At 67.9% G+C, this 230,059-nt stretch carries 221 protein-coding genes, 1 tRNA gene and 1 pseudogene (2 of these 223 running past the window's edge); 93 read left to right on the forward strand and 130 right to left on the reverse strand.

The window, feature by feature from the left end:
* Positions 1-1,144, forward strand: the 3' portion of a protein-coding gene (locus tag EXE63_RS07105) for a site-specific integrase (RefSeq protein WP_234904406.1). The gene continues 191 nt to the left of window position 1, outside the view; the window shows 1,144 of its 1,335 coding nt (coding positions 192-1,335); its start codon lies beyond the left edge, outside the window; it ends in the stop codon at positions 1,142-1,144.
* A gap of 68 nt (positions 1,145-1,212) precedes the next feature.
* On the opposite strand, the gene EXE63_RS07110 is transcribed toward EXE63_RS07105, so the two are convergent.
* From EXE63_RS07110 to EXE63_RS07125, 4 genes are all read right to left on the reverse strand, one after another.
* Positions 1,213-1,289, reverse strand: a tRNA-Met gene (locus EXE63_RS07110).
* Between the two features lie 50 nt (positions 1,290-1,339).
* Positions 1,340-2,737 carry an FAD-binding oxidoreductase gene (locus EXE63_RS07115; protein WP_168141348.1) on the reverse strand — a complete coding sequence of 466 codons (1,398 nt, stop codon included), beginning with the start codon at positions 2,735-2,737 and terminating at the stop codon, positions 1,340-1,342.
* 175 nt (positions 2,738-2,912) lie between these two features.
* Positions 2,913-5,921: a UPF0182 family protein gene (locus tag EXE63_RS07120; protein ID WP_168141349.1), complete on the reverse strand. Its 3,009-nt coding sequence runs from the start codon at positions 5,919-5,921 to the stop codon at positions 2,913-2,915.
* A gap of 90 nt (positions 5,922-6,011) precedes the next feature.
* The gene (locus tag EXE63_RS07125) at positions 6,012-7,052 is read right to left on the reverse strand and encodes a YlbL family protein (RefSeq protein WP_168141350.1); all 1,041 of its coding nucleotides are present in this window, start codon (positions 7,050-7,052) and stop codon (positions 6,012-6,014) included.
* An 81-nt stretch (positions 7,053-7,133) separates the two neighbouring features.
* Here EXE63_RS07125 and EXE63_RS07130 point away from each other — a divergent pair, with 81 nt between their 5' ends.
* Genes EXE63_RS07130 through EXE63_RS07140 form a run of 3 tightly spaced genes read left to right on the forward strand, consistent with a single transcriptional unit; the run spans position 7,134 to position 10,720 of the window.
* A complete protein-coding gene (locus EXE63_RS07130; protein WP_168141351.1) occupies positions 7,134-8,471 on the forward strand; it encodes a zinc-dependent metalloprotease in 1,338 nt (445 codons plus the stop codon).
* Positions 8,472-8,506: 35 nt separating this feature from the next.
* Positions 8,507-9,346 carry a bacteriocin biosynthesis cyclodehydratase domain-containing protein gene (locus EXE63_RS07135; RefSeq protein WP_168141352.1) on the forward strand — a complete coding sequence of 280 codons (840 nt, stop codon included), beginning with the start codon at positions 8,507-8,509 and terminating at the stop codon, positions 9,344-9,346.
* 57 nt (positions 9,347-9,403) lie between these two features.
* Positions 9,404-10,720 carry a macrolide-binding ATPase MABP-1 gene (locus tag EXE63_RS07140; protein ID WP_168141353.1) on the forward strand — a complete coding sequence of 439 codons (1,317 nt, stop codon included), beginning with the start codon at positions 9,404-9,406 and terminating at the stop codon, positions 10,718-10,720.
* 33 nt (positions 10,721-10,753) lie between these two features.
* On the opposite strand, the gene EXE63_RS07145 is transcribed toward EXE63_RS07140, so the two are convergent.
* The 3 genes from EXE63_RS07145 to EXE63_RS07155 all read right to left on the reverse strand — a co-directional run bounded on the left by EXE63_RS07145 (position 10,754) and on the right by EXE63_RS07155 (position 13,631).
* Positions 10,754-11,032, reverse strand: a complete 279-nt coding sequence (locus tag EXE63_RS07145) for a WhiB family transcriptional regulator (RefSeq protein ID WP_168141354.1) — start codon at positions 11,030-11,032, stop codon at positions 10,754-10,756.
* Positions 11,033-11,176: 144 nt separating this feature from the next.
* Positions 11,177-11,356 (reverse strand): hypothetical protein, encoded by a 180-nt coding sequence (locus tag EXE63_RS07150; RefSeq protein ID WP_105365755.1) that lies wholly within the window; start codon positions 11,354-11,356, stop codon positions 11,177-11,179.
* 151 nt (positions 11,357-11,507) lie between these two features.
* Positions 11,508-13,631, reverse strand: coding sequence for an ATP-dependent DNA helicase UvrD2 (locus EXE63_RS07155; protein ID WP_301335173.1), 2,124 nt, complete (start codon positions 13,629-13,631; stop codon positions 11,508-11,510).
* Between the two features lie 69 nt (positions 13,632-13,700).
* Here EXE63_RS07155 and mrx1 point away from each other — a divergent pair, with 69 nt between their 5' ends.
* Positions 13,701-13,952 (forward strand): mycoredoxin Mrx1, encoded by a 252-nt coding sequence (mrx1, locus tag EXE63_RS07160; RefSeq protein WP_210000355.1) that lies wholly within the window; start codon positions 13,701-13,703, stop codon positions 13,950-13,952.
* 36 nt (positions 13,953-13,988) lie between these two features.
* Complete coding sequence (locus EXE63_RS07165; protein WP_168141356.1) at positions 13,989-14,294, forward strand: hypothetical protein; 306 nt, start codon at positions 13,989-13,991, stop codon at positions 14,292-14,294.
* A 3-nt stretch (positions 14,295-14,297) separates the two neighbouring features.
* Here EXE63_RS07165 and nudC read toward each other — a convergent pair whose 3' ends face one another.
* Both nudC and EXE63_RS07175 read right to left on the reverse strand, forming a co-directional pair.
* Positions 14,298-15,221 carry an NAD(+) diphosphatase gene (gene nudC, locus EXE63_RS07170; RefSeq protein ID WP_168141357.1) on the reverse strand — a complete coding sequence of 308 codons (924 nt, stop codon included), beginning with the start codon at positions 15,219-15,221 and terminating at the stop codon, positions 14,298-14,300.
* Between the two features lie 6 nt (positions 15,222-15,227).
* Positions 15,228-16,319 carry a potassium channel family protein gene (locus EXE63_RS07175; protein WP_168141358.1) on the reverse strand — a complete coding sequence of 364 codons (1,092 nt, stop codon included), beginning with the start codon at positions 16,317-16,319 and terminating at the stop codon, positions 15,228-15,230.
* A gap of 42 nt (positions 16,320-16,361) precedes the next feature.
* Between EXE63_RS07175 and EXE63_RS07180 the strand changes: the two genes are divergently transcribed.
* Positions 16,362-16,757 (forward strand): DoxX family protein, encoded by a 396-nt coding sequence (locus tag EXE63_RS07180; protein WP_168141359.1) that lies wholly within the window; start codon positions 16,362-16,364, stop codon positions 16,755-16,757.
* Here the strand turns inward: EXE63_RS07180 and EXE63_RS07185 are convergent.
* Positions 16,742-20,074, reverse strand: coding sequence for an ATP-dependent helicase (locus EXE63_RS07185; protein WP_372513178.1), 3,333 nt, complete (start codon positions 20,072-20,074; stop codon positions 16,742-16,744). The genes EXE63_RS07180 and EXE63_RS07185 overlap by 16 nt on opposite strands.
* Positions 20,014-23,121: an ATP-dependent helicase gene (locus tag EXE63_RS07190; RefSeq protein ID WP_168141361.1), complete on the reverse strand. Its 3,108-nt coding sequence runs from the start codon at positions 23,119-23,121 to the stop codon at positions 20,014-20,016. The genes EXE63_RS07185 and EXE63_RS07190 overlap by 61 nt, the downstream gene beginning before the upstream one ends.
* A 95-nt stretch (positions 23,122-23,216) precedes the next feature.
* On the opposite strand from EXE63_RS07190, the gene EXE63_RS07195 reads away from it, so the two are divergent.
* Together EXE63_RS07195 and EXE63_RS07200 are read left to right on the forward strand one after the other, a co-directional pair.
* Positions 23,217-24,008 (forward strand): alpha/beta hydrolase, encoded by a 792-nt coding sequence (locus tag EXE63_RS07195; protein WP_168141362.1) that lies wholly within the window; start codon positions 23,217-23,219, stop codon positions 24,006-24,008.
* A gap of 2 nt (positions 24,009-24,010) precedes the next feature.
* Positions 24,011-24,307, forward strand: coding sequence for an MGMT family protein (locus tag EXE63_RS07200; protein ID WP_168141363.1), 297 nt, complete (start codon positions 24,011-24,013; stop codon positions 24,305-24,307).
* A gap of 106 nt (positions 24,308-24,413) precedes the next feature.
* On the opposite strand, the gene EXE63_RS07205 is transcribed toward EXE63_RS07200, so the two are convergent.
* From EXE63_RS07205 to EXE63_RS07215, 3 genes are all read right to left on the reverse strand, one after another.
* Positions 24,414-25,268 (reverse strand): TIGR02569 family protein, encoded by an 855-nt coding sequence (locus EXE63_RS07205; RefSeq protein ID WP_105365739.1) that lies wholly within the window; start codon positions 25,266-25,268, stop codon positions 24,414-24,416.
* Between the two features lie 37 nt (positions 25,269-25,305).
* Positions 25,306-26,472, reverse strand: coding sequence for an adenylyltransferase/sulfurtransferase MoeZ (gene moeZ / locus EXE63_RS07210; protein ID WP_210000600.1), 1,167 nt, complete (start codon positions 26,470-26,472; stop codon positions 25,306-25,308).
* Positions 26,473-26,605: 133 nt separating this feature from the next.
* Positions 26,606-27,607 (reverse strand): DUF3152 domain-containing protein, encoded by a 1,002-nt coding sequence (locus EXE63_RS07215; protein WP_168145446.1) that lies wholly within the window; start codon positions 27,605-27,607, stop codon positions 26,606-26,608.
* A 323-nt stretch (positions 27,608-27,930) separates the two neighbouring features.
* Between EXE63_RS07215 and fasR the strand changes: the two genes are divergently transcribed.
* Positions 27,931-28,590: an HTH-type transcriptional activator FasR gene (fasR, locus tag EXE63_RS07220; RefSeq protein WP_057166733.1), complete on the forward strand. Its 660-nt coding sequence runs from the start codon at positions 27,931-27,933 to the stop codon at positions 28,588-28,590.
* 19 nt (positions 28,591-28,609) lie between these two features.
* Here fasR and EXE63_RS07225 read toward each other — a convergent pair whose 3' ends face one another.
* Positions 28,610-28,858 carry a DUF3107 domain-containing protein gene (locus tag EXE63_RS07225; protein WP_168141365.1) on the reverse strand — a complete coding sequence of 83 codons (249 nt, stop codon included), beginning with the start codon at positions 28,856-28,858 and terminating at the stop codon, positions 28,610-28,612.
* Between the two features lie 212 nt (positions 28,859-29,070).
* On the opposite strand from EXE63_RS07225, the gene EXE63_RS07230 reads away from it, so the two are divergent.
* Positions 29,071-29,955: a hypothetical protein gene (locus EXE63_RS07230; protein ID WP_168141366.1), complete on the forward strand. Its 885-nt coding sequence runs from the start codon at positions 29,071-29,073 to the stop codon at positions 29,953-29,955.
* Positions 29,956-29,959: 4 nt separating this feature from the next.
* Here the strand turns inward: EXE63_RS07230 and EXE63_RS07235 are convergent, their stop codons facing one another.
* Positions 29,960-30,676 (reverse strand): ferritin-like fold-containing protein, encoded by a 717-nt coding sequence (locus EXE63_RS07235; protein WP_168141367.1) that lies wholly within the window; start codon positions 30,674-30,676, stop codon positions 29,960-29,962.
* A 295-nt stretch (positions 30,677-30,971) separates the two neighbouring features.
* On the opposite strand from EXE63_RS07235, the gene EXE63_RS07240 reads away from it, so the two are divergent.
* Entirely contained in the window at positions 30,972-32,531 is a 1,560-nt protein-coding gene (locus EXE63_RS07240) for a DEAD/DEAH box helicase (protein ID WP_168141368.1), read from the forward strand.
* Positions 32,532-33,785 (forward strand): Rv3212 family protein, encoded by a 1,254-nt coding sequence (locus tag EXE63_RS07245; protein WP_168141369.1) that lies wholly within the window; start codon positions 32,532-32,534, stop codon positions 33,783-33,785.
* A gap of 4 nt (positions 33,786-33,789) precedes the next feature.
* Here the strand turns inward: EXE63_RS07245 and EXE63_RS07250 are convergent, their stop codons facing one another.
* On the reverse strand, positions 33,790-34,584 hold the full coding sequence (locus EXE63_RS07250; protein WP_168141370.1) for a ParA family protein: 795 nt from the start codon (positions 34,582-34,584) through the stop codon (positions 33,790-33,792).
* A 57-nt stretch (positions 34,585-34,641) separates the two neighbouring features.
* Between EXE63_RS07250 and EXE63_RS07255 the strand changes: the two genes are divergently transcribed.
* The 3 genes from EXE63_RS07255 to EXE63_RS07265 are packed head-to-tail and all read left to right on the forward strand — an operon-like array spanning position 34,642 to position 36,852.
* Positions 34,642-35,256: an acid phosphatase gene (locus EXE63_RS07255; protein WP_168141371.1), complete on the forward strand. Its 615-nt coding sequence runs from the start codon at positions 34,642-34,644 to the stop codon at positions 35,254-35,256.
* The gene (locus tag EXE63_RS07260; RefSeq protein ID WP_234904408.1) at positions 35,253-36,344 is read left to right on the forward strand and encodes an isochorismate synthase; all 1,092 of its coding nucleotides are present in this window, start codon (positions 35,253-35,255) and stop codon (positions 36,342-36,344) included. The genes EXE63_RS07255 and EXE63_RS07260 overlap by 4 nt, the downstream gene beginning before the upstream one ends.
* Before the next feature lie 28 nt (positions 36,345-36,372).
* Positions 36,373-36,852: a GNAT family N-acetyltransferase gene (locus tag EXE63_RS07265; protein ID WP_168141372.1), complete on the forward strand. Its 480-nt coding sequence runs from the start codon at positions 36,373-36,375 to the stop codon at positions 36,850-36,852.
* Between the two features lie 37 nt (positions 36,853-36,889).
* Here EXE63_RS07265 and EXE63_RS07270 read toward each other — a convergent pair whose 3' ends face one another.
* Positions 36,890-37,270, reverse strand: a complete 381-nt coding sequence (locus EXE63_RS07270) for a hypothetical protein (RefSeq protein WP_168141373.1) — start codon at positions 37,268-37,270, stop codon at positions 36,890-36,892.
* On the reverse strand, positions 37,267-37,707 hold the full coding sequence (gene aroQ / locus EXE63_RS07275) for a type II 3-dehydroquinate dehydratase (protein WP_168141374.1): 441 nt from the start codon (positions 37,705-37,707) through the stop codon (positions 37,267-37,269). The genes EXE63_RS07270 and aroQ overlap by 4 nt, the downstream gene beginning before the upstream one ends.
* A gap of 129 nt (positions 37,708-37,836) precedes the next feature.
* Between aroQ and EXE63_RS07280 the strand changes: the two genes are divergently transcribed.
* The 8 genes from EXE63_RS07280 (at position 37,837) to whiB1 (ending at position 45,915) form a co-directional block, all read left to right on the forward strand.
* Entirely contained in the window at positions 37,837-38,928 is a 1,092-nt protein-coding gene (locus tag EXE63_RS07280; RefSeq protein ID WP_168141375.1) for an acyl-CoA dehydrogenase family protein, read from the forward strand.
* Position 38,929: 1 nt separating this feature from the next.
* Positions 38,930-40,126, forward strand: coding sequence for an acyl-CoA dehydrogenase family protein (locus tag EXE63_RS07285; RefSeq protein WP_168141376.1), 1,197 nt, complete (start codon positions 38,930-38,932; stop codon positions 40,124-40,126).
* Between the two features lie 5 nt (positions 40,127-40,131).
* Positions 40,132-42,396 carry a CaiB/BaiF CoA-transferase family protein gene (locus EXE63_RS07290; RefSeq protein ID WP_168141377.1) on the forward strand — a complete coding sequence of 755 codons (2,265 nt, stop codon included), beginning with the start codon at positions 40,132-40,134 and terminating at the stop codon, positions 42,394-42,396.
* 73 nt (positions 42,397-42,469) lie between these two features.
* Positions 42,470-43,399, forward strand: coding sequence for a LysR family transcriptional regulator (locus EXE63_RS07295; protein WP_168141378.1), 930 nt, complete (start codon positions 42,470-42,472; stop codon positions 43,397-43,399).
* Positions 43,386-43,790: a YchJ family protein gene (locus tag EXE63_RS07300; protein ID WP_168141379.1), complete on the forward strand. Its 405-nt coding sequence runs from the start codon at positions 43,386-43,388 to the stop codon at positions 43,788-43,790. Before EXE63_RS07295 ends, EXE63_RS07300 begins: the two co-directional genes overlap by 14 nt.
* A gap of 9 nt (positions 43,791-43,799) precedes the next feature.
* Positions 43,800-44,312, forward strand: coding sequence for a M15 family metallopeptidase (locus tag EXE63_RS07305; protein ID WP_168141380.1), 513 nt, complete (start codon positions 43,800-43,802; stop codon positions 44,310-44,312).
* Between the two features lie 145 nt (positions 44,313-44,457).
* Positions 44,458-45,405, forward strand: a complete 948-nt coding sequence (locus EXE63_RS07310) for a diacylglycerol/lipid kinase family protein (RefSeq protein ID WP_168141381.1) — start codon at positions 44,458-44,460, stop codon at positions 45,403-45,405.
* Positions 45,406-45,660: 255 nt separating this feature from the next.
* Positions 45,661-45,915 carry a transcriptional regulator WhiB1 gene (gene whiB1 / locus EXE63_RS07315; RefSeq protein WP_029373613.1) on the forward strand — a complete coding sequence of 85 codons (255 nt, stop codon included), beginning with the start codon at positions 45,661-45,663 and terminating at the stop codon, positions 45,913-45,915.
* Positions 45,916-46,039: 124 nt separating this feature from the next.
* Here whiB1 and EXE63_RS07320 read toward each other — a convergent pair whose 3' ends face one another.
* The gene (locus EXE63_RS07320) at positions 46,040-47,536 is read right to left on the reverse strand and encodes a two-component system sensor histidine kinase PdtaS (protein WP_168141382.1); all 1,497 of its coding nucleotides are present in this window, start codon (positions 47,534-47,536) and stop codon (positions 46,040-46,042) included.
* A 20-nt stretch (positions 47,537-47,556) separates the two neighbouring features.
* Positions 47,557-47,772 carry a biotin/lipoyl-binding carrier protein gene (locus EXE63_RS07325; RefSeq protein ID WP_057166796.1) on the reverse strand — a complete coding sequence of 72 codons (216 nt, stop codon included), beginning with the start codon at positions 47,770-47,772 and terminating at the stop codon, positions 47,557-47,559.
* A 159-nt stretch (positions 47,773-47,931) separates the two neighbouring features.
* Here EXE63_RS07325 and EXE63_RS33595 point away from each other — a divergent pair, with 159 nt between their 5' ends.
* Positions 47,932-48,006 carry a 50S ribosomal protein bL37 gene (locus EXE63_RS33595; protein WP_085976028.1) on the forward strand — a complete coding sequence of 25 codons (75 nt, stop codon included), beginning with the start codon at positions 47,932-47,934 and terminating at the stop codon, positions 48,004-48,006.
* Positions 48,007-48,102: 96 nt separating this feature from the next.
* Here the strand turns inward: EXE63_RS33595 and rsrA are convergent, their stop codons facing one another.
* Both rsrA and EXE63_RS07335 read right to left on the reverse strand, forming a co-directional pair.
* A complete protein-coding gene (rsrA, locus tag EXE63_RS07330; protein ID WP_168141383.1) occupies positions 48,103-48,405 on the reverse strand; it encodes a mycothiol system anti-sigma-R factor in 303 nt (100 codons plus the stop codon).
* Positions 48,402-49,034, reverse strand: coding sequence for a sigma-70 family RNA polymerase sigma factor (locus tag EXE63_RS07335; protein ID WP_168145448.1), 633 nt, complete (start codon positions 49,032-49,034; stop codon positions 48,402-48,404). Before EXE63_RS07335 ends, rsrA begins: the two co-directional genes overlap by 4 nt.
* A 211-nt stretch (positions 49,035-49,245) precedes the next feature.
* Here EXE63_RS07335 and EXE63_RS07340 point away from each other — a divergent pair, with 211 nt between their 5' ends.
* From EXE63_RS07340 to EXE63_RS07350, 3 genes are read left to right on the forward strand one after another with little or no spacing between them, the layout of a single operon-like run.
* Positions 49,246-49,737: a YbaK/EbsC family protein gene (locus EXE63_RS07340; RefSeq protein ID WP_234904409.1), complete on the forward strand. Its 492-nt coding sequence runs from the start codon at positions 49,246-49,248 to the stop codon at positions 49,735-49,737.
* A gap of 10 nt (positions 49,738-49,747) precedes the next feature.
* Positions 49,748-50,599 carry an SDR family oxidoreductase gene (locus tag EXE63_RS07345; RefSeq protein ID WP_168141385.1) on the forward strand — a complete coding sequence of 284 codons (852 nt, stop codon included), beginning with the start codon at positions 49,748-49,750 and terminating at the stop codon, positions 50,597-50,599.
* Positions 50,600-50,606: 7 nt separating this feature from the next.
* Positions 50,607-50,924, forward strand: coding sequence for a GNAT family N-acetyltransferase (locus EXE63_RS07350; protein ID WP_168141386.1), 318 nt, complete (start codon positions 50,607-50,609; stop codon positions 50,922-50,924).
* On the opposite strand, the gene EXE63_RS07355 is transcribed toward EXE63_RS07350, so the two are convergent.
* Positions 50,921-51,643 (reverse strand): YqjF family protein, encoded by a 723-nt coding sequence (locus EXE63_RS07355; protein ID WP_168141387.1) that lies wholly within the window; start codon positions 51,641-51,643, stop codon positions 50,921-50,923. The genes EXE63_RS07350 and EXE63_RS07355 overlap by 4 nt on opposite strands.
* Before the next feature lie 27 nt (positions 51,644-51,670).
* Between EXE63_RS07355 and EXE63_RS07360 the strand changes: the two genes are divergently transcribed.
* Positions 51,671-52,435: a class I SAM-dependent methyltransferase gene (locus tag EXE63_RS07360; RefSeq protein WP_168141388.1), complete on the forward strand. Its 765-nt coding sequence runs from the start codon at positions 51,671-51,673 to the stop codon at positions 52,433-52,435.
* On the opposite strand, the gene EXE63_RS07365 is transcribed toward EXE63_RS07360, so the two are convergent.
* Entirely contained in the window at positions 52,436-53,893 is a 1,458-nt protein-coding gene (locus EXE63_RS07365) for a DUF7782 domain-containing protein (protein ID WP_234904410.1), read from the reverse strand.
* A gap of 11 nt (positions 53,894-53,904) precedes the next feature.
* Positions 53,905-54,696, reverse strand: a complete 792-nt coding sequence (locus tag EXE63_RS07370; RefSeq protein ID WP_168141390.1) for an SOS response-associated peptidase — start codon at positions 54,694-54,696, stop codon at positions 53,905-53,907.
* Positions 54,697-54,706: 10 nt separating this feature from the next.
* On the opposite strand from EXE63_RS07370, the gene aroA reads away from it, so the two are divergent.
* Both aroA and rsgA read left to right on the forward strand, forming a co-directional pair.
* Positions 54,707-55,990 (forward strand): 3-phosphoshikimate 1-carboxyvinyltransferase, encoded by a 1,284-nt coding sequence (aroA, locus tag EXE63_RS07375; protein WP_168145449.1) that lies wholly within the window; start codon positions 54,707-54,709, stop codon positions 55,988-55,990.
* On the forward strand, positions 55,987-56,973 hold the full coding sequence (gene rsgA, locus EXE63_RS07380; protein WP_168141391.1) for a ribosome small subunit-dependent GTPase A: 987 nt from the start codon (positions 55,987-55,989) through the stop codon (positions 56,971-56,973). Before aroA ends, rsgA begins: the two co-directional genes overlap by 4 nt.
* Positions 56,974-57,053: 80 nt before the next feature.
* On the opposite strand, the gene EXE63_RS07385 is transcribed toward rsgA, so the two are convergent.
* The 5 genes from EXE63_RS07385 to EXE63_RS07405 all read right to left on the reverse strand — a co-directional run bounded on the left by EXE63_RS07385 (position 57,054) and on the right by EXE63_RS07405 (position 63,315).
* The gene (locus EXE63_RS07385; protein WP_168141392.1) at positions 57,054-58,301 is read right to left on the reverse strand and encodes a fatty acid desaturase family protein; all 1,248 of its coding nucleotides are present in this window, start codon (positions 58,299-58,301) and stop codon (positions 57,054-57,056) included.
* Positions 58,302-58,369: 68 nt separating this feature from the next.
* Positions 58,370-59,524: a ferredoxin reductase gene (locus EXE63_RS07390; RefSeq protein WP_168141393.1), complete on the reverse strand. Its 1,155-nt coding sequence runs from the start codon at positions 59,522-59,524 to the stop codon at positions 58,370-58,372.
* Positions 59,525-59,590: 66 nt separating this feature from the next.
* Positions 59,591-60,091, reverse strand: a complete 501-nt coding sequence (locus EXE63_RS07395; protein ID WP_168145450.1) for a DUF6912 family protein — start codon at positions 60,089-60,091, stop codon at positions 59,591-59,593.
* Positions 60,092-60,097: 6 nt separating this feature from the next.
* Entirely contained in the window at positions 60,098-61,852 is a 1,755-nt protein-coding gene (locus tag EXE63_RS07400; protein ID WP_168141394.1) for a BCCT family transporter, read from the reverse strand.
* A 53-nt stretch (positions 61,853-61,905) separates the two neighbouring features.
* Positions 61,906-63,315, reverse strand: coding sequence for a WS/DGAT/MGAT family O-acyltransferase (locus tag EXE63_RS07405; RefSeq protein ID WP_168141395.1), 1,410 nt, complete (start codon positions 63,313-63,315; stop codon positions 61,906-61,908).
* A 169-nt stretch (positions 63,316-63,484) separates the two neighbouring features.
* Between EXE63_RS07405 and EXE63_RS07410 the strand changes: the two genes are divergently transcribed.
* A complete protein-coding gene (locus EXE63_RS07410; RefSeq protein ID WP_168141396.1) occupies positions 63,485-64,000 on the forward strand; it encodes an Rv3235 family protein in 516 nt (171 codons plus the stop codon).
* Between the two features lie 5 nt (positions 64,001-64,005).
* On the opposite strand, the gene secA is transcribed toward EXE63_RS07410, so the two are convergent.
* From secA to EXE63_RS07425, 3 genes are all read right to left on the reverse strand, one after another.
* Complete coding sequence (gene secA, locus EXE63_RS07415) at positions 64,006-66,813, reverse strand: preprotein translocase subunit SecA (RefSeq protein ID WP_168141397.1); 2,808 nt, start codon at positions 66,811-66,813, stop codon at positions 64,006-64,008.
* A gap of 198 nt (positions 66,814-67,011) precedes the next feature.
* Entirely contained in the window at positions 67,012-67,683 is a 672-nt protein-coding gene (gene hpf / locus EXE63_RS07420) for a ribosome hibernation-promoting factor, HPF/YfiA family (protein ID WP_168141398.1), read from the reverse strand.
* A 300-nt stretch (positions 67,684-67,983) separates the two neighbouring features.
* A complete protein-coding gene (locus EXE63_RS07425; RefSeq protein ID WP_168145451.1) occupies positions 67,984-68,613 on the reverse strand; it encodes a ComF family protein in 630 nt (209 codons plus the stop codon).
* 163 nt (positions 68,614-68,776) lie between these two features.
* On the opposite strand from EXE63_RS07425, the gene EXE63_RS07430 reads away from it, so the two are divergent.
* Positions 68,777-69,577 (forward strand): SDR family NAD(P)-dependent oxidoreductase, encoded by an 801-nt coding sequence (locus EXE63_RS07430; protein ID WP_168141399.1) that lies wholly within the window; start codon positions 68,777-68,779, stop codon positions 69,575-69,577.
* A gap of 28 nt (positions 69,578-69,605) precedes the next feature.
* On the opposite strand, the gene lpqB is transcribed toward EXE63_RS07430, so the two are convergent.
* The 12 genes from lpqB to EXE63_RS07490 form a co-directional block, all read right to left on the reverse strand.
* On the reverse strand, positions 69,606-71,378 hold the full coding sequence (lpqB, locus tag EXE63_RS07435) for an MtrAB system accessory lipoprotein LpqB (RefSeq protein ID WP_168141400.1): 1,773 nt from the start codon (positions 71,376-71,378) through the stop codon (positions 69,606-69,608).
* Positions 71,375-73,000 (reverse strand): MtrAB system histidine kinase MtrB, encoded by a 1,626-nt coding sequence (gene mtrB, locus EXE63_RS07440; RefSeq protein WP_436277743.1) that lies wholly within the window; start codon positions 72,998-73,000, stop codon positions 71,375-71,377. The genes lpqB and mtrB overlap by 4 nt, the downstream gene beginning before the upstream one ends.
* Positions 73,001-73,082: 82 nt before the next feature.
* A complete protein-coding gene (gene mtrA, locus EXE63_RS07445; protein WP_149443495.1) occupies positions 73,083-73,769 on the reverse strand; it encodes a two-component system response regulator MtrA in 687 nt (228 codons plus the stop codon).
* A gap of 73 nt (positions 73,770-73,842) precedes the next feature.
* Positions 73,843-74,466, reverse strand: a complete 624-nt coding sequence (locus EXE63_RS07450; RefSeq protein WP_168141402.1) for a dTMP kinase — start codon at positions 74,464-74,466, stop codon at positions 73,843-73,845.
* A 9-nt stretch (positions 74,467-74,475) separates the two neighbouring features.
* Positions 74,476-75,291: a tetratricopeptide repeat protein gene (locus EXE63_RS07455; RefSeq protein WP_168141403.1), complete on the reverse strand. Its 816-nt coding sequence runs from the start codon at positions 75,289-75,291 to the stop codon at positions 74,476-74,478.
* A gap of 72 nt (positions 75,292-75,363) precedes the next feature.
* On the reverse strand, positions 75,364-76,671 hold the full coding sequence (locus tag EXE63_RS07460; RefSeq protein WP_210000368.1) for a lipase family protein: 1,308 nt from the start codon (positions 76,669-76,671) through the stop codon (positions 75,364-75,366).
* Positions 76,672-76,827: 156 nt separating this feature from the next.
* Positions 76,828-77,295, reverse strand: coding sequence for a hypothetical protein (locus EXE63_RS07465; protein WP_168141404.1), 468 nt, complete (start codon positions 77,293-77,295; stop codon positions 76,828-76,830).
* Positions 77,296-77,300: 5 nt separating this feature from the next.
* The gene (ahcY, locus tag EXE63_RS07470; protein ID WP_168141405.1) at positions 77,301-78,761 is read right to left on the reverse strand and encodes an adenosylhomocysteinase; all 1,461 of its coding nucleotides are present in this window, start codon (positions 78,759-78,761) and stop codon (positions 77,301-77,303) included.
* A 123-nt stretch (positions 78,762-78,884) separates the two neighbouring features.
* Positions 78,885-79,517 carry a TetR family transcriptional regulator AlkX gene (gene alkX, locus EXE63_RS07475; protein ID WP_168141406.1) on the reverse strand — a complete coding sequence of 211 codons (633 nt, stop codon included), beginning with the start codon at positions 79,515-79,517 and terminating at the stop codon, positions 78,885-78,887.
* A 41-nt stretch (positions 79,518-79,558) separates the two neighbouring features.
* Positions 79,559-79,738: a rubredoxin gene (locus EXE63_RS07480; RefSeq protein ID WP_057167187.1), complete on the reverse strand. Its 180-nt coding sequence runs from the start codon at positions 79,736-79,738 to the stop codon at positions 79,559-79,561.
* 30 nt (positions 79,739-79,768) lie between these two features.
* Positions 79,769-79,951 (reverse strand): rubredoxin, encoded by a 183-nt coding sequence (locus EXE63_RS07485; protein ID WP_168141407.1) that lies wholly within the window; start codon positions 79,949-79,951, stop codon positions 79,769-79,771.
* Entirely contained in the window at positions 79,948-81,174 is a 1,227-nt protein-coding gene (locus EXE63_RS07490) for an alkane 1-monooxygenase (RefSeq protein ID WP_168141408.1), read from the reverse strand. The genes EXE63_RS07485 and EXE63_RS07490 overlap by 4 nt, the downstream gene beginning before the upstream one ends.
* 142 nt (positions 81,175-81,316) lie before the next feature.
* On the opposite strand from EXE63_RS07490, the gene EXE63_RS07495 reads away from it, so the two are divergent.
* Positions 81,317-82,699: an FAD-dependent oxidoreductase gene (locus EXE63_RS07495; protein WP_168141409.1), complete on the forward strand. Its 1,383-nt coding sequence runs from the start codon at positions 81,317-81,319 to the stop codon at positions 82,697-82,699.
* Here the strand turns inward: EXE63_RS07495 and manA are convergent.
* The 4 genes from manA to EXE63_RS07515 form a co-directional block, all read right to left on the reverse strand.
* Positions 82,696-83,922 (reverse strand): mannose-6-phosphate isomerase, class I, encoded by a 1,227-nt coding sequence (gene manA / locus EXE63_RS07500; protein WP_168141410.1) that lies wholly within the window; start codon positions 83,920-83,922, stop codon positions 82,696-82,698. The two genes, EXE63_RS07495 and manA, sit on opposite strands and share 4 nt — an antisense overlap.
* Positions 83,923-83,926: 4 nt before the next feature.
* On the reverse strand, positions 83,927-84,997 hold the full coding sequence (locus EXE63_RS07505; protein WP_168141411.1) for an SIS domain-containing protein: 1,071 nt from the start codon (positions 84,995-84,997) through the stop codon (positions 83,927-83,929).
* On the reverse strand, positions 84,994-86,430 hold the full coding sequence (locus EXE63_RS07510; protein ID WP_168141412.1) for a phosphomannomutase/phosphoglucomutase: 1,437 nt from the start codon (positions 86,428-86,430) through the stop codon (positions 84,994-84,996). The genes EXE63_RS07505 and EXE63_RS07510 overlap by 4 nt, the downstream gene beginning before the upstream one ends.
* 144 nt (positions 86,431-86,574) lie before the next feature.
* Positions 86,575-87,006, reverse strand: a complete 432-nt coding sequence (locus tag EXE63_RS07515; RefSeq protein WP_168141413.1) for a DUF3499 domain-containing protein — start codon at positions 87,004-87,006, stop codon at positions 86,575-86,577.
* 130 nt (positions 87,007-87,136) lie between these two features.
* Between EXE63_RS07515 and EXE63_RS07520 the strand changes: the two genes are divergently transcribed.
* A complete protein-coding gene (locus EXE63_RS07520; protein WP_168145453.1) occupies positions 87,137-87,559 on the forward strand; it encodes a metallopeptidase family protein in 423 nt (140 codons plus the stop codon).
* A 35-nt stretch (positions 87,560-87,594) separates the two neighbouring features.
* Here EXE63_RS07520 and EXE63_RS07525 read toward each other — a convergent pair whose 3' ends face one another.
* Positions 87,595-87,864: a WhiB family transcriptional regulator gene (locus EXE63_RS07525; protein WP_199196430.1), complete on the reverse strand. Its 270-nt coding sequence runs from the start codon at positions 87,862-87,864 to the stop codon at positions 87,595-87,597.
* 471 nt (positions 87,865-88,335) lie between these two features.
* Here EXE63_RS07525 and cofD point away from each other — a divergent pair, with 471 nt between their 5' ends.
* Genes cofD through EXE63_RS07540 form a run of 3 tightly spaced genes read left to right on the forward strand, consistent with a single transcriptional unit; the run spans position 88,336 to position 91,204 of the window.
* Positions 88,336-89,334 carry a 2-phospho-L-lactate transferase gene (cofD, locus tag EXE63_RS07530; protein WP_168141415.1) on the forward strand — a complete coding sequence of 333 codons (999 nt, stop codon included), beginning with the start codon at positions 88,336-88,338 and terminating at the stop codon, positions 89,332-89,334.
* Entirely contained in the window at positions 89,331-90,674 is a 1,344-nt protein-coding gene (locus tag EXE63_RS07535) for a coenzyme F420-0:L-glutamate ligase (protein WP_168141416.1), read from the forward strand. The genes cofD and EXE63_RS07535 overlap by 4 nt, the downstream gene beginning before the upstream one ends.
* A complete protein-coding gene (locus tag EXE63_RS07540) occupies positions 90,671-91,204 on the forward strand; it encodes an NUDIX hydrolase (protein ID WP_168141417.1) in 534 nt (177 codons plus the stop codon). Before EXE63_RS07535 ends, EXE63_RS07540 begins: the two co-directional genes overlap by 4 nt.
* On the opposite strand, the gene EXE63_RS07545 is transcribed toward EXE63_RS07540, so the two are convergent.
* From EXE63_RS07545 to EXE63_RS07555, 3 genes are all read right to left on the reverse strand, one after another.
* Positions 91,201-92,301: an IS630 family transposase gene (locus EXE63_RS07545; protein ID WP_168140352.1), complete on the reverse strand. Its 1,101-nt coding sequence runs from the start codon at positions 92,299-92,301 to the stop codon at positions 91,201-91,203. The two genes, EXE63_RS07540 and EXE63_RS07545, sit on opposite strands and share 4 nt — an antisense overlap.
* Positions 92,302-92,357: 56 nt before the next feature.
* The gene (locus EXE63_RS07550) at positions 92,358-93,722 is read right to left on the reverse strand and encodes an L-serine ammonia-lyase (protein ID WP_168141418.1); all 1,365 of its coding nucleotides are present in this window, start codon (positions 93,720-93,722) and stop codon (positions 92,358-92,360) included.
* Positions 93,723-93,854: 132 nt separating this feature from the next.
* Positions 93,855-94,241, reverse strand: a complete 387-nt coding sequence (locus tag EXE63_RS07555) for a MerR family transcriptional regulator (protein WP_168141419.1) — start codon at positions 94,239-94,241, stop codon at positions 93,855-93,857.
* Positions 94,242-94,313: 72 nt separating this feature from the next.
* Between EXE63_RS07555 and EXE63_RS07560 the strand changes: the two genes are divergently transcribed.
* Entirely contained in the window at positions 94,314-95,105 is a 792-nt protein-coding gene (locus EXE63_RS07560; RefSeq protein ID WP_168141420.1) for an alpha/beta fold hydrolase, read from the forward strand.
* A gap of 28 nt (positions 95,106-95,133) precedes the next feature.
* Here the strand turns inward: EXE63_RS07560 and manB are convergent, their stop codons facing one another.
* From manB to EXE63_RS07580, 4 genes are read right to left on the reverse strand one after another with little or no spacing between them, the layout of a single operon-like run.
* Positions 95,134-96,222: a mannose-1-phosphate guanylyltransferase ManB gene (gene manB, locus EXE63_RS07565; protein ID WP_105366134.1), complete on the reverse strand. Its 1,089-nt coding sequence runs from the start codon at positions 96,220-96,222 to the stop codon at positions 95,134-95,136.
* 1 nt (position 96,223) lies between these two features.
* The gene (locus EXE63_RS07570) at positions 96,224-97,099 is read right to left on the reverse strand and encodes a glycosyltransferase family 2 protein (protein WP_168141421.1); all 876 of its coding nucleotides are present in this window, start codon (positions 97,097-97,099) and stop codon (positions 96,224-96,226) included.
* 54 nt (positions 97,100-97,153) lie between these two features.
* Positions 97,154-98,008, reverse strand: a complete 855-nt coding sequence (gene rfbD / locus EXE63_RS07575; protein WP_168141422.1) for a dTDP-4-dehydrorhamnose reductase — start codon at positions 98,006-98,008, stop codon at positions 97,154-97,156.
* 5 nt (positions 98,009-98,013) lie between these two features.
* Positions 98,014-99,066: a cellulase family glycosylhydrolase gene (locus tag EXE63_RS07580; RefSeq protein WP_234904412.1), complete on the reverse strand. Its 1,053-nt coding sequence runs from the start codon at positions 99,064-99,066 to the stop codon at positions 98,014-98,016.
* A gap of 203 nt (positions 99,067-99,269) precedes the next feature.
* On the opposite strand from EXE63_RS07580, the gene EXE63_RS07585 reads away from it, so the two are divergent.
* The 3 genes from EXE63_RS07585 to EXE63_RS07595 all read left to right on the forward strand — a co-directional run bounded on the left by EXE63_RS07585 (position 99,270) and on the right by EXE63_RS07595 (position 102,375).
* Complete coding sequence (locus EXE63_RS07585) at positions 99,270-100,772, forward strand: LCP family protein (RefSeq protein WP_168141423.1); 1,503 nt, start codon at positions 99,270-99,272, stop codon at positions 100,770-100,772.
* Between the two features lie 4 nt (positions 100,773-100,776).
* The gene (locus EXE63_RS07590; protein ID WP_168141424.1) at positions 100,777-101,484 is read left to right on the forward strand and encodes a TIGR03089 family protein; all 708 of its coding nucleotides are present in this window, start codon (positions 100,777-100,779) and stop codon (positions 101,482-101,484) included.
* A 144-nt stretch (positions 101,485-101,628) separates the two neighbouring features.
* Positions 101,629-102,375, forward strand: coding sequence for a class I SAM-dependent methyltransferase (locus tag EXE63_RS07595; protein WP_234904413.1), 747 nt, complete (start codon positions 101,629-101,631; stop codon positions 102,373-102,375).
* Between the two features lie 94 nt (positions 102,376-102,469).
* Here EXE63_RS07595 and EXE63_RS07600 read toward each other — a convergent pair whose 3' ends face one another.
* The 3 genes from EXE63_RS07600 to EXE63_RS07610 are packed head-to-tail and all read right to left on the reverse strand — an operon-like array spanning position 102,470 to position 105,378.
* Positions 102,470-103,630: an acyl-CoA dehydrogenase gene (locus tag EXE63_RS07600; protein ID WP_168141426.1), complete on the reverse strand. Its 1,161-nt coding sequence runs from the start codon at positions 103,628-103,630 to the stop codon at positions 102,470-102,472.
* Positions 103,631-103,667: 37 nt separating this feature from the next.
* Positions 103,668-104,195: a 5-(carboxyamino)imidazole ribonucleotide mutase gene (purE, locus tag EXE63_RS07605; protein WP_168141427.1), complete on the reverse strand. Its 528-nt coding sequence runs from the start codon at positions 104,193-104,195 to the stop codon at positions 103,668-103,670.
* A gap of 1 nt (position 104,196) precedes the next feature.
* On the reverse strand, positions 104,197-105,378 hold the full coding sequence (locus EXE63_RS07610) for a 5-(carboxyamino)imidazole ribonucleotide synthase (protein WP_234904551.1): 1,182 nt from the start codon (positions 105,376-105,378) through the stop codon (positions 104,197-104,199).
* A gap of 150 nt (positions 105,379-105,528) precedes the next feature.
* Here EXE63_RS07610 and EXE63_RS07615 point away from each other — a divergent pair, with 150 nt between their 5' ends.
* The gene (locus tag EXE63_RS07615) at positions 105,529-106,239 is read left to right on the forward strand and encodes a GtrA family protein (protein WP_168141428.1); all 711 of its coding nucleotides are present in this window, start codon (positions 105,529-105,531) and stop codon (positions 106,237-106,239) included.
* Here the strand turns inward: EXE63_RS07615 and EXE63_RS07620 are convergent.
* From EXE63_RS07620 to EXE63_RS07665, 10 genes are all read right to left on the reverse strand, one after another.
* Positions 106,194-106,712, reverse strand: coding sequence for a PH domain-containing protein (locus EXE63_RS07620; protein WP_168141429.1), 519 nt, complete (start codon positions 106,710-106,712; stop codon positions 106,194-106,196). The two genes, EXE63_RS07615 and EXE63_RS07620, sit on opposite strands and share 46 nt — an antisense overlap.
* A 10-nt stretch (positions 106,713-106,722) precedes the next feature.
* The gene (locus EXE63_RS07625; protein WP_168141430.1) at positions 106,723-107,532 is read right to left on the reverse strand and encodes a biotin--[acetyl-CoA-carboxylase] ligase; all 810 of its coding nucleotides are present in this window, start codon (positions 107,530-107,532) and stop codon (positions 106,723-106,725) included.
* A complete protein-coding gene (locus EXE63_RS07630) occupies positions 107,522-108,787 on the reverse strand; it encodes a lipase family protein (RefSeq protein WP_234904414.1) in 1,266 nt (421 codons plus the stop codon). The genes EXE63_RS07625 and EXE63_RS07630 overlap by 11 nt, the downstream gene beginning before the upstream one ends.
* A 41-nt stretch (positions 108,788-108,828) precedes the next feature.
* Positions 108,829-110,349, reverse strand: a complete 1,521-nt coding sequence (locus tag EXE63_RS07635; protein WP_234904415.1) for a sugar transferase — start codon at positions 110,347-110,349, stop codon at positions 108,829-108,831.
* A gap of 822 nt (positions 110,350-111,171) precedes the next feature.
* Positions 111,172-112,425, reverse strand: a complete 1,254-nt coding sequence (locus EXE63_RS07640) for a lipase family protein (protein WP_168141431.1) — start codon at positions 112,423-112,425, stop codon at positions 111,172-111,174.
* Entirely contained in the window at positions 112,425-113,711 is a 1,287-nt protein-coding gene (locus EXE63_RS07645; RefSeq protein ID WP_168141432.1) for an acyltransferase family protein, read from the reverse strand. Before EXE63_RS07645 ends, EXE63_RS07640 begins: the two co-directional genes overlap by 1 nt.
* Before the next feature lie 53 nt (positions 113,712-113,764).
* Positions 113,765-115,024: a lipase family protein gene (locus EXE63_RS07650; RefSeq protein WP_234904416.1), complete on the reverse strand. Its 1,260-nt coding sequence runs from the start codon at positions 115,022-115,024 to the stop codon at positions 113,765-113,767.
* Positions 115,025-115,031: 7 nt separating this feature from the next.
* The gene (locus tag EXE63_RS07655) at positions 115,032-115,760 is read right to left on the reverse strand and encodes a YveK family protein (RefSeq protein ID WP_168141433.1); all 729 of its coding nucleotides are present in this window, start codon (positions 115,758-115,760) and stop codon (positions 115,032-115,034) included.
* Between the two features lie 14 nt (positions 115,761-115,774).
* Entirely contained in the window at positions 115,775-117,025 is a 1,251-nt protein-coding gene (locus EXE63_RS07660) for a lipase family protein (RefSeq protein ID WP_210000371.1), read from the reverse strand.
* Positions 117,026-117,029: 4 nt separating this feature from the next.
* Positions 117,030-118,490 carry a tyrosine-protein kinase domain-containing protein gene (locus tag EXE63_RS07665; RefSeq protein WP_168141435.1) on the reverse strand — a complete coding sequence of 487 codons (1,461 nt, stop codon included), beginning with the start codon at positions 118,488-118,490 and terminating at the stop codon, positions 117,030-117,032.
* Between the two features lie 181 nt (positions 118,491-118,671).
* Between EXE63_RS07665 and EXE63_RS07670 the strand changes: the two genes are divergently transcribed.
* Positions 118,672-120,168 carry an O-antigen ligase family protein gene (locus EXE63_RS07670; protein ID WP_168141436.1) on the forward strand — a complete coding sequence of 499 codons (1,497 nt, stop codon included), beginning with the start codon at positions 118,672-118,674 and terminating at the stop codon, positions 120,166-120,168.
* On the opposite strand, the gene EXE63_RS07675 is transcribed toward EXE63_RS07670, so the two are convergent.
* From EXE63_RS07675 to EXE63_RS07705, 7 genes are all read right to left on the reverse strand, one after another.
* Positions 120,165-121,292 carry a glycosyltransferase gene (locus EXE63_RS07675; RefSeq protein ID WP_168141437.1) on the reverse strand — a complete coding sequence of 376 codons (1,128 nt, stop codon included), beginning with the start codon at positions 121,290-121,292 and terminating at the stop codon, positions 120,165-120,167. The genes EXE63_RS07670 and EXE63_RS07675 overlap by 4 nt on opposite strands.
* Positions 121,289-122,470, reverse strand: a complete 1,182-nt coding sequence (locus EXE63_RS07680) for a lipopolysaccharide biosynthesis protein (protein ID WP_210000373.1) — start codon at positions 122,468-122,470, stop codon at positions 121,289-121,291. The genes EXE63_RS07675 and EXE63_RS07680 overlap by 4 nt, the downstream gene beginning before the upstream one ends.
* Entirely contained in the window at positions 122,467-123,609 is a 1,143-nt protein-coding gene (locus EXE63_RS07685) for a glycosyltransferase family 4 protein (RefSeq protein WP_168141438.1), read from the reverse strand. The genes EXE63_RS07680 and EXE63_RS07685 overlap by 4 nt, the downstream gene beginning before the upstream one ends.
* Positions 123,609-124,286 carry an acyltransferase gene (locus EXE63_RS07690; RefSeq protein ID WP_168141439.1) on the reverse strand — a complete coding sequence of 226 codons (678 nt, stop codon included), beginning with the start codon at positions 124,284-124,286 and terminating at the stop codon, positions 123,609-123,611. Before EXE63_RS07690 ends, EXE63_RS07685 begins: the two co-directional genes overlap by 1 nt.
* 86 nt (positions 124,287-124,372) lie before the next feature.
* Positions 124,373-125,566, reverse strand: coding sequence for a glycosyltransferase (locus EXE63_RS07695; protein WP_168141440.1), 1,194 nt, complete (start codon positions 125,564-125,566; stop codon positions 124,373-124,375).
* 136 nt (positions 125,567-125,702) lie between these two features.
* Positions 125,703-126,827 carry a 3-ketosteroid-9-alpha-monooxygenase, oxygenase component gene (locus EXE63_RS07700; protein ID WP_168141441.1) on the reverse strand — a complete coding sequence of 375 codons (1,125 nt, stop codon included), beginning with the start codon at positions 126,825-126,827 and terminating at the stop codon, positions 125,703-125,705.
* Entirely contained in the window at positions 126,824-128,407 is a 1,584-nt protein-coding gene (locus EXE63_RS07705; RefSeq protein WP_168141442.1) for an FAD-binding protein, read from the reverse strand. Before EXE63_RS07705 ends, EXE63_RS07700 begins: the two co-directional genes overlap by 4 nt.
* Before the next feature lie 274 nt (positions 128,408-128,681).
* On the opposite strand from EXE63_RS07705, the gene EXE63_RS07710 reads away from it, so the two are divergent.
* Positions 128,682-129,428, forward strand: coding sequence for a class I SAM-dependent methyltransferase (locus tag EXE63_RS07710; protein ID WP_168141443.1), 747 nt, complete (start codon positions 128,682-128,684; stop codon positions 129,426-129,428).
* Between the two features lie 2 nt (positions 129,429-129,430).
* Here the strand turns inward: EXE63_RS07710 and casI are convergent, their stop codons facing one another.
* Positions 129,431-131,053, reverse strand: a complete 1,623-nt coding sequence (gene casI, locus EXE63_RS07715) for a steroid-22-oyl-CoA synthetase (protein WP_210000624.1) — start codon at positions 131,051-131,053, stop codon at positions 129,431-129,433.
* A gap of 128 nt (positions 131,054-131,181) precedes the next feature.
* Here casI and EXE63_RS07720 point away from each other — a divergent pair, with 128 nt between their 5' ends.
* The 3 genes from EXE63_RS07720 to EXE63_RS07730 are packed head-to-tail and all read left to right on the forward strand — an operon-like array spanning position 131,182 to position 133,737.
* A complete protein-coding gene (locus EXE63_RS07720; RefSeq protein ID WP_168141444.1) occupies positions 131,182-132,810 on the forward strand; it encodes an acyl-CoA carboxylase subunit beta in 1,629 nt (542 codons plus the stop codon).
* On the forward strand, positions 132,807-133,067 hold the full coding sequence (locus tag EXE63_RS07725; RefSeq protein ID WP_168141445.1) for an acyl-CoA carboxylase subunit epsilon: 261 nt from the start codon (positions 132,807-132,809) through the stop codon (positions 133,065-133,067). Before EXE63_RS07720 ends, EXE63_RS07725 begins: the two co-directional genes overlap by 4 nt.
* 25 nt (positions 133,068-133,092) lie before the next feature.
* Positions 133,093-133,737: a Maf family protein gene (locus EXE63_RS07730; RefSeq protein ID WP_168141446.1), complete on the forward strand. Its 645-nt coding sequence runs from the start codon at positions 133,093-133,095 to the stop codon at positions 133,735-133,737.
* Between the two features lie 2 nt (positions 133,738-133,739).
* Here EXE63_RS07730 and EXE63_RS07735 read toward each other — a convergent pair whose 3' ends face one another.
* Positions 133,740-134,981 (reverse strand): FAD-dependent oxidoreductase, encoded by a 1,242-nt coding sequence (locus tag EXE63_RS07735; RefSeq protein WP_168141447.1) that lies wholly within the window; start codon positions 134,979-134,981, stop codon positions 133,740-133,742.
* Between the two features lie 62 nt (positions 134,982-135,043).
* Between EXE63_RS07735 and EXE63_RS07740 the strand changes: the two genes are divergently transcribed.
* The gene (locus EXE63_RS07740; protein WP_168141448.1) at positions 135,044-136,039 is read left to right on the forward strand and encodes a helix-turn-helix transcriptional regulator; all 996 of its coding nucleotides are present in this window, start codon (positions 135,044-135,046) and stop codon (positions 136,037-136,039) included.
* A 13-nt stretch (positions 136,040-136,052) separates the two neighbouring features.
* On the opposite strand, the gene EXE63_RS07745 is transcribed toward EXE63_RS07740, so the two are convergent.
* The 3 genes from EXE63_RS07745 to EXE63_RS07755 are packed head-to-tail and all read right to left on the reverse strand — an operon-like array spanning position 136,053 to position 138,945.
* On the reverse strand, positions 136,053-136,559 hold the full coding sequence (locus tag EXE63_RS07745) for a DUF3830 family protein (RefSeq protein ID WP_168141449.1): 507 nt from the start codon (positions 136,557-136,559) through the stop codon (positions 136,053-136,055).
* The gene (locus EXE63_RS07750; protein ID WP_168141450.1) at positions 136,556-137,968 is read right to left on the reverse strand and encodes an amidase; all 1,413 of its coding nucleotides are present in this window, start codon (positions 137,966-137,968) and stop codon (positions 136,556-136,558) included. The genes EXE63_RS07745 and EXE63_RS07750 overlap by 4 nt, the downstream gene beginning before the upstream one ends.
* Positions 137,968-138,945 (reverse strand): D-2-hydroxyacid dehydrogenase, encoded by a 978-nt coding sequence (locus EXE63_RS07755; protein WP_234904417.1) that lies wholly within the window; start codon positions 138,943-138,945, stop codon positions 137,968-137,970. The genes EXE63_RS07750 and EXE63_RS07755 overlap by 1 nt, the downstream gene beginning before the upstream one ends.
* Before the next feature lie 80 nt (positions 138,946-139,025).
* Here EXE63_RS07755 and EXE63_RS07760 point away from each other — a divergent pair, with 80 nt between their 5' ends.
* Positions 139,026-139,748 carry a maleate cis-trans isomerase family protein gene (locus EXE63_RS07760; RefSeq protein WP_234904418.1) on the forward strand — a complete coding sequence of 241 codons (723 nt, stop codon included), beginning with the start codon at positions 139,026-139,028 and terminating at the stop codon, positions 139,746-139,748.
* Here EXE63_RS07760 and EXE63_RS07765 read toward each other — a convergent pair.
* A complete protein-coding gene (locus EXE63_RS07765; protein WP_168141451.1) occupies positions 139,727-142,603 on the reverse strand; it encodes an FAD-binding and (Fe-S)-binding domain-containing protein in 2,877 nt (958 codons plus the stop codon). The two genes, EXE63_RS07760 and EXE63_RS07765, sit on opposite strands and share 22 nt — an antisense overlap.
* A gap of 34 nt (positions 142,604-142,637) precedes the next feature.
* Between EXE63_RS07765 and EXE63_RS07770 the strand changes: the two genes are divergently transcribed.
* Positions 142,638-143,369, forward strand: a complete 732-nt coding sequence (locus EXE63_RS07770; protein WP_372513183.1) for a maleate cis-trans isomerase family protein — start codon at positions 142,638-142,640, stop codon at positions 143,367-143,369.
* The gene (locus EXE63_RS07775) at positions 143,366-144,046 is read left to right on the forward strand and encodes a GntR family transcriptional regulator (RefSeq protein ID WP_168141453.1); all 681 of its coding nucleotides are present in this window, start codon (positions 143,366-143,368) and stop codon (positions 144,044-144,046) included. The genes EXE63_RS07770 and EXE63_RS07775 overlap by 4 nt, the downstream gene beginning before the upstream one ends.
* A 6-nt stretch (positions 144,047-144,052) precedes the next feature.
* Here the strand turns inward: EXE63_RS07775 and EXE63_RS07780 are convergent, their stop codons facing one another.
* The gene (locus tag EXE63_RS07780) at positions 144,053-145,510 is read right to left on the reverse strand and encodes an NAD-dependent succinate-semialdehyde dehydrogenase (protein ID WP_168141454.1); all 1,458 of its coding nucleotides are present in this window, start codon (positions 145,508-145,510) and stop codon (positions 144,053-144,055) included.
* A 77-nt stretch (positions 145,511-145,587) separates the two neighbouring features.
* Here EXE63_RS07780 and EXE63_RS07785 point away from each other — a divergent pair, with 77 nt between their 5' ends.
* Complete coding sequence (locus EXE63_RS07785; protein ID WP_168141455.1) at positions 145,588-146,838, forward strand: aspartate aminotransferase family protein; 1,251 nt, start codon at positions 145,588-145,590, stop codon at positions 146,836-146,838.
* Here EXE63_RS07785 and EXE63_RS07790 read toward each other — a convergent pair.
* Positions 146,835-148,220, reverse strand: a complete 1,386-nt coding sequence (locus tag EXE63_RS07790; RefSeq protein ID WP_168141456.1) for an MFS transporter — start codon at positions 148,218-148,220, stop codon at positions 146,835-146,837. The two genes, EXE63_RS07785 and EXE63_RS07790, sit on opposite strands and share 4 nt — an antisense overlap.
* A 305-nt stretch (positions 148,221-148,525) precedes the next feature.
* On the opposite strand from EXE63_RS07790, the gene EXE63_RS07795 reads away from it, so the two are divergent.
* The 6 genes from EXE63_RS07795 (at position 148,526) to EXE63_RS07820 (ending at position 154,540) form a co-directional block, all read left to right on the forward strand.
* Positions 148,526-149,068, forward strand: coding sequence for a cysteine hydrolase family protein (locus EXE63_RS07795; RefSeq protein WP_168141457.1), 543 nt, complete (start codon positions 148,526-148,528; stop codon positions 149,066-149,068).
* 34 nt (positions 149,069-149,102) lie between these two features.
* Positions 149,103-149,999 carry a sulfurtransferase gene (locus EXE63_RS07800; RefSeq protein WP_168141458.1) on the forward strand — a complete coding sequence of 299 codons (897 nt, stop codon included), beginning with the start codon at positions 149,103-149,105 and terminating at the stop codon, positions 149,997-149,999.
* Entirely contained in the window at positions 149,996-150,412 is a 417-nt protein-coding gene (locus EXE63_RS07805) for a SufE family protein (protein WP_168141459.1), read from the forward strand. Before EXE63_RS07800 ends, EXE63_RS07805 begins: the two co-directional genes overlap by 4 nt.
* A gap of 214 nt (positions 150,413-150,626) precedes the next feature.
* Complete coding sequence (locus EXE63_RS07810) at positions 150,627-152,060, forward strand: hypothetical protein (RefSeq protein ID WP_168141460.1); 1,434 nt, start codon at positions 150,627-150,629, stop codon at positions 152,058-152,060.
* A gap of 270 nt (positions 152,061-152,330) precedes the next feature.
* Positions 152,331-154,127 carry an acetyl/propionyl/methylcrotonyl-CoA carboxylase subunit alpha gene (locus EXE63_RS07815; RefSeq protein ID WP_168141461.1) on the forward strand — a complete coding sequence of 599 codons (1,797 nt, stop codon included), beginning with the start codon at positions 152,331-152,333 and terminating at the stop codon, positions 154,125-154,127.
* A gap of 80 nt (positions 154,128-154,207) precedes the next feature.
* Positions 154,208-154,540, forward strand: a complete 333-nt coding sequence (locus EXE63_RS07820; RefSeq protein WP_057167231.1) for a hypothetical protein — start codon at positions 154,208-154,210, stop codon at positions 154,538-154,540.
* Position 154,541: 1 nt separating this feature from the next.
* On the opposite strand, the gene EXE63_RS07825 is transcribed toward EXE63_RS07820, so the two are convergent.
* Positions 154,542-155,105, reverse strand: coding sequence for a nucleotidyltransferase family protein (locus EXE63_RS07825; RefSeq protein WP_168141462.1), 564 nt, complete (start codon positions 155,103-155,105; stop codon positions 154,542-154,544).
* 413 nt (positions 155,106-155,518) lie between these two features.
* On the opposite strand from EXE63_RS07825, the gene EXE63_RS07830 reads away from it, so the two are divergent.
* Entirely contained in the window at positions 155,519-155,791 is a 273-nt protein-coding gene (locus tag EXE63_RS07830; RefSeq protein ID WP_168141463.1) for an STAS domain-containing protein, read from the forward strand.
* 1 nt (position 155,792) lies between these two features.
* Here EXE63_RS07830 and EXE63_RS07835 read toward each other — a convergent pair whose 3' ends face one another.
* The gene (locus EXE63_RS07835) at positions 155,793-156,545 is read right to left on the reverse strand and encodes an RNA polymerase sigma factor SigF (protein ID WP_168141464.1); all 753 of its coding nucleotides are present in this window, start codon (positions 156,543-156,545) and stop codon (positions 155,793-155,795) included.
* Positions 156,542-156,967: an ATP-binding protein gene (locus EXE63_RS07840; protein WP_168141465.1), complete on the reverse strand. Its 426-nt coding sequence runs from the start codon at positions 156,965-156,967 to the stop codon at positions 156,542-156,544. The genes EXE63_RS07835 and EXE63_RS07840 overlap by 4 nt, the downstream gene beginning before the upstream one ends.
* Before the next feature lie 433 nt (positions 156,968-157,400).
* Between EXE63_RS07840 and EXE63_RS07845 the strand changes: the two genes are divergently transcribed.
* Positions 157,401-158,258 (forward strand): DoxX family protein, encoded by an 858-nt coding sequence (locus tag EXE63_RS07845; RefSeq protein ID WP_168141466.1) that lies wholly within the window; start codon positions 157,401-157,403, stop codon positions 158,256-158,258.
* 125 nt (positions 158,259-158,383) lie between these two features.
* Here EXE63_RS07845 and EXE63_RS07850 read toward each other — a convergent pair whose 3' ends face one another.
* From EXE63_RS07850 to EXE63_RS07870, 5 genes are read right to left on the reverse strand one after another with little or no spacing between them, the layout of a single operon-like run.
* Positions 158,384-159,073: a methyltransferase gene (locus tag EXE63_RS07850; protein WP_210000376.1), complete on the reverse strand. Its 690-nt coding sequence runs from the start codon at positions 159,071-159,073 to the stop codon at positions 158,384-158,386.
* Positions 159,070-160,053 (reverse strand): LLM class F420-dependent oxidoreductase, encoded by a 984-nt coding sequence (locus tag EXE63_RS07855; RefSeq protein ID WP_168141467.1) that lies wholly within the window; start codon positions 160,051-160,053, stop codon positions 159,070-159,072. The genes EXE63_RS07850 and EXE63_RS07855 overlap by 4 nt, the downstream gene beginning before the upstream one ends.
* A 17-nt stretch (positions 160,054-160,070) precedes the next feature.
* Positions 160,071-160,616 carry a DUF6328 family protein gene (locus EXE63_RS07860; RefSeq protein WP_168141468.1) on the reverse strand — a complete coding sequence of 182 codons (546 nt, stop codon included), beginning with the start codon at positions 160,614-160,616 and terminating at the stop codon, positions 160,071-160,073.
* 34 nt (positions 160,617-160,650) lie between these two features.
* Positions 160,651-160,806 (reverse strand): DUF6131 family protein, encoded by a 156-nt coding sequence (locus EXE63_RS07865; RefSeq protein WP_168141469.1) that lies wholly within the window; start codon positions 160,804-160,806, stop codon positions 160,651-160,653.
* Positions 160,803-161,048, reverse strand: a complete 246-nt coding sequence (locus tag EXE63_RS07870) for a hypothetical protein (RefSeq protein WP_210000627.1) — start codon at positions 161,046-161,048, stop codon at positions 160,803-160,805. Before EXE63_RS07870 ends, EXE63_RS07865 begins: the two co-directional genes overlap by 4 nt.
* A gap of 164 nt (positions 161,049-161,212) precedes the next feature.
* On the opposite strand from EXE63_RS07870, the gene mbp1 reads away from it, so the two are divergent.
* The gene (mbp1, locus tag EXE63_RS07875; RefSeq protein ID WP_168141471.1) at positions 161,213-161,449 is read left to right on the forward strand and encodes a microaggregate-binding protein 1; all 237 of its coding nucleotides are present in this window, start codon (positions 161,213-161,215) and stop codon (positions 161,447-161,449) included.
* A 69-nt stretch (positions 161,450-161,518) separates the two neighbouring features.
* Here mbp1 and usfY read toward each other — a convergent pair whose 3' ends face one another.
* The 5 genes from usfY to EXE63_RS07900 form a co-directional block, all read right to left on the reverse strand.
* Positions 161,519-161,827, reverse strand: a complete 309-nt coding sequence (gene usfY, locus EXE63_RS07880; RefSeq protein WP_168141472.1) for a protein UsfY — start codon at positions 161,825-161,827, stop codon at positions 161,519-161,521.
* A 99-nt stretch (positions 161,828-161,926) separates the two neighbouring features.
* Positions 161,927-162,286, reverse strand: a complete 360-nt coding sequence (locus EXE63_RS07885; protein ID WP_372513102.1) for a hypothetical protein — start codon at positions 162,284-162,286, stop codon at positions 161,927-161,929.
* Positions 162,287-162,375: 89 nt separating this feature from the next.
* A complete protein-coding gene (locus EXE63_RS07890) occupies positions 162,376-163,065 on the reverse strand; it encodes a PAS and ANTAR domain-containing protein (protein WP_168141474.1) in 690 nt (229 codons plus the stop codon).
* A gap of 11 nt (positions 163,066-163,076) precedes the next feature.
* Positions 163,077-163,418, reverse strand: a complete 342-nt coding sequence (locus tag EXE63_RS07895; protein WP_234904419.1) for an ArsR/SmtB family transcription factor — start codon at positions 163,416-163,418, stop codon at positions 163,077-163,079.
* Positions 163,415-163,843: an SRPBCC domain-containing protein gene (locus EXE63_RS07900; protein ID WP_168141475.1), complete on the reverse strand. Its 429-nt coding sequence runs from the start codon at positions 163,841-163,843 to the stop codon at positions 163,415-163,417. Before EXE63_RS07900 ends, EXE63_RS07895 begins: the two co-directional genes overlap by 4 nt.
* 120 nt (positions 163,844-163,963) lie before the next feature.
* Here EXE63_RS07900 and EXE63_RS07905 point away from each other — a divergent pair, with 120 nt between their 5' ends.
* The gene (locus EXE63_RS07905) at positions 163,964-164,497 is read left to right on the forward strand and encodes a restriction endonuclease (protein ID WP_234904420.1); all 534 of its coding nucleotides are present in this window, start codon (positions 163,964-163,966) and stop codon (positions 164,495-164,497) included.
* Here EXE63_RS07905 and lat read toward each other — a convergent pair.
* Together lat and EXE63_RS07915 are read right to left on the reverse strand one after the other, a co-directional pair.
* Positions 164,484-165,824 (reverse strand): L-lysine 6-transaminase, encoded by a 1,341-nt coding sequence (gene lat / locus EXE63_RS07910; RefSeq protein WP_168141477.1) that lies wholly within the window; start codon positions 165,822-165,824, stop codon positions 164,484-164,486. The two genes, EXE63_RS07905 and lat, sit on opposite strands and share 14 nt — an antisense overlap.
* A gap of 49 nt (positions 165,825-165,873) precedes the next feature.
* Positions 165,874-166,335: an Lrp/AsnC family transcriptional regulator gene (locus EXE63_RS07915; protein WP_105364441.1), complete on the reverse strand. Its 462-nt coding sequence runs from the start codon at positions 166,333-166,335 to the stop codon at positions 165,874-165,876.
* An 18-nt stretch (positions 166,336-166,353) separates the two neighbouring features.
* On the opposite strand from EXE63_RS07915, the gene hglS reads away from it, so the two are divergent.
* The 3 genes from hglS (at position 166,354) to htpG (ending at position 171,064) form a co-directional block, all read left to right on the forward strand.
* On the forward strand, positions 166,354-167,553 hold the full coding sequence (gene hglS / locus EXE63_RS07920; protein WP_168141478.1) for a 2-oxoadipate dioxygenase/decarboxylase: 1,200 nt from the start codon (positions 166,354-166,356) through the stop codon (positions 167,551-167,553).
* On the forward strand, positions 167,550-169,094 hold the full coding sequence (gene amaB / locus EXE63_RS07925; RefSeq protein ID WP_168141479.1) for an L-piperidine-6-carboxylate dehydrogenase: 1,545 nt from the start codon (positions 167,550-167,552) through the stop codon (positions 169,092-169,094). The genes hglS and amaB overlap by 4 nt, the downstream gene beginning before the upstream one ends.
* A gap of 62 nt (positions 169,095-169,156) precedes the next feature.
* The gene (htpG, locus tag EXE63_RS07930) at positions 169,157-171,064 is read left to right on the forward strand and encodes a molecular chaperone HtpG (protein WP_168141480.1); all 1,908 of its coding nucleotides are present in this window, start codon (positions 169,157-169,159) and stop codon (positions 171,062-171,064) included.
* A gap of 144 nt (positions 171,065-171,208) precedes the next feature.
* On the opposite strand, the gene EXE63_RS07935 is transcribed toward htpG, so the two are convergent.
* The 8 genes from EXE63_RS07935 to EXE63_RS07970 all read right to left on the reverse strand — a co-directional run bounded on the left by EXE63_RS07935 (position 171,209) and on the right by EXE63_RS07970 (position 181,070).
* Positions 171,209-172,513: an HNH endonuclease signature motif containing protein gene (locus tag EXE63_RS07935; RefSeq protein ID WP_168141481.1), complete on the reverse strand. Its 1,305-nt coding sequence runs from the start codon at positions 172,511-172,513 to the stop codon at positions 171,209-171,211.
* A 303-nt stretch (positions 172,514-172,816) separates the two neighbouring features.
* Positions 172,817-173,971 (reverse strand): CaiB/BaiF CoA transferase family protein, encoded by a 1,155-nt coding sequence (locus EXE63_RS07940; RefSeq protein ID WP_168141482.1) that lies wholly within the window; start codon positions 173,969-173,971, stop codon positions 172,817-172,819.
* Complete coding sequence (locus EXE63_RS07945) at positions 173,968-174,879, reverse strand: SDR family NAD(P)-dependent oxidoreductase (protein ID WP_168141483.1); 912 nt, start codon at positions 174,877-174,879, stop codon at positions 173,968-173,970. The genes EXE63_RS07940 and EXE63_RS07945 overlap by 4 nt, the downstream gene beginning before the upstream one ends.
* The gene (locus EXE63_RS07950; RefSeq protein WP_168141484.1) at positions 174,876-175,709 is read right to left on the reverse strand and encodes a TauD/TfdA dioxygenase family protein; all 834 of its coding nucleotides are present in this window, start codon (positions 175,707-175,709) and stop codon (positions 174,876-174,878) included. The genes EXE63_RS07945 and EXE63_RS07950 overlap by 4 nt, the downstream gene beginning before the upstream one ends.
* Positions 175,706-177,553 carry a flavin-containing monooxygenase gene (locus EXE63_RS07955; RefSeq protein WP_168141485.1) on the reverse strand — a complete coding sequence of 616 codons (1,848 nt, stop codon included), beginning with the start codon at positions 177,551-177,553 and terminating at the stop codon, positions 175,706-175,708. Before EXE63_RS07955 ends, EXE63_RS07950 begins: the two co-directional genes overlap by 4 nt.
* Positions 177,550-178,731, reverse strand: a complete 1,182-nt coding sequence (locus tag EXE63_RS07960; RefSeq protein WP_168141486.1) for an LLM class flavin-dependent oxidoreductase — start codon at positions 178,729-178,731, stop codon at positions 177,550-177,552. The genes EXE63_RS07955 and EXE63_RS07960 overlap by 4 nt, the downstream gene beginning before the upstream one ends.
* Positions 178,732-178,799: 68 nt before the next feature.
* On the reverse strand, positions 178,800-180,212 hold the full coding sequence (locus EXE63_RS07965) for an aromatic ring-hydroxylating oxygenase subunit alpha (RefSeq protein WP_168141487.1): 1,413 nt from the start codon (positions 180,210-180,212) through the stop codon (positions 178,800-178,802).
* Positions 180,213-180,224: 12 nt separating this feature from the next.
* Positions 180,225-181,070, reverse strand: coding sequence for an SDR family NAD(P)-dependent oxidoreductase (locus EXE63_RS07970; protein ID WP_168141488.1), 846 nt, complete (start codon positions 181,068-181,070; stop codon positions 180,225-180,227).
* Between the two features lie 158 nt (positions 181,071-181,228).
* Here EXE63_RS07970 and EXE63_RS07975 point away from each other — a divergent pair, with 158 nt between their 5' ends.
* From EXE63_RS07975 to EXE63_RS08005, 7 genes are all read left to right on the forward strand, one after another.
* The gene (locus tag EXE63_RS07975; protein ID WP_168141489.1) at positions 181,229-182,821 is read left to right on the forward strand and encodes an SMP-30/gluconolactonase/LRE family protein; all 1,593 of its coding nucleotides are present in this window, start codon (positions 181,229-181,231) and stop codon (positions 182,819-182,821) included.
* Between the two features lie 80 nt (positions 182,822-182,901).
* The gene (locus EXE63_RS07980; protein ID WP_168141490.1) at positions 182,902-183,645 is read left to right on the forward strand and encodes a GntR family transcriptional regulator; all 744 of its coding nucleotides are present in this window, start codon (positions 182,902-182,904) and stop codon (positions 183,643-183,645) included.
* Positions 183,642-185,141: an AMP-binding protein gene (locus tag EXE63_RS07985; RefSeq protein ID WP_168141491.1), complete on the forward strand. Its 1,500-nt coding sequence runs from the start codon at positions 183,642-183,644 to the stop codon at positions 185,139-185,141. Before EXE63_RS07980 ends, EXE63_RS07985 begins: the two co-directional genes overlap by 4 nt.
* Before the next feature lies 1 nt (position 185,142).
* A complete protein-coding gene (locus EXE63_RS07990; protein ID WP_168141492.1) occupies positions 185,143-185,916 on the forward strand; it encodes an SDR family NAD(P)-dependent oxidoreductase in 774 nt (257 codons plus the stop codon).
* The gene (locus EXE63_RS07995; RefSeq protein ID WP_168141493.1) at positions 185,913-187,382 is read left to right on the forward strand and encodes an AMP-binding protein; all 1,470 of its coding nucleotides are present in this window, start codon (positions 185,913-185,915) and stop codon (positions 187,380-187,382) included. The genes EXE63_RS07990 and EXE63_RS07995 overlap by 4 nt, the downstream gene beginning before the upstream one ends.
* Positions 187,383-187,401: 19 nt before the next feature.
* Entirely contained in the window at positions 187,402-188,199 is a 798-nt protein-coding gene (locus EXE63_RS08000) for an SDR family oxidoreductase (RefSeq protein ID WP_168141494.1), read from the forward strand.
* A 114-nt stretch (positions 188,200-188,313) separates the two neighbouring features.
* Positions 188,314-188,709 carry a hypothetical protein gene (locus EXE63_RS08005; protein WP_168141495.1) on the forward strand — a complete coding sequence of 132 codons (396 nt, stop codon included), beginning with the start codon at positions 188,314-188,316 and terminating at the stop codon, positions 188,707-188,709.
* 28 nt (positions 188,710-188,737) lie between these two features.
* Here EXE63_RS08005 and EXE63_RS08010 read toward each other — a convergent pair whose 3' ends face one another.
* The gene (locus EXE63_RS08010) at positions 188,738-189,010 is read right to left on the reverse strand and encodes a hypothetical protein (RefSeq protein WP_168141496.1); all 273 of its coding nucleotides are present in this window, start codon (positions 189,008-189,010) and stop codon (positions 188,738-188,740) included.
* 621 nt (positions 189,011-189,631) lie between these two features.
* On the opposite strand from EXE63_RS08010, the pseudogene EXE63_RS08015 reads away from it, so the two are divergent.
* Positions 189,632-190,545 (forward strand): annotated as a pseudogene (locus tag EXE63_RS08015) (serine hydrolase).
* Here the strand turns inward: EXE63_RS08015 and EXE63_RS08020 are convergent.
* Positions 190,542-191,036, reverse strand: a complete 495-nt coding sequence (locus EXE63_RS08020) for a VOC family protein (RefSeq protein ID WP_168141497.1) — start codon at positions 191,034-191,036, stop codon at positions 190,542-190,544. The pseudogene EXE63_RS08015 and the gene EXE63_RS08020 overlap by 4 nt on opposite strands.
* 74 nt (positions 191,037-191,110) lie before the next feature.
* Here EXE63_RS08020 and EXE63_RS08025 point away from each other — a divergent pair, with 74 nt between their 5' ends.
* Positions 191,111-191,770: a TetR/AcrR family transcriptional regulator gene (locus tag EXE63_RS08025; RefSeq protein WP_168141498.1), complete on the forward strand. Its 660-nt coding sequence runs from the start codon at positions 191,111-191,113 to the stop codon at positions 191,768-191,770.
* Here the strand turns inward: EXE63_RS08025 and EXE63_RS08030 are convergent.
* Both EXE63_RS08030 and EXE63_RS08035 read right to left on the reverse strand, forming a co-directional pair.
* Entirely contained in the window at positions 191,767-192,153 is a 387-nt protein-coding gene (locus EXE63_RS08030) for a heme-binding protein (RefSeq protein ID WP_168141499.1), read from the reverse strand. The genes EXE63_RS08025 and EXE63_RS08030 overlap by 4 nt on opposite strands.
* On the reverse strand, positions 192,150-192,506 hold the full coding sequence (locus EXE63_RS08035) for a hypothetical protein (protein WP_168141500.1): 357 nt from the start codon (positions 192,504-192,506) through the stop codon (positions 192,150-192,152). The genes EXE63_RS08030 and EXE63_RS08035 overlap by 4 nt, the downstream gene beginning before the upstream one ends.
* A 121-nt stretch (positions 192,507-192,627) precedes the next feature.
* Between EXE63_RS08035 and EXE63_RS08040 the strand changes: the two genes are divergently transcribed.
* Together EXE63_RS08040 and nei2 are read left to right on the forward strand one after the other, a co-directional pair.
* On the forward strand, positions 192,628-197,145 hold the full coding sequence (locus EXE63_RS08040) for an ATP-dependent helicase (RefSeq protein WP_168141501.1): 4,518 nt from the start codon (positions 192,628-192,630) through the stop codon (positions 197,143-197,145).
* Between the two features lie 89 nt (positions 197,146-197,234).
* Complete coding sequence (nei2, locus tag EXE63_RS08045) at positions 197,235-197,990, forward strand: endonuclease VIII Nei2 (RefSeq protein WP_168141502.1); 756 nt, start codon at positions 197,235-197,237, stop codon at positions 197,988-197,990.
* Here nei2 and EXE63_RS08050 read toward each other — a convergent pair.
* Positions 197,978-199,171 carry a fatty acid desaturase family protein gene (locus EXE63_RS08050; RefSeq protein ID WP_276006500.1) on the reverse strand — a complete coding sequence of 398 codons (1,194 nt, stop codon included), beginning with the start codon at positions 199,169-199,171 and terminating at the stop codon, positions 197,978-197,980. The genes nei2 and EXE63_RS08050 overlap by 13 nt on opposite strands.
* Positions 199,172-199,188: 17 nt before the next feature.
* Positions 199,189-200,244 carry a ferredoxin reductase gene (locus EXE63_RS08055; RefSeq protein ID WP_168141503.1) on the reverse strand — a complete coding sequence of 352 codons (1,056 nt, stop codon included), beginning with the start codon at positions 200,242-200,244 and terminating at the stop codon, positions 199,189-199,191.
* 156 nt (positions 200,245-200,400) lie between these two features.
* Between EXE63_RS08055 and EXE63_RS08060 the strand changes: the two genes are divergently transcribed.
* Together EXE63_RS08060 and EXE63_RS08065 are read left to right on the forward strand one after the other, a co-directional pair.
* On the forward strand, positions 200,401-201,087 hold the full coding sequence (locus tag EXE63_RS08060; RefSeq protein ID WP_168141504.1) for a TetR family transcriptional regulator: 687 nt from the start codon (positions 200,401-200,403) through the stop codon (positions 201,085-201,087).
* A 10-nt stretch (positions 201,088-201,097) separates the two neighbouring features.
* Positions 201,098-201,886: an enoyl-CoA hydratase/isomerase family protein gene (locus tag EXE63_RS08065; protein ID WP_168141505.1), complete on the forward strand. Its 789-nt coding sequence runs from the start codon at positions 201,098-201,100 to the stop codon at positions 201,884-201,886.
* On the opposite strand, the gene EXE63_RS08070 is transcribed toward EXE63_RS08065, so the two are convergent.
* The gene (locus EXE63_RS08070; RefSeq protein WP_168141506.1) at positions 201,883-202,653 is read right to left on the reverse strand and encodes an SDR family NAD(P)-dependent oxidoreductase; all 771 of its coding nucleotides are present in this window, start codon (positions 202,651-202,653) and stop codon (positions 201,883-201,885) included. The two genes, EXE63_RS08065 and EXE63_RS08070, sit on opposite strands and share 4 nt — an antisense overlap.
* 205 nt (positions 202,654-202,858) lie before the next feature.
* Between EXE63_RS08070 and EXE63_RS08075 the strand changes: the two genes are divergently transcribed.
* Entirely contained in the window at positions 202,859-203,626 is a 768-nt protein-coding gene (locus EXE63_RS08075; RefSeq protein ID WP_168141507.1) for an FkbM family methyltransferase, read from the forward strand.
* 5 nt (positions 203,627-203,631) lie between these two features.
* Here EXE63_RS08075 and EXE63_RS08080 read toward each other — a convergent pair whose 3' ends face one another.
* The 4 genes from EXE63_RS08080 to EXE63_RS08095 all read right to left on the reverse strand — a co-directional run bounded on the left by EXE63_RS08080 (position 203,632) and on the right by EXE63_RS08095 (position 208,203).
* Positions 203,632-204,057: an MTB12 C-terminal domain-containing protein gene (locus tag EXE63_RS08080; protein WP_168141508.1), complete on the reverse strand. Its 426-nt coding sequence runs from the start codon at positions 204,055-204,057 to the stop codon at positions 203,632-203,634.
* Positions 204,058-204,130: 73 nt separating this feature from the next.
* Entirely contained in the window at positions 204,131-204,994 is an 864-nt protein-coding gene (locus tag EXE63_RS08085) for a pseudouridine synthase (protein WP_168141509.1), read from the reverse strand.
* Positions 204,991-206,730, reverse strand: coding sequence for a glycerol-3-phosphate dehydrogenase/oxidase (locus EXE63_RS08090; protein ID WP_168141510.1), 1,740 nt, complete (start codon positions 206,728-206,730; stop codon positions 204,991-204,993). The genes EXE63_RS08085 and EXE63_RS08090 overlap by 4 nt, the downstream gene beginning before the upstream one ends.
* Positions 206,731-206,790: 60 nt before the next feature.
* A complete protein-coding gene (locus EXE63_RS08095) occupies positions 206,791-208,203 on the reverse strand; it encodes an NAD(P)H-quinone dehydrogenase (RefSeq protein WP_168141511.1) in 1,413 nt (470 codons plus the stop codon).
* A 191-nt stretch (positions 208,204-208,394) separates the two neighbouring features.
* On the opposite strand from EXE63_RS08095, the gene EXE63_RS08100 reads away from it, so the two are divergent.
* Positions 208,395-208,868 (forward strand): gamma-glutamylcyclotransferase family protein, encoded by a 474-nt coding sequence (locus EXE63_RS08100; protein WP_168141512.1) that lies wholly within the window; start codon positions 208,395-208,397, stop codon positions 208,866-208,868.
* Between the two features lie 79 nt (positions 208,869-208,947).
* Here EXE63_RS08100 and EXE63_RS08105 read toward each other — a convergent pair whose 3' ends face one another.
* Together EXE63_RS08105 and EXE63_RS08110 are read right to left on the reverse strand one after the other, a co-directional pair.
* Positions 208,948-210,126: an amidohydrolase gene (locus tag EXE63_RS08105; protein WP_168141513.1), complete on the reverse strand. Its 1,179-nt coding sequence runs from the start codon at positions 210,124-210,126 to the stop codon at positions 208,948-208,950.
* On the reverse strand, positions 210,123-211,307 hold the full coding sequence (locus tag EXE63_RS08110; protein ID WP_168141514.1) for a M20 family metallopeptidase: 1,185 nt from the start codon (positions 211,305-211,307) through the stop codon (positions 210,123-210,125). Before EXE63_RS08110 ends, EXE63_RS08105 begins: the two co-directional genes overlap by 4 nt.
* An 18-nt stretch (positions 211,308-211,325) precedes the next feature.
* Here EXE63_RS08110 and EXE63_RS08115 point away from each other — a divergent pair, with 18 nt between their 5' ends.
* Positions 211,326-212,120 (forward strand): purine-nucleoside phosphorylase, encoded by a 795-nt coding sequence (locus tag EXE63_RS08115; RefSeq protein WP_168141515.1) that lies wholly within the window; start codon positions 211,326-211,328, stop codon positions 212,118-212,120.
* 1 nt (position 212,121) lies between these two features.
* Here EXE63_RS08115 and EXE63_RS08120 read toward each other — a convergent pair whose 3' ends face one another.
* Positions 212,122-212,667 (reverse strand): TetR/AcrR family transcriptional regulator, encoded by a 546-nt coding sequence (locus tag EXE63_RS08120; RefSeq protein ID WP_168141516.1) that lies wholly within the window; start codon positions 212,665-212,667, stop codon positions 212,122-212,124.
* Between the two features lie 98 nt (positions 212,668-212,765).
* Here EXE63_RS08120 and EXE63_RS08125 point away from each other — a divergent pair, with 98 nt between their 5' ends.
* Positions 212,766-213,911, forward strand: a complete 1,146-nt coding sequence (locus EXE63_RS08125) for an FAD-dependent oxidoreductase (RefSeq protein WP_168141517.1) — start codon at positions 212,766-212,768, stop codon at positions 213,909-213,911.
* 14 nt (positions 213,912-213,925) lie between these two features.
* Positions 213,926-214,687 (forward strand): hypothetical protein, encoded by a 762-nt coding sequence (locus tag EXE63_RS08130; protein ID WP_168141518.1) that lies wholly within the window; start codon positions 213,926-213,928, stop codon positions 214,685-214,687.
* Here the strand turns inward: EXE63_RS08130 and EXE63_RS08135 are convergent.
* On the reverse strand, positions 214,644-215,735 hold the full coding sequence (locus EXE63_RS08135) for an AbrB family protein (protein ID WP_234904553.1): 1,092 nt from the start codon (positions 215,733-215,735) through the stop codon (positions 214,644-214,646). The two genes, EXE63_RS08130 and EXE63_RS08135, sit on opposite strands and share 44 nt — an antisense overlap.
* Positions 215,736-215,830: 95 nt before the next feature.
* Between EXE63_RS08135 and EXE63_RS08140 the strand changes: the two genes are divergently transcribed.
* Both EXE63_RS08140 and EXE63_RS08145 read left to right on the forward strand, forming a co-directional pair.
* Positions 215,831-216,280 (forward strand): MarR family winged helix-turn-helix transcriptional regulator, encoded by a 450-nt coding sequence (locus EXE63_RS08140; protein WP_168141520.1) that lies wholly within the window; start codon positions 215,831-215,833, stop codon positions 216,278-216,280.
* Positions 216,277-217,866 carry a phospho-sugar mutase gene (locus EXE63_RS08145; protein ID WP_168141521.1) on the forward strand — a complete coding sequence of 530 codons (1,590 nt, stop codon included), beginning with the start codon at positions 216,277-216,279 and terminating at the stop codon, positions 217,864-217,866. Before EXE63_RS08140 ends, EXE63_RS08145 begins: the two co-directional genes overlap by 4 nt.
* Positions 217,867-217,869: 3 nt before the next feature.
* Here EXE63_RS08145 and upp read toward each other — a convergent pair whose 3' ends face one another.
* A complete protein-coding gene (gene upp / locus EXE63_RS08150) occupies positions 217,870-218,493 on the reverse strand; it encodes a uracil phosphoribosyltransferase (protein ID WP_168141522.1) in 624 nt (207 codons plus the stop codon).
* Between the two features lie 110 nt (positions 218,494-218,603).
* Here upp and EXE63_RS08155 point away from each other — a divergent pair, with 110 nt between their 5' ends.
* From EXE63_RS08155 to satS, 3 genes are all read left to right on the forward strand, one after another.
* Positions 218,604-218,894: a type VII secretion target gene (locus EXE63_RS08155; protein ID WP_168141523.1), complete on the forward strand. Its 291-nt coding sequence runs from the start codon at positions 218,604-218,606 to the stop codon at positions 218,892-218,894.
* Positions 218,895-218,896: 2 nt separating this feature from the next.
* A complete protein-coding gene (locus EXE63_RS08160; RefSeq protein WP_168145466.1) occupies positions 218,897-219,976 on the forward strand; it encodes a C40 family peptidase in 1,080 nt (359 codons plus the stop codon).
* A gap of 109 nt (positions 219,977-220,085) precedes the next feature.
* Positions 220,086-221,351, forward strand: a complete 1,266-nt coding sequence (satS, locus tag EXE63_RS08165; RefSeq protein ID WP_168141524.1) for a protein export chaperone SatS — start codon at positions 220,086-220,088, stop codon at positions 221,349-221,351.
* Positions 221,352-221,354: 3 nt separating this feature from the next.
* Here the strand turns inward: satS and EXE63_RS08170 are convergent, their stop codons facing one another.
* The 3 genes from EXE63_RS08170 to EXE63_RS08180 form a co-directional block, all read right to left on the reverse strand.
* Positions 221,355-222,443 (reverse strand): adenosine deaminase, encoded by a 1,089-nt coding sequence (locus EXE63_RS08170; RefSeq protein WP_168141525.1) that lies wholly within the window; start codon positions 222,441-222,443, stop codon positions 221,355-221,357.
* Positions 222,444-222,510: 67 nt separating this feature from the next.
* Positions 222,511-223,785: a thymidine phosphorylase gene (locus EXE63_RS08175; protein ID WP_168141526.1), complete on the reverse strand. Its 1,275-nt coding sequence runs from the start codon at positions 223,783-223,785 to the stop codon at positions 222,511-222,513.
* A gap of 71 nt (positions 223,786-223,856) precedes the next feature.
* Positions 223,857-224,255 carry a cytidine deaminase gene (locus EXE63_RS08180; RefSeq protein ID WP_168141527.1) on the reverse strand — a complete coding sequence of 133 codons (399 nt, stop codon included), beginning with the start codon at positions 224,253-224,255 and terminating at the stop codon, positions 223,857-223,859.
* Positions 224,256-224,466: 211 nt separating this feature from the next.
* Between EXE63_RS08180 and sdhC the strand changes: the two genes are divergently transcribed.
* From sdhC to EXE63_RS08200, 4 genes are read left to right on the forward strand one after another with little or no spacing between them, the layout of a single operon-like run.
* Positions 224,467-224,895: a succinate dehydrogenase, cytochrome b556 subunit gene (sdhC, locus tag EXE63_RS08185; protein WP_168141528.1), complete on the forward strand. Its 429-nt coding sequence runs from the start codon at positions 224,467-224,469 to the stop codon at positions 224,893-224,895.
* The gene (locus EXE63_RS08190; protein ID WP_168141529.1) at positions 224,892-225,359 is read left to right on the forward strand and encodes a succinate dehydrogenase hydrophobic membrane anchor subunit; all 468 of its coding nucleotides are present in this window, start codon (positions 224,892-224,894) and stop codon (positions 225,357-225,359) included. Before sdhC ends, EXE63_RS08190 begins: the two co-directional genes overlap by 4 nt.
* A gap of 40 nt (positions 225,360-225,399) precedes the next feature.
* On the forward strand, positions 225,400-227,154 hold the full coding sequence (gene sdhA / locus EXE63_RS08195; protein WP_168141530.1) for a succinate dehydrogenase flavoprotein subunit: 1,755 nt from the start codon (positions 225,400-225,402) through the stop codon (positions 227,152-227,154).
* A gap of 1 nt (position 227,155) precedes the next feature.
* Positions 227,156-227,941, forward strand: coding sequence for a succinate dehydrogenase iron-sulfur subunit (locus EXE63_RS08200; protein ID WP_168141531.1), 786 nt, complete (start codon positions 227,156-227,158; stop codon positions 227,939-227,941).
* Positions 227,942-227,964: 23 nt separating this feature from the next.
* Here the strand turns inward: EXE63_RS08200 and EXE63_RS08205 are convergent, their stop codons facing one another.
* Entirely contained in the window at positions 227,965-228,864 is a 900-nt protein-coding gene (locus EXE63_RS08205) for a type IV toxin-antitoxin system AbiEi family antitoxin (protein WP_168141532.1), read from the reverse strand.
* A gap of 86 nt (positions 228,865-228,950) precedes the next feature.
* On the reverse strand, positions 228,951-230,059 hold the 3' portion of the coding sequence (locus EXE63_RS08210; RefSeq protein ID WP_168141533.1) for an AI-2E family transporter. It continues 49 nt past the right edge of the window; only the last 1,109 of its 1,158 coding nucleotides appear in the window; its start codon lies beyond the right edge, outside the window; its stop codon occupies positions 228,951-228,953.

Below are 230,059 nucleotides of genomic sequence, written 5' to 3' on the forward strand. Positions count from 1 at the left end.
CACAATCGCCCAATTCCTCGCCGAGTGGTTCACAGCCATCGAACCGTCGATCGATGCCACTACATGGCAGAACTGGAAGGACTACGCCCAGGCATACGTCATTCCCCGGATCGGCGGCCAACGCCTCCAGAGCCTCGATGAACCCCAACTGTTGCGGCTTTACGGGAAACTGCTCGCGGAAGGACGCGTCAAGCGCGATCGCAACAGCGAGATGTACGCCTACTGGTCGGATCGGGTCATCAAGGGCGAAACCCCCACGGCTCGTGAGGTTTCCGACGCATGTGAGACGACGATCCACGCGGCACGAGCAGCGGTTCGGCGGTACAGATCCGGCATCATCCCCAAGCAGATGACCAGTGGCCTGGCACCAAAAACGGTACGCAACATCCATGCGATGATCCACCGGGCGCTCGTTGACGCAGTCGCCTGGAAGTACATCGCCTACAACCCGGCAAGCAACATCAAACCACCCAAACGGTCTCGAAAGCGGCGCATGGTGTGGACGCCCGACCAGATCCAAGCCTTCCTCCTGTCGGTGCAGCGCGACCGGTTCGCACCCCTCTTTCTTCTCGAACTGACAACCGGGATCCGACGGGGCCAGATTTGTGGTCTCAAGTGGTCAGCAGTCGACCTCGACGCCGGTGAGATCACCGTGCATGACAACCGCGTCGTCGTCGGTGGCCACGCGCGGGACAAGGCCGGCGGCAAGACCCATAACGCCGACCAGACGATATCGATCGATCGGGCCACTGTCGCGGCACTGCGCAGATGGCGCGAGTATCAAGACGGCGAGCGCGAGTTCTTCGGTGCCGACTATCACCCCGGCGACTACGTGTTCACCTTCGAAGACGGCCGCCCACCACATCCGGACACGATCAGACAGCGTTTCGATCGTCTCGTCGCCGCCGCAGGGCTCTCGCGGATCACCTTCCACGATCTGCGCCACTCGTATGCCACCGGCGCGCTGAAAGCCGGTGTCAGCCCCAAGATTCTCAGCGAGCGAATCGGCCACGCAGATGTTGGGTTCTTCCTGCAGACCTACGCCCACGTGATCACGAACGACGACCGTGAGGCGGCCCAGCAGGCCGCGTCGTTCCTCATCGGGGACGGCTGGGACCCCGAACCAGATGATGAGCAAGGCTAATGTTCACAAATCCGTTCACAAGCGGCATGAAAACGGCCCCCGGAGAGATCTCCGGGGGCCGTTTTACCTGGTAGCGGGGACAGGATTCGAACCTGCGACCTCTGGGTTATGAGCCCAGCGAGCTACCGAGCTGCTCCACCCCGCGTCGGTAAACACAAGATTACCCATGGGGATGCAGACCACCAAATCGGGTGGTCAGCGGCTTTTTTCGACCGAGAAGCGCACCACTTGACCGGTGTTGAGCACCCCCGCGGGGTCATATCGATCCGCCAGCGCGGCCAGCCGGTGCCGGGTGTCCTCGTCGTAGGCCCGTGCGATCCGTGCCGGGTCCGCCGACGGCGCGAAGTTGGGCAGCAGACCGCCCGTCGACCACGGCGCCAGGGCGTGCGTCAGGGCGCGCGCCTGTGCCGGCACCAGCTCGGCGGCCGGGCCCATCGGCACCCCGATGACGGTCACCGCGTAGGCCGCCTGACGGTGGCAGAACGCGCTGCGGTGCGGCGCCTGTCGTGCCATCGCCCCGCCGAGCAGCCGTACCTCCACGATGGTCTGCACCGACGCCGAACCGGGGCCCGCGGCGGCCAGCAGGATATCGACTGCGTCCGCTCCGAATTCGCCCAGCAGTACCTGCTCCTCGAACACGGGCATGGGATCGATCGGGTCGGCGTGCACCGCCCCGATCGCCGCGTACGGCAGCACACCGACGGTGTCCAGCACCGTCGTCGCGGTTTCCCTCATCGGCGCCAGAAGCGCTGCGGCCTCGGCGAAATCATCGAGTGCGGTGTAGCGCACCGCGATGGTCGGCCGGCCCGCCAGTGGTTCGGGAACACCCGGCATCGGCGGCAGCTGCTGAAAGGCGATGGAGGTGTTGATGTTCTCCGGCAGCCCGGCGCTCCACTGCTGCCAGCCACGCAGCACCGCCGCGGCGTCGGCACCGTCGAAATACAATGCTCCACCGTAGAACTCGGAGATGGGTAGCAGGTCGATCTCCATACCGGTGACGATGCCCAGGCTGGCCTTGCCGCCGCGCAGTCCCCAGTACAACTCGGCGTGCTCCTCGGGTGTCACGTGCAGCAACTCCCCCGCGCCGGTCACCAGGTCGAAGGAACGCACGTAGTCCGAGGACACCCCGACGCTGCGCATCAGCGGGCCCACGCCGGCACCGGTGAGAAACCCGACCACGCCCACCGTGGGTGACGACCCGCACAGCGGCGCCAGCCCGTGCGGTGCGGCGGCGTCCAGCACGTGCTGCCATCGTGCGCCCGCGCCGACCCGGGCGGTCCGGGTGGGCAGGTCCACGACACAGTCGGTCATCGCGCCGGTCTGCACCAGGATGGTGTCAGCGCCCACCGGGGTGGCGCCGTGGCCGGTCGCCTGCACGGTGACCCGCAGACCGTGGCCGGCGGCGAACCGGACGGCCTCGGCGACGTGATGCGGGGAGGTGGCGAGCACCACGGCGGCGGGCCGGACGGGCACGGCCACGTTCCACGGTGAGCAGCGTTCGTAGCCGGGCTCGCCGGGCAGCGCGACCAGGGCGCTGACATGGTCGGGCAGTGTCGACACCGCGCTGGTGGCGACCGATTCGGCCAGGGTCATTCGAGGGTCCTTTCGGGCAGGGCTGTTCATCGGGCCCCACCATGCCCCGGCCCACTTGGCATCTTCTTGGAGCCGTCCGCAAGTCAGCCCGGGCGGCCCTCCCCGCGCGAAAGTGCGGCCCCATCCGCGTGCGCTCGGCGCGTTGCGTATGGGGCCGCACTGTCGGCAGGACTGGCTACCTGGCCTCGCGGTACTTGTTCATCGCATCGTCCAGCCGCTGCAGCGCCTCGCCGAACTCGGCGAAGTCACCGCTGGTCTGGGCCTGCTGCATGTTGTCGAGCGCGGCGTTGACGTCCTGCAACGCAGCGGCTTTCGCCCCCGACAACTGCACCGGACCACCCGGTACCGCCGCCGCCGGCGGAGGCGTCGCTGCGGGCGCACTCCCCTGCTGCGGCGGAGTGGCCTGCGGGTTGGCCGCGGGCTGTGCGGGAGGCTGCTGTGCGGCCGGCTGACCATCGGCGGGCGCCGGGCCCGTCGCGGTGGCGCCTGCGCCGGCACCGAAGATCTCATCCAGGGCGTCGCGGACCGTCGGGCCGTAGCCGACCTTGTCGTTGTACATCATCGCCACCCGGATCAGGCGTGGGTAGGTCGAGGCCGCGTCGCCGGCACCCGGTGAGGCGTAGATCGGCGCGACATAGAGCAGGCCTCCGTTGCCGATCGGCAAGGTCAACAGGTTGCCCCAGCGAATCCGGTTCTGGCCGTCGCGACCGATCTGCCCCAGTTCGGTGGAGACCGCGGTATCCGTACTGATCGCGTTGAAGGCCAGCTTGGGACCGTTGACCTGGCCCGGAATGGTGAGCACGGTCAGCTTGCCGTAAGAATCCGGATCCGAGCTCGCGCTGATATATGCGGCCAGGAAGTCACGCCTGATCCAGTTCATCGCACTGGTCAGCTGGAACGACGGCTGGTTGTTCTGCAGCGCCTGATCCTTGGCCACGATGTAGTACGGCGGCTGGAAGCTGCTGGCCGTCGGGTTGGGATCCAGTGGCACGTCCCAGAAGTCGGCGTTGGTGAAGAACTTCACCGGATCGTCGACGTGGTACTTGGCCAACAGTGCGCGTTGCACCTTGAACAGGTCCTCCGGGTAACGCAGGTGGGCCTGCAGATCCTCGGAGATCTCCGACTTGGGCTTCACCGTGCCCGGGAAGACCGACATCCATGCCTTGAGCACCGGGTCGGCTTCGTCCTGGGCGTACAGGGTCACCGTGCCGTCATAGGCGTCGACGGTGGCCTTCACCGAGTTGCGGATATAGGAGACCTGCTTGTCCGGCAACAGCCGGTTCACCGCCACCTCGTTGGAGTCGATGGTGGCGTTCGACAGCGTGGTCAACTCCGAGTATGGGTAGTTGTCCAGCGTGGTGTAACCGTCGACGATCCACACCATCCGCTTGTTGACGATCGCCGGGTAGACCCCGTTGTCGGTGTCCAGCCACGGCGCGACCGCTTCCACCCGCTGGGCCGGGTCACGGTTGAACAGGATCTTGCTGTTCTCACCGATCACGTTGGACAGCAGGAAGTTGCGCTCGGCGAACTTCGCGGCGAACACGCTGCGGTTGAAGAAGTTGCCGATGGGCACACCGCCGGTGCCCTGATAGGTGTAGTTCTTGGTCTCGGTGTTGGTCTCGTAGTCGTATTCGCGGTCGACATCGCCGTTCTTGCCGACGATTGCGTAGTCGTCCGGCGCCGCGGCAATCACCGGGCCGAAGTACACCCGCGGCTGGTCCAGCGGTGCCGGTCCCGGGGACACCACGCTGCCGTTGGCACCGACCACAGTGGCCAGGAACTCCGGGTAACCGCCGTTCTGGTTGGGATCGTTGGCCACACCACGCACGGTGTTGGCGGGCGAGGCGACGAAGCCGTTGCCGTGGGTGTAGACGGTGTGCCGGTTGATCCAGTCGCGCTGGTTGTCGATCAACCGGTCCGGGTTCAGTTCGCGCGCGGCCACCACATAGTCACGGAGTTGGCCGTCCGGGCCGATATAGCGGTCCATCGACAGCTGATCGGGGAAGTTGTAGAAGTTCTTGCCCTGCTGGAACTGGGTGAACGCCGGGCTGACGATCGCAGGATCCAGCAACCTGATGTTCGACGTCGTGGCTCGGTCCGCCGAGACCTGTTGAGCCGTCGTGTTGGCATCGCCGCTGTAATCGCGGTAGGTCACCACCTCGTCGGTCAGCCCGTAGGCGTCTCGCGTCGCGGTGATACTTCGGCTGATGTATTCGCTTTCCTTCTGTGCCGCGTTGGGCTTGACGCTGAACTGCTCGACCACCAGCGGCCAACCCGCGCCCACCACCAGCGAGGACAGCAGCAACAGCACCAGACCGATGGCCGGGATACGCAGATCGCGAAGGACCAGCGCGGAGAAAACCGCGACCGCGCAGATGACGGCGATCGCCAGCAGGATCAGCTTGGCGGGCAGCACCGCGTTGATATCGGTGTAGCCGGCACCGGTGAACGGCTTACCGGCGCGGGTGTTGCTCAGCAGCTCGTAGCGGTCCAGCCAGTAGGCGACGGCCTTGAGCAGCACCAGGGTGCCGGCCAGTGCGATCAACTGGATGCGGGCCGCGCGGCTGAGCGCCCCGGAGCCCCCGGCCAGCCGGATACCGCCGAACAGGTAGTGGCCCAACAGGTTCGCCACGAACGCCAGGAACACCGCGACGAAGAGGTACGTCAGCACCAGCCGGTAGAAGGGCAGATCGAAGGCGTAGAAACCGAGGTCGATGCCGAACTGCGGGTCGGTGATCCCGAACTCGCCGCCGTGCAAGAACAGCTGGACCTGAGGCCAGTAACTCTGCGCGACGATGCCGGCCAGCAGACCGATGAACACCGGGATACCGATGCCGAACAGCCGCAGCCGGCTCATCACGGTGGTGCGGTAGCGGGCCACCGGATCGTTGGGTCCCACGGTCGGCACGAACACCGGGCGGGTGCGATAGGCCAGCGTCATGGCGGCAAAGACCACCGCGCCGATCAACACCGACACCACCAGGAACAGCACGATGCGGGTGAACAGCACCGTGGTGAACACCGAGCGGTAACCGAGCTCGCCGAAGAACAGCCAGTCGACATACCCGTCGATGAACCGGGGGCCCACCAACAACAACAGGACTACAGCTACCGCGACGCCGATGAGAACCCGGCTCCGTCGTGTCAGCTGCGGCATTCGTGCCGCGGGCCGCATACCCAACTCTTCAACTCCAGTCCATGGTCGGTGGCCTCAGCAAGTAGAGGGCCACGTCTTGCCCCCAACTCTACGCAGTGCCCGCCAAGGAACCTCTCAGCATGTGGGGGGTTCGCCACCGGCAGAAATCGTGTTCAGCGCGTCGACGGCTGTGGTCAGCGTGTCCACCTTCACCAGCTGCAGGCCATCCTGGTGCGCGCTGGCGGCCTCGGCGCAGTTGTCGGCCGGGACCAGAAACACCGTGGCCCCGGCTTCCCGGGCCGCCAGCATCTTGTGGGTGATGCCGCCGATGGAACCCACCTTGCCCTCAGCGTCGATGGTGCCGGTGCCCGCGACGAACTTGCCGTCGTTGAGCTCGCCGGTGGTCAGCTTGTCGACGACCGCCAGGCTGAACATCAGCCCCGCCGACGGGCCGCCGATGTTGGCCAGATTGAACTCGATGTCGAACATCGCCCACGGCGCATCGAGCACCCCGACGCCCAGATACCCCTGTTTGCCTTCGGGGTGCTCGCCCAGCGTGATGGTGGCGGTACCGGCCGGGGCGTTCTTGCGGCGGTAGTCGATGACGATCTGCTCGCCGGTTTTGGTGTTCTTCACGACGTCCTGAAACGCCTTGAGGTCGGCGACCTCGACGTTGTTGACCATGTCGATGGCATCCCCGGGCTGCAGCTTGCCCGCCGAGGGGCCCTTGTCCTCCACGGTCTCGACGGTGACGGCCTTGGGGTACTTCAGGTAGGACAGGGCCGCGTATTCGGCGTCGTCCTCGGACCGTTTGAAGTCCGCGGTGTTGCCCTTGTCGATATCGTCCTTCGACTTGTCCGGCGGATAGACCAGCTCCCGCGGGATCAGCTGATCGCGGCCCGACATCCACAACACCAGGGCCTGGCCGAGGGTGAGTCCGTCGCGCTGGGACACCGTCGTCATGTTCAGGTGACCGGAGGTGGGATGGGTGATCTTGCCGGCCACCCCGTCGGTGCTCTTGATGTCCACGACCTGCTTGCCGTCGATCTCGCCAAGGGTGTTGAACGTCGGACCCGGCCCCAACGCGACGAAGGGCACCGTCACCACCGACAGCAGCAACCCGAACGCCACGATGGGCACGAGCGCGACCACCAGCGTCAAAATCCGCCTGTTCACGCCGCCCACAGTAGAGCGCGTTCACCCACAGCGTGACCCGCGGCCCCACCCGCACCGCCGTCGGTGGGTACCGTTGACGCTATGTCTGACCTGCCCTTCGGCTTCTCTCACGGAGACGACCCGGATCCTGACAAGCGCAAGAAAGATCCCTCCGGGGATCCGTTCGGGATGGGCGGTGAAGGTTTCGACATGTCCGACCTCGGCCAGATCTTCACCCGGCTCGGCGAGATGTTCAGCGGTACAGGCACTATGGCCGCCGGCGGCCAGCAGGCCGGACCGGTCAACTACGACCTGGCCCGTCAGCTGGCAACCAGTTCGATCGGTTTCGTGGCGCCGATATCCGAATCCACCACGTCCGCGATCACCGACGCGGTGCGGCTGGCCGAGACCTGGCTCGACGGAGCCACCGCGCTGCCGGCCGGCACCACCCGCACCGTGGCCTGGACACCGACGGAGTGGCTGGACAACACCCTGGACACCTGGAAGCGGTTGTGCGACCCGGTGGCCGAGCAGATCTCCACGGTGTGGGCCTCGGCCCTGCCCCAGGAGGCACAGGCGATGGCCGGACCGCTGCTGGCGATGATGTCCCAGATGGGCGGGATGGCCTTCGGCAGCCAGCTGGGCCAGGCGCTGGGCAAGTTGTCCAAGGAGGTACTGACCTCCACCGACATCGGATTGCCGCTGGGCCCCAAGGGCGTTGCCGCGCTGATGCCCGAGGCCGTGGACGCCCTGACCGAGGGTCTGGAGCAGCCGCGCAGCGAGGTGCTGACCTTCCTGGCCGCCCGCGAGGCGGCCCACCACCGGCTGTTCAGCCACGTGCCGTGGTTGTCCAGCCAGCTGCTCAGCGCGGTCGAGGCATTCGCCAAGGGCATGAAGATCGACATGAGCGGTATCGAGGACATGGCCCAGGGCTTCAACCCGGCGTCACTGGCCGACCCGGCCGCCATGGAACAGTTGCTCAGTCAGGGCATGTTCGAACCCAAGGCGACACCGGAGCAGACCGCCGCGCTGGAGCGGCTGGAGACCCTGCTGGCGCTCATCGAGGGCTGGGTGCAGACCGTCGTCATCGCCGCGCTCGGGGACCGCTTGCCCGGCACCGAGGCGCTCAGCGAGACGCTGCGCCGCCGCCGCGGCACCGGCGGGCCCGCCGAGCAGACGTTCGCCACCCTGGTAGGGCTGGAACTGCGCCCCCGCAAGATGCGCGAGGCCGCCGCGCTGTGGGAGAAACTGACCGAGGCCGTCGGCTCCGATGCCCGCGACGCGGTCTGGCAACACCCCGACCTGCTGCCCGGCGCCGCCGATCTCGACGAGCCTGCCGCCTTCATCGACCGGGCCATCGGCGGCGACACCAGCGGCATCGATCAGCTGCTCGAAGACCTGGAGCGCAACGAGCGCCCCGACGGCCCTGTGGATAACTGACGCGGCGATCGGGCCCGTCGTGACACAGTCGGGTGATGCGGCGCTACGCACTCAACCCGGCGATGCCGGTCTTGTTGCGGCCCGATGGAACCGTGCAGGTCGGCTGGGATCCGCGGCGCGCCGTGCTGGTGCACCCGCCCGCCGGATCCACCGGTCCGGCGCTGGCCGCCTTGCTGCGTTCCATGCAGGACCCCGCCACCGTCGATGAATTGACCACGCGCGCTGCGGACTTCGGGCTGCCGCCGACCACCGTGCCGGACCTGTTGGAGGCGCTGGTCGCCGACGGTGTGGTGACCCGGACCCGTGCGTCGCTGCGTTCGGTGTCGGTGCGGGTGCACGGCCGGGGCCCGCTGTCGGACCTGCTGGCCGGGGCGCTGAGCTGCTCGGGCACCCGGGTGACGCGCAGCAGCCGCCGGCACGCGGTGGTGACCACCGACCGCGCCGATCTCGTGGTGCTGGCCGATGCGCTGGTCACCGATCCGCGGGTGCTGCGCGATCTGCACACCTCCGCGGTGCCGCATCTGCCGGTCCGGGTGCGTGACGGCACCGGCCTGGTCGGGCCGCTGGTGATACCCGGCCGGACCTCGTGTCTGGCCTGCGCCGATCTGCACCGCAGCGACCGGGACGCGGCCTGGCCGGCGCTGGCCGCGCAGCTGCGCCACGCCGTCACCACCGCCGACCGGGCCACCGTGCTGGGCACCGCTGCGCTGGCGCTGACCCAGGTCGATCTGGTGATAAGGGCCATTCGTGATGATCTCGACGCGCGGGCCGCTTCGCGCACGCCGATCACACTGGACGCCACCGTCGAATTCGACGTCGGCACCGGTTCGGTGGTGACACGACGCTGGTCGCGCCACCCCGCCTGCGGGTGCTGACATCGCTTGTTGCCAGTTCGTTGCGGCATATTCAGGCCGGTCGTGGATGATGGTTAGGTGTCCGAAATCAAACGAGGCAGCGTCGCGCGAAACGCGAAGCTCGCCAGCCTTCCCGTCGGCTTCGCCGGACGGGCCGCACTCGGGTTCGGCAAGCGGCTGGCCGGCAAATCCAAGGACGAAGTCACCGCTGAGCTGATGGACAAGGCTGCCCAGCAGCTGTTCACGGTGCTCGGTGAACTCAAGGGCGGCGCGATGAAGGTCGGGCAGGCCCTGTCGGTGATGGAAGCCGCGATCCCCGAGCAGTACGGCAAGCCCTACCGCGAGGCGCTGACCAAGCTGCAGCGCGAAGCCCCGCCGCTGCCCGCGGCCAAGGTGCACCGCGTGCTCGACGGGCAGCTCGGCACCAAATGGCGCGACCGGTTCCAGTCCTTCGACGACAAGCCGATCGCCTCGGCCAGCATCGGTCAGGTGCACAAGGCGATCTGGTCGGACGGTCGCGAGGTCGCGGTCAAGATCCAGTACCCGGGCGCCGATGAGGCGCTGCGCGCCGACCTGAAGTCCATCCAGCGGCTGACCAGTGTTTTCAAGCAGCTCGCCCCGGGCGCCGATATCGAAAGCGTCGTCGCCGAACTCATCGAGCGCACCGAGATGGAACTGGACTACCGGCTCGAAGCCGACAACCAGCGGGCATTCGCCAAGGCCTACACCGACGACCCGCATTTCGTGGTGCCCGCGGTGATCGCGAGCGCCCCCAAGGTCGTCATCTCCGAATGGATCGAAGGCGTGCCGATGTCGGTCATCATCCGGGAGGGCACCCCCGAACAGCGCGATGTGATGGGCACCCGGCTCACCGAGCTGACCTTCGGCGCCCCCAAGCGCCTGGAGATGATGCACGGCGACGCGCATCCCGGAAACTTCATGCTGATGCCCGACGGGCGGATGGGTGTCATCGACTTCGGTGCTGTCGCACCGCTTCCCGGCGGGTTCCCGGCATCGTTGGGTAACTGCATCCGGCTGGCCCGGGCCAAGAACTACGTCGAGCTGTTGCCCGCGATGGAGGCGGCCGGGTTCATCCAGAAGGGCGAGCAGGTGTCGGCTCAGGAGATCGACGACATGCTGCGCCAATACGTCGAACCCGTGGAGACCGAGGTCTTCCACTACACGCGGCGCTGGATTCAGCGGATGGCCGCCGGCCAGATGGACAACTCGGTGGCGCACATCAAGATGGCGCGTCAACTCGATCTGCCGGCCAACCTGGCCATCCCGCTGCGCGTCATCGCGTCGACCATCGCGATCTGCTGCCAGCTGGATGCCCATGTCCCGGTGAGAGCCATTGCCACCGAACTGGTTCCGGGTTTCACCGAAGCCGCCTGACGTTCGGGGCCGACCGGGCGGCCCAGCACAAAGCTAGGCCGCCCGGCCCTCCCGAGCATCCTTACGCGGGCGTCCACGCGGCCGCTTGCGCGCCACGATGGTTCCGCGTTCGATGATCTCGCCACCCCAGACTCCCCACGGCTCCTGACGTTCCAGCGCCTCGTTGAGGCACAGACTCCGGATCGGGCAGTCAGCGCACAGGGCCTTGGCCCGTTCCAGCTCGGTCGGGCTCTCGGCGAACCACAGGTCGGGATCGGCCTCGTGGCACGGCACCGCGGGCAGTATTCGCTCAGGGCATGCCTGGACGGACATGTCTTTCCCTACTTCCTGGTCGTTTCTTCGGTGTCGGTGTACTTGACCGGACCGGTCGACCAGGGCGTTCGGGTGTTCCGAAAACAATGGCCACGGATCCGGTTGCGCGGGTCCGTGGCCTTTTCGGCGGTTCTGGGGGCTTACCTAGGTGGTGCCCCACTTCACGGACTCGGCGGTCGTTTCGGCGGTGCGGCGCTTGTGCTGCGGCGCGGCGGCAGCGGGCGCCCATCCGGCTCGATGCACGGCGGGAATGCCGACGACGGCGCGGGCGGACAGCGGCATACCGCTGACGTTTACGCGCTGCTGCATGGTGAAAATCGTCATGATGCCGAATCCTCCTCTCGCCAGACAAAAAAGTAGTCCCACAGAACGTGTGATCTTGAGGCTAGAGCCTAACAGCCCGAACGCACAAGCGATTTTCTGACCAGCGAGTTTGGCAGGATATAGCGGAAACTTGGCCGAGGCGGCGCGCCCCTCAGGACCGGGCTTTCACCAGCGACAGCACATCGGGGCCGTACTGCTCCAGCTTGCGGGCGCCGATACCGGGAATCGCCACCAGTGCGGCGGCATCGGCGGGCAGCGTCTCGGCGATGGCGATCAGCGTGTTGTCGGTGAACACCACGAACGCCGGCACCTTCATCTCCTGGGAGACGCGCAGCCGCCAGTCCTTGAGCTCGGCCAACAGTTCGACGTCGATATCGGACGGGCAGCTCTCGCAGCGGCGCAGCATGATGGCGGTCGGGCTGTTCAGCGCCCCGTTGCAGACCCGGCAGCGCGGCGTGGCGCCCTTGGCGCGCTTCGGGCGGGCGGGCGCCGCGTCAGCCGGGGACTGTGGGGCGACCCCGTTGAGAAACCGGGATGGGCGCCGGCCCTGCCGTCCGCCGGGGGTGCGGGCCAACGCCCAACTGAGCGCCAGATGCACCCGCGCCCGGGTGACGCCGACATAGAGCAGCCGGCGTTCCTCCTCGACCGCCTCGCTGTCGGGTCCATGGGACAGCGCATGCGAGATCGGCAGGGTGCCGTCGGCCAGCCCCACCAGGAACACCGCGTCCCATTCCAGACCCTTCGCCGCGTGCAGCGAGGCCAGCGTGACGCCCTGCACGACCGGTGGGTGCCGAGAGTCGGCCCGCTGACGCAGTTCGGTGAGCAGCGTCGGCAGATCCAGCGAAGGCCGTTGCGCCACTTCGTCATCCACCAGTTCGGCGAGCGCGGTCAGCGCTTCCCAGCGTTCCCGGGCCTGGGTGCCCGCGGGTGGTTCGGCCGTCAGGCCCAGCGGCTCCAGCAGCGACCGGACCAGGCCGGGCAGATCGTCGCCGTACTCGCTGTTGACGTTGCGCTGCAACGCGATCAGCGCCTGCCGGATCTCCTGCCTGCTGAAGAACCCTTCACCCCCGCGCACCTGGAAGGCGATACCGGCCTCGGTGAGCGCCTCCTCGTACACCTCGGACTGGGCATTGATGCGGTACAGCACCGCGATTTCGGCTGCGGGAGTACCGGACTCGATGAGCTTCTTGATCTTCTTCGCGACACCGGCCGCCTCGGCCACCTCGTCGGGATGCTCGGCGAAGGACGGCTTGGGGCCCGGGTCACGCTGGCCGATCAGGTGCAGCTTGCTGCCGGCCATCCGGCCGCGCGCGGCGGCGATGACCCGGTTGGCCAGCGACACCACCTCCGGGGTGGACCGGTAGTCGCGCTCCAGGCGCACCACGGTGGCCTCGGGGAAGCGCCGGGAGAAGTCCAGCAGGAACTTCGGGGTGGCCCCGGTGAACGAGTAGATGGTCTGGTTGGCGTCCCCGACCACCGTCAGGTCGTCACGCTCACCGAGCCAGGCATCGAGCACCCGCTGCTGCAGCGGGGTGACGTCCTGGTATTCGTCGACGACGAAGCAGCGGTAGCGGTCCCGGAACTCACTCGCGACCGCCGCGTCGTTCTCGATCGCGGCCGCGGTGTGCAGCAGCAGGTCGTCGAAGTCCAGCAGGGCGGTGCCGTCGCGGTGCGTTTTGAGTCGCTCGTAGTTGTTGTAGACCTTGGCCACGGTGCCCGCGTCCATCGGGACGTCGCGGCGGGTCTTGGCGACCGCGGCGGTGTACTGCTCGGGCGTGATCAGCGAGGCCTTGGCCCATTCGATCTCGCCGGCGAGGTCGCGTACGTCATCGGTACTGGCCTTCACTGCCGCCTTGTTCGCGGCCTGCGCCACCACCGAGAACTTGCTGTCGAGCAGTTGCCAGCCGGTGTCGCCGACCACCCGCGGCCAGAAATACTGCAGCTGACGCCGGGCCGCGGCGTGGAAGGTGACGGCCTGGACGGCTGCCGTCGGCACCCCGGACTGCTCACCGAGGGCCCGCAGCCGACTGCGCATCTCGCCGGCCGCGCGGGCGGTGAACGTCACCGCCAGCACCTGGCCGGGCGCGACGTGCCCGCCCACCACCAGGTGGGCGATGCGGCGGGTGATGGTGCGGGTCTTGCCGGTGCCGGCGCCGGCCAGCACACAGACCGGACCCCGCGGCGCGAGCACGGCCTCGCGCTGTTCGTCGTCGAGGTCGCCGAGGAGACTGTCGACGGACGGCATGCCGTCCATCATGGCAGGAGGCTCCGACATCAGCAGCGCCCGTGTCGCCGCATAGGCTGGCGGGGAAATACGCACCGACGTCGATAGGTTAGTTCTGACATGGCCCCCACCTCTGAAGCCCAGCTGACCATGTACACCACGTCGTGGTGCGGCTTCTGCAACCGGCTCAAGACGGCGCTGAAGGCCGAGGGCATCGCCTGGGACGAAATCGACATCGAGGCCGATCCGTCCGCCGCCGAATTCGTCGGGTCGGTGAACAACGGCAACCATGTGGTGCCGACGGTGAAGTTCGCGGACGGATCCACGCTGACCAACCCGAACGTCAAGCAGGTCAAGGCCAAGCTGAACTGACCCGGCCTGTCGGTGCATCGAACTAGTGTTCGATGCATGACTCAGAGCCTTCCGGGTATCGATACCCTCCGCACCGAACGCTCAGCGCTCGTCGCCGAAGCCGAAGCACTGCTGGCGAGGTCACGTTCACGGCCGGCGATGGAACACGCCATCGCGCTCTACGGTCGAGCCGAACACCTCGCCCGCGAGGAACAGCTGCTGCTGCTGGCCACCCTGAAATCGAAGACCAGCCCGGGTGCTCTCGGCGCACGGTCCTGGGTGGAGTTCGTGTCGACCCAGCTGAAACTCACCCACGACGACGCCCGCCTCGTGTTACGGGACATCGACGCGCTGGGGGCGTAGCGATCAGTCCAGGGCAGCCCAGGACTCGATGATCTCCCGGGCAATGGAGATGGACCCCGGCAGCAACAGCCGCGAGGACGAATCGCTGCTCCAGTCCCCGCTTTCGAGCGCGTCACGGATCTCGGTGCGGGTGAACCAGTGCGCCTCGACAATCTCGCCGTCGTTGAACGCGAACGGCTGCTCGGGATCGCCGAGCGCGTGGAAACCCACCATCAGCGAGCGCGGGAACGGCCACGGCTGACTGCCCAGGTACTGCACGTCGGTGACGTCGAGGCCGACCTCCTCGGCGATCTCGCGGACCACACAGGCTTCGAAGGACTCCCCCGCCTCCACGAACCCGGCCAGGATCGAGAACAGCCGCTCCGGCCAGACGGCCTGGCGGGCCAGCACCGCACGGTCGTGGCCGTCGTGCACCAGACAGATCACCGCGGGGTCGATGCGCGGGAACTCCTCGTGGCCGTTGTCGGGGTTGAGCCGCGACCAGCCCGCCTTGACCGACTTGGTCGGCGACCCGTCGACCGGGCTGTAGCGGGCGTTGTCATGCCAGTTGAGCAGCGCGGTCGCGGTGGATACCAGCTGCGCACTGGCGTCGTCGAAGATCGCCCCGGCCCGGCGAAGGTCGAGCACCTCGGATTCGACGGTCGGATCCTCGGGCGCCTCCAGCGCGCCGCGGATCGCCCAGACGTGTCTGCCGTCGTCGAGGCGGCCCAGGAACACCGCCTGCTCGGGCGGCGCGTCGCCCAGACCGGCGGCCTTGCCGAGCACGACACTGCCGCCGGCGATCAGCACCTGGTTGCGCCGGTCCACCCGCAGTACCAGGGCGTCGGCCCAGCCGGCGATCGCGGCGTCGATATCGGTGCGCAGCGTGTCGGCGCGGTCGGCCCCGACCCGGGACAACAGAGGAATGTTCCGGAGTGTGAAACTCAAGGTGGGTTACCGGTCTTCCTTGGAGCGGATGTAGAGCAGCCGGTCGGTCAGCTCCAGAGCATCTACCCGTTCGTCGTCCACCCGAAGCAGGTCGCCGTTGCGGACGACGCCGAGCACGATGTCGGTGAGATGGCGCGGTGAGCCGCCGACTTCCTTGGGCTCGACCTGGCGCTCGGCGATGGCGAAACCCTCGTCGGGCGTCAGCAGGTCTTCCATCATCTCGACCACACTCGGGGTCTGGGTGGCGATGCCCAGCAGCCGGCCCGCGGTCTCGGAGGTGACGACGGTGGTGTTCGCGCCGGACTGCTTGAGCAGATGCTGGTTCTCGGCCTCCCGCACGGCGGCAATGATGTTGGCCCGCGGGTTGAGTTCGCGGGCGGTCAGGGTCACCAGCACGGCGGTGTCATCACTGTTGCAGGCGACGATGATCGACTTGGCGTGCTGGGCCGAGGCCAGCCGCAGGATCTCCGAATCGGTGGCACTGCCCCGCACGGTGACCAGGCCGGCATTCTTGGCGCGCTCGAGTGCGGTCGGGTTGTTCTCGACCACGACGATGTCGGCGAGCGCGACATCGTCACCGATCATCGCCGCAACGGCGGTGCGGCCCTTGGTTCCGTATCCGACGACGACGGTGTGGTTACGCACGCTTCTCCTCCATCGCTGGATCTTCAATGCCTGACGTGACTGGTTGGTGAGGGTCTCGACCGTGGTTCCGATCAGGACGATCAGGAATGCCACCCGCAGCGGCGTGATGACCAGAACGTTGACCAGCCGGGCCGATGGCGTCACCGGGGTGATGTCACCGTAGCCAGTGGTCGACAGCGACACCGTGGCGTAGTACAGGCAGTCCAAGAATGACAGCGGATCGTCCGGGTTCGGCGCGGAGTCGATATCGCGGTAGCCGTGCCGGTCGAGATAGACGATGAGCACGGTCGCGAACAGCGCACCCAGCGCCAACAGCACCCGGGTGAAAATGCGCCGCCACGGGCTGACGAACTTCTCCGGGATGGTGAGAACGTCCACGAGGTCGGCGTCATGGCGCGAGGACAGGTTCTCGTTCACCGCCGCCAGCCGCCGGCGCAATCTACCTTTGGCCACGTTTCACCGATCGCGACGGGGTGGGCACGTCACAATGTAACCATGACACGCCCCGCATCCGGAGATCAGAAGCAAGCAACCGCCACCCGTGCCGTCCGGATGGGCGGGTGGCTCGTCGGCATGGGCGTCCTGCATTTCGTGGCCCCCAAGCCGTTCGACACCATCGTGCCCACCGAGCTGCCCGGCAGCGCCCGCTTCTACACCCACGCCTCCGGCGTGGCCGAGGTCGCCGCCGGCGCATTGCTGATCGCACCGAAAACCCGCAAGGTCGGCGCGCTGGCGTCGATCGCGCTGTTTCTCGGGGTGTTCCCCGCCAACGTCAACATGGTGCGCCTCTGGAAAGACAAGCCACTGCCGATGCGCATCGGCGCGGTCGCCCGACTGCCGCTGCAGATTCCGATGATCACCCAGGCGTACAAGATCTATCGCAACGCCTGACCGTCCTCCAGCAACCCGGCCAGATCCTCGGCGCCGGGCAGCGTGTCCGGCATGACGGTCACCCCACTGCGCACGTAGTGAAACGCCGCCCGCACTGATTCCACCGGGCACCCCTGCAGACCCGCCCACGCCAGCCGGTACACCGCGAGCTGTATCGCGGCGTGGCTCTGGGTCTCCGGAGTGCTCGGCGGCTCACCGGTTTTCCAGTCGACCACCACCGCGCCGCCGTCGGCTTCGGCGAAGACGGCGTCGATGCGCCCGCGCACCACGGTGGCGCGCGGGCCCTCGAGGATCATGTCGAAGGGCACCTCGACGTCGATCGGGGTGCGTGACGCCCAGGGCGAGGACGCGAACGCGGCCTGCAGGTCCGCCAGTTCCTCGGCGTGCGCCCGCCCGGCCTCCCCGTCCACCGCTCCGGGCAGATCATCGAGGTCGAACAACCGCTCCGCATGAAAGTAACGCTGCACCCACTCGTGGAATGCGGTGCCCAGCAAGGCATGTGGGTCCGGCCGGGCCGGCAGCCGGCGGCGTAGCCGCTGTCGGGCGGCCGCGGGATCCTTACCCAGGTCGACCAGGGTGCTCACCGACAGTTGTCCGGGCAACTCGACCGGGGCCTGCTCGGCGGCCCGCTCCCGCTCGGCGAGCAGCGCGTCGACGTCGGCGGCCCAATCCTCGGGGTCGAGCGCTGCCCCGACGGTTCCCTCGGCGGCGTGGGTAACCAGTGCGGCCCCGCGCGCAATATCGGCGTGGCGGCCGGCGGCCGGCGGCACCGGCCACACCGCTTCGACGATGCTGCCGCGCAACGGGTTCGGTTCGCCGTCGGGCGGCTCGGGCGCCCATTCCTCGATGAGCCCGCAGGGCTGCCCGGCCGCCGCCGAGGCATCGATGATGGCCTTGAGTTCCAACAGGAACTCCGAGGGTCCGCGGGGTTTGGCCTCGGTGGGCCCCCAGTGGTGCCCCGAGAGCAGCAGGGTGCCCTCCGAGCGGGTCAGCGCCACGTACAGCAACCGCCGTTCCTCGTCGCCGCGACGCTGGGCCAGCATGTCCTTGTGATCGGCGATCTTGTCGGACAACGTCTTCCGGTCGTTGATATCCGAGGTGTCCAGGACCGGGACACCGTGTTCGTTCACCGGGGCATCCGGGCGAGCGGAGCGACGGGATATGGCGCGGTCCCCACGCAGCAGCGGCGGTAGGTCACCGGCATCGCTGAGCCAGGTGCGGGCCATCGCGGTGGACGGGAACACCCGCGCGCTCAGGTGCGGAACCGCCACCACCTGCCATTCCAGGCCCTTGGCGGCGTGCACGGTGAGGATCTGCACCCGGTCGGCCGAGACCGTCACCTCCGCCGGCGCCAGACCGTTCTCGACGTCCGCGGCGACATCCAGGTAGGCCAGCAACCCAGCCGGCGCGCCGTCGGAGCGGGCGGCGAAGTCGGCCACCACGTCACCGAAGGCGTCCAGGTGCTCGGTGCCGCCCCAGCCCGCGGGCACCGGGCGGGCCGCCCGGACTTCCACGTCGACGCCGAGCACCCGGCGTATCTCGGCGACCAGATCGGGCAGCGGATGCGTGAGATGGGCACGCAGACCGGTGAGTTCGCGGCCGAGTGCGACGATGCGCGCATGACCGGCGACCGAGTACAGCTCGCTCGGGCCAGGGTCACAGATGGCATCGGCCAGGCACGCGGTGTCCGCATCGGGCGCGGCCGCGGCCACGATGCGCTCCATGGGGCCCAGCTGAGCGGCGGGCACATCCAGGTCGACGGCGCGCTGCCACAGCGCCGCGATATCACGGGCCCCCAACCGCCAGCGCGGCCCGGTCAGCACCCGCATCGCGGCCGCACCGCCGGTCGGGTCGACCACCAGGCGCAGCATGGCCACCACATCGGCGACCTCGGGGATCGCCAGCAACCCGGCCAGGCCGACCACCTCGACCGGAATGCCGCGTGCGGTCAGCGCCTCGGCCATCGGCGCCGCATCGGCGTTGCGCCGGACCAGAACCGCCGCGGTCGGCGGCGTCGGGGTAGCCCGGTAGCGGCCCGCCACCTGATCGGCCACCCAGTTGCGTTCGGCGACAACGTCGGACAGCAGCGCCGCGCGGATGGTGCCCGGCTCGGCATCCGGGCGGGGCAGCAGTTCCCGCACGCTCACCGACCGCCGGCGGGCCTGCTCGGACACCGCATTCGCCAGGTGCAGCGCCTCCGGCGGGTTGCGCCAACTGGTGCGCAGCTCCAGGGTGGGCGCAGGGCTGCCGTCGGCGTGCGGGAAGTCGGTCGCGAACCGCGGCAGGTTGGTCGCCGACGCGCCGCGCCAGCCGTAGATGGACTGGACGGGGTCACCGACCGCCGTCAGCGCCAAGCCGTCGTCGACGCCGCCACCGAACAGCGAGGACAGGGCGATTCGCTGGGCGTGCCCGGTGTCCTGATATTCGTCGAGCAGGACCACCCGGTAGCGCTGCCGGAGCTCGGCACCGACCTGCGGTGCGGCCACCGCCAGCCGGGCGGCCGCCGACATCTGAGCGCCGAAGTCCATCACCTTCTCCGCCCGCATGCGGCGGTGCAGCTCGTCGATCAGCGGCACCAGTTCGGTGCGTTCGTTCTGGGTGGCCAGCAACTTGAGCAGCCACTGCGCCGGCCCACGGTCGGTCCGGTTGCCGCCGGCGGGCAGGTGGTGGATGAGACGTTCCAGCTCGGTGTGGGTGTCCAGCAGCGCAGCGGTGTCCACGAGGTGTTCGGACAGCGCACCGGCCAACCGCAGCACCAGGGCGGTCACCGCGGCCGGTGACTTCTCGGTGTCCAGGACACGCGGATGGTCACAGACCACCCGGAAGGCCAACTGCCACAACTCCGTTGCGCCGATCAGCCGGGTGTCCGGCTCGACCGGCAGCAGCAGTCCGTGATCGCGCAGCAGCGTCCCGGCGAAGGCGTGGTAGGTGCTGATGGTGGGCGGGTCATCGGCCCGGATGTCGCGGCCGATACCGGTCCCGGCCAGTCGCGCCAGCCGGGTGCGGACCCGGCGCAGCAGCTGGCCGGCGGCCTTACGGGTGAACGTGAGGCCGAGAACCTCACTGGGCCGGGCATATCCGTTGGCCACCAGCCAGACCACCCGGGCGGCCATCGTCTCGGTCTTACCGGCACCGGCGCCGGCGATGACGACCAGCGGGCCCGGCGGGGCGGCGATCACCGCGGCCTGTTCGGCCGTCGGGGCGAACAGGCCCAGCGCGTCGGACAGCTCGGCGGGGCTGTACTGCTGCGCTGCGTTCACGACCGGCCTTCCGGGTTCTGGGCGGGGCAGATGGCACGCACCGGGCAGTGCCCGCACCCGTCGTTGGCGCGCGCGACGAACTGCGGGCCCTGGGTCGCCGCGGCCGCCGCGGTAACGGTATCGCGCCACTGCTGGGCCGTATCGGCGGTGAGCGCGTCCTGGGCGCGTTCGGTCACCCCGCTCGCGGTGGTCTTGGCCGGGTAGACCAGCAGGCCGCCGCCGGGCTCATCTCCTTCGGGCAGAACACCCTCGGCGACGGCAAGCTGGTACATCGCCAACTGAGCGTGGCGCTGGGCATCATCCTTGGTGGCCGGGCTCTTGCCGGTCTTGACGTCGACGATCACCAGGCGGTCGGCGTTGTCCCGCTCGAGGCGGTCGATGCGCCCGCGCACCCGCACGCCGGGGGCCACCATGCCGTCGACGGCGACCTCGGTGCCGACCTCGCTGAACTGGTCGCGGGTGGACTGGCGCCACTGCGCGAACGCCGACAGCATCGCGCCGTGTCGGGCCAGTTCGTTGTCGGCGTACCACTGGGATTCATACGGCATTGCCGACCAGACACTCTCCAACTCGGCGAGCAGCCGGCTCTCGGTCTTGGTGGAGTCCGCCACCAGCGCGTGCACCAGAGTTCCGACCGCGGAACGGACATCGCGGCCGTCGGAGCCACCGTGGCGTTCCAGCAGCCAGCGCAGCGGGCAGTCCGCGAGCGTCTGCAGCGTGGACGGTGACAACGTGCTCACGTGATCATCGCCCGACCATAGCGGCTCGGCCGTGGACGGTTCGGTGCGCACATGCCACAGCGAGGGGTCCGCGCCGGGCACGCCGGCCTCCGCGAGACGCGCCAATTGCGTTGCCGCGCAGGCTCTGGCATCAGATTCGACGTCGCCTTCGGGGGCGCACGCCACGGCCCGCAACCGGCCGACCAGCGCCGCGGGCGTCAGTACCCGGGGCGCCGGGATGATCTCACGTTCGCCGCCGGTGTCGGTGTCCTCGGTGGCCAGGGCGGCGAGCTCGGCGCAGAACGGCGACGGCAGCAGCGCGGCATCGCCGGTATCGCTGTCGACGGCGGTCACCAGCAGACGATCACGGGCGCGCCCCATCGCCGCGATCAGCAGCCGGCGTTCCTCGGCCAGCAGCGGGGCCCGGGTCGACACCCTGGCCGTCGGGCCATCGTCGGAACCCGTCACACCGTCAAGCACGTCGACCAGGTGCTGGGTGCCGAGCACCCCACCGCGGGGAACGGTGTTGGGCCACAACCCTTCCTGCAGTCCGGCCAGGACCACGAAGTCCCAGTCCCGTTCCAGCGCCGCGTGCGGGCTGCAGATCGCCACCGTATCGGCCCGCTCGGGGCGGGTGCCGGTGGTCGGCAACTCCAGCGCATCGACGTGGGCGACCAGACCGCCCAGCGTCGCCCCGGTGGTGTTGGTGACGTACTGATCGGCGATGTCGAACAGTGCAGTGACCGACGCGAGATCGCGTTCGGCGGCCGTGCTCCCGGCACCGCCACGGTCGGCCTGGGTGACCAGGCGTTTCTGCAGGCCGCTGCGATTCCAGGCTTGCCACAACGTGTTCCGGGGATCCTCGCCGCCGCGATGGCTCTGCTTGGCTGCGCGCAGCACTGCCTGCACCCGCTGCAGGCAGCGCGCCAGGTCGGCGGGCAGGCCATCGGGGACGCGCTGCACCGATTTCGCCAGCAGTTCGGAGAATTCCTGCTGATGGCCGAACGTGCGCCGCAACGCGCGACGCAGCTGCCGCAGCGACACCGGGTCCACCCGCCCGATGGGTCCGGTCACCAGATCCATCGCGGCCGCACCGGTGAGCCCGTTCGCTGTCGCGTCGGCCACGATCAACAGCGCGCGCACCGCGGGTTGCTGGGCCAGGCAGGCGTCCGGGCCGGGCAGATCGACGGGTACACCGGAGGCGGTCAGGGTGCGGCCCAGCGCGGCGCCGACCCGCGGTACCGAACGGACGATCACAGCCATCCGTGACCACGGCACACCGTCGATCAGATGGGCGCGGCGCAGGGCGTCGGCGATGAGCGTGGACTCGGCGTGCACGGAGCCCGCGATCTTCACCGTCACCGAACCCGGCCGGCCGGGCGCCCCGGTGAACTCACGCATGCCGTCGGCTCCGGGCAGCCGACGCGCGATCCCGGTGACCGCGGCGGCCACCGCCGTCGAGCACCGGTGCGACCCGGTGAGCACCACGGCCGGGGTATCGGCGCGCAACAGTGCCGGATCACCACCGCGGTAACCGAAGACGGCCTGATCGGGGTCACCGGCGAGCACCGTGAGATCGGATCCGGCGGCCAGCACCCGCACCAGCAGCGCCGCCTGCGGGTCGAGCTGCTGCGCATCGTCGACCAGCAGCACACGTACCCGGGCCCGTTCGGCGCCCAGCAGTGCGTGATCCAAGGCCAGTGCGTCCAGGGCGGCCCCGACCAGTTCGGCCGCACCCAGCGCCGGCACGGTGGCCTGCGGTGCGGCCATGCCGACCGACGAGCGCAGCAACATCACCTGCTCGTACATGGCGGCGAACCGACCCGCCGCCACCCATTCCGGGCGCGCCGACAGCCTGCCGAGGCGCTGAAGGGCGACCGGGTCCACACCACGTTCGGCGCACCGCGCCAACAGATCACGCAACTCGGTGGCGAAACCGGCCGTCCCCAGGGCCGGATGCAGCGACAGCGGCCAGCCATCGGCGCCGTCCTCCAGATCACCGGCGAGCAGCTCTCGGATGATGCCGTGCTGCTCGGCACTGGTGATCAGCCGCGGCGGCGGATCACCATTGCGTTGCGCGGCCAGGCGCAGCACCGCGAAGGCATAGGAGTGCACGGTACGGACCAGCGGCTCACGCACCACGCCGCGCGCACCCGCGGTGAGCAGTGCGGCGGTGATCGCGGCGCGGGCCTGCGCCCCGAGCCGGGCCGAACCGGTCAGCAGCAGAACGCTTTCCGGGTCCGCGCCGGCGGCGATGTGGGCCACCGCGGTGTCGACGAGCAACGTGCTCTTGCCGGTGCCCGCCCCACCGAGCACCCGCACCGTGCCGCGCATACCCGGTGCGGTGAGCGCGTTCGGGGTGAGATCGGTGTGCGGCGCGGACATGCGAGCATTTCACCAGGCACCTCCGACAAGTCGCGCTGACCAGCGCGGACGGGCCGGCGAGAACGGGATGTGAGGTCGGCACCTACGATCGAGGCGTGACCGATCCCCTGCACACCTACCGCTACGGCCCGTCCCGGCCTGCCCAGATCCTGGGCGTGCACGGGCTCACCGGGCACGGCCGTCGCTGGGAAACCTTGTCCAATCAGTATCTGCCCGAGTTCTCGGTGCTGGCACCGGATCTGATCGGGCACGGCCGGTCCACCTGGGCGGCGCCGTGGACGGTCGAGGCCAATGTGGCAGCGCTGGCGGCGTTGCTGGACGCCGAGGGCGGCGGGCCGGTGCTGGTGGTCGGGCATTCGTTCGGCGGCGCGGTGGCACTGAGCCTCGCGGCGGCCCGGCCCGAGCTGGTTTCCGGGCTGGTGTTGCTGGATCCGGCGGTGGCCCTGGACGGCGCCTGGATGGCCGAGATCGCCGACGCGATGCTGTCTTCCCCCGACTACCCCGACCGCGAAGAGGCCACCGCCGACAAACTCTCCGGGTCGTGGGCCGAGGTGGCCGCCACGTTCCCCGACGAGCTGACCCGTGAACTCGATGAGCACCTGATCGCGCTGCCCAACGGGCGCCTGGGCTGGCGGATCAGTGTCCCGGCGGCGATGTCCTACTGGAGTGAGTTGACCCGGCCGATCCCGTTGCCGCGCAGCGGAACACCGACCACGCTGATGCTGGCGACCCGGACCTCCCCACCGTATGTGAGCGACACGCTGATCAGCACCTTGGGTGAGGCACTCGGCGCGAGCTTCACGCTGGCCGAGGTGGACTGCGACCATATGGTCGCCCAGGCCCTGCCCGCCGAGACCGCAGCGATCATCCGCGGGCACCTGGCCTGATCGTGGCGCCGATCACCGAGGATCAGGTCGAGGTGGTGCGGGCGCTGGTGGCCCGGATCCCGGCCGGGCGGGTGAGCACCTACGGTGATATCGCCGAGCAGGCCGGGCTGCCCAGCCCGCGCATCGTGGCGTGGATCATGCGCACCGACTCCTCGGATCTGCCGTGGCACCGGGTGATTCGGGCCTCCGGGTGGCCGGCGCCGCACCTGGCCACCCGGCAGCTGGAGCGGTTACGCGCCGAGGGGGTGCTGGCCGACGACGGCCGGGTACCGCTGCGCGAGTACCGCCACGAGTTCTGAGTGCGCGCGAGCAGTCCCCCGCAAGCGGGAGGTGCCCCCAGTAAATGGCCCCAGATAGTGCCGATTTTGGGGCCATTTGTGTCTGCTCGCCGGAAAAGGGGTGGGCTTAGAGGGCGAGCCGGACCAGCGCCGCGGTGCGGGCCAGGCCTGGGAACGCCGACGCCGTCGACCGCGGATGCAGCGCATGCACGGCGAGCCGGAACATCAAGGCCCGCAACAGCATCTGCGGCCATTCCGGGAGCGGATTCCACCGCTCGACCAGACCGTCATCGGCCTCACCCCAGGCCAGTGCGTCGACCACCACGACGCCGGCCGCCCAGGACGCGGGCCGCCAGTACGGGGTGATATCGGTGATGCCGGGTGCCGCGGTACCGGCGAAAAGCACTGTGCCGTAGAGATCTCCGTGCACCAGTTGGCTGGGGCTGCGGGTCGGTGTGCGTAACGCGGCGAGCTGGTTGATCAGCTCCACGGACTTCTGGCCGTCGGCCGAGCCCGGCGCCACCCGAGCACCCTGGGGCAGCCCGTGCAGCGGCCGGTCCTCCCAGGCCGCGCGATCGGCGGCGATGAACACGTCGACATCCGACCACGGCGCCACCGGCGGCTGGGTCAGGAAACGCGGGCGCTCCAGTTTCGCGGTGGCCTCGTGCAACCGCACCGCGGCGGAGACCACTTCGTCGTGGCGCGGTTCGGGAGTACCCGCCACGAAGGTGTCGGCACGCCACCCGGCGACCACATAGCGGCCGTCGGTGGAGCGCACCGGGCGGGCCAGCCGGATACCGTCGGCGAACAACGTCTCGCGGACCTTGGCCGACCAGGCGGCGCGCGCGTGGTCGGCCACCATGGACAGCACGACCTCGCCGCACCGCCAGCCGCCCTCCCAGCTGGAACCCAGCGGAACCGGCGACAGGCCGGCCAGACCAAACGCCGCCATCACATGGTCGGGTGGCAGATCGTCAGACACGCACGTCAGCCTAAGCGGTGCTCCGGTCGACAAGGGGTCAGTACATGACCATGTCGGGCTCGAGTTGTTTGGCCCAGGCCACGATGCCGCCCTGCAGGTGCAGCGCATCGGAGAATCCGGCCTTCTTCAGCACGGCCAGCATCTCGGCCGAACGCACCCCGGTCTTGCAGTAGAGCACCGCGGTCTTGTCCTGCGGCACGGTCGCCAGGCCTTCGCCGGCCTCGATCACCGATTTGGGGATCAACTTGGCGCCCTCGATGTGGTTGATCTCCCACTCGACGGGTTCGCGGACGTCGATCAGCGCCACCGGCTTTCCGGATTCGAGCAGCTCACGCAGCTCTTTCGGGGTCACGGTCGCGCCCGCCGAAGCCTGCGCCGCGTCGTCCGACACCACACCGCAAAAGGCCTCGTAATCGATCAGTTCGGTGATCTTCGGGGTGGACGGGTCCTTGCGGATCTTGATGGTCCGGTAGGTCATGTCCAGCGCGTCGTACACCATCAGCCGGCCCAACAGCGGGTCGCCGATACCGGTGAGCAGCTTGATGGCCTCGGTGCCCATCACCGAGGCGATCGAGGCGCACAGGATGCCGAGCACACCGCCCTCGGCGCAGGACGGCACCATTCCCGGCGGCGGCGGCTCCGGGTAGAGGTCGCGGTAGTTCAGGCCCAGTCCGTCGGGGGCGTCCTCCCAGAACACCGACACCTGGCCCTCGAAGCGGTAGATGGAGCCCCACACGTAGGGCTTGCCCGCGAGCACCGCGGCATCGTTGACCAGGTAACGGGTCGCGAAGTTGTCGGTGCCGTCCAGGATCAGGTCGTACTGGGCGAACAGTTCGACGGCGTTCTCGGGCTCGAGGCGCAGTTCGTGCAGCACCACGTTGACCAATGGGTTGACCTCGAGCACGGAATCGCGGGCGCTCTGCGCCTTGGGCCGGCCGATATCGGACTGGCCGTGGATGATCTGGCGCTGCAGGTTGGACTCGTCTACGACGTCGAATTCGACGATGCCGATGGTCCCGACGCCGGCGGCGGCCAGGTACAACAGGGTGGGCGACCCGAGCCCGCCGGCACCGATGACCAGCACCTTGGCGTTCTTCAGCCGCTTCTGGCCCTCCACACCCATGTCCGGGATGATCAGGTGTCGGCTGTAGCGGGCGACCTCTTCGCGGGTCAGTTCAGCGGCTGGCTCCACCAGCGGTGGCAACGACGTCACCGTGTGCTCCTCGAATCGACGACGAATTCCTGGGCCAATCAGACCAGGCACACGTACTCAACAGCAATTCAGGGCATTACGTTCCCGGTGTGCCCCACCATGGACGGCCGCAGCGATCGGGCACTCAGGCGATCGGGTACGGCCACGGATTGAAGCGGCAGGTCAGGCTGTCGGCCTTCACCGACTCCGGATCGAACCGGGCGCCGTCGTTGTTACTGGTGGAGAAGGTCTGCTGCATCATGATCGGCGCCAGTGCGCCGTTCTCCGGGCACGGCTCGTGCTGGCGGTAGCCGATCGCATGGCCGACCTCGTGGTTGACCACGTACTGCCGGTAGGACCCGATATCGCCCTGGAACGAGGTGGCGCCGCGCACCCACCTCGCCTCGTTGATGAACACCCGGGCCTGGTCCCCCAGGTAGGCCGGGTTGTAGCAGGACGCTTCCAGCGGGATGTCGTACCCGCAGCCCTCGCGGATGGTCAGCGGGGAGGTCAGCGACACCCGGAAGTCCGGCGGGCCTTCGCTGTCGTTGTCGACACGCAGGAACGCGAACTGGGCGTTGTGGGTCCAGCTTTTCGGATTGGCCAGGGTCTCGCTGACCATGCGGGCGAAGCCCTCGTCACCGCCGAAGGACGCGGTGTCCAGACCGTCTTCCACCTCGACGGAGTAGGTGAACGTCCGCTCGGTGCCCTGGCCGATCTTGGGTGAGGTGCCCGGCACGATGTGCCAGGTCTTCGCGCCGGCCTGGGTGAACGGCCCGCCGCCGGGCAGGATGCCGGCCGGCAGGTTGGCGTCGAACTCGGTCAGTCCCTTGGGCGGTGCGCCGACGATGCCGGTGCTCGGGGCGTCGATGGTGGGCGGACCCTGGACGGGTCCTTCGGCGTTGACCGCGACCGGCGTCGTGCCGGTACCGGTCACCGTCTGATAGAGCACGATGCAGGTCACGACCGCCAGGATCGGCAGGGCGTAGGCCCGCCAGCCGTAGGTCGAGACGAAGCGGCCCAGCCAGGTCTGCTTGCGCCACTGCTGGTGCTCGTCACGGTTGGCCCGCGGCCTGCCCTGGTCATCGGCCAGCGGGTCACGCTGGGCCCGCAGTGGCTCACGCTGATCGTCGCGCTGCACCGGCACCCGGTCCGGGGCGGTGCGCTGACTGCGCTCCTGCCCGCGGTACCGGACCCCGTGATCGTTGTACCGGGGCCCGGAGTCGGCGGTGAACCGATTTCCCGGGTCGCTGCGCTCCTGCCCTCCCAGGGCACGGTCGCCGACGCGACGCCCCGGGTCGTAGGTCACCGAACCAGGATGGCACAGCCGCGCCACCGACACGGGCACCGACACCGGGCGCTCCCCCAGCGTGCGGTAGTAATGTCGTGTCGATCGGCAGCTACACCCACCGATGAGGCGCACACCAGCGCACGAGCGTGAGCAGCACACTTTGTGAAATTGAGGACGTAATGAGCGATCTCGCCAATGCCGCCGGGGCGCGGGGCGCCAAGGCCGGCACCGGCGGCAACCGGCGCGGCAACCGTCTGCCCCGCGACGAACGCCGCGGCCAACTGCTTATTGCGGCCAGCGAAGTCTTCGTCGACCGCGGCTACCACGCCGCCGGCATGGACGAAATCGCCGACCGGGCCGGAGTCAGCAAGCCCGTTCTGTACCAACACTTCTCGTCGAAGCTGGAGCTGTACCTCGCGGTTCTGCAACGCCATGTCGACAACCTCGTCTCCGGCGTGCGCCAGGCGCTGCGCACCACCACCGACAACCGGCAGCGACTGCGGGCAGCGGTACAGGCGTTCTTCGAGTTCGTCGAGCACGACAGCCAGGGCTACCGGCTGATCTTCGAGAACGACTACGTCACCGAGCCGCAGGTGGCCGCCCAGGTGAAGGTCGCCACCGAATCGTGCACCGACGCGGTGTTCGACCTGATCAGCCGGGATTCCGGGCTGGAGGCACACCGTGCCCGGATGATCGCGGTGGGACTGGTGTCCACCAGCGTCGACTGCGCGCGCTACTGGCTGGACAACGACCGCCCGATCTCCAAGGACGCGGCGGTCGAGGGCACGGTGCAGTTCGCCTGGGGCGGCCTGTCACACGTGCCGCTGACCCGGTCCTGAGGACCGGGCCAGCCGAGCACTAGCTGGTCTTGATGGCCTCTGCGCCGACCCCGAAGCCGACCTTGCGGCTGTCGGCGGCACCAATCTCGACGTAGGCGATCTTCGCCGACGGCACCAGGTAGCGGCGCCCCTTCTCGTCGGTCAGAGCGAGCACGGCCGACGTGTCACCCAATGACTTGATGATCGCCTGTTCCACCTCGTCGGGTGTCTGCGCGGTGCTGATGATCAGCTCTCGCGGGCTGTCGGTGACCCCGATCTTGATGTCCACGCTGCGGGCCTTTCGGTTGGTTGGCGATGCTTCGACAAAGGCTAGTGGACGCGGTCACGCTCCCGCCGCCGTGGTCGTTGCGCCGTGAGCGAAGCACCCTGATCAGACCGACGCCGGACCGTGACCCGACCGCGACCGCGTCAACATCATCTGTCACATCTGCCCCACTAACATCGGTTGAGTACGTGCCGGAACTATCTGGGAAATGGGTTATGAGCAGGCAATACGCCCCTTATTCGACCACCCGTGACAGCTACTCGGGCAGCGGCTACCGGTCGGCCGAACCGACCGACCCGGAAGCCGATCAGCAGCCCGGATACCTCAGCGACCGCGAGCGTCGGCGGGCTGCCCGGCGAGGCGCCGGCTACGGGCGCGTCCCCCGCGCGACGTACGCCAACTACGACACCTATGACCCTGCCTACGACGAGGTCGTCTATGACGACGAGGCCGACACCGACTACACCGATTACGAGTTCCCGGCCGACTACCACGAACCGCTGGACCGCCGCTGGATCTGGGTGGCCGGTGTCGCGGGCGTCATCCTGATGGTCGCGGTGATCTGCACCGGCGTCATCCTCGGCGGCGGAGACAGCGGCACCGTGTCCGCGGGCGCCACCACGTCGGCGGACGCGGAACCCACCGCGCAGCCCTCGGCGACCGCCGCACCCAGCGTCGCCGCGCCGGCACCCGCCATTCCCGCGTTGCCGCCCGAAACCATCACCACGGTGACGCCGAGCGCCACCGCCACCCCCGTTCCCGCGCCGATCCCCACGACCCCGGCGCCGATCGTCGTGCCCGAGGCGCCCGTGGCCGACCCGGCCCTGGCAGCCCGCACCGTGACCTACCACGTGACCGGCAACCGGCAGCTGATCGATCTGATCACCGTCATCTACACCGACCAGCAGGGCGCGCTGCAGACCGACGTCAACGTCGCGCTGCCGTGGGTGAAAACCGTCACCCTGGATCCGGGGGTGTCGCTGACCTCGGTGACCGCCACCAGCGTCGGCGGGCAGCTCAACTGCTCGATCGTCGACGGCAGCGGTGCCGCGGTGGCGGTTCAGGCCAACAACACGATGATCACGACCTGCACCCGGTAGCCGCTCAGGCCAGACCGAGTTCCTGCATGCGGCTGGTGTGGGTGCGCTGCAGCTGATCGAAGAACTCCGAAAGCTGAGCCAGCCCCTCGCTGCTGCTGATGACCAAATCGACCAGTTCGTCGTGATCGGCGAGCACGAACTGGGCCTGGGTGATGGCCTCACCGAGCAGTCGCCGGGACCACAGCGCCAGCCGGTGCCGCTGCCGGTCGCTGGCGTTGACCGCGGCCCGCACCTCGGCCACCACGAATTGCGAGTGCCCGGTCTCGGCCAGCACCGAGCGCACCACATCGGAGGCCTCCGGTGGCAGCGCATCGGCGATCTGCAGATAGAAATCGGCCGCGAGCGCATCGCCGATATAGGTCTTGACCAGCGCTTCCAGCCAGGTGCTCGGGGTGGTCAGGCGGTGATAGTTCTCCAACGCGGGAGCGTATTTCGTCATCGCGGGCACGGTGTCGACCCCGCGGGCCGCCAAGGCCTCGTGCAGCACCTCGTAGTGCCGCATCTCGGCGGCCGCCATGCTGGCCATGTTGATGCGGCCGGCCAGATTGGGCGCCATCCGGGCCTCTTCGGTCAGCCGGTAGAAGGCGGTCACCTCGCCGTAGGCCAGGAGCGCGAACAACTCGGTGACTCCCGGCTGATCGACCGACACGCCCGGCGCCCGAGTCTCGCCGATGGAGACGACAGGCTGCGTGGACGACGTCTGCGGCGTCGAAGAAATCATGGTCCAACTCTAGTCGCCGGGCGAGGTGGCGACCGGGTAGCGGGTTGACCAGCTATCATGGGAGCCAGGTAGCGGCCTTCTGAGCTATGCAAACGACTTGTTTCGACCGGTCGCCACCAAAGAAATGTGCGTGCACGTGGTTCGGCCCGCCCTCGATCGGCAGGGCCCGACGGAGCGGTATACCCCGTCTAGCTGGGAATACCCGCCTTTTACTCGTCATCGTCGTGCGCGCGTGGACGCGACGAGGAAAGACACCGAAAGGCTGACGGCAGCGAAAGCTACGCCGACCACACATATGACTTCACCTGACCTGACTGCACCCGAAACACCCGATGTGGATGTCACCGTCCCCGAGACCAAGCCGGCCATCTCGTTCGCCGAACTGGGAGTGCGTGACGAAATCGTCCGTGCCCTGGCCGAGACCGGCAAGGAACACGCCTTCGCCATCCAGGAACTGACCCTGCCGCTCGCGCTGGCCGGCGACGACCTGATCGGTCAGGCCCGCACCGGCATGGGCAAGACCCTCGCCTTCGGCGTGCCGCTGCTGCACCGGATCACCAGCGACGGCGGCCGCCCGCTCAACGGCACTCCGCGCGCGCTCATCGTGGTGCCGACCCGCGAACTCTGCCTGCAGGTCTACAACGACCTGGAACTCGCCTCCAAATACCTGCGCGCCGACGATGTGGAGGGGCACGCCGACCGCAAGTTCGTGGTGACCTCCATCTACGGCGGGCGCCCCTACGAGCCTCAGATCGAGGCGCTGCGCAAGGGCGTCGACGTCGTCGTCGGTACCCCGGGCCGGCTGCTCGACCTGGCCCAGCAGGGACACCTTCAGCTGGGCAGCCTGTCGGTGCTGGTGCTCGACGAGGCCGACGAAATGCTCGACCTGGGCTTCCTGCCCGATATCGAGCGCATTCTCCGGCTCACCCCCGATGACCGGCAGGCGATGCTGTTCTCGGCGACCATGCCGGGCCCCATCATCACGCTGGCACGCACCTTCATGAACCAGCCCACCCATATCCGGGCCGAGGCCCCCCAGTCCTCACAGACCCACGACACCACCGAGCAGTTCGCCTACCGTGCCCACGCGCTGGACAAGGTGGAGATGGTCGGGCGCATCCTGCAGGCCGAGGGCCGCGGCGCGACGATGATCTTCACCCGCACCAAGCGCACCGCGCAGAAGGTCGCCGACGAGCTGGCCGAGCGTGGGTTCAAAGTCGGCGCCGTGCACGGCGACCTCGGCCAGATCGCGCGTGAGAAGGCGCTCAAGGCCTTCCGCACCGGTGATGTCGACGTGCTGGTCGCCACCGATGTCGCCGCCCGCGGTATCGACATCGACGACATCACCCACGTCATCAACTACCAAATTCCCGAGGATGAGCAGGCCTACGTGCACCGCATCGGCCGGACCGGGCGCGCGGGCAAGACCGGCATCGCGGTCACCCTCGTCGACTGGGATGAGCTGCCGCGCTGGACGATGATCGACAAGGCGCTGGGCCTGAACAACCCCGATCCGGTCGAAACCTATTCCAGCTCACCGCATCTGTACGACGAGCTGAAAATTCCGGCCGGTGTGACCGGTTCGCTGACTGCGCCGCCACGCAAGACCAAGACCCGCACCGAAGGTGAACGCGTCGAGCGCACCGAACGTCCGGCCCGCAACCGCGATCGCACCCGCCAGCGCACCCGCGCCGGACAGCCCGCGTCCGGCCATCCCGAGGGCGAGTCCGCGCCGCAGGACAACACCGAGGGCCCCGCTGCCGACGCGGGCCAGGACTCCGAGGCCACCGACGCACCGGCCAAGCGCCGCCGCCGGCGTCGCCCGCGCAAGACCTCGACTCCCGCCACCGGCTAAGTGGTCGCTGACAAACATCCCAGGTCGCCGCGCTCCTGCCCGCCGCCGGAACGCCGCACGCGCGGCGATCTGATCGCCGCGGCGGTGATCGTCGTGGTCGTCGCCGTCACCGCGGCGCTGATCTGGTGGACCAGCGATGCGCGGGCCACCATCAGCAAGCCGGCCGCCGAACCGGTGCCGAGCCTGACCCCGGCCACCCAGGTGCCGGACACACTCGAGCAGTTGTGGACGGCCCCGAGCGCGAAGACCACGATGCCGCTGGTGGTGGCCGGTGCGCTGGTGACCGGCGACGGCAACGGCGTCATCGGCCGTGACCCGCTCACCGGCACGGAATTGTGGAGCTACACCCGCGATCTCGAGTTGTGCGGCGTGACATCGGTGTATCAGTACGCCGTCGCGGTGTACCCGGACGCGCGGGGCTGCGGGCAGGCCAGCACCATCGATGCCGGGACCGGCAAGCGCGGCCCGGCTCGCACCGCCTACGCCGATCCCGAGGTGCACCTGTCCTCGGACGGCAGCACGGTGCTCTCGGCCGGCGACAGCCGCCTGGAACTGTGGCGTTCGGACATGGTCCGCATGCTCGGCTGGGGAACGCTCGATGCGCGCGTCAAGCCCGATGTGCCGCAGTCACCGCTGTGCCGGCTGGTGTCGGCAGCGGCCAGTTCGGCCGCGGTGTCGGTGCTCGAATCGTGCCCGGAACAGACCGAGATGCGCCTGACCCTGCTTCGGCCGTCCGATGAGGAAGACACCCCCGAGGTCAAATACGAACAGCAGCCCGGTGTTTCATCCGATGCCGACGCCCGGGTGATCGCGGTCTCCGATACCACCACCGCGGTGTACCTGCCGACACCGAAGCCGGTGGTCAATATCGTCGACGACACCGGCACGGTCACCGCCAGCACGTTGCTGGACAAGGCGCCGTCGGCGGCGGCCACGATGTCCCGGACCGGTGACCTGATCACCTGGTGGACCGGCGATTCCGTGCTGGTCTTCGAGGCCGCCGGCCTGCGCTACAAATACACCGTCGCACCCGCGCCCGGCGGCGCGCCGGTCGGCCCGGGAACCATGATGGCCGGCGAGCTGCTGGTTCCGGTCACCGACGGCTACGACGTGTTCGACGCCGAAACCGGAACCGGCATAAGGCATATCGACCTGGACCGCGAACCGACGGACAGCGCCGTCGTGCCGGCCGCAGCCGGTTCCACGCTGGTCGAGCAGCGCGGCGACACCGTCGTCGCGCTGGGCTCATCCTGAACCCCTAGACCTCCGGGGTGAAGGTGCCCAGCGCCTTACCGGATTTCCAGTGCTTGAGCAGCGCCTCGGCCAGTTCCCGATAGGCGACCGCGCCCTTGTTCTTCCGGCCCGCCAGCACCGACGACCCCGAGGCGCTGGCCTCGGCGAACCGCACGGTGCGCGGAATCGGCGGCGCGAGCACCGGCAGCTGATAACGATCGGCCACGTCGAACAGCACGTCGCGGCTGTGCGTGGTGCGCGCGTCATAGAGCGTGGGCAGCGCACCGAGCATCTTGAGATCGGGGTTGGTGATCTGTTGGACGTCGTTCACGGTCCGCAGGAACTGCCCCACACCGCGGTGTGCCAGCGTCTCGCATTGCAACGGCACGATCACCTCGTCGGCGGCCGTCAGCCCGTTGAGCGTCAGCACACCCAGCGAAGGCGGGCAGTCGATCACCACCACATCGAAAGCCTCCGCGATCTTGGCCAGGGCGCGCTTGAGCGCATACTCACGCCCGGCCCGCATCAGCAGCATCGCCTCCGCACCGGCCAGGTCGATATTGGCCGGCAACAGCGTCATGCCCTCGGGCGTCTCGACGAGCGCCGTGTCCGGTTCGACGTCGCCGAGCAGCACTTCGTGGATCGACACTGCAAGGGTGTCCGGGTCGTGGCCAAGCGAAAACGTCAGGGAACCCTGCGGATCGAGATCGACGAGCAGTACCCGCCGGCCCTTCTCCGCCATCGCCGCACCGATCGACGCCACCGTCGTCGTCTTGGCGACCCCACCCTTTTGATTGGCGACCGCTAATACTCGCGTCACAGCACCATCCAAGCACGGATGCGGCGGTTGGCTGCTCCGTGCGGCAGAATCGCACCTGTGAGCGTCCACCAGCACCGGTTGATCTTGCTGCGCCATGGCGAAACCGAGTGGTCACGCAGCGGTAAGCACACCGGACGCACCGATATCGACCTCCTCGACATCGGCCGCGAACAGGCCGCGCTGGCCGCCGAGGTCATCGGTGACCTGCAACTGCGCCACCCGCTGGTGGTCAGCAGCCCGCGTCGGCGTGCCCAGGTGACCGCCGCGCTCGCTGGGCTGACGGTCGACGAGGTCTCACCGCTGCTGGCCGAATGGGATTACGGCGACTACGAGGGCCTGACCACCCCCGAGATCCGTGAAACGGTTCCGGGCTGGACGGTGTGGACGCACGAATCCCCCGGCGGCGAGACGGCCATCCAGGTGTCCGACCGCGCCGACGCCGCCATCGCCCTGGCCTTGGAACACATGGAATCCCGGGACGTGGTGTTCGTCGGCCACGGTCATTTCTCCCGCTCGGTACTGAGCCGGTGGGTCGAACTGCCCATCTCCGAGGGGGTGCGGTTCTCGATGGCCGCCGCCTCGATCGCGGTGTGTGGGTTCGAGAAGGGCATCCGCCAGATCAGCGCGCTCGGGCTGACCGGGCACACCAATCCCTGCCTGCCCCCGGCGTGACCCCAACCTTCGTCCTTTCCGGGCCGTCGGGCACCGTGCTGGCCGACGGCAGCGACACCGGCTTCTCGGAGGTTGCCGCCGCCCAGCATGCGCTGCGCACCGGTGCCGCGCCGGTGGTGTTGGGCGCCTTGCCTTTTGACCTCGACGGCCCCGCAGCCCTGCAGGTGCCCGGCACTGTCCGCCGGACCGACGGATTGCCGGAATGGTCCGACACCGCCCCACCGGTGATCCACACCCGCGACACGTTGCCGCCGGGCCCCGTGCACCGGGAACGGGTGGCCGAGGCGGTGCGCCGGCTGCGCGCCGCGGAGTCACCGCTGCAGAAGGTCGTGCTGGCGCGCGCGATGCGGCTGGTCGCCGACACCCCGTGGGATGCCCGCTCGGTGCTGCGCAGGCTGGCCGCCGCCGATCCCGCGGCGACGGTCTACCTGGCCGACCTGTCACCGGCCGGGGCCGAGTATCAAGGGCGGCTCCTCGTCGGCGCCAGCCCGGAACTGCTGGTTGCCCGCGACGGTGACACGGTGGTCTGCCAACCGTTCGCGGGTTCGGCACCGCGCTCGGCCGACCCCGATGTCGACGCGCGCAACGCTGCGGCCCTGGCCGCATCCGGCAAGAACCGGCACGAGCATGCGCTGGTCGTGAATGTGATGCGCTCGGCACTGGAACCGCTGTGTGCCGACCTGGAGATCGCCGACGAACCGCAACTGCACGGCACCGACGCGCTGTGGCATCTGAGCACCCCGATCCGCGGCCGGCTGCGATCGGCACAGACCACCGCGCTGGATCTGGCGCTCGCGCTGCACCCGACACCGGCGGTGGGCGGCGTGCCCACCGATCTGGCCGCCGCACTGATCACGGAGTTGGAGGGCGACCGCGGCTTCTACGCCGGCGCCGTCGGCTGGTGCGACGCGCGCGGCGACGGCCGCTGGGTGGTGTCGATCCGGTGCGCGATGCTGGATGCCGACCGCCGCAGCGCGCTCGCGCACGCGGGCGGTGGCATCGTCGCCGAGTCCGATCCCGATGACGAGGTCGACGAGACCACTACGAAATTCCGGACGATCCTGACAGGGTTGGGGGCAAGCACATGACATCGGCGAGCAGCGGAGCGAATCGCACATGACTGAAATGATCCGCCGCGCGCGACCGGGTGACGAGGCCGAGATCGTCGCGATGATCCGCGAGCTGGCCGAGTTCGAACACGCCGCCGATGAGTGCGTGGTGACCGAAAAATCGCTGCACAGAGCTCTTTTCAACGATCAGCCGACCGCACACGCCCATATCGTCGAGATCGACGGCCGGGCCGCGGCGACCGCGGTATGGTTCCTGAACTTCTCCACCTGGGACGGGGTGTCCGGGATCTACCTGGAGGACCTCTACGTGCGGCCGGATTTCCGCCGCCGCGGCCTGGCCCGGAAATTGTTGTCCACCTTGGCCGCCGAGTGCCAGACCCACGGCTACACGCGGCTGAGCTGGGCGGTGCTCAAATGGAACGTCAATGCCATCGCGCTGTATGACGCCGTCGGTGGCAAGCCGCAGACCGAATGGACCACCTACCGGGTGTCGGGGCCGGAACTCACCGCGCTGGCCCAAGGCTGATTCCCGGATCGCTCCGCTCCAGCCCGCCGGACGAGATCTAGTCCCGGCCCGCCATCCACTGCACCGACGACGGGCTGAACAACATGCCCAGCGCCGTCAGCGCCAGCAGACCGACCAGGATGCCGTAGACCACGTGGTGGCTGGTGATGACATACCAGGCGATCGGCAACAGCAGCAGGTTGGTGGGCACCGCGATCCCGCGCCCCCAGCGCCGGCCCGTGATCAGCGCCCAGCCACCGGCCAGCACGCCACCGCCGATGAGCACGAACCAGACCGCGGTGCCGTACCCGTTGACGATCTGTTGGTCGGCACCGCCGAGAGCCCGGATCAGCAGCAGCGCGGCCATGATCAGCCCGGCCACGCCCTCGGCCGCCACCAGGAATCCCACGTAGCGGACGATCGGCGGCTGCAGGTTCACGACAGTTTTGCGGCGAAGTAGCGCACCGCATACTCGTAACCGGCGGGCCCGGCACCGGCGATCACGACGTCGGCCACCTCCGAGACGAAGGAGTGCCGACGGTACTCCTCGCGGGCATGCACGTTGCTCAAATGCACCTCCACCACCGGCACATCGACCGATCGCAGGGCATCGGCGATGGCCACCGAGGTGTGGCTGTAGGCGCCCGGGTTGATGATGATGCCGGCGCAGTCCGCGCGAGCATCATGAATGGCATCGATCAGGACGCCCTCGTGGTTGCTCTGCACGACTCGCCCGTCAAAGCCGTGCTCAGCGGCCACCTCGATGAACCGCTGCTCGATCTGCGCGAGCGTGGTGGCACCGTAGATTTCGGGCTGACGGGTCCCGAGCAGATTCAGGTTGGGGCCGTTCACGAGCAGCAATCGGCGTTCGGTCACGTGAGTACGGTACCGACGCGGACGGGCACAGCGCCAAGTCCGTGGCCGACCGGCGTTTCCCGATCGGAAACGTGCCGGTGTCGGCGTGCGTGATTTACACAGCCCCGGTGACCGCGTTGCATGGACGCCATGACGATCAGCGTGACCGAGCGGGCCGAGCTGCGATCCGCGGTCCGCGCCCTGCTGCACGACGAATGCACCGAGGCCGACGTGCGGCGGGTGATGACCTCCCCGGACGGCTTCGACCGTGCACTGTGGGCCAAGCTGGCCGCGCAGGGCGTGCCGGGACTGCTGGTGGAACCCGAGTACGGCGGGGTCGGTCTGGGCGCCCTCGAGCTGGAGGCCGTCGCCGAGGAGACCGGGGCCGCCCTGCTGCCCGCGCCATTCCTGTCCAGCGCGGTACTGACCGTCGCACTCATCCAGTCGGCCGGCACCGAGGCCGACAAGCAGCGCCTGCTCCCCCGGCTGGCCGACGGCACCGCGATCGGCACCGTCGCCGTCACCGGGGCCCGTGGAACCTGGACCGAGGACGCTGTCGACATCCGGGCCGGCGCGGACGCCACCCTGACCGGGACCGCGCACTACGTCATCTTCGGGCAGATCGCCGAGGTCATCCTGGTCATCGCAGTGACCGACGACGGTCCCGCCGTCTTCGAGGTCGCCTCCGATGCCCCCGGCTTCCAGCGCACCGCCGCAACGGTTTTCGATGCGACCAGCCCGCTGTCCACCTACACCTTCACCGCCACCCCGGCCCGGCGCATCGGCACCGCGGGCTGGGACGCGGTGCAGCAGGCGCTGGATCTGGCGGTCATCGCCATGGCCGGCGAGCAGGCCGGCGGCACCCGGCGAATCTTCGACATGACCGTCGAATACCTCAAGACCCGCATCCAGTTCGGCCGCCCGATCGGCAGTTTCCAGGCGCTCAAACACATGGCTGCCGACCTGCTGCTGCAGGTCGAATCGGCGACGTCGGCGGCCCAGCACGCCGCGGACCGCTACCAGGACCCCGAAACCCGCCCCGGCGCCGTCGCGCTGGCGGGCTTCGCGTGCGCCGAGGCGTATGTCGAGACGGCCATGCAGGCCATCCAGATGCACGGCGGCATCGGGTTCACCTGGGAGCATCCCGCGCACCTGTTCCTGCGCCGGGCACGCACCGGCCTGCTGCTGTTCGGCGACTCCGCGGCACACCGCGAGCGCTACCTGCTGTCGAAGGGCGCCTAAGATGACCGAGAACACCCTGCCCTGCGCCGACGACCTGCGTGCCGAGGTCCGCGACTGGCTGGCCGCCCACTGGACCGCGCTGCCCAAATCCGATGACCCGTGGGCGAGTTCCCCGGAACGTATCGCCTGGCTGGAGAAGGTCCTCGACGCCGGGTACGCCGCACCGACCTACCCCGGCGACTGGTACGGCCGGGAGTACCCCAACCAGCTCGCCAACGTCATCGAGCAGGAGTTCCGCGCGGTGCGCGCCCCGGGCGCCCGCCAGGACAAATACAGCATCCCGGCCAACACCGTCCTGAAATTCGGCACCGAGCAGATCAAACATGACCTGTTGCGCGACTTCCTGACCGAGAGGTCGCGGACCTGCCTGCTCTACAGCGAGCCGGGTGCCGGTTCTGACCTGGCCGGTATCCGGACGACGGCCGTGCGCGACGGCGACCAGTGGGTGATCAACGGCCAGAAGGTGTGGACATCGGGGGCACTGACGTCGGACTACGCGCTGCTGATCGCCCGCACCGACTGGGATGCGCCCAAACACAAGGGCATCACCTTCTTCATCATCGGAATGAAACAACCCGGGATCGAAGTCCGACCGCTGCACCAGATCACCGGTGAGTCGCACTTCAACGAGGTGTTCATCACCGATGCGAAGACGCCCGACGCCTACGTCGTCGGCGGCACCGGCAACGGGTGGCGGGTGCTGCAGACCGCGCTCGCCTACGAGCGGTCCCTGATGGGCGCGGCCGGCCGCTCCGGACGCAACCAGTCCCGCGCCAACAGCCTGGTCGAACTGGCCCGCGAGCACGGACGACTCGACGACGCCGCGGTGCGCAGATCGCTGGCCGAGGTGCTCGCCCTGCGAGAACTCAACGGCCTCAACAATGCCCGCGCGAAGGCCGAGGCCAAGCAGGGCACCTCGAGCCCGGTCATGTCGCTCGGCAAGCTGGCGATGTCGGGCATCCTGCATGCCGAGGCGCGACTGAAGACCGACATCATCGGCGCGCAGGCACTGCTGGCCGGCCCCGACAACCCCGAATCCGATGACGTGAACTTCCTGACGCTCAACGCGTTCTTCACCTCGATCGGCGGCGGCACCGACCAGATCCAGCGCAACATCATCGGCGGACGGGTGCTCGGGCTACCCAAGGAACCCGAAGTCGACCGCGACATCCCGTTCCGCCAGGCCCGGAGGAACTAGAACCCATGCCCTATGACCCACCACTGTCCGGCGTACGGGTCCTCGACCTGACCACCGGCCCGATGACGGCCGTCGGGCGCCTACTGGCCGATCTGGGAGCCCACGTCATTGTCGTTGCGCTGCAGGGTGTCAGCTCCCAGGACGAACCGGTGCCGCTGGACACGGCGATGAACCGGCACGGCCTGGATACGGTGACCGTGACGGACCCCGACACCTGGACCCGCATGCTGGCCGGCGCGGACATCCTCGTCGAGAACACCGCGCCGGGCTCGGCCGCCGAAACCGCGCTGGCCGTCCGCGCGATCCGGACGGCGCACCCGGCACTGGTGATCCTGTCCATCAGCGATTTCGGCCGCGACACCCGATTCCGGAACTGGCAGGCCACCACGCCGGTACTGCACGCGCTGACCAGTGAGCTGTCCCGGTCCGGGATCCCCGGGCGCGAACCCCTGGTGCCACCCGGACGCCACCTGCCCTACCAGGTCGCCGCCGCGCAGGCGGCGGTGTTCACCGTCAGCGTGCTGCTGGACCGATTACGCACCGGCGAAGGCGATCTCATCGACTTCTCGGTGCTCGACGGCGCCATGCAGACCCTCGATCCGCCGTACGGCACGGCCGGTACCGCCTCGGCGGGGGTGGCGCTCAGCGCGCAGAAGCGCAACTGGGCTGCCGAGCAGTTGCGCTATCCGATCATCGCGTGCCGCGACGGGCACGTGCGAATCTGTCTGCTGGCCAAAAGGCAGTGGGAGGGCATGTTCGAATGGTTGGGCCGCCCAGCCGAATTCGCCGACCCGAAGTACTACAGTCTGCGCGAGCGCCTCACCTCGGTCCAGTTGCTCGGCGCGATCGGGCGGTTCTGCGCCGACAAGACGCGCGCCGAACTGGAGGAGCAGGGCCAACGCCACCGGGTGCCGACCGCGGCAGTGCTGTCCCTCGCCGAGGCGCTGCGCAGCGAACACGTCAGAGAGCGCGGCTTCTTTCGCGACGTCGAGCTCAGCACGGGCGTGACGGCGCCGGTTCCGGTGGGCATCGTCGAGATCGACGGGCACCGGGCCAGCACACTCAACTCCCCCACCACGCCGACCGCGCGGCCGGCGGGTGCACCCATCCTGGCCGGCCGCACCCGCCGCGACCAAGGCCTGCCACTGGAGGGCCTGCGGGTGCTGGATCTCGGGGTCATCGTGGTGGGCAGCGATACCGGCCGGCTGTTCGGTGACCTCGGCGCCGACGTCGTCAAGATCGAGAACTCGGCGTTCCCGGACGGACTGCGCGGCAACCTTGCGTCGATATCGCACACCTATGCCGCCGGGCACCGCAACAAGAAGTCGATCAGCATCGACCTACGGATCCCGGAAGGCCAGGCGCTGGCGCACCGGCTCGTCGAGTCCGCCGATGTGGTCCTCACCAACTTCAAGCCCGGTGTCGCCGCCGCCCTGGGAATGGACCACGACACGCTGCGCCTGATCAACCCGGGCATCGTCGTGGTGGACAGTTCGGCATTCGGCCCGACCGGGCCGTGGGCCAACCGGCTGGGCTACGGCCCGCTGGTCCGGGCCGCCGCCGGGTTCACCGACCAGTGGGCCTACCCGGGCGAAAGCGATGCCTTCTGCGATGCCGTCACCGTCTACCCCGACCATGTCGCCGCCCGGATCGGCGCGCTCGCCGCGCTGGCCCTGCTGCTGCGCCGGGAGCGCACCGGGGCCGGCGGAGCCGCCAGCGTCGCCCAGTCCGAGGTGATGATCAGCCATCTGGCCGCCGAGATCGCCGGCAAGGTGCTCGACCTGCCGGAGCAGCCGCCCGCGCATCCGTGGGGCGTGTTCCCCGCCAAGGGCGATGGCGCCTGGGTCGCGGTGACCGTCCGCGACGATGCCGATGACCGCGCCCTTCGCACCGTGATCGGCGCACGGTCGCTGCCCGAATGGACCGCCGAGCACAGCGCCGAAGAGGCGATGGACCTGCTCCAGAGCGCGGGGGTGCCCGCCGGTGCGGTGCTGCACGCCGCCGATGTGCCCGGCTGGGCCTACTACGTCGACCGGCGCGCCTTCCGGGAGGAGTTGCATCCGCACGGCCGGGAGCCCTACATCCTGGAGAACGCCCAGATCCACTCCGACCGCATCGCGGACCCGCCGCTGGGGCAGGCCCCCCTGCTGGGTGAGCAGACCCGCGAGCTGGCCGCCGAGCTGCTGGGACTGAGCCAGGACGAGATCGACGACCTGATGGCCCGCGGGGTCCTGGAGTCGGTGGCCGAGGCGGCCGCAGAGCCTCGCTGACCCGGCTCGCACCCGACCGGCTTAAGATCGCCGGAGCCAACATCAGCCTCGACCTGTTTCGGACGTGCCCCGCATGCAAGTGGACTTCACCAGGCTCCGCTATTTCGTCGCGGTCGCCGAGGAACTGCACTTCAAACGTGCCGCCGCCCGCCTGATGATCACCCCACCGCCGCTGAGCAAGCAGATCAAGCTGCTGGAGAACGAACTCGGCGGTCAACTGTTCGAACGCGACTACCACAACGTACGGCTCACCCCGCTGGGCGAGAGGCTGCTGGGCCCGGCCCGCGACATCCTCGACCGGGTCGATGACCTCAAGGCCCTCGCATCGCGAATCACCAACGGCGCCAAGCCGGTCCGGATCGGCGCCACCGCGTACGCGCCATCGGACTTCCTGGCGCGACTGGAGACGACGGTCGCCGCGCTGAGGTCCCCGGCCGAATTCAGTGTGCCCGGATCGGCAGCGGAGGTCATCGCCAAACTGGTGTCCGGGCACCTCGATCTGGGCCTGATCCACCTGCCGCACTCCGACAAGCGATTACGCCACCGGGTGGTGGCCAGTTACCCGGGCGCGATCGCCGTCCGATTCGATGATCCGCTGGCCGCCGACGACAGCGTGACCATCGAGGCCCTGCGCGACCGTGACGTGGTGATCGACTTCGCGCGACCCAACCCGGTGGTGCTCGCCGGGCTGACCCGCGGCCTTGCGGCCCGCGGTGTACACCGAATCGTGCGGACCACCAACCAACTCGGCGGCGAGTTGGAGATGGCGACCCAGGTGTTCAACCGTCATCTGGTCGCGATGGTGACCTACGCGCCGGCGTCGGCCATCGGCCGAATCTTCTCGCCCCCGGAGTTCAAACTGATCCCGATCGACGAAAGTACCTGGGCCCCGGCCCGAATCGCTCTGGCGTGGGCACCGGGCCGCCTGCACGACCCGGCCCGAATCGAGGACACGGTGGACGAGATTGCCTCTGCGATAGGAAATTCGGATGTCCGAGGCTGATACCGGGCACTGTCCCTGCGGATCCGGTCGGGCCTACCGCCAGTGCTGCGGACCGTTGCACGACGGAACGGTGGCCGCCGCCACCGCCGAAGCGCTGATGCGTTCGCGGTTCAGCGCTTTCGCGCGCGGCCACGCGGACTACCTGCTGAGCAGCTGGCATCCCGGCACCCGGCCCGAGCGGCTGGATTTCGATGAACAGATCACCTGGCGGCGGCTGCAGATCGTGGATACCGAGTCCGGGGGCGCCGACGACGACACCGGGATCGTCGAATTCCGCGCTCAGTACCTGCAGCACGGAAAACGGCACATCCTGCACGAACGCAGCCGGTTCAGCCGGGCCCGCGACGGTACCTGGCGTTACGTGGACGGGGATTTCGGGGACGGCCGGTAAACTGGCCTGATGCGTTTCGTGCTGACCGTGGCGACCACGGCCGTCGCCGCCGTGCTGTCGGCACCGCTGTCACATGCCGACCCGACCGGTGAAACAGCGCCGGACAGCCCGCCGCTGACCGCCTTCGATGTGGCCGATCCGGCGATCGGACGGCTGGACCCGACCCTGCTGGCGGCGGTGCAGAACGCCACCTCCGCCGCGGCGGCCGAAGGTGTCACCGTGACGGTGACCTCGGGGTGGCGCTCCCCGGAGTTCCAGCAGCAGCTGCTCGACGACGCCATCGTGACCTACGGCAGTTACGCCGCGGCCCGCCAGTACGTCCAGACTCCTGAACAGTCGCGGCATGTGGTGGGTGCGGCCGTGGACATCGGCGGCCCGGGCGCCGACCAGTGGATGATCACCAACGGTCCGCGGTTCGGGCTGTGCCAGATCTACGCCAACGAGACATGGCATTTCGAGCTCACCACCGATCTGTTCGGCGCCTGCCCGGCGCTGCTGCCCGACGCCGCAGGCGCGCACTGACCACGGCCATCGCAACGGGCTTGAACGCCAACGCGATCGGGGAACCCGATGTTCACCCGACGCTCATCGGGAATGCCCCGACCGCTCACCCGTTGTTGTGACCGGCGATTCGCCACCGGCGGATTCGCGGTTAGGCTGGGTCCCCGTGCGTGCCGTGCTGATCGTCAACCCGAACGCGACATCGACGACCCCGGCGGGACGTGACCTGCTGGCTCACGCGCTGGAAAGCCGCGTCGACCTGACCGTGATCCACACCGATCACCGGGGCCATGCCATCGAGATCGGCCATCAGGCCACCCGGGACGGGATCGACGTGCTGATCGTGCACGGCGGCGACGGCACGGTGAACGAGGTGGTCAACGGCGTGCTGCAGGAACCCTCCGAACGCGCCCCCGCCGTCGGCGTGGTGCCGGGCGGCTCGGCCAACGTCTTCGCCCGATCGCTGGGAATCAGCCCGGACCCGGTCGTGGCGACCAACCAGCTCGTCGACCTCCTCGGCGATTACCGCCGCGGGGTGCCATGGCGCCGCATCGGCCTGATGAACTGTGGTGAGCGGTGGGGTGTGTTCACCGCGGGCATGGGCGTCGACGGTGCCGTGGTGGCCGCCGTGGAGGCTCAGCGCGCCAAGGGCCGAACCGTGACCGCATCGCGCTACATCCGGGTGGCCATTCGCGAAATGCTGGCCAGCGCCCGCAGAGAGCCCCTTCTGACCGTGGAACTACCCGGCCGTGAACCGACATCGGGCGTCCATTTCGCGTTCGTCTCCAATTCCAGTCCGTGGACGTACGCGAATGCCCGCCCGGTGTGGACGAACCCCGATACGACCTTCGAAACCGGGCTCGGGGTGTTCGCCATCACGAACATGAACGTATGGCGCAATCTCGGCCTGGTGCGCCGGATGTTGTCGTCCACGCCGGATATCACAGCGCCCCATCTGATCCGGGAAGACGATCTGCCGTGGCTGCGGGTGACCAGCGACACACCGGTGGCATGCCAGATCGACGGCGACTACATCGGGTTACGGGATGCGATGACCTTCACGTCTGTCCCGGACGCGCTGTGCGTGCTGGCGCCATCTACCGAAACTTCTTGACCTGCGAATTCGCGGTGAGCAGCGTAGATTTAGAGCGCAAGTGAGTTGAGTGTAGTACAAACGGGTGAGCGGTCCGGTAACCCGGTACCGCAGTGACATTGCCCACGTGTTAACGCACTTCTATTGACATCTGTTCAGCCTGTGCAAGCATTGGATGCAACAGCGCAGAAACATTTGATGCATGCGCGTTAACAGCCGAAAAACTCAGGGTGTCTTTGTAGCGCCACTGTAACGACGTGACTAGGAGATAGAAGCATGGATTGGCGCCACAAGGCGGTCTGTCGCGACGAGGATCCGGAACTGTTCTTCCCGGTGGGAAACAGCGGCCCGGCACTCGCCCAGATCGCTGATGCGAAGCTCGTCTGCAACCGTTGCCCGGTAACCACCGAGTGCCTGAGCTGGGCGCTTGAGTCCGGCCAGGATGCCGGCGTATGGGGCGGCATGAGCGAAGACGAGCGTCGCGCCCTCAAGCGTCGCAACGCGCGGACCAAGGCACGCACCAGCGTCTAGGTCCACCGCAAGACTTCGACTGCGGCCCCGACAGTGAATGTCGGGGCCGCAGTCTTTTTCGTATGAGTTCGACGATGAGCCATCAGACATTGTGCGCCGCATCACATTTGGCTGGGCTGCCCAGCTAGATAGCGGCCCTGCGGTGACGGCCGATCGGCACCCGCAACACCACGTCGGTGCCACCGGAGTCCACATCGTGCATCCCCAGCGAGCCATCGAGTTCCGCCGAGACCAGCGTGCGCACGATCTGCAGACCGAGCCGGTCGGACTTCTCCAGGCTGAACCCCTCCGGCAGTCCGCGGCCGTCGTCATGCACGACGACGTCGAGCCAGCGCGCCGAACGCTCGGCCCGGATGGTCACCGATCCCTTCTTCACGTCGCCGTCGAAGGCGTGCTCGAGTGCGTTCTGCACCAATTCGGTGATCACCATGATCAGCGCGGTGGCCCGGTCGGCGTCGAGCACGCCGAGATCGCCGTCGCGGGTGATCCGGATCGGGGTGTCCACCGAGGCGACGTCGTTCATGATCGGCAGGATCCGGTCCACCACCTGGTCGAGGTTGACCTCTTCGTCCACCGACATCGACAACGCATCGTGCACCAGCGCGATGGAGGACACCCGCCGCACCGACTCGATGAGGGCCTCCCGCCCCTCGGCGTTGTTGGTCCGCCGAGCCTGCAGGCGCAGCAGCGCGGCGACCGTCTGAAGATTGTTCTTCACCCGGTGGTGGATCTCGCGGATCGTCGCGTCCTTGGACAGCAGCGCGCGATCGCGCCGTTTGACCTCGGTGACGTCGCGGATCAGCACCGCCGCCCCAACGGCCGCACCGCCCACCTGCAGCGGGATGGTCCGCATCAGCACCGCGGCCCCGCCGGCGTCGACCTCCATGCGCATGCTCGATCCGCCGGCCAGCGAGTCGCGCACGTGCGCGGCCAGTTCCTGGGCCTCGAAGGGATCGGAGATCAGCGGCCGGGTGACCGCGACGAGGTTGTGCCCTTCGAGTTCGGCGGCGAAGCCCATCCGGTGATACGCCGAGATGGCGTTCGGGCTCGCGAAGGCGACCTCACCGGCCACCCCGAGCCGGATGAAGCCGTCGCCGACGCGCGGACTGGACCGCGACATCGGCAGGTCCCCGACGTTCGGGAAGGTGCCGTCGCTGAGCATGTGCAGCAGGTCGGCGGCGCAGTCCAGGTAGGCGCGTTCCAGCGGGCTGGACGTCCTGCCCTCGGCCGGTGCGGTCTGATGGGTGATCACCGCGACGACGCGGTCGGCGTGCCGAACCGGGACCGCCTCCACATTCAGCCACTGGCCGTCGCCGCGCGGCTGGCTGACATCACTCTCCCGGCCGATCGCGCCGGAGTTGAACGCCGCGCGCACCACCGGCATCTCCGCGGCGGCCGTGGCGGTACCGACGGCATCGGCCAGCAGCACGGTGGAGGCGGTGTTGGGGCGCACCTGCGCCACACAGACCAGCACGTCGTCGTCGCTGCGGACCCACATCAGGTAGTCGGCGAAGGACAGGTCGGCCAGCAGTTGCCATTCGCCGACCACGGCGTGCAGATGGTCGACGGCGTTACCGGGAAGGACGGTGTGCTCGGCGAGCAGGTCGCCGAGAGTCGACATGGGCCGTTACCGCAGACGGGCTAGCTGATCACCGCGATGAGGTCACCGGCCTGGATGACGTCACCCACCGATACGCTCACCTCGGTGATGGTGCCCGCGACCTCCGCCAGCACCGGGATCTCCATCTTCATGGACTCCAGCAGCACCAGGGTGTCGCCCGCACCGATCTGGTCGCCCTTCTGCACAACGACCTCCAGCACGCTGGCCACGATCTCTGCGCGAACATCCTCGGCCATCTTCACCCCACTCATTTCGCCTTGGCTGGCTGCTGTTCCGCCTTGCCGGCCTATATCGAACCACAACACCGAATGGCCCATCGAGGACCACGCGGGAAAAGCAGTCCCTCCGGCATGAGATACTGGTGCCCAAGTATTCATTTGATCCGGAGGTTCACCATGGCCAAGCGAGGCCGCAAGAAGCGCGACCGCAAGCACTCGAAGGCCAACCACGGCCGTCGCCCCAACGCCTGACGCGTTGTCGTAGCCCCCATCGGGGCAGCACACAACAAACCGCCCGAGCTCTCCTGCGAGAGCCGGGCGGTTGTTTTGTGCGCGGATACGGGCCGCTCAGCCCCGAATGATGGTGGTCCGGCTGATCTCGATCTGCAGGCGCGCCCGCAGACCCTCTGGCGCCTTCTCACCGCGGCACTTGCTGGCGATCAGGTTCTTCACCCGCTCCTCCACGCCGTAATGGCGCAGGCAGGTCGGGCATTCCTCGAGGTGCTGCTTGAGCTTGTCGCGGCTCTCGGCGGTGCACTCACCGTCGAGCAGCGTCCACACCTCGGCGATCACCGCCGCGCATTCGGGGTGCTCGGGATCGACCGGGCCGACCGGCGGCGACCAGCGCTCATCCTCGTGGGACTGGGTCATGACGAAACCTCCTCGGGCGCACCGAGCTGTGGGTCTCGGATGAAGCCGCGGTCCCTGGCCACATCGGCCAGCAGCTCCCGCAGTTGTTTTCTACCGCGATGCAACCGCGACATCACGGTGCCGATCGGCGTGTCCATGATCTCGGCAATCTCCTTGTACGGGAATCCTTCGACGTCGGCGTAGTACACCGCCATGCGGAACTCCTCGGGCAGGGCCTGCAGCGCCGCCTTGATCTCGGTGTCGGGGAGCGCCTCCAGCGCTTCCACCTCGGCCGAACGCAGACCGGTCGAGGTGTGTTCGGCGTTGGCCGCCAGCTGCCAGTCGGTGATCTCGTCGGTCGGGTACTCGGCGGGTTGGCGCTGCTTTTTGCGGTAGCTGTTGATGTAGGTGTTGGTCAGGATGCGGTACAGCCACGCCTTGAGGTTCGTGCCCGCACGGAACGAGCGGAAGCCGGCATAGGCCTTGACCATCGTTTCCTGCAGCAGGTCCTCGGCGTCGGCCGGGTTGCGGGTCATCCGCAGCGCACCGCCGTAGAGCTGGTCGAGCAGCGGGATGGCATCGCGTTCGAACCGGGCGGTCAGCTCGGCATCTGTCTCTGCGGCCCGAGCCGCTTCGTCGATATCGGTCATCGCGGGAGACACCGTCCCTTCTGTTGCGGCATCACCGAACAGCTCCAGTGTGAACACCGGACGATCCAGGCAGGCCGTTGGCACCAAAATCCCCTATCTGACGATCCTAAAGGCAATGACCGACATCAACCGGGCGCAGCCGCCCGTTCACCGTCGATGCAAGCAACAACGGCGGCTCTGGCGGTCTGCATTCCCGGACTACGCTGGCCTGGTGGCAGGCGCAGCAACCCCGGCGATCGCCGCCCTGCTGGACGACGGCGCCGACCACGAGATTCTGTGTTACCGGCACGACCCGCGCGCAGCGTCCTTCGGCGAGGAGGCGGTCGCCGAGCTGGCCGCCGCACATGGCCTCGCCCCCGAGCAGATCTTCAAGACGCTGATCCTGGCCGTCCCGGGCGGGCTGGCGGTGGCGGTCCTGCCCGTGCCCTCGAAACTGTCCCTGAAGGCCGCGGCCGCAGCCCTCGGTGTGCCGAAGGCCGCGATGGCCGAGCGGACCGCGGCCGAACGCTCCACCGGCTATGTGCTCGGCGGGATCTCTCCGCTGGGCCAGCGTAAGGCGTTGCCGACGGTGATCGACTCCTCGGCGCTGCAGTGGGACCGGGTGCTGTGCAGCGCGGGTAAGCGCGGGTGGGATGTCGCGCTCGCGCCCGCTGATCTCGTAAGGCTTACCGTTGGCATTACGGGAGATATTCGCGCCACGTAGGCTGGGGACCATGTCGCTTCAGGGAAAAACCATGTTCATCTCCGGCGCCAGCCGGGGCATCGGCCTGGCCATCGCCAAGCGGGTGGCCGCCGACGGCGCCAACATCGCGCTGCTGGCCAAAACCGCCGAACCGCACCCCAAACTGCCCGGCACCGTCTACACCGCGGCCCGTGAGATCGAGGAGGCCGGCGGTCAGGCGCTACCCATCGTCGGTGATGTGCGCGACCCCGATGGCGTGCAGGCCGCGGTCGCAGCGGCGGCCGAACAATTCGGCGGGATCGACATCTGCGTGAACAACGCCTCGGCCATCAACCTGTCCCCCATCCTGGACGTGCCGATGAAGCGCTTCGACCTGATGAACGGCATCCAGGTGCGCGGCACGTACGCGGTCTCCCAGGCCTGTATCCCGCACATGATCAGCCGGGAGAATCCACACATCCTGACGCTGTCCCCACCGATCCGGATGGAGCAGAAATGGCTGACCCCGACCGCCTACATGATGGCCAAGTACGGTATGACGTTGTGCGCCTTGGGCATTGCCGAGGAGATGCGCGAACAGGGCATCGCCTCCAACACGCTGTGGCCGCGCACCATGGTCGCGACAGCGGCGGTGCAGAACCTGCTCGGCGGCGATGAGTCGATGGCCCGTTCCCGCAAGCCCGAGGTGTACTCCGACGCCGCCTACGCCGTGCTGACCAGGCCGGCCCGCGAATACACCGGGAACACCCTGCTGTGCGAGGACGTGCTGCTGGAATCCGGAGTGACCGACCTGTCGGCCTACAACTGCACCCCCGGAGCACAGGATCTGGGCGTGGACTTCTGGGTCGATTCCGCCAACCCGCCCGGCTACACCGGGCCGTGAGGACGACATGACCGACATCGTCAGGAACGCACCGGCGCTCAATCGCTTCGAGATCTACGACGGTGACGAAATCGCCGGCTTCGCCGAATACGTCGACCACGACCGGCAGCGCATCTTCCATCACACCGAGATCGGCGAGCGATTCGGCGGAAAGGGACTGGGCGGCAATCTGATCCAGACCGCGCTGACCGAGACGTCGAACGCCGGGATGCGCTACGTGCCGGTATGCCCGTTCGTACAGAAGGTCATCGAAAGGCACGACGAGTTCGCCGCCGGCGCCGACGAGGTGACCCCGGCCGTACTGGAACTGCTGGAGAACTCCTAGCGCACCGGCACGGGCTTACCGAACCGGGCCGCCACCCCGGGTGAGAACATCGCGGGCAGCCGGGTACCGGCCACGGCGGTACCGCTCGCAGTGACCAGATCGTCGCGCAGGTCCTCGATCTCGGCCGCGTACAGCGGCCATTCGCGATGGTCGTTGGGCACCCACCAGGTGCGACCCGCCTTGCGCGTGTGCGCACCCCAGCGCGCGGTCAGCCACACCTGCAGCGGCGTCGGTTGCAGCGGCGCGCCGATGGTCACCTTCAGCGTGCTGCGCAATCCCCTTCGCGGCCAACGTCTTACGCTCGTATAGCAGATCCGGTTGCCGGAGCGGGTCACTCGCATCTTCGCCCAGGTGTAGGGCACCCCCAGCCCGATCCGGGTCAGCGGCACCACAGCCAGCCGCTCGGTCTCCAGGGACCGGAACAGCACGCCGTGGCGCCCGGCGTCATCCACCGAATACAACCGGACGTTGGTCTCGGCGAAGGCGCCGAAGAACGGCAGCGGCACCCGGTCCACCAGCGCGGTGCGGCGCATGACGAACGGGATGAGCCCGACATAGGTGAAACCGTCGTCGAAGACATCCGGGCGGGTGCCGTCCGGAAACAGGTGAGCGACGCTGTCCGGGCGCACCGGCCAGTGCACGAAGGTGAGATCGCCCCAGAATTGGCCGACCAGCACCGGCCGGGGCAGCGGTGGTGCGGTGACGGACAGAGCTGCCACTACGTCATCGTGGCATAGGCTGGCCGAGTGTCAATCTGGTCTGCGGGACGGTACGAGGCCGTCGCCCAACGCATCGCGCCCATCTCCGTCCGGCTGATCGAGACCGTCGACCGGTTGCGCCCGCTCGACGGTGCCGTCGTCGCCGATCTGGCCTGCGGTACCGGTAACGCCGCGTTGGCGGCCGTCGCGGCCGGCGCGCAGGTCACCGGGGTGGACCTGACGCCCGAACTGCTGGCCATCGCCGCCGACAAGGCCGGCGGCGATGCGGTGCAGTGGGTCGCCGCCGACGCCGCTGCCACCGGATTGCCCGATGCGGCTTTCGACGCGGTGGTGTCCAACATGGGCATCATCTTCGTCGAACCGGTCAGCCAGGTCGCCGAGATCGCCAGGCTGCTGCGCCCGGGTGGTTTCTTCGGATTCTCCACCTGGGTGCGCGACACCGACAATCCGTTCTACAACCCGATCATCGATGTGCTGGGCACGCCGCCGGTCACGCAATACTCACCGGACCAGTGGGGCGAGCCCGATATCGTCACCACCCGCCTGACCGACGACTTCGACGAGATCTTCATCGAACACGGTAAGCACGCCTGGCAATTCGGGTCCGTACAGGACGCCGTGGTGTTCGTCACCGATGAGTCCCCCATGCATGTGGACCTGTTCACCCGCTCCGACGAGGAAACCCGCGTCCGGCTGACCGAGGCGTTCACCGCGGCATTCGAGCGCTACGCCACCGCCGACGGGGTCACCTTCGAGGCGTCCTATGCGGTGGTGGCGGCGCGGCGGCGCTAGTCACCGCGCCTGGTACAGGATCCCGCGCCCGATCGCGTCGCGGACCTCCGGGAGCGCCGCGTCGGCCAGCGCGTCGGCCTGCACCCCGTGGTGGGCGGCGAGCAGGGCGATGAGTGCGCCCAACGGCACCTCGCCCCGACAGCCCGCCAGCAGCGCGGTGAGCACCTCATCGACACCGATCACCGCGCCCGGTCCACCCGGACGCCGTACCGCGGCGCCGACCTGCTGCCAGCCCTGCGGCCCCGGCAGGGACTGCTGCTCCAGGAAGACCGGCGCCGTGGACAGCCGCGCCGCCAACAGAGCCTCGTCGCTGGTGTCGCGCAGATAGTCGCGGCGGGCGAAGAAGGCCTCCACCTCGGTGCCGGTGACGAGTTCGTCCGCGCCGGTGATCTCTTCGAGGATCTGCTCGGGCGCCTCGCCGTCGCGGGGCCGGCGCAGGCAGATCAGTCCCATACCGATCCCGGTGACGCCCTGTTCGGTGAACCAGTCCAGCCAGGCGCCGCCGCGCCGCGCCGTCTGGTCCGGGCTCTCGCCGGCGTCGGCCAGCCACAGTGACACATAGCTCACCGGGTCGGCCAGCTCACGCTGCACCACCCAGGCGTGCAGGCCGGTGTCCGCCAGCCAATCACGCACGCGGTCGCGCCAATCACCCTCGCGGACAATCCAGTTCGCCATGATCTGGGCCGTGCCACCGGGGTTGAGGTAATCACCGACCTGCTCGATCAGACTGCGGCACAGGTCATCCCCGGCCACACCGGAATCCCGGTAGATGTAATCACTGGCACCGGAGCCGACGACGAAGGGCGGATTGGACACGATCAGGTCGAAGCGCTCCCCCTCGACCGGCTCGAAGAGGCTGCCGGAACGCAGATCCCAGGACATCCCGTTGAGGCGTGCGGTGGCCGCCGCCAACTTGAGCGCCCGCTCGTTGGTGTCGGTGCCGACGATCTGCTCGCAGTGTCCGTCCAGGTGCAGGGCCTGGATCCCGCACCCGGTGCCCAGATCCAGGGCCCGCCGCACCGGGGTGCGGATGACGGCGCGGGCCAGCGACATCGATGCACCGCCGATACCGAGCACGTGGTCGCGCCGCAACGGCGCGCCGCGCAGCGCGGCGTCCTGATCGGAGACCACCAGGAAGTCCCGGGCGCCGTCGGAGTGCGGGCGGATGTCGAGCGCCGCACGCACGGTGCCGTCGGCCAGTTCCAGCACGCCACCGGCCACCAGCGCGTCCAGCGGCACCCGCGTGAAGACCTCGAGCAGATGCCCGCGGGGCACCTGGGCGCCGAGCAGGAACAGCCGCACCAGCGTCGACAGCGGGTCGTCCCCGGTCACACGGAGCGCCGGCCACCACACACCCCGGCCCAGCGCGGCGTGCACGTCGGCGCCCAGCAGTTCGGCCACCCCGTCCACGGTGTACCCGGCCGCCCGCAGATCGGCGCCGAGGGCATCGATCACCACCGGTCCGAGGGTCAAAACAGGCCCGCTTCGGGCGCGACGGCCTCGATCAATTCCGGACCGTTGTTGCGGACACTGTTCACCAACCGCGACACCTCCCGGATCTCGATGCGGTCCAGATCGCCGTGCCCGCGCAGCAGGCCCTCGTCGATGGGGGCATCGGGATCCAGCCAGCGGTCCCAGTCCGAGGCGCTGATGGTCAACGGCATCCGGTCGTGGATATCGGCCAGCTGCGCGGCGGAGTCGGTGGTGATGATGGTGCAACTCAGTAGCGGTGGGGCCTCCCTGTCGGCCTCCTTGGGCCGCCAGGTCGACCACAGCCCCGCCATGAACAGCGGTTCACCGTCCCCGGCGAACATGTAGAACGGCGTCTTGGACGCCTTCTTGCCGTCTGCCGCCGGGTTCGGTTTCCACTCGTACCAGCCGTCCATCGGGACCAGGCAGCGCTTGCTCTTGGCCGACCCACGGAACGCCGGTGACGTGGTCAGCGTCTCGGACCGCGCGTTGATCAGCAGCGGGCCCTTCTTGGTATCGGGGCCACCGTCCTCGCCGGTCTTGGCCCACGGCGGGATCAGGCCCCAGCGCATCGAACGGAGCCGCCGCGTCGACTCGTCGTCGGGTTCGGAGCCGGGCGAGCGCAGCGACGGGGCGTGATCATGCCGCTTGACCACCGTGCTGATGGTGGTGGTCGGGGCCACGTTGAAGTTGGGACCACCGTCTTTGGCGGCCTCGACGGTCTCGTCGAGTGCCTTGATCTTCTCCGCCAACAACGCCGGGTCGGTGGTCACCGCAAATCGCCCACACATACCAGGCAGGATAGAGGCCGTGAACAACTGGCCGGCACCGACGATGACCGGACCCGTGGACGCCACGGTGGCGGTACCCGGGTCGAAATCGCTGACCAACCGGGCGCTCGTGCTGGCCGCGCTGGCCGCCCCGCAGGGGGCCACCAGCATCAGCGGCGCGTTGCGCAGCCGCGACACCGACCTGATGATCGATGCGGTCCGGGCGCTGGGCGTGACCGTGAGCGGCGACGGCACCGAGCTGACCACACGCGGCGCCATCGCTCCCGCCGCGGGCACCCGCATCGACTGCGGACTGGCCGGCACCGTGCTGCGGTTCCTGCCCGCCGTCGCCGCGCTGAGCACCCAGACCGTCATCTTCGACGGGGACGAGCAGGCCCGGGCCCGCCCGATCGCGCCGCTGCTGGACGCGCTGCGCGGCCTGGGCGTTCACATCGACGGCGCCGGATTGCCGTTCGAGGTGCGCGGTACGGGTTCGGTGGCCGGCGGTGAAGTCCACATCGATGCGTCGGCGTCATCGCAGTTCGTCTCGGGACTCTTGTTGGCCGGTGCCACCTTCCGTGACGGTCTGACCGTCGTGCACACCGGCGAGTCGGTGCCGTCGGCGCCCCACGTCGCGATGACGGTGGCGATGCTGCGCGGCGCCGGCGTCACCGTCGACGACAGCACGCCCAACCGCTGGCGGGTCGATCCGGGCGCCGTCGCCGCCCGGCACTGGGACATCGAACCCGACCTGTCCAACGCGGTCCCGTTCCTGTCCGCCGCCGCCGTCACCGCGGGCACGGTGCGGATCAGCCGGTGGCCCGCGCACAGCATCCAGCCCTCGGGCGCCATCCTGGATCTGCTGTCCCGGGTGAATGTCGTTGTCCAACAGACAGATTCTCACTTACAAGCGCAAGGTGCACCGAGTTACGGGGCCATCGACATCGACCTGCACGATATCGGTGAACTGGCCCCGGCGGTCGCGGCGCTGGCCGCGCTCGCCGCCCCCGGTTCGGTGTCCACCCTGCGCGGTATCGCCCACCTGCGCGGGCACGAAACCGATCGGCTGGCAGCACTGAGCGCGGAGCTCAACGGCCTGGGCGGCCGGTGCGCCGAGACGCCGGACGGTCTGCAGATCACCGCGACACCGCTGCACGGCGGTGTGTGGCGGTCGTACGCCGATCACCGGATGGCCACCGCGGGTGCGATCGTCGGACTGCGGGTGCCCGGCGTGCAGGTCGAGGACATCGCGACGACGTCCAAGACGCTGCCGGACTTCCCGGGGATGTGGGCCGACATGCTGGGCACGATTTGAGGTCTCGCGAGTACGACGAGTCCGATGTCCGGGTCCGCCCGGGCAAGGGTTCGCGTCCGCGTACCAAGACCCGTCCCGACCACGCCGATGCCGAGGAGGCCATGGTCGTCACCGTCGACCGCGGCCGCTGGGGATGCGCCCTCGGCGGGGACCCGAACCGGCATGTCACCACCATGCGCGCCAGAGAATTGGGCCGCACACCCATCGTCGTGGGTGACGAGGTGAGCATCGTCGGCGACCTGTCCGGCAAACCGGACACCCTGGCCCGCATCGTGCGTCGCGGTGATCGCCGAACGGTGTTGCGCCGCACCGCCGATGACACCGACCCCGCCGAGCGGGTGGTGGTGGCCAATGCCGATCAGCTGCTGATCGTGGTGGCGCTGGCAGATCCGCCGCCGCGCACCGGGTTCGTGGAGCGGGCGTTGATCGCCGCCTACACCGGCGGGCTGGCGCCGATCCTGTGCCTGACGAAATCCGACCTTGCCGACCCGGAACCGTTCGCGGCGCAGTTCGCCGATCTGGATCTGCAGGTGGTGACGGCCGGGCGCGACGATCCGCTCGATGTGGTGGCGCCGCTGCTGACCGGGAAAGTGACCGTGCTGCTGGGACATTCCGGAGTGGGCAAGTCGACCCTGGTGAATCGTCTTGTGCCCGAGGCGGAACGGGCCACCGGCGACGTGTCCGGTGTCGGCAAGGGCAAGCACACCTCGAGTCAGTCGGTGGCGCTGCCGTTGCGGGCGTCCGGTTGGGTGATCGACACCCCGGGTATCCGCTCGTTCGGCCTGGCCCATGTGAGCGCCGATGACGTGGTGCAGGCCTTCTCCGACCTGGCCGAGGCGGTCGACGAATGTCCGCGCGGCTGTGGGCATCTGGGCGCCCCCGCCGATCCAGAGTGCGCGCTGGACACGTTGACCGGGCCGGCCGCGGGCCGCGTCGCCGCGGCACGGCTGCTGCTCGGCACCCTCAATGAGGCCGGATACTGAGACGCGAGGGTGCGTAAACGCCGAACCGCGAGCGGCATGTCTGGAACAGACACGCACGCTCGCGGCATGGGGTTGCTGAGCTATGCGGCGATCTTGCCCTGCCGCCAGCCGCGCACCGTGGCGATCGCGGTCTTCAGACCACGGCGCTTACCGGTGGCGGGATCGGTGACACCGAAACCCTCCAGCTCGTCGAACATCCGCTCGCTACGCGTTTCGGGTGCGTTGTCGCGGGTGTCGGTGAGGAACTTGTCCGGCAACGACAGCTTCGCGATGGTGCGCCAGCTCTTGCCGTACTGCACGAGGAACGGCCCCGTGGTGTAGGGCAGGTCGTACTTGTCGCACAGCGCGCGCACCTTGATCGAGATCTCGCGGTACCGGTTGCTCGGCAGATCCGGGAACAGGTGGTGCTCGATCTGGTAGGACAGGTTGCCGCTCATGAAGTCCAGCACCCGGCCGCCACTGATGTTGGCGCTGCCCAGCATCTGGCGCAGGTACCACTGGCCGCGGCTTTCGCCGACCATGTCGGTCTTGGTGAACTTCTCGGCACCATCGGGAAAATGGCCGCAGAAGATGATCGCGTTGGTCCAGATGTTGCGGATGATGTTGGCCACGATGTTGGCCTTCATCGTCGACTTGTAGGTGGCTCCCGGCGACAGCGAGGTCAGTGCGGGCCACACCACGTAGTCCTTGGCCACCTGGTGGCCGGCCTTGACGCCGAACTCCTTGACGCGCGCCATGGTCGCCTTGCGGTCATCGCGGCCCTTGAAGATCTTGCCGAGTTCCAGGTGCTGCAGACCGATACCCCACTCGAACAGCACCGCGAGCAAGGTGTTGTAGAACAGGTTCCCCAGGTTCATCGGCTTCCACCGCGCGTCGCGGGTGACGCGGATGACGCCGTAGCCCACATCGTCGTCCATGCCCAGGATGTTGGTGTACTTGTGGTGCATGAAGTTGTGCGTGAAACGCCAGTGCTTCGAAGCCCCGGTGGTATCCCACTCCCAGGTCGAGGAGTGGATCTCGGGATCGTTCATCCAATCCCACTGACCGTGCATGACGTTGTGGCTGATCTCCATGTTCTCGATGATCTTGGCCACGCCCAGGGTCGACGCTCCCGCCCACCAGAAGGCCCGCTTGGAGCTTCCGGCGAGCAACAGGCGGCCGGTGATCTCCAGCGCACGCTGACCGGCGATCGCGCGGCGGATGTAGCGGGCATCGCTGGCGCCCCGCGAATCTTCGATGTCCTGGCGGATCGCGTCGAGCTCAGCACCCAGCGTTTCGATATCCGCATCGGTGAGATGCGTGAACGCCGGTACGTCGGTAATAGCCACTTCTCGGCCCTCCTTCCGTTCCTACGATACCGTAACCTACGCAACCGTAGGTTACTAGCCAGTAAAGTCTATGCGTCCAGCGTGCAGTCGCCGGACGCCGCGGAGACACAGGTCTGAACCCTGGTCCCCGGTTCGTGCTCCACCCCGGTGCGCAGGTCGCGCACGTGGCCCTCGACGAGACCCACGACACATGACTGGCAGATGCCCATCCGGCACCCGAACGGCATCTGGATTCCGGCGCCCTCGCCGGCTTCCATCAAGGATGTCGCGGCGTCGGCCGCCACACTCTTGCCGCTGCGCTCGAAGGTCACGGTGCCGCCGGTGCCGTGCGGTGCGGCACGGGTCACCGCGAAGCGCTCCAGGTGGAGATTCGTCGGCAGGCCCGCCTCGGCCCAGACCCGCTCGGCGTCGTTGAGCATGGCCTCCGGGCCACACGCCCAGGCCTGACGGTCACGCCAATCGGGAACCACCTCGTCCAGGCGGGACAGATCGAGCCGGCCCTGGGTGCGCGTGGTGCGCAATTCCATCCGGTAGCCCGGATGCGCGTCGTGCAGTTGCTTCAACTCGTCGGCGAACATGACATCGGACTCGGTCGGCGCGGAATGCACATGCACGATGTCAGTGATCTGATCGTGGCGCTGCAGGGTGCGCAGCATCGACATCACCGGGGTGATGCCCGACCCCGCGGTCAGGAACAGCACCGAGGCCGGAGCCGGGTCGGGCATGACGAAGTTGCCCTGTGGTGCGGCCAGCCGCACGATCGTGCCGGGCTCAACGCCACCGACCAGGTGAGTGGACAGGAAGCCCTCCGGCATCGCCTTCACGGTGATGGTGATGGTGCGCGCGCCACGTTTGTCCTGACCGCCGCGCAGGGGGGTCGAGGTCAACGAGTAGGAGCGCCAGCGCCAGCGGCCGTCGACCAGCAGGCCGATCCCGACGTACTGCCCGGGCTCGTAGTCCAGCGAGAAGCCCCAGCCCGGTTTGATGACGAGGGTCGCCGAGTCCTCCGTCTCGCGGCGCACCTCGATGACCCGGCCACGCAGTTCACGTGCCGACCACAGCGGATTGGCGAGCTTGAGATAATCGTCCGGCAACAGCGGAGTGGTGATCCGGCCGGCGATGGTGCGCAGTGCGTGCCAGCCGCGGTGACGGTCTGCACCCGCGATCTGGGGACGCACCGTGTCGGCTACTTTTGCCGAGACCTTGATTTCACTCTTCGCCACGCAACCTACGGTACCGTAACTTACGCAGGCGTAGTGAATTTATGCCCAGCTTGGATGCGACTTACGTCACAGCAGCTCAAGCAGAAAGGGCAACTCCTGCGGGGCGTACCAAGCCAGGTCATGGTCCTGCGCATCACCCACAGCAAGCTCCGCGTCCTCGTCTCCGAGGTCGGCTTCGTCGACCACCCCGACGGCGGTCAGCACCACGGTCTCCGCCGCGGCATTGTCCACATAGGCGGCGATGACATCCGTCAGCGGCACCGGTCCTGCCAACCGCACCACCGCATCGTCGAGGTCGGGCCGGGCCGTCGCCTCCGCGACATCGACCACGAGCACCGCCCGCCGGGGCGGCAAGGTCGACTCCCCCTCTGCCGCCAGCAGGCGCAGCGATGCCAGGGCGGCCTCCCGCAGCGCCACCTCGGCCAGTTCGTCGTCGTCGCCCTCGGCGTAGGACTCACGCAGCGTCGGCGTGACCGCGAAGGCCGTGCCGCTGCGGGCATGGATCAACCCGTCGGCCACCAACTTCTGCAGCATCGCCAGGGTGGCCGGTATGTAGACACGCACCAGGCGAGGTTAGCCGCCGCCGCGTTCACCCGCCCCCACGGTCGCCTCGGCATCCGGGTCCGCGTCGGGGTCCTTCTCCACCGAGATGACGAAGTCGTCACCGTGCTGGGTGACACCCGAGATCACCGCCGAGTTCACCGCCTCGGCCGCGTACTGGCGGCGGAGCATCATCGGGTCCTGGCGCAGATCCTTGACCAGCGCCACCGCCAGCCCGATCATCACGAGCATGAACGGCAGGGCCGCCACGATGGTGATGGTCTGCAGCCCGGTCAACGCATCGGAACCACCGACCAGCAACATCACCGCGGCGACGGCACCGGTGGCGACACCCCAGAAAATGATCGTCTTGCGGTGCGGCTCGATGGTGCCGCGTTCGGACAGCGAGCCCATCACGATGGACGCCGCGTCGGCGCCGGAGACGAAGAACACCGCGACCAGCACCATCACCACGATGGTCGACACGGTCGCCAGCGGGTACTCGGCGAGCAACCCGAACAGCTGCCCCTCCGTCGTACCCTCACCGGCCAGGTTCGCACCCCCCTGCTGGGCCTTGATCGCCGCCCCACCGAAGACACAGAACCAGACCAGCGATACCAGGCTGGGCACCAGCAGCACCCCGGTGACGAACTGCCGGATGGTGCGCCCGCGCGAGATCCGCGCGATGAACATGCCGACGAAAGGCGTCCAGGAGATCCACCACGCCCAGTAGAAGACGGTCCAGGAACCCAGCCAGGCCTCCGTCTCGGCACCCTCGGCACCGGTGCGCGCCGCCATCATCGCCAGATCCTGGAAGTAGCTGCCGATCGAGGTCGGGATCAGGTTGAGGATGAAAACCGTTGGCCCGACGATGAATACGAATGCTGCCAGCAGCAACGCCAGCACCATGTTGAAGTTCGACAACCATTGGATACCGCGCGCGACACCGGACACCGCGGACAACACGAACGCACAGGTGAGCACCGCGATGATCCCGATCAGGACCGCGTTGCCGGTTTCACCGAGACCGCCCACGATCTGCAGCCCACCGCGAATCTGCAACGCGCCCAACCCCAGTGACGCTGCCGAGCCGAACAGCGTGGCGAAAATCGCCAGCATGTCGATGACCTTGCCCCAACCGCCGTGCGCGCGATCGCCGATCAGCGGTTCGAACGCCGCGCTGATCAGTTGGAAACGGCCCTTGCGGTACACGCCGTAGGCGATGGCCAGACCGACCACCGCATAGATCGCCCAGGGGTGCAGGGTCCAGTGAAACAGCGTGGTGGCCATGGCATTCTGGACCGACTCCGGCCCGCCTTCGGCGCCGGTTCCCGGCGGCGGTGACACCAGATGCGCCAGCGGTTCTGCGACACCGAAGAACATCAGACCGATCCCCATACCGGCGCTGAACATCATCGCAATCCAGGACACCGTGCGGAACTCGGGTTCCTCGTCATCACGGCCGAGCGGGATGTTGCCGAACTTCCCGAGGGCGATCCACAGCACGAACAGCACGAAGCCCGACGCCATCAGGGTGAACAGCCAACCGGTGTTCGTCATGACCCAGCCCAGGGCGTCACCGGATGCGGCGGCCAGCGATGCGGTGTCGATGAATCCCCAGACCAGGAATCCGACCGCGATGGCGGCCGTGACACCGAAGACGACGAGGTCCAACCGGCCCTCTTTGACCAGTGCCTCTTCATCTATCGGCACGTCGAGCACCGGGTGCGGAATGACGTCCAATTGGGGCTTGGCAGCGGATTCTTCGCTAGGCGAATTAATAGACATGGTCGACCCATCACATCGCGATCGGCGGATCGAGTCAACTTCCACCGCGGGTGTCAGCGCGTCGATTCCAGCAATTCGTCCAGCGACTCGCGCAGCAACGCCGGCAGCACGTCCACGTCACTCATGGCGTCGCGATCGGCGTTGATCCCGAAGTACAACATGCCGTTATACGAGGTCACCGATATCGCGAGCACCTGGTTGGTGAGCAGCGGCGGCACCGCGTAGGACTCCAGCAGCTTGGTGCCGGCAATGTACATCTGCTTCTGCGCACCGGGCACATTGGTGATCAGCAAATTGAACTGACGCGCGGAGAAGCTCGTCGCAACCCGGATGCCCATCGCGTGCAGAGTCGGCGGCGCGAATCCGGACAGCGTCACAATGGTGCGGGCGTCGACCAAACTCGCGGCGGTGGAATGCGATTCGGTGGCATGCGCGATCTGGGACAGTCGCACCACCGCATTGCCCTCCCCGATCGGCAGATCGACCAGGAACGGCGAGACCTCACTGATGGCCTGACCCGGTCCGGCCGAATCGATCTCGGCGTCGGGATACACCGAATTCGGCGCCATCGCGCGCACGGTCGACGTCGCCGTCACCGGCTCTCCGCGGGACAGCAACCAGTTGCGCAGCGCGCCGGCCACCACGGCCAACACGACATCGTTGACGTCGCATTCGTAGCGTGCCCGCAGCGCGCGGTAGTCCTCCAGCGGATGCGCGGCCACCGTGAACCGCCGGTTGCGCGACACCGTGGTGTTCAGCGGGCTGCTCGGGGCGGTCCCGCGGGCCACCGTGCGTGCGACATCCGCGATGCGGCGCCCGGCGTCGACGAGCGCTCCGGCATTGGTGGCCATCTCCTGCACCGCCGAGCGCGCCGCGGCCACCTGCGCGGTGGGCCGGGTGACCCACTCCCCGAGAGCCGCGACGAACAGTTGTCTGTCGCTGGGTTCGCGGGCGGGGATCCAGATGTCCTCGCCGAATTCGGGCGCCTTCTGGGTGCGGTCGGCGATGACGTGCCCGATCTCCAGCGCCGACATGCCATTGACGAGCGCCTGATGCGACTTGGTGTAGATGGCGATCCGGTTGCGGGCGAGGCCTTCGACGATGTACATCTCCCAGAGCGGACGGGACTTGTCCATCGGCCGGGAGCCGATCCTGGCGATCAGATCATGCAGTTGCGCATCGCTTCCCGGTGAGGGCAGCGCCGAGCGCCGGACGTGATAGGTGATGTCGAAATCGGTGTCGTCGACCCAGACCGGCCGGGCCAGCCCCAGGCTGACCTCGCGAACCTTCTGCCGGTACCGCGGAATTTGCGGCAGCCGCTGCTCGACGGTGGCCAGTACGGATTCATAGCTCAGTCCGCCGCGCGGCTTGCGCACGATGGACAGCGACCCGACATACATCGGGGTCGAACTGTTCTCCAAGCGATAGAACGCCGAATCGGATGCCGACAGCCTCGTCACCATCGCGACAGCGTCCTCCCCTCACCCGGTGCTGATTCCCCGTCACCGTATCGGTCATCGTCAGCAGTGCGCATCATGGGTGCACCGAAGCCCCGCCGACACGTGCGATCATCGATATGACTGTGCCTCTCCAGCAGCCGTCCCGTCCGTTTCCGTGCCCGCTGGAGAGCCCGTGTCTCACGTATCCCATCCCGAACCGCCGCACCCCACCGCCGCTACGCATGCCGCGGTGACCTCGCCGATCATCGACTGCGAGCCCCCGGTGCTGGGTGCCGGCCGCCCGGCGCCGCATCCGCCGACGCTGCGCCCGCGCCCGCCCCGGCAGCACCGCCTGCCCGCGGTCGTCGGCGAGGTTCCGGCGCCCCAGGCGGCGGTGATGTTCGCCGATGCCACCCTGCGGCGTGTGTTGGAGGTGGTGGACCGTCGGCGCCCGGTGACCCAGTTGCGCGGGTTGCTGGCACCGCCGCTGATCGACATCACGCAAACGCTGGCGCGGGTACCGCAGGCCGGCGGCGCGGCGGTGCTGCGCCGGATCCGGCTGCGCAGCATCGCAGCAGCCGCCGATGCCCAGGTGGACGCCGCCGAGGTGTTCGCCACCTACACGCGCGGGCCCAGGGTGCGGGCCATCGCCGCCCGTGTCGAACTCGTCGCGGGACGGTGGCAGGTGGTGGCGCTACAGATCGGCTGACGCGGTCAGCGCTTGCGGCCCTTGCGCGCCGCCTCGCGGCGTTCCTTGCGGGTCCCGCCGGTGGTTGCGGCGGCGGGACCGGAGCGCTTCACCTCGGCGGATCCGTCCTCGGCCGGTCCGGAGTACGTCAGCGCGGGCTTACCACTGCCACCGATACCCTTGGCCTGCACACCGGCCGGGCGTTCCTTGGTGGCCACCTGGCTCTGCGCTGCGTCCGCTGCTGTCGCGGACGCCTTCTCGGCCGCCGCGGCGGCGAACGCGGCCAACCCGGAGGCCATCGGCGCCGCCTGGGGTGCGGCCGGGGCGGGGGCGGCCTCGACCGCGACGTTGAACAGGAACCCGACCGACTCCTCCTTGAGGCCGTCGAGCATCGCGACGAACATGTCGTAGCCCTCGCGCTGGTACTCGACCAACGGATCGCGCTGGGCCATCGCGCGCAGGCCGATGCCCTCCTTGAGGTAGTCCATCTCGTAGAGGTGTTCACGCCATTTGCGGTCGATCACGTTGAGCAGCACATTGCGCTCCAGCTGACGCATCGCGCCCTCGCCACCGATGGCGTCGATCTGTTCCTCGCGCGCGGCGTAGGCCCGCTCGGCATCCTTGACCAGGGCGTCGAGCAGCTCTTCGCGGGTCAGCTCCCCCGGCTCGCCGACGGCATCGGAGTCGATCAGGTCGTGGTGATCGAGACCGACCGGGTACAGCGTCTTGAGCGCCTCCCACAGCTTCTCCAGGTCCCAGTCCTCGGAGTAGCCCTCCGCCGTCGCCCCGTTCACATAGGCGGTGATGACGTCGACCATCATGTCGTGGGCCTGCTGCGCCAGGTTCTCGCCCTCCAGGATCATCCGGCGCTCTTTGTAGATGACGGTCCGCTGCCGGTTCATCACCTCGTCGTACTTCAGGACGTTCTTGCGGACCTCGAAGTTCTGCTGCTCGACCTGGGTCTGCGCGCTCTTGATGGCACGGGTGACCATCTTGGCCTCGATCGGCACATCCTCGGGCAGGTTCAGCCGGGTCAGCAGCGTCTCCAGGGTCGCGCCGTTGAAGCGGCGCATCAACTCGTCGCCCAGCGACAGATAGAAGCGGGACTCGCCCGGATCGCCCTGACGGCCGGAACGGCCGCGCAGCTGGTTGTCGATGCGGCGGGACTCGTGGCGCTCGGTGCCCAGCACGTAGAGGCCACCGGCGGCGATGACCTCCTGGGCCTCCGCCTTGGCTTCGGCCTTGATCTTGCTGACCATCGGCTCCCAGGCGGCTTCGTACTCGTCCGGGGTCGCGACCGGATCCAGCCCCTGCTCCTTGAGCCGCAGATCGGCGAGGAACTCGACGTTGCCGCCCAGCACGATGTCGGTACCGCGGCCGGCCATGTTGGTCGCGACGGTGATGGCGCCGCGCCGCCCGGCCTCGGCGATGATCTGGGCCTCGGACTCGTGGTACTTGGCGTTGAGGACGTTGTGCGGCACCTTGCGCTTGGTGAACTGGCGCGACAGGTACTCGGATCGCTCGACCGAGGTGGTGCCGATCAGGACCGGCTGGCCCTTCTCGTAGCGCTCCACCACATCGTCGACGACCGCGATGTACTTGGCTTCCTCGGTCTTGTAGATCAGGTCGGACTGGTCCTCGCGGACCATCGGCCGGTTGGTCGGGATGGAGACCACGCCGAGCTTGTAGATCTCATGCAGCTCGGACGCCTCGGTCTGGGCGGTACCGGTCATGCCGGCGAGCTTGTCGTAGAGCCGGAAGTAGTTCTGCAGCGTGATCGTCGCCAGCGTCTGGTTCTCGGCCTTGATCTCGACGTGCTCCTTGGCCTCGATGGCCTGGTGCATGCCCTCGTTGTAGCGCCGGCCCACCAGCACGCGGCCGGTGAACTCGTCGACGATGACGACCTCACCGTTGCGCACGATGTAGTCCTTGTCGCGCAGGAAGAGTTCCTTGGCCTTGAGGCAGTTGTTCAGGTAGCTGACCAGTGGCGAGTTGGCGGCCTCGTAGAGGTTCTCGATACCGAGCTGATCCTCGACGAACTCCACCCCCAGCTCGTGCACGCCGATGGTGCGCTTGCGCAGGTCCACCTCGTAGTGGACGTCCTTCTCCATCAACGGCGCCAGCCGGGCGAACTCGCTGTACCAGTGCGAGGCGCCGTCGGCCGGGCCCGAGATGATCAGCGGGGTACGGGCCTCGTCGATGAGGATCGAGTCGACCTCGTCGACGATGGCGTAGTTGTGGCCGCGCTGCACCATCTCCGCAACGGAGTGGGCCATGTTGTCGCGCAGGTAGTCGAAGCCGAACTCGTTGTTCGTGCCGTAGGTGATGTCGGCGCCGTAGGCGACGCGGCGCTCATCGGGGGTCAGGCCGGACAGGATGACCCCGACGTCGAGACCCAGGAACCGGTGGATACGGCCCATCTGCTCGCTATCGCGCTTGGCCAGGTAGTCGTTGACGGTGACCAGGTGCACGCCCTTGCCGGCCAGGGCGTTGAGGTAGGCCGGCAGCACCGCGGTCAGGGTTTTGCCCTCACCGGTCTTCATCTCGGCGACATTGCCGAAGTGCAGTGCCGCACCGCCCATCAACTGGACGTCGAAGGGCTTCTGTCCGAGCACCCGCCAGGCCGCCTCGCGGGCCACCGCGAAGGCCTCGGGCAGCAGGTCATCGAGGTCTTCGCCGCCGTCGACCCGCTTGCGGAACTCGTCGGTCTTGGCACGCAGTTCGGCGTCTGACAGCTTCTCGACATCGTCGGACAAGGTGTTGACGTAGTCAGCCACCTTCTTCAGCCGCTTGACCATGCGGCCTTCACCGAGACGGAGCAACTTATCGAGCACGCTATTTCCCCTGTGGGTTGATGAATAGTGCCGGCCCGGGCGACGTGACTGACCGATCCGGTCGCCGCGCACCTTCCTGCCGCTAATCCATCGTAGGCGACCGAAAGAAATCGCTGCCTGAAAGTGTCCTGCGGGCGCGCCCGGGCATGCAGCGAGCCCCCGGCTTCTCCGCCGAGGGCTCGCGCAAGGGCGGCCGGCTCAGGCCAGCCGAATGAGTCCGTAGTCGTAGGCGTGACGGCGGTACACCACCGAGGGCCGATCGGATTCCTTGTCGTGGAAAAGGAAGAAGTCGTGCCCGACGAGTTCCATCTCGTAGAGAGCGTCGTCGATGCTCATGGGCGTGGCTTCGTGCTCTTTGGTGCGCACGATGCGGCCGGGTTCGTGGTCGGGCTCGACGGCGAACGGGTCCTGCGGTGCGGGTTCGTCGACTGCTGCCAGTTCCGCGGTGGCCTCGTGTACCGAGACGGGTGTCTTGTCCCCGTAGTGGATCTTGCGACGATCCTTGCTGCGGCGCAGTCGTGCTTCGAGTTTGCTTGCCGCCGACTCCAGGGCCGCGTAGAAGCTGTCTGCGCAGGCCTCGCCACGCACCACCGGGCCACGGCCGCGTGCGGTGATCTCGACGTGCTGACAGTTCTTGCGCTGGCGCCGGTTCTTCTCATGGTCGAGTTCGACGTCGAACAGGTAGATGGTCCTGTCGAAACGCTCCAACCGCGACAACTTCTCCGAGACGTAGACCCGGAAATGGTCGGGAACCTCGACGTTGCGTCCCTTGACGACGACATCGGCGTTGAGCACCGGCGCATCGGTCGATTGGTCGCGGTCCTCGAGGACCATGGTGGAGTTGTTGGTTTCCACGGAATTCGTTGACATGCTTGACAACTCGTTTCTGTCGGAAGTCGCACGCGCATCGCGTGCCCGGGATCGTGTCAAATACGCCGTCGGCACGTTGCATGTCGCTGCGCCCGCCGGCGTCAGGTGTCGAGTAATCACCTCCAACCGCACTAGGCAGTCCCGGTACCGCACGGGCGCCCGTACCGGGTGCCGCCGTGAGAAACACGGGTTGTTGGACCCGACGGTAGTCCGTGTTCACCTGACTGTGCCACCAATTTCGCAGACCTGTTTTGAAGTCTTCATCTCCCAGCAATAGAGCGGGCTGTTTTCCCGCCGGTTTCATGCATCGGACAGCGCCAGCACCGCGTGCACCTCCACTCCGGCGGTTTGCAGGGCACGTACCGACTCACAGGCGGTCGCACCCGTGGTGACGACGTCGTCGACCACCACGGCGGGTCCGGGCACCGGCCGCAGCAGCCGCACCCGGCCGGCCAGATTGCGCTGCCGGTCCGCGCTGGACAGGCCCACGGAGTCCCGGGCGAAACCGGTCAGGCGCAGCGCGCGCACCACGGTGATACCGGGCAGATCCGCGACCGCCGCGAGTGCCACCCGGGTCACGGGGTCACCACCGCGCCTGCGTGCGGCCATCCGCCGGGTCGGGGCGGGCACCAGGGTCAGCGGCGCGTCGAGCAGTCCCCAGCCGAGCAGCCGGGCCAGGCCGGTGTGCAGGGCACCGGCCAGCGGGGCGATCAGATCGGCTCGGCCGTGTTCCTTGACCGCGACGATCGCCTGCCTGCGGGCGGCGGCGTACCGACCCAGCGACAGCACCGGAACCCCGGGGTCCAGGCGCGGTGTCACCAGCCGGGGTTCGGCCGCGCCGGCGGCCAGCAGCCCCGCACAGGCCGGGCACCACCGCGTCGACGGCGCAGCGCAGCCGCCGCACTCCAGCGGGAGGATGAGGTCCAGCAGCATGGCCGAAGTGTGCGCCGCCCCTCCGACAGATCCGGGTCCAACCTTGGCGAAACTCGCGTACCCGGGGTGAATCCGCCGGCGGGAACACCGGGTACGCGAGTTTCGGCGCCAAAGGGGGCATGCGGGCGCCTACCGTTGCCATTACGGTTACCATTTCGGCATGTTCACGGGTAAGCAGGCCATCGTGACCGGAGCCGGATCCGGCATCGGCGCGGCCCTGTGCCGCGCCCTGACCGCGGCCGGCGCCGAGGTCGTGTGCACAGATATCGACGAAGCGGCGGCGGCAGGCACCGCCGAACCCCTCGGCGCCCGGTGGCGCCGGCTCGACGTCACCGATGCCGCCGCGGTCGCCGAATGTGTCGACGAGGTGGTCGACCGTGCCGGGCGGATCGACCTGATGTTCAACAACGCCGGCATCACCTGGGGCGGTGACACCGAACTGCTGACCCTGGACCAGTGGAACGCGATCATCGACGTCAACATCCGCGGGGTTGTGCACGGGGTGGCGGCCGCCTACCCGGTGATGGTGCGACAGGGCCACGGCCACATCGTGAACACCGCGTCGATGGCGGGTCTGGCCGCCGCCGGACAGATCACCAGCTATGTGATGAGCAAGCACGCCGTCGTGGGGCTCTCCCTGGCGCTGCGGTCCGAGGCCGCCGGCCGCGGGGTCGGGGTGCTGGCCATCTGCCCGACCGCCGTCGAGACGCCGATCCTGGACAAGGGCTCGGTCGGCGGCTTCGTCGGCCGGGACTTCTACCGGATGGGCCAGCGCAGCACGAAGTTTGCCTCAGCCGACGACCTGGCCGCCGACACCCTGCAAGCCATCGAAGGCAACAAGGCGCTGCTGGTCTGGCCACGGCAGGCGCGCATGGCGTGGCGATTCGCCCGCTACGCCCCGGGGCTGCTACAGCGCATGTCGATCGGGTTCGTCGCCAAACAGCGTGCGGCGCAGGGGTAACCACCCCGTCGCTTCGCTCGCCCCAGGATCAGCCCGGTAGCACCGGCAGCGCGCCGGCGATCATCAACGGCCGCACCTCCGACCAGGCGAGGTCATCGTCGGCCGCCGAACCGGACAGCTGCAACACCCCGCGCCGGTCGGCGACGTACACCGTCGACGGGTTCGCCGCCACCACCGTCACCGGGCCGGCCAGGTTCCCGCTGGGCCCGTCGGAGTTCACGCCGTCGAGGTTGACGTAGGACACCGGATGGGCACCGTCGGTACGGGTGACCACGATGTCGTCGCCGGTGCGCCAGGACAGCGAGACCGCCGTGTCCCCCAGCCCGAACCCGAGCCGGCGCGGGTAGGTCAGGGCGTACCCACCGCCGGGCGTCTGCTCCACCCCGGCCAGGATCACCCGCCCGTCGATCACCATGGCCGCCCGGGTGCCGTCGCGGGACAGCTGCAATTCGGTGATGGCGCCGGGGAACCTGGCCGACAGCGCAGTCGAGTCCACCGGGATGCGGGCGGGCTGCCCCGATGCGTCCTGCAACACCCGGACCACGTTGACGCCGTCGACCACGATCCAGATGGCATCGTCGAGCGACCAGCTGGGCCGGGTCAGGGTGCGGCCGTCCAGGGCCTGGCCGGCGGCACCGCCGATCGGGCCGATCCACAACGAGGACGCCATATCCGGCGCTCCCCGTCGCAACACCATCACCGAGGCCACTTCCTGCCCGGAACGCGACAGCGCCGCCGACACCTGATCGGGCATCTGCCCGAACGGGCCCGGCACCCGGGGCGCACGCTGGCCGTCCAACGACACCAGCGATCCGCCCACCAGGGCGTGCAGGCCCGCGCCTGCGCCGTCGGCCGCACCCGGATCGGTGGCCGCCACGTCGGCGGTGTCCCAGCCCTCGGCGAAACGGTCATCGAGGGCCGTGCCGTCCACATTGATCACATACGGGCCGTTGATACCGGACCGCGACAGCGTCCAGATGATCTGCGCGGCAAGCAGTTGGCGGGTGTGCGGATCGGTCGTCGACAGATTCTCCAGCTCGATGCGGGCACCGCCGTAGCCGCGGCCCACCCCGGTCTTGCCGCCGTCGGCGCGGGTCACGGGGCCGCGCAGCCGCAGTGGTGCGGCCAGCAGGTTGCGTACGGTGCGCGCCATCTCGGGTCGCGGTCCGGCGATCAGCTTGCTCATCAGTTCGGTGGCCAGCTGATCGGAATCGGCGACCGCGACATAGCGGGGATCGGGCACCACGGTGTTTCCGGTGGGGTCGGTGAAGTAGAGGGTGTTGCGTTTGTAGGTCTGCTGAAACTGCTGCCAGTCCAGGAAGACTCCGTTGGGCAGCCGGTCGATGCGCCAGCCTCCGGGGGTCTTCACCAGTTCGATCGGGCCGGGGTCCGGCAGCGCCCCTTCGGCCGTCTCGAACACCCCGAGCTCGGAGAGCGAGCCGAGGATGTCGGCCTGCATGCTCACCGTGACCAGGTCGGGCCGACGCGTCTCGGTGAAGACCACGCGGTCGATCAACAACGCGCTACCGGCGTCATCCCAGCCCCGCGAGGCGGATTCGGTGAGGAACTGCCGGGCGGCCAGGTGCCGGTTGGCGGGATCGGCGGTGGCCTTGAGGAATTCGCGCAACAGCACGTCGGGCTCCATACCGGGCGTCGGCGTGGGCAGGCTCGGCGGCGCGGGCCGGTCGACGGTCCCGATCGCTTGCGGCGCAGAGGAACTCGGCACTCCGGCGCAGCCGGCGGTGGTGACGGCGAGCACGGTGGCCACGGCCAGGCAGAAGGCCCTCACGGCGGGTGTCATACCCCCTCCGACTCACGGTCGCGCCGGAGCGCGGGATCCTTGACCCGCGCCTGCGGTCCGGTGGATCCGCCCGACAGCCCGGCCGGCTTGAGCGGCAACGGACTCGTGGTGACCTTGTGGCCGCGCACCAGCGGCAGGGTCAGCCGGAAACAGGCGCCCTTGCCCGGCTCACCCCACGCCTCCAGGCGGCCCTGGTGCAGCCGGGCGTCCTCGATGCTGATGGCCAGCCCCAGCCCGGTGCCCCCGGAGCGGCGGACCCGCGACGGATCGGAGCGCCAGAAGCGGCTGAATACCAGCTTTTCCTCGCCGGGACGCAGCCCGACACCGTGATCGCGGACGGTGACGGCGACGGTGTCCTCGTCGGCGGCCATCCGGATCTCCACCGATTTGCGTTCGGCATGGTCGACGGCGTTGGCGATCAGGTTGCGCAGGATGCGTTCCACCCGGCGCGGATCGACCTCGGCGATCACCCCGTCGGTCGGCATGTCCACATCGAGCTGCACGCCGGCGTCGGCCGCAAGGTGACCGACGTTGTCCAGGGCGCTCTGCACGGTGGAACGTAGATCGACCGCCTCCACCGCCAGTTCGGCGACACCGGCATCGTGGCGGGAGATCTCCAGCAGGTCGGCCAGCAGCGTCTCGAAGCGGTCGAGTTCGTTGACCATCAGTTCGGTCGAGCGGCGCAGCGCCGGATCCAGCTCGTCGCTGTGGTCGTGGATCAGGTCGGCGGCCATCCGCACCGTGGTCAGCGGGGTGCGCAGCTCATGGCTGACATCGGAGGTGAAGCGGCGCTGCAGGTTTCCGAACTCTTCGAGCTGGGTGATCTGACGGGACAGGCTCTCGGCCATGTCGTTGAAGGAGACCGCCAGCCGCGCCATGTCGTCCTCACCGCGCACCGGCATGCGTTCGGTCAGATGCCCCTCGGCGAAGCGTTCGGCGATCCTGGATGCCGAGCGCACCGGCAACACGATCTGGCGGGCCACCAGCAGAGCGATCGCGGCCAGCAGCCCGAGCAGCACGATGCCACCGGTGACCATCGTGCCGCGCACCAGGGCGATGGTGGATTCCTCGTTGTTCAGCGGGAAGATCAGGTACAGCTCAAGATTGGTGACCGACGAGGTGCTGGGACTTCCGACGATCAGCGCCGGCCCGGAGAACCCGTCGGTGTGCACGGTCGCGTACTGGTAACTGACCTGCCCGGCCTGCACGAAGTCGCGCAGCGCCTCAGGCACCTGCTGGACCGGGCCCGCGGCGGTGGCCGCGCGGGGACCGTCGCCGGGGACGACGAGCACCGCGTCGTAGGCGCCGGCGAGTCCCGGCCCGGAGTCCGCCTTGCGATCGATGAGGGTGTTGCGGGCCAGTTGCAGGCTGCTGTCCAGCGAGCGGGTCTCCTCACCGCCGACGATGCCGCCCACGGTGTCGCGGGCACGCTCGATTTCCTCGGTGGCGGCGCGCACCTTGACTTCCAGGATGCGGTCGGTGATCTGGCTGGTCAGCACGAAGCCGAGCACCATGATGACCACGAGTGAGAGTCCCAGCGTCAGGGACACCACCCGCAATTGCAGCGACCGGCGCCAGGCGTAGCTGACCGCACGGCCCACCGCGCCCAACCCGCGCAGCATCGGGGACGGGCCTCGGAAACGGCTACGGACCCGGCGTCGCGTACCCCAGATCACGAGCGCCGCCCGACCGCGGGCCCACCGATCACGGAGGTCCGGCCTTGTATCCCACTCCTCGAACGGTCAACACCACCTGCGGGTTCTCCGGGTCGGTCTCGACCTTGGCCCGAAGCCGCTGGACATGCACGTTCACCAACCGGGTGTCCGCGGGATGCCGGTAGCCCCACACCTGCTCGAGCAGCACATCACGAGTGAACACCTGACGCGGTTTGCGCGCCAGTGCCACCAGCAGGTCGAACTCCAGCGGTGTCAGCGAAATCTGCTCACCGGCGCGGGTGACCTTGTGCGCGGGCACATCGATCTCGATGTCATGGATGGACAGCATCTCGGCGGGCTCGTCGTCGTTGCGCCGCAACCGGGCCCGCACCCGGGCCACCAGTTCCTTCGGCTTGAACGGCTTCATCACGTAGTCGTCGGCACCGGATTCCAGCCCGAGGACCACGTCGACGGTGTCGGTCTTGGCGGTCAGCATCACGATCGGCACACCGGAGTCGGCGCGCAGCACGCGGCACACGTCGATACCGTTCATGCCCGGCAGCATCAGGTCGAGCAGCACCAGATCGGGCCGCAATTCACGGACGGCGGTCAGCGCCTGGGTGCCGTCTCCGATGACCGCGGTGTCGAAGCCCTCCCCGCGCAGCACGATGGTGAGCATCTCAGCCAGCGAGGGATCGTCATCGACGACCAGGATCCGTTGCCTCATGGTGACCATGGTGTCACCACAAGGCGACAAAACCGGGGTGCCACGCGGGTGTCTCGGGGTTATCCGCCGAGCGTCGTCGCGGCTAGAACTGCGCGGCAAGCTCCGCCGGGTCGACATCCGGGGGCACGACCACCCACGCACCCGCCCAGTTCGCGGCCGCCAGGCCCGCATAGGCCGCGGCGGTCCGCTGCTGCAGGCCGCGATCGCGTTCATACGCGTCGCGTGCCCGGTCGGCGTCCTGCTCCGCACGGTTGCGCGCGCGCTGGTCGGCCTGCTCGACCGAAACGTCGAGCAGCAGTTGAAAATCCGGCTTGGGCAACCCGAACCTGCCGAACTCCAGGGCATACACCCAGTCGACGACCTCGCCCTCGATGCCCTGATTCAGGCGGGCCGCGCTGTAGGCGGCGTTGGAGGCAACGTAGCGGTCCAGGATCACGACGTCGTGGCCGACCGACAGCCGCTCGACGTCGTCCCTCGCGCCGGCGCGGTCCAGCGCGAACAGCGTCGCCATCGCGTACACCGAATCGGTGAGATCGCCATGCGCACCGTGCAGCGCCTCGGCCGCCAGGTCGGCGTGCACCGATGCGCCGTAGCGCGGGAAGGCCAGGGTGGCGACCGACTTCCCGCCGGCCTCCAACGCCGCGCGCAGCCCGTCGGTCAACGTGCGCTTACCGGCACCATCCAGGCCTTCGATCACAATCAGCACGCTGCGAGCCTAAGCGCCGGTCATCCAGCCCAGCACCGTCAGGCCCACCATGCCGATCAGCAGCAAGGGCCCGGCGACGCCGGCCAGACTCGGCGCGCCGACGGCGGTGACCAGACCGGCGATGACGGCCACGGCCAGGAATGCAAGACGCACGCCGAGAAGTAACTGCTTGCGCAGCACCACTCGCAGTGCCGGTGCGGGCACCGTACGGAAGGTCCAGACGATCGCGGTGATCAACGGCAGCGTCAGCATGACGGCGAGCACTCGGGGCAACAAGGACGGCAATCCCTCGTCATACATCGCTGTCACCACGATCAGCGCCGCAGCCAGCAGGACCACCGACGCCGTCGCCCAGCGCAATACCCGGGTGACCGCCAGGGTGATGTTCCCCAGCGCCAGCGGCGCCAGGCCAGGGTCCAGCCGACCGGCCTCCAGCAGCCCACGCACCGCCTCGGTGGCGGTGCCCATCCGCAGTCTGTTGACCGCCAGATTGTGCACCGCCAGCGCATGTTCGGGCTGCAGGCGCAGCGCCTGCAGGTAGTCGGCCTCGGCTTCATGGGCACCGGACAAGGAGCGCCGCAGATCCCCGCGCAGCACGAGCGCATCCGGGAAGGCCGGACTCAACCGCAACGCCTCATCGACGACCGCCAAGGCGTCGCCGTCGCGCCCGGACTCGCGCAGCAGGCTGGCGTAGGTGTACTGCGCCAGAGCCGAATCGGGATGGGCGGTGGCCGTCTGCCAGGCCAATGTCAGCGCCTCGGCCACCCGGCCCTGCCCATACAGCACAAGCGCCTGTGATCCCAATGCGGCGACATCGCCCGACATATCCCCCCTTGCCCCACGCGCAGAAGGTGACGGGTAATCACCCCGATCCCGCCACCGACAACACATTCGACCTTAGAACTGCCCGCAGTTCGGTGCCGTCGGCACCCCGTTGAACCGGTCGGCGACCCACTGCAAGGCCGGTTCACCATCGACCGCCATCGGCAGCGCGTGGTTGATCACCAGCTTGTTGAAGATCGGCGGACCCTCGTTGGTGCGGAACTCGATATCGCTGCCCTTGGCGCACCAGTCCTTGCCGAGTTGCACCACCGGCGCATAGGGCACCAGCGGGTCATAGCGGTTGCTGTTGAGCAGCACCGGGGCATTGGGTTTCAGCGTGCCGAGCTTCTGCAGATCGAAGATCCCGCGGAACTGCGGGTCGTTCAACAACTCCGGGATCGGATGGTTGAAGTAGGGCTGCAGGTGCCGGAACATGAACTTCGTGACCGTCTCCCCGACACACTGATCCCTGGTCTTGTCGACGAAGTCCATCCCGCGCGGGGTGAGCAGCGCCCGGATCTTGGGCGCGGCCTCCGGGTAGCCCTGCATGACGCTGTTGAGCGCGTAGCCGATCACCCCGACCAGCGCGCTGCCGTCGGCGTACGGGATCAGGTCGACAAGGTCGGCGGGCGGAGCGCCCGCGTAGGTGCCGACGACATTGAGTTCGGGCGCGTAGGCCGACGCCAGTTCGGCGGCCGAACCGGCTGCCCCGCCGCCCTGCGAGTAGCCCCAGAAGGCAACGGGCCCACCGGGTGTCAGCGAAGTGCCCGGCAACTTGCCAGCGGCTCGCGCCGCGTCGAGCATGGCGTGCCCCTGCGACAGCCGGTTGACGTAGGTATGCGTCGTACCGATGGTGCCCAGACCCTCGTAGTCGGTCATCAGGACCGCAAACCCGCGGTTCACCATGGTGTTCACGAACCCGGACTCGTAGTTGACCATGATGTCCAGATATGGCGACCAGTGGATGCCCTGGTTGAACTGCCGCGACGGTGCGCACTGGTCGCCCTGCCCCTGCGTTCCGGGACCGAACACGATCAGCGGGCGCGGGCCCTGTCCCGGCCAGGAGTTGAACGGCTCGAAGTAGGTGCCGGTGACCACATTCGGATTGCCTCGGCCGTCCGTGCTGCGGTACATGACGCGCGTGCCAGTGGCGTTGAGCCTACCGATCTGACCGGACGGCTCGATCACCAATCGGGACGGCTCGGTGCGCACCAGATCACCCGGCGGAACGTCCGGCAACGGATTCGGTGGTGTGTAGAACGCGGTGTACTCGTCCTCGTTGTAGTACGGATACCAGTCGTCGGCATGCGCCAAACCAGTTGTGAGACAACTGATGACAAACCCCAAAGACACTACGACGAACACAGCCCCGGCCCGAATCACTACCGGACAGTAACAAACAGGTAGCCGAATGGCTACGAATTCCTCACGTTTCGTTTTGCCGCCGAGGTGTAACGCCCACTGTCGGGATTTGCCCAGAGTTCGGATCCAAAGGCAAGCAGACCATACACCAGCTACCGAAGTGTCGAACCGAACTGCTCAGTCGAGGCTGGTCGCCTGCAGCACGAGAGTGGCCGTGGCGCGGTCCAGGAACGCGTACGTGCTGGTGGAATCGGAGGAGAACCCCGCGTCGAGAAGTTCGCCGGTGAGGAACGGGCCGGGCGGCACCTCGGCCGACAGTGCGTTTTGAACCTTGGGCGCGCGACCGGTGTCGGTCGGCTCGAACTGGGTCACCATCGCGTCGGCCACGGCCGGCGACAGCGTCACGACGGCGTCCGTGAAGCGCGCGCCGGCGTCTCCGGCTGCCGGGTCCCCCCACTGCAGCCAGGCCACCGAGACCGGTGCGCCGATACCGGGAAACACCTCAACCAGACCGGGGATGTCGCGGTGGACGTCGGTCGGCGGGGGTGGCGACTCCGGAGCTGCCACCTCCTGCGACGGCGCGGAACAGCCGATTGCCACGGCGGCACCGAGTGCCGCCGTGGCAATACCGCGCAGGATCCGCACGGTGACTAGTAGCGGTAGTGCTCCGGCTTGTACGGGCCGTCGACGTCGACGCCGATGTATTCGGCCTGCTCCTTGGTGAGCTTGGTCAGCGAACCACCGAGGGCTTCGACGTGGATCTTGGCGACCTTCTCGTCGAGGTGCTTGGCGAGGCGGTACACCTCGTTGTCGTACTCGTCGTTCTTGGTCCACAGTTCGATCTGCGCGATGACCTGGTTGGAGAAGCTGTTGCTCATCACGAACGACGGGTGCCCGGTCGCGTTGCCCAGGTTCAGCAGACGACCCTCGGACAGCACGATGATCGAGTGGCCGTCGGGGAAGATGAACTCGTCGACCTGCGGCTTGATGTTGATCCGGCGGATGTCCTTGTCACGCTCCAGGCGTGCCATCTCGATCTCGTCGTCGAAGTGACCGATGTTGCCCAGGATGGCCTGGTGCTTCATGGACCGCATGTGCTCGAGGGTGATGATGCCCTGGTTGCCGGTGGCGGTGATGACGATGTCGGCCCAACCGATGGCTTCCTCGACGGTCTTGACCTCGAAGCCGTCCATCAGTGCCTGCAGCGCGTTGATCGGATCGATCTCGGTGACCGCGACGCGGGCGCCCTGCGCCTTGAGCGCCTCGGCACAGCCCTTGCCGACATCGCCGTAACCGCAGACGAGCGCAGCCTTGCCACCGATCAGGACGTCGGTGCCGCGGTTGATGCCGTCGATCAGCGAGTGCCGGGTGCCGTACTTGTTGTCGAACTTGCTCTTGGTGACCGAGTCGTTGACGTTGATGGCCGGGAACGACAGCTCACCGGCAGCGGCGAACTGGTAGAGGCGCAGCACACCGGTGGTGGTCTCCTCGGTGACGCCCTTGACCGACTCCGCGACCTTGGTCCACTTGGTCTTGTCGGCCTCGATCGAGCGGCGCAGCAGGTTCAAAAACACCTTGTACTCGTCGGAATGCTCGTCATCCTCCGGCGGCACGACGCCCGCCTTCTCGAACTCGGCGCCGCGTAGCACCAGCATGGTGGCGTCGCCGCCGTCGTCGAGGATCATGTTTGCGGGCTCGCCGGGCCAGGTGAGCATCTGGTCAGCGGCCCACCAGTACTCCTCCAGGGTCTCGCCCTTCCACGCGAACACCGGGGTGCCCTTGGGCTCCTCGACGGTGCCGTGCGGGCCGACGACGATGGCCGCGGCGGCATGGTCCTGGGTGGAGAAGATGTTGCAGGACGCCCAGCGCACCTCGGCGCCGAGGCTGACCAGCGTCTCGATCAGCACGGCGGTCTGGATGGTCATGTGCAGCGAGCCGGAGATGCGCGCACCCTTGAGAGGTGCCACGTCGGCGTATTCGCGGCGCAGCGCCATCAGGCCGGGCATCTCGTGCTCGGCCAGGCGGATCTCCTTGCGGCCGAACTCGGCCAGCGAAAGGTCAGCGACCTTGTAGTCGATGCCGTTGCGTACGTCGGCGGTCAACTCAGTCATGTGGATAGAGCCCCTTAGTTCATCGTCGTTCGAATCAGTGTTGCCCAGCTCGCACAGCTGTGCGCGGGCGACACCGGTGGCCTGCGGGCTCGCGGGACAGGCACTTCTTCAGCGCTCTGCCAGCTACCGGGTGTCTATGACACCGTACCGCTCTGCGAACGGCGTCATCAGCCTGGCCAGATCCATGGCCACATCGTGGTCGGCTTCCGGTGGCATGGAGACATAGCTCATCGCCAGGCGGACGATGGCGCGGGCCAGCACCCCGGCGTCCTCGTCGGAGGCCTTCATCCAGCTGTTCTGGAAGGTCTCGGTCAGCCGTTGCGAGCACCGGGTGATGATCGGACCGCTGTCGGTGGTGATGATCTGCAGTAGATCGGGCTTCGAGGTCCCGGTCAGCAGTGATATCACCAGTGGGTCGGCCGCGGACTCGGTGAAGAAGTCCCGGAAACCCTGCAGGAAGGCGGCATAGACGTCGCCGACGTTCTCGTTGATGGCGCCGTGGATCTGGTCGACCAGTCGATCGGCCAGCCGCAGGGCGTACCCCTCAGCCAGGCCCTGCCGCGATCCGAACTCGTTATAGATGGTCTGACGGCTGATGCCGGCCGCCCGTGCCACATCGGTGAGGGTGATCGAGGACCAGTCCCGGACCAGCAGCATGTCTCGCATGCCGTCGAGGATCGAGTCCCGCAACAGCACCCGCGAAGCCTCGGCGTAGGGCACACGCTGCGCCATACGACGGGGCGAGGGTGCGCTCATAGCCGCGACCCTATAGCTTCGCGGGGCTCTTGCGGCGAGTGTCACGGCCGTGCGACCTCGATCATCTCGAAATCGGTTTTGGCCGCGCCACAGTCCGGGCAGCTCCAATCCTCGGGGATGTCATCCCATCGGGTGCCCGGGGCGATGCCGTCTTCCGGCCAGCCCTTCTCCTCGTCGTACTCGAATCCGCACTGCACGCAGACGAACAGTTTGTAGTCCATGTTCGGGATTCCTCTCTGATCTGGACGGTTCTATTTCCTGTCGCTTCGCTCGCCGTGGACCTCGAAGTCGACCTTCTCGCGGACCGCACAGTCCGGACAGGGCCACTCATCAGGAATGTCAGACCACATCGTGCCGGCCGGAAAGCCCTCGCGCGGAGCACCTTTGGACTCGTCGTAGACGAAATCGCAGCCGGGGCAGCGGTAGGCGGTCACCGGTCGGCCCCGTACTTGGCCAGCACCTTGTCGCGCATCCGCGGGTGGATGTTCACCCTGGTGATGTCGCCGTCATAGTGGGCCAGCACGCGGTGATCCATCACCTTGCGCCACAGCGGCGGGAAGTAGGTCAGCCCGATCATCGATGCGTAGCCGCTGGGCAGGTTCGGTGCGCCCGCCATGCTGCGCAGCGTCTGGTAACGACGCGTCGGGTTGGCGTGGTGATCGCTGTGCCGCTGCAGGTGATAGAGGAACAGGTTGGTGACGATGTGGTCGGAGTTCCAGCTGTGCTCGGGAGCGCAGCGTTCGTAGCGACCGCTGGCGGTCTTCTGCCGGAGCAGGCCGTAGTGCTCCAGGTAGTTCACCGTCTCAAGCAGGGAGAAGCCGAAGAACACGGAGATCACGACGTAGGGAAGGACGGCGACACCGAAGATCGCGAAGATCGCGCCGTAGAGCACCATCGACATCGCCCAGGCGTTGAGCACATCGTTGGACCAGTGCCACTTGCTCTTGCCGGCACGCTCGAGGCGCTTGGCCTCCAGCTCCCATGAGGACTTCAGGCTTCCCCACACGCTGCGGGGCAGGAACTCCCAGAACGTTTCGCCGAAGCGCGCGGAGGCGGGATCCTCCGGGGTGGCCACCCGCACATGGTGGCCGCGGTTGTGCTCGATGAAGAAGTGCCCGTAACAGGTCTGCGCCAGGGTGATCTTGCCCAGCCAGCGCTCGATGGACTCCTTCTTGTGGCCCATCTCGTGCGCGGTGTTGATGCCGACACCACCCATCATGCCGACCGATAGCGCCAGACCGATCTTCGCAGGCCAGCCCAGTGAGCCGTCGAAGCCCAGCCAGCTCAGATCCGATGCCGTGAACAGATAGGCGCCCAGCACCAGAGTCAGATACTGGAACGGGATGAAGCTGTAGGTGCAGTAGCGGTAGTACTTGTCGTTTTCCAGCCGCTCCATCAGCTCATCGGGCGGGTTCTCCCCGTCGGGCCCGAACCGTCGGTCCAGCAGGGGCAGCACGAGGTACACCAGGATCGGCCCGATCCAGAACGGTACCTGCGCGGCCGCATGCCAACCGAGCTGATTGAGCGCCCATACGATCGGCAGCATCACCAGCACCGCCGTGGGCACGATCAGCCCCATCAACCACAGATAACGCTTGCGGTCCCGCCATTCGACCGCCGGCGCATTCTGCCCATCCACATCGATCTGCGATGTCATCAGCCACCTCCTGTGAGTGCCATCACTACTGATGTTGACTATAGATCCGATTTTGTCGTGTGTCTAGACAAACAATGCTCTTTTGTAAATACGGCGCCGACGAGGTGGTGTGAGCGAGGCCACACCCCGTACCGTCGGAGCCGTGGGGTCACACGCAATAGTCATCGGGGCGAGTCTGGCGGGGTTGTGCGCGGCGCGGGTGCTGTCCGACCACTTCGACCGGGTGACGATCTACGAGCGCGATGAGTTGCCCGACGGTCCGGCCACCCGCCCAGCGGTGCCGCAGGGCAAGCACGTGCACCTGCTGATGGCCCGCGGTGCCGCGGAGTTCGAGAGCCTGTTCCCGGGACTGCTCGACGACATGGTCGCCGCGGGTGTGCCGAAGCTGGAGAACCGGCCCGACTGCATCCACTTCGGTGCCGCCGGGCACGTGCTCGGCACCAACAGGACGCTCAAGCGCGAGTTCACCACCTATGTGCCGAGCCGGCCGCATCTGGAATGGCAGATAAGGACGCGCGCGCTGTCCATCCCCAATATCGAGCTGGTCCGATCCGGTGTGGCCGAGCCGACCTACGATCCGGCCGAGGAACGGGTGACCGGCGTGCTCATGGCGGCGGGCGACGAAGCCGGCGCGGTTCCCGCCGACCTCGTCGTGGACGCCACCGGCCGCGGCACGCGGCTACCGGTGTGGCTGGAACAGTGGGGATTCGAGCGCCCGGCCGAAGACACCGTGGACGTCGGCATCGACTACGCGACGCACCAGGTGCACATCCCGGACGGCCTCATCGGGGAGAAGGTGGTGGTTGCCGGCGCGTCCCACGACCATCCCGTCGGCCTCGGCATGCTGCTCTACGAGGACGGCAATTGGAGCGTCACGACATTCGGGACCGGCAAGGTCGCGCCGCCGCAGAACCTGGACGACATCTACGAACTCGCCGATGTGCTGCTGCCCGGACACCTCAGCGCCGCGCTGCGCCGCGGAACGCCCGTCGGCGCGATGGCATTCCACAAGTACCCGACCAGCCGCTGGCGGCGGTACGACCGGATGACGCGATTTCCCGCCGGCATCATCCCGTTCGGCGATGCGGTGGTGAGCTTCAATCCCACCTACGGCCAGGGCATGACCATGACGTCGATCCAGGCGGGCAACCTGCGGGCCGTCCTGGAGGCCGGTCATACCGATATCGCCGGGCGACTGTCCCGGGCGACCAAGAAGACGACGTGGCCGGTCTGGACGATGAACGCCATCGGCGACCTGGCCCTGCACAACGCCCCCGCGGACAACATGCCCTGGTGGTACGTCAAGGTCGGCACGTTGTTCGACCAGTTCCTCGGCGCGGCGGAGACGGAAGCCGATCTGGCCGAATGGTTCCTGCGTCGCTTCAGCCTGCTGGACAGCCTGTACATGGTTCCCGACGCCCGGACGCTCGGACGGACCATCCGGCACAACATGGGTCTGCTGATCACCGCGAAGCTCAGGGCCCGGCGCGCGACGCCGGACCGCGAAGCCGCCGCGGCCCCCTAGATGCCGACGGTGGTGCGGAACAGCTTGCTCGGCTGATCCGCGACCAGCCGGATGGGCCCGTCGTCGGCGGCCACCCAGGCGGCGGCGCCGCGCTCCAAGCTCACCGCGCCGGCCTTGGCGCGCACCTGCACCGCACCCTCGGTGCACAGCAGCACCTGCGGCCCGTCGTGTTCGGCGGGCGCGTCGACCTCGTGGCCGACCTGGTCACCGGTCACCTGCAGCACCGACACCGCAAACTCCGGCGCCGGGGTGTCATAGACGAGTTCCGCCCCGCCGCGGATCGGTCGCGGCAGGATCACCGAGTCGTCGGCGGGAGTGAAGTCCAGCACCCGCAACAGTTCGGGCACGTCCACGTGCTTGGGCGTCAATCCGCCGCGCAGCACATTGTCCGAGTTCGCCATCACCTCGACACCGACCCCGTGCAGGTAGGCGTGCAGATTGCCGGCAGGCAGATAGATGCCCTCCCCGGGCTGCAACGTGATCCGGTTCAACAGCATCGCGGCCAGCACACCGGCATCGCCGGGATACCGTTCGCCCAGTTCCAGGATCGTCTTCGCCTCGGCCTGAAAGGTCGTTTCGCCCGACCGGATGTAATTGATCGCGCCGTCGAGCACCGCAGGCACCAACTTGTCGAGCGAGGGCTGCGGCGCGGTGATCCACGTGGTGAACAGGGCACGCAACCCGTCGGCGTCGGACTGACCGGTGAGCAGCGCGATGTAGACATCCAGCTCGGGCACCGCCAGCGCACGCATGAATTCCGCGCTGCGGGCCGCCGGCCGGAATCCCGCCAGCGCCTCGAACTGCCCCAGCGCGACGATCAATTCCGGCTTGTGGCTGGCATCCCGGTAGTTGCGGGTCGGCGCCGTCACCGGAATACCGAGGCGCTCTTCGCGTTCGAATCCGTGCACCGCCTGCTGGCTGCTCGGATGAGCCTGCAGCGACAGCGGTTCGTCGGCGGCCAGCACCTTGGCCAGAAACGGCAGCGCATCACCGAACCGGGCCCGTGAACCCGCGCCGAGCTGCCCCTCGGGGTCCGTGCCGATCATGTCCAGCAGCGAGCGCTCACCGTCATCGGTCACACAATGCGCCGAATCGCCGGGATGCGCGCCCAGCCACAGCTCCGCCTCGGGATGTTGTGTGGGACTTTGCCTTCCGGTGAACTCGGCTATCGCTGTGCGCGACCCCCAGGCATACTTTCGGACAGCTCCTCGGAGCAGATTCACACCCTCAACCTCGCACCAGTCGTAGGTACACGGCCGTCATCTCCATGCGCACCGCCACCGTCGCCAGCTGCTGCTCGAGGCGCACGCCGCCGAGCTTGGTCGCGCTGTCGGGCACATCGTCGGCGCTGACCACATCCAGGTCGGCGAAACCTTCGGTGCGGGCCACCACCACCGGCCGTTGCTCATCGGAGGTCAACACCACGGTGCGCACCCGCGACGGCAACGGGCCGTCGAGCTCCTCGTCGTGGAACAGCGCGGTCTCGTAGTCGACCGGGGCGATGTTCAGCGGGCTCAGCGCGCCCAGCGCATCGGTCAGACCGACCGCGGCCACGACCTGACGCGCCACCCGCAGCAGCACCGCCGCGCCGTGCTGGGCCAATGCCAGTGTCGCCTCGCTGTCCCCGGCCAGCACGACCTCGCGTCCGGCCAATCGCTCGGCCAGACTCTTGGCCGGGTTGGTGAACAGCTCGCGCGCCGCGCTGTTGCGCAGCGCCTCGGCGTCCAGTTCGTCGGCCAACGCCCCGATGTCCACCCGGACCGCGGTGTCGACGACCGCCAGCACCGCCACACCGGCAGCCAGATACCGGGTCAATCCGAATTCGTCGGGCACCGGCAGCCGCGGGGCCAGCACGGCCGCGCGTCCGGCCGTCACATCGCGCAGCGGTCCCTCGTGCGGTGCGACCAGCACGACCCGCGCCCCGCGGCGCACCCCGGTGGCCGCCGCCGTCACCAGCACGGGATCACCCGCGTCGGCACCGGCCACCACCACGACATCGAGCGCGCCGGTCCACGGCGGCAGCTCGGAGGCCACCACGATCGGTACCCCGCTGGCCGCCCCGAGGGCGGCCGCCAGCAGCGTGCCCGCCGCGCGGGCCGGGCCGCCGTCGGCGACCCAGATCAGCGTGCGGGGCGCAATGTCCGAGGCAAGCAGGTCCAGCGCGCCCTCATCGACGGCGGCCGCGGTCGCCCGCACCTGCGCGCCGGCCATGGCGGACGCACGCAACAGACCTTCCCTGTCGGCAGCCAGCAACCCCTCGACATCGTCGAGGTCGATGGTGGCAGCCCGGGCGGTCACGGCGCCGACTCGCCGCGCGCGGCAATCAGTTTCGCCACCTGTTCCACCACCTCGTCGACCTCTTCGGTGGTGCGGGCCTCCACGTTGAGCCGCAGCAGCGGCTCGGTGTTGGAGGTGCGCAGATTGAACCAGCGACCGTCGCCGAGATCGACGGTGACCCCGTCGAGATGATCCAGCGACTGGATACGGCTGCCGAAGGTGGTCAGCACGGAGTCCACACAGCCGGGCGCATCGGCGACGGTGAAGTTGATCTCGCCGGACTCCTCGTAGCGCTGGTAGTCGGCCATCAGTTCCGAGAGCGGGCGCTGCTGCTCGCCGAGTGCGGCCAGCACGTGCAGCGCCGCCAGCATGCCCGAGTCGGCACCCCAGAAGTCGCGGAAGTAGTAGTGCGCCGAATGCTCGCCGCCGAAGATGGCGCCGGTCTCGGCCATCAGGCCCTTGATATAGGAGTGGCCCACCCGTGAGCGCACCGCGGTGCCGCCCCGTTCGGTGATCAGTTCCGGCACCGCCCGCGAGGTGATCAGGTTGTGGATCACCGTGGCACCGATCTCGCGGCCCAGCTCGCGCCCCGCGACCAGTGCGGTCACCGCGGACGGCGAGATGGGCAGGCCCAACTCGTCGACCACGAAACAGCGGTCGGCGTCACCGTCGAAGGCCAGCCCGATATCCGCTCCGGTCGCCAGTACATGGGCCTGCAGGTCGACCAGGTTCGCCGGGTCCAGCGGGTTGGCCTCATGGTTGGGGAAGGTGCCGTCGAGCTCGAAATACAACGGCAACACCGTGATCCCGGGAATCGCCTCGAGCACCGCGGGGGTGGTGTGCCCACCCATGCCGTTCCCGGCATCGACGGCCACCCGCAGCGGTCGCAGTGCCGACAGATCGACCAGCGAGCGCAGGAAGTCGCCGTACTCGGCGAGCACATCGCGATCGGTGATCGCGCCCGCGGCGCCGTCGTGGGCGGGCACCCCGTTGATGACCTCATCGCTGATGATCAGCAGGCCGGTGTCCTTGCCGACCGGCTTGGCGCCCGCGCGGCACAGTTTGATGCCGTTGTAGGCGGCCGGGTTGTGGCTGGCGGTGAACATCGCGCCCGGGCAGTCCAGCAGTCCCGAGGCGAAATACAGCTGATCGGTCGAGGCCAGCCCGATTCGTACCACGTCGAGCCCCTGGGCGATGACGCCCTCGGCGAACGCGTTGGACAGTGCCGGCGAACTCGCCCGCATGTCATGGCCGATCACCACGGTGTCGACGGGTCCGGCTGACCCGTTCCCCGTGTCGCTGCGCTCTCCCCCGCCGAACCCCTCGTCGCGGACCAGGCGGGCGAATGCGCCACCGACATCGCGGACGAAGGCCTCGTCGATCTGTTCTCCGACCAGGCCCCGCAGGTCATAGGCCTTGATGACAGCGTGGACAGCCTCAGCGGACCGAGACATGGCTCTCCTCGCTCTCTGTGTACGGGGAATCGGGAAATGCTCTGCCCACTCAGCCTAGTGTCTCGGCACGACGGCCGCCGCAGGTCCCGTGAGCACGCGCAAAACGGCCGACCGGAGCGCTTCCGGCGACGGGTCTGGGCGGAACTACTCGGAGTTCGGTTCCGGGTCCGGGAGCACCCGGAGATGACCGCGACGGCGACCGTTGGGTTCCGGACGATGCACCGGCGGGGCCATCAACGACCCCCCGGACACGCCGGTCGAGGGGTCGGAGAATCCCGCGGTCACGCCATTCACCAGAGCCTGCACGCCTTCGCGACCCTCACGGACCGCGTCGGCGAGGGCGACCAGATCGTCCTCATCGGGATGAGTCGGCAGCGGCCCGGCGTGGCGGACCAGCTCCCATCCACGGGGCGCGGTGATCCGACCGGCGTGTATGACACACAAATCCCAGGAATGCGGCTCGGACACGGTCGCCAGAGGTCCGACGACGGCTGTCGAGTCCGAATAGACGAAGGTCAGCGTCGCCACAGCGTAGTGCGGGCACCCGGGCCTGCAGCAGCGACGGGGAACGTTCACGCAGGGAAGATTATCGTGCGGCGACGCCGCGGGCCTCCGGACACGCGCGCGCCACGGCGCCCGATCTCCAACCGTTACCATCTCCTGCGTGGCGCAGCGTAAGCATCGGGGATCCCGACGCGGCCGTGGCATGCGCGGATCGCTGTTGCCGCCGACGGTGCCGGGCTGGCGCAGCCGGGCCGAGCGATTCGACATGGCGGTGCTGGAGGCCTATGAGCCGATCGAGCGACGGTGGCACCAACGGGTCTCGACATTGGACGTGGCGGTCGACGAGATACCGCGCATCGCGCCCAAGGATCCCGACAGTGTGCAGTGGCCGCCGGAGGTTGTCGCCGACGGTCCGATCGCGCTGGCCCGCCTGATCCCAGCCGGGGTAGATGTCCGCGGCAACTCCACGCGGGCGCGAATTGTGTTGTTCCGCAAGCCGATCGAACGGCGCGCCAAAGACACCGACGAACTCGCCGATTTACTACATGAGGTGCTGGTGGCTCAGATCGCCACCTACCTGGGCGTCGAACCCAACGTCATCGACCCCTCGGCCGAGGACGAGTAACACGTTGCGACCGCCTGCGGCCGCAACGTGCCGCGTCAGATGATGCCGCGCTTGAGGCGGCGGCGCTCCCGCTCGGACAAGCCGCCCCAGATACCGAAGCGCTCGTCATTGGCCAGCGCGTACTCCAGGCACCGGTCCTTGACTTCGCAGCCCTGGCAGATGCGCTTGGCCTCCCGCGTCGATCCGCCCTTTTCGGGGAAGAACGCCTCGGGGTCGGTCTGCGCACACAGACCGCGTTCCTGCCATTGGTCGTCGTCCTCGAAGGACTCGGGCGCCAACTCGATGCGGTCGGGCACCAAGCTCAAACTCGGGCGCACAACCATTTCGCTTGCCGCCGGATCGGTAGTGGTGTGCGGTGCACTGTCCACTGAACCGAGCATCCGGTCTTCGAACCGGAGCGCGCGGTCGAAATCGACCTGCTCATAAGACATGTTCCGCCTCCTCACCTGATTGTTTTCCCCGTTGTTGCCGATCGGGGCCCCTGCTGAATCACGGATCGCCAAACCCCTCCAGCACTGCCCCAGCTATCACTATTGTGATGTCAGGCCATCCGGATTCGAACATATGATCGAATCCCGGTCTGCGGCACCGAAACCGGCGGGCGAACCACGAAATGACACTGATGTGATTAGACACGCGTTAGCTGCCACGGTCAAGCGGAATGGCCAGTTTTCATACCATCTCGTGACATAGATCCGGCGTGTCCACGCACCGGCGTGTTCCCCACACCCGGGCGGCCACACCGAAGAAAGCTGGCTGGCATAGGGTCTGAGGGCGTGAAGGTCACTGTTCTGGTCGGCGGCGTGGGTGGCGCCCGCTTCCTCCTGGGCGTCCAGCGCCTGCTGCAACTCGGGCAGTTTGCCGACGCGGGCGCCGAATCCGAAGCGGCCACTCAACACGAGCTGACCGCCGTCGTCAACGTGGGAGACGACGCCTGGATGTTCGGCGTACGGATCTGTCCCGACCTCGACACCTGCATGTACACCCTCGGCGGCGGTATCGACCCGGAACGTGGCTGGGGTCACCGTGACGAAACGTGGCATGCCAAGGACGAACTGGCCGCCTACGGGGTGCAGCCCGACTGGTTCGGTCTCGGCGACCGCGATCTGGCCACCCATCTGGTGCGCAGTCAGATGCTGCGCGCGGGATATCCGCTCTCACAGGTCACCGAGGCACTGTGCGCCCGATGGGCTCCCGGCGCCCGACTGCTGCCGGCCACCGATGACCGCAGCGAAACGCACGTCGTCGTCACCGATCCCGACGGTGAACGCAAGGCCATCCACTTCCAGGAATGGTGGGTGCGCTACCGCGCCAAGATCGAGACGCACAGCTTCGCCTTCGTCGGCTCCGACAAGGCCACAGCCGCGCCCGGTGTGACCGAGGCGATCGCCGATGCCGATGTGGTGCTGATCGCCCCGTCCAATCCGGTGGTGAGCATCGGCTCCATCGTCACCGTCGGCGGTATCCGCGGCGCGCTGCGTTCCACCTCGGCCCCCGTCATCGGCTACTCCCCCATCATCGCCGGAAAACCGTTGCGCGGGATGGCCGACGAATGCCTTTCGGTGATCGGTGTCGAATCCTCCTCGGAGGGCGTCGGAAAGCACTTCGGTGCCCGTAGCGGCGTCGGCATCCTGGACGGCTGGCTGATCGACGCGGGCGACGCCGCCACCATCGAGGGGGTCGAGGTCCGGCAGGCCCCCCTGCTCATGACCGACCCGGCGGCAACCGCCGAAATGGTGCGGGCCGGACTGCAATTGGCGGGCCTTTCGCTGTGAGTGCAGAACACGGAACCGCGAAGGCCATCGAGATCATCCCGGTGACCGGGCTCGGCGAGTTCCGTCCCGGCGACAATCTGGCCGCGGCCATCGCCGGTGCGGCCGGCTGGTTGCGCGATGACGACGTGGTCGTCATCACCAGCAAGGTGCTCTCCAAGACCGAAGGCCGCATCGTCGCCGCGCCCACCGATCCCGAGCAGCGGGACATCCTGCGCCGCAAGCTCATCGACGACGAGGCGGTACGGGTACTGGCCCGCAAGGGCAAGACGCTCATCACCGAGAACGCGATCGGGTTGGTCCAGGCGGCCGCCGGGGTGGACGGATCAAATATCGACGCCGCCGAGCTGGCCCTGCTGCCCGTCGATCCGGATGGCAGCGCCGCGGCCATCCGGGACGGTATCGCAACGCATCTGGGCGTTCGGGTCGGCATCGTCGTCACCGATACGATGGGACGGGCCTGGCGCAACGGGCAGACCGATGTGGCGATCGGCGCGGCCGGGCTGACAGTCCTGCACGGCTACGCGGGCGCCCAGGACCCGCATGGAAACGAGCTCGTGGTGACCGAGATCGCGGTGGCCGACGAACTCGCCGCCGCGGCAGATCTGGTGAAGGGCAAGCTGACCGGCATCCCGGTGGCGGTGGTACGCGGATTGCGGCTGCACGACGACGGCTCAGGAGGCCACACCCTGGTCCGCAGCGGCGAGGACGACCTGTTCTGGCTCGGCACCGTCGAGGCGATTCAACTGGGCCGCACACAGGCACAGTTGCTGCGCCGTTCGGTGCGCCGGTTCGCCGCCGGGCCGGTCGACACCGCGCTCATCGAGGAGTCGGTCGCCGAGGCGTTGACCGCGCCGGCACCGCATCACACCCGCCCGGTGCGCTTCGTGTGGGTGCGCGACCCGGCCACCCGGCTGCGGCTACTCGACGCGATGAAGCGCCAATGGCATGCCGATCTGACCGCCGACGGTCGCTCCGACGAGGATGCCGAGCGCCGCACCGGCCGCGGCCAGATCCTCTACGACGCCCCCGAGCTGATCATTCCGTTCATGGTTCCCGATGGCGCACACAGCTATCCGGATCCGCAGCGCACGGCGGCCGAGCACACCATGTTCACGGTGGCCGCGGGCGCCGCCGTGCAGGGACTGCTGGTGGCACTGGCGGTCCGCGGGGTGGGCAGCTGCTGGATCGGTTCGACGATCTTCGCCGCCGAGATCACCCGCCGCGAGCTGGCCACCGCAGACGATTGGGAGCCGTTGGGCGCCATCGCGATCGGCTACCCCGCCGAGGAGACCGGGCCCCGCGAGCCGGCATCCGTCGACAGGTTGCTGATCCGGAGATGAGCCTGCACGCCTCCGTCGTCGACCTGCTGTCCCGGTGGAACGCGCCGGATCCCGAACAGGACGCGTTGCGCCACGCGGTGCTGGCGTTCGTGCTGGCCCGGCCCGACGCCTGCGCGCGGGCCTGCGAGCCCGGGCATGTCACGGCCTCGGCTCTGGTTCTCGATCACAGCGGCGAGCACGCGCTGCTCACCCTGCACCCGCGGGTCGGCCGTTGGCTGCAGCTGGGTGGGCACTGCGAGGACTCCGACGCCGACATCGCCGCGGCGGCACTGCGTGAGGCCACCGAGGAGTCCGGTATCGACGGGCTGCGCATCGACCCGGAAATGGTTGCGCTGCATGTACATCCGTTGACCTGCTCCCTCGGCTTGCCCACCCGTCACCTGGATCTGCAGTTCGTCGCGCACGCACCGGCCGGCACCGACTTCGTGCGCAGCGACGAGTCCCTGGATCTGCGCTGGTGGCCGCTGGAGGCAATGCCGCGGGATGATCCGGCACTGCTGGCGCTGGCACGCGCGGCCCGCACGGCCTAGTGGTCCGTCTGCGTATTGACCTGGTGGAGAGAGGCTCTGCCGCGTCGGACTTTGGTGATGATGTCCTCGGCGGGGGCTTTCCAGATGAAGGGTTTGGGATCGGCGTTCCAATGGGTGGCCCAGGCGATGATGGCTTCGGAGAGTTCGGCGACGCTGGTGAAGGTTCCGCGGCGCAAACGTTTGTCGGTGAGTTCTTTGAACCATCGCTCGATCAGGTTCAGCCACGAGCTCGAGGTCGGGGTGGGATGCATGTGCCAGCGGCGACGATCCTTGTGCGCCAACCACTTCGCGATCTCAGGCGTGGAATGCGCTGACAGGTTATCCAGAACGACGTGTACAGAGAGTCCACGCGCGACGCTGGCGTCGATCTGCTTGAAGAACCGCAACACGTCCGCACCGGTGTGGCCTTTGCGCAGGTCGGTCAGGACCTCGCCGGTAGCGACGTTCATCGCGGCGAACAAGTCGATGGTGCCGTTGCGCTTGTAGTCATGGGTCATGGTTCCGGCGCGGCCGGCCTTCATCGGTAACGATGGTTGAGTACGGTCCAACGCCTGGCACTGGGTTTTCTCATCGAAGCTGAACACCACCGCCCGCGCGGGTGGATTCATGTACAGCCCAACGACATCGACCAGCTTCTCCTCAAACCGCGGATCGTTGCTGACCTTGAAGGTTTCGACCTTCCACGGCTTGAGCTTGTGATCGGCCCAGATCTTGGCCACCGAGTCCTTGCCGATCCCGACCCGGGCAGCCAACGTGCGGGTACTCCAATGCGTCGAGCCGTCGGCAGGTCGCCCCTGATGGGTCAGCCTCAATACTTCTTCGACCGTGCCCGCCGGCAGACTCGACTTACGTCCACGCCCTTTGGCGATCCGGCCCACCCCCTCGATCCCCTCCTGGGCGAACCTGGAACGCCAGCGCCGCACCGTGTCCGAGTCCACACCGCTGCGCCGCGCGATCTGCTCGTTAGCCACCCCGTCAGCAGCCCACAGCAGCGCCTGCGCCTGCACCACTTGCCGATGCGGCAACGACGTCGAGGCCGCCATCCGCTCCAACTCCGCACGCTGCGCATCACTGACCGGCAACGCGACAGCTGTCATAACAGGCATACTACAAACTACCAGATTAATTCACAGACAGACCACTAGCTAGGAACTCAGCACTCCACGACGTTGAGCGCCAGACCGCCCTGCGCGGTCTCCTTGTACTTGTCGAGCATGTCGATTCCGGTCTCCCGCATGGTCTTCACCGCATCGTCGAGCGACACCCGGTGATGTCCATCGCCGCGCAGCGCCATGCGGGCGGCGGTGATCGCCTTGACCGCGGCGACGGCATTGCGCTCGATACACGGGATCTGCACCAGCCCGCCGACGGGATCACACGTCAGGCCCAGGTTGTGCTCGATGCCGATCTCGGCCGCATTCTCGACCTGCTCGGGTGTGCCGCCGAGCACCTCGGCCAGACCGGCGGCCGCCATGGCGCAGGCCGACCCGACCTCGCCCTGGCAGCCGACCTCGGCACCGCTGATGGAGGCGTTTTCCTTGATGATGGAGCCGATCGCGGCCGCGGTCAGCAGAAACCGGACCACGCCGTCGTCGTCGGCACCGGCGACGAACTCGCTGTAGTAGTGCAGCACCGCCGGGATGATGCCCGCGGCGCCGTTGGTGGGTGCCGTCACCACTCGACCGCCTGCGGCGTTCTGCTCGTTGACCGCCAGGGCATAGGTGGTGACGTGGTCCATGGCGGACCAGGGATCGGCCTCCGACGGCGAGGCCAGGTACGCGGCCTGATCGGCGGCGCGCCGACGAACATGCAGACCCCCGGGCAGCACACCGTGGGTGGCACAACCCTGCGCGACGCATTGGCGCATCACCGACCAGATCCGCAACAGTTCCGCGTGGACGTCTGCCGGGCGACGCAGGGAGTCCTCGTTGGCGCGCGCGATGCCGCTGATCGTCAGCCCGGTCCGGGCCGCCAGTCGCAGTAGCTCATCCGCACTGCCGAACGGATACGGAATCGTCGGTCGTGAGTCGTCTTCGGGGGTGGCGTCGCGATCGTCGGTGACGAATCCTCCGCCGATCGAGAAATAGACGCGCTCGGCGAGAACCGTGCCGCCCGCACCGAATGCAGTGAACCGCATCGCGTTTGAGTGCGCACCGATGCGCTTGCGGGGATGCAGCACGATATCGCCGTCGGGCAGGAAACCGATGGTGTGCCTGCCGAGTATCGACAAGGTGGAGCTGTCGCGGACACCGGCCAGCATGGCGGGCACCCGTTGCGGGTCGACCTGCTCGGGCAGTTCGCCGAGCAGGCCGAGCTGCAGAGCGGTGACGGTGCCATGCCCCTCGCCGGTGGCCCCGAGCGAACCGAACAGCTCGATCGCCACCCGACCGGTGTCCCCCAGTACACCCGATGTCACCAGCAGATCCGCGAATCGGCGTGCGGCGATCATCGGGCCCACGGTGTGTGAGCTCGACGGACCGATCCCGATCTTGAAGAGCTCGAAAACGCTGTAGGTCATCGGGGGCTCCTCGCCGTGGTGACAGGGACGAGTTCCACTCTGCCGCAGAAACGGATCGGCCGCGTACGACATTGGCGCCGAATATCACCCTCACGTCGCTCGAAGACGTCGCCGACCTGGTCGCACCACAGCTCACCGAACGCGACCCGATACCTCGTTGACACCGGCACGCGAGGGCACACCCTGGCCCGACAGCAGCGCGGTGACCTTACTGCGCTTGGCGTCCAGGTCGCGCAGTTGATCCTCGATGCCCCGCAACGTCTCACGGATGACCTCGGCCACCTGCGGGCACATGTCCACATCGTCGCCGTTGAGGCACGGCAACACTTTTCGGATGGTCGCGGCGCTGAACCCGGCGTCGATCAACGCCCGGATCTGGGTCACCGCGCCGACAGCCGACTCGGAGTAGTCACGGTATCCATTCGCGTGCCGGTCGGAGTGCAGCAGTTGCTGTTCCTCGTAGTACCGCAGCGACCTGGTGGATACGTCGCAGCGTTGCGCGAGCTCCCCGATTCGCATTGCCCCTGCCCATGTGATCGTCGTCGCACGAGGTTGACCTTGACGCCGGTGTGAAGGTTTAGCGTCCACTGTATGACGCCACCACGCCTCGTTGCAGAACCAGACATCATCGCGACCGGGACCGGATCGCCGCTCGTACTGGCCCACGGTGCGGGAGGCAGCGTCGGCGCCAACTTCGGGCAGGTGATCGACACCCTGTCGGCCACCCGCAGGCTCATCGGCCTGAACTACCCCGGCTCGGGATCCACCCCCGAGGCCCCCGACGCGCTGGAGCTGACCGTCCTCGCCGATTCATTGGTCGCGGCCGCGGTCGAGGCCGGCTTCGACCGGTTCCCCATCCTCGGCCTGTCTTTGGGGACGGCCGTCGCGGTGACGGCCGCCGTGCGCCACCCGGACCGGGTGACCGGGCTGCTGCTCACCGTGGGATTCGCGCGCAGCGACCAGCAGCTGCGACTGGTGGTCGACACCTGGACCACGCTGGCGCACAGTGGCGATCACGCGACGCTGGCCGGCTACCTGGTGAGCCTGTCCTCCCCCACGGTGCTCGGCGGGCTCGACCGGCAAGCCGCCGATGCGGCCGTCGCGATGACGCTGGAGCACTACCCCGCCGGCGGAGCCGATCAGGCGCGGTTGGCGGCATCCGTCGACACCCGCGCCGCGTGCGGCGCCATCGGGGTACCCACCGTGGTCTTCGCCGGTGGGCAGGACCGCATCGTGCTCCCGCAGACGACCCGCCACCTGGCTGCGGCCATACCGGGCGCGACCCTGATCGAGTACGCCGATGCCGGCCACATCTTCACGACCGACGAGGCATCGTCATGGATCGACGATATTCGCGATTTCCTGCGCGTTCATCAATTGTGAATGCGCCCGGCACATTCCGGCCCAGCGGTCAGACGTCGGTCGAGTAGCGGATCCCACCGTCGGGGATGGTCACCCCCGGCCACACCCGGGCACCGCGCAGCAGCTCACACCGTGCCCCGATATCGGCACCGTCCCCGATGACACCGTCGCGGATGAGCGCCCGTGGTCCGATGCGGGCACCGAACCCGATGATCGACCGTTCGATCACCGCCCCGGCCTCGACCCGGACACCGTCGAAGATGACCGCTCCGTCCAGTCGCGCGCCCGCGCCGATCTCGGCGCCCCGGCCGACCACGGTCCCGCCGAGCAGCAACGCGCCGGGTGAGACGGCGGCGCCGTCGTGGATGAGGAACTCGCCGCGCTGATGCTGCAGCGCGGGCGACGGAGCGATACCGCGGACCAGATCCGCCGAGCCCCGCACGAAATCGTCCGGGGTGCCCATATCGCGCCAGTAACTGGCGTCGACGTAGCCGCACACCTTCTTCCCGTCGGTGAGCAGCTTCGGGAACACCTCGCGCTCCACCGACAGGGCCCGGCCCTTCGGGATCTGGTCGATGATCTCGCGGCGGAAGACATAACAGCCGGCGTTGATCTGATCGGTCGGCGGGTCCTGGGTCTTCTCCAGGAATGCGGTGACCCGGCCGTCTGCGTCGGTGGGCACACAACCGAAGGCACGCGGATCCCCGACCCGCACGAGATGCAGTGTCACATCGGCCTGATGACCGGCGTGGCAGTTCAACAGGGCGCCGAGATCGGCACCGGAGAGCACATCGCCGTTGAACACCAGCGCGGTGTCATGACGCAGCTTGCCGGCCACGTTGGCGATACCGCCACCGGTGCCCAGCGCCTCCTCCTCCACGACGTACTCGATCTCCAGTCCGAGCTTCGACCCGTCGCCGAAGGCCGCTTCGAACACCTCGGCCTTGTAGGAGGTGCCCAGCACCACGTGCTGGATACCGGCCGCGGCGATCCGCGACAGCAGGTGGGTGAGGAACGGCAGACCGGCCGTCGGCAGCATCGGTTTGGGCGCCGACAAGGTCAGCGGACGCAATCGGGTGCCCTGCCCGCCGACCAGAATGACCGCGTCCACGTCCGCGGGATCGAGTGTGCCGGCCATGTCAGAGCCGCCCTTTCGCCTGTTTACGTCGAGAGTTCCGGACCACCAGACCTGCACGGGTTGCCAGCGCACCCCTGATCGTCCACCTCAGCGGGGCCTGCCACCAGCGCGAATGACGGTCAGCCAGGAAAGTGTAGGTGCTGCGATGGTGGGCCGCCAGGTTCCGCGCGGGATCCCGGCCGGTCGAATGACCCTTGTCGTGCAGGATCTCGGCGGTCGGCACATAGACGTTCTGCCGGCCCGACCGCTCCAACCGGTCACCGAGATCGACGTCCTCCATGTACATGAAATAGCGCTCGTCGAAACCGCCGATGGCGTTGAACGACTCGCGGCGCAGCAGCAGGCAGGCACCGGACAGCCAGCCGACGGGCCGCTCGGTGGGAGCCAGCCGCTCCTGCCGGTAGGCCGCCGTCCAGGGGTTCGATTTCCAGACCGGGCCCACGACGGCGTGCATACCGCCGCGGATCAGGCTGGGCTGATGCCGCGCGGACGGGTACACCGAGCCGTCCGGATCACGGATCAGCGGGCCGAACGCACCGGCCTGCGGCCACCGCTGGGCGGCCGCCAGCAGTTCGTCGATGCTGCCCGGACCCCACTGCACATCGGGGTTGGCCACGATGAACAGCTCCCCGTCGGTGACGTGGGCGTCGACGGCCCGGTTCACGGCGGTGCCGTACCCGAGATTGCCGCCGGTGCGCAGCAACCGGACGTTCGGATAGCGCTGCACCGCTTCTTCGGGGGTGCCGTCGGTGGAGCCGTTGTCGGCCATGATCACCGTCACCGGCCGGTCGGTGGCATGCGCCAGCGAGGCCAGGAAACGATCCAGATGTGGGCCCGGTGAATACGTCACCGTCACGACCTTCAGTTCGTCAGTCACCACACCCAGCCACTTCGTCGCCCACGCTGCCGAGGGTAACGCTCGCCCCGGCCTTCACCGCAACGCCGCCAAGGCGGCGTGCAGCCCGTCCTGCCAGGACCGCATCGGGCTGTGGTCGGCGTCATAGCGGGCGGTCGACAGCGCCGAGTACACCGGCCGCGGCGCGGGCCGCGGGTGCCGGTCGGTGCTCACCGGCCGTACCCGTTGCGGGTCGGCTCCGATCCCGGCGAACACCGCGCGGGCCAGTTCGTAGCGGCTGGCCGGGCCGGTGTTGACCACATGCAGCAGCGGCGCGGGCGCCGGATCGTCGGCGATCAGCAGCAGAGCCCCGACCAGATCGGCGACATAGGTCGGCGAGCCGGTCTGATCGGCCACCACGTCGACGGTGTCGCGTTCGGACTCCAGCCGGCGCATGGCGGCGACGAAATCGCTACCCGTCCCGGTGTACACCCAGGCGGTGCGCACGACGGTCGCCTCCGGCAGCGCGCCATGCACCTCCCGCTCCCCGGCGAGCTTGCTACGGCCGTAGACACTGCGCGGGCCGACGGGATCGTCCACCTCGTAGGGCCGCGGGGCTCCGTCGAATTCACCGCTGAACACGTAGTCGGTGGAGATGTGGATCAGCCGGGCGCCCCGGGACGCGCAGACACGCGCGACATTGCCTGCCCCGATGGCGTTGACGGCATACGCGCGGGTCTCTTCGGTCTCGGCGATGTCGACGGCGGTCAGGGCGGCGCAGTTGATCACCAGATCGCCGGGGGCGACGATATCGGCGCCGGCGGCCGGATCGGTGATGTCCCACTGCGACGACGTACACGCGAGCAGATCGCGCCCCTGGGCGGTGAGTTCACCGCCCAGGAATCGGCCGACCTGCCCGCCCGCGCCGGTGATGACGATTCGGGCAGGCACGACCGCTATCCGGCGAGCACCCCGGCCGCGACCTTGGGCTGCCAATCCGAGGTGAGCAGTGCGCCGTAGTTGGCCTCACGGTCGTTGCGGTTGGAGCTGTCCAGGTCACGCACGGCGTGGATGAAGGCCGGGCCCGCCCAGCCGACCGCCGCCGCGGCACCCAGCACATCGACGATCTGCTTGGCCTGCTCCTGCTGGCTCACCCCGTCACCGGGGATGTCGCTGGTGGACGCGCCCATCTCGGTCAGCCAGATCTTCTTGCCTCCGTCGCCGTTGGCCACCATCACATCGTGCATGCGCAGCACATCGGACCAGCCGTTGTTGCTGTCGGCGGCCAACCCACCGGGGAACACATAGGGGTGGGCGGCCGCGGCGTCGAACGAGCCCTTGGCGCCCGCGGCGTACATCTGCTCCAGGAATCCGGGGGGCGAATCGGGGCCTCCCAGCGGGCTCAGCCCGGCGGCGACCACCGTGGCGCCGGGGTTGGCACCCTTGATGGCGGGGTAGGCGGCCTTGAGCATGTTGGTGTAGCGGACCGCCTTGTTGTCGGCGAAGCCCATGAACAGCGGCAGGTTCGGCTCGTTCCAGACCTCCCACGCGTTGACCCGGCCGGCGTAGCGGCTCGCGGCCGCGGCGGTGAAGGCACCGAATTCGGCGTTGTTCTTGGGCGGCGACGACGGGAACAGCAGCTGTGCGCCCTCGGTGCGGGCCCAGAACGGGGTGTTGGAGATCAGCCCGAGCACGCGCAGACCGTTCGCGCTCGCGGCGTTGACCAAGCTGTCGAAGTAGCCCCAGTTGTATTCACCCGGACCGATCCCGACGATCCCCCAGTCCAGCGGCAGACGCACCCAGCTGGCGCCGGTCTTACCGACGGCGGCGATCTCACGGGCGGAATCGGCCGGGTTCCCGGTGGCCCAGGTGTAGCCCTGGGCGAATCCGTAGCCGTCAGCCGGGGCCACCACCGCGTTCGCGGTGGCCGGACTGACCGTGATCATCGACACCACCAACGCGACCATGACGGCCGCACGGCCCAAAGTCCTGCCCATCGTTTTCCGCATACCGCTCAAGTTACCGGACCTCCCGTGACCCATCGACCGAACGCCCAGCGCAGACGGTGCAAACGCCGGTGACGACCGGTACGCATTGTGTCGTTCGGCGGCCCGTCAGCGTTACCGCGCCATCTGTGAGGAATCCGCACCGCGACGTTGGCACGCCGACGCGCTTCGGCGGACATCGATGCTCCGGCCAGTAGCCTGGGCTGATGCAAAATCGGCTGACCAGAACGGTCGGCGTCATTGCCGCGGTGGCGGTCGTGGTGTCCACTGGCGTGGCCTGGAGCACGGTGCGTTCGTTCGAGGACGGCATCAACCATGTCAACTCCGCCGCCCTCGGCGGCGGCGGCGAGGACGGCGCGATCGACATCCTGCTGGTCGGCGTCGACAGTCGCACCGATGCACATGGCAACCCGTTGTCGGCCGAGGAACTGGCCGCCCTGCGGGTCGGCGACGATGTGGCCACCAACACCGACACCATCATCCTGGTGCGCATCCCGAACAACGGGAAGTCGGCCACCGCGATCTCGATCCCCCGCGACACCTACGTCGAACTCCCCGACGACCAGGGAAAGATGAAGATCAACGGCGTCTACGGAGACGCCCGGCTCTCGACCATGAAGCAGCTCATCGAGGTCGAGGGCATGGATCCGGCCGAGGGCGAGAAGCGAGGCACCGAAGCGGGCCGGGAGGCGCTGATCGAGACGGTCGCGCACCTGACCGGTGTCACCGTCGACCACTACGCCGAGATCGGGCTGCTGGGCTTCAGCTTGATCACCGACGCGCTCGGTGGCGTCGATGTCTGCCTCAAAGCGCCTGTCTACGAACCCCTTTCCGGCGCGGATTTCCCGGCCGGCTGGCAGAAACTGGACGGCGCGCGGGCGTTGAGCTTCGTCCGGCAGCGCCACGACCTGCCGCGCGGGGACCTGGACCGGGTCACCCGTCAGCAGGCAGTGATGGCCTCGCTGGCCCACGAGGTGATCTCAGGCAAAACGCTGTCCAGCCCGGCCACCCTGGGCCGGCTGCAGACCGCCGTTCAGCGCTCGGTGGTGCTCTCCGACGACTGGGACATCATGGATTTCGTCAAGCAGCTGCAGGAGATCGCGGCCGGTTCGGTCGCCTTTGCCACCATTCCGATCCTGCGCGAGGACGGCTGGAGCGATGACGGCATGCAGTCCGTCGTCCGTATCGACCCGGACAACGTCAAGGACTGGGTGAGCAGCCTGTTGGACGAGCAGGCCCAGGGCAACACCGAGAAAGTGGCCTACTCTCCCGACAAGACGACCGTCGACGTGGTCAACGACACCGATATCGGCGGCCTGGCCGCCGCCGTATCCGAGGTGCTCACCGGCGGCGGCTTCACCCCCGGCGCCGTCGGCAACCATGAGGGAAACGGGGTGGCCAACAGCCAGGTGCGCGCGCTCAGCGTGGATGACCTCGGCGCCCAGGCCGTCTCGAAGAACCTGGGCAATCTGCCCGTCATCGAGGACCCCGCGATGGCGCCGGGCACCGTGCAGGTCGTGCTGTCCGACGATTACGCAGGCCCCGGTTCGGGCCTGGAGGGCACCACACCGTCGGCCGATTCCGCGTCCACCGAGTGGTACCAGGGATATGAGGGCGAAGATCTGATCTCCTCGCCCGAGGATGCCCCGCCGCCGCCACCCTCTCCGATCATCACCGCCGGCTCCGACGACCCCCAGTGCGTGAACTGACGTGATGACCGTCAGTGCGGCACTGCTGGATCCGTTGCTGAAACGCGACCCGGTCGGACCACGGATCACCTATTACGACGACGCCACCGGCGAGCGCATCGAGGTGTCCACCGTGACGCTGGCCAACTGGGCCGCCAAGACCGCGAACCTGCTGCGCGATGAGTTGGGGGCCGGCCCGGGCAGCCGGGTCGCGGTCCTGCTGCCTGCGCATTGGCAGACCGCGGCGGTGTTGCTGGGTGCTTGGTGGATCGGCGCCGAGGTCGTGTTCGGCCGCGACGACACCACCGATATCGCGTTGTGCACGGCCGAACGTCTGGACGAGGCCGACGCGGCGGCCGGGATGGGTGAGGTGGTGGCCCTGTCGCTGGATCCGTTCGGCAAGCCGGTCCCCGGCCTGCCCATCGGGGTGACCGACTACGCGACGTCGGTGCGCGTGCACGGCGACCAGATCGTCCCGGAGCGTGCGCCCGGCCCCGCACTGAACGGCCGGTCCGCCGCCGATCTGCTCGCGCTGGCCGCCGAGTCGGCGAATGAACAGGAGCTGACGGATTCCGACCGGGTGCTGTCCACCGCCGCCTGGCACACCGACGACGACCTCGTCCGGCATTTTCTCGCCGTACTGTCGGCGGGTGCATCGCTGGTACAGGTCACCAACCCCGATCCGGCGGCGCTCGAGCGGCGGCGGGTGATGGAGAAAGTCAGCCGGGGGTAATTCCTCCCGTCGAGGGCAAGATCAAATACCCTGGGCGTCAATATCGTCCTCGCATAGGCCAACCGGCCTCGGATGAGTACCCTGTGACAGGTGGGAAGCATCGCGATGAAATTCGCTGCATATCGGCATTTGGGCCATCGACGTGTGCAGGGCTATACGGAGTCGTCGGCAATCGGGTTGCTACATGCCGTCGATCAGTACCAGCGCGAGGCCGGGATCAACGGCCCGATCGCCGAGATCGGTGTGCATCACGGGCAGCTGTTCATCGCCATGAAGCTCCTGCAGCAACCGGGTGAGGCCGCCATCGCCATCGACCTGTTCGAGGACCAGGAGTCCAATATCGACAAGTCCGGCCAGGGCGACCGGGACCGGTTCCTGCACCACCTCGACCAGTGGGCCGACCGCACCGGTCTGGTCATCCATCAGGGTGACTCGACGGCCATCGTGCCCGGCGATATCGCCGCGATGTCCAACGTGCGGATCTTCTCCGTCGACGGCGGACACACCCAGGAGATCGTGCTCAGCGATATGCGGCTGGCCGAGAAGAGCCTGGTCGACGGCGGCGTGGTGATCGCCGACGATGTGTTCAACCAGCAGTGGCCCGGCGTGTGCGTCGGCACCGTGCACTACCTGGAGCAGGGCAGCGCGCTGGTGCCGTTCTACATCGGCTACAACAAGGTGCTGTTCACCCAGCCCGAGCACGCCGCACGCTACCGTCGCACGCTCGATGCCGCCTATGCCGACAAGACCATGACGGCCGTCTTCGAGTCGACCTTCGTCGGCCACCCGGTGAGCATCCTGGTGCCCGTGCCCAAGCACCCGGTGCACATCGCCCGGCGCAGCGAGACGGTCCGCAACACCTACCAAAAGGTCGCCAAACTCATCCGCTGATACGACGAATGGCCAGTTGCGACACGCCCTTTCGCGAAAAGCGTGCAACAATCCCCCGCAAGCGGGAGGTGCCCCCAGGCCACTCGACGTGGAACTACTTCAGCAGCTGGCGGCTCATCACGACGCGCTGGATCTGGTTGGTGCCCTCGTAGATCTGGGTGATCTTGGCATCGCGCATGAACCGCTCCACCGGGAAATCGACGGTGTAGCCGTAACCGCCGAACAGCTGCACCGCGTTGGTGGTCACCTCCATCGCGACATCGGAGGCGAAGCACTTCGAGGCCGAGGCCAGGAACTGCAGGTTGGGTTCCATGCGTTCGGCGCGCGCGGCCGCAGTGTAGACCATCAGCCGGGCGGCCTCGATCTTCATCGCCATGTCGGCGAGCATGAACTGCGTGCTCTGGAAGTCGGCGATCGACTTACCGAACTGCTTGCGCTCCTTGGTGTACGCGATCGACGCGTCCAGAGCGCCCTGGGCGATACCGACGGCCTGGGCACCGATGGTCGGCCGGGTGTGATCCAGGGTCGCGAGCGCGGTCTTGAACCCGGTGCCGGGCTCGCCGATGATGCGGTCCCCCGGGATCCGGCAGTTCTCGAAGTACAGCTCGGTGGTGGGCGATCCCTTGATGCCCATCTTGTGTTCCTTGGGTCCGGCGCTGAACCCCTCGTCGTCTTTGTGCACGATGAACGACGAGATGCCGTTGGCGCCCTTGTCGGGGTCGGTCACCGCCATGACGGTGTACCAGGTCGACTTGCCGCCGTTGGAGATCCAGCACTTGGTGCCGTTGAGGATCCAGTCGTCACCGTCGGCGACCGCCCTGGTGCGCATCGCCGCGGCGTCACTGCCGGCCTCGCGCTCACTCAGGGCGTAGGACGCGGTGGCCTCGCCGGCCGCGATCGAGGGCAGCACCTTCTGCTTGAGCTCCTCGGAACCGCGCATGAGCAGTCCGGTGGTACCCAGCTTGTTGCAGATGGGGATGAGCGAGGAGGACGCGCACACCCGGGCAACCTCTTCGATGACGATGCACGCCGCGACCGAGTCCGCGCCCTGCCCGCCGTACTCCTCGGGGATGAACACCGCGGAGAAGCCGGAACCATCCAGCGCCGCCAGTGCCTCATCGGTGTAGCGCGCCTGCGCGTCCACCTCGGCGGCGTAGGGCTCTATCTCCTTCTCGCACAGCGAGCGCAGCACGGTGCGCAGCTCATTGTGCTCGTCGGACAGCTGGAACAGGTCGAATGACGGGTTGGCAACCATCGGGATCTCCTCGCTACTCGCCGGTAACTTTAGCGGTTTAATCCGTGCCACCCAGTAGCCGGTCCCGCAGTGCGGCGTCCTTTGCCAACACCATCTTCTCCAGGTCGGCCTGGAACGCCTCGATCCGGGCACGCAGCGCGGGATCGAACGCGCCGAGAATGCGCACCGCGAGCAGACCGGCATTGCGGGCTCCGCCGATGGACACCGTGGCCACCGGCACGCCGGCGGGCATCTGCACGATGGACAGCAGTGAATCCAGGCCGTCGAGGCGGGCCAGCGGCACCGGTACCCCGATCACCGGGAGCGGTGTCGCGGCGGCGACCATGCCGGGTAGATGCGCTGCACCGCCCGCACCGGCGATGATCACCTGGATGCCGCGGGACGCCGCCTTCTGCGCGTAATCGAGCATCCGGGCCGGCGTGCGGTGCGCCGAGACGACACCGATCTCGAAGGGGATGTCGAACTCGGCCAGCGCGAGGACGGCGTCCTCCATCACCGACCAGTCGCTGTCGCTGCCCATGATGACCCCGACCCGCGGGCCGGCCAAGGTATCGACTTCTGTCATCTCAATGCCCGTCCCATCCGTCCGTCCACTGCGCATGCGACAGCCAGTGTGCTGCGCGCTGCGCTCTTTCCCTCAGCGCCCCAACGTATTCCGGGTCATCGGGAGATCCACCGGGCGCGCCCACCAGATTCACGTGCCCGATCTTGCGGCCCGGCCGCTCCCCCTTGCCGTACAGGTGCACCTTCGCGTCGGGCATCCGCCCGCACAGATGGTGCACCCGCTCGTCCATCGACATCTGCGGAGCCTCGGCGGCACCGAGCACATTGCCCATCACGGTCACCGGAGCCAGCGCCGCGGTATCGCCGAGCGGATAGTCCAGCACCGCCCGCAGGTGCTGTTCGAACTGGCCGGTGCGGGCGCCGTCCATGCTCCAGTGCCCCGAATTGTGCGGGCGCATCGCCAGCTCGTTGACCAGGATCTCGCCGGTCTCGGTTTCGAACAGTTCGACCGCCAGTACGCCGACGACACCCAGTTCGGAGGCCAACCGCAGGCCCAGCGCCTCCGCGCCTGCCGCGATCTCGGCGGGCAGGCCGGGCGCCGGTGCGATGACTTCCACGCAGATGCCGTCGCGCTGCACGGTCTGCACCACCGGCCAGGCCGCGCCCTGCCCGAACGGGGACCGTGCCACCAGAGCGGAGAGCTCGCGGCGCATCGCCACCCGCTCCTCCAGCATGACCTCGACACCGTCGGCCAGGTAGCCGGCGACTGCCTCCCTGGCGTGCGCGAGGTCGCGGGCGAGCACCACGCCACGGCCGTCGTAGCCCCCGCGCACGGTCTTGACCACCACCGGCCGTGAGGTCCGCTGCGCGAAGGCATCGACATCATCGACGCTCCGGACCGCCGAGAACGCCGGAATGGGTGCGCCGAGGGCCTGCAGCCGGCGGCGCATCACCAGCTTGTCCTGGGCGTGGATGAGGGCCTGCGGCGGCGGCGCCACCGTCACGCCCTCGGCGACCAGCCGTTCCAGGTGCTCGGTCGGCACATGTTCGTGATCGAAAGTCAGCGCCGCGACACCCTGCGCGGCGCGCCGCAGCGCATCCAGGTCGGTGTGGGCGCCGATCACCACATCGGGTGTGACCTGAGCCGCAGGATCGTCGGGTCCGGCGGCCAGTACCCGCAGCGTCTGCCCGAGCGCAATGGCGGCCTGGTGGGTCATTCTGGCGAGCTGGCCCCCGCCGATCATCGCGACGATGGGCGCTCGGGAGTCACTGGGCGATCTGGGCACGGCACATATGGTGTCATGTCCCGCTCGACCGTCATGCGCGCCGACCTGGACCAGCGGCGATCTGCACAGGTTCACATTAGGCGGGGTATTTACGTAGACTCCATCTTCGTGTCCTTTGCTGATGCCACGATTGCGCGGCTGCCCCGCCCGATCCGGCCCTTCGCCGAGCGGCACCATGAGCTCATCAAGTTCGCCCTGGTGGGTGCGACGACGTTCGTCATCGACTCGGCAATCTTCTACACGCTCAAGCTGACCATTCTCGAGCCCAAGCCGGTGACGGCCAAGATCATCGCCGGCATCGTGGCAGTCATCGCGTCCTACATTCTCAACCGGGAATGGAGCTTCAAGGACCGCGGAGGCCGCGAGCGCCACCACGAGGCTCTGCTGTTCTTCGGTGTCAGTGGGGTCGGCGTGGTGCTGGCCATGGCCCCGCTGTACTTCTCCAGCTACGTGCTGGGCCTGCGCGTCCCCGAGGTGTCGCTGACGGTGGAGAACATCGCCGACTTCATCTCGGCCTACATCATCGGCAACCTGCTGCAGATGGCGTTCCGGTTCTGGGCGTTCCGCCGCTGGGTGTTCCCCGACGAGCACGGGCGCAACCCGGAGAAAGCGCTGGAGTCGACGCTCACCGCGGGCGGTATCGCCGAGGCCTTCGAGGACCATGCCGAGCATCACGGCCAGCTGGATCAGAGCGCCGGACGGGACTTCGGCGAGAACGACACCGGCAACGAGAACACGGTCACCCCGCTGCGCAGACGGGTCCGCGACAACGATCAGCTCGGCGATTCCTCGGAATCGAGGGTATCGAAGACTTCGTGATAGAGCAGGGAATGCACCTGCTCGACGCGCGGAATGTCGTAGAACTCCAACGGGTCCTGTGACGCGGACTCGATGATCAGCGTGCCGGTGCGCAGCATCCGGTCCAGCACGCCGTGCTTGAACTCGACGCTGTTGATCCGGGCCAGCGGGATATCGATACCGCTTCGGGTCAACAATCCGTGGCGGAACATCACCCGGCGGTCGGTGATCACGAAGTGCGTTGTCCACCACGTCAGGAACGGCCAAATGGTCAGCCAGCCGACGAGCACCAGCCAGAGCGCGGCGATGACGCCGAAGAGGATGCGCTTGGCATTGTCGTCCCAATCGGTCTGGTTGACCCAGCCGGCGCCGAACGCGGCCAGCGCACTGGCCGCCAAGAGCACCAGCGCGGGCCCGAGCAACCGCTTCCAGTGCGGATGCCGGTGCAGCACCACATGCTCGTCTCTGGCCAGCACGTTCTCCGGATAGCCCACGGTGTGGACTCTACTCAAACACCTCACCGGATAGCGGGCGCAAATGCACAATATCGGCCGCGGCGATCACCTCGGTGCCGTCGCCGGTGTCGATGCAGAGCCGACCCTGGGCGTCGACGTCCGTCGCGGTACCGACGATCTCCTTGCCGCCGGGCAGCAGTGCACGCACCGGCCTGCCCAGCGTGGCGCTGCGTTCCCGGTAGTCGGCCAGCAGCGCTGCGGCCCCGCCCGCCTGCCAGGCCCGGATGCGGGTGCCCAGCTCACGCAACAGGATCCGGGCGATTTCGGTGCGCCCGGCACTCACCCCGAGCACTCGCACGGAGGTGGCCTGGGTCTGACCGATCTCCTCGGGCCGCACCTCCACGTTCAGCCCGATGCCCAGCACCACCACCGGCTTGGGCGAGGCGACCTCGGCGAGTATGCCGGCGATCTTGGCGCCGTCGATGAGGACGTCGTTGGGCCACTTCACGCCGGCCCGGATACCGACGGCCGCCAGCGTGTCGGAAACCGCAACGCCGGCCAGCAGCGGCAGCAGTCCCCACTGGTGTTCGTCGACACCGTCGGCCGAGATGGCTACCGAGACGATGACCAGTCCGCGCGGGACCGCGGTCCAGGCCCGCCCGCCCCGGCCGCGGCCGGCGCTCTGATGCTCGGCGAGCAGTACCGCACCCGCGATGTCCTCGCCGGCGGCGGCCCGCGCGATCAGGTCGGCATTGGTCGACCCGGTCTCCTCGACGATGTCGAGCCGCCTCCACGGCGCGGGAAGCCCGGCGCGCAGGGCGTCCGGGTCCAGCGACAGCCGCTGCGGATCAGCAGTCATTGGGCACCGGCTGATCGGCGAAACGTGTTGCCATCCAATTCAACTGGCTCGCAAGATCAACGCCCGCGTGTCCTTTGTCCGGTTCGAACTGCACTGTCACCGTTCCTCCCATGGCACATGCGCGCGCGATGGCCGCTGCGGTCCACTCCGCGTCGACAAGCGTATCGGCGCCGCCGTACCAGACCGACAGCGGTGCGGACAGTGGGCGCTGCGGGAGCGCCCAGGCGCGCAGCAGCGCTCTCAGCTGGTCGGCCGCGGCCACCGACTGCGGCGCCACCTCCTCGGGGCGCAGATGCTCTGCGGCCGCCTGGCGTTCATAGATCTGCGGGGCCTGGCAGGCGGTGAGCACCGACCAGTACTGCGCAGCCGCACCGGCCCGGAAATCGTCGCGGTTCAGATCCGGGTTCAGCCGTGCGTGCGATTCCACGATGACCGGCATGGCCAGCATCTGGTCGGAGGTGAGCTCGCCGCGCAGCGACTTGTCCACGAAACCGCTGACATCGGCGGCGGGGGCGGCCGCGACGGTGCCGAGCAGTTTCAGTTCGGGGGCGTAGACCGAGGCCTGTTCGTTGGCCGCCCAGGTGGCCGCGCCGCCCTGTGAGTGGCCGAAGCCCAGCCATGTGGTGGAGACCTCGGGGAAGGTGTGGCGCAGCGCCCGCACGCTGTCGATCATGTTCAGGCCGGCGGTTCTGGCATCGAGATAGGGGTGGATCCCCTTGGCGCCCAGCCCCTCGTAGTCGGGCACCGCCACCGCGAAGCCGCGGTCGATGAACGGTGTCACGAAGGCCAGCGCACCGAGCATGGTGTCCGACAGCGAAGGCGCACAGGGATTGTCGATGCCGACGGTGCCGTGGCCGATGGCCACGACCGGCCAGCCGCCCGGTGGCGGCGTCCCCTTGGGCGTGAACACCGAACCCGAGACCACCGTGGGCGCTCCGGTGTCACCGAATGTGGAGCGGTACAGCACCCGTGCGGCGTGCAGGTCCCGGGCCTCTACCCGACGGGTCACCCCGGGCATGGTGGTGGCGGTGACCAGCGAGCCGGGCCCTGCGTCGGTGAGATCGGCGGTGTCCACGGCGACGGGCGGCCCTCCCGAGGACGGGAAGCTGTTCACGAACTCCAGGCCCAGCGGCACCGCGAACGGCAATAGTGCACGGCCGAGCAGGATCTGGGCGATGACGACGACGAAGACGGTGACGGCGATGGCGGTGCGGGTGAGCCAACGCGGCCTGTCATTGCTCCCGGAAAGCCGCACGTCCCTACGCTACCGGACGGTCGAAACCGGGCCAGGGCGCCTTAATACGCGCCGGTGCCACCGAGCACGGTGCGCACGGTCTTGATGGCGATCAGCAGGTCACCGCTGATGGACCAGTTCTCGACGTAGGACAGATCCAGGCGCACCGAATCGTCCCAGGAAAGGTCGGCGCGACCACTGACCTGCCACAGGCCGGTGATACCGGGCAGCACCAGCAGGCGGCGGCGCACCTGATCGGTGTAGGCGTCTGCCTCACACGGCAGCGGCGGCCGCGGGCCGACCACGCTCATGTCCTTGCGCAGCACGTTGATGAACTGGGGCAGCTCGTCGATGCTGTAGCGGCGCAGGATCCGGCCCACCGCGGTGACCCGGGGGTCGCGGCGGATCTTGAACAGCACACCGCCGTCCATCTCGTTCAGGTCGGCGAGATCGGCGACCAACTTGTCGGCGTTCTCCACCATCGTGCGCAGCTTGATCATCTGGAACGGCTTGCCGTCCAGACCGATGCGCTCGGACATGTAGAAGATCGAGCCACGGCTGGTGAGCTTGATGGCGATGGCACTGACGAGCAGCAGCGGGAATGCGGCGGTCAGCACGGACAGCGAGACGAAGATGTCGAAGGCGCGCTTCTGCACCTTCGTCGTACCGCTGTACTGCGGCTTCTCCACGTGGATGAGGTTCAGACCGGCCACCGGGCGCATGGTCAGACGCGGGCCTGCGACATCGACCATGCCCGGCGAAACCACGAGGTCGACACCGAGGCGATCGAGATCCCAGGACAGCTCACGGACGCCCTCGGGGCCGAGGTGCTCGGTGGTGGTCAGGGCGACAGTGTCGGCGTTGGCCTTCGCGATCGCCTCTTCCACCTGATGTTCGTCGCCCAGGATCGGCAGTGGGCCCACACCCGGCACATCGAGGGTGCCGCCGCCGACGCGGCCGGTCAGGCAGACACCGACGACCGAGTAGCCATAACCCCACGCACGGTCGAGGGACTGGACCAGGCTGCGCACCGCGGCCGCGTTACCGACCGCCACCACAGCATTGACGCACTGTCCGCGCTTGCGGTACCAGCCGAGGACGCGGCGGCAGGCGGCGCGACCCAGTACCAGGAACACGAGACCGAGCGGGAAGGCCAGCGCCAGATATCCGCGGGCGTACTCCGGCCGGAAGATCATGAGCGTGACGGCGACGACGCCGATGGTCGCCAGCGTCGCCGAGAGCACCCGGCGGTACTCCTCGATACCGGCACCGACGATCCGCGGGGAACGGCTGCGGTAGGCCGTCAGCAAACCCAGCCAGATCAAGCCGAAGATCACCGACAGCAGGCCGAAGTACTTGGTGAGCGGATCGAAATCGGTAACTGGGCGGCCCAGGCGCACCATCTGGGCGCACGCCATGGCCGCGCCCACGACGACGACATCGGTGACCAGCAGCGCCAATCCGTAGCGCCGCTGCCACTGCAGTCCGTCGTGGTCGCGGGCGGGCGCCGCGCTCACCAGAGCGATCGGCGCCTCCGTCTCTCTCACCAACGTCACCTGCGCGTCCACCTTCGTTTGCTGCACCGGTCCAAGCATGCTGCCTAAGACTATCGCTTTGTTTCCTGCTTCTTGCAACATTTCCGCCCAAATATCCACCCTTCGGCTGACGCCGGCGCAAATTCGCCGGTGGATACGATCCCGTTCAGCCGTGCCCACTCACGCGGACGAGTCGCTAGAAACTGACGCTCGCGACGATTTGACCAGGTAATTAAGGCTAAACGGTCTCTGTTAAATGGATGTACTCAAGGGTTATCGGCCGGGTTGCCGATGCGTTACACCCAAATCAAGATCCGATGGCGCCCGACGGGTCGCCCGCAGAGCAATTGCTGAAACTGCGCGTGCACGCAAGGTTCACGTGTGCGACGGCTTAGCCGCGGGACCTGCCACCGGCAACCTGCCCTGACCTCCCGCGGTGCGGTGACGGTCTGACAGACGTTCTTCGACGACGTTGCGAGACACCACCGGCCGGCGGCCTCGGAGTGCTTGCGATCGCGAGTATCAGTTACCCGCCGCGAGGGCTCGACAAACGCCCGACCAGCGCCGCGGACGGTCGAACCCGCCCGAATGGACTGCTGCTCGATTGGCGGCGGCGGCAACCCACGAATTCACTCCGGCATCATCTGCCCCAATTGGATCGGCACAATCGTGCCATTCCTGGATTGCCATTTCCCGAATAGCGAATCGCGTCCTGCAGGAGCATCGAATTGGCAGTGTCTGACACATCGCCCTGCCCGGGCCGCGGACAGGTCCCAATGGCTTCGCTGCAGGGGCGCGAGGCAATTGCCCGTGCCGGATGTTCAACGGGCCCGGGCGGGCTACCGGTGTCCGCGGCGGGCCTTTCGCGGACTAACCGCACGCATTGGCGGCCGCTTCCCCCGCTGGACGCTGCATCGGCAGCCCCTCGAGTCGTTCTGCCAACCAGCCCAATTGGTCGGCAACCTCCAGGTCGCCGTGGCCCTTGTCGGGCTGGAAGTCCCACACCACCGTGCCGCCGAGCTCACAGGCGCGGGCCAGCGCATCCGTCGTCCAGCGTGGGTCGATGTACTCATCCTCACCGCCGTACACAACCGACATCGGCGCTGCCAGCGGCTGCTGCGGTAGCGCCCACTGCCGCAGGTAGCCCCGCAACTGCTCGGCGGCCTCCGGTGTCCGCGGCTTCAGGTCACCGGATTCGAGCCGGTCGATCACAGCCTCCCGGGTATGTACCGCATCACCGGAGCAGGCGATCAGGATGTCCCAGTTCTCGGCCGCGACACCGCTGCGGTAGTCGTCCCGGTTCATCTCGGGGTGCAGCCGGGCCAGCGATTCGACGACCAGCACCAGCGCTGCGACCTGTTCCTTGGTCAGCGTGCCGTCGACGGATTTGTCGACCAGACCCGCGATATCGGCAACGGGCGCCAGTGCGAGAACTCCGCGCGGAACCATCTCCGGGGAGTACGTCCCGGCCTGCTCCCCCACCGCCCACGCCGCACCGCCGCCCTGCGAGCCGCCCAGTGCGGCCCACCTGTCCGAGACATCCGGGAAGGTGCGCTGCAACGCACGCACCGAGTCGATCATGTTCCGGCCCGCGGTGCGCGAATCCAGATACGGATGGATTCCCGGGGATCCGAGTCCTTGGAAGTCCGCCAACGCCACGGCGAAACCCAGCTCGGTGAGCTTGACCACCCAATCGGTCAGACCGAGCAGTGTCGCCGACAGCGACGGCCCGCAGGGCTCGTCGATGCCCAGGGTGCCGTGACCGAAGGCGACCACCGGCCAGCCCCCGGCCGGCGCGCCACCGCCGGGCGTGAACACCGCACCGGACACCACCGTCGGCTCGCCGGTGTCACCGTTTGTCGAGCGGTAGACGACCCGTGCGGAGTTCAGCGCCGCCCCCTGCGGGCTGCGGCTGAACTCCGGCATCGACATCGCGCTCACCAGCGAACCGGCGCCGCTGCCCGACAGGTCCGCACCCTCGATCGGCTGGGGCAGCGCCGCGGCCGGCGGCTCACCTGACAGACCCAGGGTCTGGCGGGCGGACGGGGATACCACCAGCACCGCGGTGGCGACCAGGATGAGCACGGCCAGCACGATGCCGGCCGGCAGCAGGTAGCGGCGCATCAATTCTTCCGGAACCGATTGACGAGACCGAGTCCCGGACGCTCCACGGCGTAGTAGGTGATGGTCGACAGCAGGATCGTCACGACGGCCACCACCGCAACATTACGGAACATGCCGCTCCAGGAGTCCCCGGCGGCCAGGTCGTAGCGGCCCAGCAGCAACAGCACCGGGTAGTGCCACAGGTACACCGACAGCGAGATCACGCCGACGAAGTGGAACGGTTTCAGGTCCAGGAAGCGCGCAATCGGGGAATCCTTCCCGCGCGCCAACGGCAGAACGACGATCGCGATGAACACCGCGGAGACGAAGCCGATTCCGGCAGTGGCGAATACGGTGCCCGTCACCGCGAGCACGAGCGCGGCGACGAAGGACACCAGCAACAGCGGGAAGCACAGCAGATGGATCCGCCTGGCCGCCGGGACGGAGATGACACCCTGCTCGATCGCGACGAACAGGATCGCTGCGAACATGCCGTAGGCGAACAGGTCCGCGTTGGTGATGAAGCTGCGCATGAAGACCGCAGCCCAGGTGGGGCCCCAGTTCTGCATCATCACGGTGTCCGCGCCGGTGGCCGAGAACACCAGCGGCGCGAACAGCCGGCCGACGAGGCCGAGCACCAGCAGGATGGCCGGGGCCAGGCACGCCAGCACCAACGGCTTCACATCAGTGCGCTTGCGCAGCGCGAAGAGCAGGTAACCCAACAGCGGCAGCACCGCGTAGAACGCGATCTCCAGAGTGAGCGACCACGCCGGGCTGATCCCGGTCTGCACGTATTCGGGAATGTAGGTCTGCGTCAGCGTCAGATTCGCGAGCAGCTCCCACGGGTCGGTGATCATCCCGGTGCCGGCGTCGGTGCCGTGCGGCTGGATCGCCGAATTCTGCACGTACGCCACCTGGAGCACGAAATTGCAGATCAAAAAGATGGTCAGATATCCGGGGAAGACCCGGAAGAACCGGTGCAGGGCGTACTGCTTGGTGTCCGGCATGGCGGCCTTCGCCCGGTCCTTGGTCAGCCGGCGGATGTAGGGCAGGAACAGCAGGAATCCGCTGAGCACGAAGAACAGGATGAGCGCCAGGCCGAGCACGCCGAGGAAGGCCTTGTCGTGGGTGACCGGAGAATAGCTCAGCGCCACATGGCCCATCACCACCGCCAGACAGCCCAGCCCGCGGATACCGTCGAGGCCGATGATCCTGGTGTGCGTCGGCGAACTGGCGACCACCTGGGACTCGACGGCCGGCACGCCGGAGGCCCCCGCGCCACCGCGCGTCGCGTTGGTGTCTGTCATGAGCGTTCTCCGGTCGCGGTGGTCAGGCTGCCCGTTCGATGTGGTGGTCTCGACTAGGTGGTCTTGAGGATCGACGGCCCGCCCTCGACTGCGCAGGTGCTGTCGGCGGGCGCGTCGTCGAACCGCTTCATGATCCAGTCCAGCGACACGATGGGGTCGAAGTCACCGTGTCCCCGGCCACCAGCGATGAAGGATGCCACGGTATCGCCCATGTCGCAGGCTCTTCGGACCGCTTCGGTGGTCCACACCACCGGAACCACGTCATCGGCGTCACCGTGCACCACGAACATCGGCGCGCTGGCCGGCGCGCGCGGCAGACCGCTCATCTGGTTCAGGTACCCGCGCAACGTGTCCAGGGCCTCGGGGGTCGACGGGCGCAGGTCCTCCGGCGGAATCTGCTCGGCCACCGCGAGCCGATCCTCGGTGGCAACGGTGGAACATCCGGCGAGCAGATCCCACTTCTCTTCGACCAGGCCACGCCGGTAGTCGTCGAGATCGAAATCGGGATGCGCGTTTTGCAGTGACGACAGGATGAGCACCATGGCGATCCGCTGCTGCGGGGACAGGATGCCCTCGGCGGCCATATCCGCCATGCCGGTGATATCGGCCGCGGGCGATACGCTCACCGAGCCGATGAGCCGGGTGTCCTGCGCACCGTAGCCGGCGATCAACTCGTTGGCGGCCCAGGACGCCTGGCCGCCCTGGGACACCCCGAAGGCGACCCATCTGTCCGACGAATCGGGCACCAGTTTGCGGGCCGCGCTGGCCGCGTCGATCATGTTGTACCCGGCGGTGGTGGCATCCAGGTAGGGGTGGTAGCTGTCGATGGTGCCCAGGCCTTGATAGTCCGGAACCACCATCATGTAGCCGAGGGTGACCAGCGCCCGCACCGCCCCGGCGGCACCCAGCAGGGTGGGCGACAGCGACGGCGCGCATTCCGAGAGCACGCCGGTGGTGCCATGCCCGAACACGATCACGGGCCAGCCGCCCTCGGGTGGGGTGCCACTCGGAGCGAACACGCTGCCGGAGACGACCTGTGAGCTGCCGTCGACACCGGAGGTCGAGTTATAGGTGATGTGGGCCGCCACGGAGGTGACCCGCAGCAGCCGGCGATCGATGGTGGGCAGCCGGGTGGCGCTGACGAGCGCACCGGGGCCGGTGGCCGAATAGTCCGCGGGCAGCTGGATTTCCGAAACCACCGCGGCCGACGGGCCGGGGTCGGGCTCCGCGCAGCCTGCGACCACCAGCGCGAGCGCCAGCAGCGAACTCGCCAGCGCCTTGCGTGTCGTCCGTGCGCAGATCATGTGTGCCATCGAGCTCCTAAGACCGGGTGGGCTCGCCGTTGGAGGAGGCGGACGAGTTGGCGACGTAGCGCAGCTGGCTACCGGTCAGCACCTCGTCACGGGTGAGCCCGAACGCCAACACCAGCACCAGGCTGAGCGCGAAACCGACGCCGGCCGCCACCAGCAGCGTATTCGTCAGGTCGGGCTGGACCTCGTGCGCAACCGTCGCCGGGTCGACGGCCACGAGTTCGGCCGCCGGACCGGTGTACTGGATGGGATCGGTGGGCTCGGACTCGACCCACTCCAGTTCGCCGGACATCTTCATCAGCACCGACGCCAGCGTGTTGACCGTGTCGATGGTGGTCTGCGGATCGGTGCCCGTCACCCCGACCCGCAGCAGCGCCGAGGAGGGCCGCCCGAACCTGGACACGCCGTAGGGCTCCCACGTCGCGGTGACGTTGGCCGCGAGTTCGCCTGGGGTCAGCGGCAACCCGAGTTGCTCGATGGTGCGCTCGCTGATCACCGAGGATTGGGCCAGTGACACGTAGGTGGACATCCGGCTGTTGGCCCCGATCCCGCCGGCGTAGGCCGAGTAGGTGCCCGGGTCACCGGCGACCTGCGCGAACAGCAGCACCGACGCGGTGTAACTGCGTTCGGCGGTCAGTTTCTGCACGCCGAACGCGACGGCGGGCGCCAGCAGCGTGGCCAGCAGGATCACCACCCAGCCCCGGGCTGCGATCGTCAGATAATCCCGTGCCCGTGGCACGTCGACCGGCGCCCTCAATTTCTGCTCAGGCAATCGTTGGGCGGCGGGTCGGCACCGTCGAGGCGATCCATCAGCCAGGGCAGGGTGAAACCACTGTCGAGGTCGGCGTGCCCCTTGCCGGGGCCCTTGCGGATCTCGATGTAGCTGCCCATCGCGCAGGCCCGGTCCAGTGCCTGCTCGAACCAGGACTGATTGACCAGCATGTCCTGCGTGCCGTAGCCGACGACCATCGGTGTGGTGTTGGGGGCTTGTGGCACAGCGATTTCCGCGAGGCGCTCACGCAACCAGACGACATCCTCGTAGGTGGCCGGCCGGAGGTCTTCGTTGGTCATCAACCCGCGCACCCTGGCGATGTCGTCGAAGTTCGGCGGGATGCAGTCGAGCAGTTGATCCCAGTTCTCGGCGGTGGTGCCGCGCCGGTAGTTGTCCAGATTCATCTCGGGGTTGAACCACTTCAGCGACTGCAGGGCGAACACGAGTGTCACCCGCTGATCGGGGGTCAGCGTGCCCTCCCAGGCGGCGTCGGCCAGCCCGGACATGTCGGCGGCCGGTGCCATCGAGACGGTGCCGAGCAGATCGAGTCCCTGACCGTAGGTGGGGGCCTGTTCGGCGGCCGCCCACACGGCAAGGCCTCCCGCCGAGTGGCCGTAGGACAGCCAGCGGTCGCTGGTTTCGGCGCCGACCCGCTGCGCCGCGCGCACGGAGTCGATGACGTTGTAGCCATACGTCTTGGCGTTGAGGAACGGGTGCTGGTAGCCCTCGACGCCGGCGCCCTGGAAGTCCGAGACGGTGACCAGGAAGCCCGAGCGGACGAACACCGACATCGTCCATGCGTTCAGCGGCAGGCTGCCGTAGAGGCTGCTCGCGCATTTGTTCAGCACGCCCTTGGTGCCCTGCCCGAAGGCCAGGATGGGCCAGCCGCCCTTGGGCGGATCACCCGGCGGGATCGCGACCGCCCCGGAGACCTCGGTCGGCGATCCGTCCACGCCCGACGTCGAGCGGTAGACGACGCGCATGTACGTGGCGTCGTCCTGGTTGAGCAGTTCGCTGCCGCTCATCGGTTCGACCGATACCAGCGACCCCGGTCCGTCATCGTTCATATCGGGCGGTGGCAGGCGGGGTTTACCGTCGAAGGGCGGGGTGAAGGTCTTGATCGTCACGGTGTCCGAGCCCGGAGGTGGTGCCGGCGGCTGCGCCGGGGCGCACGAGGTCACCAGTACGACAGCCACGAACAGGACCGCCGCACCACGAATCAGACTCGGCACGCCGTTATCCCGAGGTGCGAGATGAGGCCTGCGACCTCGCGGTGCGGCTGTCGGCATCATCCTCGGAGGCGGCCGGCGATGCGGCGACGGCATGGGCGCCGCCCTGGTGCTTGCGGTCCGCGGACAGCTCACGACGGTGTCCGGGCTCGCAGGTCGCCACCACACCGAGCACCGGGGCGTGCGCGGTCTGCAACACCTTGAGCGCCTTGCGCAGCTCCGAGGTCTTGGTGTGGCCGAGCCGGCCGAGCACCAGCGCACCGTCACCGAGTGCGGCGGGCACCGCGCCGTCGGCGTACTTGGTCAGCGGCGGGGTGTCGATGATCACGTAGTCGAAGTGTCCGCGCAGCAGCTCCAGCACCCGCTGCACCCGCTGATCGCCCCACAGCTCACGGCGCACCGAGGGCACCGGCCCCGAAGGCAGCAGCGCGAACCCGGACTGCGGTACCTCGATCAGCGACTCGGACAGATCGTGCTGGCCGGCGAGCAGCGTGGTGAAACCCTTCGTGCCCGCCTGTGTCACGGTGCCGGAGTCCAGCCCGAGCAGCTGCGGCAGTTCCGGCTTCACCAGATCACCGTCGACCAGGACCACCGAGTGACCCGACTCGGCGAATGCAACGGCCAGGTCGATGGCCGTCGAGGAACGGCCGTCCTGCGGGGACGGGCTGGTCACGGCGATCACCCGGGGATGCTGCCCGGTGGCATTGCGGGCGAACTGCACGTTGGTGCGCAGTTCGCGCAGACGCTCGACGGCCAGGCCGCCGGAGTCGATGTCGATGATGCCGTCGCGACTCTGCTTGTCGGCCACCAGCGTGCCCAGCAGCGGGATACCGGTGACGTCCTCGATGCGTTCGCGCCGGCGCAGCTTGGTGTCCGACAGACCCAGCGCGATCGCGAGCAGCACACCGAGCACCAGGCCGCCCACCGCGCCGGCGGCCAGGCGGGTGGTCAGGCCCATGGCGGGCACTTCGGTTCCGTAGCTGGCGTCGTCGACGAGCACTGCGGCGGCCGCGGCCTCACCGCCGCGCCGCGAGGTCTCCAGCTCCGCGGTCACGTTCACCAGTTGGTCGGCAACGGCATTGGCGTAGCGCTGCGCGGCCGCGGGGTCCGGATCGGTGGCGGTGACGTCCAACAACACGGTCTGCGGCAGCGGCACAGCGGTGATCTTCGCGCGCAGCTCGTCGACGGTCAGCGGTGCCTTGAGCTGATCGATGGCCCGCGCAGCGACCTGGTCGCTGGTGGCCAGACCGGCGTAGGAGAACACGCGCTCCTGGGAGAACAGGTTGTTCTGGTAGGCGTCGCCCACCGAGGTACCGCTCTGGGTGGTGACGAAGAGCCTTGTCGTCGATGAGTACTGCGTGGTCGAGAAGAGGGTGGTCGCGTAGCCCACCGCGACACCGATCAGCGTCGCCAAGAGCACCACCCACCACAACCGGCGAAAAATTCGCAGGTAATCACCGATGGCCAAGGGAGCACTCCATTCGCTCTGGGATCGCCACAACAATGCAACGATAGCGTCAACAACAGTAGCTGCACACTTTGCCGAGCGCCCCTGTAGCGCGGCCAGCTGAGTCGGTGCAAGGATAGTTAAATGCAACGACGGTGCGGTAAAGCCGTGAGGATCATTCCGCAATGAAGACGAGCCCGCAATGAAACTCGGCGCGTCCACGCGGCCCGACCTGCTGGTCGGAGCCGCGATCATCATATTCGTCCCGTTGGTTGCGGGCGTGGTGGCACTCGGCGGCAAACTCGGGATCATGGCCGTCGGCGGCTTGATCGCCCTGGCGGTCGGCGTCTACGTCGGACTTCGCCACCCGCTGTGGCTGTACTGGGGTATGGCGATCGCCGTCGGCTCGCTGCCGTTCGGTTACTTCCCGGGAGTACACCTGCCGTTGTATCTGCCGTTCGCCGGCGGCGCACTGGTGGCGGCCCTGGTCCATCCCAACGCGGCCAAACGCTTCCCGGTGCTGGGCAGCACGCTGGCCAAGAGTGTGCTGGTGCTGGTCGTCATCTCCGCGGTGTCGATGGTGGTCACGTTCAGCTCGATCGTGAACATCCTGGATTACACCAAATGGGCGATTGCGACGGGCGCTTTCTTCGCGCTGCTCGCGCTGCCGCGCGAACATCTGGCGAAGTTCGGCCGGATCTTCGTCTATGCGGCCAGTTTCAACGCGTTGATCGGCATCGGGTCCATCGTGCTCGGCTCCAATCAGATACTGCTGCAGCCCTTCCGGATCTTCGGTTATGCGGTGGCCAATACCGAACGTTTCTTCTTCACCGGCGGCACCTCGAATCTGCCACGCACCGACCGCTTCCAGGTGGCCGCCGACAGCCAGGCCTTCAGCCGGCTCGGCGGGCTGTGGCTTGACCCCAACGCCGCCGGTATCGGTCTGGTCATCTCGTTCGTGATCGCCATGATCGTCTTCACCGGCTGGCGCCGCGTGGTACTCGCCGCGATCCTCGGTTCGGCCATCGCGCTGACACTCAGCCGCTCGGCCATCGTCAGCGTATTGGTCGGTGTCGTACTGGTTTTCGTGTTCCACCCGATGCGCTCACGCGATCGCCAGATCCTGGTCGGCACGCTGACGCTGGCCTTCATCGGGGCCTTCATGGTGCCCTCGGTGCGCACCCGGTTGATGGGCACGCTCAGCTCCAATGACGCCGGTGCCACCGACCGGGTGGACTCGATCCGGGAATTCCCCGGACGCATGGACGGGCACTGGTTGTTCGGCTGGGGTTGGTCGCAACGGGAGTTCAAGGACGGCGCATACGCCTTCATCGAGAACTTCGTGTCCAATGCCCCGTTGATCGCGATTCACCGCGGCGGCATCTTCGTCGGCGCGGCTTTTCTGGCGGTCGTCGTGATCGGGTGCGTAATTGGTTACCGGTTGTTGCGATCGAATTCGCTACCGGGCGCGCTTTATGGCGGCGTATTCATCGGATTTTCGGTCGTTGCCCTGAATCTCGACCACCCGGTTGTGGTCATCCCGCAGATCGTGTTTCTGTACACCATTTTCCTGACCTTCCTGGCCTACGCCGATCAACTCCGGCGCGAGGACCAGGAACGCTCGGCGCTGGAGACGCGCATCGCGGAGGCCACCCGGCCGGTGCCTGCGGCGGCCGCGGTCGGCGCGGGACGCCACTAGCCGGCCAGCAGCGCCTCGACCGCCCGATGAGGTCGGCGCTGCTGCCAGTACTGGCGGTTCAGCGCGTACAACCGGTCCCCCGCCGCGGTGGCGGCCGGCAGATCCAGCAGCAGCCGACGGCATTCGGCGACGAAGTCGGCGTCCTCATCGTGGACGCCGAGTTCCAGCAGGTCGCCCAGGGACCCGACCGCGGCGCTGGTGCCGACCACCGGCAGCCCCATCCTGGCCGCGTCGAGGATCTTCACCCGCACCCCGCCGCCGGTGCTGATCGGCGCGATCATGGCCCGGCAGGTCCCCAGAAAACCTGCCAGGTCGTCGACGAAGCCGAGGTCGCGCACGCCGTCGGGATGGTGCGGCGCCTTCGCCTTGGCGTGTCGGGCGCCGATCACGCAGAGCTCGGCGCCCGCGATGCCCGCCGATATCTGTGGCCACAGCCGCAGTGCGGTCAGGTACGCCTCCTGGTTGGGCGGCCAGTCCCGGGTACCCATCAGCACCAGCCGCCGCGGGGTCGCCGACACGTCGACCTGGGCGGCCGGCGGCAGCGTCAGGTCCAGCCACCGCGCGGACGGAACACCGTTGGCACGGTAGAACTCCGCCTCCTGTGCGTCATAGGTGCCCACCGCATCGGCGGCCCGGGCCACCCGCAGTTCATCGCGCACCAGCCTGCCCACCTGCAGGCGCCCCAGCACCCCCCGGGTGGCCCGCCAGACCAGCGATTCGCTGACATGGGTGTTGACGACGAAGCGTGCCGCGCCGCGTTGTGCGCTGCGCAGGAACGATTCGGCCATGTAACTGTGCTCGGCGACGAAGACATCGGCCGGCGACGCGGAGATCGCGGCCACCAGTGCGTCATTGTCGAAACGCGCATGCGCGAGGCTGCGGCCGCTGCGCACGGTGTCTTTGAGCAGCCGCACCGGCTGGACGCCGGACTTGGCCACCCGCTGCACCACGGCGCCGCCGTCGACCAGATCGGCGGTCGTGCGGCCCGGCGGCTGATGCGACAGACAGATCACCGACACCTCGTGCGAGTCCGATGCCAGCCGCATCACCAGCCGGGACAGCTCCACGTCCCCGCCGTGCTCGGCGACCGGGTCCTTCGACAGCAGGAACGTCGCCCTGGTCATTCCGCCGCCTTTCTGACACGGGGTGCGCGGTAGAGGACATAGGCGTAGATGGCGAGCAGCAGAGCATCGGCGATCACCGTCGCGATCGCGGCCCCGACCGCGCCCGCCACCGCCAGCAGCGCGACCAGCCCCAGCTTGATCGGCAGCAGGCTGAGGTTGGCCACCAGCCGGGTCGTGTCGCGGCGCTGCAGGTAGAGCACCGCCTGGAACACCGAGGTGATGGTCCGCATCCCGCAGAACATGCTCATGATGATCATCGCGACCGCGAGTTCGTTCGGCGCGGGCGTGAACAGCATGACCACGCCGACGATCAGGACCAGCAACCCGGCGACGCCGCCGAGGATCAGCGTGCTCTTCAGCGGCGGACCGGCCGCCAGCTTCCCGTCACCTTCACGCAGGGAGCGGTTGTAGGACATGCCGAAGGACTGTCCGACGGCGACGATCGCGATCGTCACGGTGACGGTCAGCGCGTAGTAGCCGACGATGGTGTCGTTGGTCAGCCAGCCCAGCAGCAGCACATCGCCCTGCAGGTAGGCGGCCAGGCCCAGCATCTCGCCGATCAGGATGGCGATCAGTTTGGGCGGCCCGGGCATTCCGGGACGGGGCCCCAGCACCGAGAAGCCGACGATGACGGCGATCACGACATACGGCGCCACCAGGAACATGCTGGCGATCTGCAGGGTGGGGTGCTCGACCAGGAAAACGTATGCGGCGGCGCACATCACGCTGGTGACCTGACGGATGGTGTCGAGCTGCGCGACCCGTTGCGGCTGCCCGTCACGCGCCCAGTGACTCTGGTAAGCCTTCAAGATGATCTCGCCACCGGCCACGAACAGCCCGAACCAGGCGATGTAGCTGACCTCGATCAGGGCCGCCCCGGCGACCATCAACGTCAGGCCGAGCAGGTACCGGGTCACCCGTTCGCGCAGGAACCGTTCCTGCGACTCGCGCACCGCGCGGACCGCGAACGGGTTGTCCAGCGGCGGGCCGATCAACGAGAAGGCGGCATAGGCCATGCCGTACTGCCCGTAGTCCGCGATACCGAGCTGGGCGATGATGATCACCGTCCACAACAGGCCGACGCCGCGTCCGCCGTAGAGCCAGAACACCGCCCAGAGGGTGCGCATCAGGTGATGTGAGGTGGGCGCGGGCGCCACCGGCTCGATCGGTTCGCTCACCCGTTCAGGCGCTTCCTCTGTCCGGCCAGGACCCGCGTCCAGATCTGCACGAGCGCCTCGGCGGTCCGCTCGGCCGAACGCTCCTGGCGGGTCCGGTCGGCGTTGCGCCCCAACTCGGCGAGCCGGGTGGGATCGTTGAGCAGCGACTCGATGCCCTCGGCCAGTCCGGTGGCGACGGCGTCGTCGCCCTCGCCGCGCGGACTCACGTTGAGAACGCCGTGCGCACTGTCCAATTCGGCCAGCGAACCGTACCCGGTGCACACCACCGGGGTGCTGTAGGCCATCGCGTGGGCCACCACGCCGGAGGCCGGATAGGTCTCGGCATAGAAGTGCCGCTTGCCGTAGGGGACGACGATGGCGCGCACCGAATCGAAGAACGCGTCTTCCTCCGGACCGTCGACGCCGCCGAGGATCTCGATGCCCTCGGCCCGCGGCAGAGCTTCGGTGCCGCGGCCGGCGACCCGGATCGCGATATCGGCGGGCAGCAGGTCACGGATCCGGGCGATCTGCTCGAAACCCTTGCCCCGGTAGACGAACCCGAAGAAACCGACCGCCTTGGGGCGTTCCTCGGCCGGCCTGATGGCGGGCCGCTCCCGCACCAGATGCGGCACGTAGAAGGTGGTGGTGCGCGGATACGTGCGTTCGATCGACTGCCTGCCGGTCTCGGTGAGCGCGATCAGCGCCCGGTCCCCGTGCACCCGGCCCTCGATCGCCTGGGACAGCGGCCGCAGCGGGTAGTGGATGCCGTGGGTGAGCAGCCGGGACTTGGCGATGCTTCGGGTGCGGGCCAGGAACCACAGCCCCTGCGGCGGATCGTGGATCGTCGAGGTGACCGGAACGCCCCGCAGGCCCGCGACGGCCCAGAAGGTGGGCAACACACCGGTGGACAACTCGGCGTGCACCAGCGTCCGCCCGGGCGGGCCTTCGGCAACCAGTCGCCGCACCGTCGCACGATGCCGGCGCAGATCGGCCAGACTGTCCTGGCCCGGCCCGGCGGTGCGGTGTTCGACGATCTCCCCGAAATGCGGGCGCAGCGCGGTCACCAGGTCCTGCGCGTAATCTCCGACCGCGGTCTGGCCCTCGTCGGGCGCGACGAAAACGAGCCGGTGCTCACCGAACGGGACCGACGCCGCACCCATCAGTAGAACAGCGGGCGGTGATTGTTGGTGTAACCCAGCGAGTCGGCCGGACGCTTACCGATCACCTTGGCGGGCACGCCGCCGACGATCGCGAGTTCCTCGACGTCCTTGTTGACCACGGCATGCGCGGCCACCACGGCACCGCGGTGGATGAGCGAGGGCAGCACCATCGCGCGGCTGGCGATCCACACGTAGTCCTGCACGACGGTCGGGATCGGAACCGGCAAGAAGTCGGGGTGGTTGATGTCGTGTCCGCCGCCGATGAAGTGCACGTCGCTGGCGATCGTCACGTTGTTGCCGATGTAGAGGCCGGCGCGGGAGTCCAGCAGGCAGCGGAACCCGATCGCGACACCGTCGCCGATGGTGAGGAACTCGATGTCGAGCACCGTGGTGCCACGCAGGATCGAGGTGCGCTTTCCGATCCGCGCACCCATCAGCCGCAGGAATCCCTGCCGGATGGTGTGCGACGGGATGTAGGTGACGAAGCTGTTGAAGAACAGCTCACCGAGCCGGTTGCGGATCTTGCGGCCGCGGGTCATGCCCTGCATCTTGTAGTCAATGACCCGGTTGTTCTCGTCGAGAATCCACTCGGGCGGCGGCGGCATGTGCAGATCGGGAGCAGCGGCAACCTTGCGGGCGACGTCTGCCGGATCTGCCGACGCTGGTACTCCGGTCATAGGTGTTGTGCTCCTTTGAGAAATTCGCGTCAACCATAACTAGCCGAGCAGCGTCGCGCCGCGCGGTTGGCCGTTACCCGGCCCGTTCAGGATTCTCCGCTGCCGGTCAGCTCGTCGACGGCGGCGTACAGCGATTCCGCGTACCGCTGCTCGCTGAACCGTTCGGCGTGCGCCCGCAGTGTGTCCGGGTCGAATCGGCAGGCCTCGAAGCGGTCGAGTGCGTCGGCGATGGAGTCCGCGGCCGGCCGGTCGAAGAACATCCCGGTCGTACCCTCGATGACGGTATCCAGGAAGCCGCCCCAGCGCAGCACCACGGCCGGTCGCCCGGACACCGCGGCCTCGATGGGGGTCAGCCCGAAGTCCTCGTAGCTGGCCGCGATCAGTGCCCGGCACGACTGGTACAGCCAGGCCATCTGGCCGTCGGTGAGCGCCGAGAGCATCCGCACGTTGGGCGTCTTCATCCGCTCGATGCGCGCGGCCTCCGGGCCGTGGCCGACCACCACCAGCCGGCGATCGCTCTTCGCGAAGGCCCCCACGACCGCGTCGACGTTCTTGTAGGCCATCAGCCGGGACACACACAGGTAGAAGGGGGCCTCGGTCTGACGCTCTGGCCGCGAGGCCGGCCCGTCGGTGGCCCAGTCCTGCAGTTCGGGTACCGGTTCGGCCGCGGTGTGCGGTTTCATCGCGATCGGGGAGGGCAGCACACCGGCGTCGATACCGTAGGCGGCGCTGATGCGGTGCTTGATGGCCGTCGACACCGCGAGGTAGCGGTCGACCGACATCGCCGCGCGCCGGTCCCACGACTTCAGCAGCGGCGAGCCCACTTTCAACGCGGCCCGCTTCAACCGGTCCCCGTCGGGTTTGAGGTAGTGGTCCAGCGCGTAGAGCCAGTGCGCCGGGGTGTGGCAGTGCACGAGTTTGACGCCGTCGGTCCGGAAGCCGTGTGCCCAGCCGCTGCTGCTGGTCACCACGACGTCGGCGTCGACGTACATCGCACCCGCCGCGAAGGGCAGCACCGGCAGCGCAGCCCGGTGGTGCTTGCGGAACAACGCGACACGGTTCAGCGGGGACACCCGGATATCGCGATCGGCGAACTCCGGATAGGTGCCGTCCGGGTCGTACAGCAGGGTGTAGATGGGGGCGTCCGGAAACGCCTTGCTCATCGAGAGCACGACCTTCTCGGCACCGCCGCGCTGGGTGAGGTAGTCGTGCGCGATCGCCACCCGCGGCCCGTCCACACCGTCGTAGCGGTGCGGTGGCGCGCTGTGGTCGTCGGGCACGACAATTCCTCCTGCGAATACGACATGGGCGCGTCGGTGCGGCCGACGTCGGGTTGCTCAGGTGACGTTAGCCGACCGATGTTCACCGTGCCGACCCGTCACCCGCCACGTGCCCGCCGCCCCCCGGTGCAGGGAATCAGCGGGCCGCCAGGTTCGCCAGGTTGTCATCGACCTCTTGTTTCCAGATGCCGAACGCGTGGGTGGTGTCGACCTCCAGTTCGAAGCGGTCGGTCATCTCGGCGGTGACATCGGCGACGTCGACGTAGAACTGCTCATACCAGCGGCGGTGCTGGTAGACGCCACCGTCCTCCTCGGTGAGCAGCGGGTTGTCGATGCGGGTCTTGTGCTTCCAGATCTCGACGTCCTCACCGAAGCCGTCGCCGAAGGACCGGCTCATCGCCCCGGCGAGCTTGGCGGCCTTGTCGGCGGGCAGCCCGGGCATCTGCTGCACCGCGACGCCGTACTGCAGCACGAACGAGTTGTGGGTCACCGGGTAGTGGCAGTTGATCAGCGCCACCTCGACGGTGAATCCCGGCGCGAGGTCGTTGTGCAGCCAGTTGATCATGTAGGCCGGACCGAAGTAGGTGGCTTCCGACCGCAGATGCGTTCCGTCCCAGAGCTTGTCGGGGTCGGCGATATAGTCCGGGCGCGGTTTTGACTCCATGAACTGGCTCGCGGTGTGGCCCTCGATGACGTTCTTGAAGAAGGTCGGGTACGCGTGGTGGATATAGAAGAAGTGCGCCATGTCGACGTTGTTGTCCACGATCTCGCGGCAGTGCGAGCCCTCGATGAGAATCGAATTCCACTGCCACGGCGACCACAACCCCTCGGCGTAACCCTCGATCGAGGGCGGCGCCAGTTCCGGTGGCGGGCTGGAACGCTCGGGGTCGTGCCAGACCAGTAGCTGACCGTTCACCTCATGGGTGGGCCAGGTGCGGGTGCGCGCCAGCCGCGGGGTGCGCTTGGCGTAGGGCACCAGTGCGCACTTGCCGTCGCCGCCCCAGCGCCAGTCGTGGAACGGGCAGGCCAGGTTGTCGTCCTTGACGGCGCCGCGGGACAGGTCACCACCCATGTGGCGGCAGTAGGCGTCGAGCACGTGCACCTCGCCTGCGGAGTCGCTGTAGACGACCAGCTTGGTGCCGAAGGCCTCGATACCGTGCGGTTGCCCGTCGCGGAACTCCTCGGCCAGGCCCAGGCAGTGCCAGCCGCGGGCGAACCGCGTCATCGACGTGCCGGCGTCGATCTCCCGGATCTCAGTCATGCTCGGGTGCTCTGCTCTTCGGGCAAGCGCTCATCGCTCCTGCTTAACATGTCTCGGACCGCCAGGTGGCTGAACAGCATGCTCGTTCCGATCGGATTGCCGCCGCCGGGATAGGCGGTGCCACTCGGCGCGGCCATGGTGTTGCCCGCGGCGTAGAGGCCCCCGATCACCCGATCGCGGGAATTCAGTACCCGGGCCGCGGTATCGGTCCGCAATCCGCCCTTGGTGCCCAGATCGGACACCCCGAACGCGGCGGCATGGAACGGTCCCTGCTCGATCGGGACCAGTGGCGACTCCCCGCCGCTGAAGGCGCGGTCATAGGGTTCCTCGCCGCGGCCGAAATCCTCGTCGACGCCGGCGCGCACCTGGTCGTTGAACCGGGCCACCGTGGCGACCAGCTCTTGTGGCGGCACCCCGATCTCGGCGGCGAGTCCCTCCAGTGTGTCCGCGGTCCGCCACAATCCGGCCTCGACGTACCGTTCGGTGGCGACCATCGAGACGTTGGTGGCCTTGACGGGCGGGATGAGGCCCTCACGGTCGTCGTAGACCATCCAGTACGGCAGCGTGACCGTGCCGGCCGATACCGCGTCGAGCACACCGCGGCCCAGCCGGTCGTAGGCGGCCGATTCGTTGACGAACCGCCGGCCCCGATCATCGACGAAGATACCGCCGGTGAACCACAGCGCGAAGGCCGACGTGCCGTCTGGATGGCGCAGGCCCGGTGACCACCACGCCTGATCCATCAGGTCGGTGTCGGCGCCGGCAGCGATGCCGGCCAGGTGGGCCAGACCGCGATTTCCCCACGGCCCCATCGTGTCCCGCGAGTGTCCCGGCACGCCGTAGTGCGCCCGCATCTCGTCGTTGTGTTCGAAGCCGCCGGCGGCCAGCAGCACGCCCCGGCGGGCGCGGATCGCGCGGCGCTGACCGCCCGACTCGACGATCGCCCCGGTGACGTCGCCGCCCTCGACCACCAGCTCGACCAGTGCGGTGTCCAGGCGCGCCGAGGTGTCGGGGAAGCGGGCGGTGGCGGTCAGCAGCCGGGCGATCAGCGCCCGGCCGCCGACGAAATAGTCCGCGGGCTGCGGTTGGCCGAGACGGTCGGCGTCCAGCGGACCCCGCACCGATTCACGCAGGTCGGGCGCGACGGCGACCTTGAGCGGTTTGGCGGCGATATGGCGCATACCGTCGGCGCGCGCCTTGGGCGCCTTGCCGAAATAGTCCGGCCACGGCAGCAGTGAGAACTTCAGCAGCTCATCGGCTTCCAGGTATTCGATCAGTGGCGCCCCGTTGCGGACGTAGGTTTCCTGCAGGGCCGCCGGTGTCCGGTCCCCGACCACGGCCCGGTAGTACTCCAACGCATCCTCGAGGGTGTCGTCGACGCCGGCGCGCCGCAGAACGGGATTGCACGGGAACCACATTCCGCCACCCCCGGAGTACGCGGTGGTGCCGCCGAACTTGTCGGAGGCCTCCACCAGGGTCACCGAGAGCCCTTCGCGCGCCGCGGTGTAGGCGCCGGTCGCCCCGCCCGCGCCCGAGCCGGCCACCAGCACGTCGACGGTTTCATCCCAGACCTCGGTCACACTCCCCTGACTAGCACGCACCGCGCAGCCGTGTGGGCGGATTGCCCGCACGGCCGGCGTGGCGAACGGCCGGCCCCGTTCACAGCAAACTTGATGTCCATTGCAAGAGAAGGGCCAACCCAGACCATTCGACTGCTGGATATCCCTTTATTGACGTCCCCGTCGAGTGATGGCATTAGCGGATTCGGTGCACAGCAATGTGCAAAGCTGCACTATCCGAGCCGCAGTGTGGGTAACGTCAGAACCTCCAACACGACTTTGCGGGGGCAAGCCGATGGCACAGACATATTTCTCTGAGACGTGCCACGACGTCGAGTACCGGGATTTCGCCGAGCTGTGGCAGGGATACGACGACGCGGTGCTGGATCTGGCCCGTCGCGAGGGCGTGAACGCGGTCGCCGAACTGGGCGGGGGCGCCAATCCGGTGGTCGGCGACGACGAGAAGTGGGGCTTCGCGGATCGTCGTGTCGTCGTGGACATCTCGCCGCTGGAACTCAGCAAGGCGGCCGTGGACGTGCAGACCCGGGTGGTGGATCTGTGCCAGCCGATCGCCGACGATGTCGGTGCCTACGACCTGGTGTTCTCGAAGATGCTGTGTGAGCATCTGCCCGATCCCGTTGTCTTCCACGAGAACTGCCACAGGCTGCTGCGACCCGGCGGGCTGTCGGTGCACTTCTACCCGACGCTGGGGACCTTTCCCTTCCTGGTCAACAAACTGATCCCGGAGAGCACGGCACGGCGAATCCTGGACAAGGTGCAGCCGGGCAGGCTGGACCAGCCCAATCTGGAGAAGTTCCCGGCCTACTACCGCGGGACCACCGGCCCCACCCGGCGCGCGATGGACAAGTTCGAAGGCTTCGGATTCAAGGTCGAGCAGTGGAAGTCCAGTTTCGGCCACGCCTACTACTCGGTGATCCCGCCGCTGCAGGCGCTGGAGAACGCCAAGAGCAGGTTCCTGCGCAGGCACCCGGTCCCGGCGTTGGCCAGTTTCTCGGTGGTGGTGCTGCGCAAGGTCGCCTGATCTCAGCTGCGGCGATGCTGTCCGTATCGGGCGAACTCGTCGTCCAGCGACCGCCGGTCGCCGGCATCCATCTGCCGATACGCCACCGCACCGCGGCCCGCCCACCGGTAGACCGGCTCCTCGGTGTGCCAACGCTGCTGTTGCAGTTCACGTTTGAGCACCTTGTTGGATCCGGTGACGGGCAGGTTGTCCGATACGCGCAGCAACCGGGGAGTTCCCTTGGCCCCCAGGTCTTCCTGGCCCGCCAGGAAGACGGCGAACTCGCCGGCGTCGAAACGATCCGGGTGGGCGACCTCGATCGCGGCCATCACCTGGTCCCCGGACCGCGGATCGGGGACGGCGAACACGCCGGCCGCGATCACCCGGGGGTGTCGGCGCAGCACGTGTTCGATGGTCAGCGCGGAGATGTTCTCGCCGTCGACCCGGATCCAGTCGCCGCGGCGCCCGGCGAAGTAGAGGAAACCCGCCTCGTCGAGGTAGCCCAGGTCGCCGGTCCAGTACCACCCGTTGCGAATCCGTTCGGCGTTGGCCTCGTCGTTGTTGTAGTACCCCTCGAAGGTTCGGGTGCCGAACTTGTCGACGATCTCGCCCACCGCCTCGTCAGGGTTGAGCACCCGGCCTCCGGCATCCAAAACCGCCGCGGCACAGCGCTTGAGCGTGTGCGGGTCGACGATGGCGACACCGTCGTGTGCGGGCCGGCCCAGCGCACCCGGCGGTGCGTCGGGATCCAGTGTGACCGCACCGCCACCTTCACTGGAGCCGTATCCCTCGAACAGTTCGGCCCCGAACCGGCGGCGGAACTCGGCCTGGTCGTCCGGTGAGGCCTCGGTGCCGAATCCGCGCTGCAGCGGATTGTCCGCGTCATCGGGCCGTTCCGGGGTGGCCATCAGATAGCCCAGCGCCTTGCCGACATAGGTGAAGAAGGTCGCGCCGAAGTACCGGACGTCGGGCAGGAACTGCGAGGCGGAGAAGGAGGGGGCGAGGCACACGGTGGCGCCGACCGCCAGCGCGGGCGCCCACAGCGCCATGATCGCGTTGCCGTGGAACAGCGGCATGCTGCAGTACTCGACGTCTTCGCGCCGATGCCCGTACTTCTGCACCGCCGCATACGCGATCCGGGCCAGCCTGCCCTGGCTGCACCGGACCGCCTTGGATGCGCCGGTGGTCCCCGAGGTGAACAGCAACAGCAGCAGCGTGTCCTCGTCGATCTCGGCGCCCAGCGATGCCCCGCGGTACGCGTCGACGGAAGCGGCGTAGGCCGGGGTGTCGATCACCAACAGCACGGCGTCGAGATCCAGTGTGCGCAGCCGCTCGGCGCCCGCGGCGTCGGTGACGATCAGTTGGCAGTCGGCGAGCCGGATCTCGCCGGCAAGCTCGGCGGGGCCACGGGTCGGATTGAGGCCCACCACGGTGGCCCCGGACAGTGCCGCGCCACCGAGCCAGAACACGAAATCGGGGACATTGGGCAGCAGCACCCCGATGTGCGGCGGGCCGGGCCGGTCGGCCAGCAGCGCGGCCCCCAGCGCACCGCGAGCGGCGGACTCGATCAGCACCTCGTCCCAGGTCCAGTCCTGGTCGCGCGAGCGCAGGCCCAGCCGCGTGTCTCCCCGGCGATCGAGCAGCATGGCCGCGATGGATTCCCGGATCGGGTCAGTGGTTGGCACCGACACAGCTTGGCCGTCGGGCGACACACGGTGAGTTATCTCGCACCTCTCTTATGCAGTTCTTAGAAGTACAGCTAGCATCGACTCCCATGACGAGCACTATCGAGCCGGCGGCAGAGCACGTACCCGATATCCACACCACGGCCGGCAAGCTGGCCGACCTGCGCAAGCGCGCCGAAGAGGCGCTGCACCCGGTGGGCGAGGCCGCGGTCGAAAAGGTGCACGCCAAGGGCAAGCTGACCGCGCGCGAGCGGATCTACGCGCTGCTGGACGAGGGTTCGTTCGTCGAGCTCGACGCGCTGGCCCGGCACCGGTCCACCAACTTCGGCCTGGAGAAGAACCGGCCCACCGGTGACGGTGTGGTGACCGGGTACGGCACCATCGACGGCCGCGAGGTCTGCATCTTCAGCCAGGACGCCACGGTCTTCGGTGGCAGCCTCGGCGAGGTCTACGGCGAGAAGATCGTCAAGGTCCAGGAGCTGTCCATCAAGACCGGCCGCCCGCTGATCGGCATCAACGACGGTGCCGGTGCCCGCATCCAGGAGGGCGTGGTCTCGCTCGGCCTGTACAGCAAGATTTTCCACAACAACATCAAGGCCTCCGGCGTCATCCCGCAGATCTCGCTGATCATGGGCGCAGCCGCCGGTGGACACGTCTACTCCCCGGCGCTGACCGACTTCGTCATCATGGTCGACCAGACCAGCCAGATGTTCATCACCGGACCCGATGTCATCAAGACCGTCACCGGCGAGAACGTCACCATGGAAGAGCTGGGTGGCGCGCACACCCACATGTCCAAGTCCGGCACCGTGCACTATGTCGCCTCCGGCGAACAGGACGCCCTGGATTACGTTCGCGACCTGCTGAGCTACCTGCCGTCGAACAACTACGCCGATCCGCCGCGGTACCCGGTGGCGGTCCCGACCGGAGCCATCGAGGACAACCTCACCGGTGAGGACATCGAGCTCGACACCCTGATCCCGGATTCGCCGAACCAGCCCTACGACATGCACGAGGTCATCTCGCGCATCCTCGACGATGACGAGTTCCTCGAGGTGCAGGCCGGCTACGCCACCAACATCCTCATCGGTTTCGGCCGGGTCGACGGCCGGCCGGTCGGCATCGTGGCCAACCAGCCCACCCAGTTCGCGGGCTGCCTGGACATCAACGCCTCGGAGAAGGCCGCGCGTTTCATCCGCACCTGCGACGCGTTCAACGTCCCGATCGTGCTGCTGGTGGACGTCCCGGGCTTCCTGCCGGGCACCGACCAGGAGTTCAACGGCATCATCCGCCGCGGCGCCAAGCTGCTGTACGCCTACGGTGAGGCCACCGTCCCGAAGATCACCGTGATCACCCGCAAGTCCTACGGCGGCGCGTACTGCGTGATGGGGTCCAAGGACATGGGCGCCGACGTCGTGGTGGCCTGGCCCACCGCACAGATCGCCGTCATGGGTGCTTCCGGCGCCGTCGGCTTCGTGTACCGCAAGGAACTCAAGGACGCAGCGGCAGAGGGCAAGGACGTCGACAGCCTGCGCCTGGAACTGCAGCAGACCTACGAGGACACCCTGGTGAACCCGTACATCGCGGCCGAGCGCGGGTACGTCGACGCGGTCATCCCGCCGTCGCACACCCGCGGCTACGTGGGTACCGCGCTGCGGCTGCTCGAGCGCAAGATCAGCCAGGTCCCGCCGAAGAAGCACGGAAACATCCCACTGTGAGCGACGCGAGCGAGACCCCCGTGGAAGAGATCGCAGCACCGGCGACCCATGAGCCGCACATCAAGGTGCTCAAGGGTTCACCCAGCGATGCGGAGTTGGCCGCACTGATCGGCGTGCTGTCGGCCGCCGGCGGCGGTCCGGCCGAGCCGGTGATCACCGAGAAGAACCTGTGGGGCCATCCGGTCGACCGGCTGCGCTACCAGAGTCACAGCTGGCAGCGGGTGACGCTGCTGGAGCGGACCCACCTGCGCAAGTGAGCGTCTGCGCGAACGAGGCCACCGCATGACCCGGGTCGTCCTGGGTTCGGCGTCGGCCGGCAGGCTGCGGGTGCTGCAACAGGCCGGCATCGACCCGCTGGTCGTCGTCTCCGCCGTCGACGAGGACGCTCTGGTGGCCTCGCTGGACCCCGGCACCCCACCCGAGGCGGTGGTGGCCAAGCTGGCCAACGCCAAGGCCGTCAGCGTGGCCGCGCAGCTGCCCGACGAGGTGTCCGCCGACTGCGTCGTGCTGGGTTGCGACTCGCTGCTCTACCGGGAAGGGGCGCTCTGCGGTAAACCGGGATCGCCCGACGCGGCGCGACAACAGTGGCTGACGATGGCGGGTAGCACCGGACAGCTGCTCACCGGGCACGCGTTGCTGCGGATCTTTGCGGGCGTCATCACCCACACGGGCGGTGAGACCGGTTCCACCACCGTGCATTTCGGCACGCCCACCGAGCCCGAGCTGGATGCCTACGTCGCCAGCGGTGAACCGGCCGGCGTCGCCGGTGCCTTCACCCTGGACGGCCTGGGCGGCTGGTTCATCGAGCGGATCGAGGGCGACCCGGCCAACGTCATCGGCCTGAGCCTGCCGCTGGTGCGAGGCCTCGTGGCGGAGATGGGCCTGTCCGTCGCCGCGCTCTGGGCGGCGAACGCTCCCGCCGACTGACGTCAGCGGCGGCCGAGCCGGTTCGCGGCCGCGAGCATCCCGGTGACCGCGACGGTCAGCGGCGCCCCCAGACGGGTGTCGGTGGCCAGTATCCAGCGCACGGTGCGCATCGATTGGGTCAACACCTCGCTGCCCCGCACCCGCATCTCGGCCTCGAACCGACCGATGGCCACCCTGGGCGCCAACCGTCCCGCGGCCGCCTCGCTGAGATACCCCACCAGGCTCTCCGCGTCGCGGATGGCCGCACCGGCTCCCATGCCGGCGGTCGGCGGCGTGGCGTGCACGGCGTCGCCGAGCGCGGTGACCCGACCGGCGGGCCACGGCGCCAGATCGGCGGCCCGGGTGGACGCGGCGTTGAAGCGGAACGCCGCGACGCTGCCGGGGTCGGCGCGGGCGATCACCTCGAGGGGCCGGCCGCCCCACCCGTGGCCGCCGAATCTGGCGATCAGTGCCGCCTGCAGCTCGGCGCCGGACAGCCCGCGCAGGGCGTCGGTGCTCGGCGTCTCGGGGAACATGGCGCCCCAGATGTAGGTCGGGCCCGTTGTGACCGACGCCCGGAGCTCGGTGGCGTCGAGCACCGCGTTGCCGATGGGATCCAGGAAGCCGACATACAGCGCGCTGCCGCGAGGGCCGATGGCCATCCCCGAGCGCAGGCCGAGGCGCCGTTGCTCGCCGGCATCGAGATCGGCGCGCCGGGTGCGGCCTGAGAAACCGATGATGCCGGCCGGTGCGTTGGTGGCGCCGCCGGCCAGCTGCCGGGCGACCACCGAATGGCTGCCGTCGGCGCCGACGAGAAGGTCGCACCGATGGGTCGAGCCGTCGGCGAAGACCGCCACCGGCGACCTGTCCCCGGCATGGGTGACCTGGTCGAGGGAGCACCCCAGCCGCAGATCCGCGCCGACCGCGGACGCGAGCACGGTGCGCAGCGTGATCCGGTCGATGTCCACGCCGTCGTCGGCCCCGAGATCGGGCCCGTGGCCCAGCAGCCGCCCCCGCCGGTCCCACCAGGCATCGGGTCGGCGCAGGCGAAGCGCCGATGCCGAGGCGAGCAGGCGTTCGAAGTCCGCGGGCGCGATCAGATTCCGCAGCGCCGCCTGAGCCCGGCCGTCGAGCGTGATGTGGTAGCCGCCGGTGGCGGCGACATCGACATCGCGCTCGAAGACGGTGACGTCAAAACCCTTGCGCCGCAGCCCAGCTGCCAACGCCAATCCGCCGATGCCGGCACCGATGACCGCTGTGTGCATGCAGACATGTTCGCCGAGGTAGTGGACATATGATGTCCACTATTCGGGATGGGGGTGGTGAGGTGGCGGAAAGCTCGCGGCGAACGCTGTCGCTGCTATCGCTGCTGTCGACGCGGCGGCACTGGCCGCTGCGAGAACTCGCCGAGCGCCTGGGCGTCAGCGAACGCACCGTGCGGCGCGATATCGAAACGCTGCGCCGGCTGGACTACCCGGTCGTCACGGCTCATGGCCCGGCGGGCGGTTATCGGCTCGGCTCCGCCGGCACCCTGCCGCCGCTGACCTTCGATGAGGATCAGGCACTGGCCCTCGCGGTGGCGCTGCAGACCGCACCGAACTCCGTCTTCGGCCTCGAACAGGACGCTGCACGGGCGCTGCACACGCTGAAGACGGCGATGCCGTCCCGGCTGCAGGCGGGCATGGAGTCACTGCAATTCACCAGATTGCGGAACTACTGGGAATTTCCGGCGCCCCCGATCGACACGGACGTGCTCAAGCAGGTGGGCAGCGCCGTCCGCCATCGGCAGCTGCTCATCGCCGACGCACTGCGGGCCGACGGTTCCCGCGCGGGCGCCGGGGATGCCGATTTCGCCCCGGCGCGACGCATCGAGCCGCACCACCTGGTGGTCTGGGCGTCCCGGTGGTACTTGGTCGGCTACCACCCCGACGACCGCCGATGGCGGGTGCACCGCGTCGACCGCCTTCGCCCGCACCCGCCCACCGGTATCCCCTTCACCCCGAGACCGGTACCGGGTGGCGACATCGCGCACTACGTGATGACCAGTTATGACCGCGGGGACTTCCCGGCGTCCTGGGAGTGCACGGGCAGCGCGCGCCTGGACCTGCCGGCCGAGACGGTGGCGCGCTGGGCGCCCGGCGGTTCCCTGGTCGAGCACCTGGACGACGATCGCTGCCGCCTGACACTCGGCGCCTGGTCCTGGGCCGGTATCGCCGGCCTGCTGAGCACGTTCGACTGCGATATCGCCGACGTCCGCCCGCCCGAGTTGGTCGACGCCTGTCATCGGCTCGCCGACCGTATGCGGCAGGCATCAAAGACCTGAGGCGCCGGGCCGATCAGGCGCGCCGAAAGCTCAGCGTCTCCCCGCGCACGCCGCCCATCCACAGATCCTGGCACGCCGCCGCCATCTCCTCGAGGCCGTCGGTGATGGCGCCGAACACGTTGCCCGGTATCCAGCCCTGATCGCCGTTGATCAACAGGTTGTTGCGCCCGTAGAACAACGCGAGGTCGACGATCGCGCCGGTGGTACCGGTGCCGGTGCTGTTCTCGTAGCCGTACGCCGGATTGCCGAGATCATCGGAGTCGAACGAGAACCAGCACAGGTCACCGGGAATCGGCGTGACCGTGGTGTTCTCCTTACCCGGGTCGGCACCGGTGAACGCCGGCAGCAACGTGTAGATCTCGTTGCGGGCGTACTTGCCATGGAAGACCTGCGCGGACAGCGGACCGTCAGCCAACACATCCCACACCGCCGCGCAGGTGCGGGGCGCCTGCTCATCGAGCAGTCGCGCCGTGCACGTCACGCCCCGTTTGTCCAACGAGACGGTGATCAACCTGCTCACAAATCCTCCTGCTGTGCAATCAGTTTCGGTGTATGTCGGTGCCAGTCCGTGGCCGACTGGTAGGCCTGTCCCACCCGCAGGACCAGCGCGTCCGCGTGCCGTGCGCCGATGATCTGCAGGCCCACCGGCAGTCCGGCCCCGGTGAATCCGCACGGCACGCTCAGCGCGGGTTGCTGGGTCATGTTGAACGGGTACGTGTACGGCGTCCAGCTCGTCCAGTCCGGCGACGCCGAACCGTCCGGCACGTCGTGGCCGACCGGGAAGGCTGGCAGCGGAAGCGTGGGGGTCACCAGCACGTCGTAGCGCTCGTGGAACCGCCCCATCAACTGCCCCAACTGCATTCGTACCGCCATTGCGTCCAGGTAGTCCGAGGCCGAGTACGTCGTGCCGCGTGTCGCCGTGCGCAACAGCCCGGGGTCGGCGCGGCCCGCCAGGGCGGCCAGTTCCCCGTGACCTTGCAACACCTTGGCCTCGCCGGAGAACCAGAGCACGTGGAACGCCTCGACGGGATCGGTGAAACCCGGGTCTGCCTCCTCGATGTGGGCGCCGGCCTGTTCGAGCAAGGCCACCGCGGCGCGCACGGCTGCATCGATGTCCGGGTCGTTGCGGACGAAGCCGAGGTTCGGCGAGAACCCGACCCGCAGCCCGGCCATCCCGTCGTCGAGACCGTGCAGGAACGAGCGCGCCGGCGTCGGCATCGCCGACCAGTCGCGTGCGTCGAAGCCCGTCACCACGTCCATCAGTGCCGCGGTATCGCGCACCGTGCGCGTCATCGGCCCGGAATGCGCCAGCGTCCCGAACGGGCTGGCCGGATAGTGCGGGATCAGCCCGAACGTGGGTTTCAGCGCGACGGTGCCGGTGAATCCCGCCGGAATACGCACGGAGCCACCGCCATCGGTGCCCATCGACCAGGACCCCATGCCCAGCCCCACCGCCGACGCGCTGCCCCCGCTGGAGCCGCCCGCGGTCACCGCCGGGTCCCAGGGGTTGCCGGTCGCACCGAAGGTCAGCGAGTCGGTGACGCCCTTCCACGCGTACTCCGGCGAGGTCGTCTTTCCCAGGATCACCGCGCCGGTCTCGCGCAACCTGGCCACACACGGCGAGTCCTCGTCCCATGGTCCGGCCGGATCGATCAGGGCGCTGCCCCGCCGTGTCGGCCACCCGCGGGTGAGGAACACATCCTTGATCGACGTCGGCACCCCGTCTCCCGGACCCAGCGGCGCACCGGCGTGCCAGCGCGCCTCCGATTCCTGTGCCGCGGCCAGCGCACCTTCGGCGTCGACGAGCACGAACGCATTCACCGCACCGTCGTAGGCCTCGATCGCGGCCAGCGCGGCGCGGGTGGCCTCCACCGGGGAAAGCGTCCGATCCCGGTAGCCCGCAACGAGTTCGGTGGCCTCGGGAATCATCAGGGCGTTCCGGCCGGGATGTAGCCCAGCTTCTTGTCGATGACGTTGTGCAGCGGCTCGCCGGCCAGCCACCGTCGGGCGTTGGCCGCGAACTGACCGGCCAGCTCGTCGCGCCAACCGATCACGTCGGCGGACATGTGCGCGGTGATGGTCACGTTGGCAGCGTCCCACAGTGGGTGCTCGGCCGGCAGCGGCTCGGTGTCGAACACGTCGAGCGTCGCACCCCCGATCCTGCCGTGGGCCAGGGCGTCGAGCAGCGCGGCCTCGTCGACCATCGGGCCTCGGGCGATGTTCACCAGATGTGCGTCGGGTTTCATCGCCGCCAGCACCTCAGCGTCGACCAGACCACGGGTGGCCGGGGTCAGCGGGGCGGCCAAAATCAGGTGATCACACCATCCCGCGTGCGCGGAAAGCGTTGCACTGTCGACGATCTCGCCGAAGTCAGGATCTCCGGTTGCGGGCCGGCGGCCCGCGCCGCGCACGGTCAGCCCCACTGCCCGCAGCAGCCTGGCGATCTCGCGGCCGATGCCACCGGTGCCGACCACCAATGCGGTGGCGCCGGTGACCGATCGCGTCTCGCGGTGGCGCCACTGGCGGCGGGCCTGCAGCGCGAAGCTGGTGCGACTGTCCTTCGCGTGCGCGATGACCGCCCCGAGCACGTATTCGGCCAGCGGTCGATTGAACACCCCGCGCGCGTTGGTCACCACGACCCCGGAGTCACGCAGTTCGTCGAACAGCAGTGTGTCCACCCCGGCGGCGGTGATGTGAATCCATTCAAGATCTTTCGCATCGGGCCACGCGTCACGCACGGCGGTCGAGAAGAAGTCCCACAGCAGCAGCGCCTGTGCTCCGCGGACCGCCCCGGAGAGGCCGTCGGCGGTGCAGAAGCGGAAGTCGGCATCGAGGTTCTCCAACCCCGGTGGCCGGTCATCCGCTTTGTCGCACAGCACCGCGATCACCGGTCGTTGTCGAGGCACGGCACCGAGGCTAGGAACCAAAACGTACGATTGTCAACAATCGACTTGCGGAGGTGTCACGCCGGCCTCACACTGTGCAAATGAGCCCGTCGCCACCTCTGCACCAAGCCGGTATCGGCGTTGTGGTGCCCTATGATTTCGCGCTCGACCGCGAACTCTGGCGGTGGCTTCCCGATGACGTCAGCCTGCACTTCACCCGGATGCCCCATGCCCCCATGCCGGCCACCCTGGAGATGGCCGTGCACATCTCCGATCCCGAGACCGCCGCCCAGAGCGTCGTCGACGTCTCGGCGGTATCACCGCTCGTCATGGCCTATGCGTGTACATCGGGCAGCTTCGTCGGCGGTCCATTGGCCGAGCGGGCGCTGGTCGCCGCGATGATGGGCGCGGGCGCCCTGGCGGCGCTGACCACCAGTGGTGCGCTGCTCGAGGCGCTGCGCCACCTGGAGATCACCAGGATCGCCACGGCCACGCCCTATACCGCCGACCTGACCGTGGGGCTGACGGCCTTCCTCGGCGAATCCGGTATCGAGGTCACCGCGGCCTCCGGTCTCGGTCTGATCTCCGACATCTGGACGGTGCCCCACGAGGTCACCATGCAACTGGTCCGCGAGACCGACACCGACGATGCGGACGCGGTGTTCATCAGTTGCACGAACATGCCGACCTACGACGTGATCGCCGCGCTGGAGGCCGAACTCCACAAGCCGGTACTGACCGCGAATCAGGTCACCATGTGGCGTGCGCTGAGTCTGATCGGCCGCAAGGCCGTCGGACCCGGTCAGCAGTTGATGGAGCGCTGAGCGCGCACCCCCTGGGCCAGCAGTTCGGCCAGGTGCACGGCCCGGCGCGGGGTGCCGTGCGCGATCTGGGTGCGGCAACTGAATCCGTCGGCGATGACGACCGTGGTCGGGTCGGCCTTGCGGACCGCGGGTAGCAGCACCCGCTCCCCCACCGTCTGCGATACCTCGTAGTGGCCACGTTCGAACCCGAAATTGCCCGCCAACCCGCAACATCCGGAGTCCGGGATGTCGGCGGCGATGCCCGCGGCGGCCATCAGCGCGCGGTCGGCGTCGAAGCCGAGCACCGCGTGCTGGTGGCAGTGCGTCTGCACCAGTGCCTGCGCGTGCAGGCGCGGCGGCTGCCAGCCCGACGCGACGATGAACTCGGCGAAGGTGTGCATCGCCGCGGCGGCCTGGGCCGCCCGCGGGTCGTCGGCCAGCAGTTCGGGGGCGTCGCGACGAAGCGCCGCGGTGCAGCTGGGTTCCAGCCCGACGATCGGGATACCGGCGTCCAGGTGCGGCGCCAACCGCGACAGCGATCTCTGCAGCTGATTGCGGGCCGTCTTCAGCTGACCGGTGGAGATCCAGGTCAGCCCGCAGCACACCGGGCCGTCGGGCAGCACGACCCGATACCCCGCGTCCTCGAGCACCTCGACGGCGGCCTTCCCGACGTGCGGGGCGAGGTGATCGGTGAAGCTGTCCGGCCACAGCAGCACCGGGCCGCGGGTGCCCTCGCGCTCGGGCCGGCCGGCGAACCAGGACGTGAACGTCTGCTCGGCGAACGCCGGGATATCGCGCTGCGGCGCGATGCCACCCAGCCGTTTCACCAGCGGGCCGCGCGCCAGCCGGTTGGCCAGCTTCGGCGCCTTGGCCGCCACCCGCGACCACAGCGGCAGCCAGCCCATGGACCAGTGCGACAGCGGCCGCGCCCAGGGCCGGCCCGCGTAGTGGTGGTGGGTGAATTCGGCCTTGTAGGTGGCCATGTCGACGTTCACCGGGCAGTCCGACAGGCACCCCTTGCAGGACAGACAGAGATCCAGCGCGTCGCGCACCTCGGTGGAGCGCCAGCCGTCGGTGACCAGGTCGCCGTGCAGCATCTCCCACAGCAGGTGCGCCCGCCCACGGGTGGAGTGCTGCTCCTCGCGGGTGGCCTGGTAGCTCGGGCACATCACCCCGCCGGCGCTCTGGCGGCACTTGCCGATGCCGACGCAGCGCCGTTGTGCCTGCGCGAAGTCGTGGTGGTCGTCGGTATAGGCGAACAGCGTCAACAACTTCCGGTCTTTCGCCGGACCGACGTGGCGGATCCCCGCGTCCAGCGCGGGCGGATCCACGATGACCCCCGGGTTGAGCACCCGTGCCGGATCCCAGATGTCCTTCATGCCGGCCAGTAACGCCAGCCCGTCGGCGCCGTACATCCGGCCCAGCATCTCCGAGCGGGCCCGGCCGTCGCCGTGCTCCCCGGACACCGACCCCCCCAGCGCCACCACCAGATCGGTGGCCTCTTCCACGAATGCCCGGTAGGCGGCCACCCCCTCGCTGCTGAGCAGGTCGAAGTCGATGCGCATGTGCATGCAGCCCTCACCGAAGTGCCCGTAGGAGGCGCCGGACAGCCCGTAGCGGCCCATGATCGCGTCCAGACCGCGCAGGTAGTCGGCGAGGCGCTGCGGCGGAACCGCGGCATCCTCCCAGCCGCCCCAGGCTTCGGCACCGTCGGCGCGCCGGGTCGCCAGCCCGGCCGCATCGGTGCGGCACCGCCACAGCACGGCCTGCGCCGTCGGCTCGGTCACCAGCGACGCGGTCGCCGGTGAGCCCGAATCCTTCAGTGCGGCAAGCATCTCCTCGGCCGCCGCGGTGGCGGACACCAGATCCTCGCCGCCCATCTCGACCAGCACCCAGGCGCGCCCGCCGGGCAGTCCGGCGGCGATCGCCGCGCGGCGCACCTCGCCGGGCAGCCGGTCGACGAGCTGATCGTTGATGGACTCCATCGTCAGCGGGCGGTGTGCCAGCACCGCAGGCACGCATTCGGCCGATGCGATGGAATCGGTGAAACCCAGCACACACAGCACCCGCGCGGCCGGCACCGGTGTCAGCGCCACGGTCGCCCGCAGGGTGGCAGCGAATCCGCCCTCGCTGCCGCACAGCAGCGCGGCGACGTTGTAGCCGTGCTCGGGCAGCAGCTCGTGCAGCGCGTACCCGGAGATCTGGCGGGTGAACCGGCCGAAACCGCGCCGGATCGCCGCCTCGTGTGCGTCGGTGAAACCGGTGAGCTGCCGGTGCAGTTCGCCTTCGCGGCCGGCCCTGGTGATCAGCTCGTGACGGTCGCCGCCCGCGGTCACCGTGACGCGGGTGCCGTCGGCGAGCAGCACGTCCAGGGACCGCACGTTGTCGGCGGTGGTGCCCCAGGCCACCGAGTGCGCGCCGCAGGCGTTGTTGGCGATCATCCCGCCGAGGGTGGCGCGGCCGGCCGAGGACGGGTCGGCGCCGAATGTCAGTCGGTGCGGCCGGGCGGCGGCCAGCAGGCTGGTGAGCACCACGCCGGGTTCGACGACGGCGGTCCCGGCGGCGGCGTCGATGTCCACGATGCGGTTCACATGCCGGGACGCGTCGATGACGACCCCGCCGATGGCGTTGCCGGCCATCGAGGTCCCGCCGCCGCGCAACGTGACCGGCGCACCCGCTGCGGCGGTCAGCAGCACCGCCGCGGCGAGATCGTCGACGTCGGCGGGGACCACCACCAGGTCGGGCACCACCCGGTAATTGGACGCGTCGACGGCGTACAGACCCTTGGCGGTGGCATCGTCACCGACCGTGCCGCGCAGCTCGGAACGCAGCTGTGCGCCCAGCCGCCTGACGTCGTAGGTGGCGGGCGTTAACATTGTTGACAATCTACTATCCCGGCATCGACAAGCCATGGAGGGACCCATGCCGACCGTCGGCCTGCTCTACCCCGGCCACAGCGCCGAAGACGACTTTCCCGCGCTCGAGGACCGGATCGCCGGCGCGGTGCGGTTACCCGTCGTCATCACCTCCGTCGGCGAGGACGCGCACCGCGTCGATGCCCTGCTCGACCTCGGCAGCGACACCCGCCTCGCCGACGGCGCCGCCCAACTGGCCCCGGAACGCCCGGACGCGGTGATGTGGGCCTGCACCTCGGGCAGCTTCGTCTTCGGCGCGCAGGGCGCTGCCGACCAGGTGTCCGCGGTCGCCGCCGCGGCCGGGGTACCGGCGTCCTCGACATCCATCGCGTTCGTCGACGCGCTGCGTTTCCTGGGCCTGCGCCGGGTCGCCGTCGCGGCCTCCTACCCCGACGATGTCGCACAGCACTTCGTGGCGTTCCTGTCCGCGGGCGGGGCCGACGTGGTGTCGATGGGCACCCACGGCATCTACACCGCCGCCGAGGTCGGCACCCTGGAACCGGCGCGGGTCATCGAGATGGTCACCGCCGCCGATCATCCCGATGCCGAGGCGGTGCTGGTCCCCGACACCGCGATGCACACACTTGCGATCATCGAGCGCCTCGAGGACGCCGTCGGCAAGCCCGTGCTGACGGCCAACCAGGTGACGGTGTGGAAGGGATTGCACCTGCTCGGGGAGGTGCCGGCCTTACCGGGCCTGGGCACGCTGTTCGGGGGGCGACGATGACCGGGCACATCGGGCCGCTCATGCAGAAGTCGACGCCCAGCATCATCGCCGACAAGCTGCGCGCGGCCATCGGCTACGGCGAGCTCAAACCCGGCGAGCAACTCGGCGAGGCCGAGCTGGCCCGCCAACTGGGCGTCAGCCGCGGGCCGTTGCGCGAAGGGATGCAGCGCCTCACCCAGGAGGGGCTGCTGGTCGCGATTCGCAATCGCGGGCTGTTCGTCGTGGAGCTGACCCCCGTCGACATCCGCGACATGTACCTGGCCCGCGCCGCCGCCGAACGCGCCGCGGCCCGCAAGATCATCGACGACGGCGATCACCTCGCCGCCGGGGACGTGCTGCTGGCGATCGTCGACCGGATGGGGGACGCCCCCACCCCGGCGGCCGTCAGCGAGGTCGACATCGCCTTCCATGAGGAGCTGGTGAAACTGTCGGGCAGCCCGCGGCTGGCCCGGATGCACCTGACGTTCATCACCGAGACCCGGATGTGCATCCACGCTCTCGACGAGACCTACGCCAAGTCGGACTTTCGCGAGGAGGAGCACCGCACGCTGGCCGCGGCGATCCGCTCCGGGGACCGCGACCTCACCGACAGACTGCTGGTGGCCCACATGGACGACGCGCTGGCCCGGCTGATCGACGACCCGGCCGTCGAGGAAGCCGAGCCCGTCAGCGTCTGAGCCCGGTCAATCCATCTTGATACCGATGTACTTCGTCTCGAGAAACTCGTCGATGCCCACCGAACCGCCCTCGCGGCCGAGTCCGGAGGCCTTGACGCCGCCGAACGGGGCGGCCGGGTTGGACACCACACCCTGGTTCAACCCGACCATGCCGGTCTCCAGCGCCTCGGCGACCCGCAACGCACGGCGCAAATCGTTGGTGAAAACGTAAGACACCAAACCGTATTCGGTGTCGTTGGCGGCCGCGATCGCCTCGGCCTCGGTATCGAACGCGGTGAGCGGCGCGACGGGTCCGAAGATCTCCTGATCGCACATGTCGGCGTCGCGCGGCACTCCGGTCAGCACCGTCGGCGGGTAGAAGTACCCGGGCCCGCCGGGCGCCGCACCACCGGTCAGCACCGATGCCCCGCGCTCGACCGCATCGGCGACCAGGGTCTGCACCTTGCGCAGCGCGGCCTCGTCGATCAGCGGCCCGACGGTCACACCATCCTCGGTGCCGCGGCCCATCGTGAGCCCGGCCATCCGCTCGGCCAGCCGGCGACCGAACTCGTCGATCACCGGCGCCTGCACGTAGATGCGGTTGGCCGCGGTGCATGCCTCCCCCATGTTGCGCATCTTGGCCGCGAGCGCGCCCTCGACCGCCTCGTCCAGGTCGGCGTCGTCGAACACCAGGAGCGGGGCGTTGCCGCCGAGCTCGAGTGACGTGCGCAGGATCTTCTCCGCGCACTGTTCGAGCAGCATCCGGCCGACGTTCGTCGATCCGGTGAACGACAACTTGCGGATCTGCCCCGACCGGACCAGCGGCTCGACCACCGGCCCGGCCTCGGTGGTGGTGATGCAGTTGACCGCCCCGGCGGGCAGGCCGGCCTCGGCGAGGATGTCCATGAGCGCCAGCATCGACAGCGGTGTCTGCGGCGCCGGCTTGATGATGCTGGTGCAGCCCGCCGCGATCGCCGGCCCGAGCTTGCGGGTGCCCATCGCCATCGGGAAGTTCCAGGGCGTGATCAGCAGGCACGGCCCGACCGGTTGGCGGGTGAGAAGAAAGCGGGCCCCACCGGCAGGAGCGGTCTGGTAGCCACCGTCGATACGGACCGCTTCAGCGGCGAAGTGCCGGAAAAACTCTGCGGCGTAAGCAATCTCACCGCGAGCCTCGGCCAGCGGCTTGCCCATCTCCAGTGTCATCAACAGCGCCAGATCGTCGACACGTTCATGCAGCAGCGTGAAGGCACGGGTGAGGATGTCGGCGCGCTCGCGCGGCGCCATCGCCGCGAAGCCGGGTTGAGCGGCGACGGCGGCCGCCAGCGCGGCACGACCGTCGGCCGGTGCGGCGTCGGCGACCGCACACAGTGTCGCCCCCGTCGCCGGGTCGACGACGTCGGCGGTGCGCCCGCCTGCGGCGTCCACCCATTCGCCGCCGATGAACAGCCGCTTTCGGACGGCCGATACCACGCGTGCCTCGTCCACTCCATCACCCCTTCTGGTACCCCGCGGCCGTCCGCTAGATTGTTGACAATCTACCCGTCGACAATCAAGGAGCTGATGTGACCGCGCTTTCTCCCGTCCTCAAGCAAGCTACCGGGGTGCTGGCCGCCCGCGGTGAAGGTGCGGTGCTCTACGACGAGGCCGAGCGCCGCTATCTGGACTTCACCGCGGGAATCGGCGTCACGAGCACCGGGCACTGCCACCCACGTGTCGTCGAGGCCGCACAGCGACAGGTCGGCACGCTGATCCACGCGCAGTACACCACCGTCATGCACCGACCGCTGCTCACCCTCGTCGAGCGCCTCGGCGAGGTGCTGCCCGCGGGACTGGACCGGGTGTTCTTCGCGAACTCCGGCAGCGAAGCCGTCGAGGCAGCGCTGCGACTCGCCCGCCAGAGCACCGGGCGCCCCAACATCATCGCCTTCCACGGCGGCTTCCATGGCCGCACGGTGGCCGCGGCATCGCTGACCACGTCGGGCACCAAATTCCGGTCCGGCTTCTCACCGCTGATGGCCGGTGTCCACATCGCGCCGTTCCCCGACCCCACCCACTTCGGCTGGCCCGCCGAGCAGACCACCGACTTCGCGCTGTCCCAACTGGATTACCTGTTGCAGACGATGTCCTCGCCCGCCGACACCGCGGCGTTCATCGTCGAACCGGTGCTGGGCGAAGGCGGCTATGTGCCGGCGAACGAACGATTCTTTGCCGGGCTACGCCGGCGGGCCGACGAGCACGGCATCCTGCTGATCGTCGACGAGGTGCAGACCGGTTTCGGGCGAACCGGAAAGTTCTGGGGCGGAGACCATTTCGCGGCCCGGCCGGACATCCTGATCTCCGCCAAGGGATTGGCGTCGGGTTTCCCGCTATCGGTGATCGCGGCCCCGGAGGAGCTGATGGGCAAGGCCTGGCCCGGTTCGCAGGGCGGTACCTACGGCGCGAACGCGGTCGCCTGCGCGGCGGCCGTCGCCACGCTGGACGTGATCCGCGACGAGGGCCTGGTCGCCAACGCCGCCGACCGCGGCAGCCAACTCCGCGACGGCCTGCAACTGGTCGCCGACAAGCACGAGGCGATCACCGATGTGCGCGGCCTTGGCCTGATGCTGGGCAACGAATTCCGCGACGCGGCAGGCAAACCCGATCCCGCGACGGCCTCTGCGGCACAACAGGAGGCCGCACGGCGCGGCCTCCTGCTGCTGACCTGCGGAGCCTGGGGTCAGGTGGTGCGGTTCATACCGGCACTGGTGGTCGACGCCGACCAGGTCGACGAAGCGGTCGGTATCTGGGCCGACGCGGTCAGCGCCGTGGTCTAGCGGCTGTCGGCCCCTGCGTACTCCAGCTGCGGTGGCGCCTCGGCCGTTCCGGGGATCTCGGTGCCGTTCATCGGGCAGCGGGTGGTCTCGGGAACTCTGCTGAGCGCGATGGCGCCGACGGCCACCGCGGCCATCATGTAGAAGGCCGGCCACAGGTTGTTGCCGGTCTCACCGACCAGCCACTCGTTGAGCGCCGGCGCGGTGCCACCGAAGATCGACGTCGACACGTTGTAAGCGATCGCGAAGCCCGCAAAGCGCACCTGGGTCGGGAACATCGCCGGGAACATCGCCGAGATCGTCGCCAGCTGAGGCACATACAGCAGGCCGAGCACCGCGAAGCCGATCAGAGCGCCCAGCGGGCCGGTGGACATCAGCATGAACATGGGCACCACCGCGACGAACAGACCGCCCAGCGACACCCACCACAGCGGCTTGCGGCCGACTCGGTCGGACAGATGCCCCGCGAACGGGACGAACACCATCATGGCCAGCATGCCGATGATCGGCACCACCAGGGACATGTCGGTGGACAGCCCGATCGCCTGCTCCAGATAGGTCGGCATGTAGCTCAGCAGCGTGTAGTTCACCACGTTGAGCGCCACGACCAGGCCGCCCAGCTTCAGAATCGGCGCCCAGTAGCGGGTGAGCAGGTCCTTGAACGCCGCCCCGACGCTCTCCTCTTCCTTGCCCTGATCCTCCAGTTCCTTGAACACCGGTGTGTCCTCGAGCTTCATCCTCAGGTAGATCCCGATCAGCCCGAGCGGAGCCGCGAGCAGGAACGGGACCCGCCAACCCCAACTGCTCATCTGCTCATCGCCGAGTACCAGCGAGAATCCGAGCATCATCAGTGCACCCGCGGAAAAGCCGGCCAGCGTGCCGAATTCCAGGAAGCTGCCCATGAAACCGCGGCGCCGGGGCGGCGCGTACTCGGCCATGAACGTCGCCGCTCCGCCATACTCACCGCCGGTGGAAAAGCCCTGGATCATCCGCAGCAGCACCATCAGCACCGGCGCCCAGAACCCGATCGCGTCGTAGGTCGGCACCAGCCCGACGCAGAAGGTGGCGCTGGCCATCAGCACGATGGTGATCGCCAGGATCTGCCGACGCCCGAGCTTGTCGCCGAGCGGGCCCCAGACGAACCCACCCAGCGGGCGCACCAGGAACGACACCGCGAACGTCATCAACGCCAGCAGCGTGGCGCTCTCGGTGTCGCCGGGGAAGATCGCCGCGGAGATGTAGGTGACGCCGTAGGCGTAGAGGCCGTAGTCGAACCACTCGGTGGCATTGCCGATTGCCGACGCCGCGATGGCCTTCTTCAGGACAGCGGGCGACGGCTCGCCCGATTCTGCGCTCGGTGCGGGCACGTGATCGGAGCTGCTCATTCGGGGTCTCCTCGTATCAGGGACGGGAATCGGATGTCTCGCTCCGGCGCAGACCACCGACCTGAGGGCTCGCTCCACGATGCGATAACCCAACTGTCATTTGTAATTTTGTTGACAATCAGACGGTAGTCACGCCGGTGGAGCCCGGCAAGGGCCAGCTGTTAGGTCGCTGTTAATTCCGACGCACCTCTCAGACCCCACGCCATCCATCACACTCGCGTACCCACCCGATCAAGATCGAAACGCGAATGTCGTGACGCATTACCGCGCGCATCGAAACCGCCCCCCTGGGGTAACCCCACGGCATGGCCCTCACCGCCGTGCTCGTCATCGACATGCTCAACGCCTACCGGCACCCCGACGCCGAGAAGTTGACCGACAGCGTCGCCGGCATCGTCGACCCACTGGCCGACCTGATCCGGCGCGGCCGTGCCCGCGATGACGTCGACGTCATCTACGTCAACGACAACTACGGCGACTTCACCGGGGACTGGGACGACATCGTGGGCGCGGCGCTCGACGGCGCCCGGCCCGACCTGGTGGAACCCCTGCTGCCGACGCCGGACTGCCTGCGGCTCACCAAGGTCCGGCACAGCGCCTTCTACTCCACCCAGCTGGACTACCTGCTGCAGCAGCTGAAGCCGGACCGTCTGACGCTCACCGGCCAGGTCACCGAGCAGTGCGTGCTCTATACCGCCCTCGACGCCTACATACGGCACTACGAGGTGGTGGTGCCGCCCGATGCGGTGGCACACATCGACGCGGGCCTCGGGGAGGCGGCCCTGCACATGATGCGCCGCAACATGCGCGCCCAGCTCACCCCCGCGGCGGACTGCCTGCCGGTGTGAGCGATGCGCCATTGATCATGGGTACGCTCATGGGGTGCCGCTTCCTGCCGATCCAGACCCCGCCCTCGTCGCCTATGCGCACCCCGAACGTTTGGTCACCGCGGATTGGCTGTCGGCCAATCTCGGGCGGCCCGGGCTGTCCATCGTGGAGTCCGATGAGGACGTCCTGCTCTACGACACCGGGCACATCCCGGGCGCGGTGAAGATCGACTGGCACACCGACCTCAACGACGCGTGCGTCCGCGACTACATCAACGGTGCGCAGTTCGCGGAACTGATGGACCGCAAGGGCATCTCGCGCGATGACACGGTGGTCATCTACGGCGACAAGAGCAACTGGTGGGCCGCCTACGCGCTGTGGGTGTTCACCCTGTTCGGCCATCCCGATGTCCGCCTGCTCGACGGTGGGCGCGATCTGTGGGTGTCCAACGGCCGCGACACCACCCTGGATGTGCCGAGCAAGCCGAGCAGCGGCTACCCGGTCGTCGAACGCGATGACGCCGCCATCCGGGCGTTCCGCGACGATGTGCTCGGCGTGCTCGGGCAGGAGCCGCTGATCGACGTCCGCTCCCCGCAGGAGTACACCGGCGAGCGCACCCATATGCCCGACTACCCGGAGGAAGGCGCGCTGCGGGGCGGTCACATCCCGACCGCGGTGTCGATCCCGTGGGCCAAGGCCGCCGAGGACAGCGGACGCTTCCGCAACCGTGCCGACCTCGACGCGCTGTACGGACATCTCACCGCCGAGGACAAGACGATCGTCTACTGCCGCATCGGCGAACGGTCCAGCCACACCTGGTTCGTGCTGACCCATCTGCTGGGCCTGCCGAACGTGCGCAACTACGACGGATCCTGGACCGAATGGGGCAACGCCGTGCGGGTACCGGTCGCCGTCGGTGACGAGCCCGGATCGGCGCCCGCCGCCACATGACCATGCCCGAGGCACTCGCCGAGGTCGTCGGGGAGTTCCAGGAGGTCAACGGGCAGGACAAGCTGCAGCTGCTGCTGGAGTTCGCCAATGAGCTTCCGGAGCTGCCGCCGCACCTGGAGGAGGCCGCCATGGAACCGGTCCCCGAGTGCCAATCGCCACTGTTCCTGGACGTCGACGCGACCGACCCCGACCATGTGCGGCTGTTCTTCAGCGCTCCCGCCGAGGCACCGACGACACGAGGTTTCGCGTCGATCCTGGCCGCCGGCCTGGACGGGCAGTCCGCCGCCGACATCCTGGCGGTTCCCGATGATTTCTACGCCGACCTGGGCCTGGCAGCACTGATCAGCCCGCTGCGGCTGCGCGGGATGTCGGCCATGCTGGCCCGGATCAAGCGCCGGCTGCGCGCGCACTGACACCGCCCGCGGCCGGGGGTTTCCGGGCTGTGAGTGCGATCACCGTTGTCGTCGGTGTCAATATTGCCGACCACGGCAATTCCCGCCGATCCGTGCCAGAATGGCCCATAGCCAGCTAACTAGCCAGCGAGCCGTCCGCACCGCCCGCCGGCTGGGATGCCACGGTGTTGGGCGGGGGCCAGCGCACAGGACGATAGGAAAGGGGCCCGGCTCGATGAACCGGCAGGCCAGAGACGTCATTCTCTATGAGCTCAACGAAGTCCCGTGGGATGTCGTCGACATCTACGTCAAGAATCGTCCCGACTCGCACCTCGCCGCGCTGCTGGCCGAGGGTCAGTCGCTGACCACCGTGCACGAGGACCGCGAAGAACTGCAGGGCCTGCAGCCGTGGCGCACCTGGCCGACGCTGCACACCTCCTCCTACGAACACAACTCCTTCGACCTGGGCCAGGATCCCTCGACGTTCCGCGGCGAGCCGATCTGGGACGTGGCCGAGAAGGCCGGCCTGTCCGTCGGGTTGTTCGGCCCGATGCAGAGCTGGCCCGCCCGCCCGTTCAAGCACGGCGGCTTCTATGTGCCCGACACCTTCAGCTCCGACGCCAAGACCTATCCGCCCGCGCTGGAACGCTTCCAGGCGTTCAACCTCGCGATGACCGGTGAGAACGGATTCTCGCCGGATTCCGCACTGAGCCCCAAGGCACTGGCCGGTACTGCGGTGGATCTGGTGCGGCTCGGGCTGACCCCGCGGGTCACCGCCACCCTGGCCACCCATCTGGTCAAGGAGCGAATCGACCCGCGCTACAAGGCTTTCCGATCGGCGATGCAGGCCCCACTGAGCTTCGACCTGTACTGGCGCCAGCACCGAAAGAACAACCCGCGCCTGAGCGTCTTCTTCACCAACCACGTGGCCGGCATGATGCACCGGTTCTGGGGTGACGGTATGCCCGGTTACACCGAGAAGTACGAGTACGACGCCGACGAGGTGTACGGCAGCTTCATCGTCGCCGCCATGGACATCACCGACCGCCAGATCGGCCGCATCCGCAAGTACCTGGCCAAGCATCCGCAGTCGATGCTGGTGCTGTCGGCCAGCATGGGCCAGGGCCCGGTCGAGGTGCCCAAATTCGACGGCGGCCGCTTCGTCCTGGACGACCACACCAAGCTGATCGCCAAGCTGGGCCTCAAGCCCGCCGACGTCGCGCTGGCGATGTACCCGATGCTCTCACTGGTCTTCGGGTCCGAGTCCGATGCCGCCGAGGCCGTCGCACCGCTGGAATCGGTTCTGGTGAACGGCTCCGAACGGCTGTTCGCCCGGCTGCGGGTGGAGGGCAAGACCGTCACCTTCGGCATCGACTACACGGTGCCCGGCGATGACACCACGACCGTGACGCTGCGGGCTGCGGGCGCCGACGCCGGCGTGACCGTCCCGGCGACCGAGTTGGGTCTGAGCGTGCATTCGCGCATCGGTGGCGTGAACACCGGCTACCACATCCCCGAAGGCATCCTGCTGGCCGCCGGCGCGGGTGTGACCGCGGATCCGTCGCGCAAGGAGGTCGACATCCTCGATGTGGCGCCGTCACTGTTGGCCAATGCCCTCGGTGTGGAACCGTCACCGTCGATGAAGGGCATCCCCACCCTGTTCGGCTGAGCACGAACTCGACAACTGTCTACAAGCGGCGGTGCCCCGAAGCGGGGCACCGCCGTTCCAGTCTGAGGATGCAATCGGGGGCATTCCCGCAGCGCAGCTACCGCGCACGTCACACGTACCGACCAGTAACAAACTCGCCTTACCGGAAGGGCAACGGTAACTCGCCCGAAAATCGGGGGTCCGACTCGCCACCCCGGAATTGGACACATAAACTTCGCCCGATACATTCTTAAAGACGTTTCTTAGAGAACATGCCATTCAGGAGGCCCGGTGCCCAGTCACGCCAGCTCGAAGATCTCAAAGGTGCTCGTCGCCAACCGCGGGGAGATCGCCGTCCGTGTGATCCGAGCCGCGAAAGACGCCGGGCTGGCCAGCGTGGCCGTCTACGCCGAGCCGGACGCCGATGCTCCCCACGTGCGGCTCGCCGACGAGGCGTTCGCCCTCGGCGGCCAGACCTCGGCCGAGTCCTATCTCGTGTTCGAAAAGCTGCTCGAGGCCGCCGAGAAGTCCGGCGCCAATGCCATCCATCCCGGCTACGGCTTCCTGAGCGAGAACGCCGAGTTCGCCCAGGCCGTCCTCGACGCCGGGTTGATCTGGATCGGGCCCAGCCCGCAGTCGATCCGCGACCTCGGCGACAAGGTGACTGCGCGCCACATCGCCGCGCGCGCCGACGCTCCCCTGGTCCCGGGCACCTCCGATCCGGTCAAGGACGCCGACGAGATCCTGGCCTTCGCCAAGGAGCACGGCCTGCCGATCGCGATCAAGGCCGCCTTCGGCGGTGGCGGCCGCGGCATGAAGGTCGCCCGCACCATCGAAGAGATCCCGGAACTGTTCGACTCCGCCACCCGTGAGGCCGTCGCCGCATTCGGGCGCGGCGAGTGCTTCGTCGAGCGTTACCTGGACAAGCCGCGCCACGTCGAGGCTCAGGTCATCGCCGACACGCACGGCAACGTGGTCGTCGCGGGTACCCGCGACTGCTCGCTGCAGCGCCGCTTCCAGAAGCTGGTCGAGGAGGCCCCCGCCCCCTTCCTGACCGACGCGCAGCGCAAGGAGATCCACGAGTCCGCCAAGCGCATCTGCAAGGAGGCCGGCTACTACGGTGCCGGCACCGTCGAATACCTGGTCGGCCAGGACGGCCTGATCAGCTTCCTCGAGGTCAACACCCGCCTGCAGGTGGAACACCCGGTCACCGAGGAGACCTCCGGTATCGACCTCGTGCTGCAGCAGTTCAAGATCGCCAACGGCGAGGCCCTGGACATCACCGAGGACCCGACGCCGCGCGGTCACTCCTTCGAGTTCCGCATCAACGGTGAGGACGCCGGCCGCGGCTTCCTGCCCGCCCCCGGCCCGGTCTCCAAGTTCGAGCCCCCCACCGGCCCCGGCGTGCGCATGGACTCGGGCGTCGAGAGCGGTTCGGTCATCGGCGGCCAGTTCGACTCGATGCTGGCCAAGCTGATCGTCACCGGCGCCACCCGCGACGAGGCCCTGGCCCGGAGTCGTCGAGCCCTCGCTGAATTCAATGTCGAAGGGCTCGCGACCGTCATCCCGTTCCATCGTGCCGTGGTCTCCGACCCCGCCTTCATCGGCGACGCCGACGGGTTCACCGTGCACACCCGCTGGATCGAGACCGAATGGGACAACACCGTCGAACCGTTCACCGCCGGTGAGCCCCTCGACGAAGAGGACAACCTGCCCCGGCAGAAGGTGGTCGTCGAGGTCGGCGGACGTCGCCTGGAGGTCTCGCTGCCCGGTGACCTGGCCATTGGTGGCGGGGGCGGCGCCGCAGCCGGCGCCATCCGCAAGAAGCCCAAGGCGCGCAAGCGCGGCGGCAGCGGCGGCGCGGCGGCCTCCGGCGACTCGGTGACCGCACCCATGCAGGGCACCGTCGTGAAGGTGGCCGTCGAAGAGGGCCAGCAGGTTGCCGCCGGTGATCTGGTCGTGGTTCTGGAGGCCATGAAGATGGAGAACCCGGTCACCGCCCACAAGGACGGCACCATCACCGGGCTGTCCGTCGAGGCCGGTGCCGCCATCACCCAGGGCACCGTGATCGCCGAGATCAAGGACTAGAACCCTTTCCCGAATGGCCACTTATTGCACGCTCTATCGAGACCTCCGTGCGATAAGTGGCCGTTCGTCGGGCTGACGCCATGGAACCTGTCGAAATCAACAACGGGCAGTGGTACCTGCGGGGACTGCGCTACGACGATCGCGTCGATGACCGCCCGGCCCTGGCCGACCTCGGCGAAACCGACCTCGATTACATCGACGAGGCCGCCGACGGCTGGGAGTCCGACACCCGCTACACCTGGGCGGTGTGCGAGCCGAGCACCGGTGAACTGCTGGCCGAGGTCACCCTGGACCGCGAGACGGGGTTCATGGCCAGCAGGGCACGGCCGGGCTTCGAGGACGCCGCCGCGATGTCCGAGGACACCGTGCGGCGCTACGCGTCGGCCGCGCTGGGCCTCACGGTGCACACCTGACTCAGGAGCGCTCCGGTCGCTCGTCGATATCGGCGCCGCCGGCCAGGTCACCACATTCGACGGTGACAACGTCGGACCGGGCGCGCAGGAACGGCCCGGCTCCCACATCACCGCTCAGTCCGGTGAGCAATTCCGGCCAGTACCGGCGCGCGATGACGACGGGATGTCCCGGACGGCCGGCATAGACCGCTCTGGCCAGCCCGGACGGTGCCGAGCGGGCCGCCTCCAGCACCCTTGCCACCACATCGGCCCCGACATCGGGGGTATCCACGAGATGCACGACGGCATAGGCCGCATCCGCGGCGCTCAACCCCGACCGCAATGACGCCGACAATCCGTCGGCCCAGTCGGCGGCGTGCACCGCGCGGGCCGGGGCGGGCAGGTCCACCGTGTCCACACCGGCAGCGCCCAACACCACGATCACCTCATCACAGCCACCATGATCCAGCGCCGAAACCGCGCGTCTCAACCAATCACCCTTGACAGCAAGCACTTTCGGCATTCCATAGCGGGTGCCGGCACCGGCGGCCAACAGCACGCCGGCGGCGTGGACGTCAGTCGACATGTCATCAGTGTGAACCCCGGGGGTGCCCGGCCCAGCACCCGGGGGAATGACGTCCGCGTCGACGATGGCGGGCAGCATGCGCCTTGATGAGAGTCCGGTAAGGCGATTGTTCGCGGTGATCATGTGGCGTAGGGTCGTTACCAGGTTGAGTTCACAGCCGGCAGCACGCGTCACCGCACTCTACGGGGCCTGCGAGAGTCCGCACGACACGCCTCAAGCACATGGGGCTGATTCTTCTCACACCCCGGATACGCAGACGCGTCCCAGCACACACAGGTTCATCCGACGTGCACCCGACTGATGGAGTCCGCAAAATGTCTCACCTCACCGACACCGCGCAAGTCGCCGCTACGCAGCACCTCACCCGCGATCGGGCGAGCTACACCACACAGGCGCTACCGCCGTCGACCGTCGTGATCACCGTCGAAGGTGAACTCGACGCGGCCAACACCACACAGTTCAGCGAATACGTCCAACTTCGCCTGCGCAATGCCGACAAATTGGTGCTCGACCTCAGCGGCGTGACATTCTTTGCGGCCGAAGCATTTTCGGCAGTTCACAAAGTGAGTGTCCAAGCCGCCGGACAGAACGTGCAATGGAATCTGCTGACCAGCGCACCCGTCGACCGGATGTTGCAGATCTGCGATCCCGACCACGCGCTCGGCGAACTGCGCCGCGCGGGCTGAGCTACTGCAGCTCGTCCCGCAGGCGCGCCAGCGATTTCGCCAACAGCCGCGACACGTGCATCTGTGAGATGCCGACACGCTCGGCGATCTGCGACTGCGTCATCGACTCGAAGAACCTCAGGATCAGCACCGTGCGCTCGCGCTCGGGCAATGTGGCCAGCAGGGGCCGCAACGCTTCCCGGTTCTCGATCTGATCCAGCGCGTCGTCCGAAGACCCCAGCGTGTCGGCGATCGCCGGCGCCTCGTCGTCACCCGAACCACCGCTGTCGATGGACAGCGTGTTGTACGAGCTACCGGCGATCAGTCCTTCGACCACCTCTTGGCGATCCATCCCGAGCTCGGCAGCGAGTTCGGTAGGGGTCGGCGCGTGACCCAACCGTTGCGACAACTCCGCGGTGGCCGCACCCAACCGCAGGTGCAGTTCCTTGAGCCTGCGGGGCACCTTCACCGACCAACCGTTGTCACGGAAATGCCTGCGCACCTCGCCCATGATCGTCGGCACGGCGTAGGAGGCGAAGTCCGATCCGGCGTCGACGTCGAAGCGGTTGACGGCGTTGACCAATCCGACGCGGGCCACCTGCACCAGGTCGTCGCGGGCTTCGCCGCGGCCCTCGAACCGCCGCGCAATGTGGTCTGCCAGGGGAAGGCAGCGCTGCACTATCCGCTCGCGTTGACGCGCGAATTGTGCTGAGCCATCGGGGAGTTCGCGGAGCTCGCGGAACATCTCGATGACGTCGGCGTATTCCGAACTCACTGCAGCAGGCTCGCTCGTCTCGCGGTGAGCGCAATCCCGAACACGCTGTTCGCCTCGTTGAAGGTGCTGACCTCATCGGTCAGCGATTTGAGGACATGCCAGCTGAAGCTGCCGGGAGCCACAATCGTCTCTTCGTCGACCTCACATGTCGTCGACGCACGAACCACCACCGCGTCCTCGCGCGGTTCGACCCGCACCAGCAACGGCGAGCCGGGCGCCGCCGACCGGATCAACCGGGTCGCGGCCTCGTCGACCGCCAGGCGCAAATCGGAGACGGCATCGAAATCCAGATCCTCGAAGGTCGCGACAGCGGACACCAGAGCCCGCAGCACGGCCAGATTCTCCACGGTGGCAGCCACCCGTAGTTCAACCGATCTGTCTCCGACGACCGCACCGTCGTGCGTGCCCGTACCGTGCACCATCTGACCTCCCGCTGAGTCCGCTCGGAGGTTACCCCACAACTGCTGGTAGCTAACCAACGGTGCTGCACCGCCTCACGGGTGTGTCACCCCGACGTGCGCCGGGTAATCCTGCTGTATGAGCAACAACACGTTGCGCCGGATTCTCATCGCGGTCGCGGTGGTGCTGACGATCATCCTCGTCGCCATCGGCGTGTATGCCGTGGCGTTCCTCATGCTCGGACCGATGATGGCCTGAGTTGCGCACGAGCCTGCCGCCGTCACTACCCTCCAGCAGGGGGTTTCCAAACCTCCCCGGCTGTTTCGTGCCAGGGGTGCGGGGACGTCCCGGCACCCGCCATCGACGATCCTGACCGCCACAGCTGACGTGTTGGGAGCCAACCACACCCGGGCTGGCGCGTGTTTGCATCCGGCTCGGGCTGGGCACTCCACGGCCATGTTGGTTCGTCGAATCGCCCGCCCACTGTTGTCAGCCGCCTTCATCGGACAGGGAATTGAAGCCCTCCGCGATGTGAAGCCCGCCGCCGAGGTCGTTCAACCGACCCTTGACGCGGCCCACGCGCTTCCGAGTTCGGTCGCCGATCAGATCCCCGACAACGCCGTCACCGTCGCGCGGATCAATGCCGCCGTGCAGATCGGCGGTGGTCTGCTGCTGGCCACCGGTCGGATACCGCGAGTCGCCTCGGCTCTGCTGGCGGCCACCGTCATCCCCGGCAACCTCGGCAAGCACATGTTCTGGGATGAGAACGATCCGGCACTCAAGGCCGAGAAACGGCGTGGGTTCCTGACCGATCTGAGCCTGATCGGCGGCTTGGTGCTCGCCTCCGCCGACACGGCCGGAAAGCCGTCGCTTGGCTGGCGGGGTCGCCGCGCCGGACAGCGTGTGGCCGAGCGGGTTTCAGCCGCGATGCCGGGCTCGCACGACGCGCTGATCGATGCGGAGTTGGCCGACAAGCTCAGCCACGGCGTACAGACCGGCGTGGACCGCGGCCGCGAACTCGCCGAAACCGCGTTCGACAGGGCCGCACCGCTGGCCGCCACCGCGTACGAACGCAGCGCCAAGGCGCTGCGGAAGGCCGAGGACAAGGCCGCACCATTGGCCGCCCAGGCCTATGAACGCAGCGCTCACGCCCTGCACAAGGGCGCCGACCGCGCCGCTCCGCTGGCCGCTGAGGCCTATGAGCGCAGCGCCCTCGCCCTGCACAAAGGGCGCCGACCGCGCCGCACCCCTTGCCGCAGAGGCGCGCCGTCGGGGTTCGGAGTTGGCCGAGACCGCCATCGAGCAGGGTGGTGAGCAGCTGTCATCCCGCTGGCGGCGGGCCCGCAAGCAACTCTGATGCGGTCCTGATGTCATGAGCCTCTCGCCGGCCCTGCCCCTTTCGGGTGGGGCCGGCGATGCTGTGGTGGGGTGTTACGCAGTCAGGCCGGCTTGTCGGCCTGGATGACCACGATCTTCTCCTCGCGGCATCCCTTGTCCAGGCGTCCGGTCTGCTCCAGCCAGGCCGCCTGTTCTCCGAGCACCGAGCCGAAGCGGATCTGCTCGTCGAGCACGATGCGGGCGTCGAGCCCGCTGCCGCGAAGTTGTTCGAGCGACCGGTCGACATCGGACAACTCCGAATGGACCAACAGCAGTGTGCCGCCGTCCACCAGCATGGGTGCGGCGGACTGACAGAGGGGGTCCAGGATCAATCGACCATCCGGTCCACCGTTCCATGGCGTGCTGGGCGCGCCCCACGCCCCGGCCGCCGCGCCCCCACTGTCGGGCTGAGTGGGCACAGACGGCGGATTACACGCCACCACGTCGAACGGAGCGCACTCCAGTGCCTGTGTCCACGACCCCAGCCGGATGTCGATCCGCGCACCGGCCACAGCTGCGCGGGCGCGCGCGTACTGCACGGCGCGCGGGCAGATGTCGAAGCCGGTGACGCTGGCGGCGTCCAGGCCGGCGGCCGCCATGGCGACCACACCGCTACCCGAGCACAGATCCAGAACCCGCCGCCCCGCCACCGGAACGGCCTGCTGCAGGGCTTGCACCAAGAGGTACGAATCCTGTTGCGGCCGATACACGGTGGCGTAGTCCGACGCCATCCTGGTGATCGTCGTTCTCATCCCAGTTCCGAGCGCAAGGCGGTGAGCAGGGGTTTGGCCGCCTCGGACAGAAACTGATCCTGGGTGTCCCCGCCGATCTGGACCAGCGCGATATCGGTGAAGCCGGCGTCCCGGTAGGGTCGCACCGCCTCGACGATGCCATCGAGATCGGGCCCGCACGGTATCGCCGATGCCACGTCGTCCGGCCGGACGAATTTGGTGGCCGCGGCGAAGCCGGCCGGGGTGGGCAGGTCCGCGTTGACCGGCCACCCGCCGGCGAACCACCTGAACTGATCGTGAGCACGCGCTATCGCATCATCGCGGTCGGGATCCCAGCAGATGGGCAGCTGTCCGATGACTCGCCCCTCGGTCAGGCCCATGCCTTGTCGTTCGGTATGCCAGCCCTGTACGACATCGACGTCGGGTGCGGTATTGATGAGATGGTCGGACAGCACGGCCAGTTGCCCGACAGCCCGCTCACCTGCCATCGCGACCGCCAAACCCACCGGCACCTGCGGTAGATCCCACAGCCGTGCGGATTCGACGGTGAAGTACTCACCACGGAAGTCCACCAACTCCCCGCTGAACAATTCGCGAATGAGCTTGATCGCCTCGGCGAGCATGTCCAGCCGGCGGCCCGCGGTGGGCCAGCCCCTTCCCACGACGTGTTCGTTGAGGTTCTCACCGCTGCCCAACCCGAGCGTGAACCTGCCGTCGGCGAGAATCTGCAGGGTCGCGGCCTGCTGGGCGACCACCGCGGGGTGATACCGCATGGTCGGGCACGTCACATAGGAGTACAGGTTCACTTCGGAGGTGGCATGAGCCACCGCGCCCAGCACCGGCCAGGCGTTGGGCGCGTGGCCCTGAGCCGCCAGCCATGGCGAGTAGTGATCACTGCAGACCTCGAAGTCGAAGCCGACCTGTTCGGCGGAAACTGCATGGCGAACAAGATCTTTCGGACCAGTCTGCTCGGTCATCAGGGTGTATCCGAATCTGGTCATGGCCCCGGCATACCCGTTCACCCCGTGGGCAAACGCGGCGACCGGTCCTCGGCGCTCCGAGCCTCGGGCGTCCCGCCCCGAACGCGGAGCACCACCGGCAATACCAGCCAGAAGGCCACGATGCCCGCGCCGGTGATCGTGCCCGCCAAGACCCCGGCCCACAGATCGAGCACCGCCCCGAAGATCAGCACCATCACACCGGACAGGGTGAGTGCCAGCAGCAGGATGCCCGCGTAGGCCAGTCGGTGCGCGGTCACCACGACGACGTCCAGCCGATGCCGACGGAACAGCAGTCGGTGAATGCCGATCGGCGCGATCAGCAACACCGTCGCACCGATCGAGCAGGACACCGTGACCAGGTAGACGATCCGCAGTCCGGGACGCAGATCCTCGAAACCGTCGTGGAACGGCAGGGTGAGCAGCAGACCCGTCAGGAGCTGGACTCCGGTCTGCACGACCCTGAGCTCCTGCAAAAGGCTGGACCAGTTACGGTCCAGCCTTTGCACACTCGTCTCGTGACGAGCGTGTTCGTTCCAACGCCGGTCCTGCTCCAGGTGATCCACGTCGACCTCGTCGGGTCGTCGTCGGTCCCGGCCGCTAGTACCAGGCGCGCCTACCGCCGACCGGCCGACCGATCGCACCGAGCGCCCAGAAGACGGCTCCGACGACCAGCAGCACGACACCGATCACCCACAGCAGATAGACATCCAGCACGAGGCCGAGAATCAGCAGTATTGCTCCGACAACGATCACGACACCCTCATTTCCATCGGTCCCATCGAACTGGGTTCCGGCAGTTTGCAATCCGTCACCTTGGGGTTGACACCGCCGTAGTTCAGTGGCCCGGCGACCACGGTCAGCGCGATGGTCCCGGCGGTCGCACAGTTGGCAGCACCGCTGTCGAAATAGTCGCGCTGAAACGCCGCGAACACCCCGATCAACAACCAGATCAACACGAGCGTGCCGATGAGTCCGCGTCCCATGGAAGCCTCCAAATTGCCTTGGATGAATGCAGGCACCGGGTACCCCTTTGACGATCGCGTCAAACCTCATTCACGGCCGGATTTCGGCGCGCCCGTCGATGTTTCATACACCGGGCCCTCGGGAAGCCTCAGGTGGTGCGGGACACCAATCCACTCCCGTAGCGGAAAGGTTGAACATGACTGACAAGAAGACAGGTCCCGAATCCGGCGTCAGCGGCCTGGTCGAAGACGTCAAGGGCAAGGCCAAGGAAGCCGTCGGCTCCGTCACCGGCCGCGATGACCTCACCCGTGAGGGCCAGGCCCAGCAGGACAAGGCCGACGCCGAACGCGATGTGGCCAAGAAGGAAGCCGAAGCCGAGAGTGCTCGCGCCGGCGCCTCCGCTGCAGAGGAACGTCAGAAGGCCGAGCAGTAACCGCTCTTCGGCCCACCGGACCGGCCCAGCCCAGCTCCCCCGCGGGGCTGGGCCTTTCCACGTTCGGGGCTAGCTGGCCGGCCGCTGCCGGGTGACCTCGGGATGCTCTGCATACCAACGGTCCTCGATGCGGCGCACCCGGACGTGTTCGATCGCCATCCACAGCGCTCCGATGATGAAACCTGCGGCCGAAAGCGCGCCGAGCATCAGGCCGACATCGTGGTGCCGGGTGGCGAAGGCGGCCAGGCAGCCGACGAACAGTACGAGTGCCACGCCGATCACGATCAACGCGGGCATGATCACGTTGTCTTTCATGGACTCGCCGGCATGCGTGCGGGTCGTGCGGGTGTGGTCTACAGGATCTTTGGGGCCTTTCATGGCGTACTCCTTTTCCCCGACCTACTTCTCCCACCTCCACCCGTTGCCGGGCTTATGTCAAGGGTAGGACTGTCCGTCTTCCGCTGTGGCCGAACGCCATCATCCGCCGAACCCCGCGAGCACCGGAAGGCTCATGGTCAGGACCGTCATCATCAGCAGCATCAGGAACCAGCCGGCCCCCTGCCACGCCCACCACGTCTGCCGGTGCTTCCAGGTTCGGTACGTGTGCAGGAACGCGCGGACTCCGCCGCCGAACAAGATCACCGGCGCCCCCAGCGCCAGCACGAGGCGTTGCGGGCGCCCGCACGTCACGGAATCGACGACGGCACCCTGGCAGCCCCTGGTCAGCGCGGCAGCCACAATCAGGAACAGCACGCCGAGGGTGGCCGTCACAAGACAGAAGCGGATCGCCGAACGCACCTCGGGGTCCTCGCGTCTGACGCTCGGTTCGGCGCGCACGGCACTCACTCCGCGAAGAACCCGGAGCATGCCCCCGTGGTGCCGATCATCATGCGCGTGGGATGCCCGAGCGGACGCGGGCGTAAACGTCAGGATCCGACGCGCAGGTGGGCGGTCAACAGCAGTCGGTCGAACACGCTGCGGTGCGGCAGCAGCTCCTGGTAGTCGAGTTCGAGGAAATCCTTGACGATCTGCTCCGTGAGGGCCCGCAGCTTGGTGTTGGTCTCCTGCGACCGCCATTTCAGCAGCTCGAAGGCGGCATCGGCGGTGATGCGGTAGATCAGCATGAGCATGCCCTTGGCCTGTTCGATACCGCTGCGGGCCTCGGCGATCTCGGCGACGGCCTGACTCACCCGTTCCTGCTGCTCGTGCACACCCGTCTGCCCCGAGGGTGTGGCGTCGATGTAGAACCCGTGGGTGCCTATGACGGTGCTGCCGTCGTCGGCGAACAGCTGATCGGCGACGACCACGACATGGTGGGTGTCACCGTGGGTGTCGACAATCCGGTGCCGCGTACTGAACGCCGCGCCGGTACGCCGGATCTCCGCCAGCGTGGCCGCGACCTGCCCGTAGTCATCCGGATGTTTGTGCGCCAGCACCAGTTCGGTGGTCGGTTGCACCGTGCCGGGCTCGTAGCCGTGCATGCGCTGCACCTGTTCGGACCATTCCCACCGCTCATCGGCGAAATGGAAACGGAACCAGCCGACATGCTGATGTTCGCCGGCGGCGAGTGCGAGCTCTTCCTCCGGCTGTTCGCCGACGTGTTGTCCATCGCTCATTTCGAGATGGATTATGCCCGGTCATCCAGCCCTTCGGCGATGCGCTTGATAGCCAAAAGACGACGATCCCATTGCTGACCGATCACCGTCAGTTCGGCGCCCAGCGCGCTGAGCCGGGCACCGAGTGCGCGATAACGGATCTCGCGACCGGCCCGGACCGGTTCGACCAGACCGGCCTCAGCCAACACCGAAAGGTGCTTGGCGATCGCCTGCCTGCTCACCGGCAGGCGGGTCGCCAGCGCGCTCGCCGACAACTCGGCAGCACCGAGTTCGGTGAGGATGCGCCAACGAGTGTCGTCGGCCAGCACGGCCAGCAGGGTCGGCGGGTCCGGCGCAGCAGAGTCGGGTGTCACGACGCCGAGGTCAGGAACTCGACCAACTCGCGGAGTTCGGCGGTCCACCCGCTCTGATTCTCGGCATGCGCGGTCTCGGCGTTGTGCAATTGTTCGAATCCGCTTTCCACCAGCGCGAGTCGGGTTCCGCCCTCGATCTCGAAGAGCTCGATGCGCACGACGGTCGAGTTCCCGGGCACCGGGTCGGTGTCGGCCTCCCGGGCCCACCGGTAGACCAGCAGCCGGGGTTTTTCGGCCTGTTCGACCAGCACCCGGAACTTGCCGTGCTCGGGCCAGCCGAAGTAGCCGGTGCCGCCGGCGACGGCCTCGAATTCGGCGCTGTCGCCCAGCCATTGGGCGATCAGATCCGCCTCGGTGAGCGCCGACCACACCGCGGTGATGGGGGCGGCGATGTCGATGCTGCGGGTGATGTCGAGCGTGTCCATGGGGTTCTCCCTTTTCGGCATATGTGCAACTCAAGAATTGCACATCCCCCGCCATGGCGCAACCCTCCGGTTGCACATACGCCGATCGGGACTGTCGGAGCCGTCCCCTACCATGCGAGCGTGCGGATCAAGATCGTTCTGGCGGTGGGCGTCACCGCTGGTGCCGTCGCCTACGCCGCGGGAGGCGGCTGGGCGCTGGCCCTGACCGCGGCAATGCTCACCCCACTCGCGGTGGCTGCCGTACCGCATTTCCTGACGGGCTTACGCACGCCGGCCCCGAACGAGAATCCGATCGACACCATGTCCGGTACCGAGTTCGAGGACTACATCGCGCGGATCGCCCGCTCGTGCGGCACCCCGGTCATCATGACGTCCATCACCGGAGATTGGGGTGTCGATCTCGTCATCGGGCGTCGCCCGGATCGCCTTGCCGTGCAATGCAAACGGATGAGCCGTCCGGTCGGCACCAGCGCCGTCCAGGAGGTGGTGGCCGGTGCCGCGATGCAGGACTGCACCCACACCATGGTCGTCACCAACAACGAGTTCACGCCGGCGGCAAGAAAACTGGCCGAACGCCACGAGTGCATCCTGGTCAGCGGCGCCGATATCCCCCGCCTCAAAGGGCTGATCCGCGGCCTGACTACATCCCGCTGAGCACGTCGCGCACCGCGTCCAGCGCGGTGTCGATCTCGGCGGCGGTCACCGTGAGGGCCGGGCGGAAGCGCACCGAGTCCGCGCCGCTGGCCAGCATGATCACCTGCCGGGCCCACAACCGCCCGATCAACTCGTCACGCTCGGCGGCGGTGGGCATGCTGAACGCGCACATCAGCCCGCGGCCACGCGGATCGAGCACCCGGCCGGGGAACTGCTCGGCCAACCCCCGCAGCCCCTCCAGCAGACGCCGCCCCGCCACGGCGGCATCGGCGATCAGATCATCGGCCTCGATGACCTCCAGGATGCGCCGAGCGCGCACCATGTCGGCGAGGTTGCCACCCCAGGTGGAATTGATCCGGGAACTCACGTGGAACACGTTGTCGGCGACCTCGTCGACGCGCCCGCCGGCCATCACACCGCACACCTGGGTCTTCTTGCCGAAGGCCAGCACGTCGGGAGTGATCCCCAATTGCTGGTAGGCCCAGGCGGTTCCGGTGATACCGCAACCGGTCTGCACCTCGTCGAAGATCAGCAGCGCGTCGAACTCGTCGCACAGCGCGCGCATCGCCGCGAAGAACTCCGGGCGGATGTGCCGGTCGCCCCCCTCGCCCTGGATGGGCTCGGCGATGAAACAGGCGATGTCGTGCGGATGGGCCTCGAATGCGGCGCGTGCCTGGCGCAGCGACTCGGCCTCCAATTCGGCGATCTCGGCACCCGGGCGCAGGTAGGGGGCGTCGATACGCGGCCAGTCGAACTTCGGAAAGCGTGCGACCTTGTTGGGGTCGGTGTTGGTCAGCGACATCGTGTAGCCACTACGACCGTGGAAAGCGCCGCGTAGGTGCAGGACCCGGGTACCCAGTGCCGGATCGATGCCGCGGGCCTCGTTGTGACGGCTCTTCCAGTCGAAGGCCACCTTCAGCGCGTTCTCGACGGCGAGCGCTCCCCCGTCGACGAAGAACAGGTGCGGTAGCGCCGGGTCACCGAGCACTCGGGCGAACGTCTCGACGAACCGCGCCATCGGCACGGTATAGATATCGGAGTTGCTCGGCTTGTTCACCGCGGCCTGCGCCAGTTCGGCGCGGAACATCTCGTCGTCGGCCAGGGCGGGGTGGTTCATGCCCAGCGCCGACGAGGCGAAGAACGTGAACATGTCCAGATAGCGGCGGCCGTCGCGGGCGTCGACCAGGACCGATCCGCGGGATCGTTCGAGGTCGAGCACCAGATCCATGCCGTCGGCCAGCATGTTGCGGCCCAGCACATCGTGCACCTGACGGGCCGGGATCCGGTCAGGGCGCTGGCGGTCAGCAGAAGTCAGAACAGCGGTCATGCCGCCATCCTAACGCAATTTTTACGACCTATGCGCCACTAGACAGTAACTATTCCGGCAGGTTGGTTCTTCCATCGTAAAAAGTCTGTAAGATGATGGTGCTTCGCGTGCGGACATTGGCCGCCGTGCGGATGCGTTGCAGCAGGTCTTCCAGCGTCCGCGCCGAGGCGACACGCACCAACAGCACATAGCTCTCATCGCCGGCCACCGAATAGCACGACTCGATCTCGTCGATGTGGCGCAGCCGAGCCGGAGCATCATCGGGTTGAGAGGGATCAAGAGGAGTGATGGCCACAAACGCCGACAGCATGTGCCCGACGGTCTCGGGGTTGATCCGGGCCGTGTACCCGGTCACCACACCGCGGGATTCCAGTCGACGCACCCGCGACTGCACCGCCGACACCGACAGCCCCGCGGTCGCGGCGAGGTGTGCCAGCGTCGCGCGTCCATCCGTGATGAGCTCGCGCACCAGGATCCGATCGATATCGTCGAGGTGCTCGGTGTCGACCATGGCCGGAGACTATCGCAGATGACCGTTCGCACTTCACAGCTGCGCGCATCGTTCGCCGCTGCGCTGTCGCAGATGTACGGCGCGGAGGTGCCCGCCTACACCACCCTGGTCGAGGTCGCCGCCGAGGTGAATCGCGATCACACCGACTCCGAGGCCCTCGGCTCGCCGGATCGGGTCACCGCGGAACGCCACGGTGCGATCCGGCTCGGCAGCGCCACCGAACTTGCCGACGCCGCCGACCTTTTCGCGGCATTCGGCATGTTCCCGGTCGGGTTCTACGATCTTCGCGAGGCAGCCTCCCCGGTGCCGGTGGTATCGACGGCGTTCCGGCCCATCGATGTGGACGAGTTGGACGCCAACCCCTTTCGGGTATTCACCTCGATGCTCGCCACCGACGACACGCGTTTCTTCTCCCCCGACCTGCGGAAGAGGGTGGGCACATTCATCGGCAGGCGTCAGCTCTTCGATCCGGCTCTGATCGCCCAGGCCCGCCGCATCGCCGTCGACGGCTGCCCGCCCGCGGACGCCGAGGACTTCGTGCGCCGAGCCACCGCGACATTCGCGCTGTCCCGCGATCCGATCGACAAGGCCTGGTACGACGAGTTGGCAGCGGTGTCGGCGGTGGCTGCCGACATCGCCGGTGTGCAGACCACTCACATCAACCACCTCACGCCCCGCGTGCTGGACATCGACGAGTTGTACGCCCGGATGACCGCTCGCGGCGTCACCATGACCGGCGCGATCCAGGGGCCGCCACGCACCGCCGGGCCCGCGGTGCTGCTGCGCCAGACTTCCTTTCGGGCACTCGCCGAACCGCGACGGTTCCGCGGTCGGTATGGTGCGGTGTCCGACGGCACGCTGCGGGTGCGCTTCGGCGAGGTCGAGGCACGCGGTGTGGCACTCACCCCGGCGGGTCGCGAACGTTATGACGCTGCCATGACCGATCCCGGCCGCTGGCACGCGTACTTCCCGGACACCCATGCGGCCATGGCCGCTGAGGGTCTCGCCTACTACCGCGGCGGGGATCCGGCGAAACCGGTTGTCTACGAGGACTTCCTGCCGGCATCGGCAGCCGGCATCTTCCGCTCCAACCTGGATACCGAGGCCGAACCGGTGTACGAATCCGACGCGTCGGGCTACAGCCTCGATTGGATGTCGAGCGCCATCGACCATCACATTCACGACCCTTACGCCCTCTACGAGAAAGCGGCATCATGACCGTCATGCAGACCAGTACCCTCCCCACCGCCGATGACCTCCGTGACCGGGTACGTGTCGCCTTGCAGGCGATCGGCGCCGACGCCCGGCTCGAGGCACCGAACGAGCCGGGGCTGCCCGCGGGCAGCCCGATCAGCGGCGACGTGCTCTTCACTGTTCCCGAGCACACCGCGGCCGAGACCGATGACGCCATCGCCGCCGCCGCGGCGGCCTTCCTGTCCTGGCGGACCACTCCGGCTCCCGTGCGCGGTGCGCTGGTGGCGCGGCTCGGGGAACTGCTCACCGAGCACAAGAACGATCTCGCCACGCTGGTGACCGTGGAGGCCGGCAAGATCACCTCCGAGGCGCTCGGCGAGGTGCAGGAGATGATCGACATCTGCCAGTTCGCCGTCGGCCTGTCCCGCCAGCTCTACGGCAAGACGATCGCCTCCGAACGGCCCGGCCACCGGCTCATGGAGACCTGGCATCCGGTCGGTGTGGTCGGCGTCATCACCGCCTTCAACTTCCCGGTCGCGGTGTGGGCGTGGAACACCGCGGTCGCGCTGGTATGCGGGGACACCGTGGTCTGGAAACCGTCGGAATTGACCCCGTTGACCGCCATCGCGTGCCAGGCGTTGCTCAAGCGGGCCTGCGCCGACGTCGGCGCGTCGGAGAACGTCGCCCGCCTCATCCAGGGTGGCCGCGAGATCGGCGAACAACTCGTCGACGATCCGCGGGTCGCGTTGGTGAGCGCGACCGGTTCGGTGCGGATGGGTCAGGAGGTCGGCCCGCGGGTGGCTCGCCGTTTCGGCAAGGTACTGCTGGAACTCGGCGGCAACAACGCCGCCATCGTCACCCCGTCAGCGGATCTCGACCTCGCGGTGCGCGCCATCGTGTTCTCGGCGGCCGGGACGGCCGGGCAGCGGTGTACGACGATGCGACGGGTGATCGTGCACTCCTCGATCGCCGACGAGCTGTGCCGGCGGATCGCGGCGGCCTACAAGACGCTGACCATCGGTGATCCCGCCGTCGAGGGCACCCTGGTGGGCCCGCTGATCCACGCCCGCGCCTACCGCGACATGGTCGGCGCGCTGGAGGCCGCCCGCGCCGACGGCGGCGAGGTGATCGGCGGACACCGCCACGAAATGGGTGACGAGGGCGCCTATTACGTGGCACCGGCGCTGGTCCGGATGCCCGAGCAGACCGAGGTGGTACACAACGAGACCTTCGCCCCGATTCTGTACGTGCTGACCTACGATGACCTGGACTCCGCGATCGAGCTGAACAATGCTGTGCCACAGGGACTTTCGTCGGCAATCTTCACCACCGACGTCCGTGAGGCCGAGCGGTTCATGGCCGCCGACGGTTCGGACTGCGGCATCGCCAACGTCAACATCGGCACCTCGGGCGCCGAGATCGGCGGCGCGTTCGGCGGCGAGAAGCAGACCGGCGGCGGCCGGGAGTCCGGATCGGACTCCTGGAAGGCCTACATGCGCCGGGCCACCAATACCGTCAACTACTCATCCGAGCTGCCGCTCGCCCAGGGCGTGCAGTTCGGCTGAACGGGGCCGGGTCCAACCCCGGGTCGCTGTGCTCCTGCCCGCCGCACGTAATATCGCGGGCTGTGAGCGAGCAGGTCGAACAGAGAGAATTCCAGGCCGAGGCCCGTCAGCTGTTGCAGCTGATGGTGCACTCCATCTACTCCAACAAGGACTCGTTCCTGAGGGAACTGGTCTCCAACGCCTCCGACGCGCTGGACAAGCTACGACTGGCGGCGTACCAGGACAAGGACCTGGACGTCGACACGTCCGACCTACACATCGAGATAGATGCAGATAAGGCCGCACGCACGCTGACCATCCGCGACAACGGGATCGGCATGTCCCGGGACGAGGTGGTCGACCTGATCGGCACGCTCGCCAAGTCGGGTACCGGTGAGTTGCGCCGCAAGCTCAGTGAGGCGCAGCAGCAGGGCGAGGTCAGCGACCTCATCGGTCAATTCGGTATCGGTTTCTATTCGACGTTCATGGTGGCCGACTCGGTCGTACTGCTGACCCGCAAGGCCGGCGAGAGCACCGCCACCCGTTGGGAATCCAGCGGCGACGGCACCTACACCATCGCCACCGTCGACGATGCTCCGCAGGGCACGTCAGTCACCCTGCACCTCAAGCCCGAGGACGCCGACGACGAGCTGCACGACTACACCGCGCCATTCAAGATCCGGCAGCTGGTCAAGAAGTACTCCGACTTCATCTCCTGGCCGATCCGGATGCAGGTCGAGAAGACGGTCCCGGCCACCGAGGACGGTGGCGAGCCGACCGTCACCATCGAGACGGAGACCGTCAACTCGCGCACCGCGTTGTGGGCGAAGTCCAAGAGCGAGGTCTCCGAGGAGGAGTACCGGGAGTTCTATCGGCACATTGGCCATGCGTGGGATGAGCCACTCGATGTCATCGCGATGAAAGCCGAGGGCACGTTCGAGTATCAGGCGCTGTTGTTCATCCCTTCGATGGCACCGTTCGACCTGTTCAACCGCGACGGGCACACGGGTGTGCAGCTGTACGTCAAGCGGGTCTTCATCATGAGCGACTGCGATGAGCTCATTCCGGAGTACCTGCGATTCGTCAAGGGTGTCGTCGACGCACAGGACATGTCGCTCAACGTGTCTCGTGAGATTCTGCAGCAGGACCGCCAGATCAAGGTGATCCGGCGCAGTCTCACCAAGAAGGTGCTCTCGGCGATCAAGGAGCTGCAGGCAAACCGCCCGGACGACTACGCGACCTTCTGGACGCAGTTCGGCCGCGCATTCAAGGAGGGGCTGCTCTCCGATACCGACAACCGCGACACCGTGCTGGGCCTGTCGTCATTCGCGTCCACGTTCAGTCCGGACACGCCCACAACGCTGGCCGACTACGTGGGACGAATGAAGGAAGACCAGGAACAGATCTTCTACGCGACCGGCGAATCACGCCAATTACTGGAGCACTCTCCCCACCTGGAGGCTTTCAAGGCCAAGGGCTACGAAGTACTGCTGCTCACCGACCCAGTCGACGAGGTGTGGGTCGAATCGGTGCCGGAGTTCGGCGGCAAGGCACTGCAGTCGGTGGCCAAGGGCGAAGTCGATCTCGGCTCCGCAGACGACAAGGCCGACACCGACCGCAGCGACTTCGCCGATCTGCTCACCTGGCTGCAGGAGACGCTCGACGAACACGTCAAGGAAGTGCGGCTGTCGACCCGACTGACGTCGTCGCCGGCCTGCCTGATCACCGACGCCTTCGGCATCACCCCGCAGTTGGCGCGCATGTACCGCGCCTCCGGTCAGGAGGTGCCCGTGGGCAAGCGCATCCTGGAGCTCAACCCCGACCACGCCCTCGTCGCGGGTCTGCGGGACGCCCTGGCGTCGTCACCGGAAGGGCTCGCCGATACTGCCGAGTTGCTCTACGGCACAGCTCTTCTCGCCGAGGGAGGGTCCCTCGACGACCCGGCGCGCTTCGCTGCCATTCTCGCAGACCGGTTGGCCAAGACCTTCTAGTGCCGGCCGCACAGGCCGCGGGCCACCTCTGAGCGGGGCACGTTGGCGCGGTTCGTGGTGGCGGGTCCGGCGGCGTGTTGTGCCGCCGGACCCGCTGTGCGGGCTGTTTCTCTGTGGAGTTGTCAAGGTGCCGTGTGGTTTTGGTTATGCGGCGGTGGGCAGGGTGGTCATGGTGCGGCGGGCGTGGGATCTCAGGTGTGCCGGTTCGGGGCCGGCCGGGTCGTGGGGTGGGATGAACCAGGGGTGGCGGTCGGGGCCGAGGTAGACCTGCCAGCCGCCGTGGTGGATGGCGGTGTGGTGTAGTCGGCATAGCAGCACGCCGTTGTCGATGCTGGTGTGGCCGCCGCTGGCCCAGGGTTGGATGTGGTGGGCATCGCACCAGGAGACTGGTCGTCCGCAGCCGGGGTGCGCGCACCCACCGTCGCGGACCGCCAACCCTTTACGGATGACGGGTGTGAACAGCCGTTCGGCGCGCCCCACATCCAACGGGGCGCCGGCACCGTCGACGGTCACCGAGGTGAGGGTGCTGTCGCAGCTGATGAGGTCGGCGGTGCGGGTGCTGACGGGACCACCGAACCCGAGAAAGTCCACGGATCCAGCTGCGGTGGGGCGGATGAGGGTGACGTGCGGCAGCACGCCACCGCTCATCGGGCGCTGCGAGCCCGACAGATAGGTACGCATGATCTGCCCGAACGCATCGGCGCGTCGCCGCCCGACCGGGCGTGGGTCCGGGGATCCGTCCGGCAGCGGTATCGGCCGGCACAACGGGTCCAGCGCAGTGAGCAGCTCCTCCCCGGTGAGCCCGTCGAGGTCCAGGGTGGCGGCGACCCGCCCGTCCTCGGCCTGCACCACGGTCATGTCGTTGAGGTCGGCGTTCTCCGCGGCCGGCACCATGCCCTCGTCCTGCTGCGATGTGGCGGCCTGCGCGATGGCGATTTCGCGGGCCTTCTTGGCCACTCCGGAGGGGGTGGTCTGGATCATCAACGTCGTCACGACGCCCGCCCGGTCTTCCTCGGACAGTTCGGCTCGGGCGTTGATATGGGCGACTCCTTTTCCGATGGCGTCGGCGAATTCGATGCCGATCCCACCGAGACGCTGCTGCTGGGTCAGCGCGGGCAGGGTGTGTGCCGCGCGCCCGACCCGCGCGGCCCGGTACGCCGCGCCCGGCGCCATACCCAGGGCGGTGAGCAGATCGGCCCCGGAGCGCAGGTGTTTGCGGGCCGGGATCCCGGCCCGCTCCGCGGCCGCGACGGCCTGGGCGATCACATGATCGACCAGATTGCGCAAGGTCACCGCGGCCACCAACAGCGCCAACAAAGGCTGCTCATCAACGATCCGACGCGGGCAGTCCAGCAGATGAAACAGTGTGCGATCCTCATCGCGCGCAGGCACCGGCGTGAGGTCATCGATGAGCGCGTCAATGAAGGTGTCGAGATCAGTGGCGTCCATGTGGATACCGGCTTTCACAGAAGGTGCCCAAAGGGCACGATCAGTCACAACGGTTCGCACAGTCCCGTGGGGACCATCGAACCTCGCGGCGACCGGAGTCGCGGTCTGTGCTCACCGGGTGATGATGGGAGCAACTACGCATTCGAACTTGTGTTCGATCGTACGCCGAATCGGGGCCCCGCAAATGTCATGTCTCAAGACATCGGTGACAGTTCTGCATCACGACATCGGTGACACTTTGAGGGGTCTTGGTGGTGATACTTCTGCCCCAAGCGCAACACCATTGCCGATGACAAACACCTGCTAGTTCTGCGGCAGCGCCTGAAGTTCAGCCAGCACCTTCTCGGTGTCGGCGCCGAGCTCCGGTGCCGGACCGTGCACGCGGCCGGGTGTCCGGGAGAACCAGGTCGGCACGCCCGGCAGGCGAATCGGGCCGTGTGCGGTCTCGATGGTCTCGAACAGTCCGACGGCATTGAGATGTTCGTTGTCGAACAGGGCGTCCGGGGTGTTGACGGCGGCGGCCGGGATCTCCAGTTCGCGGAACAGTTGCAGCCACTCTTCGGTGGTGCGTTCCTTGAGCGTCTGCGCCACCAGCCCGTACACGGTATCGATCTGCTTGGCGCGCTGCTCGAGCGTGGTGAACTCGACGCTGTTCCAGACGGGCTGCACCCGCTCGATGAAGGCGTGCCAGTGCTTGTCGTTGTAGATCAGCGCCGCGATCTGACCGTCCTTGGTCTCGTACGGCTTGCGGTTGGGCGCCACCGCGCGGGGATACACGGCCGGGCCGAGCGCGGGGTCGAACATGGCGCCGTTGGCATGTTCGACCAACATGAACGATGCCATAGTCTCGAACATGCTGACCTCCACCTCCTGCCCCTCACCGGTGCGCTCGCGGTGGAACAGCGCCATCGTGGTGGCGTACAGGGCGGTCAGACCCGCCACCTTGTCGGCCATGATGGTGCCGACATAGCTGGCCTCGCCGGTCAATTGTTCTTGTACCGCAGGCAATCCGCATTCGGCCTGGATGGTGTCGTCGTAGGCCGGGCGGTCGGCGTCCGGGCCCCGCCTGCCATACCCGTAGCAGTTCGTATAGACGATGGACGGGTTCAGCGCGGCGACGTCCTCGTAGGCGAACCCCAGCTTGGCGATCGCCTTGGCCCGCATCGAGTGGATGAACACGTCGGCGGTTTCGATCAACGACCGCAGCGCGGTCTTGCCCGCATCCGTCTGCAGGTCCAGCATCACGCCCCGCTTACCGCGGTTCACGTTGATGAAGACACCGCTCAACCCGGCGACGGGACCGACCGAGATGTAACGGGTGTTGTCCCCGGCCGGCGGTTCCACCTTGATCACATCGGCGCCCATATCGGCCATGATCTGGGTGCAGTACGGACCCATCACCATGGCGGTGAGGTCGATGACCCGCACCCCTTTGAGCGGCCCCTGGAATTCGGTCATTGGGCGGCCATCCCGAACGAGAAGCGGATGTGCTCGGTGTGTCCGTCGGGCACCGGCGCGAACACCAGCGGTGCGGTGTCATCGCGGATGGCGTCGATGTTGGTCGCGACGTCCTCGATGGACCAGGACGGCTGATACACACCGGGCGTCTCGGCGATGAACGCGCGCGCAACCCGGCCGGCGATCGCCACGAACAGTTCGCCACTCACCGAACACGATTCATGCGCCAGCCAGCCGACAGCGGGCGCCACCAGATCCGATCCCATCGGCGGGTAGGCCGAGGTATCCAGTCCCTCAGCCATTCTCGTGACCGCACCCGGAATGATCGCATTGCACGTCACACCCTCGTCGCCGCCTTCGAGTGCGGCCACGTTGGTGAGCCCGACGAGCCCGGCCTTGGCGGCGGCGTAGTTGGCGACACCGTGGTTGCCATACAGCCCGCCGATCGAGGAGGTGAGCACGATCCGCCCGTAGCCGGCGGCACACATGAGCGGAAACGCCGGGCGCACCACGTGGAAAGCGCCACGCAGGTGCACATCGAGCACGGACTCGAAATCCTGATAGCTCAATTCCTTGAGTGAGCCGCGCCGCACGATCCCCGCATTGTGAATGAGGATGTCGATGCGCCCGAAGTTCGCGATGGCGGCGTCGATGATGGCCTTGCCACCGTCAGGAGTGGCGACCGACTCAGTGCTGGCGACGGCTTGCCCACCGGCAGCGATGATCTCGCGCGCCACGTCATGAGCCGGGCCCACATCCGACCCGTCGCCGGTCAGGGTGCCGCCGGGATCGTTGACGACGATCTTGGCGCCCCGCGATGCCAGCAGCAGCGCGTACTCCCGGCCCAGACCGCGTCCGCCGCCGGTGATGACGGCGACGCGGTCGTCGAAGCGCAGCTGGCTGGTCAAGCGAACGGTTCCTCGCCCTCGAGCTTGGTGCGCTGCAACAGCCGCCCCGAGCGGGGGTCATACGGTGTGGCCCGGTGCATGGTGCCGGTGTTGTCCCAGATCACCAGGTCCCCGACGGTCCACTTGTGCCGGTAGGTGAACTGCGGTTGGGTCGCCCAATCACGCAGGCGCACCAGCAGTTCCGCACTCCTGGTGTAGTCGATATCAGTGATGTGGCGCGCGGTCGCCCCCAGCACCAGCGACTTGCGACCCGACTTGTGGGTCCACACCAAGGGCAGTTCCCGGTCACCGATGGCCATCATCTGCTTGAGGGTCTTCGCCGATGGCTCAGGGTCGTAGTAGAACAACGTGTTCCACGCCGAGTGCATCACCCGCAGATCCGCGATCTCGGCCTTGTCCTCATCGGCCAGGTCGTCATAGGCGGCGTAGGTGTTGCAGAATTCGGTGTCGCCTTCATCCGGGTTCCCCAGGGCCACACTCTGCAGCAGCGACGCGAGGATCGGCACCTCGTTCATGGTCCCGTCCAGGTGCCAGTACAGCGACCCCTTCAGATAATCTGCCTGCTTGTTGACCTCGGTGTCCAACGACACTTTGTACAGCTTCTCCCCGCGAGCCTCCGGGGCGAAGGTACCGAGCGTCTCGGTGAAGGCGATCTGCTCCTCATCGCTGAATCCGATCTGCGGGAAGACCAGCACGCCCCGCTGCTCCAGCAGGTCCCGGATCTCAGCGGCGTGTTCTCCTGACAGCAGGGTTGCCTTGTCGGCGCGAACCTCGGATCCGATGCGGGACTTGATGTCCCGTGCCTGTAGTGCCTCGGTCGCGGTCGTCATGGGGTGAGCTCCAGTCCGTCGAGGTCGCCCGTGGCCCGCCACTGCGCGATCACGTCGTCGAAGGCGTAGAAACCCGGCGAGTAGAAGTCACCGAGGAAGGAGCCGTTGCGCTCCGCGCCGCCCCGGCCCTCGTTGTTGTAATAACCTGGTGTGCAGGATAATTCAAATGCCGAGTTGTCGATCGACAGTTCGCGAACCGTGGCGACCCACGCATCCTGGCCCTGCTGGCTGGGTTCGACCGTCCTGGCACCGCGGTTCTGCGCTTCGGCAATGATGTAGGCGATGTGCTCGGCCTGCTGCTCGAACATCGCCGTCGTGTTGGCCGACACGCCGCCCTGGATGAAGCCCATGAAGAACTGGTTCGGGAACCCGCGGGTGGTCATCCCGTGCAGCGTCTTGTAGTCGTTGCGCCAGTAGTCGAAGAGCGACAACCCATCCCGGCCGATGATGCTGTCGATCGCGAAGCGCCGGCTGATCTCGGTGGAGATCTCGAATCCGCTGGCGAAGATCACGCAGTCGACCTCGTATTCGACACCGTCGGCGACGATGCCGTTGGCCGTCAGCCGTTCCACGCCCTTGGACGCCGACACGTCGACGAGTGTCACATTCGGCCGGTTGAAGGACGCCAGGTACTGCTCGCTGGAGGTCGGCCGCTTGCACATGAAGCGGTAGTACGGCTTCAGCGCCTCGGCCGTCTCGGGATCCTCCACGATCTCGGCGACGCGGCGGCGCAGCCGCTCCATGATCTTGTAGTCCTCTTCCTCCCGGAACGCCATGATCTGTTCGATGGTCACCGAGGCGGGATCCTCGCTGCCCGCGATCCGGGCCGTCAGGTTGCGGCCCAGCTCGGTCCAGAAGTCGCACACCAGGTCGGGTTCACCGAATACCACGCCGACGAACGGTGACCAGTTGTGGAAGTTGCGCTTGCGCTCCGCCTGCCAGCCAGGCTGCAGGGACGCCGCCCACTCCGGATCGGTGGGTGGATTGGACCGCGCATCGACCGAGGACGGTGTCCGCTGGAACACGAAGAGCTCCTTGGCGTCCCGGCCCAGATGCGGTACCAGCTGGATGCCGGTCGCACCGGTGCCCACCAACGCGACACGTTTGTCGGCCAGCTTGTCCAACCCGCCGTCGGCGTCACCGCCGGTGTAGTCGTAATCCCAGCGGGCGGAATGGAACACGTGGCCCTTGTAATCCTTGATCCCGGGGATGCCGGGCAGCTTCGGACGGTTGTAGGACCCCTGCGCCATCACCACGAACCGGGCCCGGATGTCGTCGCCGCGATCGGTGCTGATCTGCCAGCGCTGGGTGGAATCCTCCCAGCGCAGATCGCGTACCTGCGTCGAGAACAGCGCGCCGTCGTACAACCCGAAGTGCTTGCCGATGTTGCGGCAGTGCTGGAAGATCTCGGCGCCGTCGGCGAACTTCTTCGACGGCATGAAGCCGAGTTCCTCGAGTAGCGGGACGTAGCAGTAGGCGTCGTTGTCGCACTGGATGCCCGGGAAACGGTTCCAGTACCAGACACCGCCGAAATCGCCTGCCATCTCGATGACGCGGATACCCTCGACGCCGGCCTTCTTCAGGTGGGCCCCGGCCAGCAGCCCGGCGAAGCCACCACCGAGGATCACCACGTCGACGTCTTCGGTGACCGCGTCCCGTTCGGTAACCGTCGTGTACGGGTCTACCTCGTAGAAGTCGGCGAAATCGCCTTCCAGTTCCAGGTATTGATCGGCGCCCTCGGACCGCAACCGCTTGGCCCGCTCGGCGGCGTACTTCTCCCGGATCGCCGGGATGTCGATATCGGTCGGGGTGTCGGTGGGCCCACAGGTCTGCTGGTCGGTCATACGGTGACGTTCTCCGGCAGGGCGGCGGGATGCAGCGGAGCCGCCAGTTCGTGTATGGCCGGCAGCACCTCCTTGGCGAACAGCTTGGTGCTCTCGAAAGCGTCCTCATAGGGCATGGTGCCGAACTGCGGGACGATGGTCACCTCGGAGAACGAGCACGCCTCCTGGGCGGCCTTGAGCTTCTCGAAAACCACCTCGGGGGTTCCGATGAGCAGGTTGGAGGCGTGGTACCCGGGCGGGCCGCCTTTCTTCTGGTCGCCGGTGACCGAGGAGGCGAGCACCGCGGTGGCGGTCGCCTCGCGGGCCGCGTAGGCCTCATAGCCGCTGACGCCCTTGAAGTTCGACGCATCGGCGAAGCCGTAGTGGACGTTGACGTCGCGATTGGCGGTCCAGATCCACTGCTCGGTGAGTGCGGCGAGGGTGTCGTCTTCCTTCTCCGTGACGTACATGAACATCACGTTCTTGGGCTGACAGGGCTCGAAGCCCTCCTCGGCGCGGAAGGTGTTGACCTTGCGGACCTCCTCGCCGGCATCCCAGATCGGCTTGTTGCCGACAAACAGCGGCACCATGCCGCGCCGGGACAGGATCTCCAGCGATTCGGCCGTCGAGGAGGAGCTGAAGATGCGGGAGAACAGGTCCTTGCTGAGCGGTTCGGGGCGCAGCGACATCTCGGGAAAGCTGAAGATCTCACCGTCATAGGAGAACCGCTCACCGGAGAACGCCAGCTCGAGAATGTCGAGTGTCTCGTTGAACCGCTGCCGGCTCTGCTCGCGGGGCACTCCGACGGCGTCGAACTCGGTCTTGGACACCCCGCGGCCGATACCGATGGTGTTGTAGCGGCCGTTGGAGACGATGTCGAGGTAGGCGATCTGGTGGGCCAGTCGCACCGGATTCCACCACGGCGCGACGGCGACGAAGGTACCCAGGCTGACCCGCTCGGTGCGGCCCGCGAAGTAGGTGAGCGCCTGAATCGGGTTGGGCGTCATGCCGTACGGAGTGCCCTGATGTTCGGGGAACCAGATGCCGTCATAGCCGAGCGGCTCGGCCAGGTCACCCAACGCCAGCGCGGCCTGCACACACTTGTAGTCCGGCGTCGCGGGCGGGCTGCTGAAATCGCCCGCCATGACCCGTTCCCAGTCGAGCGAGTTCTGCGCACCGGTACCGAGATTGACCTTCATATTGTCTCTCCTTCTCGTGATTTGGGCGTGATTCGCTGTGCTGAGCGCATCGAATCACGCCGAAATCGCTAGATGCCTTGGGGTTCGCCGCTGCCCATGTACTTGGACAGCTGCAAGTGCAGGTTCACGGTGCTGCGCTCGCGGTATGGATTGGGCAATGTGCCGGGGAATCCCGCCGACTTCATACCCTGTTGCACCGCAGCCATATTGGAGAAGTCCTGCGGTAGCACCGATAGCCAGTTCGGTGAATCCTTGGGGGTGTAGGCCCACTCCGTCGCGGGCTCTTCGCCCTTGGGGTACAGCTCGAACACCGCGACCTCGAAGATGCACTTGTTCGGGTCATAGCTCGGGTCGGGGCGCGCCGAGTAGCACAGTGCGCTGGTCAGGCCCTGTCCCACCTGGAAATTCGGGAAGATCTGCCACGCGGTGCCGCTCTGGCCGAGGATATCGGGCGGGATGGTCGGCCAGATCACGCCTCTGGCCTCGTCGTCGCGGCGTGCCGAGGCCAACCAGTGCTGCAGCACCTGATCGGCCGGGGTGCCTTCGGGCAGCTCGTCCACGAGCCGCTTGGCGGCGTTGACCAGCGTCTTCGTCGTCGTGGCGTTGGTCTCTTCCATGGTGTAGACCTGCATCTCGGCGGTGGAGATGCGCGGATCGCCGGTGCCGAGGCGGATTTTCGACTTGGTCTCGTCCATACCCTTCGGCGCGTCGTAGCCGATGTTGCTGTGCTTGCCCTGCGCCTTGGCCCAGCCCTTGAACTCGCCGAACTTGTTGAATTCCGGGTGGGTGGTGAACACGTGGTAGGTCTCGTTGAAGGCCTCCATCGCGACTTTCCAGTTGCAGTCGAAGTACAGCCATTTGCGCCACTTGTAGCGCATGTTCTCCAGACCGAACGGGTCGAGGATCTTGGCGGCCGGATGTAGGTAATCGGCCAAAGACTCGCAATGCGGGTCCATGTTGACGAAAAGCCATCCGCCCCAGGTGTCCACCTGCACCGGGGCCAGATGGGTGGCGCCCGGGGTGAGCGTGCCCTGCCAGTCGTCCTGTTCGCGAATGTGGGTACAGGCACCGTCCAGACCGTAGGTCCAGCCGTGGAAACCGCAGACGAAGGACTTGCGTGCCCGGCCCGTCGTGTTCTTGGCGCCCTCGGGGTTGTCGATCAGTTTGCGGCCGCGGTGCATGCAGACGTTGTGGTGGGCGGCAAAAGTGTCCGGTCCGGTGCGCACCACGATGATCGAGTCATCGAGAATGTCGTAGGTCAGGTAGCTACCCACCTCGGGGATCTCCTCGACCCGTCCGACCTGCTGCCAGACCTTGCGCCACAACCTATCTCGTTCGTTGCGCGCATACTCCGGAGAAATATAGGCATCGACCGGAATGGTCATCGCCGTCGACAGATCCTCGGCGATCTCACCCGTGGAATCGTCGGGTTCGGCGTCGATCTCGATCGCGGCGTCGAGATCGGATTCGGTGTGGGTCATGTGCCTGTCCTCTCAGATCCGACTGATCGCTTCGCGGAAGTTCTGGTCTTTCAAGAACAACGACGTGTTGTCTGCTCCCAGGTGTGTCCACCGCAGGTTGAGTCCACCGTCGACCAGCAGCGTCTGCCCGGTGACATAGCCGGACAGATCGGACAGCAGGAACAGGATCGCTCCGGCCTGTTCCTCGGGTGTGCCCCGGCGGCCCATGGCGATGGCCCGCTGATCGCGGTCCGGGTCGGCGTCGACGTAGGTTGCCGATGCCGCGGTCTCGGTGACTCCGGGCGCCACCGCATTGACGCGGATGTCGTGGGGGGCCAGCTCGACGGCCAGGGTTCGGGTGGCGGCGACGATCGCCGCCTTCGCGGTGCCGTACGCAATGTGAAACGGTGCGCTGTTCATCCCGCTGATCGAGGACACAGACACGATGGAGCCGGGGTCACCGGCGGCGCGGATCTCGGCGGCCACCGCCTGGCTCATGAAGAACATCGTTTCCAGGTTCGCGGTGAACAGATCGCGCCAGTCCGAGCGGGAGACGCGGGTGGCCGGCATCCAAGTTCCCGGTGCGGCGCCGCCCGCGATGTTCACCAAACCGTAGAGGGTGCCGTGCGCTGTCCGCGCCGCGTCGAGCACGGTTTCGATGCCGTCGTCGGTCGACGCGTCGGCGGTCACCGGGATCACCGGCAGGCCGCGATCGGCCAGCGGCGCAACATGGGTGTCGAGGTTGTCCTTGGAACGACTCACCGCGATCACCGTCGCTCCGGCCTCGGCCGCCAGCCGGGTCACCGTGGTGCCGATTCCACCACCACCGGCGCCGGAGACCACCACGATGCGGCCATCCAGGCTCAGGAGATCAGTCATAACCGCCTTCGGTCATTGCCTCTAATTGTCCGTACAACATATGTCACTCTGCACAACGGAGAACACTATTCCGCAGCATTTATATGCTAGTCAAGAGCGGGCTGCTGCCACGATCGAACTATTGTCTGGACTAGCAGGGGCTTGATAGCGTCCAGCCCATGAGCACCCCGCAGGCCGGCCGGTACCCGGCCGGGTCGTCACCGGAAGCCGCCACCGGCTGGACCCTGACCCGCCTCACCGAGCCCAGCCGGCTGTTCGGCGCCAACGGCCTGCGTACCGGCGCCGATGGCCGGCTCTATATCGCGCAGGTGACCGGCAGTCAGATCAGCGCGCTGGACGTGACCACCGGCGATATCGAGACGATCAGCGCCAAGGGCGGCGACATCATCGCCCCCGACGATCTGGCCTTCGGAGCCGACGGCAGCCTCTTCGCCACCGAGGTGATGGACGGCCGGGTCAGCGCGCGCGATGCGTCCGGGACCACCCGGGTGCTGCGCGACGATCTACCTTCGGCCAACGGCATCACCGTCCATCAGGACCGCTTGTTCGTCAACGAGTGCCGAGAGGGTGGCCGTCTGTTCGAGATGGACCTTGCCGGCGGCGAGCCACGGCTGATCCTGGCCGACCTGCCCTCCCCCAATGCCATGGAGGTCGGGCCGGATGGGCTGTTGTACTTCCCGGTGATGAACGCCAATCAGATCTGGCGGGTGCACCCCGAGGGCGGTGAGGCCGAGGTGGTGGCCGGTGATCTGGGCGTACCCGATTCGGTCAAGTTCGACGCCGACGGCAGCATCGTTTCCACCCAGGTCGCCAGCGGTCAGGTGCTGCGCATCGATCCGCGCACCGGCGCCCAGACCGTGCTGGCCACCCTGACGCCGGGACTGGACAACTGCGCGTTCGTCGACGGACGGCTGTTCGTCTCTCACTTCACCGGCGCCATCACCGAGATCCTCGGCGGCGGAGACACCCGCGCGCTGCTGCCGGGCGGGCTGAACTGGCCGCTGGATGTCACCGTCGGCGCCGACGGCCTGCTCTACATCGCCGACGGCACCTACCTCTACAGTCTGGCCACAGACGGCACGCTGCAGACAGTGGGCATGTTGTTCAGCCCCGGATATCCGGGTTTCGTCCGCGGCCTGACTCCCGGTGGGCCCGGCGAGTTCGTGGTCACCACCTCGGGCGGCCAGGTGGCCCGCTACCGCCCCGCCGATAACGAAACCGACTATCTGGCAGACGGTCTGGATCAGCTCTACGGTGTCACCCTGCTGCCCGATGGCACCCCGGTCGTCGTCGAACAGGGCACCGGGCGGGTGCTCGCCATCACCGGCGACGGCACCGAGGTGCTGGCCGCCGGCCTCGATACGCCGGTAGGGGTGACCACCGACGCCGACGGCAGCGTGCTGGTATCGGTGAACGCTGCGGTGCTGCGGGTGACGCCGTCGGGCACCGACACGGTGGTCGACGGGCTGCTCACCCCGCAGGGCATCCTGGTGCTCGACGGCCTGCTCTACATCGTGGACGCCGGCAGCAAGGCGGTCATCACCGTCGACCTGGCCACCGGCGCGCGCCGCACCGTCGCCGCCGGATTGCCGGTCGGCGCGCCACCCGGGGTGACCGTCAAGCCGCTTCGAGGCATGCCGCCGTTCTCCGGACCGCAGGGCCCGTTCGCCGGGATCGCCGCCGGACCCGACGGCACGCTGTACGTTTCGGCCGACGGTGAGGGCAGCGTGTACGCGCTGCGGAAATGGTGACGCCGAGACATGACCACTGAAGGCGAGCGCGAAGTGAGGATCGCAGCGGAGCGAGGACCGGAGCGAGCGGGAGCCGAGCTATGACCACTGAAGCGACAGAACACCGTTATCTGCAGGTGGCGCGGACGCTGCGGAAGGAGATCGTCGACGGGGTATACCCCGTCGGCTCCCAGCTGCCCACCGAGCACGAACTGTGCGATCGTTTCGAAGTCAGCCGGTACACGGTGCGCGAGGCACTGCGCCGGCTGCGCGACGACAACCTGGTGTCTTCGCGTCCGCGGACCGGCACCCTGGTGGTGCCGCGGCCGTCGTCGAGTTCCTATGCCCAGGACGTGATGTCCATCGACGACCTGCTGGCGTTCGCGGCGGGCGCGCAGTTCGAGATCGACTCCCATGCGATGGTCACCATCGACGCCGAACTGGCCGGGCGCACCGGTCTGGGGCTCGGCGAGCAATGGCTGGCCGTGCGCGGCTACCGGCGGGACGCCGGGACCAACACCCCGATCTGCCGCACCGAGTACTACATCAACCGGGCCTTCGCCGCGGTCGGACGGATGCTGCAACGTCACTCCGGACCGATCTTCCCGCTGATCGAGGATCTCTACGGTGTCAGCATCACCGAGGTGCATCAGGAGATCACCTCAATCGCGCTCTCCGCTGATCTGGCCGAGCTGCTCCAGATCGATGCGGGGGCACCCGCGCTGCAGATGCAGCGCAGCTACACGACCTCCGATGGCGAGGTCGCTCAGGTCACCGTGAACACCCACCCGGCGGCCAGGTACCGCCATTCGATGACGATGCGCCGCGTCAAAGGCCGGCCGTGAGCACACTCGCCGACGCGCTTCACGTTGCGGCGCAAGATACTCCGGACCGAGTCCTCATCGTCGACGGCGACGTCGACCTGACGGCCGCCGCGTTGTACCGGCAGGCCGGCGCGTTGGCCACCGAGATGTCGCGGCGGATGCACCCCCGCAGCGTGGTGTCCTTCATGCTGCCCAACTGGCATGAGGCCGCGATCGTCTATCTGGCCGCGGCCATGGCGGGCATGGTGGTCAACCCGATCCTGCCGTCGCTGCGCGACCGCGAGCTGCAGTTCATCCTCACCGACGCCGACGTCCGAATGATCTTCGTCCCGCAGCATTTCCGCGGATTCGACTATGCCGCCATGCTGTCCCGGGTGACGGCCGCGGTGTCCTCACCACCGGAGGTCGTCGTCGTCCGCGGGGAACATCCGGGGCAGACACCGCTGCCGGAGCTTCTCGCCGCACCGCCCGCCGATCCCGTGGACCTGGACTCCGGCGCGGTGCGGATGATCATGTACACCTCCGGGACTACCGGGCGACCCAAGGGGGTGCTGCACAGCCATGTTTCGCTCCATGCCCTGATCCGCCAGCTCGGTGAGCACTGGCGCATTGACGCGGGTGACGTCTTCCTGGTGCCCTCCCCCATCGCCCATATCGGCGGTTCGATCTACGCCTTCGAGTGTCCGCTGCTGCTCGGCTCGGTCGCCGTCCTCATGGAGAAGTGGGACCGCGACGAGGCTGTGACCCTGATGCGCACGCACCGATGCACCCACATGGCCGGCGCCACACCGTTTCTGGTCGGGCTGCTCGGCGCCGCCGAACGCGCCGGCAGCCGGTTGCCCGATCTCAAGGTGTTCATCTGTGGAGGCGCGTCGGTGCCGCCCTCGCTCATCCGCAGGGCCACCGGGTATTTCGACAAGGCCATCGTCACCCGGGTGTACGGCTCCACCGAGGTCCCGGTGTCCACCGTCGGCTCGCCGGAGGACGCGGACCGCGCGGCAGACACCGACGGCCACGCCGGGATCGCGGACATCAGGGTCGTCGACGGTGAGATCAGGGTTCGCGGACCTCAGATGCTCACGGGCTACCTGCACGAAGATGACACCTCGGAGGCCTTTGATGACGAGGGCTATTTTCGCACCGGCGATCTCGGCCACCTCACCGAGGACGGCCATCTGGTGGTGACCGGACGCGCCAAGGACATCATCATCCGCAACGGCGAGAACATTTCCCCGAAGGAAGTCGAAGACATCCTGATCGGGCATCCCGGTATCGCCGAGATCGCCGTCGTGGGGATTCCGGACGCTCGCACCGGTGAGCGGGCCTGCGCGGTGATCATTCCCGCGGCAGAGAGCACGCCCGGGGTTCAGGATCTGCGGGATCTGCTGAACGCGCACGGCCTGGCCACGTTCAAGGCGCCCGAGCAGGTGGCCATCTGGGATGCACTGCCCAAGAACGACGCCGGGAAAGTGCTCAAACACCAGATCCGAGCGACGCTGACGAAGGGGCTCCACTGACATGCAGGTAGCGATCGTGACCGGAGCCAGCAGCGGGATCGGCTTCGGCTGCGCCGTCAAGCTTGCCGAGGCAGGCATGGCGGTGCTGGGCGCCGGCCGGGACCGGGACCGGCTGGCCGAACTCGAGCGTGCCGTCGGCGATCCGGACCGGATCGCGACGCTGGCCGTGGACCTCACCGCCGACGAGGCACCGGCACAGATCGTCGAGGCCGCCGTATCCCGTTGGGGTCATGTTGATTTCCTGGTCAACAACGCCGGTGTCGGCAGTCCGAAGCCGTTGCACGAAACCGATGACGAGTCGCTGGACTACTTTCTGGGCCTGATGCTGCGGGCGCCGTTCCGGCTGGCCCGCGACGTGCTGCCGCACATGGGGCCGGGCTCGGCGATCATCAACGTGACATCGACATTCGCGGTGGTCGGCGGGATGCGCGGCGGCGCCTATTCCGCGGCCAAGGGCGGCCTCACCGCGTTGACCGGCCACATCGCCTGCCAGTACGGCGCCGAAGGCATCCGCTGCAATGCGGTGGCACCCGGAGTCACCCTGACACCGATGGTCGCCACCCGCCTGGAGGACGAGCGCTTCCGCAAGATCAACACCGAGATGACACCGCATACCCGCCTCGGCACGGTCGACGATATCGCCAGCACGGTGGCGTTCCTGTGCTCTCCCGGAGGCGCTTTCATCAACGGCCAGACCATCGTCGTCGACGGCGGCTGGAGCTCGACGAAGTACCTGTCGGACTTCGCGCTCACCTCGGAGTGGGTCGCCCGGTGAACCTGTTTGCGGTACTCGACCAGGCCGCGGCACGCTTCGGGGAGCGCGGCGCGGTGTACGGCGGCACCGAGCAGTTGCACACCTTCGCCGAGCTTCGGGATCGCGCGCTGCGGCTTGCTGCCTCGGTGGGCGCCGATCGTGACACCGGCGCCCGAATCGCCATTGCCAGCGAGAACCGGCCCGAGATCATCGAGCTGATGTTCGCGGTGTGGGCCGCCGGCTGCGCCGTCGTCCCGATCAACTTCAAGCTGCACCCACTCGAAATGGCGCAGATCCTCGAGGATTCCGGGGCGGCGGTGGTGTTCGCGTCACCGAAGATCGCCGCCGGGCTGGCGGGGGTCACCGGTGTGGCGGTCGAGGATATCGACTCCCCGTCCTACGCCGCCCGCCTGGGATCCGACCCCGCGGTCCCGGCCGGCACCGATCCCGGCGCCCTGGCCTGGCTGTTCTACACCAGCGGTACCACCGGCAAATCCAAGGGCGCGATGCTCTCGCACCGCAATCTGATGGCGATGACGGTGTCGCATCTGGCCGACTTCGATTCGCCGGACGAGAATTCCAGCCTGGTGCACGGCGCGCCGATGTCGCACGGGTCGGGTCTCTACATCGCGCCGTACATCCTGCGCGGTGCCCGGCAGGTCATTCCTGCCTCGACCGGATTCGAACCCGAGGAGTTCCTCGACCTGTGTGACCATCACCCCGGCGTCAGTTGCTTTCTGGCGCCCACCATGGTGCAGCGGCTGGTCGCGACCGGCCGGCCACGCCCAGCGAATCTCACGACCGTCGTCTACGGCGGCGGCCCGATGTACGTCGACAGTCTCAAGAAGGCGATGGCGGCGTTCGGCCCGATCTTCGCCCAGCTCTACGGTCAGGGCGAGGCCCCCATGACCATCACCGGGTTGCGCAAGCAGGATCACCTGGATGCCGATGACGCGGTGCTCGGCTCCGTCGGCTACCCGCGCTCGGGTGTCGAGGTCGCGGTGCTCGACGCGACCGGCAACCCGGCCGCCATCGATGAGATCGGCGAGATCGCCTGCCGTGGCGATGTCGTCATGTCCGGGTACTGGAACAACCCGGCGGCGACGTCGAGCACGCTGGTCGGCGGCTGGCTGCACACCGGGGACATGGGATCGTTCGATGCGCGCGGATACCTGACCCTGCGCGACCGCAGCAAGGACGTGGTGATCAGCGGCGGCAGCAACATCTACCCGCGCGAGGTCGAGGAGGTGCTCATCGAGCACGCGGGTGTCGAGGAGGCCTGCGTCGTCGGGGCACCCGATGAGGAGTGGGGCGAGGTGGTGGTCGCGTTCATCGTGGGCACGGCCGCCGAGGATGCCCTTGATGCCCACCTGCTGGAGCGGATCGCCCGGTTCAAGCGCCCGAAACGCTACGTCTACGTGGACGAACTGCCGAAGAACAGTTACGGCAAGGTGCTCAAGCGGGAGCTCCGCGAACTGGTGCGCTAGACACTGGTAGACACGTTCCATGCAGATCGAAGGCAAGGTCGTGGTCATCACCGGGGCGGGTTCGGGAATCGGCCGTGCCCTGGCGCAACAATTCGCCGATGCCGGGGCCTCGGTGGTCGCCGGGGACATCGACGCCGACGCCGCTGCCGCGACTGCTGCCGGGATCGGCGAGCACGCGGTCGGCGTCGGCGCGGACGCCGCCTCCGTCGCCGGTATCGCCATTCTGCTCGACGCCGCCCGGGACGCTTTCGGCCCTGTCGACATCTACGTCGCCAACGCCGGTGTCATCGGCGCCTCCGGGTTGGGTTCCGACGACGACTGGGACCGGGTATTGGAGGTGAACCTGCGCGGACACATCCGGGCCGCCGATGCGCTGCTGCCGGACTGGATCGCCCGCGGCGGTGGCTATTTCGTCAGCGTAGCCTCGGCGGCGGGTCTGCTGACCCAGGTCGGCGCCGCCGGGTACGCGGTGTCCAAACACGCCGCGGTCGGGTTCGCCGAGTGGCTGTCGATCACCCACGGCGACAACGGTATCGGCGTGACATGCGTGTGCCCGATGGGCGTCGCCACACCACTGCTGGACGCGATCACCGAGTCCGCGGATGCCACCGCGCGGGTCGCGGCCGCATCCATCACCACCGCGGGCGACGTGCTGAGCGCCGACGACGTGGCCGCGGCGACACTGGACGGGATCCTAGAAGAGCGCTTCTTGGTGCTGCCGCATGCGTCGGTACTCGACATGTACCGCGGTAAGGGTGCAGATTACGACCGCTGGATCTCCGGGATGCGGCGGTACCAACGGGCGTTGGGTGGCTGAACCCGTGCGATCATCCGGTGAACACCGACAACTCGTTGCCGTGGGCTCCGTCGAACGGCAGTGTTAATGACGTGAACGCCTGAGGCGGGTCGTGGATGTAGTCGAGATACTCGGGTGTCGCGTCCTCGGCGACGACGACCGCGCTCGGTCGCAAGCTCGCTGATACAGAGCGTCGAGAATCATCGAGCCGACCCGGAATTCCTGCGGGTCCTGATCGAACAGGCACCTCGTGCCGGCGAGCTCATGGCCAAGGTGGCGCAGGTGAAGGAAGCGCGGACGGCGCGCCTGCGCGACATCTTGGCGAGATCACCGGAGGTCACCATCGATGATCAGACCACCGCGGCTCACCTGGTGGTATCGACCATTGAGATGGTGGTCCATCACCTGTTGGCTGGCCCGGAACCGATCGAACCTGAGCGATTGGAGACCCAGTTGATCGAGATGTTGTCCCGGTACCGCACGGCGTCGCACGACGCACCCGGATCCAGCCCGGGGCCGCCGCTCTCGTGACGGCTTTGGCGCTGGTCTTTTCCGAGTCTCAGTCCATGTACTCGGTCGAACAGGACAGATCCACGTACACCGTGGAACCAGGCGTGTCGCTGGACATTCCGCGCACCGCATCCACCGAGCAGTTGGACAGCGGCCCATTGCGGGTGCCGTTCACCTGTACGTTGTAACCTTGGGCGCGTAGGTCCTCGACGGTCTCTGTGGCCGACGCCCCTGACGGCGCCGCCGAGGCGGTACTCGCCAGACCAAATGTTCCGACTGCCAACGTGATAAAGGTCGCCGTGGTGATGAGTGTCTTCTGCATTTCGATTCCTCTGCTGGTTCGGCCAGTCCCTGCTGGGGCGTCACTGCGCCAGCAGGGGTGATCCGGGTGAGTGTGCGCCGGACGGCGCAGAGCATTGATGTTGCCGACGTATTCGATTGTGTATCAGAGGCTTTCAGCTCGACGTTTCGCACGTTGCGAGACCAGACCTCTTCACACCTTCAACGGTATGGGCCTGCCCCGACACTGTCATGACACTCATAGGAACTACCAATACTTCTCCGGAGAAGGAGCTTTCGGCGAACGGCGGTGCGGACCAAGGCGGCGGTCCCTATTCCACGTTGAGCAGGCGACGGGATCCGCGGGGAGAACTCATATCGAATGCACACAGCCCCAGGTCGCGTCAGGCTCCTCGGGCAGGTCGCCGCCGAGCGTCTCGAGGATGTCCTCCGAAACCAGGCTCCGATCTTGTCGAGCCCGAGGACCTGTCGACACAGGCATCGCCAGTACCTGTCAGCACAGCACTGCCGGGCCCACCGTGATGGAACGGGTGTCGATGTCGCCGATGAGCCACCGTCGGGCCCGCCGTTTAGGCTGGGGTGACGGGTGGGTACAGCGTTGATACCGCTTTCCCCGGTTTCAGGATCTGCTTCGAGGAGACTCATGCGTTGGCCGCTGCGTAACCGAACGATGACGGCAATGGCGATCGTCGGGGTCGCGCTGCTCGTCAACGGATGCGAGGCGCAGTCCTGGGGTACACCGCCTACCGCCGAGAACACCCCACCGGCACCCGCCACCGCTCCCGCGCTGCCCGAGGCGCCACCCGGCCCGGCTCCCACCTCGTTCGCCGGACTCGAGGCGCGCGTGCAGCAGGCCGCCGCGGATGCGGCCAGGTCCGGCGCCGACATCACCGCGGTGGTGCTGGACCGCAACACGGGTCAGACCGCTTCGACCGGGGCGAATCAGTCCTTCCCGATCGCGTCCGTGGTGAAGCTGTTCATCGCCGACGACCTGCTGCTGCAGGAAGCGGAAGGAAAGACCACACTCTCGGCTGCCGACCGCACATCACTCGACGCCATGCTGCGCTCCTCGGACGACAGCGCGGCCCAGAACTTCTGGGATCGCAGCGGCGGCAACGCCGTCATCGCCCGCATCAAGGCGCGGTACGGGTTGGCCGGCACGACAGCGCCCTACAACGGGCACTGGGACGTGACCACAAGTACCGCAGGCGATCTGGTCCGTTACTACGACATGCTGCTGAACGGCAGCGGCGGGCTGCCGCCCCAACAGGCGAGCATCATCATGAGCAACCTCGCGCAGTCCACCCCGACGGGCAACGACGGCTACCCACAGCGGTTCGGCATCCCCGAGGGGCTCTACGCCGAACCGGTGGCGGTCAAGCAGGGCTGGTTCTGCTGCTGGAGCGGCCCAACCAGCTACACGTGTCCACCGGCGTGATCGGCGCCGACCGGCGCTACGTGATGGCGATCAGCTCCCTGGACCCCACCAGTGAGTCGGCCGCCCGCCAGGACATCACCCAGGCCGTCAAGACGATGTTCCCGGGCGGCACGATCTAGCCGCCGGCCGAGGCCGCGATGTCGGCGGCGCTGATCCCGGAGAGATCGGGCACGTTCTGCATGAGTTCGATGCGGGTGCCGTCGGGGTCGGTCAGGTAAATGAACCGGCCCGAGGTCGGGTCTGCGGCATCACCCAGCACGGTGCGCGTCGACTCCACCAGAGCCCCGCCCGCGGCGAGGATCGCCTCGGTGAGGCCGTCGACGTCCTCGACCCGGAACGAGAGATGGGTGAAACCGAGCTCGGTCATCGGCTTGCGCTCCCCCGATCCGGTGATCGGGACGTCGACCCACTGCAACAGTTCGATCCGGATGTCGTCGCGGATCAGCATCGCGGAACGGAAGCGGCCCTCTTGCTCCATGGTGGCGGCGACCTCGTTGTTGTCGAAGTCGAGCTGATAGAGCTGCGCGAACCCGAATACCTCGGTGTAGAAGCGGATCGAACGGTCGAGGTCGGTGACGCCGATGCCGATATGCGAGAAGCCCTGGATCATGAGGGCAGTGTGACAGAATGGACGGTCGGCCACGCATGTTCAGCGAGAGACTGCGTGCGCACTACGATGCCTGCGTGGGCGAAACCCGGCGCCGGCTGTCCCCCGGCGATCGACGCAGCGAACTGCTGATCCTGGGTGCCGAAGTCTTCGGTCAACGCCCGTATGACGAAGTCCGGATCGACGAGATCGCCGAACGGGCCGGGGTGTCCCGGGCCCTGATGTATCACTACTTCCCGGACAAACGCGCCTTCTTCGCCGCGGTGGTCCGGGCCGAGGGCGAGCGGTTGTTCGAAGCCACCAACGCCCCGGCCGATCCCGGACAGTCGCTGTTCGACCAGGTCCGCGCAGGCGTGCTGGCCTATCTGCACTACGACGAGCAGCATCCGCACGGCGCGTGGGCGGCGTACCTGGGAATGGGGCGGGCCGATCCGGTGCTGCGCGGCGTGGACGATCTGGTCGAGACGGCCAATGTCAAGCAGGCCGAACGGATCATCGATCGCCTGTGGGCCGCCGCGGGCCGCCCGCCGGACGGCACCACGCCCCGCGACCTGCGGGCCACCGTGTACGGCTGGCTGGCGTTCACCTTCGAGCTGTGCCGCCAGCGTGTGCTCGACCCCACCCTGGACGCCGATGTCGTCGCCGACACCTGCGCACACAGCCTGCTCGACGCCGTCGGGCGCATGCCGGGTATCCCGGCACCCCTCGCCGCGGCGGTGTCGGCGCCGAACCGTTAGCCGCCGCAGCGGGCGCGGAAGTCCCTGGTGGGTTGCCGGATACCCCGAAGTTCATCGCGGACTTGCGGATTGGCGTCCAGGTAGGTGCCGAGCTCGGCCCGACGCTCCTCCTGTGTCTTTCCCTTCAGACCGGTGAAGAAATCGTTCACCGGAGGGTGGGTGAACAGATAGGCCGATGTCGCCGCGGTGACTCCGGCGATCACCCCGGCCAGATCCGCGGCGGTGCAGTTGGGCGGAGGTGGAGGCGGAGGCAGCGGCTCCGCGGATGCCGTTGCGACGGAACCGAACACGGCGAGCGCGGCGAACGCCCCCGCCAGTACCCGGCGGGGCGAAATGGGTTTCGACAGCACGGCATTCTCCTCGATCGGGTTCTGTGCGTTCATCGTCCGCGACCACCGCGGCCACCGCCGGCGCTGGGCCGGCCACCGCCTCCGGGCAGTCCGACATTCGGTCCACCCGGACCGCCCGGCCCGCCGAAGTCCGGGTCGAGATTGACGTCGATCTCCCATCCCCAGGCGTCGTTGCAGTCCGTCCAGTCGTAGTCGCACGGGTACGGCACGTAGGGCCCCGACGATCCGCTCGGACCGTCGCCGGTGTTCGAGCCGCGGACATCGCCCTGCGAGCAGATGGTCGTGCCACCGGTGCTGGTGCAGTCGGCGACGGCGAGGGGGGTGGGGGTTGCGGTGAGGCCCGCGCCGATCAGCACGGGCACGGCGAGCATCTTGAACAGTCGCATCACTGACTCCTTCAGTCGTCGTGAGCGAAACTGACGGCTTCGTAGGAAGCATATGCCTGTCGGAGCGCCATGAACAGGTGTTTGCGCAGGTCATCATCACTTGTCGGTACAGAGGTGCACCATGGAGGACGTGCCCGCCCAGATCGATCCGCTGGCCCGGTTCAGTCCGCTGACCCGGGACTGGTTCCGTGGCACCTTCCCGGCGCCCACCGCGGCCCAGGAACAGGCCTGGTCGGCGATCGCAGACGGGGACAACACGCTGGTCATCGCCCCCACCGGCTCGGGCAAGACACTGGCCGCCTTCCTCTGGGCGATCGATGACCTGGCCCAGCATCCGGGCGAGCCGGCTGCCGGCACCCGCGTCCTCTACGTCTCGCCGCTCAAGGCATTGGCCGTCGATGTCGAACGCAATCTGCGCACCCCGCTGACCGGACTGGCCCGGGTGGCCGAACGGGCAGAGGTGGCTGCACCGACCATCACGGTCGGCGTGCGCTCCGGGGACACCACCCCCAAGGACCGCCGTGACCTGATTTCCAGGCCCCCCGACATCCTGATCACCACCCCCGAATCACTGTTCCTGATGCTCACCTCGGCGGCGCGCGACACCCTGGCCGGTGTGCGCACCGTGATCATCGACGAGGTGCACGCCGTCGCCGCCACCAAACGCGGTGCGCACCTTGCCGTTTCGCTGGAACGGCTGGACGCCATGTTGGAACGGCCGGCGCAGCGGATCGGGTTGTCGGCGACGGTGCGCCCCGCCGAGGAGGTCGCCCGGTTCCTGGCCGGGACGGCTCCGACCACCATCGTCGCCCCGCCCGCGGACAAGACCTTCGAATTGCAGGTCCAGGTTCCGGTGCCGGACATGACGAATCTGACCGAAGGCTCGATCTGGCCCGATGTCGAGGAACGCATCGTCGATCTGGTCGAGGCGCATCACTCGTCGATCGTGTTCGCCAATTCGCGCCGCCTCGCGGAACGTCTCACGTCCCGGCTCAACGAGATTCACGCCGAACGCAACGGTGTGGAACTGCCGGGCGGGCACAACACGAAGGTGGCCGCCGGCGCGCCGGCACACGTCATGGCCAGCGGGCAGAGCTTCGGCGCACCGACCGTGCTGGCCAAGGCCCACCACGGCTCGGTGAGCAAGGAGCAGCGCGCACTGGTCGAGGATGACCTCAAGAGTGGTCGGCTCAAGGCAGTCGTCGCCACCTCCAGCCTGGAACTCGGTATCGACATGGGCGCGGTGGACCTGGTCATCCAGGTGTCGGCGCCGCCGTCGGTGGCCAGCGGCCTGCAGCGGGTCGGCCGGGCCGGGCACCAGGTCGGCGAGATATCCCAAGGTGTGCTCTTCCCCAAGCACCGCACCGATCTGATCGATTGCGCCGTCACGGTGGAACGAATGCGGGCCGGCCAGATCGAGACCATGCGGGTTCCGGCGAACCCGCTGGACGTGCTCGCCCAGCACACCGTTGCAGCCGCGGCACTCGAGCCACTGGACGCCGATGCCTGGTTCGATACGGTGCGCCGCAGCGCCCCCTTTGCGAGCCTGCCGCGCAGCGCCTTCGAAGCGACGCTGGACCTGCTGTCCGGCAAGTACCCCTCGACCGAGTTCGCCGAGCTACGCCCCCGACTGGTCTATGACCGCGACGCCGGAAACCTGAACGCACGGCCGGGCGCCCAGCGGCTGGCGGTCACCTCCGGTGGCGCCATCCCGGACCGCGGCATGTTCACCGTCTATCTCGCTTCCGAGTCCGAAAAGCCCTCACGCGTAGGCGAACTCGATGAAGAGATGGTCTACGAATCGCGGCCCGGCGACGTGATCTCGCTGGGTGCCACCAGTTGGCGCATCACCGAGATCACCCACGACCGGGTGCTGGTGGTGCCCGCACCGGGCCTGCCCGCCCGGCTGCCGTTCTGGCGCGGTGACAGTGTGGGACGTCCCGCCGAACTCGGCGCGGCGGTCGGGGCGTTCACCGGCGAACTCGCCCAGCTGGGCTCCGACGACTTCCGCAAGCGCTGCCAGGAGACCGGATTCGACGAGTTCGCCACCGACAACCTGTGGCAGCTGCTCGACGAACAGCGCCAGGCCACCGGCGCCGTCCCCAGCGATACCACCTTGATCGTGGAGCGCTTCCACGACGAGCTGGGCGACTGGCGGGTGATCCTGCACTCCCCCTACGGCTTACGCGTGCACGGCCCGCTGGCGCTGGCGGTCGCGCGGCGGCTGCGGGAACGTTACGGCATCGATGAGAAACCGACCGCCTCCGACGACGGCATCATCGTGCGCCTGCCCGATGGCGGCGACGATCCGCCCGGTGCTGAGCTCTTCGTGTTCGATGCCGACGAGCTGGAACCGATCATCACCGACGAGGTCGGCGGCTCGGCGCTGTTCGCATCCCGCTTCCGCGAATGTGCCGCCCGGGCACTGCTGCTGCCGCGCCGCCACCCCGGCAAGCGGTCCCCGCTGTGGCACCAACGCCAGCGCGCCGCGCAGCTGCTCGACGTGGCCCGCAAGTATCCCGAATTCCCCATCGTGCTCGAGACCGTCCGGGAATGCCTGCAGGATGTCTACGATGTGCCCGCGCTGACGGAGGTGATGAGCAGGGTCGCCCAGCGCAAGATCCGGCTGTTGGAGGTCGAGACCGCCACACCCTCACCGTTCGCCGCCGCCGCACTGTTCGGGTACGTCGGCGCATTCATGTACGAGGGCGACAGCCCGCTGGCCGAAAGGCGCGCCGCCGCACTGTCGTTGGACACCGTGCTGCTGGCCGAGCTGCTGGGTCGGGTGGAACTGCGCGACCTGCTCGACCCCGATGTCGTCACCGCGACGACCAGGCAACTGCAGCATCTCGATGTCGATCGGGCCGTCCGTGACGCGGAGGGGGTCGCCGATCTGCTGCGCCTGCTCGGGCCGCTCACCGAGGCCGAGATCGTCGAGCGCTGCGCGCAGGACGATATCGGCGGTTGGCTGGAAGGGCTGCGGGCAGCCCGCCGGGCACTGACGGTGTCCTACGCGGGATCGACGTGGTGGGTGACCGTCGAAGACGTCGCGCTGCTGCGCGACGGCGTCGGAGTGGCGGTACCGGTCTGGGTGCCGGCCAGCCTCACCGACACCGTCACCGATCCCCTGGGCGATCTGCTCGGGCGCTACGCCCGCACCCGCGGACCCTTCAGCACCGAGGACGCTGCCGCCCGGTTCGGGCTGGGTATCCGGGTGACCGCCGACGTGCTGGGCCGGCTGGCCGGTGACGGCCGGTTGATCCGCGGCGAGTTCACCGAGGCGATCGCCGGATCCTCCGGGCAATGGTGTGACACCACGGTTCTCAAGATTCTGCGGCGGCGGTCACTGGCGGCCCTGCGCGCCGCGGTGGAGCCGGTCAGCACCGCGGCCTACGGCCGGTTCCTGCCCGCGTGGCAGCATGTCGGCTCCACCCGCAACCGTGGGGTGGACGGCCTGGCCGTCGTGATCGAGCAGCTGGCCGGCCAGGCACTGCCGGCATCGGCGATCGAGACGCTGGTGCTCCCCCAGCGAGTGGCCGACTACCAACCCGCCATGCTCGACGAGCTGTTGGCCTCCGGTGAGGTGACGTGGTCGGGTTCGGGTCAGATCGGCGGGTCCGACGGCTGGATCTCCTTCCACCTCGGCGACACGGCGCCGATGACGCTCGCCCCGCCCGCCGAGATCGAGTTCAACGACCATCACCGCGCCATCATGGCGTCACTCGACCACGGTGGCGCCTACTTCTTCCGCCAACTGGCCGACGGATTATCCGAGGGTGACCTCAAAACAGCACTGTGGGAACTGATCTGGGCAGGATGGGTGACCGGTGACACGTTCGCCCCGGTGCGCGCCCTGCTGTCGGGCCCGCGCCGCACCGGCGCCCCGTCGCACCGTCAACGCCAGCGCCCCCCGCGGCTGAGCCGCTACAGCCTGGCCCAGGGGCAGCCGCGCGCCGACCCGACGGTGGCCGGCCGCTGGTCGGCGCTGCCCGCCGCCACCCCGGATTCCACGGTGCGCGCACACTTCCAGGCCGAGCTGCTGCTGAATCGCTTCGGCGTGCTCACCCGCGGTGCCGCCGACGGCGTGCCCGGCGGTTTCGCGATGCTGTACAAGGTGCTCACCGCCTTCGAGGACGCCGGACGCTGCCAGCGCGGCTATTTCGTGGAATCGCTCGGCGGCGCCCAGTTCGCCGCGGCGTCCACGGTCGACCGGCTGCGGTCGTATCTGGACGGTATCGACCCGCAGCGCCCGGAGTTGCATGCCGTGGTGCTGGCAGCCACCGACCCCGCCAATCCGTACGGCATGGCGTTGCCGTGGCCGGAGGGCACCGAGGTGACGCACCGCCCGGGACGCAAGGCCGGTGCGCTGGTGGCGCTCGTCGACGGGCAGTTGGTGTGGTTCCTGGAGCGCGGCGGTAAGTCGCTGCTCAGTTTCGGTGCCGAGCCCGAAGCCCAGGCCGCCGCCGCAGCCGCCCTGGCGAACCTGGTCGCTTCGGGGCGGATCCCGTCCCTGCTGGTGGAACGCATCAATGCGGTGACCGTGCTCGATCCCGGCGCCGGTGCGGAACATGCCACCGTGATGGAGGCGCTCGTCACCGCCGGTTTCGCCCGGACCCCGCGGGGGCTTCGCCTGCGCTGAACTTGTCACCCGGTCGGGTGCACCGGCAGCAGACTGCGCTCACCTCCGTCTGAATCTGTTCGCGAAGGCGTGAGCATGTTCAATGGGTTATGCCCGAAGGTGACACCGTTTTCCGTACTGCCGCCAAGCTGCGCGAGGCGCTGGTCGGGAAAACGCTGACCCGTTGCGACATCCGAGTCCCCCGCCATGCGACGGTGGACCTGACCGGGCAGGTCGTCGACGAGGTCCTCAGCCGCGGCAAGCACCTGTTCATCCGGGTGGGCGAGGCCAGCATCCATTCTCATCTCAAGATGGACGGCAGCTGGGTGATCGGCGGGTTCCGCGGTCCGCAGCACCGAATCCGGATCGTGCTGGGCACCGCGGACACCGCGGCATTCGGGATAGATCTGGGCATCCTGGACGTCCTGGCACGCGACCATGATCAGGATGTGGTCGCCCATCTCGGGCCCGACCTGCTCGGCCCGGACTGGGACCCGCAGCGCGCGGCGGCGAACCTGATCGCCGAGCCGGATCGCCAACTCGCCGACGCCCTGCTGGATCAGCGGGTGATGGCCGGTGTCGGCAACGTCTTCGCCAACGAACTGTGCTTCGTGTTGGGCCGTGGCCCCGATGCACCCGTAGGTTCCCTTGCCGATCCCCTACGAGTCGTGCAGCGCGCGCGGGAGATGTTGTGGGTGAACAGGAACCGCCCGAATCGCATCATCACCGGCAATACCCGACGCGGTCAACAATTCTGGGTGTACGGCAGGGCCGGAGAGCCGTGTCGCCGCTGCCGTACCCCCATCAGAAGGGACGACAGCGGCGACCGGATCAGATACTGGTGCCCCAATTGTCAGGCGGCGTGAGCCATTTCAGACTCAGAGGCGGCCGGTTTGCGGTTCGGCAGCGCCAGCCGCAGGATCTTCTTGACCACCGTGCCGAACTGCTTGGGCAGCGACCCGGAGTTGTAGGGCAGTCCGTAGCGCTCGCAGATCTCGCGGACCTCCACCGAGATCTCGGCGTGCCGGTGGGCCGGGATGTCCGGGAACAGGTGGTGCTCGATCTGGAAGGACAGGTTGCCGCTCAGGATGTGGAACCACTTGCCGCCGGTCAGGTTTGCCGATCCCAGCAGCTGGCGGAAGTACCACTGCCCGCGTGATTCGCTCTTCGTCTCCTCAATGGAGAATTCCTGGGTCCCCTCCGGGAAGTGCCCGCAGAAAATGATCATGTAGGACCACACGTTGCGCATCAGGTTGGCGGTCAGGTTGCCGGTGAAGACCCACGGCGCGAACGGCCCGGCCAGTAGCGGGAAAGCCACGTAGTCCTTGAGGGTCTGGCGCTTGGTCTTCTGCCAGATGCCTCGAATGATCTCGCGCTTGTCGGCGATGCTGATCTCACCGGAGCGGATGCGTTCGGTCTCCAGCTCGTGCAGGGCCACGCCGTACTGGAACAGCACCATCAGGAGGAACGCGTACACCGGGTTGCCCAGGTAGTACGGCGACCACTTCTGGTCCTCGCTTATCCGCAGGACGCCGTAGCCGATATCGCGGTCCATATCGACGATGTTGGTGTAGGTGTGGTGCATGTAGTTGTGCGAGTGCCGCCACTGATCGGACGGGCAGGCATTGTCCCATTCGAAAGCCTTGCTGGCCAGGGCCGGATCGCCCGTCCAGTCGTACTGGCCATGCATGATGTTGTGGCCGATCTCCATGTTGTCGAGGATCTTGGCGACCCCCAGCATCGCGGTGCCGGCCAGCCAGAACGGCGGGAAGATGCCACCGAACAGCAGGGCGCGCCCACCGACCTCGAGGGTGCGCTGGGCCTTGATGACCTTGCGGATGTAGGTGGTGTCCCGCTCGCCGAGATCGGCGACCACGCGCTCACGGATCGCGTCGAGTTCGGCACCGAACGCGTCGGCCTGCTCGGGAGTCAGGGAGTACTTGTCGGAGCGCACCGCGCGGTTGCGGATGTTGTCCTGGGAAATGGCCTCCGGGCGAGCGGAGCGACGGGAAATGTCCTCGGGGCGAACGGAAATTGTGTCAGTCATTGCTGTTCCTTCCGGTCTCAGAGATCGATGGCGACGTCACCGACGGCGGCGGTGACGCATATCTGGATGTCTTCACCATCAGCGGTGGACACCGCTCCGGTGATGAGGTTTCGAACGGCGCCGCTCTTCTTGAAGCGGGTGCAGCTGTGGCAGATACCCATTCGGCACCCGCTCTCCGGGTTCAGCCCGGCGGCCTCGGCCTGGGCCAGCAGCGGCTGACCGTCATCGACGACCTCCACACCGCTGTCGGCGAAGGTGATGGTGCCGCCACTGCTTTCGGTGGGCAGCACGAACTCGGGGGGCACGAAGCTCTCCGAGTACGCCTGCGGGAAGAGCTCGCGAACGGCCTCGATGAGCACTGCGGGACCGCACACGAACACGGCATCCGGGTCGGGCATCGCGGCCGCCAGGTGCTCGGGCCCGAACCGGCCGTCCAGCTCGGAGCCGGCGGTGTCGCGGGTGTAGCCGTGCAGCACCCGGACGCCGGGCAGCGCGTCCAGTTCCTGGCGATAGCAGGCCTCCGCGGCAGAACGCGCGTAATGAATGAAGGCGATCTCCCCGGAGAATCCCTCGGTGCGCAGCGTGCGCACCATGGACAGCACCGGGGTGATGCCGCTGCCGCCGGAGACGAACAGGATGCGCCGCGGACGAACGGCCGGCATCACGAAGTCGCCGCCGACGGAGTCCAGGCCCACGACCATGCCGGGCCGGGCGTGATCGCACAGGTAGGTGGAGACCAGGCCGTCGTCGTGGCGGCCGATGGTCAGTTCGATCAGCCGGCTGCCCTCGGCGCTTGCCGGTGAGTAGCACCGGGTGCGGCGCCGGCCGTCGATTTCGACGGACAGGTTGATGTGCTGGCCGGCACGAAAGCCGGCGAATGCGCGGTTGGGCTGCAGCGTCAGCGTGACGCTGCGCGAAGTCTGACGGCGGACGGCCACGATGCGTGCGCGGGCCTGCCCCTGCGTCCAGGTCGGGTCGACGATCTCGGTGTAGCGGTCGACACCATGGGGTCCGGTGAGCAGGTTCAGCAGCGAGGACCGGGACATCCGCCGCGTCAATGTTTCGGTGAACATATGTACACTCTGATCGTGCTAGAGGTTGTTGGTCAAGGAAAATCCGCAGGCTGTGATGGGCGCAACATAGTGAACACTCGTACTCTTGAATCACAAACACGTGATAACGGCATCGACGGAGCTCAGGCCGGGTATACGCCGGTAGGCTCTGTGGTTGTGGCAAGTGACGTTTCGAGATCGCGAGCGGGTCGATCCGACCGCTCAAGCAAGTCACGCTCGCGCGACACGCTGTCGCGCGACGAACGCAAGGAAGTCACCCGCCGCGCGATCGTCGCCGCCGCCCTGCATCTGCTGGAGGAGGGCAGCTTCACCGGCCTGAGCCTGCGTGAGGTCACCCGCGAAGCGGGCATCGTGCCCGCCGCCTTCTATCGGCACTTCGATTCCATGGAATCGCTCGGCCTGGTGCTCATCGACGAATCGTTCCGCTCACTGCGGGACATGCTCCGCGGCGCACGGGCCGGCAAGCTCGACCCCAACCACGTCATCGACTCGTCCGCCGAGATCCTGATCGCCGGTATCAGCGAGCGCCGCGAGCACTGGCGCTTCATCACCCGCGAACGGTCCAGCGGCACCGCCTCCCTGCGCTACGCGATCCGTACCGAAATACGGCTACTCACTTCCGAACTCGCGATCGACCTGGCCCGGTTCCCCGGGCTGAAGAACTGGAGCAGCGAGGACCTCAACATCCTGGCCAACCTGTTCGTCAACGCGATGATCTCCATCGCCGAACTGGTCGAGGATGTCGCCGACCCGGCAGCGCTGGAGGCGATCAAACAGACCGCGATCAAACAGATGCTGATGATCGCCGTCGGTGTGCGGGGATGGCGTAGCGACGACACCTAGTGTGTCGCACATGTCACAACTGGAGCTGACCCATCCGCGGCCCGAGATCGCCGTCATCACGCTCAACCGCCCGGAGAAACTCAATGCGCTGTCCTCGACGCTGGTGGAAGAGCTGCACAACACCCTCGACACCATCAAGGCCGACAACGACTGCCGGGTGGTGGTGCTGACCGGTGCCGGTCGCGGATTCTGTGCCGGCCTGGACCTCACCGACCCCAACCCGCCGGCGGTTTCGGCAGGTCTGGAGGCGCCCCGCGCCGGGATGCGCTGGCAGGAACGTATCGCCGAGCTGACCGTGAAACTGCATCGGTTGCGCCAGCCGGTGATCGCCGCAGTGAACGGCCCCGCCTACGGCGGCGGCTTCGCACTGGCCATGGCCGCCGATATCCGGATCGCGGCCCGCTCGGCGCGGTTGTGCACGCAGTTCATCAAACTGGGCATCGGGGGCTGCGATATCGGCGTCAGCTACACCCTGCCGCGCATCATCGGCGCCGGACCCGCGTTCGATCTGATCCTCACCGCGCGCACCGTGGAGGCCGATGAAGCCCTGCGTCTGGGCCTGGTGTCCCGGATCTCCCAGGATGACGCGGTACTGCAGGACGCCCTCGAGATCGCGGTAACGCTATGCGGTTACGGCAAATTCGGCCTGGAATCCACCAAGCAGGTGCTGTGGGCCAACCTCGACGCCGGCAGCCTGGAGACGGCGCTGCACGTCGAGAACCGCAGCCAGATCCTGTCCGGCACCAGCGGCGAGATGCGGGCGTTCGCCCAGGCCTTCGCCGACCGCAAGAAGGACTAGCGCGGCGTCCCGCCACCATCGACGATGACGACCTGACCGGTCATATAGCTGCCGGCACCCGAACACAGCAGCAGCGCCGCACCGACCATCTCGTCGGGCGAGGCGAGCCGCTTCATCAGGGTGCCCGCGGCCATCGCGTCGATGGTCTGCTGGGGGTTGTTGCGCATCATGTCGGTGTCGACGGGCCCGGGCGCAATCGCATTGACCCGGATTCCCGACGACGCGAGTTCGGCCGCCATCGAACGGGTCACCGACATCAACGCCGCTTTGCCGGACGCGTATATCGCCAATGACGGTGCGAAATTGAAAGCGCCGACGGACACCATGTTCAGCACCGCGGCCGACGAACTCTGTTTCAGGTGCGGTAATGCATGCTGCACCAGAAATACCGGCCCCTGCAGATTCACGGAATAAGACTTGGTCCATGCTTCGGGCGTCATCTCACCCAGCGGCTGCGCAAGGGCGTTGGCGGCGTTGTTGACCACCACGTCGACACCGCCGAACTCCGCGACAGTGGCCGAGACCAACGCCGCAAGCGAGTCTGGATCACCGGCGTGTGTCGCGACGCCGAGAGCCTGTCCACCCAGCCCACGCAAGTGCTCGGCCGCCGCCTCGCACGCATCGGCCTTCCGGCTTGCCACCACCACCCGCGCGCCGGCCAAGATGAATCCCTGCGCCAGCGCCAGACCGATGCCGCGAGTGCCGCCGGTCACAATCACCGTGCGATCCGACATGTCGAACAGTTGGTCAAAACCGGTGCGGTCCACGCCGGTCAGTAGATCAGATCATTGCTGTCAGGTGCAGTGAACCGCCGCTCAGCAACCATCGGCGAACGACGATCCCAGCCATGGCAAGGTCACTGCTACGTCACACATAGGTGGCCCTCCGCTGTGAAACACCGCGCTTGCGACTAATCTCAGTCGCAACCGGGCATACCTACGGCAAGGTTGATCCCGTCACTTTGGAGGTGGAATGCAGATCGCTGGGCGCGGGTTCGGCAAAATTGCCGGTTCTGTTCTGCATCGCCGGAACTACCTCGCTGCACGCAACATGCTGCGGGTTTACGAACATCCCGGGGAGATCTTCCGGCGCTACCTCACCGGCTCCGGCACGTATCCCACTGTCATCCGCGTCCGCACCCCGCTGGGCTGGGTGTCGCTGCAGCTGTACACCGCGCATGACGTGTTGACGGTGAACGAGATCTTCTGCCGATCCGACTACCACGCCGACACCACCGACCGCGTCATCGTCGATTTCGGCTCGAACATCGGCATTTCGGCGGCGTACTTCCTGTCCCGAAACCCGGAGGCGTTCACCTACCTGTTCGAGCCGCTGCCACGCAACGTCGCGCGCCTGCAGAACAACCTGCGCCCGTTCGAGGATCGCTACGCGCTGCAGGAAGTGGCGGTCGGCGCCGTTGCGGGCGAGGTCGAATTCGGCTTCGAGGAAACCGGCCGCTATGGCGGCGTGAACGCCGAACTCGGCAACTCACTGACCGTGACATGTGTCAATTCTCAGCAGATTTTGCGCGACGTCGTCGAAAAGCACGGCCATATCGACATCCTGAAGATCGATATCGAAGGATTGGAAGCGGCCGTCATCGGCAATATTCCGGTCGATTTGGCGCGCAATATCAAAAAGCTCTACGTCGAATGGCTCTTCGCCGAGAACCCGCTGGCACAGACGCACACGTTGCAGCACTGGGGCGGTATCGCCCAGTTCACGCTCAAGGAGAGCTGACCGCCTCAGACGGTGCAGTCGACGCCGGCGACGTCACGCGCGATGACGCACGCCGACGGGTTGGACAACTTCCACGCACCGTCCTGGTTGATCCAGTAGATGTTGTGCGTCTTGGTGCCGAACAGCGGAATCGTCACCGCGATCTGCGCGTCCACCTGTTCGCCGTTGAGCACCGGATTCTGCACCTGCCAGTTGACCATGCCGCTGTAGGTATTCAGCCGGTTGGCGATGTTGTCCGCGGTCGGTACCGCAGCGTCCCCGCCTGCCAGCTTGGCGGCGCGGACGGCGGCCGGGGCACCGGTGTTCAGTACCTGCTGCAACTCCGCGGTCAGCTCCTGCGCACTGGGGGCCGCGGGCGCAGCCCACGCCGCACCCGTCCCACCCATGACTCCCACAGCCAACATCGACAACGCAGCCACCGCAGCACGCATGAACGAACCTTTCCGAAAACAATTGAGCCGACCCGTGGCACACCAGACCACGTCGGAGGCTGCCCGGCAAGACCTACGTCCCGGCGAACAATGCCCTGCCGCTGGTGAACCGCCGCGACTCGCCGCTGAGCGGGTCCTCGAACTCCAGCGTCTGCGCCAGCAGCTGCAACGGCCTGGTGAAATCGTCGGCTGCCACCTCGATCACGTGCGGATACAGGGAGTCGTTGTCGATCGGCACACCGAGCGAGGCCATGTGCACCCGCAGTTGGTGGGTGCGGCCGGTGCGCGGCGTCAGCCGGTACAACCCGCCGGGGAGGCGTTCGACGTAGGTTTCGGCGTTCGGATCGCCGGGCTCCTCGTAGGCCTGTAATTGGCCGCGCACCTTGATGATCCGGCTGCTCACCACCGTCGGAAGCTCGACCGTGGGTGTGCCGGTGGCACGGGCCAGATAGGTCTTGCGGGTTTTCTGCTCGGCGAACAGGGTCTGGTACGCGCCACGCACCTCGCGCCGCACTGTGAACAGCAGCACCCCGGCCGTCAGCCGGTCCAACCGGTGTGCGGGGCTCAATTCCGGCAGGCCGAGCTCGCGCCGCAGGCGCACCACAGCGGTCTGCACGACGTGCCCGCCGCGGGGCATGGTGGCCAGGAAATGTGGCTTGTCGACCACCACAATGTCGTTGTCGCGGTGCAGGATCGGCATCTCGAACGGGACCGGAACCTCGTCGGGCAGGTCGCGATAGAGGTAGACGACGGCACCGGGCGGCAGCACCGTCGACGCCTCGACCACCGTGCCGTTCGCGCACACCACTTCCCCGGCAAGAACTTTGGTGGCTGCGCCCTCGCCGAACCGGTCGGCGAGTTCGACGAGCACCGCACCACCGCGCAGGCGTATCCGCGTCGGTCCCAGACCGTCACGGTCGGGCAGCGGGGCGCTCAATTCAGCGGAACCGGTTCCAGAATCTCCGCGCGCGCCTCGGGTGCCGCGACCCGCAGGGCATCCGCAGACTCGTCATCGGGCTGCGTCTGCGACATCACCTCGGCCTCGACGCGGGCCAGGTACGTCGCCACCTCGCGGTCGACGTCCTCGGCGCTCCACCCCAGAACGGGCGCTATCGTCTCGGCCACCTCGCGCGCACAGTCCACACCGCGGTGTGGGTACTCGATGGAGATCCGCATCCGCCTGGCCAGGACGTCCTCCAAGTGCAGCGCACCCTCCGCGGCCGCGGCATACACCGCCTCCACCTTCAGATACACCGGAGCGTCGGTGATCGGTTCCAGCAGTTCGGGTTTGCCTTCGGCCGTCGAGAGCACCTCGCTGATCAGCGAACCGTAGCGGTCCAGAAGGTGGCGCACCCGGTACGGATGCAGGCCGTAGTGTGTGCCGACGTGCTCGGTCTGGTTCACCAGCGCGAAATACCCGTCGGCGCCGACCAGTGGCACCTTCTCGGTAATGGACGGCGCCACCCGGGTGGGCACGAACTCGGCGGCCGCGTCGATCGCGTCCTGCCCCATCACCCGGTAGGTGGTGTACTTCCCGCCCGCGATCGCGACCAACCCGGGAGAGGGCACCGCGACGGCGTGTTCCCGCGAGAGCTTCGACGTCGACTCGCTCTCACCGGCCAGCAGCGGGCGCAGACCGGCGTACACACCGTCGATATCGTCGTGGGTCAACGGCGTCGCCAGCACCGTGTTGACCGTCTCGAGGATGTAGTCGATGTCCGCTTTGGTCGCCGCCGGATGGGCAAGGTCGAGATTCCAGTCGGTGTCGGTGGTGCCGATGATCCAGTGCGTCCCCCACGGAATGACGAACAGCACCGACTTCTCGGTGCGCAGGATGATCGCGACCTCGCTGACGACGCGGTCACGCGGGACCACGATGTGCACCCCCTTGGAGGCGCGCACCCGGAACCGGCCGCGCTCCTTGGACAAGGCCTGGATCTCGTCGGTCCACACACCCGTGGCGTTCACCACGACATGCCCGCGAACGTCGGTCACCGCGCCGTTCTCCGAGTCACGCACCTTCACCCCGGTCACCCGGTCACCCTCGCGCAGCAGCGCCACCACCTGCGTGGAGGTCCGCACCACGGCACCGTAGTGCGCTGCGGTCCGGGCCACCATCATGGTGTGCCGGGCGTCGTCGACCACAGTGTCGTAGTAGCGGATTCCGCCGATCAGTGAACTGCGCTTGAGCCCCGGCGCCAGCCTCAGCGCGCCCGCCCTGAGCAGATGCTTCTGCGCTGGAACGGATTTCGCACCACCGAGCTGGTCGTAGAGGAAGATGCCGGCCGCGATGTAGGGGCGTTCCCACACCCGTTTGGTCAGCGGGAACAGGAACGGCAGCGGCTTCACCAGGTGCGGGGCCAGCGTCGTGAGCGACAACTCGCGTTCGTGCAGCGCCTCGCGCACCAGACCGAACTCCAGCTGTTCCAGATAGCGAAGGCCGCCGTGGAACATCTTGGAGCTCCGGCTGGACGTACCCGACGCGAAGTCGCGGGCCTCGACGAGCGCGACCTTCAGTCCGCGGGTCGCCGCGTCCAGGGCCGCACCGGCACCGACCACACCACCGCCGATGACGACGACGTCGAACTGTTCGCTGCCGAGCCGTTCCCAGGCTGCCGCTCGCTGGGTGGGCCCGAGCTGAGCTTGCGCAGTGCCTGAGATCGGGTCGGTCACGCCTTCGAGCCTACGTGGCACAACCAGACGATGTGGGCCGTCAGGGACCAGTCCTCGCCTTTAGTCGAGGTCGTCGTGGGCCATCAGGCGCCGCGCCGCTTCCACCGTCGAGCCGGACAGCGACGGGTACACCGACAGGGTCTGGGCCAGGTCGGTCACGGTCAGGTTGTTCTGCACGGCCAAGGCGATCGGCAGGATGAGCTCGGAGGCGATCGGCGCGACCACCACGCCGCCGATCACCACACCGGTGGCCGGCCGGCAGAAGATCTTGACGAAGCCGCGCCGCAGCAGCGACATCTTCGCGCGGGCGTTGGTGGTCAACGGCAGCATCAGGGTGCGCGCGGGTACCGCGCCGCTGTCGATCGCGGTCTGCGGGACGCCGACGGCGGCGATCTCCGGGCGGGTGAACACCGCGGCGGCCACCGTGCGCAACCGGATCGGCGAGACACCCTCGCCGAGGGCGTGGTACATCGCGATCCGGCCCTGCATCGCGGCGACCGAGGCCAACGGCAGCAGGCCGGTGCAGTCGCCGGCGGCGTAGATCCCCGGAGCGGTGGTGCGCGACACCCGGTCCACGCTGAGATAGTTGCCCGGTCCGAGCTCGATGCCGACCCGGTCCAGGCCCAGTCCGCCGGTGTTGGGCACCGAGCCGACCGTCATCAGGGCATGGCTGCCCTCGACGACACGCCCGTCGGCCATCGCGACCTTGATGCCGTTCTCGGTGCGCGTCACCGAGTCGGCGCGGGCGTTCTTCACCAGCTTCACGCCGCGTTCGGCGAAGGCCTCCTCCAGCACGGCGGCGGCATCGGAATCCTCGTGCGGCAGAATCTGGTCGCGGCTGGCCACCACCGTCACCTTCACCCCGAGCTCGGTATAGGCGCTGCAGAACTCCGCGCCCGTCACCCCCGAGCCCACGATCACCAGGTGCTCGGGCAGCTCGGTCAGGTCGTAGAGCTGGCGCCAGTTCAGGATGCGCTCACCGTCGGGCCGGGCGTTGGGAAGTACCCGCGGGGTGGCGCCGGTGGCGATGAGGACCACGTCGGCCTTGAGCACGCCGCTCTTGCCGTCGGTGGTGGTGACCTTGACCCGGTGATGCGCCATGCCTGGGACGTCGTCGACGAGCTCGCCGCGGCCGCGCACGACCGAGACGCCGTGGCTCAGCAGCTGGGAGCCGATATCCGCGGACTGTGACCTGGCCAGCGTCTTGACCCGGTTGTGGATGTCTGCGAGGGAGATCTTGGCATCGTCGATCGCGATGTCGAAGCCCAGGCCGTTGGCGCGGCGCAGCTCGGTGCGCACACCGGTGGACGCGATGAACGTCTTGGACGGGACGCAGTCGAACAGCACGCAGGCGCCGCCGATGCCATCGGAGTCGACGACGGTCACCTGGACGGCCGGTCCGCGGGCCGCGGCGACGAGGGCTGCCTCATATCCGGCGGGACCGCCGCCGATGATCACGATGCGGGTGGGCACGGTGATAAACGTAGTGGGTCGCTGCGCTCGCGCACACATGACCGATCCGCCGGGTCGCTGTGCTCTCCCCCGCCGTACCTATCTCCCGGGTCGCTGCGCTCTCCCCCGCAAGCGGGAGGTACCCCCAGCCCGCCGTGCCTATCTCCCGGGTCGCTGCGCTCCTGCCCGCCGTACCCCTTAAAGTTGGGCCCGTGCCGCTCTACGCCGCTTACGGATCGAACATGCATCCGGAACAGATGCTGCAGCGGGCTCCGCATTCACCGATGGCGGGGACCGGCTGGCTGTATGGCTGGCGGCTGACCTTCGGCGGTGAGGACCTCAGCTGGGAGGGCGCGCTGGCGACCCTGGTCGAGGACCCGTTGTCCCGGGTGTTCGTCGTGCTCTATGACGTCACCCCCGAGGACGAGCAGAACCTGGACCGCTGGGAGGGCTCCGAGCTCGGCTTCCACAAGAAGATCCGCTGCCGGGTGGACCGCCTGACCTCCGACACCACCACCGACCCGGTGCTGGCCTGGCTGTACGTCGTGGACGCCTGGGAGGGCGGTGTGCCGTCGGCACGCTACCTCGGGGTGATGGCCGATGCCGCGGAGATCGCCGGCGCCCCCGCGGAGTACGTGCGCGAACTTCGTATCCGTCCCGCGGGCAACGTCGGGCCCGGCACCTAGACCGCTCGGCCGACTCGCAATGTCACTCTGACAGCGTCGTCATGCATATATATCCACGGCGACGCTGTCAGAGTGACATTTACTCGCACTGGACGAGGCCGGACTGCTCGACCAGGTTCACCATGGTGCGCACGCCCACCGCCAGCGCACGTTCATCCAGATCGAAGGTCGGCTGATGCAGGTCCAGCTGGGCGCCCTGCCCTGACCACACCCCCAGGCGTGCCATCGCGCCGGGCACCTCCTCCAGGTACCAGGAAAAGTCCTCGCCGCCACCGGACTGATGGGTGTCGGCCAGCGCGGTCGGCCCGAGCGCCTCGATCGCATGGGTGAGGATGCGGGTGGACATCTCTTCGTTGACCACCGGCGGCACACCCCGGCGGTAGTTCACGCTGTACTCCACGGCCAGCGGCGCCAGCAGAGACGAAACAATATCGCCGACAAGCGATTCCAGCGTCAACCAGGTTTCACGGCTGGAGGTGCGGATGGTGCCCGCCAGCGTGCCGGTCTGCGGGATCGCATTGGCCGCCACGCCGGCGTTGACCGCGCCCCACACCATGACCGTGCTCTTACGGGGGTCGATACGCCGCGACAGCACTCCGGGCACACCGGTGATCAGGGTGCCCAGCGCGTACACCAGGTCACCGGTCAGGTGCGGCCGGGACGTATGCCCACCGGGCGAATGCAGGGTGATCTCGATCGAATCGGCCGCCGAGGTGATCGGACCCAGCCGCACCGCGACCTTGCCCACCTCCAGGCGAGGATCACAGTGCAGCGCGAAGATCCGCGCCACACCGGCCACCGCTCCGGCCGCGACGGCGTCGATCGCGCCGCCGGGCATCAGTTCCTCGGCCGGCTGGAAGATCAGCCGCACGCCCACCGGCAGTTCGGGCGCCGACGCCATCGCCAGCCCGGCCCCCAGCAGCACGGCGGTGTGCCCGTCGTGCCCGCAGGCGTGGGCCACGCCGGGCACCGTCGAAGAGAACGGCAGGCCGGTGCGCTCCGCCATCGGCAGTGCATCCATATCGGCGCGCAACGCGACACGCGGACGGTCCTCCGGCCCGAAATCACATGTCAGGCCGGTTCCCCCGGGCAGCACCTTCGGGTTCAGGCCGGCATCGGCCAGTCGAGCCGCGACGAATTCGGTGGTCGCGAACTCCTGACGGCCGAGTTCGGGATGCGCGTGGATGTGGCGGCGCCAGGCCACCAGATCACCGTGGTGGGCGGCCAGCCACGCGTCGGTGTGCGCACGCAGGGTCATGACGCCCTCCGCCGGGCCTGTGCCTCCAACACCCGTTCACGTTCGGTGCCGTTCTGCGCCAACGCAACGACGGTGCGAGCCAACATGATCGACCCATCGATGACCGCCTTGTCCGCGCTGGGCCCGGCAGCGGCGGCCGCGAACTGCGGCTGGTGCAGCGAGGCACCGCCGGCGTCGATGCCCACCACCGGGTGGATACCCGGCAGCACCTGGGTGACGTTGCCCATATCGGTACTCCCCAACGGCAAGGCCGCCTCCAATTCCACCGGCAGCGGATGCCGGCCGTTGCGGATCATCTCGGCGCGGAACACCTCGGCCAGGAACCGGTCCGGCGCCAGCGCGTCATAGGGTGGCGCGGTCTCCCGGACACTGTGTTCGCAACCGGTGGCGACCGCGCCGGAGGCGAAACAGCCGGCCATCTTCGCCTCCAGCAGGCGTAGCGAATCCATGTCGGTGGCGCGCATCGTGTACTTCATTTCGGCATGTGCGGGAATGACATTGGTGGCCTGACCGCCGTTGGTGACGATGCCGTGCATCATCTGCCCTGGCGCGAGCTGCTGACGCAGCAGCCCGACGGCCACCTGGGCGACGGTGACTGCGTCGGCGGCGTTGACACCCAGGTAGGGCGCGACAGCGGCGTGCGACTCACGCCCGGTGTAGCTGACCGCGACCTCGGAGAGCGCCAGCGAACGGGCCGCGGCCATATCGGCGGGCCCCGGGTGCAGCATGACCGCCGTAGCGATATCGTCGAACGTTCCGGCGTTGAGCAGCAACACCTTTCCGCCGCCGGCCTCCTCGGCGGGAGTGCCGATGAGGACGACCGTCAGATCCAGTTCGTCGGCCACCTCGGCGAGTGCCAGCGCGGTGCCCACCGCCGAGGCTGCGATGATGTTGTGCCCGCAGGCGTGCCCCATCTCGGGCAGCGCGTCGTATTCCGCGCAGATGCCGATCACCAGGGAGCCGCTGCCGTACTCGGCACGGAACGCGGTGTCGAGCCCGCCGGGCGCGGCCTCGATGGCGAACCCCCGCTCGACGACCAGCGCCTGAGTCTTGGCGCAGCTGCGGTGCTCGTCGAACGCGAGTTCCGGTTCGGCGTGGATGTCGTGCGACAGAGCGACGAGGTCATCGCGACGGCGGTTGACGGTGTCCTCGACGATCGACGACGCGCTACCCGTGGACATCCTGGCAGTATCTCACTCGTGTCAGATCCACAGACGGCCGCCAATGACGCCGCCACCGCGATCAGCGAACAAACCGGGGTGCCCACCCACGACATCGCCCTGGTGCTCGGGTCGGGCTGGGCACCGGCGCTGAGCGCGCTGGGCGAGCCGTCGGCGTCCGTGCCGATGGCCGACCTGCCCGGATTCACCCCGCCCACCGCGGCCGGGCACGGCGGCCAGGTGCATTCGGTCACCGTCGGCGCGCACCGGGTACTGGTGCTCGTCGGGCGCATCCACGCCTACGAGGGCCATGACCTGCGGCACGTGGTTCATCCGGTGCGCACGGCGTGCGCATCCGGGGCCGACATCGTCATCCTCACCAACGCGGCGGGCGGATTGCGCCCCGAGTACAGCGTCGGCCAGCCGGTGCTGATCAGCGATCACCTCAACTTGACGGCCCGCTCCCCGCTGGTGGGTGCCCAGTTCGTCGACCTGGTCGAGGCCTACGCGCCCCGCCTGCGCGCGATCGCCCGCGAGATCGACCCCGCGCTGACCGAGGGTGTCTACGCCGGACTGCCCGGGCCGCACTACGAGACGCCCGCGGAGATCCGGATGTTGCGCACCCTGGGCGCCGACCTGGTCGGCATGTCCACGGTGCACGAGACGATCGCCGCCCGCGCCGCCGGTGCCGAGGTGCTCGGGGTGTCGCTGGTGACGAACCTGGCCGCGGGCATGACGGGGCAGCCGCTCAGCCATGACGAGGTGTTGGAGGCCGGCCGTCAGTCGGCGGCCCGGATGGGCGCGCTGCTGGCCGGGGTGATCGCGCGGCTCTGAGTTATCCGGTCAGATAGCGCTGCAGGGTCGGCCCGATCCACTCGACCACCTCCTGGCGCGTCATCTCACGCAGCGGCGGGAAGGCCAGCACATAGCGGCACAGCGCCATCCCGAGCACCTGCGAGGCGGCCAGACTCGCCCGCCGCGGCGCCTGCTGCGGATCGGCGATCGTCTTGGCGATGACCGGCGCCAACTGAGCGGCGAAGATGGTGCGCATCCGTTCGGCGACCGCATCATTGGTGACGCCCGCGCGTAGCAGGATGAGTAGCGCTTCGTCGCGTTCCCAGCGTTCGACGAAATGGTCGGCCAGTGCGATGCCGATCCCCTCGACGGGCACCTGGGACAGGTCGGGCAGTTCGAGATCGAATTCGGCCGCCGCGGCGAACAGGCCTTCCTTGTTGCCGTAGTACCGCATCACCATCGACGGATCGATGCCGGCGTCGGCCGCAATGGCCCGGATGGTGGCGCGCTCGTAGCCGTCCGCGGCGAAGCGCTCCCTGGCCGCAGTCAGGATCACCGCCTTGGTCTCGGTCGCCGGCCGTCTCATGCCAACGATTGTAGGCCAACAAGTGTTGACAACACTCCGAACCCAGATCTACCTTTGTCAACAGACGTTGGCCAACAACTGTTGACAAAGGAGTCGAGATGACGGTGCCCACGACAGATGTGCTGGTGGTCGGTGCCGGGCCGGTCGGGCTGACCGCCGCGATCGTGCTCACCCAGCACGGACACACGGTGATGGTGGTCGACGCTGCACCAGAGGGCGCCAACACCTCCCGAGCGGCGGTGGTGCACTCGCACACCCTGGAACTCCTGGAGCCCTACGGCGTCACGCCGGATCTCGTCGCGCGCGGCGTGCATACCCCGACGTTCGCGATCCGCGACCGGGATGCCCTGCTCATGGCCATTCCGTTCGACACTCTGCCGACGCCGCACCCGTACACGCTGATGATCTCGCAGGCCGATACCGAGGCCCTGCTGCGCAAGCGCCTGGACAACCTCGGCGGGCGCGTGGTGCGCCCCGCCACCGTGACGGTCGTCGAGCAGAGTTCCGATGCGGTCGTGTCGACCTTCTCGGACGGCCGACAAGTCCGGTCCCGCTATCTGATCGGCGCCGACGGCGTGCACAGCACGATCCGGGAGCAGACCGGGATCCCCTTCACGGGCGGCACCTACCCGGAATCGTTCGCGCTGGCCGACGTGCGCCTGTCCGGCGGTGTGCCCGCTGACGAGGTGATTCTCTACTTCTCCCCGGCCGGACTCGTGGTGCTCGCTCCACTGCCCGATGACCTCTACCGCATCGTGGCCACCGTCGACGACGCCCCGGCGGTACCCGATATCGCGTTCGTGCAGCGGCTACTCGATGAGCGCGGCCCGCAATCCCGGCCCGTCGTCGTCGAAGAGGTGCTGTGGGGCTCACGGTTCCGGGTACACCACCGCATCGCCGACACGCTGCGCAGTGACCGGGTTTTGCTGGCCGGCGACGCCGCGCATGTCCATTCACCTGCAGGCGGGCAGGGCATGAACCTGGGCATCGAGGACGCCGTCGCCGCCGGCGAATGCCTGTCCCGAGTGCTGCGCGGCGAATCGGCAGCACTGCTCGACACCTACGCCGCACAACGCCGTCGGGTCGCCGCTCGCGTGGTGACACTGGCCGACCGGCTCACCGGAATGGCGACGCTGTCCGCACGCAGGCGTCCCGTCCGCAACACCGCCTTGCGGGTCGCCGGGAAGCTACCGGCGGTACGTCGCCGCCTGGCTTACCGACTGTCCGGCCTTGACCGCCGATGAACAAGGAGAAACCCATGAAGATCGTAAACGGCCAGTTGGCAGAACCCGTCACGCTCACCGAACCCAGCGCCGGCGGATTTCTGGTCATCGCCGCCGAAATCGGCCGCTGGGCAGGCCCTTTCGCACTGCCGAGCCGATCGCGCGAACGTATGCTCGCCCGGGCGGCGGGCCTGTGCGCAACACTGGCCGACCGCGGTGACGTGCTCGAGGCCGTCGTGTTCCGTGGCGCACTGCGCCCGCCAGGCGAGGGTGCCGACATCCTGGCCGAGGCCGGCGCGCGGCCCGCCCGCTACGACGTGGTGGCACTGATCCTCACCCGCGGCGTGGATGACCTGGACGCGGTCCGCGACGATGTCGCCTATCGCGCGCTGAGCGCCGAAGTATCGGGTGCCACGGAGCATTCATATCGGGTGGCCGCCGGCAATCCCGCACGCATCGCCGATGTCGATCATCGCAGCGACCACTGGTTTCTGTTCAACTACTTCCACTGCGATGACGCCGAGAAGGTCTACGCCGTCTGGCGGTACACGGCCGGATGGTTCCAGCGGCGCACTGCCCTGCCGAACTCGACGCTGCTGCGGCCACTGCCGGGCCAGGACGGTGATGTCGGCATCGTCAATCACGCGAGCTGGCCGACGCTGCGGTCGTTCCTACCGGCACTGCTGCTGCGCCCAACTTTCCGGAGCTTCGTGCTGGCCAACTTCAAGGCCAATGGCGTTGCCGCACAGCCGATCATCTACCGGCGAGTGCGCCGCGAGGCCGGAAGCGGTCACTGACCCGCACGATGGCCTTGGCCAGCAAAGGTGCGGCGAACAACATCAGCAGTATGCGTACCACCTGCGCAGCGATGACGAAGGTGACGTTGGACCCGGTCTCGACGGCGGTGGCCAGGACCGCATACACCCCACCCGGGCTGGTGGCCAGGTACCCCTCAAGCGGGGTCAACCCGGCGAAGCGGGCAAGCAGCACACCGAGACCGGCGGTGGCGACGGTCAGCACCACGATCAGCGCAAGCGCCGCCGGAAGCATGCGACCGACCGCACGCAGCGAATCACGGGTGAACGCCACGCCGGCCTGCCATCCGATCACCAGGTAGCCGACCTGAACCAGCACGGCGGGCACGGTCAAGTCGAAGGGCACCGGACTCAGTTGCAGCACCACCGTCAGCGCCAGCGGTCCGAGCAGTCCGGCGCCGGGCAACCGGACCAATTTGCCGGTCGTGGCTCCCACCAACACCAGACCGACGAGTGCCAGGACACTGAGATACCAAGGCACCGAGGTAGTTTGGCTCACCAGCGCGGCGTGATGTGTCCGCTCGGCGCGATAGATCAGCGTGACGGCGATCGGCATGGAGGCCGTCACCAGCGCCACCCGCAGATACTGCACGACGGCCACCACGCGGTCGTCGGCACCGAGTTCGCGGGCGATGGCCACCAGCCCGGAGGCCCCGCCGGCGACCATGGCCAACGATCCGGTCAACGGGCTGACGTCGCGGCGCAGACCCAGCAGCGCGCCGGACACCACGCTGATGAACAGGGTCGCCACGGCCACGCCGAGCACGATCAGCCAGTGCGGCCCCAGTGCGCCCACGGCGTCACGCGACACCATGGTGCCGATGTAGACACCGAGCACCCCTTGCGCACCGATGCCCACCTTGCGCGGCACCGCTGCGGGCGCCAGATTCGCCAGTGCGAGGACAATGCCGACCACGAGTGCGGCGAACAGGCCCGCCGAGGGCACGCCGAGCGCGGTGAGCGGAATCGTGGCCGCGACACTGACCGCCGCCAGCAGTACCCACTTGGCCATCGCGCGCCACTTCCCCATCGACACGACCCCCTCCTCAATAGCAAGTATGCCCTTGTCTTTATCGAGCGACAAACTGTGGTCTTTCTGAATATTAGTAAGGTATAACTTGGTATATGGCACTGCCTGACACCTCGACAGCGACCGAACTGCGGGAATCGGTGATGGCGGTCGCCCGCCAACTGCGGCGTCATCGACCCGATCACGGCCTGACCTTGAGCCAGATGCAGGTACTGGCCGAAGTGACCCGCACCGGCGCCGCCACCCCTGCCGAACTGGCCGCCCGGATGCAGGTCCGCGTGCAGTCCCTGACCGACAGCATCAACGGGCTCGCCGCGGCCGGACTGGTGTCCCGCCGCGCCGACGACGGCGATCGGCGACGCCAACTCGTCGAACTCACCGGCGAAGGCAGCGCCCTGCTGGCCGCCGACCGTGCCGAACGCGACGCGTGGCTGGATACCGCCATGCGGGAGAGCCTCACCGAACTCGAGTTCGGGCTGCTGCTGCTGGTGGCCCCGGTGTTGCGCAAGCTGGCCGACGCCGAGACAGGCACAATCGGGACATGACCTCGGCACAGGACTGGATCACGCACGACCCCGACCCGGTCACCGCCGCGGAACTGGCGTCCTGCGATGCCGATGAGATCGCTCGGCGGTTCGCGCACCCGCTGACGTTCGGCACCGCCGGCTTGCGGGGGCCGCTGCGCGGCGGTCCGGACGGTATGAACGTGGCCGTCGTCATGCGCACCACCTGGGCGTTGGCCCAGGTCCTCAAGGACAGATGCCTGGGCGGCTCGCCGGTGGTCGTCGGCCGCGACACCCGGCACGGTTCCGAGGATTTTGCCAGGTCTGCAGCGGAAGTCCTTGCTGCCGAAGGGTTTACCGTCATCTATCTCTACACCCCGGCGCCGACGCCGGTGCTGGCGTTCGCCGTGCGGCATCTCGGCGCGGCGGCCGGTGTGCAGATCACCGCATCGCACAATCCACCGGCCGACAACGGCTACAAGGTCTTCGTCGATGGCGGCCTGCAGCTCATCTCCCCCACCGACCGGGAGATCGAAGCGGCGATCACCCGCGCCCCGCATGCCGACGAAATCGCGCGCACCCCGGTGGAACCGGCCGGTGCCGACCTCGTCGCGGCCTACCTGGAACGCGTCGCGACCGTGCGCCGCACGGCCGGCGACGTCCGGGTGGCACTCACCCCGATGCACGGGGTTGGTGGTGAGTTCGCGCTGGATGCACTGGCATTGGCGGGAATCGGCGATGTGCACGTCGTCGATGCGCAGTTCGCCCCCGACCCGGATTTCCCCACCGTCGCCTTCCCCAACCCCGAGGAGCCCGGCGCCACCGACCTGCTGCTGACGCTGGCCGCCGAGGTGGGCGCCGAGGTCGCGATCGCGTTGGATCCCGACGCGGATCGCTGCGCGGTCGGCGTACCCGACGGGCAAACGCACGGCTGGCGCATGCTGACCGGTGACGAAACAGGTTGGCTGCTCGGCGATTACCTGTTGTCACTGCTGACCGATCCGTCGGCGGCGTTGGTGGCGAATACGGTGGTGTCCTCCCGGATGCTGGCCGCCATCGCGGCGGGATACGGGGCCCAGCACGCCGAAACCCTCACCGGGTTCAAGTGGCTGGCCCGCGCCACCGCGCCCGGTGCCGCACTGATCTACGCCTACGAGGAGGCGATCGGGCACTGCGTCGACCCGGATGCCGTGCGCGACAAGGACGGCATCAGCGCTGCCGTGCTGATCTGCGATCTGGTGACGTCACTACGGTCACAGGGGCGCACGCTGATCGACGCCTTGGACGACCTGGCCCGGCGGCACGGCGTGCACCTCACATCGGCGGTATCGCGCCGGGTGCAGGATGCGGGTGTGGCGATGGCGGCGCTGCGCGCCGACCCCCCTGCCTGTCTTGCCGGTATCCCGGTGCACCTGGATGACCTGGGGCAGCGCCGCGGCCTGCAACGCACCGATGCGCTGGTGTTCACCGGCGACGGGATCCGGGTGGTGGTGCGACCGTCGGGCACCGAGCCGAAACTGAAGTCGTATATCGAGGTGCGCCGCGCGCCGACCGACGACCTGGTCACCGCACGCGCACGGGCCGAGCAGCTGCGCACCGAACTGGTGGCCGCCGTCTCGATGTGGTGAGCCTCAGCGGGGCCCGAACTGGCGGTCCCCGGCATCCCCGAGACCCGGCACGATGTAGGCGATCTCGTTGAGTCCGTCGTCGATGGTCGCGGTCACCAGCCTGATCCCGGGAGCCGCCTTCTCCAGCGCGGCGATGCCTTCGGGCGCGCACACCACGCACACCGCGGTGATGTCGACGGCGCCGCGCTCACGCAGCAGATCGACGGTATGAACCATGGACCCGCCCGTGGCCAGCATGGGATCGAGGACGAAAACCGTACGTGCACTGAGATCATCGGGCAGTGACGCGAGATACGGCGTGGGTTGATGTGTCTCTTCGTTGCGCGCCATCCCGACAAAACCGACCTGCGCCTCGGGGATCAGCGCATGCGCCTGGTCCACCATGCCGAGGCCGGCCCGCAACACCGGCACCAGCAGCGGCGGATTGGCCAGCCGCGCGCCCGTGGTCTCGGTGAGTGGGGTGCGCACCTGCACCGGTTCGGTCGCGGCATCGCGGGTCGCCTCATAGATCAGCATCAGCGTCAGGTCACGTAGTGCCGCACGGAAGCCCGCGTTGTCGGTGCGCTCGTCACGCAGCGTGGTGAGCCGGGCGGCGGCGAGCGGGTGGTCAACGACGCGACAATCCATGTGCCGAAGGGTAGCCGGACGACGATCGAGCGGCGCGGGATGAGCTGCCTCGAGCAGGCCGGCCGCAATATTCATGGGAACCGAACGGCCCCGGCGCGCGTCATAACCACATGTTCGCTGATACCGCGGCCATCCGAGCCGCCGGCGCCGGCCTGCACCGCACGGTCGCCGAGTTCGAGGCCATCGCCGCCGCGCTGCCCGCCGCCGCCGACCCGTGCGCTGAGGCTCTCGGTCCGGTCGGCGCGGATTTTCTCGCCGCGCTGTCATCTGCGTTGAGCGAGGCGGCGCGGGAGCTGGCCCGGCTGAGCGCGGACCTTGCCGGGGCGGCGGACACCGCCGCCCAGACCGCCGCGTCCTACGTCGACACCGAACGGCGGTCGGTCGTCGTGCTCGGCGGGTGACGATGCCGGGCGCCGTCACTGCCGCGCTCAGCGCGCCGCTGCACCGGCTGCTCGCGTTGGTCGGCACCGGGCACGCCGCCCCGGCGTCGGCCGCGTTGGCCGCTGCACAGCAGCGCCTCGACGAGGAATCGGCCGCCCTCGGTCGCACCGCCAGGCACCTGCTGGGGTCGTGGACCGGCGCAGGGGCGGCATCGGCCGAAGACCGCCTGGAACGCGGCGTCGCAAGCACGCACACGTTCGCCGCCCGCCTCGGTGCATTCGGCGCGGATGTTCGCGCCGCCGCGGATGCGGTGGCCCGGGTGCGCGCCGAGTTGGAGCGCCTCATCACCGACTTCGAGGCCCGGGCAGCCGCGCTGGAAGCGGAGCTGGACACACCGGGCGCGGCCGAGCAGCTCGCCGGGGAAGCGCGTCGCGCCCTGGCGGCGGCCGAAGAGCTGCTCGACCGCCTGCGGGCCGAGCTCTCGGGTGGCGCACAGTCCGTCACTGCGGCGTCGCCGCAGGCCGCTCCGCCCGTTCCGGCGGGCACGTCGGCGGGACTGTCGACCGCGGGCGGCGGCGGGTTCTCCCCGGCGAGCGGCCTCGGCCCCGGGTTCTCACCTGGCCTGACGCCCGGGATCGATGCCGCGCCCACCGAGGCGATACTGGCGGCCCATCGCGGCGACCTGCCCGAGGCCGCACAGTTCGGCGCCGGCGAGGCGGTCACGCTGCCGGACGGCAGCACCGCAATGGCACCCAACGCCGTGGCAGCCGGCGCCGTACGGCATGCGCTCACCCAGCTCGGTGTGCCCTATCAGTGGGGCGGCACCGCCGCCGGTGTGGGACTGGACTGCAGCGGGCTGACCCAGTGGGCCTACCGTGAGGCCGGGCTGAACATCCCGCGGCTGGCACAGGAACAGGACATCGGCGCGGCCGTCGACAGTGGCTCCCTGCGACCCGGCGACCTGGCGGTATGGGACGGCCACGTCGCGATGATCGTCGGGAACGGCACCATGATCGAGGCCGGCGACCCCGTGCAGCTGTCCCCCATCCGAACGGCCAACGCCGGGCAGGGGTTCCAGGGTTTCTGGCGACCCACCGCGTGACCGTCGGCGCGCCGCGGTGTGGCTCAAGCCGGCAGATGAACCGGACGACTCGACCGTTTGGGTGGATGACCCTCCGAAGACCCCAGGTGACATCGCTACGCTGTGCGCCATGGCGGCTGACATCGTCCCGGTCCGGATCGGGCTGACCAACGGCGACCTCTACACCCTGTGGGCACCGCGCTGGCGAGACGCCGGCGACGAATGGGAGGCGTTCCTCGGCAAGGACGAGGACATCTTCGCGTTCGAGTCGGTTGCCGATCTGGCGGCGTTCGTGCGCACCGACAGCGACAACGACCTCACCGATCACCCGGCGTGGGAGAAGCTCACCCTGGCCAACGCGCACCGGTTGGATCCCGCCGAGGACCAGCAGCACGACCTGATCGGCGTGCCGGAACTCGTCGCCGAGAAGCCCACCGAGGAGTCCATCAAGACGCTGCGCGGCACCCTGGGCTTCGTCTCGGCGATCGGATCGGTGTGCGACCTGCCGACGGTCACCAAGATGTTCAACGGCAACCCGGTGCTGGGCACGATCGGCGGCGGCCTCGAGGCCTTCAGCGGCCGCGCCGGACGCAAACGCTGGGCCGAGATCGAGGCGGTGATCGGCCGCGCCTGGGATGGTGTCGTCGACGCCATCGACGCCCTGGTGAAGACCCCGGATGTCCCCGAGGCAGAGTCGGCGAAGGCCGAAGCCGAACTGGCCGAGCCCGCCCCCGAGATCGACGACATCATCGTCGATGACGACGACGATGTCGTCATCGAGGGCGAGGTGGACACCGAAGAGGAGAGCGACGCGCTGGAGGCCGAGGCCGAACGCCAGGTCCTCGGCAGCGACGAGGACTTCTGGACCCAGGTCGGTATCGACCCGATCCGGATCATGACCAGCAGCGGCACCCTGTACACACTGCGCTGCTACTTCGGCGACGAGCCGCGGTTCCTGGGCCGCAACGGCCGCATCAGCGTGTTCAGCTCCGAGCGTGCCCTGGCCCGCTACCTGGCCGACGAACACGAGAGCGATCTGTCCGGTTTCAGCTCCTACGAGATCATCCGCACCGCGGCGACGGACGGATCGCTGCGCGTCGAGGTGACCGACGAGAACATCTACGTGCTGTCCGGTCTTGCCGACGACATCGCCGACGGCCCCGAAGCCGTGGACCGTGATCAGCTCGATCTCGCACTGGAATTCCTCAGGGACGTCGGCGATTACGCCGAGGACCCGAGCGTGTCGAAGGCACTGGAGTCCGATCAGCCGTTGGGCGCGTTCGTCGACCATGTGCTCGACGCCAAGAAGCCCCGGCCCAAGGGTTCCTCGGTCGAGGCCGTCGAGCAGTGGGAAGAGCTGGAGCGCTTCGTCGAATCCCGGCTGCGCACCGAATAATGCTCAGCCGATCAGCACCGCATACCGCGGTTTGATCACCCCGTCGATGATCGCCAGCCGTTCCCGGAACGGCACGAACGCCGATTTCATCGCGTTGATGGTGAACCGCTCCAGATCGCTCCATCCGTAGCCGAACGCCTCCACCAGCCGCAGCATCTCCTGACTCATGGTGGTGTCACTCATCAACCTGTTGTCGGTGTTGACCGTCACCCGGAAGCGCAGGCGGGCCAGCAACGCGAACGGGTGTTCGGCGATGCTGGGCACCGCTCCGGTCTGCACGTTCGATGACGGGCACAACTCCAGCGGAATCCGCTTGTCCCGCAACAGCGATGCGAGACGGCCCAACGTCGCATCATCCTCGGAATGCACGTCGATATCGTCGACGATCCGCACCCCGTGCCCCAGCCGATCAGCACCGCAGAACGCGATCGCCTCGTGGATGGAGGGCAGCCCGAACGCCTCCCCCGCATGAATCGTGAAACGCGCATTGTTGTTCCGCATGCACTCGAAGGCATCCAGGTGCCGCGAGGGTGGGTAGCCGGCCTCGGCTCCGGCGATGTCGAACCCGACGACACCCTTGTCGCGGAAGCGGATCGCCAGTTCGGCGATCTCCCGCGACCGCGCCGCGTGCCGCATCGCCGTCACCAGGCACCGCACCACGATCGGGCGCCCTTCGGCCTCGGCCGCCTTCTCACCGTCGACGAACCCGGCCAGCACGGCCTCGGTGACCTGGTCCAGGGACAGCCCACGGTCGATGTGCAATTCCGGCGCGAAGCGGATCTCGGCGTACACCACGTTGTCGGCGGCCAGGTCCTCGACAGCTTCCCGGGCAACCCGATACAGCGCCTCCGGTGTCTGCATGACGCCGACGGTGTGCGCGAACGGCTCGAGGTATCGCACCAGGGAACCGCTGTGAGCCTGGGTGCGGAACCAGTTGGCCAGTTCCTCGACGTCGGTGGTCGGCAGCCCGTCGTAGCCGAACTGCTCGGCGAGTTCGACGACGGTGCCCGGCCGCAAACCACCGTCGAGGTGGTCGTGCAGCAGGGCCTTGGGGGCTTGTTGGATGAGATCCAGCGTCAATGGCGTACTCATCTATCCATCTTGCCCGCGGCGGCACCATCCGGCAGGCCAGTTCACCCAACCGTCGCCGACCCGACCGCTAACCGATGCGGTCAATGATCAGCGGCCCGATCACCGGTTCCCGCGGCCCGACCGTCCAACCTCCGTCGAGCTCGGCGATTGCGGGGGCCAACCGCTCGGGGGTGTCGGTGTACAGCGTGAACAGGGCGTCCCCGGCGGCAACGGACTCACCGGGCCGGCGATGGATCTGCACGCCGGCGCCGAACTGCACGGGGTGGCCCGGCGCGGCCCGGCCGGCCCCGAGGCGCCAGGCCGCCATCGCGACGGCCATCGCATCGATATCGCCCATCACGCCACCGGTGGGGGCCGGCACCGACTCCGAATGGGCCCCGATCGGTAGCGGCGCGGACAGATCGCCGCCCTGCGCGGCGACCAGTGCGCGGAACCGGTCCATCGCGGTGCCGTCCCGCAACGTCTGAGCCGGATCCACCCCGTCCAGACCGGCGGCGTCGAGCATCTCAGCGGCCAGCGCCAGCGTCAGCTCCACCACGTCGTCCGGGCCGCCGCCGGCCAGCACCTCCAGGGACTCCACAACCTCGACGGCGTTGCCGACCGCACGGCCCAGTGGCCGGTTCATGTCGGTGAGCAAAGCTCTCGTCGGCACCCCGGAATCGTTACCGAGCGCCACCATGGTCGCGGCCAGCTCCCGCGACTCGGCCTCGGTCTTCAGGAACGCGCCCTTGCCCACCTTCACGTCCAGCACCAGCGACCGGGCGCCCTCGGCCAGCTTCTTGCTCATCACCGAACTCGCGATCAGCGGCAACGACTCGGTGGTCGCGGTGATATCACGCAGGGCATAGATCTTGCGGTCGGCGGGCGCCAGGTCCCCGGCGGCGAAGATGGCGGCGCCGATGTCGGACAGTTGTTGGCGGATGCGGTTTTTGGACAGTTCGGCGGTGAAACCCGGGATCGCCTCCAGCTTGTCGAGCGTGCCGCCGGTGTGGCCGAGGCCGCGACCGGCGGCCTGCGGAACCGCGGCGCCACAAGCCAGTACCACCGGTACCAGTGGGATGGTGATCTTGTCTCCGACACCGCCGGTGGAGTGTTTGTCCACCAGCGGCCGGCCCAGATCGCCGAAGTCGAACCGTTCCCCCGAGGCGATCATGGCCGTCGTCCACCGGGTGATCTCCGCGCCGGTCATACCGCGCAGGAAGATCGCCATCAGCAGGGCGGACATCTGCTCATCGGCGACCCGACCGTCGGTATAGGCGGCGATCACCCAGTCGATCGCGGCGTCGGAGAGCGCGCCACCATCGCGTTTCGTCCTGATCACCGAGGGCGCGTCGAAATTCATACTCGCCTCTGCGCTCGCTCCGGTCCTCGCTCGTACCTCGCTGCGATCCTCACTCCCGCTCGGCTTCGGGCTCATGCTCGCTCCAGATCGGCCGGGCCGAACGCGTCGGGCAGCAGGTCGGCGAGGGTGCGGGGGCCGTCGGGATGATCGATCAACAACTCGGGGCCGCCATGCTCCAACAGCACCTGCCGGCACCGTCCACAGGGCATCAGCGGGGCACCGTCGGCGGCCACACAACTGAGTGCCACCAGCCGTCCGCCACCGCTGGAATGCAGGGCGCAGACCACAGCGCACTCCGCACAGAGACCTAGGCCATATGAGACATTCTCCACATTGCATCCGAGGATGATTCGGCCATCGTCGACAATCGCCGCGGCACCGACCGGAAAACCGGAATACGGCGCGTACGCCTGCGCTGCCACTCCGATTGCGCTGTCCCGCAATGACTTCCACTCGAATTCAACCGTCATTGGACCCCTGTTCACCACGTTCTGAATGCATTCCGAAAGCTCCACTCCCGAAGCGGGAACCAACATAGGTAACCCTAACTTTGTGGTATGGGGCCCGCTTTGACCCCAACGCTAGTTCTTCAAGCACCCGATTTGGGATTAGAGTCGCCCCGAGGTTTGGGGACGGATTCAGCCTTGTCCCCGCCGTCCACCGAAGGCGTTGGAGGACTCGATGAGCACAGCGACGGCCGCGGATTCCGCCATACCGGCACCGCGATCAAAACCGGCGCGTCGCCGCAGTTTGTACCGCGGCGACCCAGGCATGTGGTCCTGGGTATTGCACCGGATCACCGGTGCCACGATCTTTTTCTTTCTCTTGGTGCACGTGCTCGACACGGCACTGGTCCGGGTGAGCCCCGAGGCCTACAACTCGATCATCGAGACGTACAAGACCCCGATCATCGGCCTGATGGAGATCGGCCTGGTCGCCGCGGTGCTGTATCACGCACTCAACGGCATCCGGGTCATCCTGATCGACTTCTGGCAGAAGGGTCCCAAGTATCAACGCACGATGCTGTGGGTCATCGCCGGCGTGTGGCTGGCCGTGATGATCCCCTCACTAGGAGTGATCGGCATGCACATGGCGGAGCGTTTCCTGTGACCGAAGCCTGGACTCCGCACCACAAGGAGGGGCGCATCGCCCCGGTGCAGGAGAAGGAACACGACCGCCCGGCCAGCCTGGATCACCCGCGTGCACCCCGCAAGCCGCGCGGTATCCCGTACTTCGAGAAGTACGCCTGGTTGTTCATGCGCTTCTCCGGTGTGGCGCTGGTCTTCCTGGCGCTCGGCCACCTCTTCATCATGCTGATGTGGGAGGACGGCGTGTACCGGATCGACTTCAACTATGTCGCCGAGCGGTGGGCCTCGCCGTTCTGGCAGATCTGGGACATGGCCCTGCTGTGGCTGGCGATGCTGCACGGCGCCAACGGCATGCGCACGATCATCGGCGACTACGCCCGCAAGGACACCACCAAGTTCTATCTGAACTCACTGCTGCTGCTGGCGACCGGATTCACCCTGGTGCTGGGCAGTTACGTGCTGGTCACGTTCGACGCCAACATATAGCCCGGGCGAGCGAAGCGACGGGGAAGAGTAAGGACGCAGGATGATTCAGGAACATCGTTACGACGTCGTCATCGTCGGCGCCGGCGGCGCCGGGATGCGCGCAGCCGTCGAGGCCGGACCGCGGGCACGTACCGCGGTGCTGACCAAGCTGTACCCGACCCGTAGCCACACCGGCGCGGCGCAGGGCGGCATGTGCGCCGCACTGGCCAACGTCGAAGAGGACAACTGGGAGTGGCACACCTTCGACACCGTCAAGGGCGGGGACTACCTCGCCGACCAGGACGCCGTCGAGATCATGTGCAAGGAAGCCATCGACGCGGTCTACGACCTGGAGAAGATGGGGATGCCGTTCAACCGCACCCCCGAGGGCCGTATCGACCAGCGCCGCTTCGGCGGGCACACCCGTGACCACGGCAAGGCCCCGGTGCGCCGGGCCTGCTACGCCGCCGACCGCACCGGTCACATGATCCTGCAGACCCTGTACCAAAACTGCGTCAAGCACGACGTGGAGTTCTTCAACGAGTTCTACGCCCTCGACATCGCGCTGACCGACACCCCCGGCGGCCCGGTGGCCACCGGCGTCATCGCCTACGAGCTCGCCACCGGCGACATCCACATCTTCCACGCCAAGTCGATCGTCTTCGCCACCGGCGGTTCGGGCCGGATGTACAAGACCACCTCCAACGCACACACTCTGACCGGTGACGGGCTGGGCATCATCTTCCGCAAGGGACTTCCCTTGGAAGACATGGAATTCCACCAGTTCCACCCGACAGGCCTGGCGGGGCTGGGGATCCTGATCTCCGAGGCCGTGCGCGGTGAGGGCGGCCGGCTGCTCAACGGCGAGGGCGAGCGCTTCATGGAGCGCTACGCGCCGACCATCGTCGACCTGGCCCCGCGCGACATCGTGGCCCGCTCGATGGTGCTCGAGGTGCTCGAGGGCCGCGGCGCCGGACCGAACAAGGACTACGTCTACATCGACGTGCGTCACCTCGGTGCCGACGTGCTGGAAGCCAAGCTGCCCGACATCACCGAGTTCGCCCGGACCTACCTGGGCGTGGACCCCGTCACCGAGCTGGTGCCGGTCTACCCGACATGCCACTACGTGATGGGTGGTATCCCGACCAACGTCAACGGTCAGGTCCTGCGCGACAACAACAACATCATCCCGGGCCTGTACGCCGCCGGCGAGTGTGCGTGCGTGTCCGTGCACGGCTCCAACCGGCTGGGCACCAACTCGCTACTGGACATCAACGTCTTCGGCCGCCGCGCCGGGATCGCCGCCGCGGAGTACGCGCTGAACCACAACCACGTCGACCTACCGGAGAACCCGGCCGGCATGGTGGTCGAGTGGGTCGGCGACATCCTCTCCGAGCACGGCAACGAGCGCGTCGCCGACATCCGTACGTCGCTGCAGCAGTCGATGGACAACAACGCCGCGGTGTTCCGTACCGAGGAGACGCTGAAGCAGGCGCTCACCGACATCCACGCCCTCAAGGAGCGGTACGCACGGATCACCGTGCAGGACAAGGGCAAGCGTTACAACAGTGATCTGCTGGAGGCCATCGAGCTCGGCTTCCTGCTGGAGCTGGCCGAGGTCACCGTGGTCGGCGCACTGAACCGCAAGGAATCCCGCGGCGGGCACGCCCGCGAGGACTACCCCAACCGCGACGACACCAACTACATGCGCCACACCATGGCCTACAAGGACGGGCCGGATCTGATCTCGGACATCCGGCTGGACTACAAGCCGGTGGTGCAGACCCGCTACGAGCCGATGGAACGGAAGTACTGACATGACGTCTTCGGTCATCGAAAAGCCAGAGACCGGCGGTCCGGACCTTCCTCCGGTGCCCGACGGCGCGGTCATGGTCACCCTCAAGATCGCCCGGTTCAACCCGGACAGCCCCGACGACGCCGGCTACCAGAGCTACCGGGTGCCGTGTCTGCCGTCGGATCGTCTGCTCAACCTGCTGCACTACGCGAAGTGGTACCTGGACGGCACCCTGACGTTCCGCCGGTCCTGCGCGCACGGGGTGTGCGGGTCGGACGCCATGCGCATCAACGGGGTGAACCGGCTGGCGTGCAAGGTGCTGATGCGCGACCTGCTGCCCAAGAAGGCCTCCAAGCAGCTGACCATCACGATCGAGCCGATCCGCGGGCTGCCCGTGGAAAAGGACCTCGTGGTGAACATGGAGCCGTTCTTCGACGCGTACCGCGCGGTGAAGCCGTTCCTGATCGCCAGCGGCAACGCCCCCACCAAGGAACGCATCCAGAGCGCCACCGACCGGGCCCGCTACGACGACACCACCAAGTGCATCCTGTGTGCCTGCTGCACCACCAGCTGCCCCGTCTACTGGAGCGAAGGGTCCTACTTCGGCCCGGCCGCGATCGTCAACGCGCACCGGTTCATCTTCGATTCGCGCGACGAGGGCGCCGCCGAGCGCCTGGACATCCTCAACGAGGTCGACGGTGTGTGGCGCTGCCGCACCACGTTCAACTGCACCGAGGCCTGCCCCCGTGGCATCCAGGTGACCCAGGCGATCCAAGAGGTCAAGCGCGCCCTGATGTTCGCGCGCTAGATCTTTCTTCTGCCGAACGTGAACTAGATCGCGAGATTTCGTAGATTTCTCGCGATCTTGTTCACGTTGGGCAGGGGATGCGGTGCGCCTGCCGCGTCGAGTTCTGCCCGAACCCGCTGGATGACCGTCGGCTGCCGGTACCTCAACAGGTCGGCGCCGACCCGGACAATCCGCCAGCCCAGTTCCCGATAGATCGCATCCTGTTCGATATCGAGGGTGCGCTGTCGAGGATCGGTCCAGTGCTGGAAGCCGTCGTACTGCACCCCGACCTTCCACTGCGGCCAGCCCATATCGAGCCGCCCGACGATGCACTCCTCGTCGAAGACCCTGATCTGGGTGTGCGACGGCCGCATAGCGGCCTTGGTCAGCACCAGGCGAAGCCGCGTCTCCTGCGGCGATTCGGCGCCGTACTCGGCCAGCTCCAGCACATGACGCAACTGCACCAGTCCGCGCAGTCCGCGATGGCCGGCGGCAAGCTCCTGCACATCGTCAATCTTCAGATCCGTTGCCTCCAGCAGCGCGTCGACCCGTATCACCGCTCGGATGATTCCGCGCCGGCGTCCGAGGTCGAATGCGGTCCGCGCCGGCGTAGTTGTCCGGATTCCGTCGACAGTGCAGATTTCGGTCTCGAGTAGCGAGTCACTGTGCAGCAGAATTCCCGAGGCCTTGTGTCGACTGGCTTGGTTGATCTCGGCGGGCAGTGCCGGGTCGATCCATTTCGCCCCGTGCAACGCGGCCGCTGACAGTCCGGCCACGACACCGCGCCCGCCCGACCACAGCCATGCGGCTTTCGCTTTGTCGGTCGGGGTCAGCACGGCGCCCCGCAGGACGTAGACATCGCGGTGCAGCATGTCGTAACGGGTGCTCAATTGGTGACGGGTCACCGTACCCGCGGCCAGCGCCGCGCTTCCCAACAAGAGCATGTGAACTTGGACGCAGCCCAGCGGCGTCGGGTTCCATCCGGTTCGAACGTGAAGTCGATGGCGAGATCTCGGCGAAAGCGCGCGATCTACTTCACGTTCGACGCGTCCTCGGCGGGTTCGGCGTCATTTTCAGGTTCGGGCTCGACCTCAAGCTCGGGTTCCAGGTCCTCGCCCGTCCGCCCAGCGACCTGCTCGTCGTAGTACCGGATGATGACCGCCAGCGCCGCGGCCACCGGGACCGCCAGGAAGGCCCCGATGACGCCGAAGGTCGACGCGCCCAGCGTCACGGCCAGCAGCACGATCACCGCGTGCAGCTTCATCGACTTGGACTGCAGCCAGGGCTGCAGCACGTTGCCCTCCAGCTGCTGCACGGCGACGATGATGCCCAGCACGATCAGCGCGACGATGGGGCCGTTGGCGACCAGCGCGATCAACACGGCCAGGCCGCCGGCGACGAACGCGCCGACAATCGGTACGAAGCCACCGATGAAGGTGACGATGGCCAGCGCGTAGGCCAGCGGCACCCCGAGGATCACCAGGCCGATCCCGATCAGCACGGCGTCGACGAAACTGACCAGCGCCTGGGTCCGGATGAACCCGCCGAGCGTCGACCAGATGCGTTGCAGCACCTCGGCCAGGTGCGGCGCGGAGGGATGCCCGACCGAGCGCCGCAACCACGGGATGAACTGCGGCCCGTCCTTGAGCAGAAAGAACACCACGACGATGGTCGTGAAGACCGTCACCAGTGCCGACGTCGCCGCGCCCACCCCGGTGAACACTCCCGAGGCGATCTGGGAGCTGCTCGAGTTCAGCTGGTCGTTGATCGCGGTGACCGCCGAATCGAGTTGCGCCTGACTGATGTTCAGCGGCGGACCGCCGAGCCAGTCACGCACCTGCACCACACCGGCGGTGGCCTGCTCGGCCAGTTCGGTGGACTGCTCCACGATGGCGGGAGCCACCGCGGCGATCAGGCCGCCGATCACGGCCAGCGCCACCAGCAGCATGCTCAGGGCCGCCGCGGCCGGCGGGACGCCCTTGGCCCGCATCCACCGCACGGGTGGCCACAGCACGGTGCACAGCACCACCGCCAGCGCAACGGGCAGGATGATCACCCACATCTCGCCGACGACCCAGGCGAGGATCCACAGCAGCGCCGACACCGCGACGATCTGCACGGACACCGTGGCGGCCGATC

This window comes from Mycolicibacterium frederiksbergense (genome assembly GCF_012223425.1).
Lineage (GTDB): Bacteria > Actinomycetota > Actinomycetes > Mycobacteriales > Mycobacteriaceae > Mycobacterium > Mycobacterium frederiksbergense.

Coding starts and splice junctions, on each gene's coding strand:
- alkX (WP_168141406.1), bottom strand. CDS start 79,517: ATGAGCGCACCCTCGCCCCGTCGTATGGCGCAGCGTGTGCCCTACGCC.
- manB (WP_105366134.1), bottom strand. CDS start 96,222: ATGGCCGGCACACTCGATCCCGCGGACGTGGACGCGGTCATTCTGGTC.
- EXE63_RS07590 (WP_168141424.1), top strand. CDS start 100,777: ATGACCGTCAGTGCGGCACTGCTGGATCCGTTGCTGAAACGCGACCCG.
- lat (WP_168141477.1), bottom strand. CDS start 165,824: ATGACCGCTGTTCTGACTTCTGCTGACCGCCAGCGCCCTGACCGGATC.
- EXE63_RS08020 (WP_168141497.1), bottom strand. CDS start 191,036: ATGATCCAGGGCTTCTCGCATATCGGCATCGGCGTCACCGACCTCGAC.
- EXE63_RS08075 (WP_168141507.1), top strand. CDS start 202,859: ATGCAGATCGCTGGGCGCGGGTTCGGCAAAATTGCCGGTTCTGTTCTG.
- EXE63_RS07970 (WP_168141488.1), bottom strand. CDS start 181,070: ATGACTGATCTCCTGAGCCTGGATGGCCGCATCGTGGTGGTCTCCGGC.
- ahcY (WP_168141405.1), bottom strand. CDS start 78,761: ATGACTGAGTTGACCGCCGACGTACGCAACGGCATCGACTACAAGGTC.
- EXE63_RS07900 (WP_168141475.1), bottom strand. CDS start 163,843: ATGGACACGCTCGACATCACCCGCAGCATCGACATCGCCGCCCCCATC.
- hglS (WP_168141478.1), top strand. CDS start 166,354: ATGACCGTTCGCACTTCACAGCTGCGCGCATCGTTCGCCGCTGCGCTG.
- upp (WP_168141522.1), bottom strand. CDS start 218,493: ATGGATTGTCGCGTCGTTGACCACCCGCTCGCCGCCGCCCGGCTCACC.
- EXE63_RS07795 (WP_168141457.1), top strand. CDS start 148,526: ATGGCCCTCACCGCCGTGCTCGTCATCGACATGCTCAACGCCTACCGG.
- EXE63_RS07915 (WP_105364441.1), bottom strand. CDS start 166,335: ATGGTCGACACCGAGCACCTCGACGATATCGATCGGATCCTGGTGCGC.
- EXE63_RS07720 (WP_168141444.1), top strand. CDS start 131,182: ATGACGAGCACTATCGAGCCGGCGGCAGAGCACGTACCCGATATCCAC.
- sdhA (WP_168141530.1), top strand. CDS start 225,400: ATGATTCAGGAACATCGTTACGACGTCGTCATCGTCGGCGCCGGCGGC.
- EXE63_RS07675 (WP_168141437.1), bottom strand. CDS start 121,292: ATGACCAGGGCGACGTTCCTGCTGTCGAAGGACCCGGTCGCCGAGCAC.
- satS (WP_168141524.1), top strand. CDS start 220,086: ATGGCGGCTGACATCGTCCCGGTCCGGATCGGGCTGACCAACGGCGAC.
- EXE63_RS07455 (WP_168141403.1), bottom strand. CDS start 75,291: ATGTCGGGCGATGTCGCCGCATTGGGATCACAGGCGCTTGTGCTGTAT.
- hpf (WP_168141398.1), bottom strand. CDS start 67,683: ATGTCAACGAATTCCGTGGAAACCAACAACTCCACCATGGTCCTCGAG.
- EXE63_RS07580 (WP_234904412.1), bottom strand. CDS start 99,066: ATGCGGAAAACGATGGGCAGGACTTTGGGCCGTGCGGCCGTCATGGTC.
- EXE63_RS07545 (WP_168140352.1), bottom strand. CDS start 92,301: ATGACAGCTGTCGCGTTGCCGGTCAGTGATGCGCAGCGTGCGGAGTTG.
- EXE63_RS07430 (WP_168141399.1), top strand. CDS start 68,777: ATGTTCACGGGTAAGCAGGCCATCGTGACCGGAGCCGGATCCGGCATC.
- EXE63_RS08065 (WP_168141505.1), top strand. CDS start 201,098: ATGTCACAACTGGAGCTGACCCATCCGCGGCCCGAGATCGCCGTCATC.
- EXE63_RS07965 (WP_168141487.1), bottom strand. CDS start 180,212: ATGACCCACACCGAATCCGATCTCGACGCCGCGATCGAGATCGACGCC.
- casI (WP_210000624.1), bottom strand. CDS start 131,053: ATGCTGCTCGATCGCCGGGGAGACACGCGGCTGGGCCTGCGCTCGCGC.
- EXE63_RS08105 (WP_168141513.1), bottom strand. CDS start 210,126: ATGACCCTGCGTGCGCACACCGACGCGTGGCTGGCCGCCCACCACGGT.
- EXE63_RS07600 (WP_168141426.1), bottom strand. CDS start 103,630: ATGGTTGCCAACCCGTCATTCGACCTGTTCCAGCTGTCCGACGAGCAC.
- EXE63_RS07190 (WP_168141361.1), bottom strand. CDS start 23,121: ATGTCCGCGCCGCACACCGATCTCACCCCGAACGCGCTCACCGCACCG.
- EXE63_RS07300 (WP_168141379.1), top strand. CDS start 43,386: ATGTCCGAGGCTGATACCGGGCACTGTCCCTGCGGATCCGGTCGGGCC.
- mtrB (WP_436277743.1), bottom strand. CDS start 73,000: ATGCTGCGCGGGTTGGGCGCGGTGGGCCGTGCGGTCAGCTACGCCTGG.
- EXE63_RS07990 (WP_168141492.1), top strand. CDS start 185,143: ATGCAGGTAGCGATCGTGACCGGAGCCAGCAGCGGGATCGGCTTCGGC.
- EXE63_RS07345 (WP_168141385.1), top strand. CDS start 49,748: ATGTCGCTTCAGGGAAAAACCATGTTCATCTCCGGCGCCAGCCGGGGC.
- EXE63_RS08160 (WP_168145466.1), top strand. CDS start 218,897: ATGCCGGGCGCCGTCACTGCCGCGCTCAGCGCGCCGCTGCACCGGCTG.
- EXE63_RS07325 (WP_057166796.1), bottom strand. CDS start 47,772: ATGGCCGAGGATGTTCGCGCAGAGATCGTGGCCAGCGTGCTGGAGGTC.
- EXE63_RS08125 (WP_168141517.1), top strand. CDS start 212,766: ATGACGGTGCCCACGACAGATGTGCTGGTGGTCGGTGCCGGGCCGGTC.
- EXE63_RS07335 (WP_168145448.1), bottom strand. CDS start 49,034: ATGACCGATATCGACGAAGCGGCTCGGGCCGCAGAGACAGATGCCGAG.
- EXE63_RS07540 (WP_168141417.1), top strand. CDS start 90,671: ATGAGCCTGCACGCCTCCGTCGTCGACCTGCTGTCCCGGTGGAACGCG.
- EXE63_RS08180 (WP_168141527.1), bottom strand. CDS start 224,255: ATGACGGTTGAATTCGAGTGGAAGTCATTGCGGGACAGCGCAATCGGA.
- EXE63_RS08110 (WP_168141514.1), bottom strand. CDS start 211,307: ATGTCCACGGGTAGCGCGTCGTCGATCGTCGAGGACACCGTCAACCGC.
- EXE63_RS07180 (WP_168141359.1), top strand. CDS start 16,362: ATGACACGCCCCGCATCCGGAGATCAGAAGCAAGCAACCGCCACCCGT.
- EXE63_RS08130 (WP_168141518.1), top strand. CDS start 213,926: ATGAAGATCGTAAACGGCCAGTTGGCAGAACCCGTCACGCTCACCGAA.
- purE (WP_168141427.1), bottom strand. CDS start 104,195: ATGACAGAAGTCGATACCTTGGCCGGCCCGCGGGTCGGGGTCATCATG.
- EXE63_RS07670 (WP_168141436.1), top strand. CDS start 118,672: ATGAAACTCGGCGCGTCCACGCGGCCCGACCTGCTGGTCGGAGCCGCG.
- EXE63_RS08030 (WP_168141499.1), bottom strand. CDS start 192,153: ATGAACGCACAGAACCCGATCGAGGAGAATGCCGTGCTGTCGAAACCC.
- EXE63_RS07130 (WP_168141351.1), top strand. CDS start 7,134: ATGTCTGACCTGCCCTTCGGCTTCTCTCACGGAGACGACCCGGATCCT.
- EXE63_RS07290 (WP_168141377.1), top strand. CDS start 40,132: ATGCCCTATGACCCACCACTGTCCGGCGTACGGGTCCTCGACCTGACC.
- EXE63_RS07400 (WP_168141394.1), bottom strand. CDS start 61,852: ATGTCTATTAATTCGCCTAGCGAAGAATCCGCTGCCAAGCCCCAATTG.
- EXE63_RS08035 (WP_168141500.1), bottom strand. CDS start 192,506: ATGCGACTGTTCAAGATGCTCGCCGTGCCCGTGCTGATCGGCGCGGGC.
- EXE63_RS07750 (WP_168141450.1), bottom strand. CDS start 137,968: ATGATTCCCGAGGCCACCGAACTCGTTGCGGGCTACCGGGATCGGACG.
- mrx1 (WP_210000355.1), top strand. CDS start 13,701: ATGGCCCCCACCTCTGAAGCCCAGCTGACCATGTACACCACGTCGTGG.
- fasR (WP_057166733.1), top strand. CDS start 27,931: ATGAGCGATCTCGCCAATGCCGCCGGGGCGCGGGGCGCCAAGGCCGGC.
- EXE63_RS07840 (WP_168141465.1), bottom strand. CDS start 156,967: ATGGTGCACGGTACGGGCACGCACGACGGTGCGGTCGTCGGAGACAGA.
- usfY (WP_168141472.1), bottom strand. CDS start 161,827: ATGAAAGGCCCCAAAGATCCTGTAGACCACACCCGCACGACCCGCACG.
- EXE63_RS07145 (WP_168141354.1), bottom strand. CDS start 11,032: ATGTCCGTCCAGGCATGCCCTGAGCGAATACTGCCCGCGGTGCCGTGC.
- EXE63_RS07240 (WP_168141368.1), top strand. CDS start 30,972: ATGACTTCACCTGACCTGACTGCACCCGAAACACCCGATGTGGATGTC.
- EXE63_RS08050 (WP_276006500.1), bottom strand. CDS start 199,171: ATGACTGACACAATTTCCGTTCGCCCCGAGGACATTTCCCGTCGCTCC.
- nei2 (WP_168141502.1), top strand. CDS start 197,235: ATGCCCGAAGGTGACACCGTTTTCCGTACTGCCGCCAAGCTGCGCGAG.
- EXE63_RS07645 (WP_168141432.1), bottom strand. CDS start 113,711: ATGACAGACACCAACGCGACGCGCGGTGGCGCGGGGGCCTCCGGCGTG.
- EXE63_RS07265 (WP_168141372.1), top strand. CDS start 36,373: ATGACTGAAATGATCCGCCGCGCGCGACCGGGTGACGAGGCCGAGATC.
- EXE63_RS07685 (WP_168141438.1), bottom strand. CDS start 123,609: ATGGGTGCGGCGTCGGTCCCGTTCGGTGAGCACCGGCTCGTTTTCGTC.
- mbp1 (WP_168141471.1), top strand. CDS start 161,213: ATGACTGACAAGAAGACAGGTCCCGAATCCGGCGTCAGCGGCCTGGTC.
- EXE63_RS07135 (WP_168141352.1), top strand. CDS start 8,507: ATGCGGCGCTACGCACTCAACCCGGCGATGCCGGTCTTGTTGCGGCCC.
- EXE63_RS07730 (WP_168141446.1), top strand. CDS start 133,093: ATGACCCGGGTCGTCCTGGGTTCGGCGTCGGCCGGCAGGCTGCGGGTG.
- EXE63_RS07370 (WP_168141390.1), bottom strand. CDS start 54,696: ATGTGTGGGCGATTTGCGGTGACCACCGACCCGGCGTTGTTGGCGGAG.
- EXE63_RS07805 (WP_168141459.1), top strand. CDS start 149,996: ATGACCATGCCCGAGGCACTCGCCGAGGTCGTCGGGGAGTTCCAGGAG.
- EXE63_RS07320 (WP_168141382.1), bottom strand. CDS start 47,536: ATGTCGACTCTCGGCGACCTGCTCGCCGAGCACACCGTCCTTCCCGGT.
- EXE63_RS07610 (WP_234904551.1), bottom strand. CDS start 105,378: ATGATCGGCGGGGGCCAGCTCGCCAGAATGACCCACCAGGCCGCCATT.
- EXE63_RS07640 (WP_168141431.1), bottom strand. CDS start 112,425: ATGCGCCGCTACCTGCTGCCGGCCGGCATCGTGCTGGCCGTGCTCATC.
- EXE63_RS07150 (WP_105365755.1), bottom strand. CDS start 11,356: ATGACGATTTTCACCATGCAGCAGCGCGTAAACGTCAGCGGTATGCCG.
- EXE63_RS08135 (WP_234904553.1), bottom strand. CDS start 215,735: ATGGGGAAGTGGCGCGCGATGGCCAAGTGGGTACTGCTGGCGGCGGTC.
- EXE63_RS07845 (WP_168141466.1), top strand. CDS start 157,401: ATGTTGGTTCGTCGAATCGCCCGCCCACTGTTGTCAGCCGCCTTCATC.
- rsrA (WP_168141383.1), bottom strand. CDS start 48,405: ATGACCCAGTCCCACGAGGATGAGCGCTGGTCGCCGCCGGTCGGCCCG.
- EXE63_RS07790 (WP_168141456.1), bottom strand. CDS start 148,220: ATGAGCAGCTCCGATCACGTGCCCGCACCGAGCGCAGAATCGGGCGAG.
- lpqB (WP_168141400.1), bottom strand. CDS start 71,378: ATGACACCCGCCGTGAGGGCCTTCTGCCTGGCCGTGGCCACCGTGCTC.
- EXE63_RS07890 (WP_168141474.1), bottom strand. CDS start 163,065: ATGAGCGATGGACAACACGTCGGCGAACAGCCGGAGGAAGAGCTCGCA.
- mtrA (WP_149443495.1), bottom strand. CDS start 73,769: ATGGTCACCATGAGGCAACGGATCCTGGTCGTCGATGACGATCCCTCG.
- EXE63_RS07550 (WP_168141418.1), bottom strand. CDS start 93,722: ATGACCTACAGCGTTTTCGAGCTCTTCAAGATCGGGATCGGTCCGTCG.
- EXE63_RS08140 (WP_168141520.1), top strand. CDS start 215,831: ATGGCACTGCCTGACACCTCGACAGCGACCGAACTGCGGGAATCGGTG.
- EXE63_RS07710 (WP_168141443.1), top strand. CDS start 128,682: ATGGCACAGACATATTTCTCTGAGACGTGCCACGACGTCGAGTACCGG.
- EXE63_RS07490 (WP_168141408.1), bottom strand. CDS start 81,174: ATGACATCGCAGATCGATGTGGATGGGCAGAATGCGCCGGCGGTCGAA.
- EXE63_RS07350 (WP_168141386.1), top strand. CDS start 50,607: ATGACCGACATCGTCAGGAACGCACCGGCGCTCAATCGCTTCGAGATC.
- EXE63_RS08200 (WP_168141531.1), top strand. CDS start 227,156: ATGACGTCTTCGGTCATCGAAAAGCCAGAGACCGGCGGTCCGGACCTT.
- EXE63_RS07295 (WP_168141378.1), top strand. CDS start 42,470: ATGCAAGTGGACTTCACCAGGCTCCGCTATTTCGTCGCGGTCGCCGAG.
- whiB1 (WP_029373613.1), top strand. CDS start 45,661: ATGGATTGGCGCCACAAGGCGGTCTGTCGCGACGAGGATCCGGAACTG.
- EXE63_RS07510 (WP_168141412.1), bottom strand. CDS start 86,430: ATGTCTCGGTCCGCTGAGGCTGTCCACGCTGTCATCAAGGCCTATGAC.
- EXE63_RS07115 (WP_168141348.1), bottom strand. CDS start 2,737: ATGACCCTGGCCGAATCGGTCGCCACCAGCGCGGTGTCGACACTGCCC.
- EXE63_RS07820 (WP_057167231.1), top strand. CDS start 154,208: ATGGAACCTGTCGAAATCAACAACGGGCAGTGGTACCTGCGGGGACTG.
- EXE63_RS08080 (WP_168141508.1), bottom strand. CDS start 204,057: ATGCGTGCTGCGGTGGCTGCGTTGTCGATGTTGGCTGTGGGAGTCATG.
- sdhC (WP_168141528.1), top strand. CDS start 224,467: ATGAGCACAGCGACGGCCGCGGATTCCGCCATACCGGCACCGCGATCA.
- EXE63_RS07690 (WP_168141439.1), bottom strand. CDS start 124,286: ATGACCGGAGTACCAGCGTCGGCAGATCCGGCAGACGTCGCCCGCAAG.
- EXE63_RS07700 (WP_168141441.1), bottom strand. CDS start 126,827: ATGACTGAGATCCGGGAGATCGACGCCGGCACGTCGATGACGCGGTTC.
- EXE63_RS07235 (WP_168141367.1), bottom strand. CDS start 30,676: ATGATTTCTTCGACGCCGCAGACGTCGTCCACGCAGCCTGTCGTCTCC.
- EXE63_RS07825 (WP_168141462.1), bottom strand. CDS start 155,105: ATGTCGACTGACGTCCACGCCGCCGGCGTGCTGTTGGCCGCCGGTGCC.
- EXE63_RS07285 (WP_168141376.1), top strand. CDS start 38,930: ATGACCGAGAACACCCTGCCCTGCGCCGACGACCTGCGTGCCGAGGTC.
- EXE63_RS07980 (WP_168141490.1), top strand. CDS start 182,902: ATGACCACTGAAGCGACAGAACACCGTTATCTGCAGGTGGCGCGGACG.
- EXE63_RS07405 (WP_168141395.1), bottom strand. CDS start 63,315: ATGGTGACGAGGCTGTCGGCATCCGATTCGGCGTTCTATCGCTTGGAG.
- EXE63_RS07855 (WP_168141467.1), bottom strand. CDS start 160,053: ATGACCAGATTCGGATACACCCTGATGACCGAGCAGACTGGTCCGAAA.
- EXE63_RS07165 (WP_168141356.1), top strand. CDS start 13,989: ATGACTCAGAGCCTTCCGGGTATCGATACCCTCCGCACCGAACGCTCA.
- EXE63_RS08170 (WP_168141525.1), bottom strand. CDS start 222,443: ATGAGTACGCCATTGACGCTGGATCTCATCCAACAAGCCCCCAAGGCC.
- EXE63_RS07955 (WP_168141485.1), bottom strand. CDS start 177,553: ATGACCGACCAGCAGACCTGTGGGCCCACCGACACCCCGACCGATATC.
- EXE63_RS07560 (WP_168141420.1), top strand. CDS start 94,314: ATGACGCCACCACGCCTCGTTGCAGAACCAGACATCATCGCGACCGGG.
- EXE63_RS07480 (WP_057167187.1), bottom strand. CDS start 79,738: ATGGACTACAAACTGTTCGTCTGCGTGCAGTGCGGATTCGAGTACGAC.
- EXE63_RS07850 (WP_210000376.1), bottom strand. CDS start 159,073: ATGAGAACGACGATCACCAGGATGGCGTCGGACTACGCCACCGTGTAT.
- EXE63_RS07280 (WP_168141375.1), top strand. CDS start 37,837: ATGACGATCAGCGTGACCGAGCGGGCCGAGCTGCGATCCGCGGTCCGC.
- EXE63_RS07305 (WP_168141380.1), top strand. CDS start 43,800: ATGCGTTTCGTGCTGACCGTGGCGACCACGGCCGTCGCCGCCGTGCTG.
- EXE63_RS07770 (WP_372513183.1), top strand. CDS start 142,638: ATGGAGGGACCCATGCCGACCGTCGGCCTGCTCTACCCCGGCCACAGC.
- EXE63_RS07775 (WP_168141453.1), top strand. CDS start 143,366: ATGACCGGGCACATCGGGCCGCTCATGCAGAAGTCGACGCCCAGCATC.
- EXE63_RS07765 (WP_168141451.1), bottom strand. CDS start 142,603: ATGTTAACGCCCGCCACCTACGACGTCAGGCGGCTGGGCGCACAGCTG.
- EXE63_RS08175 (WP_168141526.1), bottom strand. CDS start 223,785: ATGAATTTCGACGCGCCCTCGGTGATCAGGACGAAACGCGATGGTGGC.
- EXE63_RS08120 (WP_168141516.1), bottom strand. CDS start 212,667: ATGAGACGGCCGGCGACCGAGACCAAGGCGGTGATCCTGACTGCGGCC.
- EXE63_RS08145 (WP_168141521.1), top strand. CDS start 216,277: ATGACCTCGGCACAGGACTGGATCACGCACGACCCCGACCCGGTCACC.
- EXE63_RS07650 (WP_234904416.1), bottom strand. CDS start 115,024: ATGGCACACATGATCTGCGCACGGACGACACGCAAGGCGCTGGCGAGT.
- EXE63_RS08040 (WP_168141501.1), top strand. CDS start 192,628: ATGGAGGACGTGCCCGCCCAGATCGATCCGCTGGCCCGGTTCAGTCCG.
- EXE63_RS07230 (WP_168141366.1), top strand. CDS start 29,071: ATGAGCAGGCAATACGCCCCTTATTCGACCACCCGTGACAGCTACTCG.
- EXE63_RS07555 (WP_168141419.1), bottom strand. CDS start 94,241: ATGCGAATCGGGGAGCTCGCGCAACGCTGCGACGTATCCACCAGGTCG.
- EXE63_RS07960 (WP_168141486.1), bottom strand. CDS start 178,731: ATGAAGGTCAATCTCGGTACCGGTGCGCAGAACTCGCTCGACTGGGAA.
- EXE63_RS07940 (WP_168141482.1), bottom strand. CDS start 173,971: ATGACCGAATTCCAGGGGCCGCTCAAAGGGGTGCGGGTCATCGACCTC.
- EXE63_RS08000 (WP_168141494.1), top strand. CDS start 187,402: ATGCAGATCGAAGGCAAGGTCGTGGTCATCACCGGGGCGGGTTCGGGA.
- EXE63_RS08055 (WP_168141503.1), bottom strand. CDS start 200,244: ATGTTCACCGAAACATTGACGCGGCGGATGTCCCGGTCCTCGCTGCTG.
- EXE63_RS07625 (WP_168141430.1), bottom strand. CDS start 107,532: ATGACTGCTGATCCGCAGCGGCTGTCGCTGGACCCGGACGCCCTGCGC.
- EXE63_RS07520 (WP_168145453.1), top strand. CDS start 87,137: ATGCGCGGATCGCTGTTGCCGCCGACGGTGCCGGGCTGGCGCAGCCGG.
- EXE63_RS07760 (WP_234904418.1), top strand. CDS start 139,026: ATGAGCCCGTCGCCACCTCTGCACCAAGCCGGTATCGGCGTTGTGGTG.
- EXE63_RS08205 (WP_168141532.1), bottom strand. CDS start 228,864: ATGCTCTTGTTGGGAAGCGCGGCGCTGGCCGCGGGTACGGTGACCCGT.
- EXE63_RS08155 (WP_168141523.1), top strand. CDS start 218,604: ATGTTCGCTGATACCGCGGCCATCCGAGCCGCCGGCGCCGGCCTGCAC.
- EXE63_RS07735 (WP_168141447.1), bottom strand. CDS start 134,981: ATGCACACAGCGGTCATCGGTGCCGGCATCGGCGGATTGGCGTTGGCA.
- EXE63_RS07950 (WP_168141484.1), bottom strand. CDS start 175,709: ATGACGACCGCGACCGAGGCACTACAGGCACGGGACATCAAGTCCCGC.
- EXE63_RS07975 (WP_168141489.1), top strand. CDS start 181,229: ATGAGCACCCCGCAGGCCGGCCGGTACCCGGCCGGGTCGTCACCGGAA.
- EXE63_RS07810 (WP_168141460.1), top strand. CDS start 150,627: ATGAACCGGCAGGCCAGAGACGTCATTCTCTATGAGCTCAACGAAGTC.
- EXE63_RS07585 (WP_168141423.1), top strand. CDS start 99,270: ATGCAAAATCGGCTGACCAGAACGGTCGGCGTCATTGCCGCGGTGGCG.
- EXE63_RS07155 (WP_301335173.1), bottom strand. CDS start 13,631: ATGTCGGAGCCTCCTGCCATGATGGACGGCATGCCGTCCGTCGACAGT.
- amaB (WP_168141479.1), top strand. CDS start 167,550: ATGACCGTCATGCAGACCAGTACCCTCCCCACCGCCGATGACCTCCGT.
- EXE63_RS07935 (WP_168141481.1), bottom strand. CDS start 172,513: ATGGACGCCACTGATCTCGACACCTTCATTGACGCGCTCATCGATGAC.
- EXE63_RS08010 (WP_168141496.1), bottom strand. CDS start 189,010: ATGCAGAAGACACTCATCACCACGGCGACCTTTATCACGTTGGCAGTC.